Origin of the sequence: Microbacterium sp. LWO14-1.2, assembly GCF_038397715.1 — a bacterium.
In the GTDB taxonomy this organism is placed as follows: domain Bacteria; phylum Actinomycetota; class Actinomycetes; order Actinomycetales; family Microbacteriaceae; genus Microbacterium.
This window is the reverse complement of sequence record NZ_CP151633.1, coordinates 1-223,295: the sequence shown is the minus strand read 5'-3', so window position 1 is coordinate 223,295 and position 223,295 is coordinate 1. Positions and strand designations below refer to the sequence as shown.

General features: G+C 68.4%; 226 protein-coding genes and 5 tRNA genes (1 of these 231 running past the window's edge). 129 read left to right on the top strand and 102 right to left on the bottom strand.

What is annotated here, in order from left to right; genetic code table 11:
• The 7 genes in view from MRBLWO14_RS01155 to MRBLWO14_RS01125 are tightly spaced (at most 53 nt apart) and all read left to right on the top strand, a layout consistent with a single transcriptional unit that may run on beyond the window.
• Positions 1-842 carry the 3' portion of a DUF917 domain-containing protein gene (locus MRBLWO14_RS01155; protein WP_341934660.1) on the top strand. It extends 265 nt beyond the left edge of the window, so 842 of the gene's 1,107 nt are visible here — the last part of the coding sequence; its start codon lies off the left edge, out of view; the stop codon is at positions 840-842.
• On the top strand, positions 839-2,413 hold the full coding sequence (locus tag MRBLWO14_RS01150; protein WP_341934659.1) for a hydantoinase/oxoprolinase family protein: 1,575 nt from the start codon (positions 839-841) through the stop codon (positions 2,411-2,413). The genes MRBLWO14_RS01155 and MRBLWO14_RS01150 overlap by 4 nt, the downstream gene beginning before the upstream one ends.
• A gap of 53 nt (positions 2,414-2,466) precedes the next feature.
• On the top strand, positions 2,467-4,056 hold the full coding sequence (locus MRBLWO14_RS01145) for an ABC transporter substrate-binding protein (RefSeq protein ID WP_341934658.1): 1,590 nt from the start codon (positions 2,467-2,469) through the stop codon (positions 4,054-4,056).
• A 1-nt stretch (position 4,057) separates the two neighbouring features.
• Positions 4,058-5,101 (top strand): ABC transporter permease, encoded by a 1,044-nt coding sequence (locus MRBLWO14_RS01140; RefSeq protein WP_341934657.1) that lies wholly within the window; start codon positions 4,058-4,060, stop codon positions 5,099-5,101.
• A gap of 1 nt (position 5,102) precedes the next feature.
• A complete protein-coding gene (locus MRBLWO14_RS01135; RefSeq protein ID WP_341934656.1) occupies positions 5,103-6,905 on the top strand; it encodes a dipeptide/oligopeptide/nickel ABC transporter permease/ATP-binding protein in 1,803 nt (600 codons plus the stop codon).
• Complete coding sequence (locus tag MRBLWO14_RS01130) at positions 6,902-7,672, top strand: ATP-binding cassette domain-containing protein (RefSeq protein WP_341934655.1); 771 nt, start codon at positions 6,902-6,904, stop codon at positions 7,670-7,672. The genes MRBLWO14_RS01135 and MRBLWO14_RS01130 overlap by 4 nt, the downstream gene beginning before the upstream one ends.
• Positions 7,669-8,892: a M20 family metallopeptidase gene (locus MRBLWO14_RS01125; RefSeq protein ID WP_341934654.1), complete on the top strand. Its 1,224-nt coding sequence runs from the start codon at positions 7,669-7,671 to the stop codon at positions 8,890-8,892. The genes MRBLWO14_RS01130 and MRBLWO14_RS01125 overlap by 4 nt, the downstream gene beginning before the upstream one ends.
• 27 nt (positions 8,893-8,919) lie before the next feature.
• Here MRBLWO14_RS01125 and MRBLWO14_RS01120 read toward each other — a convergent pair whose 3' ends face one another.
• Positions 8,920-10,305 (bottom strand): MFS transporter, encoded by a 1,386-nt coding sequence (locus tag MRBLWO14_RS01120; RefSeq protein ID WP_341934653.1) that lies wholly within the window; start codon positions 10,303-10,305, stop codon positions 8,920-8,922.
• Between the two features lie 111 nt (positions 10,306-10,416).
• A complete protein-coding gene (locus tag MRBLWO14_RS01115) occupies positions 10,417-10,602 on the bottom strand; it encodes a hypothetical protein (protein ID WP_341934652.1) in 186 nt (61 codons plus the stop codon).
• Between MRBLWO14_RS01115 and MRBLWO14_RS01110 the strand changes: the two genes are divergently transcribed.
• Genes MRBLWO14_RS01110 through MRBLWO14_RS01095 form a run of 4 tightly spaced genes read left to right on the top strand, consistent with a single transcriptional unit; the run spans position 10,596 to position 15,952 of the window.
• The gene (locus MRBLWO14_RS01110; RefSeq protein WP_341934651.1) at positions 10,596-11,960 is read left to right on the top strand and encodes an MFS transporter; all 1,365 of its coding nucleotides are present in this window, start codon (positions 10,596-10,598) and stop codon (positions 11,958-11,960) included. The genes MRBLWO14_RS01115 and MRBLWO14_RS01110 overlap by 7 nt on opposite strands.
• Positions 11,957-13,222, top strand: a complete 1,266-nt coding sequence (locus MRBLWO14_RS01105; protein ID WP_341934650.1) for a CoA transferase — start codon at positions 11,957-11,959, stop codon at positions 13,220-13,222. Before MRBLWO14_RS01110 ends, MRBLWO14_RS01105 begins: the two co-directional genes overlap by 4 nt.
• The gene (locus tag MRBLWO14_RS01100; protein WP_341934649.1) at positions 13,222-14,019 is read left to right on the top strand and encodes an enoyl-CoA hydratase/isomerase family protein; all 798 of its coding nucleotides are present in this window, start codon (positions 13,222-13,224) and stop codon (positions 14,017-14,019) included. The genes MRBLWO14_RS01105 and MRBLWO14_RS01100 overlap by 1 nt, the downstream gene beginning before the upstream one ends.
• A gap of 40 nt (positions 14,020-14,059) precedes the next feature.
• Entirely contained in the window at positions 14,060-15,952 is a 1,893-nt protein-coding gene (locus MRBLWO14_RS01095; protein ID WP_341934648.1) for a helix-turn-helix domain-containing protein, read from the top strand.
• Between the two features lie 18 nt (positions 15,953-15,970).
• Here the strand turns inward: MRBLWO14_RS01095 and MRBLWO14_RS01090 are convergent, their stop codons facing one another.
• From MRBLWO14_RS01090 to MRBLWO14_RS01055, 8 genes are all read right to left on the bottom strand, one after another.
• Entirely contained in the window at positions 15,971-16,960 is a 990-nt protein-coding gene (locus MRBLWO14_RS01090) for a hypothetical protein (RefSeq protein ID WP_341934647.1), read from the bottom strand.
• A gap of 93 nt (positions 16,961-17,053) precedes the next feature.
• Positions 17,054-17,266, bottom strand: a complete 213-nt coding sequence (locus MRBLWO14_RS01085; protein ID WP_341934646.1) for a LuxR C-terminal-related transcriptional regulator — start codon at positions 17,264-17,266, stop codon at positions 17,054-17,056.
• Positions 17,267-17,425: 159 nt separating this feature from the next.
• Positions 17,426-18,094, bottom strand: a complete 669-nt coding sequence (locus tag MRBLWO14_RS01080) for an ATP-binding cassette domain-containing protein (protein ID WP_341934645.1) — start codon at positions 18,092-18,094, stop codon at positions 17,426-17,428.
• Positions 18,043-18,627: a hypothetical protein gene (locus tag MRBLWO14_RS01075; protein WP_341934644.1), complete on the bottom strand. Its 585-nt coding sequence runs from the start codon at positions 18,625-18,627 to the stop codon at positions 18,043-18,045. The genes MRBLWO14_RS01080 and MRBLWO14_RS01075 overlap by 52 nt, the downstream gene beginning before the upstream one ends.
• A gap of 911 nt (positions 18,628-19,538) precedes the next feature.
• A complete protein-coding gene (locus MRBLWO14_RS01070) occupies positions 19,539-19,904 on the bottom strand; it encodes a hypothetical protein (protein ID WP_341934643.1) in 366 nt (121 codons plus the stop codon).
• A 16-nt stretch (positions 19,905-19,920) separates the two neighbouring features.
• Positions 19,921-20,409, bottom strand: coding sequence for a hypothetical protein (locus MRBLWO14_RS01065; protein ID WP_341934642.1), 489 nt, complete (start codon positions 20,407-20,409; stop codon positions 19,921-19,923).
• 131 nt (positions 20,410-20,540) lie between these two features.
• Positions 20,541-21,122: a stage II sporulation protein M gene (locus MRBLWO14_RS01060; protein ID WP_341934641.1), complete on the bottom strand. Its 582-nt coding sequence runs from the start codon at positions 21,120-21,122 to the stop codon at positions 20,541-20,543.
• Positions 21,123-21,124: 2 nt separating this feature from the next.
• Positions 21,125-21,409 carry a hypothetical protein gene (locus MRBLWO14_RS01055; RefSeq protein WP_341934640.1) on the bottom strand — a complete coding sequence of 95 codons (285 nt, stop codon included), beginning with the start codon at positions 21,407-21,409 and terminating at the stop codon, positions 21,125-21,127.
• A gap of 243 nt (positions 21,410-21,652) precedes the next feature.
• Between MRBLWO14_RS01055 and MRBLWO14_RS01050 the strand changes: the two genes are divergently transcribed.
• Together MRBLWO14_RS01050 and pepN (MRBLWO14_RS01045) are read left to right on the top strand one after the other, a co-directional pair.
• A complete protein-coding gene (locus MRBLWO14_RS01050) occupies positions 21,653-22,612 on the top strand; it encodes a DNA topoisomerase IB (protein WP_341934639.1) in 960 nt (319 codons plus the stop codon).
• A 68-nt stretch (positions 22,613-22,680) separates the two neighbouring features.
• Positions 22,681-25,158 carry an aminopeptidase N gene (pepN, locus tag MRBLWO14_RS01045; RefSeq protein ID WP_341934638.1) on the top strand — a complete coding sequence of 826 codons (2,478 nt, stop codon included), beginning with the start codon at positions 22,681-22,683 and terminating at the stop codon, positions 25,156-25,158.
• 4 nt (positions 25,159-25,162) lie between these two features.
• Here the strand turns inward: pepN (MRBLWO14_RS01045) and MRBLWO14_RS01040 are convergent, their stop codons facing one another.
• Both MRBLWO14_RS01040 and MRBLWO14_RS01035 read right to left on the bottom strand, forming a co-directional pair.
• The gene (locus MRBLWO14_RS01040; protein ID WP_341934637.1) at positions 25,163-26,047 is read right to left on the bottom strand and encodes an aminoglycoside phosphotransferase family protein; all 885 of its coding nucleotides are present in this window, start codon (positions 26,045-26,047) and stop codon (positions 25,163-25,165) included.
• Positions 26,048-26,049: 2 nt separating this feature from the next.
• The gene (locus tag MRBLWO14_RS01035) at positions 26,050-26,688 is read right to left on the bottom strand and encodes an MBL fold metallo-hydrolase (protein WP_341934636.1); all 639 of its coding nucleotides are present in this window, start codon (positions 26,686-26,688) and stop codon (positions 26,050-26,052) included.
• 152 nt (positions 26,689-26,840) lie between these two features.
• Here MRBLWO14_RS01035 and MRBLWO14_RS01030 point away from each other — a divergent pair.
• A tRNA-Glu gene (locus MRBLWO14_RS01030) sits at positions 26,841-26,913 on the top strand.
• Positions 26,914-27,001: 88 nt separating this feature from the next.
• Here MRBLWO14_RS01030 and MRBLWO14_RS01025 read toward each other — a convergent pair.
• The 6 genes from MRBLWO14_RS01025 to MRBLWO14_RS01000 form a co-directional block, all read right to left on the bottom strand.
• A complete protein-coding gene (locus tag MRBLWO14_RS01025; RefSeq protein WP_341934635.1) occupies positions 27,002-28,333 on the bottom strand; it encodes an acyltransferase in 1,332 nt (443 codons plus the stop codon).
• 10 nt (positions 28,334-28,343) lie between these two features.
• The gene (locus MRBLWO14_RS01020) at positions 28,344-29,624 is read right to left on the bottom strand and encodes an MFS transporter (RefSeq protein WP_341934634.1); all 1,281 of its coding nucleotides are present in this window, start codon (positions 29,622-29,624) and stop codon (positions 28,344-28,346) included.
• On the bottom strand, positions 29,621-30,169 hold the full coding sequence (locus MRBLWO14_RS01015) for a helix-turn-helix domain-containing protein (protein ID WP_341934633.1): 549 nt from the start codon (positions 30,167-30,169) through the stop codon (positions 29,621-29,623). The genes MRBLWO14_RS01020 and MRBLWO14_RS01015 overlap by 4 nt, the downstream gene beginning before the upstream one ends.
• A gap of 112 nt (positions 30,170-30,281) precedes the next feature.
• Positions 30,282-31,391 carry a DUF4349 domain-containing protein gene (locus tag MRBLWO14_RS01010; protein ID WP_341934632.1) on the bottom strand — a complete coding sequence of 370 codons (1,110 nt, stop codon included), beginning with the start codon at positions 31,389-31,391 and terminating at the stop codon, positions 30,282-30,284.
• Positions 31,388-31,969, bottom strand: coding sequence for an RNA polymerase sigma factor (locus tag MRBLWO14_RS01005; RefSeq protein WP_341934631.1), 582 nt, complete (start codon positions 31,967-31,969; stop codon positions 31,388-31,390). The genes MRBLWO14_RS01010 and MRBLWO14_RS01005 overlap by 4 nt, the downstream gene beginning before the upstream one ends.
• Before the next feature lie 36 nt (positions 31,970-32,005).
• Positions 32,006-32,674, bottom strand: coding sequence for a TIGR00645 family protein (locus MRBLWO14_RS01000; protein WP_341934630.1), 669 nt, complete (start codon positions 32,672-32,674; stop codon positions 32,006-32,008).
• Between the two features lie 177 nt (positions 32,675-32,851).
• Here MRBLWO14_RS01000 and MRBLWO14_RS00995 point away from each other — a divergent pair, with 177 nt between their 5' ends.
• A complete protein-coding gene (locus MRBLWO14_RS00995; protein WP_341934629.1) occupies positions 32,852-33,856 on the top strand; it encodes a TerC/Alx family metal homeostasis membrane protein in 1,005 nt (334 codons plus the stop codon).
• A 5-nt stretch (positions 33,857-33,861) separates the two neighbouring features.
• Here MRBLWO14_RS00995 and MRBLWO14_RS00990 read toward each other — a convergent pair whose 3' ends face one another.
• Complete coding sequence (locus MRBLWO14_RS00990) at positions 33,862-34,455, bottom strand: LON peptidase substrate-binding domain-containing protein (protein WP_341934628.1); 594 nt, start codon at positions 34,453-34,455, stop codon at positions 33,862-33,864.
• Positions 34,456-34,491: 36 nt separating this feature from the next.
• Between MRBLWO14_RS00990 and MRBLWO14_RS00985 the strand changes: the two genes are divergently transcribed.
• Positions 34,492-34,989 carry a DUF427 domain-containing protein gene (locus MRBLWO14_RS00985; RefSeq protein WP_341934627.1) on the top strand — a complete coding sequence of 166 codons (498 nt, stop codon included), beginning with the start codon at positions 34,492-34,494 and terminating at the stop codon, positions 34,987-34,989.
• A 20-nt stretch (positions 34,990-35,009) separates the two neighbouring features.
• Here the strand turns inward: MRBLWO14_RS00985 and MRBLWO14_RS00980 are convergent, their stop codons facing one another.
• Both MRBLWO14_RS00980 and MRBLWO14_RS00975 read right to left on the bottom strand, forming a co-directional pair.
• Positions 35,010-36,323, bottom strand: coding sequence for an LLM class flavin-dependent oxidoreductase (locus MRBLWO14_RS00980; RefSeq protein ID WP_341934626.1), 1,314 nt, complete (start codon positions 36,321-36,323; stop codon positions 35,010-35,012).
• Positions 36,320-37,615 carry a PLP-dependent transferase gene (locus MRBLWO14_RS00975; protein ID WP_341934625.1) on the bottom strand — a complete coding sequence of 432 codons (1,296 nt, stop codon included), beginning with the start codon at positions 37,613-37,615 and terminating at the stop codon, positions 36,320-36,322. Before MRBLWO14_RS00975 ends, MRBLWO14_RS00980 begins: the two co-directional genes overlap by 4 nt.
• A 187-nt stretch (positions 37,616-37,802) precedes the next feature.
• Here MRBLWO14_RS00975 and leuC point away from each other — a divergent pair, with 187 nt between their 5' ends.
• From leuC to MRBLWO14_RS00945, 6 genes are all read left to right on the top strand, one after another.
• Entirely contained in the window at positions 37,803-39,278 is a 1,476-nt protein-coding gene (gene leuC / locus MRBLWO14_RS00970; protein WP_341934624.1) for a 3-isopropylmalate dehydratase large subunit, read from the top strand.
• A 2-nt stretch (positions 39,279-39,280) separates the two neighbouring features.
• The gene (leuD, locus tag MRBLWO14_RS00965) at positions 39,281-39,877 is read left to right on the top strand and encodes a 3-isopropylmalate dehydratase small subunit (RefSeq protein ID WP_341934623.1); all 597 of its coding nucleotides are present in this window, start codon (positions 39,281-39,283) and stop codon (positions 39,875-39,877) included.
• A 63-nt stretch (positions 39,878-39,940) separates the two neighbouring features.
• A complete protein-coding gene (gene murA, locus MRBLWO14_RS00960) occupies positions 39,941-41,308 on the top strand; it encodes a UDP-N-acetylglucosamine 1-carboxyvinyltransferase (RefSeq protein ID WP_341934622.1) in 1,368 nt (455 codons plus the stop codon).
• Between the two features lie 5 nt (positions 41,309-41,313).
• Entirely contained in the window at positions 41,314-42,069 is a 756-nt protein-coding gene (locus tag MRBLWO14_RS00955) for a lysophospholipid acyltransferase family protein (protein ID WP_341934621.1), read from the top strand.
• Complete coding sequence (locus MRBLWO14_RS00950; RefSeq protein ID WP_341934620.1) at positions 42,059-43,198, top strand: NAD(P)H-dependent glycerol-3-phosphate dehydrogenase; 1,140 nt, start codon at positions 42,059-42,061, stop codon at positions 43,196-43,198. The genes MRBLWO14_RS00955 and MRBLWO14_RS00950 overlap by 11 nt, the downstream gene beginning before the upstream one ends.
• Positions 43,098-44,180, top strand: a complete 1,083-nt coding sequence (locus MRBLWO14_RS00945) for a D-alanine--D-alanine ligase family protein (protein ID WP_341934618.1) — start codon at positions 43,098-43,100, stop codon at positions 44,178-44,180. The genes MRBLWO14_RS00950 and MRBLWO14_RS00945 overlap by 101 nt, the downstream gene beginning before the upstream one ends.
• 21 nt (positions 44,181-44,201) lie before the next feature.
• On the opposite strand, the gene MRBLWO14_RS00940 is transcribed toward MRBLWO14_RS00945, so the two are convergent.
• Positions 44,202-44,720 (bottom strand): DUF3515 family protein, encoded by a 519-nt coding sequence (locus MRBLWO14_RS00940; RefSeq protein ID WP_341934617.1) that lies wholly within the window; start codon positions 44,718-44,720, stop codon positions 44,202-44,204.
• A gap of 23 nt (positions 44,721-44,743) precedes the next feature.
• Between MRBLWO14_RS00940 and thiL the strand changes: the two genes are divergently transcribed.
• Positions 44,744-45,739, top strand: coding sequence for a thiamine-phosphate kinase (gene thiL / locus MRBLWO14_RS00935; RefSeq protein ID WP_341934616.1), 996 nt, complete (start codon positions 44,744-44,746; stop codon positions 45,737-45,739).
• Here the strand turns inward: thiL and rsmD are convergent.
• Complete coding sequence (gene rsmD, locus MRBLWO14_RS00930; RefSeq protein ID WP_341934615.1) at positions 45,731-46,309, bottom strand: 16S rRNA (guanine(966)-N(2))-methyltransferase RsmD; 579 nt, start codon at positions 46,307-46,309, stop codon at positions 45,731-45,733. The genes thiL and rsmD overlap by 9 nt on opposite strands.
• 61 nt (positions 46,310-46,370) lie before the next feature.
• Between rsmD and MRBLWO14_RS00925 the strand changes: the two genes are divergently transcribed.
• The 6 genes from MRBLWO14_RS00925 (at position 46,371) to mutM (ending at position 51,484) form a co-directional block, all read left to right on the top strand.
• Positions 46,371-48,545: an ATP-dependent DNA helicase RecG gene (locus tag MRBLWO14_RS00925; RefSeq protein ID WP_341934614.1), complete on the top strand. Its 2,175-nt coding sequence runs from the start codon at positions 46,371-46,373 to the stop codon at positions 48,543-48,545.
• Between the two features lie 30 nt (positions 48,546-48,575).
• Complete coding sequence (coaD, locus tag MRBLWO14_RS00920; RefSeq protein WP_096715948.1) at positions 48,576-49,073, top strand: pantetheine-phosphate adenylyltransferase; 498 nt, start codon at positions 48,576-48,578, stop codon at positions 49,071-49,073.
• Between the two features lie 139 nt (positions 49,074-49,212).
• Positions 49,213-49,707, top strand: coding sequence for a DUF177 domain-containing protein (locus MRBLWO14_RS00915; RefSeq protein WP_341936248.1), 495 nt, complete (start codon positions 49,213-49,215; stop codon positions 49,705-49,707).
• 2 nt (positions 49,708-49,709) lie between these two features.
• Positions 49,710-49,919: a 50S ribosomal protein L32 gene (gene rpmF, locus MRBLWO14_RS00910; RefSeq protein WP_050721097.1), complete on the top strand. Its 210-nt coding sequence runs from the start codon at positions 49,710-49,712 to the stop codon at positions 49,917-49,919.
• A gap of 16 nt (positions 49,920-49,935) precedes the next feature.
• A complete protein-coding gene (gene rnc, locus MRBLWO14_RS00905) occupies positions 49,936-50,628 on the top strand; it encodes a ribonuclease III (RefSeq protein WP_341934613.1) in 693 nt (230 codons plus the stop codon).
• A complete protein-coding gene (mutM, locus tag MRBLWO14_RS00900) occupies positions 50,621-51,484 on the top strand; it encodes a bifunctional DNA-formamidopyrimidine glycosylase/DNA-(apurinic or apyrimidinic site) lyase (protein ID WP_341934612.1) in 864 nt (287 codons plus the stop codon). The genes rnc and mutM overlap by 8 nt, the downstream gene beginning before the upstream one ends.
• Positions 51,485-51,496: 12 nt before the next feature.
• Here mutM and MRBLWO14_RS00895 read toward each other — a convergent pair whose 3' ends face one another.
• The 5 genes from MRBLWO14_RS00895 to MRBLWO14_RS00875 form a co-directional block, all read right to left on the bottom strand.
• A complete protein-coding gene (locus tag MRBLWO14_RS00895) occupies positions 51,497-52,819 on the bottom strand; it encodes an FtsX-like permease family protein (RefSeq protein ID WP_341934611.1) in 1,323 nt (440 codons plus the stop codon).
• Positions 52,816-53,511: an ABC transporter ATP-binding protein gene (locus tag MRBLWO14_RS00890; RefSeq protein ID WP_341934610.1), complete on the bottom strand. Its 696-nt coding sequence runs from the start codon at positions 53,509-53,511 to the stop codon at positions 52,816-52,818. The genes MRBLWO14_RS00895 and MRBLWO14_RS00890 overlap by 4 nt, the downstream gene beginning before the upstream one ends.
• An 85-nt stretch (positions 53,512-53,596) precedes the next feature.
• Positions 53,597-54,679 carry a GNAT family N-acetyltransferase gene (locus tag MRBLWO14_RS00885; protein ID WP_341934609.1) on the bottom strand — a complete coding sequence of 361 codons (1,083 nt, stop codon included), beginning with the start codon at positions 54,677-54,679 and terminating at the stop codon, positions 53,597-53,599.
• Positions 54,676-55,764 (bottom strand): GNAT family N-acetyltransferase, encoded by a 1,089-nt coding sequence (locus MRBLWO14_RS00880; RefSeq protein ID WP_341934608.1) that lies wholly within the window; start codon positions 55,762-55,764, stop codon positions 54,676-54,678. The genes MRBLWO14_RS00885 and MRBLWO14_RS00880 overlap by 4 nt, the downstream gene beginning before the upstream one ends.
• 13 nt (positions 55,765-55,777) lie before the next feature.
• Positions 55,778-56,056: a hypothetical protein gene (locus MRBLWO14_RS00875; protein ID WP_341934607.1), complete on the bottom strand. Its 279-nt coding sequence runs from the start codon at positions 56,054-56,056 to the stop codon at positions 55,778-55,780.
• A gap of 520 nt (positions 56,057-56,576) precedes the next feature.
• Here MRBLWO14_RS00875 and smc point away from each other — a divergent pair.
• Genes smc through MRBLWO14_RS00860 form a run of 3 tightly spaced genes read left to right on the top strand, consistent with a single transcriptional unit; the run spans position 56,577 to position 61,581 of the window.
• Positions 56,577-60,125, top strand: coding sequence for a chromosome segregation protein SMC (gene smc / locus MRBLWO14_RS00870; protein ID WP_341934606.1), 3,549 nt, complete (start codon positions 56,577-56,579; stop codon positions 60,123-60,125).
• Positions 60,126-60,152: 27 nt separating this feature from the next.
• Complete coding sequence (gene ftsY / locus MRBLWO14_RS00865; RefSeq protein WP_341934605.1) at positions 60,153-61,025, top strand: signal recognition particle-docking protein FtsY; 873 nt, start codon at positions 60,153-60,155, stop codon at positions 61,023-61,025.
• Positions 61,026-61,080: 55 nt separating this feature from the next.
• Positions 61,081-61,581 (top strand): DUF2004 domain-containing protein, encoded by a 501-nt coding sequence (locus tag MRBLWO14_RS00860; protein WP_341934604.1) that lies wholly within the window; start codon positions 61,081-61,083, stop codon positions 61,579-61,581.
• A 21-nt stretch (positions 61,582-61,602) separates the two neighbouring features.
• On the opposite strand, the gene lipA is transcribed toward MRBLWO14_RS00860, so the two are convergent.
• Positions 61,603-62,595, bottom strand: a complete 993-nt coding sequence (gene lipA, locus MRBLWO14_RS00855) for a lipoyl synthase (protein WP_251585439.1) — start codon at positions 62,593-62,595, stop codon at positions 61,603-61,605.
• Positions 62,592-63,281, bottom strand: a complete 690-nt coding sequence (gene lipB / locus MRBLWO14_RS00850; RefSeq protein WP_341936247.1) for a lipoyl(octanoyl) transferase LipB — start codon at positions 63,279-63,281, stop codon at positions 62,592-62,594. The genes lipA and lipB overlap by 4 nt, the downstream gene beginning before the upstream one ends.
• A gap of 72 nt (positions 63,282-63,353) precedes the next feature.
• Between lipB and MRBLWO14_RS00845 the strand changes: the two genes are divergently transcribed.
• Together MRBLWO14_RS00845 and ffh are read left to right on the top strand one after the other, a co-directional pair.
• Positions 63,354-63,938 carry a TetR/AcrR family transcriptional regulator gene (locus MRBLWO14_RS00845; protein ID WP_341934603.1) on the top strand — a complete coding sequence of 195 codons (585 nt, stop codon included), beginning with the start codon at positions 63,354-63,356 and terminating at the stop codon, positions 63,936-63,938.
• Between the two features lie 39 nt (positions 63,939-63,977).
• On the top strand, positions 63,978-65,537 hold the full coding sequence (ffh, locus tag MRBLWO14_RS00840) for a signal recognition particle protein (RefSeq protein WP_341934602.1): 1,560 nt from the start codon (positions 63,978-63,980) through the stop codon (positions 65,535-65,537).
• Positions 65,538-65,543: 6 nt separating this feature from the next.
• Here ffh and MRBLWO14_RS00835 read toward each other — a convergent pair whose 3' ends face one another.
• Positions 65,544-66,455, bottom strand: coding sequence for an EamA family transporter (locus MRBLWO14_RS00835; protein WP_341934601.1), 912 nt, complete (start codon positions 66,453-66,455; stop codon positions 65,544-65,546).
• A 78-nt stretch (positions 66,456-66,533) separates the two neighbouring features.
• Here MRBLWO14_RS00835 and MRBLWO14_RS00830 point away from each other — a divergent pair, with 78 nt between their 5' ends.
• Positions 66,534-67,412, top strand: coding sequence for a LysR family transcriptional regulator (locus MRBLWO14_RS00830; protein WP_341934600.1), 879 nt, complete (start codon positions 66,534-66,536; stop codon positions 67,410-67,412).
• A 61-nt stretch (positions 67,413-67,473) separates the two neighbouring features.
• On the top strand, positions 67,474-68,388 hold the full coding sequence (locus MRBLWO14_RS00825) for a hypothetical protein (protein ID WP_341934599.1): 915 nt from the start codon (positions 67,474-67,476) through the stop codon (positions 68,386-68,388).
• 69 nt (positions 68,389-68,457) lie between these two features.
• Here MRBLWO14_RS00825 and glpK read toward each other — a convergent pair whose 3' ends face one another.
• The 3 genes from glpK to MRBLWO14_RS00810 all read right to left on the bottom strand — a co-directional run bounded on the left by glpK (position 68,458) and on the right by MRBLWO14_RS00810 (position 72,562).
• A complete protein-coding gene (glpK, locus tag MRBLWO14_RS00820) occupies positions 68,458-69,972 on the bottom strand; it encodes a glycerol kinase GlpK (RefSeq protein WP_341934598.1) in 1,515 nt (504 codons plus the stop codon).
• 30 nt (positions 69,973-70,002) lie between these two features.
• The gene (locus tag MRBLWO14_RS00815) at positions 70,003-70,755 is read right to left on the bottom strand and encodes an MIP/aquaporin family protein (RefSeq protein WP_341934597.1); all 753 of its coding nucleotides are present in this window, start codon (positions 70,753-70,755) and stop codon (positions 70,003-70,005) included.
• 97 nt (positions 70,756-70,852) lie between these two features.
• Positions 70,853-72,562, bottom strand: coding sequence for a glycerol-3-phosphate dehydrogenase/oxidase (locus MRBLWO14_RS00810; RefSeq protein ID WP_341934596.1), 1,710 nt, complete (start codon positions 72,560-72,562; stop codon positions 70,853-70,855).
• 102 nt (positions 72,563-72,664) lie between these two features.
• Between MRBLWO14_RS00810 and MRBLWO14_RS00805 the strand changes: the two genes are divergently transcribed.
• Positions 72,665-73,636 (top strand): sugar-binding domain-containing protein, encoded by a 972-nt coding sequence (locus MRBLWO14_RS00805; protein WP_341934595.1) that lies wholly within the window; start codon positions 72,665-72,667, stop codon positions 73,634-73,636.
• 2 nt (positions 73,637-73,638) lie between these two features.
• Here the strand turns inward: MRBLWO14_RS00805 and MRBLWO14_RS00800 are convergent, their stop codons facing one another.
• Positions 73,639-74,790, bottom strand: coding sequence for a glutamate--cysteine ligase (locus MRBLWO14_RS00800; protein ID WP_341934594.1), 1,152 nt, complete (start codon positions 74,788-74,790; stop codon positions 73,639-73,641).
• A 207-nt stretch (positions 74,791-74,997) separates the two neighbouring features.
• Here MRBLWO14_RS00800 and rpsP point away from each other — a divergent pair, with 207 nt between their 5' ends.
• From rpsP to trmD, 4 genes are read left to right on the top strand one after another with little or no spacing between them, the layout of a single operon-like run.
• Positions 74,998-75,435 (top strand): 30S ribosomal protein S16, encoded by a 438-nt coding sequence (gene rpsP / locus MRBLWO14_RS00795; RefSeq protein WP_341934593.1) that lies wholly within the window; start codon positions 74,998-75,000, stop codon positions 75,433-75,435.
• Positions 75,436-75,441: 6 nt separating this feature from the next.
• Positions 75,442-75,672, top strand: a complete 231-nt coding sequence (locus MRBLWO14_RS00790; RefSeq protein ID WP_096715970.1) for an RNA-binding protein — start codon at positions 75,442-75,444, stop codon at positions 75,670-75,672.
• A gap of 1 nt (position 75,673) precedes the next feature.
• Positions 75,674-76,294: a ribosome maturation factor RimM gene (rimM, locus tag MRBLWO14_RS00785; RefSeq protein ID WP_341934592.1), complete on the top strand. Its 621-nt coding sequence runs from the start codon at positions 75,674-75,676 to the stop codon at positions 76,292-76,294.
• Positions 76,295-76,313: 19 nt separating this feature from the next.
• Positions 76,314-77,015, top strand: coding sequence for a tRNA (guanosine(37)-N1)-methyltransferase TrmD (gene trmD, locus MRBLWO14_RS00780; RefSeq protein WP_341934591.1), 702 nt, complete (start codon positions 76,314-76,316; stop codon positions 77,013-77,015).
• On the opposite strand, the gene MRBLWO14_RS00775 is transcribed toward trmD, so the two are convergent.
• The gene (locus MRBLWO14_RS00775; protein ID WP_341934590.1) at positions 77,012-77,605 is read right to left on the bottom strand and encodes a histidine phosphatase family protein; all 594 of its coding nucleotides are present in this window, start codon (positions 77,603-77,605) and stop codon (positions 77,012-77,014) included. The two genes, trmD and MRBLWO14_RS00775, sit on opposite strands and share 4 nt — an antisense overlap.
• 73 nt (positions 77,606-77,678) lie before the next feature.
• Between MRBLWO14_RS00775 and MRBLWO14_RS00770 the strand changes: the two genes are divergently transcribed.
• Positions 77,679-78,413, top strand: a complete 735-nt coding sequence (locus MRBLWO14_RS00770) for a class I SAM-dependent methyltransferase (protein WP_341934589.1) — start codon at positions 77,679-77,681, stop codon at positions 78,411-78,413.
• Entirely contained in the window at positions 78,410-78,856 is a 447-nt protein-coding gene (locus MRBLWO14_RS00765; RefSeq protein ID WP_341934588.1) for a pyrimidine dimer DNA glycosylase/endonuclease V, read from the top strand. Before MRBLWO14_RS00770 ends, MRBLWO14_RS00765 begins: the two co-directional genes overlap by 4 nt.
• Positions 78,857-78,867: 11 nt before the next feature.
• Here the strand turns inward: MRBLWO14_RS00765 and map are convergent, their stop codons facing one another.
• Complete coding sequence (gene map, locus MRBLWO14_RS00760; protein WP_341934587.1) at positions 78,868-79,650, bottom strand: type I methionyl aminopeptidase; 783 nt, start codon at positions 79,648-79,650, stop codon at positions 78,868-78,870.
• Positions 79,651-79,759: 109 nt separating this feature from the next.
• On the opposite strand from map, the gene MRBLWO14_RS00755 reads away from it, so the two are divergent.
• The 9 genes from MRBLWO14_RS00755 to MRBLWO14_RS00715 all read left to right on the top strand — a co-directional run bounded on the left by MRBLWO14_RS00755 (position 79,760) and on the right by MRBLWO14_RS00715 (position 86,790).
• Positions 79,760-80,251 carry an MFS transporter permease gene (locus MRBLWO14_RS00755; RefSeq protein ID WP_341934586.1) on the top strand — a complete coding sequence of 164 codons (492 nt, stop codon included), beginning with the start codon at positions 79,760-79,762 and terminating at the stop codon, positions 80,249-80,251.
• Positions 80,252-80,428: 177 nt separating this feature from the next.
• Positions 80,429-80,776, top strand: a complete 348-nt coding sequence (rplS, locus tag MRBLWO14_RS00750; protein WP_050721068.1) for a 50S ribosomal protein L19 — start codon at positions 80,429-80,431, stop codon at positions 80,774-80,776.
• Between the two features lie 117 nt (positions 80,777-80,893).
• A complete protein-coding gene (gene lepB / locus MRBLWO14_RS00745) occupies positions 80,894-81,628 on the top strand; it encodes a signal peptidase I (protein ID WP_341934585.1) in 735 nt (244 codons plus the stop codon).
• Positions 81,625-82,287, top strand: coding sequence for a ribonuclease HII (locus MRBLWO14_RS00740; RefSeq protein WP_341934584.1), 663 nt, complete (start codon positions 81,625-81,627; stop codon positions 82,285-82,287). Before lepB ends, MRBLWO14_RS00740 begins: the two co-directional genes overlap by 4 nt.
• 42 nt (positions 82,288-82,329) lie before the next feature.
• Positions 82,330-82,656 carry a DUF2469 family protein gene (locus MRBLWO14_RS00735; RefSeq protein ID WP_341934583.1) on the top strand — a complete coding sequence of 109 codons (327 nt, stop codon included), beginning with the start codon at positions 82,330-82,332 and terminating at the stop codon, positions 82,654-82,656.
• A 102-nt stretch (positions 82,657-82,758) separates the two neighbouring features.
• Positions 82,759-83,121 (top strand): YraN family protein, encoded by a 363-nt coding sequence (locus tag MRBLWO14_RS00730; RefSeq protein WP_341934582.1) that lies wholly within the window; start codon positions 82,759-82,761, stop codon positions 83,119-83,121.
• The gene (locus MRBLWO14_RS00725; protein ID WP_341934581.1) at positions 83,118-84,647 is read left to right on the top strand and encodes a YifB family Mg chelatase-like AAA ATPase; all 1,530 of its coding nucleotides are present in this window, start codon (positions 83,118-83,120) and stop codon (positions 84,645-84,647) included. The genes MRBLWO14_RS00730 and MRBLWO14_RS00725 overlap by 4 nt, the downstream gene beginning before the upstream one ends.
• On the top strand, positions 84,644-85,852 hold the full coding sequence (gene dprA / locus MRBLWO14_RS00720) for a DNA-processing protein DprA (RefSeq protein WP_341934580.1): 1,209 nt from the start codon (positions 84,644-84,646) through the stop codon (positions 85,850-85,852). The genes MRBLWO14_RS00725 and dprA overlap by 4 nt, the downstream gene beginning before the upstream one ends.
• Positions 85,853-85,887: 35 nt before the next feature.
• On the top strand, positions 85,888-86,790 hold the full coding sequence (locus MRBLWO14_RS00715) for a tyrosine recombinase (RefSeq protein ID WP_341934579.1): 903 nt from the start codon (positions 85,888-85,890) through the stop codon (positions 86,788-86,790).
• Positions 86,791-86,806: 16 nt separating this feature from the next.
• On the opposite strand, the gene MRBLWO14_RS00710 is transcribed toward MRBLWO14_RS00715, so the two are convergent.
• Positions 86,807-87,334, bottom strand: a complete 528-nt coding sequence (locus tag MRBLWO14_RS00710; RefSeq protein ID WP_341934578.1) for a M23 family metallopeptidase — start codon at positions 87,332-87,334, stop codon at positions 86,807-86,809.
• Between the two features lie 308 nt (positions 87,335-87,642).
• Between MRBLWO14_RS00710 and rpsB the strand changes: the two genes are divergently transcribed.
• The 9 genes from rpsB to MRBLWO14_RS00665 all read left to right on the top strand — a co-directional run bounded on the left by rpsB (position 87,643) and on the right by MRBLWO14_RS00665 (position 94,323).
• A complete protein-coding gene (rpsB, locus tag MRBLWO14_RS00705; protein WP_341934577.1) occupies positions 87,643-88,536 on the top strand; it encodes a 30S ribosomal protein S2 in 894 nt (297 codons plus the stop codon).
• A gap of 44 nt (positions 88,537-88,580) precedes the next feature.
• A complete protein-coding gene (tsf, locus tag MRBLWO14_RS00700; protein ID WP_096715985.1) occupies positions 88,581-89,408 on the top strand; it encodes a translation elongation factor Ts in 828 nt (275 codons plus the stop codon).
• Positions 89,409-89,499: 91 nt separating this feature from the next.
• Entirely contained in the window at positions 89,500-90,216 is a 717-nt protein-coding gene (gene pyrH / locus MRBLWO14_RS00695; protein WP_096715986.1) for a UMP kinase, read from the top strand.
• Positions 90,217-90,279: 63 nt separating this feature from the next.
• The gene (gene frr / locus MRBLWO14_RS00690) at positions 90,280-90,834 is read left to right on the top strand and encodes a ribosome recycling factor (protein WP_341934576.1); all 555 of its coding nucleotides are present in this window, start codon (positions 90,280-90,282) and stop codon (positions 90,832-90,834) included.
• Positions 90,835-90,839: 5 nt separating this feature from the next.
• The gene (locus tag MRBLWO14_RS00685; RefSeq protein ID WP_341934575.1) at positions 90,840-92,009 is read left to right on the top strand and encodes a phosphatidate cytidylyltransferase; all 1,170 of its coding nucleotides are present in this window, start codon (positions 90,840-90,842) and stop codon (positions 92,007-92,009) included.
• Complete coding sequence (locus MRBLWO14_RS00680) at positions 92,009-92,590, top strand: DivIVA domain-containing protein (RefSeq protein ID WP_341934574.1); 582 nt, start codon at positions 92,009-92,011, stop codon at positions 92,588-92,590. Before MRBLWO14_RS00685 ends, MRBLWO14_RS00680 begins: the two co-directional genes overlap by 1 nt.
• A 96-nt stretch (positions 92,591-92,686) precedes the next feature.
• Positions 92,687-93,313: a transglycosylase SLT domain-containing protein gene (locus MRBLWO14_RS00675; RefSeq protein ID WP_341934573.1), complete on the top strand. Its 627-nt coding sequence runs from the start codon at positions 92,687-92,689 to the stop codon at positions 93,311-93,313.
• 9 nt (positions 93,314-93,322) lie between these two features.
• Positions 93,323-93,610, top strand: a complete 288-nt coding sequence (locus MRBLWO14_RS00670) for a hypothetical protein (protein WP_341934572.1) — start codon at positions 93,323-93,325, stop codon at positions 93,608-93,610.
• A gap of 2 nt (positions 93,611-93,612) precedes the next feature.
• Complete coding sequence (locus tag MRBLWO14_RS00665; protein ID WP_341936246.1) at positions 93,613-94,323, top strand: alpha/beta hydrolase; 711 nt, start codon at positions 93,613-93,615, stop codon at positions 94,321-94,323.
• On the opposite strand, the gene MRBLWO14_RS00660 is transcribed toward MRBLWO14_RS00665, so the two are convergent.
• Complete coding sequence (locus tag MRBLWO14_RS00660; protein WP_341934571.1) at positions 94,320-95,369, bottom strand: AI-2E family transporter; 1,050 nt, start codon at positions 95,367-95,369, stop codon at positions 94,320-94,322. The two genes, MRBLWO14_RS00665 and MRBLWO14_RS00660, sit on opposite strands and share 4 nt — an antisense overlap.
• A 181-nt stretch (positions 95,370-95,550) precedes the next feature.
• Between MRBLWO14_RS00660 and MRBLWO14_RS00655 the strand changes: the two genes are divergently transcribed.
• Entirely contained in the window at positions 95,551-97,536 is a 1,986-nt protein-coding gene (locus tag MRBLWO14_RS00655; protein ID WP_341934570.1) for a glycosyl transferase, read from the top strand.
• Positions 97,533-98,468, top strand: coding sequence for a tetratricopeptide repeat protein (locus MRBLWO14_RS00650; RefSeq protein WP_341934569.1), 936 nt, complete (start codon positions 97,533-97,535; stop codon positions 98,466-98,468). Before MRBLWO14_RS00655 ends, MRBLWO14_RS00650 begins: the two co-directional genes overlap by 4 nt.
• Positions 98,469-98,541: 73 nt before the next feature.
• On the opposite strand, the gene glgB is transcribed toward MRBLWO14_RS00650, so the two are convergent.
• From glgB to glgX, 3 genes are all read right to left on the bottom strand, one after another.
• A complete protein-coding gene (gene glgB, locus MRBLWO14_RS00645; protein WP_341934568.1) occupies positions 98,542-100,746 on the bottom strand; it encodes a 1,4-alpha-glucan branching protein GlgB in 2,205 nt (734 codons plus the stop codon).
• Positions 100,743-102,815, bottom strand: coding sequence for an alpha-1,4-glucan--maltose-1-phosphate maltosyltransferase (locus MRBLWO14_RS00640; RefSeq protein WP_341934567.1), 2,073 nt, complete (start codon positions 102,813-102,815; stop codon positions 100,743-100,745). Before MRBLWO14_RS00640 ends, glgB begins: the two co-directional genes overlap by 4 nt.
• A 63-nt stretch (positions 102,816-102,878) precedes the next feature.
• Positions 102,879-104,951 carry a glycogen debranching protein GlgX gene (glgX, locus tag MRBLWO14_RS00635; protein WP_341934566.1) on the bottom strand — a complete coding sequence of 691 codons (2,073 nt, stop codon included), beginning with the start codon at positions 104,949-104,951 and terminating at the stop codon, positions 102,879-102,881.
• A gap of 127 nt (positions 104,952-105,078) precedes the next feature.
• Here glgX and MRBLWO14_RS00630 point away from each other — a divergent pair, with 127 nt between their 5' ends.
• From MRBLWO14_RS00630 to ligA, 3 genes are read left to right on the top strand one after another with little or no spacing between them, the layout of a single operon-like run.
• A complete protein-coding gene (locus MRBLWO14_RS00630; protein ID WP_341934565.1) occupies positions 105,079-106,254 on the top strand; it encodes a cysteine desulfurase family protein in 1,176 nt (391 codons plus the stop codon).
• 9 nt (positions 106,255-106,263) lie between these two features.
• Positions 106,264-107,361 (top strand): tRNA 2-thiouridine(34) synthase MnmA, encoded by a 1,098-nt coding sequence (gene mnmA, locus MRBLWO14_RS00625; RefSeq protein ID WP_341934564.1) that lies wholly within the window; start codon positions 106,264-106,266, stop codon positions 107,359-107,361.
• Between the two features lie 39 nt (positions 107,362-107,400).
• Positions 107,401-109,716 carry an NAD-dependent DNA ligase LigA gene (gene ligA / locus MRBLWO14_RS00620; RefSeq protein WP_341934563.1) on the top strand — a complete coding sequence of 772 codons (2,316 nt, stop codon included), beginning with the start codon at positions 107,401-107,403 and terminating at the stop codon, positions 109,714-109,716.
• 15 nt (positions 109,717-109,731) lie between these two features.
• On the opposite strand, the gene MRBLWO14_RS00615 is transcribed toward ligA, so the two are convergent.
• Genes MRBLWO14_RS00615 through MRBLWO14_RS00605 form a run of 3 tightly spaced genes read right to left on the bottom strand, consistent with a single transcriptional unit; the run spans position 109,732 to position 113,919 of the window.
• Entirely contained in the window at positions 109,732-110,304 is a 573-nt protein-coding gene (locus tag MRBLWO14_RS00615; RefSeq protein ID WP_341934562.1) for a GNAT family N-acetyltransferase, read from the bottom strand.
• A 37-nt stretch (positions 110,305-110,341) separates the two neighbouring features.
• On the bottom strand, positions 110,342-112,171 hold the full coding sequence (locus MRBLWO14_RS00610; protein ID WP_341934561.1) for a DEAD/DEAH box helicase: 1,830 nt from the start codon (positions 112,169-112,171) through the stop codon (positions 110,342-110,344).
• Positions 112,172-112,218: 47 nt separating this feature from the next.
• Positions 112,219-113,919, bottom strand: coding sequence for a long-chain-fatty-acid--CoA ligase (locus tag MRBLWO14_RS00605; protein ID WP_341934560.1), 1,701 nt, complete (start codon positions 113,917-113,919; stop codon positions 112,219-112,221).
• 68 nt (positions 113,920-113,987) lie between these two features.
• On the opposite strand from MRBLWO14_RS00605, the gene gatC reads away from it, so the two are divergent.
• The 6 genes from gatC to MRBLWO14_RS00575 all read left to right on the top strand — a co-directional run bounded on the left by gatC (position 113,988) and on the right by MRBLWO14_RS00575 (position 119,565).
• Entirely contained in the window at positions 113,988-114,287 is a 300-nt protein-coding gene (gene gatC, locus MRBLWO14_RS00600; protein ID WP_341934559.1) for an Asp-tRNA(Asn)/Glu-tRNA(Gln) amidotransferase subunit GatC, read from the top strand.
• Positions 114,284-115,801, top strand: a complete 1,518-nt coding sequence (gene gatA / locus MRBLWO14_RS00595) for an Asp-tRNA(Asn)/Glu-tRNA(Gln) amidotransferase subunit GatA (protein ID WP_341934558.1) — start codon at positions 114,284-114,286, stop codon at positions 115,799-115,801. Before gatC ends, gatA begins: the two co-directional genes overlap by 4 nt.
• The gene (gene gatB, locus MRBLWO14_RS00590) at positions 115,801-117,315 is read left to right on the top strand and encodes an Asp-tRNA(Asn)/Glu-tRNA(Gln) amidotransferase subunit GatB (RefSeq protein WP_341934557.1); all 1,515 of its coding nucleotides are present in this window, start codon (positions 115,801-115,803) and stop codon (positions 117,313-117,315) included. Before gatA ends, gatB begins: the two co-directional genes overlap by 1 nt.
• A 72-nt stretch (positions 117,316-117,387) precedes the next feature.
• A complete protein-coding gene (locus MRBLWO14_RS00585; RefSeq protein ID WP_341934556.1) occupies positions 117,388-118,644 on the top strand; it encodes a DNA polymerase IV in 1,257 nt (418 codons plus the stop codon).
• A gap of 38 nt (positions 118,645-118,682) precedes the next feature.
• Complete coding sequence (locus MRBLWO14_RS00580; protein ID WP_144877562.1) at positions 118,683-119,000, top strand: hypothetical protein; 318 nt, start codon at positions 118,683-118,685, stop codon at positions 118,998-119,000.
• Complete coding sequence (locus MRBLWO14_RS00575) at positions 118,984-119,565, top strand: hypothetical protein (protein ID WP_341934555.1); 582 nt, start codon at positions 118,984-118,986, stop codon at positions 119,563-119,565. Before MRBLWO14_RS00580 ends, MRBLWO14_RS00575 begins: the two co-directional genes overlap by 17 nt.
• A 3-nt stretch (positions 119,566-119,568) precedes the next feature.
• Here MRBLWO14_RS00575 and MRBLWO14_RS00570 read toward each other — a convergent pair whose 3' ends face one another.
• The 7 genes from MRBLWO14_RS00570 to orn all read right to left on the bottom strand — a co-directional run bounded on the left by MRBLWO14_RS00570 (position 119,569) and on the right by orn (position 124,318).
• Positions 119,569-120,033 carry a DUF2017 family protein gene (locus tag MRBLWO14_RS00570; RefSeq protein ID WP_341934554.1) on the bottom strand — a complete coding sequence of 155 codons (465 nt, stop codon included), beginning with the start codon at positions 120,031-120,033 and terminating at the stop codon, positions 119,569-119,571.
• Between the two features lie 26 nt (positions 120,034-120,059).
• Positions 120,060-120,353, bottom strand: a complete 294-nt coding sequence (gene clpS / locus MRBLWO14_RS00565; protein ID WP_341934553.1) for an ATP-dependent Clp protease adapter ClpS — start codon at positions 120,351-120,353, stop codon at positions 120,060-120,062.
• Complete coding sequence (locus tag MRBLWO14_RS00560; RefSeq protein ID WP_341934552.1) at positions 120,350-120,697, bottom strand: metallopeptidase family protein; 348 nt, start codon at positions 120,695-120,697, stop codon at positions 120,350-120,352. Before MRBLWO14_RS00560 ends, clpS begins: the two co-directional genes overlap by 4 nt.
• 34 nt (positions 120,698-120,731) lie before the next feature.
• Positions 120,732-121,361, bottom strand: a complete 630-nt coding sequence (locus tag MRBLWO14_RS00555; RefSeq protein ID WP_341934551.1) for a LysE family transporter — start codon at positions 121,359-121,361, stop codon at positions 120,732-120,734.
• 9 nt (positions 121,362-121,370) lie between these two features.
• Positions 121,371-123,482: a heavy metal translocating P-type ATPase gene (locus MRBLWO14_RS00550; RefSeq protein WP_341934550.1), complete on the bottom strand. Its 2,112-nt coding sequence runs from the start codon at positions 123,480-123,482 to the stop codon at positions 121,371-121,373.
• A 97-nt stretch (positions 123,483-123,579) separates the two neighbouring features.
• Positions 123,580-123,655: transfer RNA gene (locus MRBLWO14_RS00545), tRNA-His, on the bottom strand.
• A 36-nt stretch (positions 123,656-123,691) separates the two neighbouring features.
• Positions 123,692-124,318 (bottom strand): oligoribonuclease, encoded by a 627-nt coding sequence (orn, locus tag MRBLWO14_RS00540; RefSeq protein ID WP_341934549.1) that lies wholly within the window; start codon positions 124,316-124,318, stop codon positions 123,692-123,694.
• A gap of 60 nt (positions 124,319-124,378) precedes the next feature.
• Between orn and MRBLWO14_RS00535 the strand changes: the two genes are divergently transcribed.
• Positions 124,379-124,451 (top strand) — tRNA-Arg (locus MRBLWO14_RS00535).
• A gap of 14 nt (positions 124,452-124,465) precedes the next feature.
• Here the strand turns inward: MRBLWO14_RS00535 and MRBLWO14_RS00530 are convergent.
• Entirely contained in the window at positions 124,466-124,735 is a 270-nt protein-coding gene (locus MRBLWO14_RS00530) for a hypothetical protein (protein ID WP_341934548.1), read from the bottom strand.
• A gap of 217 nt (positions 124,736-124,952) precedes the next feature.
• Between MRBLWO14_RS00530 and MRBLWO14_RS00525 the strand changes: the two genes are divergently transcribed.
• From MRBLWO14_RS00525 to MRBLWO14_RS00510, 4 genes are all read left to right on the top strand, one after another.
• Positions 124,953-125,507, top strand: a complete 555-nt coding sequence (locus MRBLWO14_RS00525; protein ID WP_341934547.1) for a single-stranded DNA-binding protein — start codon at positions 124,953-124,955, stop codon at positions 125,505-125,507.
• A 55-nt stretch (positions 125,508-125,562) separates the two neighbouring features.
• Positions 125,563-126,054 carry a hypothetical protein gene (locus MRBLWO14_RS00520; RefSeq protein ID WP_341934546.1) on the top strand — a complete coding sequence of 164 codons (492 nt, stop codon included), beginning with the start codon at positions 125,563-125,565 and terminating at the stop codon, positions 126,052-126,054.
• 128 nt (positions 126,055-126,182) lie between these two features.
• Positions 126,183-127,862, top strand: a complete 1,680-nt coding sequence (ettA, locus tag MRBLWO14_RS00515; RefSeq protein WP_251585365.1) for an energy-dependent translational throttle protein EttA — start codon at positions 126,183-126,185, stop codon at positions 127,860-127,862.
• A gap of 4 nt (positions 127,863-127,866) precedes the next feature.
• The gene (locus tag MRBLWO14_RS00510) at positions 127,867-128,355 is read left to right on the top strand and encodes a thioesterase family protein (protein WP_341934545.1); all 489 of its coding nucleotides are present in this window, start codon (positions 127,867-127,869) and stop codon (positions 128,353-128,355) included.
• Between the two features lie 42 nt (positions 128,356-128,397).
• Here MRBLWO14_RS00510 and MRBLWO14_RS00505 read toward each other — a convergent pair whose 3' ends face one another.
• Positions 128,398-129,285, bottom strand: coding sequence for an acyl-CoA thioesterase II (locus MRBLWO14_RS00505; protein ID WP_341934544.1), 888 nt, complete (start codon positions 129,283-129,285; stop codon positions 128,398-128,400).
• 53 nt (positions 129,286-129,338) lie between these two features.
• Here MRBLWO14_RS00505 and MRBLWO14_RS00500 point away from each other — a divergent pair, with 53 nt between their 5' ends.
• On the top strand, positions 129,339-130,004 hold the full coding sequence (locus MRBLWO14_RS00500) for a hypothetical protein (protein ID WP_341934543.1): 666 nt from the start codon (positions 129,339-129,341) through the stop codon (positions 130,002-130,004).
• 63 nt (positions 130,005-130,067) lie between these two features.
• Here MRBLWO14_RS00500 and MRBLWO14_RS00495 read toward each other — a convergent pair whose 3' ends face one another.
• The 4 genes from MRBLWO14_RS00495 to pepN (MRBLWO14_RS00480) all read right to left on the bottom strand — a co-directional run bounded on the left by MRBLWO14_RS00495 (position 130,068) and on the right by pepN (MRBLWO14_RS00480) (position 135,873).
• Positions 130,068-131,726, bottom strand: a complete 1,659-nt coding sequence (locus MRBLWO14_RS00495) for an FAD-binding dehydrogenase (RefSeq protein WP_341934542.1) — start codon at positions 131,724-131,726, stop codon at positions 130,068-130,070.
• A complete protein-coding gene (locus tag MRBLWO14_RS00490; RefSeq protein WP_341936245.1) occupies positions 131,723-132,217 on the bottom strand; it encodes a globin in 495 nt (164 codons plus the stop codon). Before MRBLWO14_RS00490 ends, MRBLWO14_RS00495 begins: the two co-directional genes overlap by 4 nt.
• Positions 132,169-133,152, bottom strand: a complete 984-nt coding sequence (locus MRBLWO14_RS00485; protein WP_341936244.1) for a mechanosensitive ion channel domain-containing protein — start codon at positions 133,150-133,152, stop codon at positions 132,169-132,171. Before MRBLWO14_RS00485 ends, MRBLWO14_RS00490 begins: the two co-directional genes overlap by 49 nt.
• Positions 133,153-133,320: 168 nt before the next feature.
• Positions 133,321-135,873, bottom strand: coding sequence for an aminopeptidase N (gene pepN, locus MRBLWO14_RS00480; protein WP_341934541.1), 2,553 nt, complete (start codon positions 135,871-135,873; stop codon positions 133,321-133,323).
• 124 nt (positions 135,874-135,997) lie between these two features.
• Here pepN (MRBLWO14_RS00480) and MRBLWO14_RS00475 point away from each other — a divergent pair, with 124 nt between their 5' ends.
• Genes MRBLWO14_RS00475 through MRBLWO14_RS00455 form a run of 5 tightly spaced genes read left to right on the top strand, consistent with a single transcriptional unit; the run spans position 135,998 to position 140,865 of the window.
• On the top strand, positions 135,998-137,182 hold the full coding sequence (locus MRBLWO14_RS00475) for a ferrochelatase (protein WP_341934540.1): 1,185 nt from the start codon (positions 135,998-136,000) through the stop codon (positions 137,180-137,182).
• Between the two features lie 36 nt (positions 137,183-137,218).
• Positions 137,219-137,704, top strand: coding sequence for a ribose-5-phosphate isomerase (locus MRBLWO14_RS00470; protein ID WP_341934539.1), 486 nt, complete (start codon positions 137,219-137,221; stop codon positions 137,702-137,704).
• 1 nt (position 137,705) lies between these two features.
• Positions 137,706-138,704: a DNA-formamidopyrimidine glycosylase family protein gene (locus MRBLWO14_RS00465; protein WP_341934538.1), complete on the top strand. Its 999-nt coding sequence runs from the start codon at positions 137,706-137,708 to the stop codon at positions 138,702-138,704.
• A gap of 23 nt (positions 138,705-138,727) precedes the next feature.
• On the top strand, positions 138,728-139,369 hold the full coding sequence (locus MRBLWO14_RS00460; RefSeq protein WP_341934537.1) for an FMN-binding negative transcriptional regulator: 642 nt from the start codon (positions 138,728-138,730) through the stop codon (positions 139,367-139,369).
• Positions 139,366-140,865: an amidohydrolase family protein gene (locus tag MRBLWO14_RS00455; protein ID WP_341934536.1), complete on the top strand. Its 1,500-nt coding sequence runs from the start codon at positions 139,366-139,368 to the stop codon at positions 140,863-140,865. Before MRBLWO14_RS00460 ends, MRBLWO14_RS00455 begins: the two co-directional genes overlap by 4 nt.
• Before the next feature lie 76 nt (positions 140,866-140,941).
• Here the strand turns inward: MRBLWO14_RS00455 and MRBLWO14_RS00450 are convergent, their stop codons facing one another.
• The gene (locus MRBLWO14_RS00450; RefSeq protein ID WP_341934535.1) at positions 140,942-141,427 is read right to left on the bottom strand and encodes a DNA starvation/stationary phase protection protein; all 486 of its coding nucleotides are present in this window, start codon (positions 141,425-141,427) and stop codon (positions 140,942-140,944) included.
• 140 nt (positions 141,428-141,567) lie between these two features.
• Here MRBLWO14_RS00450 and MRBLWO14_RS00445 point away from each other — a divergent pair, with 140 nt between their 5' ends.
• From MRBLWO14_RS00445 to MRBLWO14_RS00435, 3 genes are all read left to right on the top strand, one after another.
• A complete protein-coding gene (locus MRBLWO14_RS00445; protein WP_341934534.1) occupies positions 141,568-142,104 on the top strand; it encodes a gamma carbonic anhydrase family protein in 537 nt (178 codons plus the stop codon).
• Positions 142,105-142,133: 29 nt separating this feature from the next.
• Positions 142,134-142,207: transfer RNA gene (locus MRBLWO14_RS00440), tRNA-Ile, on the top strand.
• A gap of 123 nt (positions 142,208-142,330) precedes the next feature.
• Complete coding sequence (locus MRBLWO14_RS00435; RefSeq protein WP_341934533.1) at positions 142,331-142,534, top strand: DUF6458 family protein; 204 nt, start codon at positions 142,331-142,333, stop codon at positions 142,532-142,534.
• A 6-nt stretch (positions 142,535-142,540) separates the two neighbouring features.
• Here the strand turns inward: MRBLWO14_RS00435 and MRBLWO14_RS00430 are convergent, their stop codons facing one another.
• From MRBLWO14_RS00430 to MRBLWO14_RS00420, 3 genes are all read right to left on the bottom strand, one after another.
• A complete protein-coding gene (locus tag MRBLWO14_RS00430; protein WP_341934532.1) occupies positions 142,541-142,891 on the bottom strand; it encodes a hypothetical protein in 351 nt (116 codons plus the stop codon).
• A gap of 86 nt (positions 142,892-142,977) precedes the next feature.
• Positions 142,978-143,907: an AraC family transcriptional regulator gene (locus tag MRBLWO14_RS00425; protein WP_341934531.1), complete on the bottom strand. Its 930-nt coding sequence runs from the start codon at positions 143,905-143,907 to the stop codon at positions 142,978-142,980.
• Positions 143,888-144,643 carry a 3'-5' exonuclease gene (locus MRBLWO14_RS00420; protein WP_341934530.1) on the bottom strand — a complete coding sequence of 252 codons (756 nt, stop codon included), beginning with the start codon at positions 144,641-144,643 and terminating at the stop codon, positions 143,888-143,890. The genes MRBLWO14_RS00425 and MRBLWO14_RS00420 overlap by 20 nt, the downstream gene beginning before the upstream one ends.
• A gap of 78 nt (positions 144,644-144,721) precedes the next feature.
• On the opposite strand from MRBLWO14_RS00420, the gene MRBLWO14_RS00415 reads away from it, so the two are divergent.
• A complete protein-coding gene (locus tag MRBLWO14_RS00415; protein WP_341934529.1) occupies positions 144,722-145,621 on the top strand; it encodes an alpha/beta hydrolase in 900 nt (299 codons plus the stop codon).
• Here the strand turns inward: MRBLWO14_RS00415 and MRBLWO14_RS00410 are convergent.
• Positions 145,593-146,066 carry an Lrp/AsnC family transcriptional regulator gene (locus MRBLWO14_RS00410; protein ID WP_341934528.1) on the bottom strand — a complete coding sequence of 158 codons (474 nt, stop codon included), beginning with the start codon at positions 146,064-146,066 and terminating at the stop codon, positions 145,593-145,595. The genes MRBLWO14_RS00415 and MRBLWO14_RS00410 overlap by 29 nt on opposite strands.
• 168 nt (positions 146,067-146,234) lie before the next feature.
• Between MRBLWO14_RS00410 and pdhA the strand changes: the two genes are divergently transcribed.
• The 3 genes from pdhA to MRBLWO14_RS00395 are packed head-to-tail and all read left to right on the top strand — an operon-like array spanning position 146,235 to position 149,739.
• A complete protein-coding gene (gene pdhA, locus MRBLWO14_RS00405; RefSeq protein WP_341936243.1) occupies positions 146,235-147,350 on the top strand; it encodes a pyruvate dehydrogenase (acetyl-transferring) E1 component subunit alpha in 1,116 nt (371 codons plus the stop codon).
• A gap of 2 nt (positions 147,351-147,352) precedes the next feature.
• Complete coding sequence (locus tag MRBLWO14_RS00400) at positions 147,353-148,363, top strand: alpha-ketoacid dehydrogenase subunit beta (RefSeq protein WP_341934527.1); 1,011 nt, start codon at positions 147,353-147,355, stop codon at positions 148,361-148,363.
• Positions 148,360-149,739, top strand: coding sequence for a dihydrolipoamide acetyltransferase family protein (locus tag MRBLWO14_RS00395; RefSeq protein WP_341934526.1), 1,380 nt, complete (start codon positions 148,360-148,362; stop codon positions 149,737-149,739). The genes MRBLWO14_RS00400 and MRBLWO14_RS00395 overlap by 4 nt, the downstream gene beginning before the upstream one ends.
• Here MRBLWO14_RS00395 and MRBLWO14_RS00390 read toward each other — a convergent pair.
• Complete coding sequence (locus MRBLWO14_RS00390; RefSeq protein ID WP_341934525.1) at positions 149,732-150,325, bottom strand: TetR/AcrR family transcriptional regulator; 594 nt, start codon at positions 150,323-150,325, stop codon at positions 149,732-149,734. The two genes, MRBLWO14_RS00395 and MRBLWO14_RS00390, sit on opposite strands and share 8 nt — an antisense overlap.
• A gap of 88 nt (positions 150,326-150,413) precedes the next feature.
• Here MRBLWO14_RS00390 and MRBLWO14_RS00385 point away from each other — a divergent pair, with 88 nt between their 5' ends.
• Genes MRBLWO14_RS00385 through MRBLWO14_RS00365 form a run of 5 tightly spaced genes read left to right on the top strand, consistent with a single transcriptional unit; the run spans position 150,414 to position 156,347 of the window.
• The gene (locus MRBLWO14_RS00385; protein ID WP_341934524.1) at positions 150,414-151,991 is read left to right on the top strand and encodes a carboxyl transferase domain-containing protein; all 1,578 of its coding nucleotides are present in this window, start codon (positions 150,414-150,416) and stop codon (positions 151,989-151,991) included.
• Between the two features lie 5 nt (positions 151,992-151,996).
• Positions 151,997-153,898: a biotin carboxylase N-terminal domain-containing protein gene (locus MRBLWO14_RS00380; protein WP_341934523.1), complete on the top strand. Its 1,902-nt coding sequence runs from the start codon at positions 151,997-151,999 to the stop codon at positions 153,896-153,898.
• Positions 153,898-155,046 (top strand): acyl-CoA dehydrogenase family protein, encoded by a 1,149-nt coding sequence (locus tag MRBLWO14_RS00375; RefSeq protein ID WP_341936242.1) that lies wholly within the window; start codon positions 153,898-153,900, stop codon positions 155,044-155,046. Before MRBLWO14_RS00380 ends, MRBLWO14_RS00375 begins: the two co-directional genes overlap by 1 nt.
• 9 nt (positions 155,047-155,055) lie before the next feature.
• Positions 155,056-155,544, top strand: coding sequence for a MaoC family dehydratase (locus MRBLWO14_RS00370; RefSeq protein WP_341934522.1), 489 nt, complete (start codon positions 155,056-155,058; stop codon positions 155,542-155,544).
• Complete coding sequence (locus MRBLWO14_RS00365; RefSeq protein WP_341934521.1) at positions 155,541-156,347, top strand: CoA ester lyase; 807 nt, start codon at positions 155,541-155,543, stop codon at positions 156,345-156,347. The genes MRBLWO14_RS00370 and MRBLWO14_RS00365 overlap by 4 nt, the downstream gene beginning before the upstream one ends.
• A gap of 31 nt (positions 156,348-156,378) precedes the next feature.
• Here the strand turns inward: MRBLWO14_RS00365 and MRBLWO14_RS00360 are convergent, their stop codons facing one another.
• Both MRBLWO14_RS00360 and MRBLWO14_RS00355 read right to left on the bottom strand, forming a co-directional pair.
• On the bottom strand, positions 156,379-156,966 hold the full coding sequence (locus MRBLWO14_RS00360; protein WP_341934520.1) for a histidine phosphatase family protein: 588 nt from the start codon (positions 156,964-156,966) through the stop codon (positions 156,379-156,381).
• Positions 156,963-157,802, bottom strand: coding sequence for a Sir2 family NAD-dependent protein deacetylase (locus tag MRBLWO14_RS00355; protein ID WP_341934519.1), 840 nt, complete (start codon positions 157,800-157,802; stop codon positions 156,963-156,965). The genes MRBLWO14_RS00360 and MRBLWO14_RS00355 overlap by 4 nt, the downstream gene beginning before the upstream one ends.
• A gap of 65 nt (positions 157,803-157,867) precedes the next feature.
• Between MRBLWO14_RS00355 and MRBLWO14_RS00350 the strand changes: the two genes are divergently transcribed.
• On the top strand, positions 157,868-158,671 hold the full coding sequence (locus tag MRBLWO14_RS00350) for an RNA methyltransferase (RefSeq protein WP_341934518.1): 804 nt from the start codon (positions 157,868-157,870) through the stop codon (positions 158,669-158,671).
• A gap of 77 nt (positions 158,672-158,748) precedes the next feature.
• On the opposite strand, the gene MRBLWO14_RS00345 is transcribed toward MRBLWO14_RS00350, so the two are convergent.
• Positions 158,749-159,579 carry an SGNH/GDSL hydrolase family protein gene (locus MRBLWO14_RS00345; protein ID WP_341934517.1) on the bottom strand — a complete coding sequence of 277 codons (831 nt, stop codon included), beginning with the start codon at positions 159,577-159,579 and terminating at the stop codon, positions 158,749-158,751.
• A 125-nt stretch (positions 159,580-159,704) separates the two neighbouring features.
• Here MRBLWO14_RS00345 and MRBLWO14_RS00340 point away from each other — a divergent pair, with 125 nt between their 5' ends.
• Together MRBLWO14_RS00340 and MRBLWO14_RS00335 are read left to right on the top strand one after the other, a co-directional pair.
• A complete protein-coding gene (locus MRBLWO14_RS00340; RefSeq protein WP_341934516.1) occupies positions 159,705-161,447 on the top strand; it encodes a DEAD/DEAH box helicase in 1,743 nt (580 codons plus the stop codon).
• 123 nt (positions 161,448-161,570) lie between these two features.
• Positions 161,571-162,671, top strand: coding sequence for a VIT1/CCC1 family protein (locus MRBLWO14_RS00335; protein ID WP_341934515.1), 1,101 nt, complete (start codon positions 161,571-161,573; stop codon positions 162,669-162,671).
• Between the two features lie 88 nt (positions 162,672-162,759).
• Here MRBLWO14_RS00335 and MRBLWO14_RS00330 read toward each other — a convergent pair.
• A tRNA-Leu gene (locus MRBLWO14_RS00330) sits at positions 162,760-162,842 on the bottom strand.
• A gap of 112 nt (positions 162,843-162,954) precedes the next feature.
• Between MRBLWO14_RS00330 and MRBLWO14_RS00325 the strand changes: the two genes are divergently transcribed.
• Both MRBLWO14_RS00325 and MRBLWO14_RS00320 read left to right on the top strand, forming a co-directional pair.
• On the top strand, positions 162,955-164,250 hold the full coding sequence (locus MRBLWO14_RS00325; protein ID WP_341934514.1) for a M20/M25/M40 family metallo-hydrolase: 1,296 nt from the start codon (positions 162,955-162,957) through the stop codon (positions 164,248-164,250).
• A gap of 51 nt (positions 164,251-164,301) precedes the next feature.
• Positions 164,302-165,126: an undecaprenyl-diphosphate phosphatase gene (locus MRBLWO14_RS00320; protein ID WP_341934513.1), complete on the top strand. Its 825-nt coding sequence runs from the start codon at positions 164,302-164,304 to the stop codon at positions 165,124-165,126.
• A 13-nt stretch (positions 165,127-165,139) separates the two neighbouring features.
• On the opposite strand, the gene MRBLWO14_RS00315 is transcribed toward MRBLWO14_RS00320, so the two are convergent.
• The gene (locus MRBLWO14_RS00315) at positions 165,140-165,988 is read right to left on the bottom strand and encodes a PAC2 family protein (RefSeq protein WP_341934512.1); all 849 of its coding nucleotides are present in this window, start codon (positions 165,986-165,988) and stop codon (positions 165,140-165,142) included.
• Positions 165,989-166,078: 90 nt separating this feature from the next.
• On the opposite strand from MRBLWO14_RS00315, the gene MRBLWO14_RS00310 reads away from it, so the two are divergent.
• The 9 genes from MRBLWO14_RS00310 to lnt (MRBLWO14_RS00270) are packed head-to-tail and all read left to right on the top strand — an operon-like array spanning position 166,079 to position 175,796.
• Positions 166,079-166,759, top strand: a complete 681-nt coding sequence (locus MRBLWO14_RS00310) for an HAD family phosphatase (protein ID WP_341934511.1) — start codon at positions 166,079-166,081, stop codon at positions 166,757-166,759.
• A complete protein-coding gene (locus MRBLWO14_RS00305) occupies positions 166,756-167,775 on the top strand; it encodes a tRNA (adenine-N1)-methyltransferase (RefSeq protein ID WP_341934510.1) in 1,020 nt (339 codons plus the stop codon). Before MRBLWO14_RS00310 ends, MRBLWO14_RS00305 begins: the two co-directional genes overlap by 4 nt.
• 10 nt (positions 167,776-167,785) lie before the next feature.
• Complete coding sequence (locus MRBLWO14_RS00300) at positions 167,786-168,700, top strand: hypothetical protein (protein ID WP_341934509.1); 915 nt, start codon at positions 167,786-167,788, stop codon at positions 168,698-168,700.
• Positions 168,700-169,692, top strand: a complete 993-nt coding sequence (locus tag MRBLWO14_RS00295) for a WYL domain-containing protein (RefSeq protein ID WP_341934508.1) — start codon at positions 168,700-168,702, stop codon at positions 169,690-169,692. Before MRBLWO14_RS00300 ends, MRBLWO14_RS00295 begins: the two co-directional genes overlap by 1 nt.
• The gene (locus MRBLWO14_RS00290; protein WP_341934507.1) at positions 169,689-170,678 is read left to right on the top strand and encodes a WYL domain-containing protein; all 990 of its coding nucleotides are present in this window, start codon (positions 169,689-169,691) and stop codon (positions 170,676-170,678) included. Before MRBLWO14_RS00295 ends, MRBLWO14_RS00290 begins: the two co-directional genes overlap by 4 nt.
• Positions 170,679-170,704: 26 nt before the next feature.
• The gene (gene tatA / locus MRBLWO14_RS00285; RefSeq protein ID WP_341934506.1) at positions 170,705-170,968 is read left to right on the top strand and encodes a Sec-independent protein translocase subunit TatA; all 264 of its coding nucleotides are present in this window, start codon (positions 170,705-170,707) and stop codon (positions 170,966-170,968) included.
• Between the two features lie 54 nt (positions 170,969-171,022).
• Positions 171,023-171,781: a twin-arginine translocase subunit TatC gene (gene tatC / locus MRBLWO14_RS00280; protein ID WP_341934505.1), complete on the top strand. Its 759-nt coding sequence runs from the start codon at positions 171,023-171,025 to the stop codon at positions 171,779-171,781.
• Positions 171,778-174,252 carry a DEAD/DEAH box helicase gene (locus tag MRBLWO14_RS00275; protein WP_341934504.1) on the top strand — a complete coding sequence of 825 codons (2,475 nt, stop codon included), beginning with the start codon at positions 171,778-171,780 and terminating at the stop codon, positions 174,250-174,252. The genes tatC and MRBLWO14_RS00275 overlap by 4 nt, the downstream gene beginning before the upstream one ends.
• Before the next feature lie 11 nt (positions 174,253-174,263).
• Positions 174,264-175,796 carry an apolipoprotein N-acyltransferase gene (lnt, locus tag MRBLWO14_RS00270; protein WP_341934503.1) on the top strand — a complete coding sequence of 511 codons (1,533 nt, stop codon included), beginning with the start codon at positions 174,264-174,266 and terminating at the stop codon, positions 175,794-175,796.
• On the opposite strand, the gene MRBLWO14_RS00265 is transcribed toward lnt (MRBLWO14_RS00270), so the two are convergent.
• The 4 genes from MRBLWO14_RS00265 to MRBLWO14_RS00250 all read right to left on the bottom strand — a co-directional run bounded on the left by MRBLWO14_RS00265 (position 175,793) and on the right by MRBLWO14_RS00250 (position 178,479).
• The gene (locus MRBLWO14_RS00265) at positions 175,793-176,176 is read right to left on the bottom strand and encodes an RNA polymerase-binding protein RbpA (RefSeq protein ID WP_341934502.1); all 384 of its coding nucleotides are present in this window, start codon (positions 176,174-176,176) and stop codon (positions 175,793-175,795) included. The two genes, lnt (MRBLWO14_RS00270) and MRBLWO14_RS00265, sit on opposite strands and share 4 nt — an antisense overlap.
• 123 nt (positions 176,177-176,299) lie before the next feature.
• On the bottom strand, positions 176,300-177,073 hold the full coding sequence (locus MRBLWO14_RS00260; RefSeq protein WP_341934501.1) for a glycerophosphodiester phosphodiesterase family protein: 774 nt from the start codon (positions 177,071-177,073) through the stop codon (positions 176,300-176,302).
• The gene (locus tag MRBLWO14_RS00255) at positions 177,070-177,996 is read right to left on the bottom strand and encodes an SPFH domain-containing protein (protein ID WP_341934500.1); all 927 of its coding nucleotides are present in this window, start codon (positions 177,994-177,996) and stop codon (positions 177,070-177,072) included. Before MRBLWO14_RS00255 ends, MRBLWO14_RS00260 begins: the two co-directional genes overlap by 4 nt.
• 9 nt (positions 177,997-178,005) lie before the next feature.
• Positions 178,006-178,479 carry an NfeD family protein gene (locus tag MRBLWO14_RS00250; protein ID WP_341934499.1) on the bottom strand — a complete coding sequence of 158 codons (474 nt, stop codon included), beginning with the start codon at positions 178,477-178,479 and terminating at the stop codon, positions 178,006-178,008.
• 121 nt (positions 178,480-178,600) lie between these two features.
• Here MRBLWO14_RS00250 and MRBLWO14_RS00245 point away from each other — a divergent pair, with 121 nt between their 5' ends.
• On the top strand, positions 178,601-179,365 hold the full coding sequence (locus MRBLWO14_RS00245; RefSeq protein ID WP_341934498.1) for an SDR family oxidoreductase: 765 nt from the start codon (positions 178,601-178,603) through the stop codon (positions 179,363-179,365).
• Between the two features lie 62 nt (positions 179,366-179,427).
• On the opposite strand, the gene MRBLWO14_RS00240 is transcribed toward MRBLWO14_RS00245, so the two are convergent.
• Positions 179,428-180,027 (bottom strand): DUF308 domain-containing protein, encoded by a 600-nt coding sequence (locus MRBLWO14_RS00240; protein ID WP_341934497.1) that lies wholly within the window; start codon positions 180,025-180,027, stop codon positions 179,428-179,430.
• Between the two features lie 180 nt (positions 180,028-180,207).
• Between MRBLWO14_RS00240 and MRBLWO14_RS00235 the strand changes: the two genes are divergently transcribed.
• Genes MRBLWO14_RS00235 through MRBLWO14_RS00220 form a run of 4 tightly spaced genes read left to right on the top strand, consistent with a single transcriptional unit; the run spans position 180,208 to position 184,090 of the window.
• Positions 180,208-180,606, top strand: coding sequence for a helix-turn-helix transcriptional regulator (locus tag MRBLWO14_RS00235; protein WP_341936241.1), 399 nt, complete (start codon positions 180,208-180,210; stop codon positions 180,604-180,606).
• A gap of 4 nt (positions 180,607-180,610) precedes the next feature.
• A complete protein-coding gene (locus MRBLWO14_RS00230) occupies positions 180,611-181,021 on the top strand; it encodes a VOC family protein (RefSeq protein WP_341934496.1) in 411 nt (136 codons plus the stop codon).
• A 25-nt stretch (positions 181,022-181,046) separates the two neighbouring features.
• The gene (locus MRBLWO14_RS00225) at positions 181,047-183,395 is read left to right on the top strand and encodes an excinuclease ABC subunit UvrA (protein ID WP_341934495.1); all 2,349 of its coding nucleotides are present in this window, start codon (positions 181,047-181,049) and stop codon (positions 183,393-183,395) included.
• Between the two features lie 38 nt (positions 183,396-183,433).
• On the top strand, positions 183,434-184,090 hold the full coding sequence (locus tag MRBLWO14_RS00220; RefSeq protein ID WP_341934494.1) for a dihydrofolate reductase family protein: 657 nt from the start codon (positions 183,434-183,436) through the stop codon (positions 184,088-184,090).
• A 9-nt stretch (positions 184,091-184,099) separates the two neighbouring features.
• Here the strand turns inward: MRBLWO14_RS00220 and MRBLWO14_RS00215 are convergent, their stop codons facing one another.
• Positions 184,100-184,951, bottom strand: coding sequence for a class I SAM-dependent methyltransferase (locus MRBLWO14_RS00215; protein WP_341934493.1), 852 nt, complete (start codon positions 184,949-184,951; stop codon positions 184,100-184,102).
• Positions 184,952-186,671: 1,720 nt separating this feature from the next.
• Between MRBLWO14_RS00215 and MRBLWO14_RS00210 the strand changes: the two genes are divergently transcribed.
• The 5 genes from MRBLWO14_RS00210 (at position 186,672) to MRBLWO14_RS00190 (ending at position 191,269) form a co-directional block, all read left to right on the top strand.
• Entirely contained in the window at positions 186,672-187,025 is a 354-nt protein-coding gene (locus MRBLWO14_RS00210) for a lactococcin 972 family bacteriocin (protein ID WP_341934492.1), read from the top strand.
• Positions 187,026-187,112: 87 nt separating this feature from the next.
• The gene (locus MRBLWO14_RS00205) at positions 187,113-187,718 is read left to right on the top strand and encodes a hypothetical protein (protein WP_341934491.1); all 606 of its coding nucleotides are present in this window, start codon (positions 187,113-187,115) and stop codon (positions 187,716-187,718) included.
• A 586-nt stretch (positions 187,719-188,304) separates the two neighbouring features.
• Positions 188,305-189,441: a tyrosine-type recombinase/integrase gene (locus MRBLWO14_RS00200; protein WP_341934490.1), complete on the top strand. Its 1,137-nt coding sequence runs from the start codon at positions 188,305-188,307 to the stop codon at positions 189,439-189,441.
• Between the two features lie 14 nt (positions 189,442-189,455).
• Positions 189,456-189,782: a helix-turn-helix transcriptional regulator gene (locus tag MRBLWO14_RS00195; RefSeq protein WP_341934489.1), complete on the top strand. Its 327-nt coding sequence runs from the start codon at positions 189,456-189,458 to the stop codon at positions 189,780-189,782.
• 341 nt (positions 189,783-190,123) lie between these two features.
• The gene (locus tag MRBLWO14_RS00190; RefSeq protein ID WP_341934488.1) at positions 190,124-191,269 is read left to right on the top strand and encodes a hypothetical protein; all 1,146 of its coding nucleotides are present in this window, start codon (positions 190,124-190,126) and stop codon (positions 191,267-191,269) included.
• Between the two features lie 12 nt (positions 191,270-191,281).
• On the opposite strand, the gene MRBLWO14_RS00185 is transcribed toward MRBLWO14_RS00190, so the two are convergent.
• Positions 191,282-191,566 carry a helix-turn-helix transcriptional regulator gene (locus MRBLWO14_RS00185; RefSeq protein ID WP_126893216.1) on the bottom strand — a complete coding sequence of 95 codons (285 nt, stop codon included), beginning with the start codon at positions 191,564-191,566 and terminating at the stop codon, positions 191,282-191,284.
• A 196-nt stretch (positions 191,567-191,762) separates the two neighbouring features.
• Between MRBLWO14_RS00185 and MRBLWO14_RS00180 the strand changes: the two genes are divergently transcribed.
• The 5 genes from MRBLWO14_RS00180 (at position 191,763) to MRBLWO14_RS00160 (ending at position 194,478) form a co-directional block, all read left to right on the top strand.
• On the top strand, positions 191,763-192,164 hold the full coding sequence (locus MRBLWO14_RS00180; RefSeq protein ID WP_341934487.1) for a hypothetical protein: 402 nt from the start codon (positions 191,763-191,765) through the stop codon (positions 192,162-192,164).
• 37 nt (positions 192,165-192,201) lie between these two features.
• The gene (locus tag MRBLWO14_RS00175) at positions 192,202-193,029 is read left to right on the top strand and encodes a metallophosphoesterase (RefSeq protein WP_341934486.1); all 828 of its coding nucleotides are present in this window, start codon (positions 192,202-192,204) and stop codon (positions 193,027-193,029) included.
• Positions 193,026-193,418, top strand: coding sequence for a hypothetical protein (locus tag MRBLWO14_RS00170; protein WP_341934485.1), 393 nt, complete (start codon positions 193,026-193,028; stop codon positions 193,416-193,418). Before MRBLWO14_RS00175 ends, MRBLWO14_RS00170 begins: the two co-directional genes overlap by 4 nt.
• 138 nt (positions 193,419-193,556) lie before the next feature.
• Positions 193,557-193,817 carry a hypothetical protein gene (locus MRBLWO14_RS00165; RefSeq protein ID WP_341934484.1) on the top strand — a complete coding sequence of 87 codons (261 nt, stop codon included), beginning with the start codon at positions 193,557-193,559 and terminating at the stop codon, positions 193,815-193,817.
• 49 nt (positions 193,818-193,866) lie between these two features.
• Positions 193,867-194,478 carry an HIRAN domain-containing protein gene (locus MRBLWO14_RS00160; protein WP_341934483.1) on the top strand — a complete coding sequence of 204 codons (612 nt, stop codon included), beginning with the start codon at positions 193,867-193,869 and terminating at the stop codon, positions 194,476-194,478.
• 240 nt (positions 194,479-194,718) lie between these two features.
• Here the strand turns inward: MRBLWO14_RS00160 and MRBLWO14_RS00155 are convergent, their stop codons facing one another.
• From MRBLWO14_RS00155 to MRBLWO14_RS00120, 8 genes are all read right to left on the bottom strand, one after another.
• Positions 194,719-195,624: a hypothetical protein gene (locus MRBLWO14_RS00155; RefSeq protein WP_341934482.1), complete on the bottom strand. Its 906-nt coding sequence runs from the start codon at positions 195,622-195,624 to the stop codon at positions 194,719-194,721.
• Between the two features lie 61 nt (positions 195,625-195,685).
• The gene (locus MRBLWO14_RS00150) at positions 195,686-196,282 is read right to left on the bottom strand and encodes a DUF305 domain-containing protein (RefSeq protein WP_341934481.1); all 597 of its coding nucleotides are present in this window, start codon (positions 196,280-196,282) and stop codon (positions 195,686-195,688) included.
• A gap of 83 nt (positions 196,283-196,365) precedes the next feature.
• A complete protein-coding gene (locus tag MRBLWO14_RS00145; protein ID WP_341934480.1) occupies positions 196,366-196,806 on the bottom strand; it encodes a DUF6153 family protein in 441 nt (146 codons plus the stop codon).
• A gap of 47 nt (positions 196,807-196,853) precedes the next feature.
• Complete coding sequence (locus MRBLWO14_RS00140; protein ID WP_341934479.1) at positions 196,854-198,974, bottom strand: heavy metal translocating P-type ATPase; 2,121 nt, start codon at positions 198,972-198,974, stop codon at positions 196,854-196,856.
• A 52-nt stretch (positions 198,975-199,026) separates the two neighbouring features.
• A complete protein-coding gene (locus MRBLWO14_RS00135) occupies positions 199,027-199,347 on the bottom strand; it encodes a cation transporter (RefSeq protein WP_341934478.1) in 321 nt (106 codons plus the stop codon).
• Between the two features lie 28 nt (positions 199,348-199,375).
• The gene (locus MRBLWO14_RS00130) at positions 199,376-199,657 is read right to left on the bottom strand and encodes a metal-sensitive transcriptional regulator (protein ID WP_341934477.1); all 282 of its coding nucleotides are present in this window, start codon (positions 199,655-199,657) and stop codon (positions 199,376-199,378) included.
• 125 nt (positions 199,658-199,782) lie between these two features.
• Positions 199,783-201,153 (bottom strand): FAD-dependent oxidoreductase, encoded by a 1,371-nt coding sequence (locus tag MRBLWO14_RS00125; protein WP_341934476.1) that lies wholly within the window; start codon positions 201,151-201,153, stop codon positions 199,783-199,785.
• Positions 201,154-201,166: 13 nt separating this feature from the next.
• Positions 201,167-201,901 carry an MIP/aquaporin family protein gene (locus MRBLWO14_RS00120; RefSeq protein WP_341934475.1) on the bottom strand — a complete coding sequence of 245 codons (735 nt, stop codon included), beginning with the start codon at positions 201,899-201,901 and terminating at the stop codon, positions 201,167-201,169.
• A gap of 49 nt (positions 201,902-201,950) precedes the next feature.
• Between MRBLWO14_RS00120 and MRBLWO14_RS00115 the strand changes: the two genes are divergently transcribed.
• A complete protein-coding gene (locus MRBLWO14_RS00115; RefSeq protein ID WP_341936240.1) occupies positions 201,951-202,625 on the top strand; it encodes an ArsR family transcriptional regulator in 675 nt (224 codons plus the stop codon).
• A 13-nt stretch (positions 202,626-202,638) separates the two neighbouring features.
• Positions 202,639-203,034 carry a low molecular weight phosphatase family protein gene (locus tag MRBLWO14_RS00110; RefSeq protein ID WP_341934474.1) on the top strand — a complete coding sequence of 132 codons (396 nt, stop codon included), beginning with the start codon at positions 202,639-202,641 and terminating at the stop codon, positions 203,032-203,034.
• A 1-nt stretch (position 203,035) separates the two neighbouring features.
• Here the strand turns inward: MRBLWO14_RS00110 and MRBLWO14_RS00105 are convergent, their stop codons facing one another.
• Positions 203,036-204,352, bottom strand: a complete 1,317-nt coding sequence (locus MRBLWO14_RS00105; protein WP_341934473.1) for an NAD(P)-binding domain-containing protein — start codon at positions 204,350-204,352, stop codon at positions 203,036-203,038.
• Between the two features lie 80 nt (positions 204,353-204,432).
• Here MRBLWO14_RS00105 and MRBLWO14_RS00100 point away from each other — a divergent pair, with 80 nt between their 5' ends.
• Entirely contained in the window at positions 204,433-204,780 is a 348-nt protein-coding gene (locus MRBLWO14_RS00100) for a metalloregulator ArsR/SmtB family transcription factor (protein WP_341934472.1), read from the top strand.
• A 68-nt stretch (positions 204,781-204,848) separates the two neighbouring features.
• Positions 204,849-205,943: a hypothetical protein gene (locus tag MRBLWO14_RS00095; protein WP_341936251.1), complete on the top strand. Its 1,095-nt coding sequence runs from the start codon at positions 204,849-204,851 to the stop codon at positions 205,941-205,943.
• Here MRBLWO14_RS00095 and MRBLWO14_RS00090 read toward each other — a convergent pair.
• Positions 205,864-206,145, bottom strand: a complete 282-nt coding sequence (locus MRBLWO14_RS00090) for a metalloregulator ArsR/SmtB family transcription factor (protein ID WP_341936239.1) — start codon at positions 206,143-206,145, stop codon at positions 205,864-205,866. The genes MRBLWO14_RS00095 and MRBLWO14_RS00090 overlap by 80 nt on opposite strands.
• Before the next feature lie 183 nt (positions 206,146-206,328).
• On the opposite strand from MRBLWO14_RS00090, the gene MRBLWO14_RS00085 reads away from it, so the two are divergent.
• On the top strand, positions 206,329-207,687 hold the full coding sequence (locus MRBLWO14_RS00085) for a M23 family metallopeptidase (protein WP_341936238.1): 1,359 nt from the start codon (positions 206,329-206,331) through the stop codon (positions 207,685-207,687).
• 23 nt (positions 207,688-207,710) lie between these two features.
• Here the strand turns inward: MRBLWO14_RS00085 and ccsB are convergent, their stop codons facing one another.
• The 16 genes from ccsB to MRBLWO14_RS00005 form a co-directional block, all read right to left on the bottom strand.
• A complete protein-coding gene (gene ccsB / locus MRBLWO14_RS00080) occupies positions 207,711-208,718 on the bottom strand; it encodes a c-type cytochrome biogenesis protein CcsB (RefSeq protein ID WP_341934471.1) in 1,008 nt (335 codons plus the stop codon).
• Positions 208,715-210,436 (bottom strand): cytochrome c biogenesis protein ResB, encoded by a 1,722-nt coding sequence (locus MRBLWO14_RS00075; protein ID WP_341934470.1) that lies wholly within the window; start codon positions 210,434-210,436, stop codon positions 208,715-208,717. The genes ccsB and MRBLWO14_RS00075 overlap by 4 nt, the downstream gene beginning before the upstream one ends.
• On the bottom strand, positions 210,417-211,172 hold the full coding sequence (locus MRBLWO14_RS00070) for a cytochrome c biogenesis CcdA family protein (protein WP_050721167.1): 756 nt from the start codon (positions 211,170-211,172) through the stop codon (positions 210,417-210,419). The genes MRBLWO14_RS00075 and MRBLWO14_RS00070 overlap by 20 nt, the downstream gene beginning before the upstream one ends.
• Positions 211,169-211,834 carry a TlpA disulfide reductase family protein gene (locus tag MRBLWO14_RS00065; RefSeq protein WP_341934469.1) on the bottom strand — a complete coding sequence of 222 codons (666 nt, stop codon included), beginning with the start codon at positions 211,832-211,834 and terminating at the stop codon, positions 211,169-211,171. Before MRBLWO14_RS00065 ends, MRBLWO14_RS00070 begins: the two co-directional genes overlap by 4 nt.
• Positions 211,835-212,470: 636 nt before the next feature.
• Complete coding sequence (locus MRBLWO14_RS00060) at positions 212,471-213,151, bottom strand: M23 family metallopeptidase (RefSeq protein WP_341934468.1); 681 nt, start codon at positions 213,149-213,151, stop codon at positions 212,471-212,473.
• 337 nt (positions 213,152-213,488) lie between these two features.
• Positions 213,489-215,111 carry an apolipoprotein N-acyltransferase gene (lnt, locus tag MRBLWO14_RS00055; protein WP_341934467.1) on the bottom strand — a complete coding sequence of 541 codons (1,623 nt, stop codon included), beginning with the start codon at positions 215,109-215,111 and terminating at the stop codon, positions 213,489-213,491.
• Positions 215,112-215,114: 3 nt separating this feature from the next.
• Positions 215,115-216,053, bottom strand: a complete 939-nt coding sequence (locus tag MRBLWO14_RS00050) for a cytochrome c oxidase assembly protein (protein ID WP_050721170.1) — start codon at positions 216,051-216,053, stop codon at positions 215,115-215,117.
• A gap of 49 nt (positions 216,054-216,102) precedes the next feature.
• Entirely contained in the window at positions 216,103-216,438 is a 336-nt protein-coding gene (locus tag MRBLWO14_RS00045) for a DUF6804 family protein (protein ID WP_045262820.1), read from the bottom strand.
• Positions 216,435-216,977, bottom strand: coding sequence for a signal peptidase II (locus MRBLWO14_RS00040; protein WP_341936237.1), 543 nt, complete (start codon positions 216,975-216,977; stop codon positions 216,435-216,437). Before MRBLWO14_RS00040 ends, MRBLWO14_RS00045 begins: the two co-directional genes overlap by 4 nt.
• Positions 216,978-216,979: 2 nt before the next feature.
• A complete protein-coding gene (locus MRBLWO14_RS00035; RefSeq protein WP_156149084.1) occupies positions 216,980-217,129 on the bottom strand; it encodes a hypothetical protein in 150 nt (49 codons plus the stop codon).
• Positions 217,130-217,408: 279 nt separating this feature from the next.
• Positions 217,409-218,422, bottom strand: coding sequence for an NAD(P)-binding domain-containing protein (locus tag MRBLWO14_RS00030; protein WP_341934466.1), 1,014 nt, complete (start codon positions 218,420-218,422; stop codon positions 217,409-217,411).
• A complete protein-coding gene (locus MRBLWO14_RS00025; protein WP_341934465.1) occupies positions 218,419-219,084 on the bottom strand; it encodes a thioredoxin domain-containing protein in 666 nt (221 codons plus the stop codon). Before MRBLWO14_RS00025 ends, MRBLWO14_RS00030 begins: the two co-directional genes overlap by 4 nt.
• A gap of 87 nt (positions 219,085-219,171) precedes the next feature.
• Positions 219,172-219,633 (bottom strand): hypothetical protein, encoded by a 462-nt coding sequence (locus MRBLWO14_RS00020; protein ID WP_341934464.1) that lies wholly within the window; start codon positions 219,631-219,633, stop codon positions 219,172-219,174.
• 57 nt (positions 219,634-219,690) lie between these two features.
• Positions 219,691-220,350 (bottom strand): copper resistance CopC family protein, encoded by a 660-nt coding sequence (locus MRBLWO14_RS00015; RefSeq protein ID WP_341934463.1) that lies wholly within the window; start codon positions 220,348-220,350, stop codon positions 219,691-219,693.
• Complete coding sequence (locus MRBLWO14_RS00010; protein ID WP_341934462.1) at positions 220,347-222,248, bottom strand: cytochrome c oxidase assembly protein; 1,902 nt, start codon at positions 222,246-222,248, stop codon at positions 220,347-220,349. Before MRBLWO14_RS00010 ends, MRBLWO14_RS00015 begins: the two co-directional genes overlap by 4 nt.
• Positions 222,245-222,817 carry a DUF3515 family protein gene (locus MRBLWO14_RS00005; protein ID WP_341934461.1) on the bottom strand — a complete coding sequence of 191 codons (573 nt, stop codon included), beginning with the start codon at positions 222,815-222,817 and terminating at the stop codon, positions 222,245-222,247. Before MRBLWO14_RS00005 ends, MRBLWO14_RS00010 begins: the two co-directional genes overlap by 4 nt.
• Between the last annotated feature and the right edge of the window lie 478 nt (positions 222,818-223,295).

Below are 223,295 nucleotides of genomic sequence, written 5' to 3'. Positions count from 1 at the left end.
CATCGGGGCAGATCCACGCTCTGCTCGCCGAGGCCGAGCGCCTGCTCGGTCGCCCGGTCACGACGCTCATGGCGGCCGAGATCGGCGGGAGCAACGGCGTGCAGCCGATCGGCTGGGCCGCGCGGCTGGGCCTCAAGGTGCTCGACGCCGACGGCATGGGCCGAGCGTTCCCGGATGCCGCGATGGTGGCCATGAACGTGGCGGGCGTCCCCTGCGAATGGGCCGTGCAGAGCGACGTCGTCGGCAACATCTCGGTCATGAAGACCATCGACCTGCACTGGCTCGAGCGCCACGCGCGCGCTCTCACCGTCGCGAGCGGATCGATCTGCATCGGCGCCCACTACCCGATGACGGCCGACACCGTGCGGGGATCGGTCATCGAGGGCACCGTGAGCGCCGCCCTCCGGGTCGGACACGCGCTGATGTCGTCGTCGGACCCGGTGTCCGCAGTCGCCGCGGAACTCGACGCCCGTGTGCTCATGACCGGCAAGATCACCGATCTCGACCGCCGCACGGTCGGCGGGTTCGTGCGCGGCTCGGTCACCATCACCGGGACGGGCGCCGACCGCGGCCGACTGCAGCGCCTCGAACTGCAGAACGAGAACCTGCTCGTGCTCGAGGACGGCGAGGTGCTCGTCAGCGTCCCCGATCTCATCACGATCATCGACGCCGAGACCGGCCACGCCATCACCACCGAGATGCTGCGCTTCGGGCAGCGGGTGTCGGTCCTGGCCTGGGCGTGCGATCCGATCTGGCGCACCGACCGCGGTCTCGAACTGGCGGGGCCCGCCGCCTTCGGCTACGACCTGCCGTACGTCCCCTTCGAAGGAGCGAACCGATGACCGCGCGCGACCTGTCCATCGGCGTCGACGTCGGAGGGACGAACACCGACGCCGTCGTCCTCGACGGAGACGGCCGCGTTCTCGCCTGGACCAAGCGGGCGACGACCGACGACATCACCGGCGGCATCCGCGCCGGCATCCGCGATGTGCTCGCCGCGATCGGCGACGACCGGTCGCGGGTCTCCCGGGTCATGCTCGGAACGACGCACGCGACCAACGCGATCGTGCAGCGGCGGCAGCTCGACCGGGTGGCCATGATCCGTCTCGGTGCTCCCGCCGCGACGGAGTATCCGCCTCTGACCGGCTGGCCGGAAGACCTCGTGAGCATGGTGCTGGCCGGCTCGACCATGCTCGGCGGCGGTCACATGGTCGACGGCACCCCGATCGCTCCGCTCGACCGCGACGGCATCCTCCGCTTCGTCGACGGGCTCGCCGGCTTCGACGCGATCGCCGTCGCCGGCATCTTCAGTCCCTCATCGCCCGAGCAGGAGCTGGAGGTCGCCGAGCTGCTGCGCGGTCACCTCGGGCAGGACACCCGCGTGTTCCTCAGTCAGGACATCGGCCCGACGGGTCTGCTCGAGCGCGAGAACGCCACGCTGCTGAACGCGGCCCTGTACAGCGTCGCGCGATCGGTGACCGAGGCACTCGTCACGGTCGTGGCCGAGGAAGGCCTCGACGCCGCGACGTTCTTCGCCCAGAACGACGGCACACTGATGTCCCTCGACTACGCGGCCCAGTACCCGGTGCTGACGATCGGCTCTGGCCCGGCGAATTCGATCCGAGGGGCGGCCTACCTGTCCGGTCACGACGACGCGATCGTCATCGACGTCGGCGGCACGACCTCCGACCTCGGCGTCGTGGTCGGCGGCTTCCCGCGTGAGTCGACGCTGCCGCGCGAGATCGGCGGAGTGCGCACGAACTTCCGGATGCCCGACATCCTCAGCGTGGGCATCGGCGGCGGCACCATCGTCGACGTCGAGTCCGGGCGCGTCGGGCCTGACTCCGTCGGCTACCGCATCGACCGGGAGGGGCTGCTGTTCGGCGGATCGACCCCGACCCTCACCGATGCCGCCGCGCTCCAGGGCACCCCCGTGGTCGGCCGCGCACTGCCCTCGCTCACGCCGACGGTGTCCGCCGCGCTCGAGCGGGCACTGGCGGTCGTCGCCGATCGGCTCGACGAGGCCGTCGAGCGTCTCTCGCTCGGGCGGATGGACATCCCGCTCGTCGTCGTGGGAGGTGGCGGATTCCTCGTGCCGGACAGTCTTCCCAGCGCGGGCCGCATCCTCCGCCCCGAGCACGGGGGCGTGGCCAATGCGGTCGGCGCCGCCATCTCGCTCGCCGGCGGACGTGCCGATCAGATGGCGCCCATGGGCGATCGCGAGACGGCGATCGAGCAGGCCTCCGAGGCTGCGGTCGCGAAGGCGATCCAGGCGGGAGCCGATCCGCTGCAGGTCTCCGTGGTCGAGGTCCTCGAGACCCATGTGCCGTACACCACGCAGCCCACCGTCAACGTCACGGTCAAGGCAGCCGGCCCACTGGCCCGATTGTCGGCCGAGGCCCCCGTCCGCTGACACCCAGACCCGTCCGCACCACAGCTCCACCCACCCGAAATCAGGAGAACGCTATGAAACGCAGTACCGCAGTACCCGTGGCCGCCGCTCTCTCCATCCTCGCGCTGACACTGGCGTCGTGCGCGGGGTCGTCCGATCAGTCCGGCCCGGATGAGGGCGACTTCGTCTCCGGCGGCACCTTCGTCACCGCGGTGAACGACGATCCCGGTGACCTCGACCCGATGAAGGCGGTCTCGCCCGACACGTTCTCGGTCGTCAGCCTCGCCTACGAGTCGCTGATCGCGGTGACCGCGGACGGCGACCTCGTGCCCTGGCTCGCCGAGAGCTGGGACGAGACGGGCACCGAGGTCGTGTTCACCCTCAAGGACGGGATCACCTGCACGGACGGGTCCGAGTTCACGGCCCAGACCGTGGCCGACAACCTGAACTACAACGCCGACCCGGCCAACGCCACGTTCTCGTACGGATCGGTCATCGACGAGCGGATCTCGGCGACCGCCGACGGCGACACCGTCACGGTCACGAGCACCGAGAACAACCCGTTCCTCGCGGTCAACGTCGGCACGATCATGCTGGTCTGCGATGCAGGCCTCGAAGACACCACGGCGCTGGCCGACACGACCGACGGCACGGGCCTCTACGGCCTGAGCGATGTGAAGCCCGGCGACACCTACACGTTCACGAAGCGCGACGGGTACACCTGGGGTCCCGACGACGTCACGAGCGACACCGAGGGTCTGCCCGACACGATCGAAGCCCGTGTGGTGACCGACGAGAGCACGGCGTCGAACCTGCTCCTGTCGGGCGAGCTCAACGCGGCGACGATCACCGGAGCCGACCGCGCGCGTCTCGACGGCGCCGGCCTCACCCACACCGGCGTGCGCAACCCCGTCGGCATGATGCTCTTCAACGAGAAGGAGGGACGTCCGTTCGCCGACCCGCTCGTGCGCGAGGCGCTGTCGATCGCGATCGACCGCGGCGAGGTGGGCACGGTCATCGCCGACGGCGAGGGGCTGGAGCCGATCTCCCTCGTCACCAAGAACCCGCTCCTCTGCGTCGCCGACGAACCGGAATGGACCCTGCCCGACACCGACCTCGACCGCGCGGGAGAGCTGCTCGACGAGGCGGGATGGGCGCTGAACTCCGACGGCCTCCGCGAGAAGGACGGCGTGCCGCTGACGATCAAGTTCGTCTACAACGCGCCCACCTCGACCCACGCGGCCGCCGCCGAGCTCGTCAAGGAGGCCTGGGACGGCCTCGGCGTCACGACCGAGCTCACCGCGAACGACGCGGCGGCCTGGTCGGAGCAGCTGTTCTCGACCTTCGACTGGGACACGGGCTGGGTGCAGGTCGCACCGGGCGGACCGGTGATCCTGTCCACCTTCTTCGACGGCGCCACCCCCGACCAGGGCGGGCTGAACTTCATGTGGGTCGACAACCCCGAGTACTCGGCCCTCGTCGCGGAGGCGTCGAGCGCGACGCCCGAGGACAGCTGCGGCATCTTCCAGGATGCCGAGAAGCAGCTCATCGAGCGCTTCGACGTGTTCCCGGTGATCGACAACATCCTGCCGACCTACCAGTCGGGCGCGGTGTTCGAGCAGCCGAACTACATCCAGCCGACCTCGATCCGGATGCTGGGCTGACATGACGACGACTCCTCCTCCCGCGACCGCCGAGGTGGTCGACACGACCACGGCCGCCCTGGCGGCGCGGGCGGAGGAGCGCCGCCTGCGCCGGGGACTGTCCCCGCGCACGGCCTTCCTGCTGCGTCGCCTCGGTCGGCTCGTGCTCTCCCTGGCCGTCGTGGTCGTCGCGTCCTTCCTGCTCATGTACCTCGTGCCGGGCGACCCCGTGCGCGCGGCGCTCGGTCAGAGCGCGACACCGCAGCTCGTCGAGGCGACGCGGGCGCAGCTCGGCCTCGACCGTCCGATGGGGGAGCAGTTCCTCCGTTACCTCGGCGGTCTCGTGACCGGCGACCTGGGGACGTCCGTGCGGCTGCAGAGGCCCGTGACCGATGTGCTGTCCCAGCGCTTCCCGACCACACTGCTGCTCGCCGTTCTCGCTTTCGTGATCGCCGTCGTCGGGGCGCTGCCCGCGGGGATCGGCGCCGCGGTGCTCGCGCGATCCGGTCGTCGGCGAGGGCTCTCGATCGCCCTGTCGGCCTTCCTCGGCATCCTCATCGCCGTGCCGAGCTTCCTCGTCGCCGTCGCGCTCATCGCGCTTTTCGCCGTGGAACTCGGATGGCTCCCCGCCGCAGGGTGGGGCAAGCCGGCGGACGCCGTGCTGCCGGTCATCGCCCTGGCCGTCGGCCCGATGGCGTACCTCGTGCGGATCGTGCAGGTCGAGATGCTCGCCGTGCTCGACACCACGTACATGACGACCGCGCGCGCCAAGCGCCTGCCTCGGCGACTGATCTACTTGCGGCACGCGCTGCCGAACATCGTCACCTCCACCCTGACGGTCGGCGGCCTCATCCTCGCCGGTCTCACGGCAGCGACCGTGCTCATCGAGACGGTGTTCGCGATCCCCGGGCTCGGCACGATCATGGTGTCCTCGGTCGGAGCGAAGGACTACCCGATGGTGCAGGGCGTGGTCATCGTCTACGCGCTCATCGTGCTCGGCGTGAACCTCGTGGTCGACGTCATCCTCGCCACCATCGACCCGCGTTCCTCGATCACGGAGGGCTGAGATGTCCGCTCGTTCCCGTCTCCTCACCCCGACTGCGATCGCCGCGGTGGTCGGCGCTGCGCTGCTCGCCTTCCTCGCGATCGCCGGGCCGCTGCTCTGGGGCGCGGCGGCCGACACCACCGACGTGTCGTCGCGTCTGCTCGGGGCGAGTGCCGCGCATCCCTTCGGCACCGACGAGCTGGGTCGCGACATCCTCGCCAGGGTCCTGGCGGCGACGCGCCTCACCCTGCTGCTCACGCTCGGCGCGACCGCGATCGCGCTGGCCGGAGGAGTCGTGTTCGGCCTCGTGGCCAGCATCCTGCCCCGCTATCCGCGGAGGTGGTTCACCGGCCTCCTCGACATCCTCCTCGCGTTCCCGTGGCTGCTGATGGTGCTCTTCTTCACGGTGATCTGGGGAGCCACCGCGACCGGTGCGATGCTCGCGATCGGATTCGCCGGCATTCCGTCGTTCGCCCGTCTCGTGTACAACCTCGCCTCATCGGTGTCGGGCCGCGACTACGTCAGGGCGGCCCGTGTCGTGGGCGTGGGGCCTGTCGGCATCCTCGTCAGGCATGTGCTTCCCAACATCGCGAACCCGTTCTTCGTGAACGCCGCCGCCACCGCGAGCGTGACGCTGCTCTCGTTCGCCGGCCTCTCGTTCCTCGGGCTCGGCGTGCAGGCGCCCGCATACGACTGGGGGCGGATGCTGCAGGAGGGCATCCTCCGCATCTACGTGAACCCGCTCGCCGCGATCGGACCGGGGATCGCGATCGTCCTCGCCGGTCTCGTCTTCACGCTGCTCAGCGAAGCCGTCGCCGCCACCCGCGGCGCGGGACTGCGCGCGGTCGCCGCGCGAGCGACCGGAGCGGTGACGCTCGCCTCTCGACGCACAGGCCGGGTCCCGGCGGCGACCGAGCCGGCGAGCGACATCGTGGCGGAGATCACCGATCTGCGCATCGCGTTCCCGACGGCAGACGGCGGCGCGGTCGAGCGGGTGCGCGGGGTCGACCTGCGCATCGCACGGGGAGAGATCGTCGGCATCGTCGGCGAGTCCGGGTCGGGCAAGTCCCTCACGGCGATGGCCCTCGCCGGGCTGCTCGGCGACGACGCGATCGTCACCACCTCGGGGCACCGCTTCGACGATCTCGACATGACGCGCACGCTCACGGCATCCGATCGTGCGCGGTTGGGCGTCGAGCTCGGCATGATCTTCCAGGACCCGCTCACGTCTCTGAACCCCGCGCTCACGATCGGACGACAGCTCACCGAGGTCCCCGAGGTGCACATGGGGATGCGGCCGACGCAGGCGCGCGCTCGCGCCGCCGATGCACTCTCGGCGGTGGGGATCGCGAACGCGGCGTCGCGCCTGACGCAGTATCCGCACGAGTTCTCCGGCGGTATGCGGCAGCGGGCGATGATCGGCATGGCGCTGACAGGGCGGCCGCGGCTCATCGTCGCCGACGAGCCGACCACGGCGCTCGACGTGACCGTGCAGCGCCAGGTGATGGGCGTGCTGCATCGCGCCCAGGAGGAGACCGGCGCCGCGATCGTCTTCATCTCCCATGACATCGCGCTCGTCTCCGCCTTCTGCGATCGGGTGATCGTGATGAAGGACGGCCTCGTGGTCGAGAGCCTCGCGGCGGACCGCATCCGTGAGGACGCCCGGCATCCGTACACGCGCGCTCTCATCGCCTGCCTGCCCGACATGACCAGCGACCGGACCCGGCCGCTGCCCGTGATCCCTCCGGAGCTCCGCCCCGAGGCTCTCGACGAGCCAGGGGCTGCGCCGCAGCGAGACGCCCACGACCAGGAGGTGCCGGTATGAACGCACTCGAGATCGACGACCTGAGCGTGCGCTACGGTCGCACCCGGGTCGTCGAGCGTGTGAGCCTCGCGGTTCCGCAGGGGCGGACGGTCGGACTCGTCGGCGAGTCGGGGTCGGGCAAGAGCACGATCGCCGCGGCCGCAGTCGGTCTGGTGCGACCGGAGTCCGGGTCGATCCGCGTCGACGGCGTCGAGACGACCGGAGGCGGAGCAGCGGCGCGACGCGCCCGTCGCCGTATGCAGCTCGTCTTCCAGGACCCGTTCTCGGCCCTCGACCCCCTCATGCCGGTCGGCGACTCCATCGCCGAGGCGCTGAGGTCGACCGGTCGGCGATGGTCTCGGGCAGAGCGCGTCGCGCGCGTGCGGGAGCTGCTCGCCCAGGTGCATCTCGACCCCGACCGGGCGGGTGAGCGCCCCGGAGCCTTCTCGGGCGGCCAGCGACAGCGCATCACCGTCGCACGCGCTCTGGCGGGGGAGCCGTCGGTGCTGATCGCCGATGAGGTCACCAGTGCGCTCGACGTGTCCGTGCAGGGCGCCATCCTGAACCTGCTCCGCGAGGTGCAGCAGGAACTCGGGCTCTCCATGCTCTTCATCTCGCACAACCTCGCCGTCGTGCGATACATCAGCGACGAGGTGTGCGTGATGCGCCACGGCGCAGTGGTCGAGAGCGGCCCCACCGAGGCGCTGCTCGACGCACCGGCAGACCCCTACACCAGAGACCTGCTCGAGGCGGTTCCCGCTCTCGGAGAGAGGATGCAGTTCGGATGACTCCCGCGACCGAGGAGAAGACCACGTCGACAGCGGAAGGATTCGCGGATGCCGCGGAGTCGCTGCGCGATTCGCTGATCGCGATCCGCCGCGAGCTGCATTCCGCGGTCGAGATCGGCCTCGACCTGCCGCGCACGCAGGGGATCCTGTTGCGCGAACTGGCGGATCTTGACCTCGAGGTCACCCGGGGCGAGGGTCTGACGTCGATCACGGCGGTGCTCAGGGGCGGCCGCCCCGGACCGGTCGTGCTGCTGCGCGGCGACATGGACGGACTCCCGATCGCCGAGGCCACCGGACTGCCGTTCGCCGCCACGTCGGGTGCGATGCACGCGTGCGGGCACGACCTGCACATGGCGGGCCTGCTCGGCGCCGCGCGCCTGCTCGCAGCGCGCCGCGACGAGCTCGCGGGCACGGTGGTCTTCATGTTCCAGCCGGGCGAGGAGGGGCAGGCGGGCGGTCGCATCATGATCGAGGAGGGCGTGCTCGACGCGGCAGGCGACCGGCCGGTCGCGGCCTACGCGCTCCACGTCGACAGCGCCACGTCGTCGGGCCGTCTGGTGACCCGCGAGGGGGCGATGATGGCGAGCGCGAGCGCGCTGCGCATGACTCTGCACGGGACCGGCGGGCATGCCGCCTTCCCTCAGCTCGGCATCGATCCGGTGCCCGTCGCCGCGCAGCTCATCCTCGCGACGCAGACCTTCGCCGCACGACGTCTGCCCGCCACCGATCAGGCCGTGATCTCGATCACGCGCCTGAGCAGCGACTCGGAGGCGAGCAACGTCCTCGCGGCGAGCGTGTTCCTGGAGGCGAACATCCGCACCCTGTCGATGACGACCCTCGACACCGTGCGCGATGAGCTCCCGACCATGCTGGCGGGCATCGCAGAGGCGAACGGATGCCGGTTGGAGACCGAGTTCATCGCCTCGTATCCGGTGACCTACAACGACCCCGCGGAGACGCGGGAGGTCCTGTCGGTGCTCGACGGTCTCGTCGGCGTCGAGCGCGTCACGCGGTTGGCGGCGCCGTCGATGGCCTCCGAGGACTTCTCTTACGTGCTGCAGGAGGTCCCCGGCGCCCTCGTGTTCGTCGGCGCAGCCCCCGACAGCGGCCCGATGCCGTTGCACTCCGAGCATGCGGTCTTCGACGACGGTGTCCTGCCTCTGCAGGCGACGGTTCTCGCCGAGCTCGCGTGGCGCCGACTCGCGCGGGGCGAGGCCTGACGGACCGACCCCGCGCGTGTCGCGCTGTCAGCGGCGGCTGGCCGCGTCCGGAGTGCGCTCCGCGGCGCCTGCGTCCTTGGTGCCCTGGGCGTCCGTCGTCGCTGACGCGCGGGGGAGCGTCTCCGGCAGAGACGCGATGCCGATCACGCCGATCACGCTGAGGCCCACGAGGTAGGCGGCGACGAGCCAGGGCGTGCCGCCCGTGAGCCCGACGAGGGCCGTGGCGACGAGCGGCGCGGTGCCGCCCACGAGCGCCGCCGGGATCTCGCGGGAGATCGCGATGCCGCTCCACCGCATGCGCGTGGGGAAGAGCTCGGCGAGCATGGCGGCACTGACGCCGATCGTCGCTCCCTGCACGATGGCGAGGCCGAGGATCAGGCCGAGCGCGACGAGCACCGAGTTCTCGGTCTGGAACAGGAGGAAGAGCGGGAACGCGAACACGATCGCGAAGATCGCGGCGCCCAGCAGCACGGGTTTGCGGCCGATCCGGTCGGCGAGCCTCCCGAACCCGAGGGTGGCGGGGATGGTGAGGAGCTCGGCGACGATGAGGCCGATGAGCGCGTGCGTGGGATTCACGGTCAGGGTGCCGGTCGTGTACGAGATCGAGAACGTCTGGACGATGTACACCCACGGCAGGGCGAACACGAAGAACGCCATACCCGCGAGCAGCGTGCGCCAGTGCGAGCGCACGGCGAGGGCGAGCGGCGCGTGCGACACGGTGCCCTCGCGCTCCGCCGCCTCGAACGCCGCCGTCTCCTTCACGCGCAGACGGAAGTAGAGGGCGAACGCGACGATCACGATGCTCGCGATGAACGGGATGCGCCAGCCCCACGCCTGGAACTGGTCGGAGGGCAGCAGGCTGATGAGCGCGAACGTCGAGGTCGCGAGAGCCATGCCGAGATAGACGGAGGCTCCGGGGAAGCCCGCGATGAACGCGCGGTTCCGCGTGTCCGACGACTCGCTGGCCATGGTCATGGCGCCGGCGAACTCGGCCCCGGCGCCCGCGCCCTGGAAGAGACGCAGCACGATGAGGAGGATCGGCGCCCAGATGCCGATGGTCTCCGCGGTCGGGAGGAGCCCGATCAGCGTGGTGGCGATGCCCATCATGAGCAGCGTCGCGAGCAGCGTGCCTTTGCGACCGATGCGGTCGCCGAAGTGGGCGAAGACCAAGCCACCGATCGGACGCGCGCCGAAACCGACGGCGAACGTCGCGAAAGCGCCGAGGAGCCCGGCGAAGTCGCCGCCGCCCGGGAAGAACAGCGGCGCGAACACGAGGGCCGACGCGAGACCGTACAGCGTGAAGTCGTACCACTCGATGATCGTTCCGACCGAGCTTCCGATCACGGCTCGGCGTCGCTGGTCTCGCGGATCCAGTCCGGGGCGGTCGATGTCGTCGGCGATGTCGATGTCCATGGCACTCCACTGTGTCGGGCACGCCGGTCGTCGGCGGCGATCTCCAGGCTAGGAAAACCGGACTCGCGACCTCATGTGCGCGGAGCACACCATCGGGTCGGGATGGTGGGCTCAGTCCACACCGTCGTGCGAGCGTCGGCTGAGCACCGGGATGTCGCTGCGCACCACCGTGTGCGCGGGAGCCACCGGAACGGCGCCGATGTGGTGGCGCGCGCCATGGTTCGCGCAGGCTGCTCGCTGACACGCTGGAGCCACGGCGTCGACGAGGACGCCGTGGAAGGAACGCACCCATGACATCGGCATCCACCGCCCCGCGCGGATCGACCGGATCCTCGGAACCGACGCCGGCCCCGTCCTCGCAGATCCGCACCATCGTCGCCTCGAGCGTCGTCGGCACGACCGTCGAGTGGTTCGACTTCTTCGCCTACTCGACGGCCGCCGCGCTGATCCTCAACTCCCTGTTCTTCCCCGACTACGACCCGTTGGTCGGCACGATCCTCGCCTTCGGCGGCATCGCGGTCGGCTACTTCGGCCGTCCGCTGGGCTCCATCGTCTTCGGGCACTTCGGCGATCGGATCGGACGCAAGAGGATGCTGGTGCTGTCGCTCGTTCTCATGGGCGTCGCCACGTTCCTCATCGGCCTCCTGCCGACCTACACCGCGATCGGGATCGCCGCTCCGATCCTGCTGATGGTGCTCCGGTTCGTGCAGGGGTTCGCCCTCGGCGGCGAGTGGGGCGGTGCGGTCCTGCTCGTCGTCGAGCACGCCGAGCCGCGGCGTCGCGCCTTCCTCGGCAGCTTCCCGCAGGTCGGTCTCGCTCTGGGGCTCACGTTCTCGACGCTCGTCTTCCTTCCGCTGGTGGCGCTGCCGGGTGACGCGTTCTCGACGTGGGGCTGGCGGGTGCCGTTCCTCATCAGCGCGGTGCTGGTGCTCGTCGGCCTGTTCATCCGGCTCCGGATCACCGAGACCCCGGAGTTCGAGAAGATGCGCGAAGCCGGACGCGAGGCGCGTGTTCCGCTGTGGGACACGCTCAAGACGCACCCGGGTCAGGTGATCTTCGCGGCGTTGAGCTTCGCCGTCATCGGCGCGGTGTTCTACATGCTGTTCACGTTCAGCCTCACGTACGGCACCCGCTTCGTCGGTCACACCCAGCCGGAGATGCTGACGATCGCGACGGTGTGCTCGGTGCTGGCGCTGGTCGGACTCCCGCTCGCCGGCCGGCTCGCCGACCGCTTCGGCGTGGCGCGGGTCTTCGCCGCGGGCACCGTCGTCTCCGTCGTGCTCGCGTTCCCCGCCTTCTGGCTCATCGACACAGGCAGCCTCCTCGCCGCGTACGTCGCGTACATCGCGACGACGGTCGGCTTCTGCGCGACCTACGGCACCCTCGGCGTGCTCTACGCCCAGGCGTTCGACGTGCGCATCCGCTACACGGGCATGTCGCTCGCGCTGGGCATCGGCACCATCGCCGGCTCGGCGTTCGTGCCGATCATCTACCTCGAGCTGCTCGACGTGTTCGGCGGCTCCTGGGCGATCGCCCTCTACATGGTGGTCGCGGGACTGGTGACCCTCTTCTCGGTCACGGTGCTGCACCGCCTCACCCGTCGCGCTGCCGGACGCGACGGCGAATCATCCACGACGGAAGGAATCACCCGATGATCGACGACACCACGCGCCACCTCCTGAGCGGTTGGGCCGGCATCGACGCCGCGCCCGGGTCCCTGGCGGGGGTGGTGGTGGTCGACGTCACGCGCGTGGTCGCCGGGCCGTACTGCTCGATGATCCTCGCGGATCTCGGAGCCACCGTGATCAAGGTCGAGAACCCCGACGACCCTGACTACACCCGCACCTTCCCGCCGCTGCTGCCCGGCACGGACGGCGAGCCTCTGAGCGGCTTCTTCGCCCAGTTCAACCGCAACAAGCTGGGGGTCACCCTGAACCTCAAGAGCCCCGGCGCCGCCGAGGTGCTCGACCGGCTCGTGAGACAGGCCGACGTGCTCGTCGAGAACTTCCGCCCGGGCACGATGGAGCGGCTCGGACACGGGTACGACCGACTCAGGGAGGTCAATCCTCGCCTCGTGTACGCCGCATTGAGCGGGTACGGGCAGACCGGTCCGTATCGGCTGCGTCCCGCGTACGACAACAGCGCGCAGGCCACGGGCGGCCTGTGGTCGATGAACGGGGAGGCGGGCCGACCGCCCACGCGCGTCGGGACGATCATCGGAGACCTGGCGGCGAGTCTGTACGGGGTGATCGGCATCCTCGCGGCGCTCAGGCACGCCGAGCAGACGGGCGAGGGGCAGCTCGTCGACATCTCGCAGCAGGACTCGGTGCTGACCCTCACCGAGAACGCGGTCGTGTCGTACACGGCAGAGGGCATCGTGCCGGAGCCGCTCGGCAACGAGCACCCGTTCGTGCGCCCGTACGAGCTGTTCCCTTGTAAGGACGGGTTCGTGTTCTTCGGCGGATACACCGACAAGTTCTGGCGCATCTCGTGCGAGACCTTCGGAAGCGCGGCCGATTGGGCGGACCATCCCGATCTGCAGGCGATGGCCACGCGGTTCGATGCCGACGTGTACCGCGAGAAGGTGCGCCCGCTCGTGCTGGGATGGTTCGCCGACCGCACGAAGGCGGAGCTCGAGGCCCTCGCCGGCGACCTGGTGCCGCTGAGCGCTGTCAAGGACATCGGCGAGGTCGTGGAGGACCCGCAGATCGCGGCGCGGGGCATGATCGTGGAGACCGAGTACCCCGGCCACGGATCGCTGCGCACGTTCGGCTCGCCCGTGAAGCTCGACCGGACGCCGCCGCAGACGTCGGGAGCGGCGCCTGCGCGCGGCGAGCACACGGACCGGGTGCTCGCCGACCTGCTCGGGTTCGCGCCGGACGACGTCGCGGCACTGCGTGCGGAGGGTGCGATCTGATGTCGATCCGGCTGGAGAGCGACGGCGGCGTCGGGATCATCACGATCGACCGCCCCGAGAAGCTCAACGCGCTCACACTGTCGATGTACGACGAGCTCGGGGCTGCCTTCGCCGAGGTCCGCGACGATCCGGGCATCGGGGTCGCGGTGCTCACGGGGGCCGGCGACAGGGCCTTCTGCGTGGGGGCCGACCTCGGGGAGTCGATCCCCGCTCTCACCGCGGAGAGGTTCGACATCAGCGAGTGGGATGCCGCCCATCAGAAGCACTCGACCCTCGAGAAGCCGGTGATCGCGGCGATCAACGGACTGTGCCTGGGCGGCGGTTTCGAGATCATGCTGTCGACCGATATCCGGCTCGCAGCCACTGAGGCGCAGTTCGCGCTGCCCGAGACGGGGGTGGGCGTGGTCCCGGCCGGTGGCACGCTCGTGCGACTGATCCGTCAGATCCCGTACGCCTTCGCCATGGACCTGATGCTGCGGGGCACCCGCATCGACGCGGAGACGGCGCTGAGATACGGCCTCGTGAACCGCGTCCTACCCGGAGCAGACCTCATGAACGAGGCGATCGGACTCGCGGAAGAGCTGCTGCAGCGCAGCGGGACCGCCATCGCCACGGTGAAGCGCGCCGTGCGCGCCCTCGCCGACCTGCCGGAGGACGAGGCGTTCCGGCAGGAGGCCGCTCTCGGTCAGCAGGCGTTCGCGAGCGACGACGCCCGCGAGGGTCTCGACGCGTTCGCGACGCGACGGCCGCCGTCGTTCCCGTCGCGCACGGCGATGCGGGTCGGCTCGCCCTCATAGACTGCTGGCAGTCCCGATCGTCGCTGCCCGAGGAGACGCATTGACCGACACAGCAGTGAGCCCCGCCGCGCTCGTGCGCGAGGTCCTCGCGGCGACGCGTGCGCAGCCGGGCGAGCGCACGACGGCCGTGAGCAGGATGCTCGTCGAGGCCGACGTGACCGGCGAGGAGCGCGACCAGCTCGTCGCCGCGGTGCGAGACTCCCAGCAGCAGACCGCGCGACTGCGTCGGCGCGCGACCGAGCTCGAGGCGCTGTTCTGGACCGCGCGCGAGCTCGTGCGGCTGCAGGACGTGACCGACGTGCTGCGCCGGCTCGTGGAGCGGGCGCACGAGCTCATGGGCACCGATGTCACGTACCTGTCCGAGGTCGACAACGAGCAGGGCGATCTCCGCGTGCGCTACTCGGCGGGCACCGTCACTCCGGAGTTCCGCGACCTGCTGGTGCCTGCCGGCTACGGGCTGGCGAGTCTCGTGGCGGAGACACGCGAGCCGGCGTGGGTCAGCAGCTACCCGGACATGGCCGAAGCTCCGCACGACGCGGGCATCGACACCGCGGTCGAGCGGGAGGGACTGGTCTCGTTCCTCGGTGTGCCTCTCGCCATCGGCGAGGAGGTGCTCGGCGCGCTGTTCGCCTGCAACCGGTTCTCGCATGACTTCACCCCCGATCAGGTGCTGCTGCTCTCGGCGTTCGCCGACCACGCCGCGGCCGTCCTGCACAGCGCGCGGGTGCTCGCGGAGAGCGCGGCAGCGCGTGCGCACGCGGAGGAGGCCTACCGCGAACTCGAGCGGCACGTGTCGGCGACGAGGGTCGTCGGAGCCATCCATGAGGAGCTGACGGCGGCGGTGATGTCGGGTGCCACCGTCATCGACCTCGTCTCCACGCTCTCCGATCGTCTCCGTCGCCCCGTCCGTGCGGTCGACGAGGCTGGCCGCCCGCTCGACGCGAGCGCGGACACCCGGGCTGCGCTCCCGTCTCGACGATCACTCGGCGACGCGATCCGTGAGAGCAGGACGAGCGGTCATGCCGTGCTCGTGCAGGGTGAGGAGGGCGCCCGGTGGCTGGTCGTCGCGATCATCGGCGTCGATCGGGTCCTCGGGGCGATTCTCGCCGAAGACGCCGACGCGGCGACCCATGATGTCGCGCGTCTCACGATGGAGCGTGCCGCGCAGGTCGCAGCCCTCGTCTCCTTCAAGCGCGACGCCGTCTCGGCGATCCGAGCGGAGCGTCGGGCCCGCGTGCTCGCCGCAGTGCTCGACGGGGATGCCGACGCCGCGGCGCTGGCCGTCGAGCTCGCCGAGCCGGTCGTGGCGGCCGCGGTGCTGGATGTGCGCGGACACGAGGGAGCCCTCGGGCTGGCCGCGGAGGTGGTCGGCGACGAGGGAGTGGTGGCGGTGCGTGACCACCTTCTGGTCTTGGCATGGACCACCGTCGACGTCGAGGGCGTCACCGAGCGCGTGCGACGCGTGCTCGCGGACCGCCTCGGCGATCCGGGTCTCTCCGCGGTCGTCGTGTCCGCCGTGGAGGGCGTGGCGGCGCTGAGGTCGTCCGTCGACCGTGCGGCCCGCGATCTGCGCTTCCTCGATCCGCTCGGCATCCGCGGCGTCACGGTGCGTTCTGCCGACTTCGCCCCGTACCACGTGCTGACCTCGGGCGCCCCCGACGCCGCGGCTCGTTTCGTCGACGGTGTGCTCGGGCCCGTGCGAGCGTGGGACGAGCGACGAGGCACAGTGCTCGTCGAGACCCTCGGCGCCTATTTCGACCGGGGCGAGAGCAGACAGGCCACGGCCGCCGCGCTGCATGTGCACCCGAACACGGTGCAGCAGCGGTTGGATCGCATCTGGTCGCTCCTCGCGGGCGAGGCCGACGACGCGGAGTTCCGTTTTCGACTTCAGGCGGCCGTGCGTCTCGAACTGCTCAGACGCGCTCTGCGCTGAGGCCGGCCCGGCGACGCGTCACTCGCACTCTCCGAGGAAGCCGAGGTAGCAGACGGCCTCGTGGGTCTCGGCGGGACGGTAGTCGTCGTTCGATACCTGTCGGGTGTCGATCTCGGGCGTCCGCGTCAGATTCCCATACGTGCCGAGTGTCGCGACGTACGCGCCTTCGCTGTCCTGCGCCCGCATCTGGCTGATCGCGTTGCTGTAGTCCGCGCAGATCGCCGTTGCGGTCTCGGTCAGCTCCACACCGGCGCAGTTCGCGTCGTAGCTGGCCTGCAGCAGGTTGGTGCAGTCGGTCCAGTCCTGGTTGACGTAGCAGGGGTTCACGGTGTCCATCGAGACGTCGTAGCGACCGGTCTCGTATTCCTCACTGTGGAAGGTCTCCGGCTGCTCCGGCACGTCGACCTTGGTCCAGTGCCGTGCCGTCGTGAAGGCCGTGACGACGACGATGGCGATGATCAGCAGCAGCGCACCGAGGATCGACAGAGTCACCCACAGACCGACGTTGCGCTTCTTCGCCGGGGCGCCGTCCGACGGCATCCCGGCATACTGCGCGGTTGCAAAAGGAGGGGAGCCGGGGTCGCCGCCGGCCGTCACCGCCGTCGGAGCGTACGCCGCCGTCGGCTGCGCGTTCGGTGCCGGTGCACCGGGGTATGACGATGTGGGAGCGCCCGGGTACTGCGCGGTGGGAGCGCCCGGGTACGGCGACGTGGGCGTCTGGGCGTGCTGCGGGCCAGGGGAGAAGGGCGGCGGTGCGGCGTCGAAGCCCGGCGCGGCCGTGGGTGCGCCGGCAGCCGGTTCCGGCGAGACGGAGGGCGCAGCGGGTGGCGGGGGAGTCTGCTGCGCGGCGGCGGGCTGGAGGGAGAGCCAGTAGGCGTACCAGCCCTGAGAGGACGCCGGATCGTCGGCCACCTGCTGCGCTTCGACGTCACTGAGCTGCAGACCCAGCGGGCCGCGCATGTCCGCTCGCTTGAGGGCCTCACGGAACTGATCGAGTGACATCGTCATACACATGAGGATGGCAGACCGTGGCGTCCGCGAACAATTCCCCGCCTTCGTCCTTTGCCCGGCGCCGACCGCACGCGAGCACTCCGCACCTGGTCACTGGTGCTCGGGGATGCGAATCGTGCCTGACCGCACTGCCAGAACGAGAACTTCGACGCGGTCCCGCGCATCCCATTTCGCCATGATCGAGCTCAGGTAGCCCTTCACCGTCCCCTGCGACAGGTGAACGCCGGCGGCGATCTCGGCAGTCGATTTGCCGAAGGCTAGCTCACGGAGAATCGCCATCTCTCGCGGCGTCAACGCAGGCATCTCGGTCTCGGCGACCGCGGCCGGGGCAGCGCTCCGCGGGATCGAATGACCCGTTCGCGACTGACGCGTGACCGGTCGGAGGTGAGTGGAATCATGCATGTCGCCAGCGTATGTCCTCGTATGGGGACAGGCGGCTATTCTGTAGGCCCTGTGGAGAACTCACCGCGGCGTCCTCGTACGAGGAGGTTCCTTCGGACCATTCGTGAGCTGCACACGGGAGTCGATGCGGAGATCGGGCGGGATCGTGTGCGACACCAGAACGATGAGCGCCGTGCGCCGCCACGACTCCCACTCGTCGATCATCTCGGCGGTGCACGCCTCATCGACGCCGTTGAAGGGCTCGTCCAGCAGGGCCACCGTGAATCGACCCATCGTGCAGAGGAGATACCAGAGCTTGCGTGTCGTTCCTGTCGAGAGCGCCGATGTCCGTGTGTCGAACCACTCCTCGAGCCCGAACCTCGCGGCGCGCTCGACTGCGGCCGAGCGTGGGACGGATGCCAGGTCGGCGGCCACGGCGAGATGGTCGACGATGCTGAGGTGTGGATGGAGCGCCGGAGTCGACCGGCACACGCGTCGGTCGGCCCTCGATCGGGGATCGTGCGCGTCGAGGCCGTTCACGAACAACCGTCCCGATGTAGGGCGCAGGTAACCCGATGCGGCCTCTACGAAGGTCGTCTTTCCAAAGCCGTTCGGTGCGTCGAGGCGCACAATGCCCACGCCCTCCAATCCGCACGTGACGTTCTCGAGAACAGGGCGATCGGGAGCGTAACGGACGCTCAGGCCAACGGCCTCGACGGAAGGCTGAGAACGCGACGTTTCGCCGCCCATGATGCACCTCCCAAAGCGAGCGCGGACATGGGGAGCGCCGCCCACGCGGCATGCGCTTCCGCCGCGGTCAGCATCGTCACCATCATCGCGACGGAACCGACGACGCAGAGCAAGGCGGAGGAGAGCGTGGTCGAGGCGGTCCCGTCAGCGGATGACGGGCCGCTCGGCATGATCGCCGTGACCGTCCACGCGCTGGCGAGGGCCGACCACAGCACGCACAGCGGGAGGACCCCGTTGCCGCCCAGTGATTCCATGCCGAGCGCGAGCGGGACGCCGACCAGTGTGATGGGGCCGAGAGCGACGAGGAGCGGGCCGAGGGCAAGCGGCCACACGTCGGCACCAGCCTCCCACTGTGCCCGCCAGCGCAGAGCAAGAGTCGACGGCCCGATCCATTCGCAGAGCAACTCCGACAACGTCAATCCCACGACGAGGGCGATGACGCAGCAGGCGCGACTGACAGCGGCGTTGTCCGCTATCGCGCTGACGAGCACTCGATCTTCGGTGGGGAGCAGCACGGCGGCGGTCCCGAGCATCCACGTGATCAGGAGGAATCGGCATACCGCTGCGCTTCGCGAGGTCGGTGAGAGATCACTGGAGACCACGCGGATCCACGGGTATGCGACGAGTCGACCAGCGAGGCGAGGTCGAGTCCTGGGATCGAGACTCTTCGGCCTCGTTGCAGGATCTCCTGAAGTGAGACGGCGGAGGCCGACGGTCGCGGTCACCGCGAATGCGATACTCGCGACCACCAACGGCCCGACTGACGCGCCTGCGGCATCGGCGAGGTCCATCTCGCGGCCAGACGGCACTCCGCCTCTTGTCACGAGTGCTATGACCCAGTGGAGCGTGCCCGCGACGAGGATGCCGCACCCGCCGCCGGCGAGTACAGCGGCCCACGCGCGCGCGGGCCGTCCGTTCCGAGACCACGCCGCCACGGAGACCGTGCATGTAAGCATCCCGAGGAGGGTGACCAGGGGAGCAACCGAAGTCGCCAGCACCTCGGCTGTCGTCGCATATCCCCACGCCCGCGGTAGGGATCCCCAGGACACCCCGCAGCAGACGCAGCCGAGTCTCACGAGACGCGGCGCGACCTCCACGATGACCACTGTTGCTCGGGGGATGTCCAACGCTCGAAAGAAGTCCGAGAAGGGATGGTTGACCAATCGAATGCGTCGGACCGTGAAAATCTCGCGCAGTGCGTGGACCGCCAGACAGTACACGCAGGTGAGCACCGCGGCCGACAGGGTGAGAGCCCGCCCGTCTTGTGGGGCGGCGCGCGCGGCCCAGTCGGATACGCAGGCCGCTCCCAAGCCGCCCGCGCACAGCAAGAGAACGGAGGCCGATGTCTGCGCGGCACGGAACGTACGCAGAGACATCCTCCACCCAAGGGAGTCGAGCGCGGACGCGTCACGAACGTCGCGCACAGCTGTCACCACGTCGGACACTAGAGTCGGTGCCTCATCTGGGACCCCGTCTTCTCCGCGTGCAGGATGACGGCCAGAGTGGCGAACGCGATCGCAGCGATGAGCGCGGGAAGATACGTCAGCATCGCCGTCGCACCTTCCTCGCCGTTCCAGGAAAGGGCTGCCGACACTCCAGCGATGAAGAATGCCGTGATGTCTCTGCGCAGTCGAAGCCTTCGGGCCACGGCGACCGCTGCCAGGACGGCGATAGCGCACCCGGCGACCGCTGCCGCTGCGAGACTGCGGGTCTCGAAATCGCGGGCGAGTCCCAGCACAGCGTGGAACCCGAGCACGAGACCGAGGAAGGCTGCGGCGATACGCCGAGTGCGGATGTAGAAGGTCTGCATCGTCGATCCTCGTCGGTCAGAACAGAAGGGCGATCGCGGCGACACACGCGAGAGCCACGACGATGAGGGACGTGTTCCGTCTGCCGCGAGCGGAGGGGCGAAGTCGGCGACGCGCCCACAGAGCACCGATCGTCACGAGGGCCGTGAGCCACACCGCGAGAAGCGGTGAGTCTTTCGGTGCGGTCACGGCGAGCGAAACAGCCAGGATCTGGACCGGCAGTGTGGAGGCCAGTCCGACAAGAACCGCGGGACCGACACCGATCCAGCGACCTTCTCCGTCGACGTGGGAGCGAGTCGCGGCCATGGTGCCGGGAAGCAGACGCTCGTCGATAGCGGCGCACAGAAAGACGTACATCGTCTGGAAGAGGGCTGTCAGAGCGATCGCAAGAGTCACCCCGACACTCACGGCGAGGTCCGCAAGCGCGGGATCCTCGAGAGCCGCCGTGATCGCCAGCACTCGATCGTCGGATTCGATGCGTGGGAAGAGCTGCACTGCGAGCCGCATGGTCGACAAGACGAGCAGAGCCCCGGCCCCGCTCCACAGGATCCAGCGATCGGTGCGACGTGTGATCGCGAGGCTGGAATCCGTCGACGCGCTCCGAGTGGCTGAACCCGGCGGGGAGGGTGGAAGTGGTCTCATGGGGCGCTCCGTGATGTGATGAGGATGGTCTCGACACTTGCGCCGATGACGATCAGGACCAAAGAGATGCTCAGCAAGGCGAGCGAGGGGCGGAGTGAGCGGAGATATCGAACCGAGGCCGACAGGCCGGCTGCTTCGACGGGTGCCAGAAGCACCGTTGCGAGGGGCACCAGACCGGCGGAAGCCGCGAGTACGAGGGCAGGAAGCTCGAATATCGCGTAACCGATGACCGAGCCCGCGGCGCTGGGTAAGCCGACCTCGGTACTCGCGGCGGCGGTACTCGCTCCGACGATGCATCCCTGGAAGATCACCCCGACGACCGATCCGACGCCGAACGTCACCACCCCGCTGAAGAGCCCGAGCGCGGCGAAGGCGTTGCGGGCGGCGATGGCTAAGAAGAGTGGTGTGTCCGCGCTGCCCAGCGGGGCGCCGAGGAATCCCCCGCCACCGGCTGACCTCCCGGCCAGAGAGCAATACGAGACGACTGCCGCGACCAGGAAAAGCAGGAGAGCGCCGAGGGTCGCGAACGTGACTTCGCGCGATCCGAGACGCCGCAACCCACTTCCGACGGACGGCATCGTCAGGCGATCGCCGCCTTCTTGCCCCAGGCCGAGATCGCCCAGCGTGCGGTGGCGACGACGACCGCGGCGAGTCCTCCCGATGCGACAGCCAGCGCGATCCCGAGTACTGCCCCACCCACCATGATTCCGTTGACGATCTGCGACGCCACCGCCGTGGAGAGGCCGAACATGCCGGCGATGTATGCCGTGCTGACGCCGGCGGCGACGAGCCCAGCGGTACCGAGGATGACGGCGACGGCGATCGTGCGGCGCGACGCGCGCGTCGCGATTGGTGAGTGATTCATGGCTTCCTCTTCTCGGAGACGGGTGATCTGTTCCGGGCTCCGCCCGATATGAACATCGTGGCGCCGCGGTGCCCATGCGCCCTAGGTCGATCGACCGGAGCTTCCGAGTGCCGTCATGTGTCCAGGAGGGAGGCGCGAGCGCACTATCAGATCGCCCGCATCCGACGCCACGCCCTTTGCGCACGCGGTGGCGTCGGGCATCGTCGGTACCGTGCCGAGACGACCGATCAGGGGAGGCTGCGCATGGCGCTGACACGAGTGGTTCCGGGGGAGGAGCCGGGTATCCGTCGTGTGCGTTCGGGGTCGGGGTTCCGCTATCTCGATGCCGGAGACCAGCCGGTCGCCGAGGCCGACCGTGAACGCATCCAGGATCTGGTGATCCCGCCGCGCTGGACCGATGTCTGGATCGCGGCCGATCCGTTGGCGCACATCCAGGCCGTCGGCACCGATGACGCCGGCCGTCGCCAGTACCTCTATCACCCGCTGTGGCGCGCGGGGCGCGACCAGCGCAAGTTCGCCAGAGCGCTCCGCCTCGCGGCTGCCCTGCCGTCGGCCCGCCGACGGGTGACCCGCGCGATCGGCGAACCGGGGCTGTCGAAGGAGCGCGCTCTCGCCGTCGCCTTCCGTCTGCTCGACGACGGAGCTCTGCGGATCGGCTCGGAGCGCTATCTCGTCAAGCACGGAAGTCGGGGCCTGAGCACTCTCCGTCGCCGCGACGTGCGGATCGACGGGAACACGGTGGCGCTCGAGTTCCCCGCGAAGAGCAAGCAGCTCGCGTCGATCGAGATCACCGACGGGCCGCTCGCCGAGGCGCTGTCGGAGTTCGCGGTGGGCTCTCCGCGAGCGACGCTGCTCGCGTATCGCAAGGGCCGCCGACGCGTGCGGCTGACGTCGAACGAGATCAACGCGTACCTGCGGGAGGTCGCCGGGGCGGCGTTCACCGCCAAGGACTTCCGCACGCTGCACGGGACGATCCTCGCGGCCGACGCCCTCGCGCGGATCGGTCCGCTCGAGGGCAAGAACGAGCGCCGCAAGGCGGAGCGGCTCGCCGTGCAGGCGACGGCGTCCGCCCTGGGCAACACGATCGCCGTCGCCCGCAACAGCTATATCGACCCGCGGGTGTTCCGTCTCTACGCACGCGGTCGAACCCTCGATCTCTCGGTATCTCCGGAGACCGCGATCAGACGACTGCTCGGCAAGTGATCACCGTCGGACGCCCGCGCCTGCTCGGCCGGGGCGGCCGAGGCGAGGCCGGATGACAGGATGGAGCCATGGACACAGCCAACCTCACCCGCGAGGAGACCGCCGCGCGATCCGCGGCGATCACCGTGCGCGGCATCCGCGTCGAGCTCGATCTGACGGGCGCACCCGAGCGGGCTCGCCCGGGTTTCCCGACCACGACGACGCTCGAGTTCTCCTCGACGGACGAGTCGACCTGGCTGGACTTCATCGGGCTCTCCGTCGATCGCCTCGTCGTCAACGGCGAGGAGCGCGACATCGACTACGACGGTGCTCGAATCCGGCTCTCCGATCTCGCCGCCGACAACGTGGTGCGCGTCGAAGGCACGGGCGCGTACAGCCGCTCCGGCGAGGGGCTGCACCGGTTCCACGACCCCGCCGACGGGCTCACCTACCTCTACACCCAGTACGAACCGGCCGATTCCCGACGGGTGATGGCGTGCTTCGAGCAGCCCGACCTCAAGGCGTCGTACACGTTCGTCGTCGATGCGCCGGCCGGGTGGCAGGTGCTGTCGAACCAGTCGGCGTCCTCCGTCGACGTGGGCGTCGGAGTGCAGCGCGTGGAGTTCGCCCCCACGCTTCCGATCTCGAGCTACATCACGTCGGTCGCGGCCGGCCCGTACACGAAGGTCGACGGCGCATGGCAGCGCGACGACCAGAGCATCGCGCTCGGCGTGTTCGTCCGCCAATCGCTCGCGCAGTACCTCGAATCCGACGAGATCCTCGAGATCACGCGGCAGGGCCTGGACTTCTTCACGGATGCCTTCGCCTTCCCGTACCCGTGGGGCAAGTACGACCAGATCTTCGTTCCGGAGTACAACCTCGGCGCCATGGAGAACCCCGGGCTCGTGACCTTCACCGAGTCGTACCTGTCGCGCGGCGCGGCGACCGACGCCCAGCGAGCCGCCAGGGCCAATACGATCCTGCACGAGATGGCTCATATGTGGTTCGGCGACCTCGTGACCATGAAGTGGTGGGACGACCTGTGGCTCAAGGAGTCGTTCGCCGATTACATGGGCGCGCATGCCTCGGCGGTGGCGACCCGGTTCCATGACGCGTGGGTGAAGTTCGCCGCGAGCCGCAAGGCGTGGGCGTATCAGCAGGACCAGCTGCCCACCACGCATCCGATCGTCGCCGACATCACCGACCTCGAGGCGGCGAAGCTCAACTTCGACGGCATCACCTACGCCAAGGGCGCTGCGGTGCTCAAGCAACTCGTGGCATTCGTGGGCGACGAGGCGTTCTTCGAGGGCGCGCGACGGTACTTCGCGGCCAACGCCTACGGCAACACCACGCTCGACGACTTCCTCGTGCAGCTCAGCGCCGTCTCCGGCCGCGACATGACCGAGTGGTCACGCGCGTGGTTGCAGACCACCGGCCTGTCCACGCTCCGGCTCGACCGCTCGGGCGACAGCCCGGTGCTCGTGCAGCAGGATCCACGGCCGCATCGCCTGCGGATCGGTCTGTACGACCGCGTCGACGATCGCATCGTGCGGCGGGACCAGATCTCCCTCGACATCTCCGATGAGCGCACCGAGGTCGAACTCGCGGAGGCCGACCTCGTCCTCGTGAACGACGACGACCTGACCTACGCGAAGGTGCGTCTCGACGAGCGCTCCCTCGCCACGGTCGAGGAATCCCTGTCGATGATCGAGGACCCGCTGGCCCGTGCTCTCGTGTGGTCGTCGCTGTGGAACGCCACGCGCGACGGCGAGCTGGCCGCCTCGCGGTACACCGCGATCGTCCGGGCCCACGCTCCGGCCGAGTCGAACATCGGCCTCCTCGTGGGCGTGCTCGCCAACGCGGCCTTCGCCATCCGTCACTTCGTCGCCGACGATCGTCGCGGCGACGAGCAGCGGCTGTGGGTGGAGGCGACGTGGAGTGCCCTGCAGCTTGCCGAGCCCGGCAGCGACGCGCAGCTCTCCTGGGCGCGCGCCCTCGCCGCGGCATCCGCCTTCGACGACGTCCGGCACGTCGAGGTGCGGGGAATCCTCGACGGCGGAGCGCCCGAGGGCCTCTCCGTCGACCCGGATCTCCGCTGGCAGTTGCTCACCGGACTCGCCACGACCGGGCACGCCGACCTCGCCGACATCGATCGCGAAGCAGAGGCCGACGACACCGGCAGCGGCCGCACGGCCGCCCGCCGCGCCAGGGCATCGCGACCGGAGGCCCCGGTTCGCGCGCAGGCGTGGCGCACGGCGTGGGACGATGAATCGCTGAGCAACGATCACCTGGATGCCGAGATCGGCGGCTTCCGCGCCGGAGGCCGCCGCGACCTCATCGCCGGCTTCGACGACGAGTACTTCGCGCGCATCGCCGACGTCTGGCGGACGAGGAGCATCGAGCTGGCGCAGCGTCTGGTCGTCGGGATGTTCCCGGCCGCGGACTCGCTCGAGCCGGTGGACGGATGGCTCGCGCAGAACACCGACGCTCCGGCGGCGCTGCGGCGGATCGTCGCGGAGCAGCGCGATCACCTCGCTCGCGATCTCCGCGTGCGCGCAGCCCAGTAGCCGCTCAGGAGGACGCGAGCTCGCGCGCTGCGCGCTCACCGAGAGCGCGCAGCGCGGGCCGATCGTCGCTCTCGGTGAGGAAGACCGCCGTCAGGTACGCCGCCCAGGCGCGAGCGCGCACCCACGTGTCGTCGTCGTATCGCCCCGCCGCGGCGGCGACGAACGCCGAGCGGCCCTCGGGATCGAAGAGGAGCCAGCTCGCCGCGAGGTCGTAGGCGGGGTCGCCGGAGGTGACGTCGCCGAAGTCGATGAGCGCGGCGAGAGATCCGCTCGCCAGGAGGACGTTGCCGGGGTGCAGATCGCCGTGGATCCAGACCGTCTCGGATGCCGGAGCGGCGGCGACTCCGGCATCCCATGCCGATTGCATCGGCTCCGTCTCGTCGAGCCGCGCGAGCCGCGTCCGCATCGCCCGGTCTCGCACCGCGAGCGGCACGCCGCGCACCGGGTTCCGCGGCGCGTCGGCGGGCGCGGACCGATGCAGGGCGCCGAGGGCCCGGGCCAGGTCCGGCGCCCACGAAGTATGGGCGCGTATCCCCAGCCCGAGAGCAGGAGTGCCGTCGATCCACGGAACGACCGACCAGGGCCAGGGGAAGGCCTCGGTCGGCGCACCGTGGACCAAGGGCTCCGGGGTGCGGATCCCGAGCTCGGCCAGACGCGGACCCAGTATCGGAAGCGCTCGCTGCTCGTGTCGGATCAGCGACGAGGCGAGCGCCCGCCTGGGGACCCGCACGGCGAGCTCGTCGCCGAGTCGCCAGATCGCGTTGTCCCAGCCCTCTGCGACCTTCCTCAGCGGGAGATCCGCGAGCCGCGCCGAGTCCTTCTGAGCGCGCAGAAGCGCGCGAACGTCGTCCTCGTCGATGCGGCGTTCGGCGGCGGGGGAGTCCGCCACCGTCAGAGGTCGAGCGAGTCGTTCGGCTCGAGTGCGAAGAACTCGCCGCCGTTCTGCTCGGTCGCCCACTTCAGGCGGTCGCGGTGCATGGACTTGCCAGCGACCGACAGGGTCATGTCGTGCGTGCCGAACGCGCGGCGCGGCTTGACCGCGAGCACGTAGTCCATGGCCTCGCCGATCTTCAGCCACGGCGCGCCGAGGGGAGCGGCGAGCGTTCCCACCTCGACGCCCTCGGGCACCGCGTACGAGTCGCCGGGATAGTAGAACTCGCCGTCCACGAGCACGCCCACGTTCTCGGGCACGGGCAGCGACGAGTGGATGACCTCGTGCGTGCCGCCGAAGAAACGCAGCTCGAACGGTCCGGCCGTCACGGTATCGCCCGGAGCGACCACGGTGATGTCGTACCCCTCGGCCGCCTTCGCGACTCCGGCAGGGCCGAAGATCGGCGTGCCTGGTGCGGCGCGCAGGATGCGGTCCAGGTGCTCGGGCGTCCAGTGGTCGGGATGTTCGTGTGTGAGGACGACGGCGACGAGACCGCTGAGGTCGTCGAGGGGGCTGGTGAAGGAACCAGGATCGATCAGCAGGACGTCATCGCCCTTGTCGATGCGGAGAGCGGCATGTTCGAATTTCGTGACGCGCATGAGCCGAGTCAACTCCGTTCCGATCGGTCTCGCAAACGGCTTGACAGCCCGCCACGCCCGGGATCCCGCTCCCTCCGGCCTCGATTTGGCGCAGTGAGAATCGCCGTGGCATACTTGAACGGTTGTCGCGGGACGGAAACGCTCCGCAAGACGGCCCCATCGTATAGCGGCCTAGTACGCCGCCCTCTCACGGCGGTAACGCGGGTTCGAATCCCGCTGGGGTCACACAACACGCGAAAGCCCTCGGTTCTCCGAGGGCTTTCGTCGTTTCCGGATCCCGAGCCGCCCGACGAACGCCGGCTCCGAGCGCGAGCTAGGTGTTCGGCCGTCCGGTCGCCCGCGTCGAGCCCGTGAGCCAGAGCGCGACGACCGTGCACGCCAGCGAGAGCGCGGCGAGCGGAAAATCCAGCCCGTACGTCGTGATCGCGATGATCGGGGCGATGAACACCAGGACGGCGACCACGCAGATCCGCATCCCGGGGAACCGGGGGATGCCGGGGCCCGGCGCCGCCTCGAACCGCACGAGCCACAGCGACGCCGCCCAGACGACGGCCAGGACGACCAGCAGGAAGAGCGGTCGCGTCCACCACCAGACCGCGCTGCCCGGCGCGGGCATCGGCATCGGAAGCAGCAGCTCGATCCCGATCAGGATCATGATGACCGTCAGGTGCCAGAGGTAGATGGTCATGAGGCGTGAGCCGACGACGAACACCACGCCCTGCGCGGCCCGGGTCTCCATCAACGCGGTGAGGGGTCTGTGCAGCAGGGTGAGACCTGCCGCCTGGATCACCGCGAGGACCGCCATCGGCGTGGTCGGCGGCCACTGATTACCGAGCATGCTCCACGAGTAGCCGTCGAGCGAGACGAGGCCCCACAGCGCCAGATACCCGCCGGTCATGACGAGCACGAGCTGCCACCACGACCGTCGCGAGAACCAGCCGTCGAAGAGGAAGAAGCCGACCTGCTGCGCGAACAGCCAGACGAACACGATGTTCGGCACCCCGAAGAGCTCCTGCCCGGCGCCGTACCCCTCGGGAGGCACGGGTTGGATGCCGAGCAGACCGCCGACCACGATGTAGCGGAACCCGTCGACGAGCAGAGCGAGGCCGAGCAGCACGAGCAGCACGCGCGCGCCGTACTTCTCGTGCAGGCGCATCATCGTCGGTGCGGCCGCCTGCACGATCAGGTAGGCGGCGAGGAACCACAGCGGCGAGCCGACGCCGACCGCGACGACATCGACGAGCGCGGGGTCGACGCCCAGCAGGCGCACGGCGCCCAGCGCGACCGTGAAGAAGACGAACAGCGGCACGGCAGGACGAGCGAGACGAGCCAGGCGCACGCGAACGAACGAGTCGGCGCTCTCCCCGCGGCGCTGCGCGGAGCGCCACCCGGCACGTGCCGCATAGCCGCCGACGACGAAGAAGAGCGGCATGATGTTCGCGACCCACGTCGCTGCGCTGAACCAGGGCTGCGCCTCGACGGTCCGCTCGATCAGCAGCGAGCCGTCGGGCGCCCGCCCCACCCCCGTGAAGAGGATGTGCACGAACACGACCAGCACCACGCAGACGACGCGGGCGAGGTCGAGAGTGAGATCGCGTCCGACCGGTATCGCGCGGGCGGTCGTATCGGTGGCGGCACTGCTCATGCCGACGACTCTAGCGGCGGGCGTCGTCGCGACTCTCTACACCGTCGGGCCGGGGAGAGTTCCCGCGCAGGGTCAGGCGCCGGAAGGAGGGGTTGCTCAGCGGCAGCACCATGAGCATCGACATGGCAGCGCCGTAGGCGGCGAACGGCACCCAGATCGCCGTCGCCGATGCGAGCGCTCCGAATGCCGCCATCGCGAGAGGCATCAGACAGTCGTCGCCCAGCCGGGTGAGCGAACTCATGCGACCCAGGTAGGCGGTGTCGACCGTGGCCGCGAACGTGGCGCTGAGCAGCACGGATGCGTACCCCGCGGTCGCTCCGATCGCGAACGCTGCGGCGCCGACCATCCAGATCTGGCCGACTCCGAGGGCGACGATGGCGCCGCCCTGCACGGCGAGGGCGCAGAACCCCGCGCGGGCCTCGCGGCGCGGACGCCAACGCAGCACACTGGCGGCTCCCACGGCCGCGCCGAGACCCAACAGCGCCTCGAAGAGCCCGACGGCCTGCGCACCCCACCCCTCATCGTGCGCACGGAGCGCGAGTCCGATTCCGACAGCGGGACCGACCGCGAGGTTGAGCCCCGACAGCGCGATCACGAGGGTGCGTGTCGTCGGGTGCGAGCCGAGATGCGTGAAGCTGTGGGCGACACCGCGAAGAGCCGACTCCCGCTCGACTCTCGCGAGACGGAAACGAGGTCGCAGCCAGATCGCGATGAACGCGACGACGAGCGCGAAGGTGAGTACGTCGGCGCTTGCGCTGCCAGCGAGACCCGACCACGCCACGAGGCTGCCGCCGGCCGCCGCGCCGGCCATCGTGCCCAGCCTCGACGCGGTCTGCGACATCGCGCTGTACGAGGGCAGGTCCGAGGCACGCACGAGCTGCCGTCCGATGGTGGCGGCCGACGGCTCGTACAGCGCATCGCACACGCCGAACGCGATCGCGGCCGCCAGAAGCACGCCGACCGTGGGCGGCGTGGCGACCACCCAGAGCGCAGCGCCCAGGAGAACGACGATCCGCGCACCGTTGCAGAGCATCATCACCAGTCGCGGATCCGCCCGGTCGGCGATCACACCTCCATACAGGAGGATGACGGCCCTGGGCACCGTTCCCGCGGCGACGATGAGTCCGGCCGCCGCAGGCGAGGCGATCTGTACCGCCGTCCACGCGAGCGCGATGCTCCACACCGCGTCGCCGGCATCCGACACGGCCTTGATGACGACCCATGCGTGGACGAGACGATCTCGGCAGAATGCCGGCGGCTCGCTCAGCAGGACGGGTTCTCGCGAGGTCATGGCCGCGTGGGGAACGCGTGCGCGAAGAAGAAGATGGGCGTCCGCGCCTGCCCGTCGTCGGGGTTCACGGACGCCCGCCACTCGTCCAGCGTGGCGAGCAGGCGTGCGGAGAGGTCGCGGAGCTCATCGGGCGTCGCCCAGGCCGTGGTCTCCGTGTTCGATGCGTCGTACACGGCGTACTCGGGATCATCGTGGCGACGCTGCCAGCGCCGCAGCCTCTCGATCTGCATCCGGATGCTCTGTCGTTGCGCCTCGCGCGCCAGCAACGCGTCCGCGGGGGAGTCGGCGAAGTCACCCGCCGACCAGGTGAGGCCGCGGCGTGCGATGCGCCACCAGCTCGTCCGACGATCGCCGGTCGGATCCTCGGCGCGCTCGATGAGGCCTGCACGCTCCAGCATTCGCAGGTGATGGCTGATGCTGCCGACCTGAGTGTCCAGGGCGCGAGCGACTGTTCCGACCTGTGCCGTGCCGTACAGCAGGAGGTAGTCGTAGATCCGTCGACGCAGCGGGTGGTGCACGGCGGTGATCACGGCGATGTCTTCCATGCAGGTCACGCTAGGTACCCGACAAGGATTCGACAAGACTTCTTGTATACCCCGGAATGTCGCAAGAGGGCCGCCCTCTCGGGCGGCCCTCTTGCGTGAGGTCTCCCCGGTATCAGTCGTCAGTCGTAGATGTCGCGGCATCAGCTCGCGCGAGGCGGCGCTGCCGACGGGCGCGACGGACGAGCCAGACGATCAGCGCCACGACGGCGGCGACCGCGAGCCACGGGAGGACGAAGCCGACAGCGATCACCAGCGCGTTGAGCGAGACCACGAGACCGTTCCAGCCGGCGAGCAGACCGTCGCCGAAGCCGGCCGGGTCGGCCGTGGTCGGTGCGCCCGCCTTCGTCAGCTGCACCTGCACGCTCGACATCGCCACCTGATCGTCGAGGGCGGCGAGCTGCTGTTCGTAGGACTCGAGCTGCGCCTGGCGGTCGGTCAGGGCGACCTCCGCCTCGATGAGCTCCGAGACGCTGCCCGACTGCGCCATGAGTTCCGTCAGCCGCTGGACCGACGCCTTCGTGGCGTCGACGCGGGCTCGAAGGTCGATCGCGGTCGAGGTGACGTCCTGCTTCGAGATCGATGACGACGCGACTTCGCCGGAGTCGCCCAGTTGGTCGATGACCGCGGTCAGGTCGGCGGACGGGATCCGGATGCTGATCCAGCCGTACCCGGAGTCGGGCGGCGCGGGCATCGAGGTGTCATCGATCGCGAGACTCCTCCCGACCTCGGTGCTCTCGACGTAGCCGCCCCGTGCCTCTGCGAGCGTGCTGATCTCGTCTGCCGCCTTCGCGATGTCCTTCACTTCGAGGGTGACGTATCCGGTCGCCACGATCTCGCGGTCCGCTCCGTCCACGGCGCCCGGCACGACCACTGCGGTGTCGGCCCCCGGTGCGGCCTCCGAAACGCCCTGGGGGGCGCTGCGATCGGGTGAACCCCCACTCGAGTCCTGCGCAGTACCGCCCGTGAACATCTCACCGCCCTCCGCCGTGCTCGCCGCGCTCCCTCCCACGCTGTCGAGGATGGGCGGCGTCACGAGCACGCCGACGACGAAGGCTGCGGCGATGCCGGCCCCGGTCAGCCAGCGGCGACGGCGGACGCGCGAGCGGTCGGCGGTTGGCGCAGGGCGGGGCCGCTCTGCGGCGATCTCATCGAACACGGCGCCCTCGATGCGGGCGACGGCCTCGTCCGAGAGTTCCGGTAGGTCAGGGGTCTTGTCGTTCATGCGTCGCTCGCTTCCTTGACGGCACCCCGCAACTGGGTGCGCACTCGCGAGAGACGGTTCCGAACGACGGCATGGCTGACCCCGAGCTGTTCAGCGGCGGCCTGGTACGCATAGCCCTCGGCGGCGCAGAGCCGGAAGATCTCCCGGTCGAGCTCGCCGAGCGTCCCGACCTCCTCCGCGATCCGGTCGGCAAGGGCGGCCGTGATCACCTGCTCCTCGACGCTCACGGTCGCGGGCAGCGTCTCATCGACGCCATCCGCCGTGTGAGCCTGGTCTCGACGACGCTGGCGCAGGCGGTTGGCCGCCTGGAACCGGCAGATCGTCGCGAGCCACGGCAGCGCGGACTCGCCCTGGAGTTCGAGTCCCGGCAGCTTGCGCCACGCCGTGACGAAGGTCTCCTGCGTCACGTCCTCGGCATCGGCGGGTGCACCGACGATCCCGTGGGCGATCCAGTAGACCGGTCGCACATATGAGCGGTACAGCTCGCGGAAGGCGCTCTCGTCGCCTGCTGCGGCCTGCGCCACCCATCTCTGATCACTCGTCTGCACGGCATCCTGCTTCCGTTCGGTGTCTCTCACCCGGAAAGTGTCGGCGGATGCCCCATCGTCTCAGAATCAGTGCGCGGATGTGCCGCTCGCGCCGGCCTGCGCGGCTTTGATGGTGCTCTGCGACATCTTGTCGATCCAGGCGAGGGCCAGGGCGGACACGATGAAGACCATGTGGATCACGACCTGCCACAGCACTCCGGTCGGCGTGTAACTGCCCAGCCCGGCGGCCTCGGCCTTGCTGATGCCGTCCTCGTCCATGTTGCCGACGGCGATGAACGTCTTCAGCAGGTGGATCGATGAGATGCCGATGATCGCCATCGCGAGCTTCACCTTCAGGACGTTCGCGTTGACGTGCGAGAGCCACTCGGGCTGATCGGGGTGCCCGTCCGTGTTGATGCGCGACACGAAGGTCTCATAGCCGCCGATGATCACCATGATGAGCAGGTTCGCGATCATCACCACGTCGATGAGACCGAGCACGCTCAGCATGATCGTGGCTTCGTTGATGTGCGTGATGTTGTGCATCACATCGTCGACGATCAGATGCCAGAGCTCCACCATGAAGACGACGACGTAGACGATCTGAGCGATGATCAGGCCGATGTACAGAGGCGCCTGCAGCCAGCGGCTCACGAAGATGAGCGATCCGATGGACCGGGCCCACGGGTTGCGAGCGGTGGTCTCGAGCGGCGCGGCGACGGGGCCGGCGTTGTCGATGGGAGAAGTCGGTGTCACAGCGACCATTCCACCACGGCTGCGGGTCTAGCATGGACATCGCGAGGGGGAGTATCCCGGATCCGCGCGTAACGTCATCACGAGCATCGGCGAAGCTGCTCCGGGCGCGCGACGCACCTGTGTGCGGGGGAGAGACTTTCGGTCTTTTCCGTGCCTCCCGAAAGGTCCCGTGTGACTGTGGACATCCCTCTCTGGTTCGAGATCACCTCGATGGTGGTGCTGAGCCTCATCCTGCTCGGCGATCTGCTGCTCATCCGACTGCGCCCGCACATCCCTTCCACGAAGGAGTCGACCCTCTGGGTGGTCTTCTACGTCGGGCTGGCGCTGCTCTTCGCCGTGATCCTCGGCAACGTCGCCGGCTGGCGCAACGCCGGGGACTTCGTCACGGGCTGGGCTCTGGAGTACAGCCTCTCGGTCGACAACCTCTTCGTCTTCGTGCTGATCATGGCCCAGTTCGCGGTGCCGCGTCGGCTGCAGCAGCAGGTGCTGATGGTGGGCATCATCATCGCCCTCGTGCTCCGCGGCGCCTTCATCCTCGTCGGCGTCACGATCATCGAGCACTTCTCGCCGATCTTCTACATCTTCGGCGCCTTCCTGATCTACACCGCCATCAAGCAGGCGATGCCGGAGGGCGAGCACGACGACGACGTCAAGCGGGAGAACTTCATCGTCCGGCTGCTGCGTCGCCGCATCGACATCAGCGAGACCTACGACGGCTCGAAGATCCGCACCACGGTCGACGGCACGCGCATGTGGACCCCGATGATCATCGTGTTCATCACGATCGGCGTGACCGATCTCATCTTCGCGATCGACTCGATCCCGGCGATCTTCGAGATCACGACCAACGGCTTCCTCGTGTTCGCGGCGAACATCTTCGCGCTCATGGGTCTCCGGCAGCTGTACTTCCTGCTCGGCGACCTGCTCGACCGCCTGCGCTACCTCCACTACGGCATCGCCGTGATCCTCGGGTTCATCGGCGTCAAGCTCATCCTGCACGCACTGCACGAGAACGAGCTGCCGTTCATCAACGGCGGCCAGCACGTCGAGTGGGTGCCCGACATCGACAACCTCGTCTCGCTCGGGGTGATCGTCGTCTCGATGACCGTGGCGACGGTCGCGAGCCTCGTGGCATCCGCTCGCGAGAAGCGCGCCGAACGGATCGCGCCGACCGTGGAGTGAGCGCCTCACCCCGCTGACCAGAGCTGCTCCGCCTCGAGTGTGAGATCGATGACCTGACGCAGCAGGGCTCCGACCGTGGTCGACTGCAGCAGCGTGAACTGGTCGTATTCGCCGAGCGGAGCGATCGCAGCGAGCTGCCAGGAAGCGGCGAGCGGATCGTCGGAGATCTCGGTATCGGCGTCCCACCGTCCGTCGACCCGCGAGAGCACCCGCCGCACGATCGCTTCCGCCTCGGTGCGCAGCGGAGTCAGCGCGTCGTTCCAGCTGAGGTCGGCCAGCGGCGACACCGCGGCGCGCGGGTAGGGGTCGTCGTCGAGCCACTGGTCGATCGTGAAGCGCTGCGTCCCCACGGCGACGGTGTGCAGCACCTCCGCGCCGGCCGTCACGCTCACCAGCCGAGCCATGGTGCCGATGCCGCTTCGTCGATCGCCCCCGCCCACCTCGTGTCCGCGCTCGATGAGCACGACGCCGAACTGCGGGTCGTCGTCGTCGAGCAGGTGTCCGATCATCGTGAGGTATCGCGGCTCGAACACCCGCAGGGGGAGCGGGGTGTACGGGAACAGCACCGAGCCGAGCGGGAACATCGGTATCGCAGTCATGACCCCAGTCAACACCGCGCGACGTACAGTGAACAGATGCGCAGACCCCGCCCCGACACTCCCGGCCCCGGACAGGAATCCGTCTGGGACTACCCCCGTCCTCCCCGGGTCGAGCGCGTGGCGGAGCGCGTCACGATCACCCTGGGCGGCCAGGTCATCGCGGACACGACGGATGCCGTGCGCGTTCTCGAGACCAGCCACCCGCCGGTGTACTACCTGCCGATCGCCGACTTCGTCGACGGCGCCCTCGTCGACGCGCCCGGGTCGTCGTTCTGCGAGTTCAAGGGCGCTGCCCGCTACCTCGATGTGCGAGGGGGCGATTCGGTGGCGCCGGGCGCTGCCTGGAACTACCCGCAGCCGTCACCCGGTTTCGGCGTGCTCGCCGACAGGGTCGCCGTCTACGCCGCGCCGATGGACGCCTGCACGGTCGGAGACGAGGTCGTCGCCCCGCAGCCGGGAGGCTTCTACGGCGGGTGGGTGACCTCGACGGTCGCCGGTCCCTTCAAGGGCATCCCGGGCTCGATGGGCTGGTAGCCCGACAGTCGGAACCGCGCTCAGAAGGCCCGCAGGTTCGCCTGGAGTCCGCCATCGACATAATCCCGGCGCAGGATGCCGCGGCGGCGCAGCACCGGGACGAGCTCGTCGAGCGTGCGGTGCAGCGTGACGGGGTGGAAGTCGCCCCACAGCAGCACGCCGTCGTTGCCCCAGTCGCCGAGTTCCTCGATGAGGTCGGCGAACTCCTCCGCCGTTCCGACGAACCCTGACCGGTCGGTGATGCGACCCGCCTTGGCCAGCGCGGTGAGGTGCGCGCGGAGCGGTGCGTCGTCACCGCGGTCTCCGACCAGGCGCTGGATGCTGCCCCGCGAGACGTGCGGTCCGAAGATCGACAGGTCGAGCGGACGGTCGAGATCCAGCGCCGTGAGATCGGTCTCCAGGTCGCTGGACTGCTTGCGCGCGATCTGCACGAGCGCGGCGTCGTCTGGGTGGGCGGACGCGGCGACGATGCGGTCTGCTTCCTCCGAGGAGGCGGTGATCACCGGCTGGATCGCGAAGAGGATCTTGATGTCGTCCGGTGCGCGCCCCGCGGCGACGGCGGCGTCGTGGATCTTCGCGCGGTACGCCCTGACCGACGCTTCGTTCAGAGGGGCGAGCGCGAGCTGCACGTCGGAGTTCGCTCCGGCGAAACCGAGGCCGCGCCCTGACCCGCCGGGGGAGACGATGGCCGGCTCCCCGTCGGTGAAGGGGATCGCGTTGAGCGGGCCGTCGAAGGAGTAGTACTCGCCTCGGTGCTGCGTCGCGGAGAGCCGGCTTCCGTCGGCGTACACGTCGGTCGACCGGTCGGCGACGAGCGCGCCTTCCTCCCAGCTGCGCCAGAGGGAACGGATGCCGTCGAGCCACTCCTCCGCACGGTCGTAGGCCTCGTCATGGCCGAGCTGCGCGGCATCCGAGAAGTGCCTGGCGCTGCCCGTGTCGGTGACGACGTTGAGGCCGAGGCGGTGTCCGCTCAGGTGCTGCAGCGTCGCGAACTGGCGCGCGGCCGTGTACGGCAGGTACGCCGCGGGGTTGACGGTGGGCACCACGCCGAGGTGACGTGTCGTCTGGAAGAGATACGGTGCGAGCAGCAGCGGGTCGTGCTTCGGCCCCCCGAATGCATGCCGCACCCGGAGGTCGATGGTCTCTGGCGAACCCATCGATGGCGCATCCTCGATGATGACGAGGTCGAAGCCGGCCTGCTCGAGGGTGCGCGCCGCCTCCTGGTAGATCTCGGGGCGCGTCCAGTCGTAGTCCCAGTCGAGCGAGGGGTAGCCCCATCCCTGCGGTCCGAATCCGCGGGCGAGGAACCACCCGAAGTGCTGAGGCCTGCTCATGCCACCGCCTCGCGGGCGGGTGCGAGGACGCGCGTGAGGTCGGCGATGAGGTCGGCGACGTCTTCGATGCCGATCGACAGACGCAGGGTGCCGGGGCGGACGCCGAGCACCTCGCGCTCCTCATCCGTGCGCGAGGCGTGGCTCGTGGTGCCGGGGTGCAGCACGAGAGAGCGCACGTCGCCGATGTGCGTCATGTGCGTGAAGACCCGGACATCCTCGACGAAGGCGCGCGCTGCCTCGAGACCGCCGCGCAGGGTGAACGTGAAGATGGAGCCGTATCCGCCGGTCAGGTAGGTGTCGGCGAGACGGTGGTGAGGGTGGCTCTCGAGGCCGAGGTAGTCGACGCTCTCGACCGCGTCCTGAGCGGCGAGCCAGCGGGCCACGTCCAGCGCGTTGCGCGACTGCCGCTCGACGCGGAGGCCCAGCGTCTCGGCGCCCTGCCCGATGAGGAAGGCGTTCAGCGGAGAGGGCGACGCCCCAAATCGCGGAGCGACCGACTCGCGGGCGTACGCGAGTCGCGCGTTGCCGCCGTGTCGTGCCGCCACGCTCGCGAGGCCGCCGCGACCGGGCAGCACGAGGTGCGGGGCGTTGTGTCCCGCCTTCGCCGCATCGAACCGCCCGTCGTCGACGAGCACGCCGCCGAGTACCGATCCGTGCCCGGCGAGGAACTTCGACGCCGAGTGCACGACGATCGCTGCTCCGTGCTCGATCGGACGGATGAGGTACGGGGTGGCGAGGGTGTTGTCGACGATGAGCGGGATGGCGGCCTCGTCACCGACCGCGCTGACGGCGGCGATGTCGAGCAGGTCGTTCCGCGCGTTCGCGATCGACTCCGCGAACAGGGCTCGAGTGTTGGGCCGGATGGCCTCTCGCCATGCGTCGGGATCGTTGATGTCGTCGACGAAGCTCGTCTCGATCCCCAAGCGGGTGAGGTTGTCGAGGAAGAGCCCGCGCGTCCCCTCGTAGATGTGCGTGGACGAGACGATGTGGTCTCCGGCTCCGGCGACCGTGAGCAGCGCGGTGGCGACGGCGGCCTGACCGCTCGCCACCATGACCGCGTCCGTGCCGGACTCGAGGGCGGCCAGCTGCCGCTCGACCGCGCGGACGGTCGGGTTGCCGGTGCGGGTGTACCCGAAGCCGTCGCCCGTGCCGAAGTGGTTGGCCGCGTGATCGAAGTCGTCGAACTCGAAGCCCGCCGTGAGGTAGATCGGGGTCGCGCGCGACGCCGCCGGCTGCTGATTCCGGGCGGCGTGGACGGCCTTGGTGGCGAAGCCGAGGGAGTCGTCGGTCATGCGGGTGCCTCTCGATGGTGCGGGTCACAGTACTGTGTCACGGCGTGACTCGCCGCGCGGAAGCGGTGGTAACCTGACGTCATGCGGATCGTGCTCCTTCTTAGCGGCCGCGACGAGACCTCGTTCTGAGCCCCTCCTCGTCGCGGAGTCCATCGTGGGCCGAACCGCCAGCTTCAGGAGAACCGCATTGAACACCCCCGCATCGGAGTCCGCTCCCGCACGCCGCAGGACACTGGCCGAGAAGGTCTGGGACGACCATCTGGTCGTCAAGGGCGAGAACGGCGAGCCAGACCTCATCTACATCGACCTGCACCTCGTGCACGAGGTGACGAGCCCGCAGGCCTTCGACGGTCTGCGCGCAGAGGGGCGTCCGCTCCGTCGCCTCGATCTCACGATCGCCACGGAGGACCACAACACCCCCACGTGGGAGATCGACAAGCCGATCGCCGACCTCACGAGCCGCACCCAGATCGAGACGCTGCGGCGCAACGCCGCCGAATTCGGCGTGCGGCTGCACTCGCTGGGTGACGCCGAGCAGGGCATCGTGCACGTGGTCGGTCCGCAGCTCGGCCTCACGATGCCGGGCATCACGGTGGTCTGCGGCGACTCGCACACCTCGACGCACGGTGCGTTCGGAGCCATGGCCTTCGGCATCGGCACCAGCGAGGTCGAGCACGTCATGGCCACGCAGACCCTGCCGCTCAAGCCCTTCAAGACCATGGCGATCAACGTCGAGGGCACGCTGCGCCCAGGCGTCACGGCGAAGGACATCATCCTCGCGGTCATCGCCAAGATCGGCACCGGCGGCGGACAGGGCTACGTGCTCGAGTATCGCGGCAGCGCGATCCGCGCCCTCTCCATGGAGGGACGCATGACGATCTGCAACATGTCGATCGAAGCCGGTGCCCGTGCGGGCATGGTCGCGCCGGACGAGACGACGTTCGCGTACCTCGAGGGGCGTCCGCACGCGCCGAAGGGACAGGACTGGGAGGATGCCGTCGCCTACTGGCGCACGCTTCCCACCGACGACGGCGCCGAGTTCGACGCCCAGGTGTTCATCGACGCCGACGACCTGGAGCCGTTCGTCACCTGGGGCACCAACCCCGGCCAGGGCAGCTCGCTGTCGGCCTCCGTGCCCGACCCGGCGCAGATCGCCGACCCCAACGAGCGCGCCGCCGCCGAGCGCGCGCTCGAGTACATGGACCTGGCTCCCGGCACACCGCTCAAGGAGGTTCCGGTCGACGCCGTGTTCATGGGGTCGTGCACGAACAGCCGCATCGAGGACCTGCGGGCCTTCGCGTCCATCATCAAGGGCAAGAAGAAGGCCGACGGCGTCCGCGTCATGGTCGTCCCCGGCTCGGCACGCGTGCGGCTCGAGGCCGAGGCCGAGGGGCTCGACCAGGTCATCAAGGACTTCGGGGCGGAGTGGCGGTTCGCCGGCTGTTCGATGTGCCTCGGCATGAACCCGGACCAGCTCGCGCCCGGAGAGCGCTGCGCGTCCACCTCGAACCGCAACTTCGAGGGTCGTCAGGGCAAGGGCGGCCGCACGCACCTCGTGTCGCCGCTGGTGGCTGCGGCGACCGCGATCCGCGGCACGCTGTCCAGCCCCGGGGACTTGATGAGCGATGCGTCGACGAGCACGGCGACGCAGGTGGAGGTCTGACCATGGAGAAGTTCACGACGCACACCGGTATCGCCGCACCGCTCAAGCGGTCGAACGTCGACACCGACCAGATCATCCCGGCCGTCTTCCTCAAGCGCGTGACCAAGACGGGCTTCGACGACGCCCTCTTCCACGGCTGGCGGCAGGAGCCCGACTTCGTGCTCAACCAGGACGCGTTCCAGGGCGCGAGCGTGCTCGTCGCAGGTCCCGACTTCGGTACCGGGTCGAGCCGCGAGCACGCGGTGTGGGCACTTCGCGATTTCGGATTCAAGGTCGTGCTGAGCCCGCGCTTCGCCGACATCTTCCGGGGGAACTCGGGCAAGCAGGGCCTGCTCGCTGCGACCATCTCGGAGGAGGATCTCGAGCGCATCTGGGCCGAGATCGACCGGAATCCCGGTGTTTCCATCACCGTGGACCTCGAGCAGCGGACCGCGTCGATCGGCGACATCCAGGCCGAGATCGGTATCGACGATTACACTAGATGGCGGCTCCTCGAAGGGCTCGATGACATCGGGCTCACCCTGCGCAACGAAGACAAGATCGCGCAGTTCGAGGCCCGTCGCGAGTCGTGGCGGCCCCGGACTCTCCCCGTTCAGTGAACGGAGGGGCGGGGGAGCCGAGGGCGACCCCGCCCCGAATTCCTTGAACGAAGTGAGGCCCGAATGACGACACCTGTGCGCGACGCTCTCCCCGACGGGGTCCCCCCGCTGACCGGAGACGTCCTCGCCATTCGAGGAGGGCGACCGCTGCGCGGTCGCGTCGACGTCAAGGGCGCGAAGAACCTCGCGACCAAGGCGATGGTGGCGACTCTGCTCGGTGAGACCGCCAGCACGCTGCGCGACGTCCCGGCCATCAGCGACGTCGCGGTCGTGCGGTCGCTGCTCGAGGTGCACGGGGTTCGGGTGGCGGAAGGCGACGAGCCCGGATCGCTGACCTTCGACCCGAGCGACGTCGAGTCGGCCCACTTCGAGGAGATCGACGCCCACGCCGGAGCCTCGCGCATCCCGATCCTCTTCTGCGGCCCTCTGCTGCACCGGCTCGGACAGGCGTTCATCCCCGATCTCGGCGGATGCCGCATCGGCGACCGTCCCATCGACTTCCACCTCGACGCGCTCCGCAAGTTCGGCGCCACGGTCGAGAAGCTGCCCAGCGGCATCCGTCTCTCCACGGGCGGAGCCCGACTGCACGGCGCGAACATCCACCTGCCGTACCCGAGCGTCGGCGCCACGGAGCAGGTGCTGCTCACCGCGGTCCGCGCCGAGGGCGTGACCGAGCTGCGCAATGCGGCGATCGAGCCCGAGATCATGGACCTCATCGCGGTGCTGCAGAAGATGGGCGCGATCATCTCCTACGAGCCCAACCGCGTGATCCTCATCGAGGGCGTGGAGAAGCTGCGCGGGTACGACCACCGGTCGATCTTCGACCGCAACGAGGCGGCGTCCTGGGCGTCGGCAGCGCTCGCGACCGACGGCGAGATCTTCGTCGGCGGCGCGAAGCAGCAGGAGATGCTCACGTTCCTCAACGTCTTCCGCAAGGCGGGCGGCTGGTTCGACATCCAGGAGGACGGGATCCTCTTCCGTCGTGAGGGCGAGCTCAAGCCGGTCGTCGTCGAGACCGACGTCCACCCCGGTTTCATGACCGACTGGCAGCAGCCGCTCGTCGTCGCCCTGACCCAGGCCAAGGGCCGCTCTATCGTGCACGAGACCGTGTACGAGAACCGCCTCGGTTTCACCGACGCCCTCGTCAAGATGGGCGCGGACATCGTCGTGCACCCGCGCGGGCTGCAGGCCGGCCCGCGGCGTGTCCCGCGTCGCGACCTCGAGCAGGCCGCCGTCATCACCGGTCCGACGCCGCTGCACGGCGCAGACATCGTCGTGCCGGACCTCCGCGGCGGTTACAGCCACGTGATCGCGGCGCTGACGGCCGAGGGCGAGTCGAAGGTGTCGGGAGTCGACATCCTCAGCCGCGGCTACGAGAAGTTCCTCGCCAAGCTCGACGCTCTCGGCGCCGACTTCGACGTCCTCCGGTGACCCCGATGGGTTCCCGGTCGACGGAGACCACGCGACCGAGCCTGTTCTGGCCGCTCGCGGTGATCGTGATCCCGCTGATCTCGCTGCTGGCGAAGATCCGCATCACGGGTGCCGAGAAGCTTCCGCAGAAGGGCGCCTTCGTCCTCGCGCCGAACCACTACTCGGAGTTCGACCCGCTGATCGTGGCGCTCGCGGTGTGGCGCATCGGTCGCGCACCGCGGTTCATGGCCAAGGAGAGCCTGTTCCGTGTGCCCGTGCTGGGATGGTTCCTCACCCACACGGGCATGATCCCGGTCGCGCGCACGTCGTCGGCATCGGCCGCCAAGCAGACGATGAAGCAGTCGGAGGAACTCGTCGAGCACGGCCGAGGCGTCATCGTCTACCCCGAGGGCACGCTCACGCGCGACCCCGACATGTGGCCGATGCGCGGCAAGTCGGGCGCGGTCCGGCTCGCTCTCGCCGACGGCATCCCGCTGATCCCCATGGCGCACTGGGGCACCCAGGCGATCATGGGGCGCTATCAGAAGGGCCTGAGTCTCTGGCCGCTGCGCAAGCGCGTGGAGGTCGTGGTCGGCGACCCCGTGGACGTCTCGGACCTCCGCGGTCGCGCGGGCGAACCTGCGGCGCTGAACGAGGCCACCACCCGGCTCATGAATGCGATCACGGCTCTGCTCGAGGAGCTGCGCGACGAGAAGGCGCCGGCGGAGCGCTGGAACCCCACTGCCCACGGACAGAAGGAGACGGGTCGCCTTGACTCCTAAGCGGACGATTCCGAGCGGTCCCCGGGTCGCGGTGATCGGCGCCGGGAGCTGGGGGACCACCTTCGGCAAGATCCTCGCCGACGGCGGGGCGCAGGTGACCATGTGGGCGCGTCGCGCCGAGCTGGCTCACGAGATCGACGAGGCCAAGCGCAACTCGAAGTACCTGCCAGGCATCAACCTGCCGCGCACGATGAGCGCGACGCACGAGCTGGCCGTCGCGATGCGCGACGTCGACCAGGTCTACCTGTCGGTGCCGAGTCAGTCGCTGCGCGAGAACCTCAAGGCGCTGCGCCCGCTGCTCGCGGGCGGTGACGCCAAGATCGTCAGCCTCATGAAGGGTGTCGAGCGCTCGACGGGTCTGCGCATGAGCCAGGTCATCGAGCAGGAGCTGCGATGCGATCCCGAGCGCATCGCCGTGGCATCCGGTCCGAACCTCGCGCTGGAGATCGCGCGCGAGCAGCCGACGGCGGCCGTGATCTCCTCGCGGAGCCAAGAGACAGCGGAAGAGGTGGCGCGCGCCGCACGCAACGACTACTTCCGCACCTTCGTCAACACCGACGTCATCGGCACCGAGTTCGGCGGCGTGCTGAAGAACCTCATCGCGGTCGCCATCGGCATCGTCGACGGGGTCGGTTACGGCGAGAACACCAAGGCGTCGATCATCACGCGCGGGCTGGTCGAGATGACGGACTTCGCGGTCGCGAACGGCGCCCACCCGGAGACGCTGCAGGGGCTCGCCGGGCTCGGTGACCTCATCGCGACGTGCCAGTCGCCGTTGAGCCGCAACAACACGGCCGGGCGCCTGCTCGGCCAGGGATACAGCTTCCAGGACGTGGTCAAGCAGATGCAGCAGACGGCCGAGGGGCTCGCCTCCGTCGCGCCGGTGCTGCAGCTCGCCCGCGAATCCGACGTGGACATGCCCATCGTCGAGCAGGTGAAGATGGTGCTCGACGGGAAGATGGATCCCCGCGACATCGCACCCCACCTCACGACGGACGACGACACCCCGCAGGGGGAGAGGACCAACCATGGACAAGCAGAGGGTGGTGGTGCTCTTCGGCGGGCGCTCCAGCGAGCATTCGATCAGTTCCGCAACGGCGGGCGGGGTGCTGGGCGCGATCGATCGTGATCGCTACGACGTGATCCCCGTGGGGATCACGCGTGAGGGCGCCTTCGTCCTCGAGGACGACGACCCGGCGAAGTTCCCGTTGGACGCCGCGCATCTGCCCGAGGTCGTCGACAACGGCACCCGCGTGCTGTGGCCGGAGCCCGGCGGCGACCGCACGCTGCGCGTGGTGCAGGCCGACGGCACGGTCGACGGTCTCGGCGAGATCGACGTGGTGCTGCCCATCCTCCATGGACCGCACGGAGAGGACGGCACGATCCAGGGCTACTTCGACACCCTCGAGGTGCCGTACGCCGGCGGCGGCGTCCTGGACTCCGCGCTCTGCATGGACAAGCACTTCATGAAGGTGGCGCTGCAGGCCGCGGGCATCTCCGTCGCCCCCTGGCGCACCGTGCGTGCCAGGGAGTGGGCGTCGCAGCCCGATGCCGTCCGCGCCGCCGCTGCGGAGCTGGGCTCACCGCTCTTCGTGAAGCCTGCCCGCGCCGGATCGAGTGTCGGGGTGTCGAAGGTCGAAGCGCTCGACGAGCTCGATGCGGCCCTCGCCGTCGCCTTCGCGGAGGACGACAAGGTGCTCATCGAGACCGGTGTCGTCGGGCGCGAGATCGAGGTGGCCATCCTGGAAGGCGCCGAGGGCGTCCGAGCATCGCTTCCCGGGGAGATCGTGCTCACGTCGCGCGGGTTCTACGACTTCGAGGGCAAGTACTTCGGCGGAGACGGCGTCGACGTCGTGTGCCCGGCCGAGCTCGACGACGCACAGGTGGCGGCCGTCCAGGACGCGGGCATCCGCGCTTTCGACGCGGTCGACGGTCGCGGCCTGGCTCGCGTCGACATGTTCCTCACCGCGTCGGGCGAGCTCGTCGTCAACGAGCTGAACACGATGCCCGGGTTCACTCCGATCTCGATGTTCCCCAAGTGCTGGGTCGTCTCGGGTCTGAGCTACGGGGATCTCATCTCCGAGCTGATCGAGGCCGGCCTGCGCCGCTGAGCGCGACGGCTCGGCCGGCGGTCAGCCCTCGGTCGAGCCGTCGTCGGTGCTCTCGTCTGCGCCGTCCTCGGTCGGCACGCGATCGGTGCACCGCGCCGTGGCGGGCGCGAGACCCGCCCGGATGCTCGTGGACAGCTGTTCCACGACCGTCCGGAAGTCGATCTCCGAGCCTCGGCGGATGATGACCTCGATCGCCGGGTCCCGTCCGTAGGTGACGAGACGCTGCCGCTCCTCCTCCTGGTCGAGCACGAGCCAGTCGACGCCGCCGATCGTGGTGCACACGTCGGTCGACGGCGCGGGCGGCTCGACGCCGCAGCGGAGCACCACGGTCGGATCGCCCCAGGCGCCCGTGGCCTGCGCGTCGGTCCACACCCGGTCGAGTTCGCCCACGGCATCGGGCAGGAGAACCGAGACCTCGGCGCACGCCGGGTTGTCGGCGTCGTCGGCCGGCTCGAGGTGGATGGTGGTCGAGCATCCGGCGAGGCCGGCTGCGGCGACCAGCATGCCCGCGACGAGGAGAAGACGGCGAGAGGTGGGCATGCATCCAGGCTACCTTTGACAGCATGCCCTCCCGACCCGATGCCGACGACCCGCGCCTCGGCGACCTGTCGGAGGGGGAGATCCTCCGAGCCATCCTCGCGCGCACGGCGCAGGCATCGCACACGCTGATCGGCCCGGGCGACGATGCCGCTGTCGTGGCCGCACCGTCGGGCTCCGTCGTCGCGACCACCGACACCCTGGTGCACGGCCCCGACTTCCGACTCGCCTGGTCGAGCGGATTCGACCTGGGGTGGAAGGCGGCGGCGGTCAACCTCGCCGACGTCGCGGCGATGGGCGCGCGTCCGACGGCGCTGCTCGTCGCACTGGCCGTGCCGCGCGATCTCCGGCTCTCTTTCGTGCAGCGGCTCGCCGACGGCTTCCGTGAGGCGTGCGCCGCGCTGGCGCCCGGCTGCGCGGTGGTCGGCGGCGACCTCACCGTGTCGGACGTGCTCACCGTCGCGGTCACGGCTCTGGGTGACCTGGAGGGCCGTGCCCCGATCACGCGCAGCGGAGCCCGTCCCGGAGACACGGTGGCGGTCGCGGGTGAGCTCGGGCACGCCGCGCAGGGACTCCAGCTGCTCTTCGGCCGGTTCCGCGACGGCGAGACCCCGGTGCCGGTCGACGTCGCGGTGCTCGGCGACGGCGACCGTGCGGCGCTCGACGCGCAGCTGCGTCCTTCGCCGCCGATCGGGTTGGGTCCGATGGCGGCGACGGCCGGCGCGACGGCGATGATGGACGTCTCCGACGGACTCGCGCTGGACGCGCGGCGCATGGCGGCGGCATCCGGGGTGACGATCCGCCTGTCTGCGGCGGCGCTCGGCGACGATCCGGTGCGCGCCCTCGCCGGGGGTGAGGACCACGCGCTGCTGGCCGCGTTCCCGGGCGCGGTTCTGCCGCCCGGCTTCCGACGCATCGGCGAGGTCGCAGACCGATCGGACCACGACCTGCTCGTCGACGGCGATCCGGTCGACGTCAGCGGCTGGGACCCGTACCGCGACTGGGACTCGGCGTCAGGCTGAGGAGTCGGCCCCTCGGGGAATCGCCCACCACAGGGTCGTGTCGCCGTAGGTCTTCTCGCGGAGCAGCTCGAGCCCGGCGGCGGAGAGGTCGGGCGGGGTGGATCGTCTCGCGCGTTCGATCACGACGAGTGCCTCCGGGGCGAGGAGCGGCGCGAGTGCGAGGAGGTCGCCGTTCATGGCTTCATCGCCCAGATCGTACGGCGGGTCGGTGAAGACGAGGTCGAAGGGTCCCGTCGCACGCTGCAGGAAGGCGCGGACGCTGCTCTGGTGGACGCGCGCGGGGGAGAGGCCCCCGGCTTTCGCCACGATGCCGGCGTTGCGGCGGATGATCCCCGCCGCGGCGCGACCGTGCTCGACGAGGTCGACGGAGGCGGCGCCACGGCTCGACGACTCGAGGCCGAGGGCCCCCGAACCGGCGTACAGATCGAGGACACGAGCCCCGGACAGCGCGTCGGCGGATTCGAGGGCGCCGAACAGCGACTCCCGCACCCGGTCGCTCGTGGGGCGGGTGCCGCTTCCCGGCACGTCCAGTCGGGCGCCTCTGGCGGCCCCGGCGATGATCCTCGTCACCCGTTCACGATACGACAGCGTCCGTGCACGCCGTGTCGGCGCCGCCTTCTAGACTCGGACCATGCCGCTCTCGCTCGACACGTCTCTGCAGGAGGCGCTCGGCGCGACCCCGGCGAAGGCACTCGACCGGGCTTTCGGTATGGCGACGGTCGGCGATCTGCTCTCGCACTATCCGCGACGGTATGCGGATCCGGGAGAGCTCACCCCGATCCGCGAGCTCCCGATCGGCGAGACCGTCACGATCGTCGCCGAGGTGCTGTCGTCGAGTGCTCGGGCGATGCGCAATCGACGTGGCGCGATGGCCGACGTCGTGATCGGCGACGGCATCGGGAAGATGTCCCTGACGTTCTTCGCGAAGAATCTCGGGGCGGCGAAGTGGCGGTCGGAGGAGCTGGCGGTCGGCCGCCGTGGCGTGTTCTCCGGCAAGGTCGGCGAGTTCAACGGGGTCACGCAATTCGCGCATCCCGAGTACGAGCTCTTCGACGACGAGGATGCCGCGCGGCGACGCGCGGACGCGCGTGCCGCCGTGCTGATCCCGATCTACCCGGCGACCTCCAGCCTCCAGACCTGGCAGATCGCGAAGTTCGTCGGCAGGGTCCTCGACGACCTCGGGGATGTGCCCGAGCCGCTCGCCCCCGACGTCCGGTCCCGGGAGGAGCTGCTGACGGCACGCGAGGCGCTCGAGCAGATCCACCGTCCCAAGACCCGCAACGACATCGATCCCGCCGTCCGCACGCTGCGCATGCACGAGGCGCTCACCCTGCAGACGGCGCTGCTGCAGCAGCGCGACGCGGTGCGGGCCCTCTCGGCCACGACGCGACCGGCCGCGCCCGGGGGACTCCTCGAACGCTTCGACGCGGCGCTTCCGTACTCGCTCACGCCCGACCAGCAGACCGTCGGCGACCAGATCGCGCACGACCTGGTCGGGTCATGGCCCATGAACAGGCTCGTGCAGGGCGAGGTGGGCTCCGGCAAGACCCTCGTCGCCCTCCGCGCCATGCTCCAGGTCGCCGAGTCCGGTGGGCAGGCAGCGCTCATCGCACCGACGGAGGTGCTCGCAGGGCAGCACCTCCGATCGATCACGAAGATGCTCGGTCCCCAGCTCGCGCCGCTCGTCATGCCGACGCTGCTGACCGGGCAGATGCCTGCGGCGGAGCGACGCAAGGCCGCGCTGCGCGTCGCCTCGGGCCAGTCGCTCATCGTCGTCGGCACGCACGCGCTCCTCGGCGAGAAGACCACCTTCGCCGACCTCGGTCTCGTCGTGGTCGACGAGCAGCACCGCTTCGGCGTGGAGCAGCGCGAGGCGCTCCGCGCCAAGGGGTCGAGTCCGCACGCCCTCGTCCTGACGGCGACGCCGATCCCTCGCACAGTCGCGATGACGGTGTTCGGCGACCTCGACACATCCGTCATCCGCACGATGCCGAAGGGGCGCGCGGGTATCGAGTCGTTCGTCGCGCCCCTCGCCGAGCATCCCGGCTGGTTCAACCGCGTCTGGGAGCGCGCCGCAGAGGAGATCGCGCAGGGCCGTCAGGTGTTCGCCGTCTGCGCGGCGATCGACACCACGAAGAAGACCGCCGAGGTGGGTGAGCAGGCACTCCTGCAGGGCGAGGGCGCGGCCGGTCCGAAGTGGGGCGTGGTGCAGCTCGACGAGGCGCTGGCCACGCATCCGACCCTCGGCGGTCTGCGCAGAGCGGTCCTCCACGGACGCATGCCGTCGGATGAGAAGGACGCCGTGATGCAGTCCTTCGCCCGCGGCGACATCGACCTGCTGATCGCCACGACCGTGATCGAGGTCGGCGTCGACGTGCCCAACGCCTCGACCATGATCGTGCTCGACGCCGACCGCTTCGGCGTCTCGCAGCTGCATCAGCTCCGTGGGCGCGTCGGGCGAGGCGGAGTGCCGGGCCTCTGCCTCCTCGTGACCGAGGCCGAGGCGGGTTCGGTCGCGCGTGAACGCGTGGATGCTGTCGCCGCGACGCTTGACGGATTCGCCCTCGCGGAGGTCGATCTCGAGCTCCGCGGAGAGGGCGACGTGCTGGGAGCGGCCCAGGCCGGAGTGCGCTCGTCGCTCAAGCTGCTGCGCGTCGTCAAGGATTCCAAGCTCATCGTGCGGGCGCGGGAGCTCGCCGAGGCGATCCTCGCGGACGACCCGGATCTGACAGCGAATCCCGGCCTCCGAGCCGCGATCGCGCGTCGCGTGACGGAAGAAGACCGCGCCGCGCTCGCGAAGAACTGACCTCTCTTCGAGGTGCCCTAGGCTGGATGCATGAGCAGCCGGATCGCCGTCGTCCCGGGTTCCTTCGATCCGCCCACCCTCGGTCATCTCGATGTGATCAGGCGCGCGGCGAAGCTGTACGACGAGCTGCATGTGCTCGTCGTGCACAACCCCGGCAAGGAAGCCATGCTGCCGATCGCGCAGCGCATGTCGCTGCTGGAACAGTCGATCGCCGAGGACGGGATGGACGGCAACGTCATCGTCGGGTCGTGGAGCATGGGCCTGCTCGTCGACTACGCCCGCGACGTCGACGCCGGCGTGCTCGTCAAGGGCATCCGCTCGCAGGTGGACGTCGCCTACGAATCCCCGATGGCGATCGTCAACCGCCATCTCGCCGACATCGAGACGGTGTTCCTGCTGCCGGATCCTGCGCACGCCCTGGTGTCGAGCTCGCTCGTGAGGCAGGTCGCCGGGCTCGGCGGAGACATCTCGCCGTTCGTTCCGCCGGCCGTCGCGTCGTTCCTCGACACCGGCTCCCGCGGGATCTGACCGTCCCTCCGCCGGGCCTCCGCACTCAGGCGCCGACCAGCCCGGGGCTCCGCCGAGCCGGTAGCATTGCGGGGTGCGTTCCCGATTCAACGGCCCCTTCGTCCTCCCCGTCCGCGACATCGTTCGCAAGCCGGGGGAGATGCGCGAGCATGCCTTCACGGTGACTCTCGACGAGCCGTGGGGCGAGGGGATCGTGTCCTTCGCGCAGGGTTCCGAACTCGATCTCGATGTGCGGCTCGAGTCGGTCCACGAGGGCATTCTCGTGTCCGGCGCGGCTGATGCGGAGTACTCCGGAGTATGCGGTCGGTGCCTCACCGACATCGCCCGGCCCGTCGAAGTCGAGTTCCAGGAGCTTTTCGCGTATCCTGGTGAGGAAGAAACTGACTTCGAGGTTCAAGACGACCACGTGGATCTTGAAACTCTTGTCAGGGATGCGGCCGTATTGTCGCTTCCATTTCAGCCGGTGTGTCAGCCGGATTGCCCCGGGCTCGACCCGGTCACGGGCGAGAGGCTGACCGAGAGCACCGGATCGGAGCAGGCAGCTCCCATCGATCCTCGATGGAGTGCGCTCCAGCAGATCACAGACCAAGACGGCGCGGCAGAGAGCAGCGCCGCCGAGAAAGAAGAGAGCTAGTCATGGCTGGTAACCCCCCGAAGCGCAAGGTCTCCCGTTCCAACACCCGCTCGCGTCGCGCGCAGTGGAAGGCCGAGGCTCCCGCGCTCGTCAAGACCGTCGAGAACGGCAAGGTCGTCTACAGCCGTCCTCACCAGGCGAAGGTCGTCACCGACTCGCAGGGCACCGAGCTCTTCCTCGAGTACAAGGGCCGCAAGGTCGCTGACGTCTGAGTCGCGACTCCAGATCGTGACAGAGGTCCCTGGGGGGACGAGACCTCTCCCTGAGAAGCTCCGCGTCGATATCGACGCGGAGCTTCTGGAGTTGGCGCTCACCCACCGCTCGTACGCCTACGAGCACGGCGGTATCCCTCACAACGAGCGCCTCGAGTTCCTCGGCGACTCGGTTCTCGGGCAGGCGGTGACCGTGATGCTGTTCACGAGCCACCCCGAGCTCGATGAGGGGGCTCTGGCGAAGCGTCGCGCGAGCGTCGTGTCGACGGTCGCGCTGGCGGAGGTCGCGCGGGGCATCGAGTTGGGCAGCCACCTGCTGCTCGGCCGCGGCGAGGAGCAGACCGGCGGACGCGACAAGGACTCGATCCTCGCGGACACGATGGAGGCCGTCATCGGCGCCACGTTCCTGTCAGCCGGCCCCGATGCCGCGACGGAACTGGTGCTGCGGCTGACCGAGCCGCTGCTCGCCGATCCCGAGCGCTACGGCGCGGCGATGGACCCGAAGACGAGCCTGCAGGAACTCGCGGCCCGCCTCGGGCTGACCGCTCCGCAGTACTCCATCGAAGCCAGCGGTCCCGACCACGACCGTCGCTTCACCGCGACGGTGACTGTCGGTGACGTCAGCATGAATGGGCTGGGCAGCAGCAAGAAGACGGCTGAGATGGCTGCAGCGCTGAGCGCGTGGCGTCTGCTCGACGAGCGTGCCTGAGCTCCCCGAGGTCGAGGTGGTGCGCGCGGGGCTCGCCCCCGCCGCGATCGGCTCGCTCATCACCGCGGTCAGCGTGCTCGATGAGCGCGCACTGACCCGGCATGCGGCGGGCGCCGAGGACTTCGTCGTCCGGCTCGACGGACACCGGTTCGCTGCGGCCGACCGGCGCGGCAAGTTCCTCTGGCTCCCGCTCGACTCCGGCGGCACCGCGCTGATCGCCCACCTGGGCATGAGCGGGCAGATGCTGCTCCGCGCGCCTGACGCGCCGCCCGAGCGGCACGAGCGGATCCGGATCAGCCTCGAGCACCCGACGCACGGTGAATTGGCCGTGGTCTTCGCCGATCAACGGACGTTCGGATCTCTGGCCGTCGACGAGCTGCGCGACGACGGGCCGTCGCGGATCCCGTCGCAGGTGCTCCACATCGCGCGCGATCCGATGGATCCGCTCGTCGACGACGCGGCGTTCCTCGCCGCGCTCCGGCGCAGGAGCAGCGGCATCAAGCGTGTCCTCCTGGATCAGCAGGTGATCAGCGGGGTCGGCAACATCTATGCCGATGAGTCGTTGTGGGCGGCACGCATCCACCCGGAGACCGCCGCGTCCGCCCTCTCGACGCCGGCGGCCTCGCGGTTGCTCGCCGAGATCCGAGCGGTGCTGGCAAAGGCCCTCGCAGAGGGCGGGACGAGCTTCGACGCGCAGTACGTCAACGTCAACGGTCAGGCCGGGTACTTCGCGCACTCCCTCAACGCGTACGGACGCGGGGGCGAGCCGTGTCCGCGGTGCGGCGGCCCGATCCGCCGCACCGCGTTCATGAACCGGTCGAGCCACTACTGCCCGCGCTGTCAGCGCCGCCGCTGACTCGACCGGCGCTCATGCCGCCGCGAACGACCGCGCCAGCAGCGGCCGGGTCGCGCGCGTGCTCGCCCAGACGACGCCTATCCCGATCGTGACGACCACGACGATAGTCAGCACCGATTCCGGTGCCGTGATGAGGGCGATCCCGAGCAGCGGGAAGACCAGTACCGCCGCGCACAGCGCCGAGCCGATCGCGGTGATGAGCAGCGGCGACATGATCGCGCGGCGTCGTGCGCGGTCGACCGTCTCGAGCGGCATCCCCAGGTGGTGCAGGCTCCGGTGGAGCTCGCGCTGATCGAGGATCGCCGCCGCCTGATTCACGCCCACCGAGGCCGCGACCATGAGGAACGACGCCACCAGCGTGATGATGAGGCCGGTACGCATGTCGACGGCGAGAGCGGCTTCGTCGGAGGCAGCGTCGCCGCTGCCGAGGACGTTCATGAGAGAGACTCCGGTGCCCGCGAACACGGCCATGAAGCTCGCCATCGCGATCCCGCTCACCTGGCGCCACGCGCTCTTCGGGGAATCGAGGACGAGGCGCGCCGCCAGCAGCCGTTCCGGATGCTCGGCCCGACGGAGCTGCCGCGAGGCGATGACCTTGATGACCCACGGGCCCAGCATGTTCACGACGGCGAGCGCGATCGCGAAGAGCACGGCGAGCACCGTGATCGTCGTCACGATGCCGGCGACCGAGGGGAAGATCTTGATCAGCACGAACACCAGAGCGAGGACGGAGACGCCGATGATGGCGCGGAACCAGTGCACGTTCGACGCGGTGGTGCGCATGCGAACGCCGAGCGGCGAGATGATCACTCGGCGGAGGCCGAGGGCCGCGCTGGCTGCCGCGACGACGAGGATGCCGCCGACCACCTCGAGCACGACGAGCGGCGGGAGCACGACGGCCCCCACGCCCAGCGCTTCGCCACGGAACGGGATCAGGCCGATGAGCGGGCTGATCGCGAGAGCGACGAGCACTCCGGCGGCGGCGCCGGCGGCGGCCACGAGCACGGACTCGACGACGGTCGCGACACCGACACCCAGTGGGGTCACCCCCAGGAGGCGCAGGGTGGAGAGACGCTCGTCGCGTCGCCGCGCCGAGAGACGGGCGGCGGCTCCGCCGAGATTCACCAGCGGGACGACCAGGAGCACCAGCGCGATGGCGGCGAGTGCCTGATAGACGGGGCCGAAGTCGTCGGTCCAGCTCCAGAAGGACTGCGCGCCGCCGACCACGGTGAGGACGAGGGCGGTGACGATCGCGAAGGCCGTCGCCGGGAGCGCGAGGAACGCCGTCTGGCCGGGTGCCGGACGCAGCAGCAGGGCGAGGACGCGCGGGTTCATGCGGACACCGCCGGGGAGACGACCTGGCCGTCGCGCACCGAGACGACCCGTGAGCAGCGGGCCGCCACCTCGGGGTCATGGGTGACGACGAGGAGCGTCCGCCCCTGACCCGTGGTCGACCAGAGCAGAGCGTCCATCACCTCGTGCGAGGTGTGCGAGTCGAGCGCACCGGTCGGTTCGTCTGCGAAGACGAGCTCGGCGCCCGTGGCCTGCGCACGGGCGATCGCGACACGCTGCGCCTGGCCGCCGGAGAGCTCGCCGATGCGACGGTCCTCCATTCCGGCGAGCCCGAGTGCCGCGAGCCATGATGCCGCGTGGTGCACGGCATCCGCTCTCTTCACGCCGTTGATCATGGAGGCGAGCGCGACGTTCTCGACGGCGGTGAGCTCGGGGATGAGCAGACCCTGCTGGAACACGAAGCCGAAGCGCTCGCGTCGCAACCGTGACCGGGCCGACTCGCCCAGGGCCGACAGCTCGACGGGGTGTCCGGTGGTCGGCTGGAACGTGACGGTGCCGGAGTCCGGGGTGACGATGCCGGCGAGGACGTGCAGGAGCGTGGTCTTGCCCGATCCGGAGGCGCCCATGATCGCCACGGACTCGCCGGAGCGGACAGTCAGGTCCACCCCGGCGAGCGCGCGCGTGGTGCCGTAGGACTTCGTGAGGGATCGGGCTTCGAGGACGGATGCGTTCATGCTTCCAGCCTCGCCCGCCGCTTCGCATACGTCGTCGGCTTCCCGGATGATCCGTGGGCGTCCCCCTACATCGCTCGGATGATCCTCACGAGAGCCGCTTCTGCCAGGCGCCGGCGTACGACACCGCCCGGAAGCCGAGTGCTTCGTTGATGCTCAGCATCGGACGATTCTCCTCGGCGTTGAAGGTCGATACGGTGGGGGAGTCGGGCATCAGCTCCCGCCAGCGCAGCAGGTTCGCGCACTTGACGATCATGCCCAGCCTGTGGCCGCGGTGCGCGCTGGATACGAGGGTGCCGAACTGGTGCGTCGTGGCCGTGCGGTCCGCCCCGATCAGCAGCTCGTTGTACGCCACGAGATCGCCGGTCGGCACATGCTGCACCGCGGTGACCGCGAACGCCTGACCCGCGGAGGTCAACCTCGCGTCCCGGCGTTCGACGCGCTGTGCGTCCCATTCCTCGGCGACGAACTGCATGTCGCCGCTCGGCGCATCCGTCGACAGGCGCGCGAGGATCCCCGCATACCCGTCCCGGTACTCCTCGGGGGTCGGTGCCATCCATTGCACGATCCGATAGTCCGGCCCGGCGACGGCGAGGGCTTCGTCGAGGGCGCCCTCGATCACGGACGGGTCAGCGCGCAGATCGAGTTCGCTGTTGCGTTCGACCTGCTCGCACACGAAGCCGTCTGCCTCGAGCGCGTCGGAGAGAGCCGTGGCCGGGATCCGGCCCCACCCTGTCCGGGGCACGATCATATGATCCGTCTCGATCGGGCGGTGCAGTGACCACGCCTGGATGAGGGACCGGCCATGTGCGCGCGCCTCCTCTTCCGCGCGGGACAGGAGAGCATTCTCGACTCCCATTCCGGCGAAGCGGCGCGCCACGAGCACGTCGATCTCAGCGGCCTGCGCATCGGCCTCCCTGGCGTAGTCGATCGTGATCATGCCGGCGATCCGGTCGTTGATCCTCGCCACGAAACCGGTGTGCAGCGTGTCGGTCTGGTCCTGCCACGCCGGCAGCATCTGCGCCGCGTTCGGAGCGAGGTCAGGGATGCCGGTCGCCTCATCGCAGACGAGGCGATTGAGCTCGCCGTAGGCGAGGAAGTCCCCCGCGTCGTCGCTCTCGAGGGACGCGGGCACGATGAGCGGCGTGATCGTCAGTGTGGACGTGGTCATGAGAGGTCCTTCCGCCATGCGCCTTCGTACGCGATGGCCTCGAAGCCCATGGCTTCGTTGATGGAGAGCATGGGCCGGTTCTCCTCGGCGTTGTAGGTGACGACGGCTCGCGACTGCGGGGCGAGGTCGCGCCACGTGGCGAGCGACGCGCACTTGACCAACTGCCCCAGGCGGTGCCCGCGGTGCTCGCGGAGCACCAGTGTGTCGTGCTGGTGAGTGGTGGCCGTCATGTCGGGTCCGATGCCGATCTCGGTGAAAGCGGCCAGCTCGCCGCTCTCGAGATGCTGCGCGACGGTGACGAGCAGGCGTTGACGCATCTCGACGATGCGCTTCTCCCCGGCGACGACGCGCTCGGCGTCCCACCTTTCCTCGTCGGCTTCCAGGCCCGCGGAGGGAGCGTCGGTCGACATCCGGGACTTCAACCACGCGTAGCCGTCGAGATGCTCGGGCGGGGTGGGCACCTCCCACTGCAGCACACGGTATCCGACGGCTGCGCGGATAGCGTCGTCGTGGAGGGCGGCCGAACGGCCCGCAGCGGGACCATCGAGGTCGAGCCGACTCACCCGGTACACCTGTTCCAGCGAGAAGCCGTGGCGCAGCAGGAACCGGGAGACGTGGTCGTCCGGCACGCTTCCGTGTCCGGTGCGCGCGGTGATCCGGTCGCCCGAGGATGCCGGCTGCTCGGTCCAGTTCTGGATGACGGTCCTGCCGTGTTGCCGGGCTGCTGCTTCGATGTGAGGGAGCACGGCGGTCCCGATGCCCCGGCCCCACACCCGCGGGTGGATCTCGATGCTCGCGATCGCCGTGCGCGACCCCTCCTCGTGGGGGATGTCGACGACAGCGCGTCCGACGATCTCGCCCGCGACTCGGACGGCCCAGACGGTCGTGGTGCGTTCCGGACGCGACCTCAGCAGTGGCAGCAGTGCCTCGGGCTCGAGGTCCTGTTCGTCGCGTCCGGTGATCGCGCGATAGACGTCGTTGCGGACGCGGGCGAGTTCGCGGAACTCGCCCGCGTCTGCCGCATCCGCCCGCGCCGGGAGCACGAGCGGATGCAGCGTCGCATCTTCGGTGAGCACGATGCTCATGATGTTCTTCCGATCAGCGCAGCTGGCGCTGCAGGTCGAAGGTGAGCAGGGCGTACGTCTCGGCGACGGAGCGTTCCCGTCGGTCGAGAGCGAGCAGATCGCCGGAGACGCGGGACGAGCGGCGTTCCCGTCGCGGGCGCTGCGCCCTCTGCAGCAACCACAGGCCGATGCGGAGGGAGAGACGGTCTGCGAGCGCGAGGCGACGCAGGTCGTCGGGTGCGGGGATGTGGAGGACCTGCTGGTCCTCGGTATCCGGTGGGTGAGTGGTGGAACGGTGCAGCGTGGTGTTCACGATGATTCCTTCGAGTGGTGATGGTGTGAGTGCGGTGACGCAGACGGCGCAGACCCCTCGAGAGGAGGGGTGGCGCGGTGGGAGCACGAGCCCGGGAGGCCGCGGGGCGGGGACGCCGGGGTCGGCGGGAAGCCGTGATCCTGAGGATCAGGGCGAGGCGGCACGATGGCGCGCGAGTCGGACGCCCGATAGCGGGAAGAGTCCTGCTGCTGCGGCTCTAGGACAGAGCGCTGCTACGACGGATGCCGGCGGTTACCGAGTGCGCAAGGCGCGGCGCAAAGGGCGCGGCGAGGCCTGTAGCCTGTGCGTTCAGCTGAGTGATCATCATCGGTAACCTCCTTTCGTGTGGCGATCCGGAGGTTCACGGTAGCGAAAGCTCACAGCTGACGTCAAGCATCCCGGGCGTGTCCGGCGTGTCGCGGCGTCGGGACGATCGCCTCCGCACCGCGCGGGATGCCGGTCCTGGCGCGGGATTCCGGTAGCGTATGGGCGTGATCCAGCCCGGAAGCGCGGTACGCGCATGCATCTGAAGAGCCTGACCCTCAAGGGGTTCAAGTCCTTCGCGCAGCCGACCAGCTTCGTCTTCGAACCGGGCGTGACGTGCATCGTCGGGCCGAACGGCTCGGGCAAGTCGAATGTCGTCGATGCTCTCGCGTGGGTGATGGGGGAGCAAGGCGCGAAGACCCTTCGCGGCGGGAAGATGGAGGACGTCATCTTCGCCGGTACGTCGACGCGAGGTCCGCTCGGCCGTGCGGAGGTGCAGCTGACGATCGACAATGCCGACGGCGCCCTGCCGATCGAGTACGCCGAGGTCACCATCAGCCGCACGCTCTTCCGCAACGGATCGAGCGAGTACGCGATCAACGGCGAGTCCTGCCGACTTCTCGACGTGCAGGAGCTGCTCAGCGACTCGGGTCTCGGCCGCGAGATGCACGTCATCGTCGGCCAGGGGCGTCTCGACACCGTCCTGCAGGCTTCGCCCGAGGACCGTCGCGGCTTCATCGAGGAGGCCGCCGGGATCCTCAAGCATCGCCGGCGCAAGGAGAAGACCCTGCGCAAGCTCGATGCGATGGAGACGAATCTCACGCGTCTGAGCGATCTCGCCGGGGAGATCCGCCGCCAGCTGAAACCACTGGGCCGTCAGGCCGAGATCGCGCGCGAAGCGCAGACGATCGCAGCGGTCGTGCGGGATGCCAAGGCGCGGATCTTCGCCGACGACGTCGTCGCCCTGCGCACAGCGTTGGCCGATCACACGCGGACGGAGCATGAGCGTCACACCGAGCGGCTCGTGCTCTCGGATCAGGCGGAGGCCGTGCGTGCGAACATCGCGCGCCTCGAGCAGGACCAGAACTCGGTGGCCGTCGATCAGGCTCGCGGGGTGGCGTTCGGGCTCGAGCAGGTGCAGGAGCGCATGCGCGGTCTGTACACGCTCGCCAACCAACGACTCGCCCTGCTCGGGTCCGAAGAGGACGACGCCGCGGTGACCGCGGTGACCGTCACGCAGAGCACGATCGACGAGGCCAAGGCGGAGATCACGGAGATCTCCGCAGGGCTCGGCGACGCGCAGGATGCCGCGGCGGCCGCCAGCCGCGAGGTCGTCAGCGCCCGTGCAGAGCTCGACACGCTCGACGTCGACATCGCCGAGCAGAGCGCCCTCGTCTCGGAATACGACATGCGGTTGACCTCGCTGCGCGGCGCCGCGGATGCTGCGGCGTCCGCGCTGGCGGCGGTGCGCGGCGCAGTGCTCCGGCAGGAGAACGCTCTCGAAGCCGCGCACACCCGACGCCGAGAGGCCGCAGAGGCGCTGGAGGCCATCGATACCGCGGAAGCCCCCGAGGGTACCGCCGCCGAGTACTCGGCCGCCTACGAGAGCGCCCAGCGCGCGGCGACGGCCGCCGAGGCGGAGCGGGAGACGCTTCGCGAACGGCTGCACGCGGCGGAGCGCGAGGTCGACGCCCTCACGGCGAAGGCCGCGGCCCTGGGGAGCGCCCTCGCCCTGTCCGGAGGGGCGGCCGAGATCGTGAAGACCGGGGGAGACGGCATCCGCGGTCTCGTCGGCGACGCGGTCCAGGTGAAGTCCGGGTTCGAGGCGGCGATCGCCGCCGTGCTCGGCCCGCTGGCCGAGGGCGTCCTGGTGGACGAGGCGGCGCAGGCCTTCGCGCTGGCATCCGATGCCGCGTCGCAGGGCCGGGGAGTCGTCGACTTCGTCGTCGCCGATGCGATCCGGCCTGCCGTCCGGCTGCCGGAGCTTCCGGGGGTCACGCCCGCCGTCGACACGGTCACGGCGCCCGCCGGGGTGCTCGGCATCCTCTCGCACGTGCTCATCGCCGGCGACCTCGACGAGGCTCGCGCAGCGCGCAGCGCGCTGGACGCTCTCGGCGACACGACGACGACCGTCGTGACGACCACGGGAGACGTGGTCACGGCGCAGACCCTCCGCACGGGATCCGGCGGAGAGCGGTCGCGACTCGAGCTCGCTGCGGAGCGGGATGCCGCGAAGGAGCGCCTCGCGGAGGTGCAGGTCATCGTCGACTCGCTGCGCGAGGCCCGCGAGGATGCGAACGAGATCGTCGAGACGACGCGGCGGCAGTCGAAGGACGCGCTGCGCGCCCTGCGCGAGCACGATGCGGCGCTCGCGAGCCATGCGGAGCAGGTCAACCGGATCACGGTCACCCACGAGTCGGCGGTCGCGGAGTGCGACCGGCTCGAGGCGGGACTGGCTCAGGCGCAGTCCGCCGTGGAGGAAGCAGAGGCGAAGGCCGCCCGCGCGAAGACAGAGCTCGACGAGGCGGTGTCGGCACCCCGGCCCGTCCTCGACGCCTCCGCCCGAGACGGTCTGCTGGAGGCTCTGGAGCTCGCGCGCGAGGGCGAGGTCAGAGCCCGCCTGGAGATCGAGACGTTGCGGGAGCGCGTCCGCGCGGCCCAGGCACGGGTCGCGAGCCTGGAGCGTCAGCGCGAGCAGGAACGGGATGCCGCGGCGGAGGCAGCGCGTCGCGCGGTGATCCGTCGCGCTCAGCGGGAGGCGGCGTCGGGCGTCGCGTCAGAGCTCCCGCGCATCCTGGACTCGATCGACCGCTCCGTGGCCGAAGCCCGCCTCGCGTTGGGGGAGGCCGAGGCTGCGCGCTCCGCGCAGAACGAGGAGCTGACCGCTCTCCGAGCGCAGGAGACGTCGCTGCGCGAGCGCCTCGCAGGCCTCACCGAGAGCGTCCACGGCCTGGAACTGCAGATCCACGAGAAGAAGCTGCACCTCAACAGCCTGCTCGAACGCGTCGCCTCGGAGCTGGCTCTCGACGAAGATATTCTCGTCGCGGAATATGGTCCGGATCAGCTGGTTCCGCGGGATCCCGGGGCCGAGCCCGCGGACGGCGAACTGCTCGACGACACGGCCATCCCGTTCGACCGCCGCATCCAGCAGCGTCGCCTCGCCGACGCCGAGCGCAAGCTCGCTCAACTGGGTCGCGTGAACCCCCTCGCGCTCGAGGAGTTCGCGGCCCTCGAACAGCGGCATGCCTTCTTGACCGAGCAGCTCGCCGATCTCACACAGACGCGGCAGGACCTGCTGACCATCATCGCCGACCTCGACGAGCGGATGCAGACGATCTTCGCCAGTGCGTTCGAGGACACCAAGGAGGCCTTCGGGCAGGTCTTCCCGCTGCTGTTCCCCGGCGGCTCGGGCAGCATCTCCCTCACCGACCCCGACAACATGCTCACGACGGGCATCGAGGTCTCGGTCCGACCCGTCGGGAAGAAGATCGAGCGGCTGTCGCTGCTCTCCGGCGGTGAGCGCTCCCTTGCCGCAGTCGCACTCCTCGTGGCGATCTTCAAGGCGCGGCCGAGCCCGTTCTACATCCTCGACGAGGTCGAGGCCGCGCTCGACGACGCGAACCTCGGTCGTCTGCTGACCGTGTTCGAGCAGTTGCGTGAGAGCTCGCAACTGCTGGTCATCACGCATCAGAAGCGCACCATGGAGATCGCAGACGCCCTCTACGGCGTCTCGATGCGACAGGACGGCGTGTCCGCCGTCGTCGGGCAGCGCGTCGGCGACCGCGCCGCCGCTGCCGCGGTCTGAGTGGCCCCGCGCGGATAGGCTGGAGTCATGGCGGAGAAGTCCTGGTCCCTCACCCGTGCGCTGCGCGGGATGTTCGTCAAGCCCACGATCGACGAGACGACGTGGGAGGACCTCGAGACAGCGCTCATCACCGCGGATTTCGGTCCCGACATCAGCGAGCGCGTCGTCGACGAGCTGCGCGGCAAGGTCGAGCGCTATCGCACGACCGACCCGAAGGACCTGCAGCGCATGCTGCGGGAGACGCTCGAGGAGCACTTCGCGAAGTTCGACACGACGCTGAAGCTGACGGAGCGTCCGGCGGTCGTCCTCGTCGTCGGCGTCAACGGCGTCGGCAAGACCACGACGATCGGCAAGTTCACGAAGTTCCTCCGCGGCAACCAGCGGAGCGTCGTGGTCGGAGCGGCGGACACATTCAGGGCGGCGGCAGTCGATCAGCTCGCCACCTGGGCGCAGCGCGGGGGAGCGGCTATCGTCCGTCCCCAGCAGGAGGGGCAGGACCCCGCGTCCGTCGCGTACCAGACCATCGAGTTCGCGCAGCGCGAGGGCATCGAGATCGCGATCATCGACACCGCTGGGCGCCTGCACACCAAGGGCGGGCTGATGGATGAGCTCACGAAGATCCGCCGGGTCATCGAGAAGCAGGCCCCGATCAGCGAGGTTCTCCTCGTGCTCGATGCGACGACGGGTCAGAACGGCGTCATGCAGGCCGAGGCGTTCCTGCAGCACGCCGGGGTCACCGGGCTCGTCCTGACCAAGCTGGACGGCTCTGCGAAGGGCGGTTTCGTCCTCGCGGTTCAGGAGCGCACCGGCATCCCCGTCAAGCTCCTGGGCCAGGGCGAGGGCATCGACGACCTCACCGGTTTCACCCCTCACGTGTTCGTGCAGTCGCTCGTCGGTTGACGACACGACGTGCACAGGACTACCGCCGCGACCACGAGGCTGGTTTCATAGCGTTATGGCGATCGAACACGATTACTTCGGACTCTTGTCGTCGGGCCCCGACGGCTCGATCTTCTGGTCGGAGACCGTGGAACTCGGCGATCAGAGTGTCACGGTCGACCTGACGGCTCCTGATCAGGATGACGTGTCGGCCGATGCCCTCGACATCGCGGCGTCTCTTATCGCCGGCCTCGAGACGGTGGACGGCACCGCCCGTCGCAGCATGCTCTCCGAGGTCGACGACCGCACCAGCGAGGTGACCGAGTACATCCTGCAGCAGCAGGAGGCCTACGGCGAGGAGCTCGAAGACGTGCTGATCGACGTCAGCGGCGACGCTGCTGTCGACATCATCCGGTCGCTGCGGCTCATGAGCATGACGATCCTGGCGGACGAGCACGGTGGTTCCGAGCCGTTCGCTGTGCTCGAGTACGCGCTCGACGCCGACACGACCGACGACGTGCTGCTGGTGAACCTCGGCTCCGACGGTGCCGTGCTGTCGGTCATGAGCGCCGACTGACAGTCGGCGCTCTGCCCGATCTCAGACCGCCTGGGCGAAGCCGAGGTCTGCGCTCTCCGCGATGTGCGCCAGGTGCGCCGGGATCTCGCGTCCCTTCGACGTCATCGACTGCGCCCACAGCCGCCCGGCCCGGTACGACGAGCGCACGAGCGGTCCGGCGAGCACACCGAGGAATCCGATGCGCTCCGCCTCCTCCTTGAACTCGACGAACTCCGCGGGCTTCACCCAGCGTGCGACAGGGAGGTGCCGCGGCGACGGGCGGAGGTACTGGGTGATCGTGATGATGTCGCAGCCGGCCTCGTGCAGGTCGTTGAGCGCCTGGACGACCTCTTCCGGCTCCTCGCCCATTCCGAGGATCAGGTTGGACTTCGTGATGAGCCCGGCGTCGCGTCCCTGGGTGATCACGTCGAGAGAGCGCTCGTACTTGAACGCCGGGCGGATGCGCTTGAAGATCCGCGGGACGGTCTCCACGTTGTGCGCGAAGACCTCGGGGCGTGCCTCGAAGATCTGGCCGAGGAACGCGGGGTCGGCGTTGTGCTCGTTCGCGAGGAGCTCGACCCCCGTGTTGGGGTTGAGCGCATGGATCCGCCGCACCGTCTCGGCGTTCAGCCAGGCGCCGGTGTCGGGCAGGTCGTCGCGCGCGACGCTCGTCACGGTGGCGTAGCGCAGGCCCATCCGCTGCACGCTCTCCGCCACGCGGCGGGGCTCGTCCGTGTCGTAGGCGTCCGGCTTGCCGGTGTCGATCTGACAGAAGTCGCACCGCCTCGTGCACTGCGAACCGCCGATGAGGAACGTGGCCTCGCGGTCCTCCCAGCACTCGAAGATGTTGGGGCAGCCGGCTTCCTGGCATACCGTGTGCAGGTCTTCGCTCTTCACGAGCGAGTGGAGAGCCGTGTACTCCGGGCCCATCTTGGCCTTGGTCTTGATCCACTCGGGCTTGCGCTCGATGGGAGTCTCGGCGTTCCGGATCTCGAGTCGGAGGAGCTTGCGCCCCTCGGGTGCGGCGGCGGTCATGCGGGGGCTCCTGCGAGGTCGGCGGTCGAGTAGACGGCGGTGAAAGCGGAGGCCACGGCATCCGCGATGTCGGAGGGGGAGACGTCAGCGCCGACGACCTCGCTCACGGTAGTGACCCCGGCGTCGGTGATCCCGCAGGGGACGATGCCGTGGAAGCCGGACAGCGTGTTGTCGCAGTTGATCGCGAACCCGTGCATCGTCACACCCTGCTGCACCCGCACGCCGATCGCGGCGACCTTGTCCTCGGAGAGAGGGCGGCGCACCCAGACGCCGCTGCGCCCATCGACCTGGTAGCCGTCGACCCCGAGGGGGCGCAGTACGTCGATGAGCACGCGTTCGATCCTCCGGACGTGCGCCACGACGTCCATCGGCTCCGCGAGCCGGACGATCGGGTAGCCGACGAGCTGTCCGGGGCCGTGCCAGGTGATCTTGCCGCCCCGGTCGACATCGATGACGGGGGTGCCGTCCTGCGGCCGCTCGTGGTCCTCCGTGCGCTTGCCGGCGGTGTAGACCGCCTCATGCTCGAGGAGCAGCAGCGTGTCCGGCCGCGAGCCCGCGACCACATCCGCGTGGACGCGCCGCTGCAGGTCCCAGCCCTCCGTGTAGGGCACGTAGGCCGGTGCGAGACCGGCGGTGACGACGTCGAGCATGCGAGCACTCCCTCGTGAGGCGACCGTGGCATAGATGGATCGCGTCTAACAATACTCCTCCGGGTGAGGTCAGGGCGCTCCGCGGTCGCCGCGCGATACCGTGTCCTCATGACGACGACGAGCCGAGCAGGGCGCCCGAAGGCGTCGTCGCGCGAGACGCTCGCCGAGGCCGCGTGCGAGCTCTTCCTCGAACGCGGGTACGACGCGACCTCCGTCGCCGACATCACTCAGCGCGCGGGAGTCAGTCGTTCCAGCTTCTTCAACTACTTCTCGTCGAAGAGCGACGTGTTGTGGTCGGGTCTCGATGCACGCATCGACAGAGTGGGCACGGCCCTCGGCGAGCTCGGCGACCGCGCGGATGCCGCAGCGGTCCGGTCGATCCTTGTCGACGCCCTCCGGGGGTTCGCTCCCGATCCTCTCGCGCTGGCGCTCCGCAACCGTACGGCCATGGGCCTCGACGAAGAGCTCGCCCGCGACAGTGCGCTCCGGCTCGCGCGCCTCGCATCGATCGTCGCCTCCGCCGCATCCGGATCCGGTGTCTCCCGAATCCGCGCCGATGTCGTCGGCGCGGCCCACGCCGCCGCCGTGCTGTCGTCCCTCCGCGTGTGGGCGGAGCAGGGAGCGGGCTACTCGGCACCGGAGACGGTGCTCGCGGACGCGCTGTCGAACCTCGAGGACCTCCGCTGGGGCTGACGCGGTCGCACACGGCGCTCGCGTAGAATCAGTAGCACCATGGCTACCTTTGGCACGCTCTCCGATCGGCTCACCGATACCTTCCGCAATCTGCGCACGAAGGGAAAGCTCAGTGCGGCCGACGTCGACGGCACCGTTCGCGAGATCCGTCGCGCGCTCCTGGACGCCGACGTCGCCCTCGCGGTCGTCAAGGAGTTCACGGCGAAGGTGCGGGAGCGCGCTCTCGGCGACGAGGTGAACAAGGCGCTGAACCCGGCGCAGCAGGTCGTGCAGATCGTCAACGAGGAGCTCGTGCAGATCCTCGGCGGAGAGCAGCGTCGGCTGCAGTTCGCGAAGACCGCTCCGACAGTGATCATGCTCGCCGGACTGCAGGGTTCCGGTAAGACGACGTTCGCGGGAAAGCTCGCCAAGCAGCTCGAGGGCGAAGGCCACACTCCGCTGCTGGTCGCGGCCGACCTTCAGCGCCCCAACGCCGTGAACCAGCTGCAGGTCGTCGCCGAGCAGGCCGGAGCCACCATCTACGCTCCCGAGCCGGGCAACGGGGTCGGCGATCCGGTCAAGGTCTCACGCGATGGCGTCGAGCACGCCCGCCGTCAGCAGCATGACGTCGTCATCATCGACACGGCGGGCCGTCTCGGCGTCGACGCCGAGCTCATGAAGCAAGCCGCCGACATCCGCAAGGCCGTGGATCCCGACGAGGTGCTCTTCGTCATCGACGCCATGATCGGACAGGATGCGGTCAACACCGCGAAGGCCTTCCAGGAGGGCGTCGATTTCACCGGCGTCGTGCTGTCGAAGCTCGACGGCGATGCGCGCGGTGGTGCTGCACTGTCGGTCGCGTCGGTGACCGGCCGGCCGATCATCTTCGCCTCGACGGGCGAGCGGCTCGAGGACCTGGAGCCATTCCACCCCGACCGTATGGCGAGCCGCATCCTCGACCTCGGCGACATCCTCACCCTCATCGAACAGGCCCAGCAGGCCTTCGATGAGGAAGAGGCCGCCAAGATGGCGGAGAAGCTCGCGACCGAGCAGTTCACCCTCGAGGACTTCCTCGACCAGCTTCAGCAGATGAAGAAGATGGGGTCGATGAAGAAGATGCTCGGGATGCTCCCGGGCATGGGGCAGATGAAGCAGCAGCTCGAGGACTTCGACGAGCGCGAGATCGACCGCACCGAGGCGATCATCCGCTCGATGACGCCGGGGGAGCGGCGCAACCCGAAGATCCTCAACGGTTCCCGCCGCCTGCGCATCGCGCGCGGTTCGGGAATGACGGTCACGGATGTGAACCAGCTGGTGCAGCGCTTCGATCAGGCCGCCAAGATGATGAAGACCGTCGCCCGCGGTGGCACGCCGAACATCCCGGGCATGGGTCCGGTCCCCGGCATGGGGCGTCCCGGTGCGTCGTCGAAGCGCGGCAAGAAGGGCAAGGGCAAGTCCTCCGGGTCCCGGTCGGGCAACCCGGCGAAGCGCGCGGCCGAGAACGCCGGTCTCGCTCCGGCCTCCACACCGACCGGCTCGGGCTTCGGACTCGGCGGCGGGTCGAAGGCTCCGTCCGAGGCCGACCTCGCCGAGATCCAGAAGCTGTTCGGCAAGAACTGACGCGGCTCAAACTGTCGCATCGGCGAGTTCGCCAGGCGTTCCCGTCTCCTGCGTGGGCAGGCGGCGAGGACGCACGGAGATCTGACCGGCCACGAGCGCGATCAGCACGACGGCGATCCCGACCGCCTGCACGGGTGTGAAGACTTCACCGGCGATGGTCGTGCCCAGGATGGTCGCGACCACCGGAGACAGCAGCGCGAGAAGCCCCGGTGCGATCACGGGGAGCTGCTGGATGCCGCGGAACCACAGCGTGTACGCGACGAGTCCGCCGACGAGCCCCAACCAGAGGTAGCCGAGCACTGCGCCGCCGTCGACGTGTGCCGGGAATCCTTCGAAGAGCATGGTGAGGGGGAGCAGGAACAGCCCGCCGGCCGTGAGCTGCCAGCCTGCGTAGCCGACGGCACCGACCTCTGCGGGACGGCCCCACCTCTTCGTCAGGATCATGCCGAGCGCGGTCGACGTCACCCCGCCCACAGCGGCGAGGACGCCCACCACGTCGAGCTGCGCTGTGGGGCCGAGGACGACGAGTGCCACCCCGACTGCCCCGGCGACCGCTGCGGCCGCGGTGGTCGGACGGATGCGGTCGCGCAGGACCATCGTGCTCATCGCGAGCAGGATGAGCGGCTGCACTCCGGCGACAGCCGCGGCGACTCCGCCCGGAAGCCGTTCCGCTGCGAGGAACAGCAGGGGGAAGAACGCGCCGATGTTCAGAACACCCAGGACCAATGACTTGGCCCACCATCCGCCGGACGGGAGGCGTCCGCCGATCGCGAGAGCGATGAGACCTGCGGGCAGGGCGCGGAGCAGGCCGGCGAGCATCGGGTGCCCCTCGGGCAGCAGCGATGTCGTCACGAGGTACGTGGTGCCCCACGCGATGGGGGCGAGTGCGGTGAGCAGGAGGATGGTCGGGCGGTTCATATCCTCAGCCTGACCCTGGTCGATCGATGAGTCCAACGCACTGTTGTCATGGCAACCATGAATAGCGATCATGGAAGTATGGACCTGCAGCAGTTGCGCTACGTCGTGGCCGTCGCCGCGACGGCCAGCTTCACCCGGGCCGCTGCGACCTGTTTCGTCACCCAGTCGGCGTTGAGCCATCGGATCGCAGCTCTCGAACGGGAGATCGGGCAGCGGCTGTTCGTTCGCACCAGTCGCAGCGTCGCGCTCACAGAGGCCGGTGAGGCGTTCCTTACGCACGCCAGGGCGGCTGTGTCGTCCGCGGACCAGGCGGTCGAAGAAGCGGCCGCGGCCTCCGGAGCTATCGTCGGGGTGCTGCGGCTCGGCGTCATCCCGACGGTCACGGCGATCGACGTCGCCGGTGCGCTCCGTGCGTATCGAGCGGCGCATCCGTCGTCGCGTGTGGAGATGCGGATGGGGAACAGCGACGCGCTGATCGCTGCGATTCGCTCTCGGGAGCTGGATGTCGCCGTGCTGGGGTTGCGCGAAGGGGCTGTCCCCGACGGCGTGGCATCCCGGACGCTGGCGACCGAGAGGTTGCAGGCCGTGTTCTCCGCAGACCATCGCCTCGCAGCGGCGACCTCCGTCGACCTCGCGGACCTGGCAGGAGAACTGTTCGCCGACTTCCCCGCGGGGACCGCGGGACGCATGCAGAGCGATGTCGCGTTCCGTGCCGCGGGCGTCGAGCGCGATGTGGCCTTCGAGGCCGACTCGGCCGAGCTCATCCTCGACCTCGTCGCATCCGGGCTCGCCGTCACCCTCCTCGCGCGCGGCGTGGTCCGCCGCTCCGTCGCGCGCGTGGCAGCCGTCGACGTGCGCGACGGACCCGCGCGGAGCGAGTACCTCGCGTGGCACGCGACAGACCCTCGGAGCGCCGCCCGAGCATTCCTGAATATTGCGAGCGATCGACTAGCCTGAGCCCGCCGGTCGTCGACGCCGAGGAAGGGCTTCGGGCGGGGGTCGGAGAAAGAGACGACCTGTGGGATTTCTGAACTTCGGAAAGAAGAAGACCGCCGACCGCGACCCCGATCTCGAGGATCTGACCGTCGAGGAAGCAGACTACCTCCGGCGACTGTTCGCCGAGATGTGGCCGGCGTCCGAGGGAACCATCACGCTGCACGGGGAGTACGCCCAGAGTTCTTCGGGCGGCCAATTCGGACTCTACAACCTTTCGCGTGCAGCGAAGGCCGAACCGCGGCAGGACTGGCCGCAGGTCGTAGGGCGGCACATCTCGGGGCTGCTGAGTCGCAGATCCGGGCCCGCCGAGGCAGATCTGTCGGACGACGAGATCCTGTCGCTCGTGAAGGCTCGGCTCATCGCGAGCTCGTATCTCCCCGAGAGCCACCGTGAGGCGTTCACGTACCGGCGAACGATCGCGAGCGGACTCGAGGCCATACTCATGCTCGATCTCCCAGAGGCAGCAAGCGCCATTCCCGATGCGATCGTCAGCCGATTCGACACCGACTCCCTGTGGAAGACGGCCATCGACGCGGTATCGGCTGAACCGCTCGACGAGTTCGCGGCTCTCGATGTCGGTTCGGGACGGGTCCTTGTGGCGATGACGAATTCGCTGTTCACGGCCAGCCACGTCCTCGACGTCCCTGCCCTCCTCGCGGCGGCCGGCGTCATGTCCGCACCTCACGGCGTGCTGTTCGCCGTGCCGTCGAGGCACGAGTTCTTGATTCACGTGGTGGAGAGCCCGGGCGCGCTCTCGGTGGCGGGCGAGCTGGCCCAGCTCGCTCAACTGCGCTTCAGCAAGGGCGTCGGTGAGATCTCGCCGGAGGTGTTCTATTGGAGCGAAGCGGGCTACGAGAGGGTCACATCCACGCATGAGGGCGGATCGGTGAACATCGACGGCACCGGCGCATTCTTCGCTGCTGTCAACGGATTCTGACCGCCACCCCCGAATGACGAAGCGGGCCCGGAGGGAATCCTCCGAGCCCGCTTCTTCACGATCCTGAGATCACTTCACGTCTTCGTCGACCCAGTCCATCGACTTCGTGACGGCCTTGCGCCACAGACGCAGCTGACGGTCGCGCTCGGCTTCGTCCATCGACGGCTCCCAGCGCTTGTCCTCCTGCCAGTTGGCGGACAGGTCGTCGAGGCCGCTCCAGAAGCCCACAGCGAGGCCTGCGGCGTACGCGGCGCCGAGCGCGGTGGTCTCCGCGACGACGGGGCGCACGACAGGCACACCGAGGACATCCGCCTGGAACTGCATGAGTGCGTCGTTCGCGACCATGCCGCCGTCGACCTTCAGCTCGGACAGGTCGACTCCGGCATCCGCATTCACGGCGTCGAGGACGTCGCGTGTCTGGAACGCCACGGCCTCCAATGCCGCCCGCGCGATGTGGTTCTTGTTCGCGTAGCGGGTGAGGCCGACGATCGCGCCGCGGGCATCCGGACGCCAGTACGGAGCGAACAGACCCGAGAACGCGGGGACGATGTAGACACCGCCGTTGTCCTCGACCTTGTCGGCCAGCTCTTCGACCTCAGGGGCGGACGAGATGATGCCGAGCTGGTCGCGCAGCCACTGGATCAGCGATCCGGTGACGGCGATCGATCCTTCGAGGGCGTAGTGCGTGGGCTGGTCGCCGAGCTTGTAGCCGACGGTCGTGAGCAGTCCGTTCTTCGAGCGGACGATCTCCTCGCCCGTGTTGAAGATCAGGAAGCAGCCCGTGCCGTAGGTGTTCTTGCTCTCGCCCTTGTCGAATGCGGCCTGCCCGAAGGTGGCCGCCTGCTGGTCGCCCAGGATGCCGGCGATCGGCGTCTCGCGCAGGAGCGACGAGCTCTCGGCCGCGCCGTACACCTCGGAGGAGGAGCGGATCTCCGGCATCATCGAGCGCGGCACGCCGAAGGCCTCGAGGATGTCGTCGCGCCACTCCAGCGTCTCGAGGTCCATGAACATCGTGCGCGAGGCGTTGGTGACGTCGGTCGCATGCACGCCGCCGTCGATGCCGCCCGTGAGGTTCCAGAGCACCCAGCTGTCGGTGGTGCCGAAGAGCAGGTCCCCGGCCTCCGCCTTCTCGCGAGCACCGTCGACGTTCTCGAGGATCCAGGTGATCTTGGTTCCCGAGAAGTAGGTGGCGAGGGGAAGACCGACGATCGACTTGAACCGATCGACGCCCTCGTCGCCGGCCAGACGGTCGACGATCTCCTGCGTGCGGGTGTCCTGCCAGACGATCGCGTTGTACACCGGCTTGCCCGTGGTCTTGTCCCACACGACGGCGGTCTCGCGCTGGTTGGTGATCCCGACCGCGGCGATGTCGTGGCGGGTGAGATCGGCGCGGCTCAGCGCCAGACCGATAACCTCCTGCACGTTGCGCCAGATCTCGGAGGCGTCGTGCTCGACCCAGCCCGCCTTGGGGAGGATCTGCTCGTGCTCTTTCTGTCCGGTCGCGACGATGCTGCCCTTCTTGTCGAAGATGATCGCGCGGCTCGAGGTCGTGCCCTGGTCGATCGCGATGATGTAGTCAGCCATGGATGTTCTCCTTCGAAGTCAGGTGGCGGTTCAGGCGAGGCCGAGGAGGGCCGGTGCCGCGACGGCGGCGAGCACGCCACCCACGAGCGGACCGACGACCGGGACCCACGAGTAGGACCAGTCGCTGGAGCCCTTGCCCTTGATTGGCAGGATCGCGTGGGCGATGCGAGGACCGAGGTCACGCGCAGGGTTGATGGCGTAGCCGGTCGGTCCACCGAGCGACGCGCCGATGCCGACCACCACGAGAGCGACGGGAAGAGCGCTCAGCGGTCCGAGGCCCCCGGGCACGCCGATGTCGGCGACGCCGTAGTCGGCGAACGCGAACACCGCGAAGACGAGCACGAAGGTGCCGATGACCTCGGTGACGAGGTTCCAGCCGTAGGAGCGGATCGCCGGACCGGTCGAGAACACGCCGAGCTTGTTCGCGGGCTCGGGCTCCTCGTCGAAGTGCTGCTTGTACGCGAGCCACACGAGGATGGCACCGACGATCGCGCCGAGGAGCTCGGCACCGGTCGCCGTCGCGAACTGCGAGAAGTCGATCTTGCCGGCGACCAGCAGGCCGATGCCGACGGCGGGGTTCAGGATCGCACCGGAGTACGCCGAGGCGAGGACACCCACGAAGACCGCGAGACCCCATCCCCAGTTGACCATCAGGAAGCCGCCGCCGTAGCCCTTGTTCTTGGCCAGGGCGACGTTGGCGACGACACCACATCCGAGGAGGATCAGCAGCGCTGTGCCGACGAACTCCGACAGGAAGTAGAGACCGAGATTCACATCAGTCATGTCTTCTTTGACCTTTCTCGCGTGCCGGAGCCCCTCTGCTCCGGCACTTTTCTTTATTGTGGTTCGTCGCGAGGAGGGCGACGGTCGGAGGATCCCGTCAGCCGCGGGTGCGGGACGGGATGTGAAGTCCGTGGCGCTCGTTCAGCAGCGTCCGAGTCTCCTCGACCTCGGCGTCGTGACGGTCGCGATCCCAGTCGAGCAGCGCCGCGAGGGCGTCCGCCAGCTCGTCCAGCACCTCGGCGTCCGCGTTGCCGGTGAAGGCGATGCTGGTGCGACGCAGGACGACGTCCTGAAGCCGCGCGACGAGTTCGTTGCGCACCATCCACTCGAGCTCGCGCGTCGAGAGGTCGCCGCCAGCGAGGGGCGCGTCATCGCCCTGCTCGACGAAGGTCCAGACCTCCGCGGCGCGGGTGCCGTAGCGCGCGAGCAGCTTCTCGGCCCGGTCGCCGGCGCCGGCCAGGTTCTCCTGGATCCAGATGCGACGAGCCTTCTCGGTGCGCGGGAAGTCGCGTCCGCCTCCGATCGCGCGACCGGCGGTCGAGACGGTACGGGAGCGCCCGAGAAGGTCGAGCACGACATCGGAGAGCGATTCGCCGAGCGCGCGGAACGTGGTCCACTTCCCGCCCACGAGGCTGACCAGCGGGGTCGCGCCCTTCCTGTCGACCTCGACGCGGTAGTCGCGCGAGACGAACCCCGGTGCCGTGTCCTCATGGCGGGGGAGCGGGCGGATGCCGGAGAAGTTGAACACGATCTGCTCGCGCGTCACGGCGATCTGCGGGAACACGTGGTGGATGAGGTCGAAGAAGTAGTCGATCTCCTCCTCGGTGCACACGGGGACCTCGCGCGGGTCGGCGTCGATGTCGGTGGTGCCGACGAGCACACGTCCCTTGAGCGGGTAGATCAGGACGATGCGTCCGTCGGAGTGCTCGAAGAAGATCTCGCGTCCCCGCGTCGCTTCCAGGAGCTCGGGGTGGTCGAGCACGATGTGCGACCCCTTGGTTCCGCCCATGAAGTGCGTGTCGGTGCCGAGTGCGTCGTTGGTCAGATCGGTCCACGGGCCGGAGGCGTTGACGACGACGTCGGCGGCGACGGTGAACTCGGCACCGCTCTCGCGGTCGCGCAGCACGACCTTGTCGCCGTCGCGCGACACGGCTTCGACGTAGTTCAGCGCCACCGCGCCCGGGTGGGCTGCGCGGCCGTCCTGCAGCACATCGAGCGCGAGGCGCTCCGGGTCGTGCATCGACGCGTCGTAGTACGTGGCGGTGTACTTGATGTTCGGGTCGAGCGAGGGCAGCTCGGCGAGCGAGCGCTTGCGCCCGAGGAAGCGGTGACGCGGGACGGTGCCGCCGTCGCGCGAGAACGTGTCGTAGATCGTGAGGCCGATCTTGATCAGGAACGCACCGCGCTCCTGCGGCTTGCCGCTCTTGTGCGTGAGGAACCGCAGAGGCGCCGACAGGATCCCGGAGAACGTGGAGTAGATCGGGATGGTCGTCTGCAGCGGCTTCACGTAGTGAGGCGCGATCTTCAGCAGTCCGTTGCGCTCCTCGACCGACTCACGGACCAGGCGGAACTCGCCGTTCTCCAGGTAGCGGATGCCGCCGTGGATCATGTGGCTCGACGCGGCGGAAGCCCCGGAGGCGAAGTCACCGCGCTCGACGAGGACGACATCGACGCCCTGGAGCGCCAGATCACGGAACGTGGAGATCCCGTTGATGCCTGCTCCGATGATGAGGACGCTCGTGCGTCCTGCTTCGCGAACGGCGCGAACCTCTGCGCGCTCCGGTGACGAGTGTGTCGACTCGATCATCTTCGACCTCCCTGTATTGCTTGCCCCCAGCATCGACCCGTGCGACCCTCACGCGCAAGCCCGTTGCACATATGTGCAAGGATCGGTGTCGAGGAGGTCGCCATGCCACACGCAGAGCCCGGATCCCGCGACTCCAAGCTGATCGCGGCGCTCACCGCAGCGCAGCTCTACTACATGCAGGACAAGACCATGGAGGTCATCGCGAAGGAGCTGAAGACCTCGCGGTCCTCGGTCTCGCGCCTCTTGAGCTTCGCGAGGGAGAGCGGACTCGTCGACATCCGCATCAATTCCCCGCTGGAGAGGCTCGGGATGCTCGAACAGCGGATCCGCGATCGACACCGGGTCGTGGCGCACGTCGTGCCGACGCCGGAGATCGTGAGCGAGGTCGAGCGGCTCGAGCGCGTCGCCCTCACGGCCGGCCGCCTGCTCTCGCAGTTCGTGGATTCGAACATGATCGTCGGGGTCGCGTGGGGATCGACGATCAGCGCGGTGAGTCGCGAGCTCACCCAGAAGGAGACGCACAACACCACGGTCGTGCAGCTCAACGGAGCGGGCAACACCCAGACGAGCGGCGTGGAGTACTCCAGCGACATCCTGCAGCGGTTCGGCAGCGCCTTCGGCGCGCAGGTGCAGCAGTTCCCCGTGCCGGCCTTCTTCGACGACCCCTCGACGCGTGAGGCCATGTGGCGCGAGCGCAGCACGCGGCGGGTGCTCGACCTGCAGGCCAAGATGGACATCGCCGTCTTCAGCCTCGGGTCGCCGGCCGCCGAGGTCCCGAGCCGCGTCTACGTCGGCGGTTACCTGAGCCGCGACGACTACCGCAGCCTCCGCGAGGACCATGCGATCGGCGACGTCGCCACGGTGTTCTTCCGCGCGGACGGCTCCTGGAAGGACATCCGGGTCAATGCGCGCGCGACCGGTCCCGGTCTCGACAGACTGCGACGGGTTCCGCGTCGCGTCTGCGTCGTGTCCGGCATCCCGAAGCTCGCGAGTCTGCGTGCGGCGATCGCCGCAGACCTCGTCACAGACGTCGTGCTGGATGAGGGGCTGGCCCGCCGCCTGGTGGAGGACTGAGATCAGGGCCTCTCGGTCGAGGCCTCCGGACCCGACCGGAACTCCCTGATCAGATGCTGCACCACGGCTCGGAGGTCGCCGCCGGTCGCGTTCGCGATCGTGAGCTGCCGCTCGTAGCTCGCACCCTCGCTGAGGATCGTCGAGATGCTGCCGAACTCTCGCACGCATCCGAGTTCCACAGCCACCGGGGCCAGTTCGTCGAGGACCTCCGCGATGTGGTCGCGGACCGGTCGCTGCGCTCCCGCGGCATCGACGATCAGGCGTGCATCGAGCCCGTAGCGCGCCGCGCGCCACTTGTTCTCCCGGTGATACCAGGACGGCATCGTCGCCAGTTCGCGTCCCTCGTCCATCTCGCGGGAAAGGTGCTCGACGAGAACCTGCACGAGTGCGGCGACGGCAGCGAGCTCCGGCAGGGTCGACAGTCCGTCGCACGCGCGGATCTCGATCGTCCCCCAGCGGGGCGCGGGACGGATGTCCCAGCGCACCTCGGTGGCGTCTGCCATGACACCGGTCCTGACCATGTCGTCGAGGTACGCCTCGTAGGCGGCCCAGTCCTGCAGTTGCCAGGGCAGGCCGGCGGTGGGGAGCTGCTGGAAGACCAGCGCGCGGTTCGAGGCGTACCCGGTGCGCTCGCCCGCCCAGAACGGGCTCGAGGCCGACAGCGCCTGGAGGTGGGGGAGATAGGCCGAGAGCGCGTTGATGATCGGGATGACCTTGCGCTGATCCTCGATGCCGATGTGCACGTGGATACCCCAGATCATCATGTTGCGCCCCCACCACTGGGTGCGCTCGATGAGCGTGTGGTATCGCGTCTTGTCGGTGACCTCCTGGTCGTACCACTGGGCGAACGGATGGCTGCCGGCGGAGAGCAGCTCGACACCGGCGGGGTCTGTCGCGGTCCGCACGGCGGCGATGGCGTTGGCGATGTCGTCGACGGCGTGCGCGACGGAGTCGCCGATCCCGCTCGTGACCTCGATGGTGTTCGTGAGCAGCTCGCCTGTCACCGTGTACCGTTCCTCGGCACTGTTCGCCTCGAGGACCTCCAGCAGCTCGGGGGCGCGCCCCACGAGGTCGCCCGTCGCCGGATCGGCGAGCATGAGCTCCCATTCCAGGCCGACGGTGGAGCGGTCTGAGGCGGCGAACTCGACTGTCACCCGCACAGTCTGGCACGCGAGTCGTGCGACACGACCGGGATCGTGTCCCCGCGTTTCGCGACTGGCCGCGGAGTCTGGCAGAATAGAGGGTCGGACGACGTGCTCGACCCTCTATCCAGCACGAGTCCTCCCTCTGAGCTTCCGCCGGATGTGCACCCCACTCTCCAGGCGACCGGTTCGTTTCCTTCCACACAATTCAGGAGAATCGTGGCTGTCAAGATTCGTCTCAAGCGCCTGGGCAAGATCCGCGCGCCCTACTACCGCATCGTCGTCGCCGACTCGCGCACCAAGCGCGACGGTCGCGTGATCGAGGAGATCGGCAAGTACCACCCCACCGAGGAGCCCTCGTTCATCGAGATCGACTCCGAGCGTGCGCAGTACTGGCTGTCCGTCGGCGCCCAGCCGACCGAGCAGGTCACCGCGCTCCTCAAGATCACGGGCGACTGGGGCACCTTCAAGGGCGACAAGGACGCGAAGTCCACCCTCAAGGTCGCCGACGAGAAGACCGCCTTCGAGGCGGACTCGTCGAAGAAGTCGGTCATCAAGCCCAAGGCGGAGAAGAAGGAGGAGGCTCCCGCAGAGGAGGCTCCCGCCGCCGAGGCCGACGCGGAGGCCGCTGAGGCTCCCGCCGCCGACTCCGAGTAATCCGCCGTGCTCGCCGCCGCGCTCGAACACATCGTCAAGGGGATCGTCGATCACCCTGAGGATGTCCGCATCAACGCCTCCACGTCGCCGCGAGGCGATCTCCTCGAGGTGCGTGTGCACCCCGACGATCGTGGACGCGTGATCGGGCGCGGCGGCCGCACCGCGAAGGCTCTGCGCACCCTCGTCTCCGCCCTGGCGGACGGGCGGCGCGTCCGCGTCGACGTCGCGGACGACTGACGTGGTGCCGAAAGACCGCAACCAGGGCAAGAACCAGCTCCGCGTGGGGCGCCTCGTCAAGGCCCACGGCCTCAAGGGCGCGTTGAAACTGGAGCTGTACACCGACAACCCGGAGCGTCGCTTCACCCCGGGCGCCGAGTTCACGTTGCAGGTGCCCGAGGCATCTCCGTGGCACGGCAAGACCGTGACGGTCCGCGAATACCGCGTCATGAACGCGAACTCCGTCGTCTTCTTCCAGGACGTCGACGATCGAGACGCCGCCGAGAGTCTCGTGCGTGCCATCCTCTGGATCGACCAGGATGCCGATGAGCCCGAGGACAACGCCTGGTACGACCACCAGCTCGTCGGGCTGGACGTCGTCCGCGACGACACCGTCGTCGGTCGGGTCATCCGCGTCGAGCACCTGCCCGCCCAGGACCTGCTCATCGTCAAGGCGCGCGAGCAGGAGATCATGGTCCCGTTCGTCGAGGCCATCGTCCCCACCGTCGACATCGCCGCCGGACGGGTCATCGTGACACCCCCGGCCGGCCTGTTCGAAGAACTGCCCGACTCCGAGGGCGCCGCGGATGCCGACGCGGAAGCGGATGCCGGTGAGTCGTCCGGCTCCGACGCGACCCCCTGAGCGCCGACCGGATCCTCTCGTGCGCATCGACGTCGTCTCGATCTTCCCGTCGTACTTCGACGGTCTGACCCTCTCACTGCTCGGAAAGGCTCGCAGCACGGGGCTGCTCGATCTGGCCGTGCACGATCTCCGCGACTGGACCCATGATCGTCATCGCACGGTCGACGACACCCCGTACGGCGGCGGTGCGGGGATGGTGATGAAACCGGAACCGTGGGCCGCGGCCATCGACGACCTCGCGCCGATCGACGCCTCGGCTCGACCGACCATCATCTTCCCGTCGCCCGCCGGCGAGGTCTTCACGCAGGCCACGGCGCGCGAGCTCAGCGAACGCGAGCACCTCATCTTCGGATGCGGACGCTACGAGGGCATCGACGAGCGCGTCTTCGAGTACGCGGCGGCACGGGGCGAGGTGCGACTGATCAGTCTCGGTGACTACGTTCTGAACGGGGGAGAGGTCGCCACGATGGCGATGATCGAGGCCATCGGTCGCCTGGTCCCCGGAGTCGTGGGAAACCCCGAGAGCCTCGTCGAGGAGTCGCACGAGGACGGGCTGCTCGAGTACCCGTCGTACACCAAGCCCTCCCTCTGGCGGGATCGCCCGGTGCCCGATGTACTGCTCAGCGGCAACCACGCCGCGATCGCCACGTGGCGTCGGGAGCAGCAGCTGGAGCGAACCCGACTCCGCCGTCCCGATCTGCTCCCGGGCGACGAGAACTAGAGCATCCGTTCACCGCGGTGGTCGATCTCGAAGACCACGCCGTGCGGATGCCGGAGCGCCAGCGCGCTCGGCGCATCCAGTCCTCGAAGCTCGGCGCGCAGCATCCGTCCGATCATCTCGTGGCTGACGACGAGCGGCGTGCCCGATGCCGACCAGCCGCACACGGACAGCGCTCGTCGGGCGCGAGCACGCGCCTGTGCGTAGCTCTCGCCGCCCGGGAAGGCCCAGCCGTAGCGGTTCGCGGCGCGATCCTCCCTGGCGGTGGGGAAGCGCACGTCGATCTCGTCCCAGGTCATGCCCGCCATCCGTCCGTGGTGGACCTCGGCGAGCTCGGGGACCTCGACGACGTCGACGCCCAGCCGCTCGGCGATCACGAGGGCCGTGCGCAGCGCCCGTCCGAGCGGGCTGGAGCAGACGATCGTGACGCCTCGTCCGACGACCCGCTCCGCCACGGACGCCGCCTGCCGCACCCCCTCGGCCGTCAGAGGCGAGTCCAGCTGCCCCTGGAGCCGGTGTTCGACGTTCCACTCCGTCTGACCGTGTCGGACCAGGAGCAGTCGCTCCGGCACGCGACGGTCCTGCGGGATCATGCCCTCAGAATGGCACAGGCGGTGCACGGCGTCGACGGACGGAGGCGATGCACCCGGCTGGTACCGTCGGAGCATGGTCGATGAGGCGCTGGCGAGATCGTTCGAGGGAATCGGCGCGGACTACGATCGATACCGGCCCGGGTTCCCGTCGACCGCGGCGGATGCCATCGTCCCGCGACACGTCGATGTCGCACTCGACCTGGGAGCGGGCACGGGCAAGTTCACCGAGCATCTGATGGCCCGCGCGAATCGGGTCATCGCGGTCGAGCCGTCGGTCGCGATGCTCGATGTCCTCCGCGAGAAGCTGCCAGCCGTTGATTCTCTCGAGGGCAACGCGGAGCAGATCCCGGTCGCCGACGCGGCGGTGGACGTCGTGGCGGTGGCGCAGGCCTTCCATTGGTTCGATCGGGTGCCCGCGTGTGCCGAGATCGCGCGGGTGCTGAAGCCTGAGGGCACGCTCGGCCTGCTGTGGAACCGCTCCGACCCCGCGTGCTCGTGGGACCATGCGGCCTCGCGCGTCATCCATCCGGCCGTGGGCGAGGCCGATGAGACGACCAGCACGGCGGAGGAGCTTCCCGGGTTCCGTTTCGACCGTCTCGAATCGTTCCGCTGGGTCGAGCGGATCACCCGCGCCGACTACCTCGCGCGGTGGTCGACCGTGAGCACGTTCCTCATCGCCGATCCGGCGGCGAAGGCGGCGATGACAGCCGCGATCGCGGAGATCCTGGACGCGGATGCCGCGACGCGCGGCCGCGAGAGCTTCGACCTGCCGCACCTCACCGACGTCTTCCTGTACACCCGCGCATGAGGATCTGGTCGCTGCATCCCCAGTACCTCGATCGTCAGGGGCTCGTGGCGTGCTGGCGGGAGACCCTGCTCGCGCAAGCAGTCCTCGCCGGACGCACCCGCGGATGGGACAGGCACCCGCAGCTCGAGAGATTCCGCGCCGCACCCGAGCCGCTCGACGCGCTCGGTTCTTATCTAGAGGGCGTCGCGATCGAAGCCGACGAACGCGGGTATCGATTCGACCGGAGCCGCATCGACCGCCCGGCAGCCCGCCAGGCCGACGCGCTCTCCGTCACGACCGGTCAGCTCGCCTTCGAATGGGGGCACCTCACGGCGAAGCTCACGGTGCGCAATCCCGACCTCCTCGAGGTCTGGTCGGGCGTGACGACGCCCGAGCCGCATCCGCTGTTCCATGTCCTCGACGGGCCGGTCGCAGGCTGGGAGCGCGCGTCGGAGGAGGAGTGAGCGCTGCGGCGTCAGTCCACCCCGAGGAACGAGCGATCGGTGAGCACGATCGGCCCGTCGGCCGTCACGGCGACCGTGTGCTCGGAGTGCGCGCCGCGCGAGCCGTCGACGCTGCGCAGCGTCCACCCGTCCGGGTCGGTGACCAATTCGTCGGTCGTGGCCAGCAGCCAGGGCTCCAGGGCGAAGACGAGTCCCTCGCGCAGGGGGAAACCGCGGCCGGCGCGGCCGTCGTTGGGGACGTGCGGATCGCCGTGCATGATGCGGCCTACGCCATGCCCGCCGAAGTCGGTGTTGATGGAGTACCCCTCGCCGTGCGACACCGCGGCGATGGCGGCCGAGATGTCGCCGATCCGGTTGCCGATCACCGCTGCATCGATCGCGGCGGTGAGCGCGCGCTCGGTGGTGTCGATCAGCCGGAGGTCTTCGTCGCGGGGTGTTCCGACGACGAACGAGACAGCCGAGTCGGCGACCCATCCGTCCACCGACACCGCGAAGTCCAGAGAGACGAGATCGCCGTCGCGGAGCGTGTAGTCGTGGGGGAGCCCGTGCAGGACTGCGTCGTTCACCGAGGTGCAGATGACCTTGCCGAACGGGCTGGCGCCGAACGAGGGGTGGTAGTCGATGTAGCAGGACTCCGCGCCCGCCTTGCGGATCATGTCGTGCGCGCGGCGGTCGATCGCGAGGAGATTCGTCCCGACCTTCGTGTCTTCGCGCAGGGTCGCCAGGGTCTCGGCGACGAAGCGTCCGGCGGCGCGCATCTCGTCGATCTCGGCGGGGGTACGCAGTTCGATCATCGGGTGTCCTCTCGTCCCGTCCATTCTCCCTGATCCGTCAGCGAGGAGCCCGCACGCGCTCAGAGCGAACACTCCGGACGCGTACAGCATGCCGTCGTACGATCGAGGCATGTGGTTGCGTCAGGCGTTCTTCCGGTGGTTGCTCCCGGCCGCGTTCCTGCTGCCACTGTGGCTCTTCGTCGGGTGGGGCGTGTTCCAGGGCGGCTGGGCGATCCTGTGGGTGCTGTTCATCGCCGTGCCCTCCGTCTTCGTCGGGCAGCTGCTTCTCACGGTGCTCACGCGCTCCCGTCCTTCTGTGCGCGCCGAGCGGGCGGTGTCCTGGTGGGACGTCGCCGGATTCACCGTGTGGCACGGACTCACCATCGCCGTCGGCCTCTTCATCGACGGCGCCTTCGGATGGCTCCTGACCGCCGCGATCATCGCGGGTATCGCTCTGATCTGGCTGCAGCTGTGGCAGCTGTGGAACGAGGCGAGGGGGAGCGGGGCGCGCCTCCGCGAGACCATCTCCTGGTCGACCATCCCTCGCGTCGACGAGCCGACTCCGACCGCTCGACCGCGCGAGGTCATCGTCGTGCGCGAGACCGAACAGCGCGACGCCTGACGGACGGGCGCCGCGTTTTGGCGGTGGGCTGCATCCATGGCAGAATAGTTCCTTGTGCCGTGACCGGCTCTGCCTCAGGGGAGCCCGCGGACGCTTCGGCGCCGTTCAGCACACACCTTTTCTTGTTCCTTCCGAAATCATGCATCCGACCTGTGGCGAGTGCAGAGAGAGACGATCATGCAGATCCTCGACGCCGTCGACGCGGCTTCGCTCCGTTCCGACGTTCCCGTCTTCCACCCCGGTGACACGGTCAACGTGCACGTCAACATCACCGAGGGCAGCCGCTCCCGTATCCAGGTCTTCAAGGGCGTCGTCATCGGCCGCCAGGGAGACGGCGTTCGCGAGACCTTCACGGTCCGCAAGATCAGCTTCCAGGTCGGTGTCGAGCGCACCTTCCCCGTGCACTCCCCGGTGATCGACCACATCGAGGTCGTCACCCGCGGTGACGTGCGTCGCGCGAAGCTCTACTACCTCCGCCAGCTGCGTGGCAAGAAGGCGAAGATCAAGGAGAAGCGCGACAACTGACGCGCAGCTTCTCCACAGCACCCCGGGACACGATGTCCCGGGGTGCTTTGTTCTCTCCGGGGTGTGCGACCCTTGGTAGTGCCGCGTGAGCGCGGTGCGACTCTGTGAAGGAACCTGATGACGACTGACTCCGCCGCCGCATCCACGCCTCGAACACGACGGCGCCGCGGATTCCTGGTCTTCCTCCGCGACGTTCTCATCATCATCGTCATCGCGGCCCTGATCTCGTTCGTCGTGAAGACCTTCATCGTCCGCTCGTTCTTCATCCCCTCGGCGTCGATGGAGCGAACGCTCATGGTCGACGACCGGATCCTGGTCGATGAACTGACGCCGCGCTGGACCGACTACGAGCGCGGAGACGTCGTCGTGTTCAAGGATCCGGGGGGATGGCTCGAGGGGCAGCCGCAGACGCCGGCGCAGCCGCCGCTCATCCAAGCGGTCGACTGGGTGCTCACCGTCGTCGGGATCTCGGCCTCGGACTCGCAGGACCACCTCGTCAAGCGCGTCATCGGACTGCCGGGCGACCACGTCGTATGCTGCAACGCTCTCGGCCAGATCACCATCAACGGCGCTCCCATCGACGAGCTGGACTACCTCGATCTGCCGGAGGGGGACACTGCGGCATCCAACGAGCCCTTCGACGTGGTCGTGCCGGAGGACTCCATCTGGGTGCTCGGCGATAACCGCGACCGTTCGCGGGATTCCCGCGCACATCAGGATCTGCCCAGTGGCGGGTTCGTGCCGCTGGACAACGTCGTCGGCAAGGCGTTCTTCACGACCTGGCCGTTCGACCGCATGGGCACCATCGACGGTCATCACGACAGCTTCAACGGGGTGCCGGAGGCGGAATGACCGTCGTCGCACCGAAGCTCACCCTCGAACGCCGACTGCTCACCGAGGAGTGCGAGCTCATCATCTCGCTCGACGAGGTCGGTCGTGGCGCTCTCGCCGGGCCGGTCGCCGTCGGCGCAGCGGTGATGGATGCCAAGGGTGCCCGTCGACGCGTCCCGGAGGGGCTTCGCGACTCGAAGCTGGTCACGGAGCGACGACGGCCCGAGGTCGCCGCGCGCGCTGCGGCGTGGGTGCAGGCATCGGGAGTCGGATGGGCGACCGCCGCAGAGATCGATCAGGTCGGAATCATGCGGGCGCTCGGTCTCGCCGCGTCGCGGGCCGTGCAGAGCGTCGTCGAGCAGGGCGTCGCGGTGTCCGATGCGCTCGTGCTTCTCGACGGCAATCACGACTACGTCTCCGCGGTGCATCCCGTACCGCTGCGCGTGCGCTCCGTGGTCAAAGCCGACCGCGACTGCGCGTCGGTCTCGGCGGCATCCGTCATCGCGAAGGTCGCCCGCGACACGTACATGGCGGAGCTGCACGTCGACCACCCCTCGTATCAATGGGATCGCAACAAGGGATACGCGAGCGTCGAGCATCGGGACGCCATCCGGTCGCTCGGGCTCTCGCCCCACCATCGGTCGTCCTGGGCCATTGCCGACGCGCCCACCCTGTTCTGAGCGTGCGACGACGAGCCGTGCCGACTCTAGGATGGACTCATCATGGATGAGGAAAATTTCGACGACTACGACCGCGAACTCGAGCTGGCGCTGTTCCGCGAGTACCGCGACGTCGTCTCGCAGTTCCAGTACGTCGTCGAGACGGAGCGGCGGTTCTATCTCGCCAACGAGGTGAATGTCGTCCGTCGCGACACCGAGCACGACTTCTACTTCGAGATCTCCATGAGCGACGTCTGGGTGTGGGACATCTACCGGGCAGACCGCTTCGTCAAGGCGGTGCGCGTGCTGACGTTCAAGGACGTCAATGTCGAGGAACTCCAGCGCCGTGAGTTCGAGCTGCCCCAGGAGCTTTCGCTCGACGGCGAGTGACCTCTTCTGCACCACCGGCGAGATCCACGGGTTCTCCCGGATAGCCGTTGATCACGGCCTCCGCGCGCGTCGGACAGTCGCCGCGGACGACAGGCTGTCGGCATGGCAGCGAAAGACGAACTCGGCAGGGCAGGCGAACAGCATGCCGCACGATACCTCGAGGACCGCGGATACGAGATCCTCGCCCGGAACTGGCGGTGCTCCCACGGGGAGATCGACATCGTCGCGGTGGCGCGGGGGTGGCTCTGCGTCGTCGAGGTGAAGACGCGGTCCTCGGCCGCCTTCGGTCACCCTCTGGACGCGATCGACTCCCGCAAGCTCGGACGGCTGTGGCAGCTGGCGTACGCCTGGGTCGCCGCACACCCCGAGCGTGCCCGCGGGCTCGCTCTTCGCGTCGAGGCCGTCTCGATCATCGGAGCCGACCCCGCCGCGGGTGAGATCGAGCATCTGGTGGACATCTCGTGACCGTCGCCCGCACCTGGGCCGTCGCTCTCACGGGCGTCGACGGGCACCTCGTCGAGGTCGAGGCCGATCTGTCGAATCAGACGCCGGACTTCCGCATCATCGGTCTGCCCGACAAATCGCTCGGAGAGGCGGTCCAGCGGGTGCACAACGCCTGCAAGAACTCAGGTCTCGACCTTCCCCGTCGGAGGCTGACGATAAACCTCTCGCCGGCGAGTCTGCCGAAGCAGGGATCGTCCTTCGATCTGAGTGTGGCGGTCTGCGCTCTCGCAGCCGGCGGCGCGCTCGACGTCCGGTCCATCCGCCGGAGCGTGCACATCGGCGAGCTCGGCCTCGACGGTCGACTGCGCCCCGTTCCCGGAGTCCTCCCCGCCGTCCTCGCCGCCGCACGCGCCGGATTCGATCGCGTCGTCGTTCCCTCGGCCAATCACAGCGAGGCCGCCCTCGTGCCCGGTGTGGAGGTACGCGCAGCCGTGTGTCTCGCGGAGGTCGCCTCGTGGTACGGAGCCGACGTCGCGGTTCCCGACCTCGAACCCGTGGAGCGTCGTCCGCTCGAGCCCGCGGACACGGGGTCGCCCGATCTCGCCGACATCGTCGGGCAGCACGACGCCGTCGAGGCACTCATCGTCGCGGCCGCCGGCGGCCACCACATGCTCCTCAGCGGACCCCCGGGTGCGGGAAAGACAATGCTGGCGACGCGCCTTCCCGGCATACTCCCGCCGCTCACCGACGAGGAGGCGCTGGACGTCGCGTCGATCAGATCACTGTGCGGGGAGAACGTGCGCGCCCTCGACGCGGTGGCTCCGCTCGAGGCGCCGCATCACAGCGCGTCGGTCGCCGCTCTCGTCGGCGGAGGTTCGCGGTCAGCGCGCCCCGGCGCCATCGTCCGCGCGCATCGTGGTGTGCTGTTCCTCGACGAGGCGGCGGAGTTCTCACGCGCCGCGCTCGACGCGCTTCGCCAGCCGCTCGAGTCGGGAACCATCGAGATCGGCCGGTCAGGCTTCACCGCACGCTTCCCGGCGCGATTCCAGCTGGTGATGGCGATGAATCCGTGCCCGTGCGGCCACTACGGGGTTCGGGGCGCCGAATGCGTCTGCCCGTCCGCGGCGATCCGCCGCTACGCGACACGACTGTCCGGACCCCTGCGCGACCGCGTCGACATCGAGCTGCAGATCGCGCGCGTCGCGCCCGCGCGCGCGGTGTCCGGGGCGCCGCCGCTGACGAACAGTCGGGACGCCGGCGCACGAGTCGTGAGCGCTCGTGCCCGCGCCGCGGATCGATGGCGGGGGACTCCCTGGACGAGGAACGCCGACGTGCCGGGAACTCGGCTGCGTCAGATCGATGTGCGGATCCCGGCGGATGCGCGGACGCCTCTGGACCGGGCTCTCGAGCGGGGGCTGCTCACGCTGCGAGGGTACGACCGTGTGCTCCGGCTCGCGTGGACCATGGCCGACCTCGCGGATCTCGACCGGCCGGGCTTGGAACAGGTCGGTCGAGCGCTCTATCTGAAGCGGGGGTCTGCCGCATGATCGGGGAGCTCCTCGGCGATGCATCGATTCTCGAGGGCCTTGCGGTCCTCCGGGACTCGTCTGCATCGGCCACCAGGGACGCGCGCGAGGAGATCGTCGCGCGCGTCGCATGGTCTGTCGTCGCGGAGCCGGGAGACGGAGTCGCCGGCGCGCTCGTAGCCGCGATGGGCGCGGCGTCTGCATGGCGGACCGTGATCGACGGAGGCACGGGCATCGGGCTCCTGGCGCCAGACAACGGCGCACGCGAGCTCCGCGACGGGATCGCGCGCTGGCGGCCACGCGTCTCGGTCGCCCGGGTCGGGTCCGCTCTTCGCGATGCCGCCCAGCTCGGAGCGCGGCTTCTGCTTCCGGGAGACGAGGAGTGGCCGGAACCCCTCGACGACCTGGATGCACATGCGCCCCTCGTGCTCTGGACCAGGGGAGACGTCTCCGCGCTGCGCGCGGACGAGCGGGTCGGGATCGTCGGCGCGCGTGCGGCCACGGCGTACGGCGAGCACGTGGCCGGTGAGATCGCCGGTGACCTCGCTGCGGCCGGAGCGTCCGTGATCTCCGGCGGCGCGTACGGCATCGATGGTGCAGCACATCGCGCGGCCCTCGGCGTCGGCGGCGCGACCGTCGCGTTCCTCGCGGGCGGCGTCGATCGCGCGTACCCGCAGGGGCACCGAGACCTCTTCCGACGCATCGTCGGCACGGGGGCTGTCGTGAGCGAAATCCCCTGCGGGACGCCGCCGACGAAGTGGCGCTTCCTGTCTCGAAACCGGCTGATAGCGGCGCTGAGCGATGCGACGGTGGTCGTCGAGGCCGGCTGGCGGAGCGGGTCGCTGAACACAGCGGGTCATGCCGCCGCGCTCGGGCGCCCGCTGGGCGCCGTGCCGGGACCCGTCACATCCCCGGCCTCGGCGGGGTGCCATCGACTGCTCCGTGAATACGACGCGCGCTGCGTGACGACCGCAGAGGAGGTACGAGAGCTGTGGCGTCCGTCCACGGATGCCGCGTCGAAGGCATCCCGCGAGTCGCCGGAGCGGACCAGGCTCCTCGATGCTATAAGCGCGAGAACCGCCTGGGATGCTGACGAGCTCGCCCGTCGGAGCGGCATCGCCCCGACGTCGGTGCGATCACTCCTCGGCATGCTCGAGCTGGAAGGCCTCGTGCAACGGACCGAGCGGGGATGGAGGCGGCGCGGCGCGGACGAACGGCGGGGCTGACGCGGCCGACGACGAATGCGAGGCAAGCTGTCGGTATGGAGCTCAGCACGGCCACGTCGGCGTTCGTCGACCACCTCGACCGGGTGCGTCGTCTGTCTCCCGCGACCGTCAGGGCGTACCGCTCCGACCTCCGTGATCTCTCCGCGACGGTCGGCGAGGTCGCGGTCGAGCAGGTGACCCTGGAAGACCTGCGCGACTGGCTGTGGGCCGCGACGCAGCGGGGTGACGCGCGCTCGACTCTCGCCAGGCGAACCGCTGCGGTCAGGTCCTTCTTCGCCTGGGCGCAGGACGAGGAACTCATCGCGCACGACCCGAGCCTGCGCCTCGTCGCCCCGAAACGGGGACGCACCCTGCCGACCGTGGCATCGAAGGACTCGATGACAGCGCTCCTCGACGCCCAGAGAGCGGCAGCATCGAGCGGTGACCCCGCAGCCCTTCGCGACCACGCGATCCTCGAGCTCCTGTACGGTGCCGGCATCCGCGTCTCGGAGCTCTGCGGTCTCGACATCGACGACGTGGATCTCGACCGCGGCACCGCCCGCGTGCTCGGCAAGGGCGCGAAGGAACGTGTCGTGCCCTTCGGCACACCCGCTCGCGACGCCATCGGTGCATTCCTCATCCGCGGACGTCCGCCGCTCGCGGCCCGAGCGGCAGTGACTTCGCCGGCGCTCTTCCTCGGAGTGCGCGGAGGCCGTGTGGGACCTCGGGCGGTCTACACCCTGGTGGCCCAGGTCCTCGCGCCGCTCGTCGGAGCAGAGACCGTCGGACCGCACGCTCTGCGCCACACGGCGGCGACCCATCTGCTCGACGGGGGTGCCGATCTGCGCGCCGTGCAGGAGATCCTCGGTCACGCGAGTCTCGGCACGACCCAGATCTACACCCACGTCTCGTCGGAACGACTGGCTGCGACGTACCGCCTGGCTCATCCGCGCGCCTGAGCGGGGCCGACCGTCATCATCCGTCGTGGCAGCAGGGCAGGAGCACTGCGCGCGGCACGTCGCCGAACAGCAGCATCGGGTTGACGTACTCGCCGCGAACGCGGACGCCCACATGGAGCGTGCCTGCGGCCGCGTGACCGCCGACCGCGACCGTTCCGATGACGTCGCCGACCGAGACCGCCGTCCCGGGGGCGAGGTCGGATGCCAGCGGCTCGTACGACGACACGAGCTCACCGGCGTGCTCGAGCGTCAGCACGGGGCGGTCGACGACGACCCCGCGGAAGGCGACGACGCCGTCGGCGGGAGCGCGCACGGCGGCGCCGACCTCCGCGCGAACGTCGACGCCGCGATGCCCCGCCCCGTATCGATGGACGGGAGCTCGATACGGCTCCACCACCTCCTGCGGTGCCTCGACGGGCCACTGCCATCTCGGGTAGTCGCCCCGGTCGGGCGGGGTCGCGCCGTCGCCGACGGCCCGACCCGGCTGGAAGAGCAGAAGCAGCGCCATCACGAGCAGTACCGCGAGTGCCAGTCGGTGTCTCATGGCGACACTCTGAAGGGCGTCGTCGAGGCCTGCGCGCGTCGTTCCGCACTCTCCACGGAAGCGGGGGAGAACCGCTCTTCTGCGCTGGGCGGTGGAGGAGCAGTGGCCCTGGAGGATCCTGTATGCTGAAGGAGCACCTCGATATCGGGGTGACTACGCGTGCCCAGAGCGACTCCGGTCGCGGCATCCATTCCCACAGGTCCCGTTCTCGAACGGGCGGGAGTGCGCCGGGCACCAGGGAATCCGATCGTCCGATCGGTTCGACAAACCTCAACGGCGTGTTCTCGCGCCAGAACAAGGAGACGACCATGGCTGTGGTCACCATCCGCCAGCTGCTCGACAGCGGCGTGCACTTCGGACACCAGACCCGTCGGTGGAACCCGAAGGTGAAGCGCTTCATCCTGACCGAGCGCAGCGGTATCCACATCATCGACCTGCAGCAGTCGCTGGGCTACATCGACAAGGCCTACGACTTCGTCAAGGAGACGGTCGCCCACGGTGGCACCATCCTCTTCGTCGGCACGAAGAAGCAGGCTCAGGAGATCCTCGCGGAGCAGGCGACCCGTGTCGGCCAGCCCTTCGTGAACCAGCGCTGGCTCGGCGGCCTCCTCACCAACTTCTCCACCATCGCGAAGCGTCTCGCTCGCATGAAGGAGCTCGAGGAGCTCGACTACGAGAACCCCGCCGCATCGGGCTTCACCAAGAAGGAGCTGCTCCTCAAGAAGCGCGAGCTCGACAAGCTGCACAAGTCGCTCGGCGGTATCCGCAACCTCACCAAGACGCCGTCCGCCCTGTGGGTCGTCGACGCCAAGCGCGAGCACCTGGCGATCGATGAGGCCAAGAAGCTCGGCATCCCGGTCATCGGCATCCTCGACACGAACGCCGACCCCGACGACTTCCAGTACCCGATCCCGGGCAACGACGACGCGATCCGCTCCGTCTCGCTGCTGACGCGCATCATCGCCGACGCCGCGGCCGAGGGCCTGCAGCAGAAGCACAACCCCGAGTCGGGCGACGCCGAGCCGCTGGCCGAGTGGGAGAAGGAGCTCCTCGCGACCCCCGCCGAGGAGGTCACCGAGGCTGAGACCGCCGAGACGCCCGCCGACGCCGCAGGCGCCGAGGCCCACGACGAGGCGATCGCTGACGCTGCCGGTGAGGAGACCTCCGAGGTCGCCGCCGCCGAGGCAGCTGACGCCAAGTAATTCCGCGACCACCACACACATCACGAAGCAAGGAGCCACCACACATGGCCAACTTCACCATCGCCGACCTCAAGGCGCTGCGTGAGCAGCTCGGCACGGGAATGGTCGACACCAAGAAGGCGCTCGAGGAGGCTGACGGCGACGTCGAGAAGGCCACCGAGATCCTGCGCCTGAAGGGTGCGAAGGGCAACGCCAAGCGCGCCGACCGTTCCACCAGCGAGGGCCTCGTCGTCGCTCGCGAGCAGGACGGCGCCGTGACGCTGATCGAGCTCGCCTGCGAGACCGACTTCGTCGCGAAGAACGAGCGCTTCATCGCGCTGGCCGACAAGGTCGCTGACGCTGTCGCCGCCGTCAAGGCGGACTCGGTCGAGGCTGCGCTTGCCGCTCCCGCGGGCGACAAGAACGTCGAGACGGTCATCTCGGAAGAGGCCGCGATCATCGGGGAGAAGGTCGAGCTGCGTCAGGTCCGCACCGTGACCGGCGACAAGGTCGAGGTCTACCTGCACCGCACGAGCAAGGACCTCCCGCCGCAGATCGGCGTCGTCGTCGCCTACTCGGGTGACGATGCGGAGACCGCTCGCAGCATCGCTCAGCACATCTCGTTCGCCAACCCGTCGTACCTCTCCCGCGAGGACGTTCCGGCGGAGGCCGTCGAGAAGGAGCGCGAGATCGTCACCGAGATCTCCCGCAACGAGGGCAAGCCGGAAGCGGCTCTGCCCAAGATCGTCGAGGGCCGCGTCTCCGCGTTCATCAAGCAGGTCGCACTGCTCGAGCAGGACTACGCGAAGGACAACAAGCTCTCCGTCGCCCAGGTGGCGAAGGACGCCGGTATCACCGTGACGGACTTCGCGCGCTTCAAGGTCGGCGCGTAGCACGGTCGAAGGGGTTCGGGTCCATGTGGTCCGAACCCCTTCTTCATGCCCACGAGGCACTATCTTGAATCGGGACGAGAGGACAACACCCATGACCGAACGCACCGGACGCCGCCGCGTCCTGCTCAAGCTCTCCGGAGAGGCGTTCGGCGCCGGACAGCTCGGCGTCAACCCCGACGTCGTCAGCCAGATCGCGCGCGACATCGCCGCAGCCGTCGATCGCGTGGAGATCGCCATCGTCGTGGGCGGCGGCAACTTCTTCCGCGGGGCCGAGCTGAGCCAGCGCGGCATGGACCGCGGACGCGCGGACTACATGGGAATGCTCGGCACCGTGATGAACGCTCTGGCCCTGCAGGACTTCCTCGAGCAGGCGGGCGCCCCGACGCGCGTGCAGTCCGCCATCTCGATGACCCAGGTCGCCGAGCCCTACATCCCGCGCCGCGCGGAGCGCCACATGGAGAAGGGTCGCGTCGTCATCTTCGGCGCCGGCGCCGGACTCCCGTACTTCTCCACCGACACGGTCGCGGCGCAGCGCGCCCTCGAGATCGGGGCGAAGGAGGTGCTGGTCGCCAAGAACGGCGTCGACGCCATCTACACCGCAGATCCCAACAAGCACGCGGATGCCGAGCGCATCGACCGCGTCACCTACCGCGACGCCCTGCAGCGCGGCCTCAAGGTCGTCGACTCCACGGCTTTCAGCCTCTGCATGGACAACAACATGGACATGCGCGTATTCGGCATGGAGCCGGCAGGCAACGTGACGAAGGCGCTGCTCGGCGAACCGATCGGGACACTCGTCACCGCGTGACCTGACGGGCGTTCCGCGCCCGGCCCGATAGAATTCTTGAACACCCCGACGATAGGAGCCACCGTGATCGCGGACGTCCTCGCTGAAACCACCTCTCGCATGGCGCGGGCGGTCGAAGCCGCCAAGGAGGACTTCTCCACGGTGCGCACCGGCCGGGCGAACCCGCAGCTCTTCCAGAAGCTCCTGGTCGACTACTACGGCACGCCGACCCCGCTCGCGCAGCTCGCCTCCCTGGCCAACCAGGAGGCTCGCACCCTCATCATCACCCCGTACGACAAGTCGGCGCTCAAGGCGATCGAGCAGGCTGTCCGCGACATGCCGAACCTCGGTGCGAATCCCACGAACGACGGCAACCTCGTGCGCGTCACCATGCCCGAGCTCACGGCCGAGCGTCGCAAGGAGTACGTCAAGCTCGTGAAGTCGAAGGCGGAGGACGCGAAGGTCCACGTCCGCGGCATCCGTCGCAAGTCCAAGGACGAGCTCGACGCTCTCAAGAGCGAGCTCGGCGAGGACGAGATCGCTCGCGGCGAGAAGGAACTCGACGTCCTCACGCGCCAGCACGTCGACCTCATCGACGACGCTCTCAAGCGCAAAGAGGCCGAACTCCTCGAGGTGTAGGCGGTATGTCCGACGATCCCATCGGCGAAGGACCCGAGACGCCGCAGACGCGCCGCGATGCGCGCGATCCGGCGTTCGCTGCGGACGGAGCCCCGCTGGGCGATTCCGCATTCCCGGGGTTCGACGCCGACAGCATTCCTCCGCGCCCGCCGCTCCCCGCGGAGCCGGTAGCGGCCGAGCCTGTCGCGGTGGAGCCGCCGGTCGTGGTGGCGCCGACGTTGGCGACCGCCGACCACAACGCGATCCGCGAGCAGTGGCGCGCAGCGCGCGACGAGTTCGGGACCCACGTCTCTCACGCTCGTGACCAGATCGACCAGGCCAACGAGCGCATCAAGGAGCGCACGGGGCGAGACCTGGTGCTGGCGATCCTGATCGGCCTCGCTTTCGGCGTTGCGCTCCTCGCCTCGCTGCTCTTCATCAAGATCCTCTTCGTGCCGTTCGCTCTGGCAGCGGCACTGCTGGGTGTCTACGAGCTCTCGCTCGCGCTGCGTGGCTCGGGCCGCCGCATCGACCTGATTCCGCAGTTCATCGCGGCGGGCTGCCTCGTCCTCTCCGCCTACTTCCTCGACCTCTGGCTCGTCTGGGTGACCCTGTTCCTGGCCGTCGCGTACGTCGTGGTGTGGCGCCTCATGGCCCAGATGGTCGCGAAGGACGGTCGGACGTACGGCGATGTGCTCTCGGATGCCGTCATCGGCGGATTCGTGCAGATCTACGTGCCTTTCCTCGCCGCTGTCGCTCTCATCCTCCTCGGTCAGGAGGGGGGTGAATGGTGGGTGCTGAGCTTCATCGTGATCGCCGTCGTGGCCGACACCGGCGCGTATGCCGCCGGTCTCGCGTTCGGACGGCACCCGATGGCTCCGCGCATCAGCCCGAAGAAGACGTGGGAGGGCTTCGGTGGTGCGGTGGTCGGCTCCATCGCGGCCGGTGTGCTGCTCGCGATCTACCTCCTCCACCTGCCGTGGTGGATCGGGGTGATCTTCGGTGCGTCCATCCTCCTGTCCGCGACCCTCGGCGATCTCGGCGAATCCATGCTGAAGCGCGACCTCGGGATCAAGGACATGAGTTCGTGGCTGCCCGGCCACGGCGGCCTGCTCGACCGACTCGACAGCATCCTCCCGTCGACGATCCCCGCTCTCTGCCTCTACTTCCTCTTCTCCTCCTGGACGGTGCTGTGATGGCCTCAGAAGAACGACTCGACGCGACGCAGGTCGCCGATCCCCGTCCGGCGTTCTCGCTGACGAGCGGGCGTACGCGCGGATACCATCGTGCCGCTGTCGACACCTTCCTCGCCGCCGCTCGGACGGCGTTCGAGGGCGGCGGCGACCTCTCCGCCGCCGACGTGCGCGTGGCGTCGTTCCCGCTGGTGAAGAACGGATACGTCATCTCCGAGGTCGATGCCGCTCTGGGCCGCGTGGAGGACGCTCTCGCAGGCCGGGCTCGCGAGCAGTCCGTGCGCGAGAAGGGCGCCGGGGCGTGGGTCGAGGAGGCCAGGGCCGAGGCGCAGGTCATCCTCGATCACCTCGCGCGTCCCAGGCGCCATCGCTTCGCGCGGACGGGTGTCCTGACGTTCGGTTACCGCGTGGACGAGGTCGACCACGTGGCATCGCGTATCGTTCGCTACCTTCGCGACGGCGAGCCGCTCTCTGCGGAGCAGCTGCGCGGCGCGGCGTTCCGGATGCAGCGCGGCGGGTACCGGGAGGAGCAGGTCGACGCCCTCCTGGACGCGACCATCGATGTGATCCTGGCGGTTCGCTGAACGTTTCCGTGGTCCAGCCCGACCCGATTGGGTAGACTGCCCCCTATCGTGAACTCCCGAAACGACATGATCCCTCATCGCAACGATCGCTCGCCGGTGCCCGCATCGCGAGTTCTCTCGCCGCGCGCGGGCTCGCGACGCCGCGGATTCGTCGGGTTCTTCAGCGCTCTGGCTGTCGTCGGGTTCGCCGCTGCCATGGTGGCTCCGACGGGCGTGGCTCTCGCCGAGCAGCCCGCAGACGCGGCTCCCGAGTCGGCTTATGCGGCGGCGCTGGCCGACACGCAGAACATCACGGTGACCGTGGAAGGCGCGGAGATCGCTCCCGTCCAGCGCGGTACGTTCTCGGTGTACGTGACACCCAAGCCCACGCCGACCCCGACCGTCGCGGCCAGCACCTCCGAGAAGGGGAGCTCCGGCGGTGGAGGGCCGCTGTTCTACACGGGCGGGGGCGCACCGGCTGAGTGGATGGCCGCGGCAGGCATCGCGGAGTCCGACTGGGGTTACGTCGACTACATCGTGTCGCGGGAGAGCGGCTGGAACCCGAACGCGACGAACAAGTCCTCGGGCGCATGCGGTCTCGTCCAGGCGCTGCCGTGCAGCAAGGTTCCCGGCAACGGCTACGACCCCGTCGACAACCTGCGCTGGGCCACGGGGTATGCGACCGGTCGCTACGGCAGCTGGGCCGGAGCCCACGCCTTCTGGACCAAGAACCACTGGTGGTGACCTCGGGCCATGCCGCGCTCGCGCAAACGGCGTCCAGCGCGCCCTGACGCCGAGGACTCCCTGGAGCGCCTGCTCTCCTCCTGGAAGCGCACCGAGACACGTCGTGGCTCTGAGTGGACCGTTCAGCCCGTCTCGGCGATCCAGGCGCAGAAGGAGTACAGCTGCCCCGGCTGCGGACGCGTGATCGCTCCGGGTACCGCGCACGTCGTGGTGTGGCGCGCTGACGGCGTACTCGGAGACGCGGCTGATCTGGCCGCGCGCAGACACTGGCATTCGCACTGTTGGAGGATCGGATGAGCATGGAAATCCGTGGACCGTTGGAACTGCCCGCCCGCCGGGAGGACATCGAACTCCGCACGGAGGACGACCTCACCCTGGTGGGCGAGCTAGCCCTCCCCGAGACCGCTCTGCCCGTCGCGACCCTCGTGACGTTGCACCCGCTGCCGACTGCCGGCGGTTTCATGGACTCCCACATCCTGCGGAAAGCCGCTGCTCGTCTTCCTGCTCTCGCCGACCTCGCCGTGCTGCGGTTCAACACGCGGGGAACGAGTTCGCCCCGCGGTACCAGCGAGGGCGCCTTCGACGGCGGAGCTTCCGAGAGACTCGACGTCGCGGCGGCCATGGAGTTCGTCCGTGATCGGGCGCTGCCCCGTCCATGGCTGCTGGGGTGGTCCTTCGGCACGGAACTCGCGCTGAAGTACGGCCGCGAGCACGATGTCGAGGGCGTCATCCTGCTGTCTCCGCCGCTGCATCGCGCTTCCGACGACGAGGTCGCGGCCTGGGCGGGAGACGGTCGCAAGGTTGTCGTCCTCGTTCCCGAGCTCGACGACTACCTGCGCCCCGACGAGGCGCGCGAGCGCTTCTCCGCGATCCCGCACGCCGAACTGATCGCCGTGGACGGCGGCAAGCACCTGTGGGTGGGGGAGAGTCAGACCCGGCGCGTCCTTACCGAGATCGTGGCGGCGGTCAACCCGTCCGCCCTCCCGTTGCCCACGGAGTGGCCCGCTTAGAGCTCGTTCATCCGCGGGATGAGCACCTGGCGGTAGATGATCAGGATGCTGGCGGCCACGGGGATCGCGATCAGCGCGCCGAGGAGCCCGAGAAGGCTGCCCCCGGCGAGTGCCGCGACGACGACGACGGCGCCGGGGACCGACACCGCCCTGCTCATGATGCGCGGGGAGACCACGTAGGCCTCGATCTGCATGTAGATGAGGTAGTAGACCGCGGCGGCGATCGCCGTCGCGGGGGAGCCGAGCCCCGGAATCAGGCAGACGAGGACGATCAGGGTGGACCCGGTCAGCGTGCCGACGAGCGGGATCAGCGAGAAGAAGAACGCGACGACGGCGAGCACGGCGGGGAACGGCGCCTGGATGATCGAGAGGAAGATCATGCTGAGCACGCCGTTGATCACGCCGAGTGACACCTGGCCCATGACGTAGTAGCCCACCGAATCGGTGATCTGCTCGGAGAGGTCGATGAAGCGATCGCGCTTCGACGCCGGGGCGAGCTGGTACACGGCCCTCTTGAGCGACGGCGTCGACGCCGTGAGGTAGATCGTCAGGATCAGCACGATGAATGCGCCGAACAGACCGGTCACCACCGACAGGCTGGCGTTGATGACGCGGTTCGTGATGTCGCCCAGGTTCGCGATGACCCAGGCCTGGGCTTCCTGCAGCACGCGCTGGACGTCGAGGTTCGGGAATGCGCCGGTGATCCACTCCTCGATGTCGCCGAGCAGACTCGGACGGCTCACGATCACGGTGATCTGACTCACGAGTTGTGAGATCTGATCGACGAGCACCGGGATCACGATGAGGATGATCCCGGCGAAGATGCCGAGAACGGCGACGATCGTGATGAGCACGGCGGACCACCGCGGGAGCCGCCGCCGCTCGAGGAACGAGACGAGCGGGTCGAGCCCCAGGCTCAGGAACAGCGCGGTGCCGACGTAGAGGAGGACGGTCGACAGACTCTGCACGCTCGTGATGAGCAGGATCCCCAGTCCCACTCCGAGCGTCGCCACGAGGGCGGTGCGGAAGGGATTGTGGATCTTCATCTGTACTCCTCGGGGATCCGGTTGCTCAAGGTTATCCATCGCACCGACGGAGCCCCGGCGCGACGTGCCGCCGATGCAGCGCGACCCGGCCCTCGTGGGCAACACACAGGTGATTTCGCTAGTCTGAACTGTCGAGTGTTGCGACTCGGGCGTGCGTCCGGGGCGCGTGAGGAGACTATTCGTGCGTTTCGTATGGGCCGTCGTGGCCTTCGTGCTGGCCGCGGGACTGATCGGTGCGGGCATCGCCCAGCGCACCGTGTTCATGGGGCCGTCGAGTCAGAAGGTCAGCGTCGAGGTGGATCAGCCGGCGCCGTTCGTGCTTCTCGATGGAGAGGTGCTGCGGGAGCACCCGGGGGCGCAGACGCTGCTCGTCCGCGGTGACGGCGACATCTTCGCCGCCTACGGGCGGACGGCAGACATGGAGGCCTGGCTCGCAGACGCCGACTACAACCACGTCAGCGTGGGGGACGAGGGCGCACTCGAGGTCGAGCACGTCGCGGCGCAGGCGTCCGAGGACGACTCCGACGGTGCGACGCCCACCCCGGCGCCGACCGAGACGCCCGCCGCCGGCGACGCGGCGACCGACGACGCCACCGCAGACGCCGCCGCAGAGGAGGAGACCGGACGCAGCCCCGTCGGATCCGACCTCTGGCTCGACTCGTTCACCGACACCGACTCGCTGATCGCCGACATGCAGGTCCCGGACGGCGTGAGCGTGATCATCGCCTACGACGGCACGCAGGACGCACCCGACGACATCGTCGTGTCGTGGCCGCTCGACAACTCGACTCCGCTCGCCGGCCCGCTGCTGACAGCCGGCGCGATCGTCCTGGCCGTCGGGCTCGTGCTCTACGTTCTCGCCATCCGCCACCAGCGGCGTGGCCGTGGTCCCCGCAGGAAGGGCCTCGGCCCGCTCCCGGCGACCGAGCCGATCGACGTGGCGCAGCTGCCCCCGGCTGAGCGCGCGGCCATCGAGTCACCGGCATCGGATGCCGACACGCCGCCCTCCGAGGAGAAGGCCGGGCCCGCTGACGAGCCGGCCGCTCCGAGCGGCGACCGTGCCGACGAGAAGCGCACCGAGAGCCGGGCGCAGCGGCCCTGGCGTCGCCGGCGGATGCTGGCGCTCCCCGTCGTCGCGCTCACCGCCGTCCTGGCGACGGGATGCTCTCCGGACTCATGGCCGCAGTTCGACCAGGCCTCGCCGACGCCGTCGCCGAGCGAGACCGTGATCGCGCCGGAGAACCAGAAGCCGCCGGCGGTCACCGAGGCGCAGGCAAAGCGCATCCTCACCGAGGCCTCCGCCACGCTCTCCGAGGCCGACGCGGCGATGGACATCGACCTCGCAGGCACGCGGCTCGACGGGCCCGCCCTCGCGGCGCGGACCACCGAATACGCGCTGCGGACGGCGATTCCCGAGACCCCTGTGCCCGCGGCGATCCCGACCGATGACGTCGAGGTCGTGCTGCCCGAGGCGACCGACCGTTGGCCCCGTACCGTGCTCATGCTCTCGAAGAGCGAGGGCGACGACACCGTGCCGCCCGTGATCCTCACGATGACGCAGCAGGACCCGTGGTCGAACTACAAGGTCACCAACATGGCCGAGATGTCGGCTGATGCCGTGTTCCCGGACGTCGCCGCGTCATGGCTCGGGACCTCCCTGGTTCCCGCCGACTCGGCGTTCCTCGGACTGCCTCCCGGCGAGCTCGCGGCAGCATACTCGGACGTCGTGGACGCTGCGGAGCAGAGCCCGTCGTACGGACTCTTCGACGACAACGCGTTGAACCTCGCCAAGACGATCAGGGACAGCCGCCAGGCCGTGGTGCAGAATCTCGCCGACAACGGCGCAGCGGAGACGTCGCAGACCTCGTTCGACATCGTCCCGGCGGATTCACCGCCCGTGTCGATGACGACCCTGGGCAGCGGTGCGATCGTGAGCGTGTCGCTCATCGACACCGAGAGCGTGACGCCGACTTCCGCGGACGCCGTGATCCGCTTCGGCGACAACGCTCAGGCCAAGGCGCTGACGGGTGTCACCGAGTCCGCCAAGGGCGTGACGACCAAGTACGAATTCCAGCTGTTCTTCTCGGTCCCCGCGCAGGGATCGACGGAGCAGATCAAGCTTCTCGCCGTCCGTCAGGACATTCTCTCCGTCGAGGTGATCAAGTGACCGATATCTCTCCCGCCGCGATGCGTGGCGCCGTCGACCTGTCGAGCCTGCGCAACCGTCCGTCTGCACCTCCCGCGGGAGCCGCGCCGGCCCCCACGGGTGCGCTGACGGACGTGGTCGTCGACGCGACCGACGAGTCGTTCGGGCAGATCCTCGAGATCTCGCGCACGGTGCCCGTGGTCGTCGACCTGTGGGCCGAGTGGTGCGGGCCCTGCAAGCAGCTGAGCCCCATCATCGAGAAGGTCACCCGCGAACTCGGCGGACGCGTCCTCCTCGCGAAGGTCGACGTCGACGCGAACCCGCAGCTCGCGCAGGGGTTCCGAGCGCAGTCGATCCCGATGGTGGTCGCGCTGATCGCCGGGCAGCCGGTGCCGATGTTCACCGGCGCCGTGCCGGAGCAGCAGGTGCGCGAGGTGTTCGCACAGCTGCTTCAGGTGGCCGCGCAGAACGGCGTCACAGGCACGCTCCCCGTCGGCGCTCCGGATGCGGAGGGTGCTGAGGCAGACGCCGAACCGCCGCTTCCGCCGTTGCACGCGGAGGCGTTCGCCGCGATCGAGGTCGGCGATTACGCCGCAGCGATCAGTGCATATGAGAAGGCTCTCGCCGAGAATCCGCGAGACGAGGATGCCATCGCGGGGCTCGGGCAGGTGCGTCTCCTCGATCGGGTGCAGAAGCTCGACCTGCAGGATGCCAGGGCTGCTGCCGCTGCGGCGCCTCTCGACGTGCAGGCGCAGTTCGACGTCGCGGACCTCGATCTGGCCGGTGGGCACGTCGACGACGCATTCGGGCGACTCCTCGAGCTGTTCGCGCAGCTTCCGTCCGACCAGCGGACGCCGGTGCGCGAGCGCCTGATCGAACTCTTCGGGCTCATCGGCACCGCCGACCCGCGGGTCGTCTCCGCTCGGAACCGACTCTCGTCGTTGCTGTTCTGAGGACGTCTCGAGCGCGTGAGCGAAGAGGGCGGTGAGACCAGGTCTCACCGCCCTCTTCTCACCTCCCCGGGCGTCAGCCGTGACTCACAGTGGGGACGTGCGGGTCGTTCTGGAACCTCAGCCAGATCGTGGACAGCGCGGGCAACGTCACGGTCGCTACGGGGGCCGTGCCCTCTGCGCCCTCCGCGACGACCATGCCGAGGTTGCCCGACCCGCGACCGCCGAACGCGGCGGCGTCCGAATTGAGGATCTCCTGCCAGACGCCTTCGCGAGGCAGCTCCAGGCGGTAGCCCGTCCGCTCCACGCCGGCGAAGTTGCTGATCACGACGAGTCGTCCGCCGTGCGCGTCACGCCGCTCGAAGGCGATGACCGTGGGGTCCCAGGTGGGGGCCCCGAGGCGGGAGAACGAGGAAGCGTCGGTGTCGCGCTCCCAGAGCGGCGCTTGGGCGCGGTAAGCGTGGTTGAGCTCGCTGACGAACTGCTGCAGCTGCGCGTGCGAGGGCTGATCGAGCAGCCACCAGTCGAGCTCGCGGGACTCCGACCACTCCGCGAGCTGGCCGAACTCCTGCCCCATGAAGAGGAGCTTCTTGCCCGGGTGCCCCCACATGTAAGCGAGATAGGCGCGGGCATTCGAGAGCTTGTGCCAGTGATCGCCCGGCATCTTCGACAGCAGGCTGCCCTTCCCGTGCACCACCTCGTCATGGCTGATCGGCAGCAGATAGTTCTCGCCGAACGCGTAGACGAAGGAGAACGTCATCTCGCCCTCGTGGTGCGAGCGGTACATCGGGTCGCGCTCGATGTACTGGAGGGAATCGTTCATCCACCCCATGTTCCACTTGAACCCGAAGCCGAGGCCTGCGTGATCCGTGGGAGCGGTGACACCGGGGAAGCTCGTGGACTCCTCGGCGATCATGAGAACGCCGGGATGCAGGCGATACGCGGTCGCGTTGACCTCCTGCAGGAAGCGGATGGCCTCGAGGTTCTCGCGTCCGCCGTGGATGTTCGGCTCCCACTCGCCCGCCTTGCGGGAGTAGTCGAGGTAGAGCATCGAGGCGACCGCGTCGACGCGGAGGCCGTCGACGTGGAACTCCTGCAGCCAGAACAGCGCGTTCGCGACCAGGAAGCCGCGGACCTCGGGGCGGCCGTAGTCGAAGATCAGCGTGCCCCAGTCCTGGTGCTCGCCGCGTCGGGGGTCCGGGTGTTCGTAGAGCGGCTGTCCGTCGAAGCGCGCCAGGGCGAACGCATCCTTGGGGAAGTGCCCCGGAACCCAGTCCATGATGACGCCGATGCCGGCCTGGTGCAGACGGTCGATGAGGTAACGGAGATCGTCGGGCGAACCGAACCGACTCGTCGCCGCGTAGTAGCCGCTGACCTGGTAGCCCCAGGAGCCGCCGAACGGGTGCTCGGCCAGCGGCATGAACTCGACGTGTGTGAACCCGGCCTCGGTGACGTGGTCGATCAGCGGGTCGGCGATGTCGCGGTAGCCCAGCCCCGAGCGCCAGGATCCGAGATGCACCTCGTACACCGACAGCGGCTGGGCGACGGCATGGGTGGCGGCTCTCCGCGTCATCCACGCGCCGTCGGACCAGTCGTAGGACGAGGCGGTCACGATCGATGCGGTCTCGGGCGGTGTCTGCGCCGCCTGCGCCATGGGGTCGGCCTTGAAGATCCAGGACCCGTCGCGCGTGCGGATCTGGTACTTGTACGTCGAGCCCACGGCGACGTCGGGGATGAAGAGCTCCCAGAGGCCGCTCACGCCCATGGAACGCATCGCGTGGCCCTCGCCGTTCCACCCGTTGAAGTCGCCGACCACGCGCACGGCGGTGGCGTTGGGCGCCCACACGGCGAAGGCCGCACCGACGTCGCCGTCGATTTCCTTCCGGTGCGCGCCGAGCACCTCCCAGAGACGCTCGTGACGACCCTCGGCGATGAGATGCACATCGAGCTCGCCGAGTGTGGGTGTGTGCCGGTACGGGTCGCCGACCGTCGTCTCCTCGTCCTCGCCGTAGGCCGTCGCGACACGGTATGCGACGGGGGAGCCGTCGTGCTGGCCCTCCCAGATCCCGTGTGCGACGTGGTGGAGGTCCAGGCGCGTCCCGTCACGGAACACCGCGGCGACCGTCGATGCGAGAGGGCGCCGTACGCGGATCACGGTGACGGTGCGCTCGGAGGCGTCGGCGTGCGGATGCGCGCCGAGAACGGAATGCGGATCGTGGTGTGTGCCGGCGGCGACGGAACCCCACTCCGTCGATGCGGTCGCGTCTTCGACGTAGCTCATGCTCGTCCCCTCACCTTCAGGATGTGCACCGGCTCGGCGAACGCGTCGAGCCGCACGTAGTTGTGATCCGTCCACGTCCAGACGGCGCCCGTCAGCAGGTCTTCGACCTCGAAGGACTCGCCCGGCTGGACACCCCAGACGGTCGTGTCCAGGTGCACGGTGGTCTCGCGCACCGAGTGCGGGTCGACGTTGGCGACGATGATGATCGTGTCGGACTCGCCCGTGCCGGTGAAGGCGGCGTCGAGGTGCTTGCTGTAGACGAGGATGGCGTCGTCGTCGCTCCAGTGCACCGAGAGGTTGCGCAGCTGACGCAGTGCCGGATGCTCGCGACGGATGCCGTTGAGGCGGCGGAGCAGCGGGGCGAGGGAGTCGCCGGCCTGCTCCGCGGCATCCCAGTCCCGCAGCTTGAACTCGTACTTCTCGTTGTCGATGTTCTCCTCGGAGCCGGGACGCGCGACGTTCTCGAAGAGCTCGTAGCCGGCGTACACGCCGTACACGGGCGCCGCGGTCGCCCCGATGCACGCGCGGATGCGGTACGCCGCCCTGCCGCCGAACTGTAGGTACTCGGTGAGGATGTCGTGGGTGTTCACGAAGAGATTCGGCCGCATGTAGTCGCTGGTCTCGTGCGCGATGCTGTCGAGGAACTCCTCGAGCTCGGCCTTCGTGTTGCGCCACGTGAAGTAGCTGTAGCTCTGCTGGAATCCGACCGCGGCGAGTGCGCGCATGACGGCGGGCCTCGTGAACGCCTCGGCGAGGAAGATGACGTCGGGATCGGCGGCGTTGACCGTGGCGATCAGCCATTCCCAGAACTGCAGCGGCTTGGTGTGCGGGTTGTCGACGCGGAAGATCCTCACACCCTCGTGGACCCAGTGCTGCACGATCCGCAGCATCTCGGCGTAGATCCCGGCGGGATCGTTGTCGAAGTTCAGCGGGTAGATGTCCTGATACTTCTTCGGAGGGTTCTCGGCGTAGGCGATCGTGCCGTCGGGGAGTGTGGTGAACCACTCGGGGTGCTCGGCGACCCAGGGGTGGTCCGGGGAGGCCTGCAGAGCGAGGTCCAGTGCCACCTCGAGGCCCTCCTTGCGAGCGGCCCGGACGAAGGCGCGGAAGTCCGCCGGGGTGCCGAGCTCGGGGTGGATCGCGTCGTGCCCGCCCTCGGCCGAGCCGATGGCGTACGGCGAGCCGGGATCTCCGGGCTCCGCGGTGAGGGTGTTGTTGCGGCCCTTGCGGTTGGTGGTGCCGATCGGGTGGACCGGAACGAGGTAGATGATGTCGAAGCCCATGTCCGCCACGGCGGGGAGGCGCTTCGCGGCGGTCCGGAGGTTTCCGCTCTTGATGGTTCCGTCCTTGAGACGCTTCGCGCCCTCGGATCGGGGGAAGAACTCGTACCAGGCGCCGACGCCGGCGGTGGTGCGCTCGACCAGGAGACGGTGGACGTCGGAGGCGGAGCGGAGCGTGGTCAGCGGCCTCTCGGCGAAGACGCGCGCGAGGTCGGGGTCGGTCGACAGTTCGAGCGTGCGCGCGGCGTCCCCGGTGCGCAGTTCCGCAGCGAGTGCTGTGAGGAGTCGGCGCTGGGCGAGGGGACGGTTCTTCTCGGCGGCCGCGCGAGTCAGGAGGTCGGCGCCCAGGGCGGCCATCACCGGCACGTCGACGCCGGCCGCGACCTTCAGCTCCGCCGCGTGCGCCCAGGTGGCGAAGTCGTCGGAGAACGCCTCGAAACGGAAGGACCAGGTTCCCTGCGCATCGAGCGCGATCTCGGCTGACCAGCGGTCGGTGCCGTCGAGGAGGGGCTGGAGGCGGTGCAGGCTCTCCTCGCCGGCGGGAGAGGTCAGACGCAGCTGCACGCCGATGAGGTCGTGACCCTCGCGGAACGCGACGACTCCGAACGGGACGACCTCGCCCACGAACGCCTTCGGCGCGAAGCCGCCGGGGACAGCCGGTGTCGGAGCCGTGAGAGGTATGCGGCCCGCGCGTAGGTCGGTCGGATCCTGCACGGCGCCGAGCGGGCGCAGGGGGATCTCAGCGGGACTCCGGAAAGCCTTCGGGCGGGTACTCGTGCGTGCGGCCACTCCCCGACAGTACCGCGACGACCAGGCAGCGGGTAGCGCGCCGGACGACCGGCGCGCCGTCGGTCATTCGACGCGGAAGAGGTGCATAGACGTGCCGGGGATGGGCAGCACGTCGCCCGGCGCGTACACCTCGCCGTGGCTGTCCGGACGCTCGTCCGCACTCGACCACAGAGACACGAAACGGGTCGCATCATCCAGGGCGTCGGGCAGTCGGACGTCGATCGGCGACTCGGTGCCGTGCACGATGAGGAGGATGCGGTTGGCCGCTTCGCGGTCGGGCGTCGACGCAGCGACGTACTGCAGCGTCCGGTTGCCCGGATCGGTCCACTGCTCGCTCTCCATGGTCTCGCCGTTCTGGTCGAACCAGTCCATCACCGAGGCGTTGGGGATGTGCTCGCCGAGACGCGCGTAGCGGCTGGGGCGCAGTGCCGGGTTCTCCTCGCGCAGGGCGATCAGGCGCGTGACGTGCGCGCGGAGATCCTCCTGCCACGGCTCCGGATCCCAACTCAGCCAGGTGAGGGGTGAGTCCTGCGCGTAGGCGTTGTTGTTGCCCCGCTGCGTGCGACCGACCTCGTCGCCTGCGGTGAGCATGGGGATGCCCGCCGACAGGAGCAGAGTGCCGAGGAGATTCCGCATGGCCTTGCGGCGCGCGGAGAGGATGGCCGCGTCGTCGGTCGGCCCTTCGATCCCGTGGTTGAAGGCGCGGTTGGTGTCGGCGCCGTCGCGGTTGTGCTCGCCGTTCGCCTCGTTGTGCTTGACGTCGTAGGAGACCAGGTCGTGCAGGGTGAAGCCGTCGTGAGCCGTGACGAAGTTCACGCTCGCGAGCGGACCGCGCTCCTCGGAGAACGTGTTCGAAGAGCCGGCCAGACGCGTCGCGAAGCCGCCGATCCCGACGGGGGCGGACGCTCGTCGGGCGTAGTCGATGTCGCTCAGCCAGAAGTTGCGTACGCGGTCGCGATAGCGGTCGTTCCACTCGTGCCATCCCGAGGGGAAGTTGCCGGTCTGCCACCCGCCCAGCCCCACGTCCCACGGCTCCGCGATCAGCTTGGTGTCGCGGAGCACCGGGTCCGCGGCGATGGCTGCGAGCAGCGGGTGCTCGGGCGTGTAGGCGTGGGTCTCGTCCCTCGCGATGGCGGTGGCGAGGTCGAACCGGAAGCCGTCGATCTGCATCTCCTGCGCCCAGTAGCGCAGCGAGTCGAGCACGAGTCGCGCACCGGCATCCGTCGCCGTGTTCAGCGTGTTGCCGCATCCGGTCGTGTCGATGTAGACGCCCGAAGCGTCCTGCCGATAGTAACCGGCGTTGTCGATGCCCCGCAGGCTCGACCTCGGACCGCCGATGCCCTCCTCGGAGGTGTGGTTGTAGACCACGTCGAGGATGACCTCCAGGCCCGCCTCGTGGAGCAGGCGCACCATGCCCTTGAACTCGGCGAGGACGGCCTCGGGTCCGCCCTTGCGTGCGTCCTCCGTCGCGTAGGCGGTGTGCGGGGTGAAGAAGTTGAGGGTGTTGTAGCCCCAGTAGTTGGTGAGCCCTCGTTCGAGGAGACGGGGCTCGGGAACGAAGGCGTGCACCGGCAGCAGCTCGATCGAGGTGATGCCCAGGGAGTGGAAGTACTCGATCATCGCCGGGTGCGCGAGGCCGGCGTAGGTGCCGTGCAGCGCAGGCGGCATGCCCGGCTGCCGCTTCGTGAGGCCCTTGAGGTGCCCTTCGTAGATCACGGTGCGATCGAGGGGGATGCGCGGTTTGGCGGACTCGCCCCAGTCGAAGCCGTCGGCGATCACGACCGACCGCCACTCCTCGTAGCCGCCGCCCTGGGCCAGGCCGCGCGCGTACGGATCGAGCAGCAGGGTCTCCGAGTTGAAGGTGTTGCCGGGGCCGTGCGGGCCTCCGACGCGGATCGCGTAGCGCGTGCCCGGCTGGAGCAGGGGAGTGGTGACCTCCCAGACGCCTCCGGGGAGGCGCTCGAGGCTCACCTGATCTGTCGCCCAGTCGAGGTCCTCGGCGTCGAAGATCACGAGCTCGACCGAGGAGGCGTTCTGTGACCAGATGCGAAGCGTTCCGACGCCGTCGTGAAGACGGACGCCGAGGTGGTCGAGGGTGGAACCCCCGGGCACGGTGCTGTCTCGAGTCGCGGGCATGAGTACACCCTAGAGGTCTGGACCTGAGTGCCAGAATCCTGCGCGTATCGTCCCATCCCGGCGCCCGTCGTGAGTCGGTCGCCAAGGCCGGCGAGCCGATGCGCGCGAAATGCGCGACCATGGAGAGATGCGGCATTACCTCGACCACGCGGCCACCAGTCCGCTGCGCCCGGAGGCCCGCGACGCATGGGTGCAGGCGAGCGAGGTGGTCGGCAACGCCTCCTCGACGCACGGCGCGGGGCAGGACGCGAGGCGCCTGCTCGAGGAGTCTCGCGAACGTGCCGCTGCGGTGCTCGACTGCGACCCGATCGAGGTGGTCTTCACCTCGGGCGGCACGGAGTCGATCAATCTCGCCCTCAAGGGGCTGTGGGCCGCCCGTCGGACGGGTGCGGATGCGATCGTGATGCCCGATGCCGAGCATCACGCGACGATGGACACGGTCGGCGCGCTGATCGCAGACGGCGCCGTGCTGCGTTCCGTGGGGGTGACGTCGCACGCGGCGATCGCCGTGGACACCTTCCGCGACGCGCTTCCCGGCGCAGCGCTGGCCACGGCCCTCATCGCGAACAACGAGGCGGGAACCCTCAACGACGTGGATGCTCTGGCCCGCGCGTCGGCGGCGGCGGACGTCCCGCTGCATCTCGACGCGGTCTCCGCCCTCGGGCACATTCCGCTGTCGTTCCGTCGGCTGCGCGGGGATGCACCGGATGCCGCCGGCCTCGTGGCGATGAGCGTCGCCGGTCACAAGATCGGCGCCCCCGTCGGCGTCGGCGCGCTCGTGACCTCGCGCACGGCTCGCCTGACCGCGCTGCTGCACGGCGGGGCGCAGCAGCGGAACCTCCGCGCTGGGACGCAGGACGTCCCTGGCGCCGCAGCATTCGCGACGGCGCTCGAGCTCGCGGAGGCGGAACGCGAAGCGGAAGCGGCGAGGCTCGGCGTCCTGCGGGACCGACTCGTCTCCGGCGTGCTCGCGCGCGTACCGGCGGCAGAACTGCTCGGAGATCCGATCGACCGTCTGCCGGGGAACGCGCACCTGCTGTTCCCGGGCGCGGTGGGGGAGAGCCTGCTGTTCCTGCTCGACATGGCCGGGGTCGCGGCGTCCACCGGATCCGCCTGCCAGGCGGGCGTCGCCGAGCCCTCCCACGTCGTGATGGCGATGGGGCGCAGCGAGCAGGACGCCAGGAGCGTGCTGCGCTTCTCGCTGGGGCGCACCTCGACGGACGCCGATGTCGACGCCGTGCTGGCGTCGATCGCCGACGCCTACGTCCGGGCGTCCGGGGCCGGCTCAGCCACGCGCTCGTAGACTGGACCCATGAGGATTCTCGCGGCCATGAGCGGTGGCGTCGACTCCGCCGTGGCGGCCGCCCGCGCTGTGGAGGCGGGGCACGACGTCGTCGGCGTGCACCTCGCGCTCTCGCGCGCCGGCGGCACGCTGCGCACCGGCAGCCGGGGCTGCTGCACGATCGAGGACGCGCTCGACGCGCGTCGCGCCGCGGATCTGCTCGGCATCCCCTTCTATGTGTGGGACTTCTCCGAGCGGTTCCGCGACGACGTGATCGCCGACTTCGTGTCGGAGTACCAGGCCGGACGCACCCCGAATCCGTGCATGCGGTGCAACGAGAAGATCAAGTTCGCGGCGCTGCTGGAGCGCGCGATCGAACTCGGCTTCGACGCGGTCTGCACCGGGCACTACGCCACGCTCGTGTCGACGGAGTCGGGACTCGAGCTGCACAGAGCGGCGGACAACGCGAAGGACCAGTCCTACGTGCTGGGCGTCCTGACGGCGGAGCAGCTCGCTCACACATACTTCCCGCTCGGGACCACGCCGTCGAAGGCTGTCGTGCGGGCGGAGGCCGAGGCCAGAGGGCTCAGCGTCGCGCAGAAGCCGGACAGCCACGACATCTGCTTCATCCCCGACGGTGACACGCGCGGGTGGCTGGCCGAGAAGGTCGGCACCGCGACCGGTGAGATCGTCGACAGGACCGGTGCCGTCGTCGGTTCCCATGAGGGCGCCCACGCCTTCACCGTCGGTCAGCGCCGAGGACTCAAGCTCGGCGTTCCCGCTCCCGACGGCAAGCCGCGGTTCGTGCTCGAGGTGCGCCCCGTGTCGAACACCGTGGTCGTGGGGCCGAAGGAGGCTCTCGCGACCCGGGAGATCGCCGGCGCGCGCTTCAGCTGGGCCGGCGCGGCTCCCACGGAGAGCGAGTTCCGGTGCGACGTGCAGATCCGGGCGCACGCGGAGCCCGTCGCAGCGCATGCGTTCGTCGAGTCGGACGGCGTCCGCGTGGTTCCGGACGAGCCGCTCGACGGCGTCGCCCCGGGCCAGACCGCCGTGCTCTACATCGGCACGCGGGTGCTCGGTCAGTTCACGATCGACCGCACGATATCAGCGGTGCCGGTCGGCGCGTAGCCCCCTTCGTTTGTCGGTGCCCGCTCGTAGACTGGCGGGGTGCCGGAGAACATCTCGTTGGAAGACGCCCGTACCGAGGCCGAGGAGCTGACGACCCGCATCCTCGAGGCCAAAGACGCCTACTACGGGCGCGACACCTCGATCGTCGACGACTTCACGTACGACGGCTGGATGCACCGACTCGAAGAACTCGAAAGGCTGCACCCGGAGCTGCAGGGGCAGGATTCTCCGACACAGATGGTCGGCGCGGCGGAGGCCACAGGGCTCGCGACGATCGAGCACGCCGAGCGCATGCTGAGCCTCGACAACGTCTTCTCGATCGACGAGCTCCGCGAATGGGCCGCCAAGACCCGTGCTTCAGCGGGACGAGATGTCGACTGGCTCACCGAACTCAAGATCGACGGCCTCGCGATCAACCTCCGGTACGAGAACGGACGCCTGACGTCCGCCGCGACGCGCGGAGACGGACGCGTCGGCGAGATCGTCACCGAGAACGCCTTGCGACTGCCCATGATCCCGGCGCGGCTGAGCGGTACCGGGCATCCGCCCATCGTGGAGGTCCGCGGCGAGGTCTTCATCCCCGTGGCGGCGTTCGAGCGCTTGAACGCCGCGCAGGCGGAGTTCCGTGAGCGCGCGTACGACGAGGCGCGCTCACGCTGGGACGCGCGAGGCGGCGTGAAGAAGCCCTTCGACGAGGAGAAGGCCCGCACGGCGGCCGCTCGGCGATTCCCCTCCTTCGCCAACCCCCGGAATGCTGCGAGCGGCGGACTGCGTCAGCAGATCGACAAGAAGAACGGGATGGAGCTCGAGGCGGGCCTGCTCCGCATCGAATCGCTCGATCTCTACGTCCACGGCATCGGCGCGTGGGAGAACCCGCCCGTCGCGGCGCAGAGTCAGGTCTACGACCTCCTCGCCGAGTGGGGGCTGCCGACGAGCCCGCACACCAGGGTCTGCTCGACGGTCGACGAGGTCGTCGAGTTCGTGGAGTACTTCGGAGAGCATCGTCACGACATCGAGCACGAGCTCGACGGCATCGTCGTCAAGGTCGACGAGCTCGCGCTGCACGACGAGTTGGGCGCGACGAGCCGCGCGCCTCGATGGGCCATCGCCTACAAGTACCCGCCGGAGGAGGTGCAGACCACGCTGCTCGACATCGTGGTGTCGGTCGGTCGCACGGGTCGTGCGACGCCGTTCGCCGTGATGGCCCCGGCCCACGTCGCCGGGTCGGTGGTCCGTCAGGCGACGCTGCACAACAAGGACGTCGTGAAGGCGAAGGGCGTCCTCATCGGCGATACCGTCGTGCTCCGCAAAGCGGGAGACGTGATCCCCGAGGTGCTCGGTCCGGTGGTCGAGAAGCGCAACGGTACAGAGCGCGAGTTCGTCATGCCCGCCGACTGTCCCGAGTGCGGCACCCCGCTGCGGCCGATGAAGGAGGGCGACATCGACCTCCGGTGCCCGAACGCCCGTTCGTGCCCCGCTCAGGTGCGCGGCCGGGTCGAGCACATCGGCTCGCGCGGCGGTCTCGACATCGAGGCGCTCGGCGAGGTGACGGCGGCCGCGCTCACGCAGCCGACGTCGCCGTCGACCCCGCCCCTCGAGACCGAGGCCGGGCTCTTCGCCCTCACGCTGGAGCAGATCGTTCCGATCGAGCTCGTCGTCAAGGATGCCGAGACCGGGCTGCCCAAGGAGGATGAGGACGGCCTCGTCAAGACGCGGGCGCCGTTCCGTCGCAATCCCACGGCTGCCGAGAAGAAATCGGGCATCGAGGGGCCGCAGCCCTCGTCGCAGGCGGTGACGCTGCTGGCGGAGCTGGAGAAGGCCAAGACGAAGGACCTCTGGCGTCTGCTCGTCTCCCTCAACATCCGCCACGTGGGTCCGTCTGCGGCCCGGGCGCTCGCGCAGTGGTTCGGTTCGCTCGACGCCATCCGGGCGGCGTCCCGCGACGAGCTCGCGGCTGTCGAAGGGGTGGGCGGCATCATCGCCGACTCCCTCCTCGCCTGGTTCGAGGTCGACTGGCACCAGGACATCGTGCGTCAGTGGACTGAAGCCGGCGTGCAGTGGGCGACCCCCGGTCACCCCGGCCCCGGAGGTGCCGCCGCCGAGGGAGGCGTCCTGGAGGGCCTCACGGTCGTGGCGACCGGGTCCCTCGATGGCTACACGCGCGACGGCGCACAGGAGGCCATCATCCAGGCCGGGGGCAGGGCTGCATCGAGCGTCTCGAAGAAGACCGACTACGTCGCTGCCGGCCCCGGCGCGGGGTCGAAGCTCGCGAAGGCCGAAGAGCTCGGCATCCGGATCCTCGACGCCGCACAGTTCCGCATCCTCGTCACAGAGGGTCCGGACGCGCTGGACTGAGGCGACGAGCTGCGGTCACTCCGCGGTGGCCCGGTCCGCGGGCGCCGTGAGGTCTTTGACGAGACGCTGCTCGTGCAGACCCTGCACGCTGCCGCCTTCGCCGATCTTCGCGGCGCCGTCCGGCACCCAGCCGCGGGATCGATAGAAACCGATCGCGCGCTCGTTGCCTGCGAGGACCCACAGGTACGCCGAGGTCCATCCGTCGGTCCGCAACGCGTCCTCGGCGTGGCCGATGAGCGCACGACCGACGCCCTGCGACCAGGCGTCCGGATGCGCGTACAGACCGGCGATCTCGCCACGATCGGTCGTGTCGTCATCGCGTCCCGCGCCGAAACTCGCCCAGCCGACGATCCGACCGTCGAACTCGGCGACGACGAGTCGGTGGGCGACCGTCCCGTACCCGTCGGTTGCCTCGCCGACGAGCGAGCGCTCGATCCAGGTCGACCACATCGCCGTGCGCGCCTCGACGCTCTGCCGATCGAGCACGGCCTGATCGATGAGACCGACGTAGGCCGCGCGCCACGAATCGACGTGGACCACGGCGACGCCGCGCGCGTCCGCGACAGCGGCTTCTCTGATCAGCAACATCCGGTCACCGTCGCCCACAGCGGACGCCGAACGCCCGTCAGTTCTTGTGGCGAGGCTTACGGGCCGGGCGGTCATCGCGTGCGGGGCGGTCGTCGCGACGGTCGTACCGCGGCCGATCGTCGCGACGCTCGAAGCGGTCGCGTCCGCCCTCTCGGGGAGCGCGCCGGGCGCCCGGGCCGCGGTCGGGCTTGATCTCGATCAACCGGCCCGAGATGCGCGTGTCGCGGAGCTTCTCGAGCACGGCGGCGTCGAGGTTCGCGGGCAGCTCGACGATCGAGAAGTCCGGACGGATGTTGATCGCGCCGAAGTCGTCGCGACCCAATCCGCCCTCGTTGGCGAGTGCGCCGACGATCTGACGGGGCTCGACGCGGTGACGACGGCCGACCTCGATACGGTAGGCCGAGTAGTCGCCCCGGCCTCGGCGTTCGCGGGGCTCGCGGTTCTCCCGCGGTTCGCGCGTCGTACGTTCGCGCGGGGGACGGTTGTCGTACTCGACCGCCTTCGCGAGGGCGTCGTCTTCGGGGTCGAGCAGCAGCGGCTGGTCGCCCTGCGCGACGACCGCGAGCGCGGCGGCGACGTCGGCCTCCGGCACGTCGTGATTGCGCACGTAGTGGGCGATGATGTCGCGGAACTTCTCGATGCGGGTGCTCTCTCCGAGCGCCGTCGTGATCGCGTCGTCGAAGCGGGCGAGGCGCGTCGTGTTGACGTCCTCGGTCGTGGGCAGCTGCATCTGCGTCGGCTGCTGACGGGTGGCCTTCTCGATGTGCTTGAGCAGGTAGCGCTCGCGCGGGGTGATGAAGCTGATCGCATCCCCGGTACGGCCTGCGCGCCCCGTGCGGCCGATGCGGTGCACGTACGACTCCGTGTCGGTGGGGATGTCGAAGTTCACGACGTGGCTGATGCGCTCGACGTCGAGTCCACGCGCTGCGACGTCGGTCGCCACGAGGATGTCGAGCTTGCTGTCCTTGAGCTGGTTGACGCTGCGTTCACGCTGCACCTGCGGCACGTCGCCGTTGATCGCGGCGGCCGAGTAGCCGCGAGCGCGGAGCTTCTCGGCCAGTGTCTCGGTCTCGTTCTTGGTGCGGACGAACACGATCATCCCGTCGAAGTTCTCGACCTCGAGGATGCGGGTGAGTGCATCGACCTTCTGCGCATACGACACGACGAGGTAGCGCTGCGTGATGTTGGTGTTCGTGGCGGTCTTGGACTTGATCGTGATCTCTTCCGGATCACGGAGATACTGCTGCGCCAGGCGCCGGATCTGCGCGGGCATCGTGGCTGAGAACAGGGCGACCTGCTTCTCGACGGGGGTCTGCGCGAGGATCTGCTCGACGTCTTCGGCGAACCCCATCTTGAGCATCTCGTCGGCCTCGTCGAGCACGAGGTACTGCAGCTCGGAGAGGTCGAGGGTGCCCTTGGCGAGGTGGTCCATGATGCGGCCGGGGGTGCCGACCACGACGTGCACGCCGCGACGGAGTGCCGACAGCTGCACGCCGTAGCCCTGCCCGCCGTACACGGGCAGCACGTGCACGCCCTTCATCTTCGACGCGTACGACTCGAAGGCTTCGCAGACCTGGAGGGCGAGCTCGCGGGTCGGCGCGAGCACGAGGGCCTGCGGTGTCTTCTGAGCGACGTCCAGCCGCTCGAGGACGGGCAGGGCGAAGGCCGCTGTCTTGCCCGTGCCGGTCTGCGCCATGCCGACGACATCGCGGCCCGAGAGCAGGGTGGGAATGGTCGCGGCCTGGATGGGCGAGGGAGTCTCGTAACCGAGATCCTTGATGGCTTTGAGGACCGGCCCGGTGATTCCGAGCTCCTCGAATCCGGGTGTCGAGGGGGCGTCGGTGGGCGCAGCGTCTTCAGGAGTCACTGATCAAGGGTAGCGTCTCGCCGCGGACGCCGCCTGTGAGCTCTCGATCATGAACCGCTCGTGAGCGCCAGCAGCTTCTCCTTCACCTGACGACGCAGCACCTTGCCGATGAGCGACTTCGGCAGCTCGTCGACGACGAACACGCGGCGCGGCACCTTGTACGGGGTCAGGATGCCGCGAGCGAAGGCGCGGATCGCCTCGACGTCGACGTCGGAGGCCGGGTCGACGACGATCGCTGCGACGACCTCTTCGCCGGAGTGCTCGCTGGGAAGGCCGATGACCGCTGCGTCCATCACCTGAGGATGCTGACGCAGAGCGTTCTCGACCTCCGTCGGCGCCACGTTGAAGCCGCCGGTGATGATGAGCTCCTTGATGCGATCGACGATGCGGATGAACCCGCCGTCGTCGATCGTCACGATGTCGCCCGTGCGGAACCAGTCGCCGACGAAGACCGCGTCGGTCTCCTCCGGCTTGCCGTAGTAGCCGGAGAACACCTGGGGACCTCGCACGAGCAGCTCGCCGGCGGAGCCCGCCGGCACATCGACCGTCGGATTCTCCGGGTCGACCACGCGGCACTCGGTGCCGGGCAGCGGGAGTCCGACCGTGCCCGGCACGCGGTTGTCGGCGACGGGGTTGGCCATGAGCACGGGCGAGCACTCGCTGAGCCCGTATCCCTCGACGAGGTAGCCGTGGGTCGCCGCCTCGAAGGGCACGACGAGATCATGGGGGAGCGCCATGGCGCCCGAGATCGCGACCTCGATGCCGTCGAGCGAGACCCCCGCGTCCGTGGCGGCTGTGAGCAGGCGATCGGCAATCGGGGGCACGAGCGGGAGGAAGGTCGCCGGGTGTTTCTTCATGACGTCGAGCACGAGGGCGGGATCGAACTTCGGGAACAGCACGAGTCGCGCGCCCATCGACATCGCGAACGTGAGGCAGAGGGTCAACCCGTAGGCGTGGAACATCGGAAGCACGGCGTACACGACGCAGCCGTTGCCGCGCTGGATCGACGGAACCCAGGCCTGCGCCTGGGCCGCGTTGGCGAGGAGGTTCCGGTGCGTGAGCGCCGCGCCCTTGGGGGTCCCCGTCGTTCCCGAGGTGTACTGGATGATCGCCAGGTCATCGGTCGACGGGCGGGGGTGCGACGCGGGCAGCGGCTCGGAACCCACCAGGGTCTCCCAGGTCACGGTTCCCCGGACCCGCTCGGTCAGGGCCGCCCGGGATTCGCGGGCTTTCGCGATCGGCAGACGGAGGGCGACGCGTGTGAGGAAGGGCATGGCGCGCGTGACGTCGACCGAGACGAGGTTCGAGACGGCGAGGTCGGCGGGGAAGCGCTGCACGGTCGCCGTCACCTTGTTCCAGACGATGGCGTGCTTCGCGCCGTGGTCCTCGAACTGTTTGCGCAGTTCGCGAGGCGTGTACAGCGGGTTGTGCTCGACGACGACGGCTCCGAGTCGGAGCACCGCGTAGAACGCGACGATGTGCTGCGGACAGTTCGGCAGCACGATCGCGACGGGATCGCCGGCGCGGACTCCGAGGTCGCGCAGACCGGATGCGGCGCGGTCGATCGCGGCCTGCAGCTCGGCGTAGGTGGTCTCCCTGCCGAAGAACTGCAGTGCGGGGGCGTCGGGGTAGTCGCGGGCCGACGCGGCGACGATGTCGATCAGAGATCCGGACACCGGCGCGAGGTCGTCGGGGACGCCGTCGGCGTAGCTGGCGATCCACGGGCGAGGAGGCTCATACGTGCTCACGAGCCCAGCATAGGACGGGGGTTACGCGCTCTGCGGGAGCGGCCTCGCGCGCGAACTAGACTGGAGGGGTGTCTGAAATCACCCCTGATCTTGTGCGCCATCTCGGCGTGCTCGCGCGCATCCAGCTGAACGACGACGAGGTGACGCTGCTCACGGGCCAGCTCGACGCCATCGTCGACAACATCGCCAAGGTGTCGGAGGTCGCGACGGCCGACGTCGCCGCGACCAGCCACCCGATCCCTCTGAGCAACGTCTTCCGACCCGACGAGGTCGGGCAGACGCTCACGCACGAGCAGGTGCTCCAGAACGCGCCGGACCAGGCCGACGGCCGGTTCCGCGTCACCGCGATCCTGGGAGAAGAGCAGTGAGCGACATCATCCGCCTGACCGCCGCAGAGCTCGCCGACAAGCTCGCCGCGCGCGAGATCTCGAGCGTCGAGGCCACTCAGGCGCATCTCGACCGGATCGCGGCGGTCGACGGCGACGTCCATGCCTTCCTGCACGTGAACGAGGGCGCGATCGCCGCTGCCTCCGAGATCGACGCCCGTCGCGCGGCGGGGGAGCAGCTCGGACCCATCGCCGGCGTCCCGCTCGCCATCAAGGACGTCCTGGTCACCACCGACCAGCCGACCACCAGCGGCTCGCGCATCCTCGAGGGCTACCGCTCGCCGTACGACGCCACGGTCGTCGCGCGTTCACGGGCTGCGGGCCTCGTTCCGCTCGGAAAGACCAACATGGACGAGTTCGCCATGGGTTCGTCGACCGAGCACTCCGCGTACGGGCCGACGCGCAACCCCTGGGATCTCGACCGGATCCCCGGTGGATCCGGCGGTGGTTCCGCCGCTGCCGTCGCCGCCTTCGAGGCGCCTCTCGCGCTGGGCTCCGACACCGGAGGCTCGATCCGGCAGCCGGCCCATGTCACGGGAACGGTCGGGGTGAAGCCGACCTACGGCGGTGTGAGCCGCTACGGCGCCATCGCGCTGGCGTCGAGCCTCGACCAGGTCGGTCCCGTCACCCGCACCGTGCTCGACGCGGGTCTGCTGCACGACGCGATCGGCGGTCATGACCCGAAGGATTCCACCTCGCTCACCGACGCCTGGCCGTCGTTCGCCGATGCCGCCCGCGAGGGTGCCCGGGGCGATGTCCTCAAGGGACTCAAGGTCGGCGTCATCCGCGAGCTCCCCGACAGCGGGTTCCAGCCCGGCGTCGCGGAGTCCTTCCGCAGCGCGCTGGCGCTCATGGAGGCCCAGGGCGCGGAGATCGTCGAAATCGGCGCACCGCACTTCGAGTACGGCGTGGCGGCGTACTACCTGATCCTCCCCGCGGAGGCGTCGAGCAACCTGGCGAAGTTCGATTCCGTGCGCTTCGGGCTGCGTGTCACGCCGGACGGCAACCCCACGGTCGAGGACGTCATGTCCGCGACGCGCGACGCCGGATTCGGCGATGAGGTGAAGCGTCGGATCATCCTCGGCACGTACGCGCTCTCGGCGGGGTACTACGACGCCTACTACGGCAGCGCGCAGAAGGTGCGCACTCTCATCCAGCAGGACTTCGCCAACGCCTTCGCCGAGGTCGACGTCATCGCGACCCCTTCGGCGCCCACGACGGCGTTCAAGCTGGGGGAGAAGATCGACGACCCGCTGCAGATGTACCTCAACGACATCACGACGATCCCGGTGAACCTCGCCGGCGTCCCGGGCATCTCGATCCCCAGCGGTCTCGCGTCGGACGACGGCCTCCCCGTCGGCATCCAGTTCATCGCCCCTGCGCGTGAGGATGCCCGCCTGTACAAGGTCGGCGCCGCGCTCGAGACCGTGCTGCTCGACTCCTGGGGGGCTCCGCTCCTCACCCGTGCACCCCAGCTCGCAGGAGGGAACCGCTGATGGCCACCGCCAAGCTCATGGACTTCGACAAGGCGCTCGAGCTGTTCGAGCCCGTGCTCGGGTTCGAGGTGCACGTCGAGTTGAACACGAACACGAAGATGTTCTCCGATGCGCCGAACCCGGCCAACGAGCTGTACCACGCGGCCGAGCCCAACACGCTCATCGCGCCGGTCGACCTCGGCCTGCCCGGATCGCTGCCGGTCGTGAACGAGACCGCCATCCGCTCGTCGATCAGCCTCGGCCTCGCGCTCGGCTGCTCGATCGCGGCGTCGAGCCGGTTCGCGCGGAAGAACTACTTCTACCCTGATCTCGGCAAGAACTACCAGATCTCCCAGTACGACGAGCCGATCGCCTTCGAGGGATCGGTCGAGGTCGAGCTCGAAGACGGCACCATCATCCAGGTGCCGATCGAGCGCGCGCACATGGAGGAGGATGCCGGCAAGCTCACCCACATGGGTGGTTCCACCGGCCGCATCCAGGGAGCCGAGTACTCGCTCGTCGACTACAACCGCGCAGGCGTCCCCCTCGTCGAGATCGTGACGAAGACCATCTTCGACACCGAGCACCGCGCTCCCGAGGTCGCGAAGGCGTACGTCGCCGCGATCCGTGACATCGTGCGCGGACTGGGCATCTCCGAGGCGCGTCTCGAACGCGGCAACCTCCGGTGCGACGCGAACGTGTCGCTGCGTCCCCGCGGCGCCGAGAAGCTGGGTACGCGCACCGAGACGAAGAACGTCAACTCGATGCGCTCCGTCGAGCGTGCGGTCCGCTACGAGATCCAGCGCCAGGCGCAGATCCTCGCCGACGGCGGGACGATCACGCAGGAGACCCGCCACTGGCACGAGGACACCGGCACGACCTCGCCGGGGCGTCCGAAGTCGGATGCCGACGACTACCGCTACTTCCCCGAGCCCGACCTGCTCCCGGTCGAGCCGGCGCCTGAGCTCATCGAGGAACTGCGAGCGGCCCTGCCCGAGCAGCCGGTCGCCCGGCGCCGCCGGCTGATGGCGGAGTGGGGCTTCACCGACCTGGAGTTCCAGGACGTGCGCAACGGCGGCCTCGTCGAGGTCGTCGAGGCGACCGTCGCGGCGGGCGCGACCCCGGCGACCGCCCGCAAGTGGTGGACGGGTGAGATCACGCGTCTCGCGAACGCGCAGGAGAAGGACGCGACCGAGCTCGTGTCGCCCGAGAACGTCGCCGCACTCCAGAAGCTCGTCGACGCGGGAACGCTCACCGACAAGCTCGCTCGCCAGGTGCTCGAGGGCGTCATCGCGGGCGAAGGCACACCGCAGGAGATCGTCGATGCACGGGGTCTCGCTGTCGTCTCCGACGACGGAGCGCTGATCGCGGCGATCGACGAGGCCCTCGCCGCGCAGCCTGACATCCTCGCGAAGATCAAGGACGGCAAGGTGCAGGCGGCCGGTGCGGTCATCGGCGCCGTCATGAAGGCGATGAAGGGCCAGGCCGACGCCGCGCGCGTGCGCGAGCTGGTGCTGGAGCGCGCCGCGCAATGACATCACGGGCTCGGCCGCTCGAGGGCGGCCGGGCCCGCCCCGCATGTCGGCGGCCCGAGGAAGAATGGTCTCATGGGTCACGGTGACGGCAGAGGGCGCCTCGTGTCGACGGCGGACGCCGACGACACGGGAACCGGCATCCTGCACGTCGACATGGATGCGTTCTACGCAGCGGTCGAGGTTCTGGATGACCCGAGCCTCCGTGGTCTCCCGCTGATCATCGGTTCGCCCGACGGACGCTCGGTCGTGTCCAGCGCGTCCTATGAGGCCCGACGCTACGGCGTGCGCTCGGCGATGCCGGTGTCGCAGGCGCTGCGCCTCTGCCCGTCCGCCCGCATCGTACCGCCGCACTTCCACCGTTACCAGGCCGTCTCTCGTCAGGTCATGTCGGTCTTCGAGTCGATCACGCCGCTCGTGGAACCCCTCTCCGTCGACGAGGCCTTCCTCGACGTGCGAGGCGTTCGCCGTCTGTGGGGGAGCCCCGTCCAGGTGGCGGAACTGGTGCGCAGGCGCGTCTTCGAGGAGGTCGGCATCACCTGCAGCGTGGGCGTCGCCTCGACCAAGCACGTCGCGAAGATGGCGTCGACGATCGCGAAGCCCGACGGGATGCTCGTCGTCGCCGCGGCCGATACGCAGTCGTTCCTCGATCCACGGCCTGTGCGCGCACTGTGGGGCGTCGGCCCGAAGGCCGCCGAAGCGCTGGAGGGACGCGGCATCCGCACGATCCGCGACATCCGCGAGTCGTCGCGTGAAATGCTGGACCGCGCCGTCGGACCCGCTCTCGGCACGCGCCTGTCGCAACTCTCCCGCGGAGAGGACGCCAGGGCGGTCGAGACGGAGCGCATCGAGAAGAGCATCGGCCACGAGGAGACGTTCGACGCCGACATCACCGACCGCGAGTTCTTGAAGGCGGAGCTGCTGCGCCTGGCGGACCGGGTCGCAGCGCGGCTTCGCAAGGCCGAGTGGGAGACCGGCACGGTGTCGATCAAGGTCCGCTTCGACGACTTCCGCACCCTCACCCGATCGCAGACGCTCGCCGAGCCCACGGCCGTCGGGCAGCGCATCGGAGAGGCGGCGCAGGCGCTGTTCGCGCAGATCGACCGACGCGACCCGGTGCGGCTCGTCGGCGTGCGGGCCGAGAAGCTCCGCCCGGCGGGCGCAGGCGGTTTCGGGCTCTGGGACGAGGACGAGGACTGGCGGCGCGTCGAAGGTGCCATGGACGACGCCGTCGCGCGATTCGGCTCCGCGACCATCACGCGCGCCAGGCACCTCGGGCGCGGAGACGGGCGCGGCGCGGCGCAGCATCCGAAAGCCCACGGCGTCGATTGACCCCTGCGCGGCGACGGCGCCTGGACTAGCGTGGACCCATGCCCAACATTGCACTGGAACTCGGAAAGCAGGCCGCGTCCTTCGGGGTCAAGACCGCCTACGGTGAGCCGCAGGACGTCGACGGCGTGAGCATCACACCCGTGGCGTTCACCTACTCCGGCTTCGGCGGAGGAAGCGGAGACGGCGCGGAGGGTGGCGGTGGCGGTGGCGTGTCGGTGCCCGTCGGTGTGTATGTGCGCCGCGAGGAGGGGCTTCGCTTCGAGCCGAACATCGTGACCTTGCTCGTCGTGGCCGTGCCCTTCGTGTGGGTGGCCGGACGGGCGCTCTCCCGCATCATCCGTGCCCTCAAGAAGTGACGATGCCGTCGCGGGTGCTCTCGAGCATGCCGCGACGGTGCTCGTCGGCGACATCCGCGATCTGGCGGTGTCGAATCCGGTCGTCCTGATCGACGGGCGGAGCGGGGCGGGCAAGACGACGCTCGCACGTATGCTCGTCGAGCGCTGGCCCGTACAGGGTCGCGTGCAGTCGATCGCCCTCGACTCGATCTATCCCGGGTGGGACGGTCTCGATGCGGGCGCGGAGCGCGCTCTCGACGGCATCCTCAGGCCTCACGGTCGCGGCCTGCTCGGGAGTTGGCGGCGCTGGGATTGGGAGAGCGAGGCGGATGCCGAGAGCCATGCCGTGGATCCCGCTCTCAGCCTGCTCGTCGAGGGCAGCGGCATCCTCACTCCCGCGACGGCGAAGATCGCGGATGTGACGGTGTGGGTCGAGTCGGCGGAGCGGGGACGGAAGGCGCGGGCGTTGTCGCGCGACGGCGACACGTACCGCCCGCACTGGGACCGGTGGGCAGCTCAGGAGGACGAGCACGTGCGGAGGGACGCCCCTCGGGCGCTGGCGACGCGCGTCGTGACCGTCCCCTGATCGTCAGCCCAGACGGTCCGCTGCCTGCACCACGAGCTCGAGCCGATAGCCGAGCCAGTCGTAGACCCCGTATCGCGGGTCGTCGGGGTCGTGCTCGTCGTCGGACTCGATCCCGAGGCGTTCGGCGATGACCAACCGGAGTGCGGTGAGCGTCCGCATCCAGGCGTCCAGATCGGAGGAGGTCGCCATCACGTCGATCTGCGCGAACGCGTCTTCCTCCGGGGCGGCCTTCGCGCCCGGGAGCGACGAGGCGATCGTCGTGCGCACGGTGACCGCGTCGGTACGACGGCGGTCGATGAGGTCGTCGGCGGTCGCCGACCGGAATGCGCGAGCGGCCTCGTCGTCGTCGGGATAGGCGCTCGGCGTCAACCTCTCGATCGCGGTGTCGGAGGGATCGCGATCGACGCCGAGGAGGTCGATGAGATCGTCCAGCAGCTGGACGAGCTGGTGCCCCTCGATCACAGCCATCTGCAGAGTCACTCGTCGTTCGGCACTCACGAGGCGACCTTCCGCACCGTGGCCCAGAGTCCGTAGTCGTGCATGGCCTGCGCATGCACCTCCATGGTCTCGCGCGGTCCTGTCGCGACGATCGCGTGCCCCTCGTGGTGCACGGCGAGCATCAGCTGAGTGGCCCGTTCGGTCGAGTACCCGAAGTACGTGCGGAACACCCGCACCACGTAGCTCATGAGGTTCACGGGGTCGTTCCACACCACGACCTCCCATGGCTCCAAGGGGGCTGCGCTCAACTCGACCTGCTCGTCGATCTCGGGGGTGGCGAGCGGACTCATGCCCACCCCAGTTCGTGCAGCTGCTCGTCGTCGATGCCGTAGAAGTGCGCGATCTCGTGCACGAGGGTGGTGTGGACCTCGTCGCGCAGCTCGTCTTCGTCGTCGCACGCGGCGAGATGCGGCTCCCGGTAGACGACGATGCGGTCGGGCAGCTCGCCCATGCCGTACTGCGTGCGCTCAGTGAGCGCGAGGCCGTCGTACAGTCCGAGGAGATCCAGGCTCCCGTCCTCCGGGCGGTCCTCCACGACGAAGACGACGTTGTCGAGTCCCTCGACCATGTCATCGGGAAGGCGGTCGAGTTCGTCGACGACGAGTTCCTCGAAGGCGTCGGCAGTCATGTCCATCCCTGCCAGCCTATTGCCGCTCGGCCGACGACGGTCAGTGCAGGAACGCGAGCAGGGCGGCGACTCCGATGAAGAGCACTCCGAACACCGTGTTGAGTGTGCGCTGTCCGCGTGCCGAGCGGGTGAAACGACGGAACGGGCGAGCGGCGGCGGCGAAGAAGCCCCACATGACGAGGATGTCGACGACGATCACCGTCGTGATGAGAACGAGGTACTGCGGCAGCTGCGGCTCGTCGAGGCGGATGAACTGCGGGATGAACGCCAGGAAGAAGACGATCGCCTTGGGGTTGAGGAGATTCACCCAGAATCCTCGGCGGATCATCGACCAGTGACCCTCGCGGGAAGGCGCGCCCTGCGCATCGATGTCTGCAGCGGTCGAGGGACGCGTCACGATCAGCCGAACGCCCAGATAGACCAGGTAGGCCGCCCCGGCGTAACGGATCACCGTGAACAGCACCTCGGATCGGGACACGAGGAGGCCCACCCCGGCGGCCACGATCACGACGTGGACGATGAGAGCGAGCTGCTGGCCGACGATGCCCCAGATCGAACGCATCCACCCCTGGTTCAAGGCGTTCGACATCGTGTTGATGGCGCCCGCTCCCGGCGTGAAGCTGATCACGACGCAGGCGAGGAGGAGCGAGAACCAGACTGCCGGCGACACCTCGCAAGTCTAGGGCTGCCGGTGGGAACTCTCAGACCTGCGCGGCACGACCGAACCCGGCCTCAGGTCGAGCCGGCGAAGCAGCTGGGCGTTGAGTGCGACGACGATGGTCGACAGTGACATGAGGATCGCCCCGACGGACATCGGGAGAACGAACCCGACCGGCGCGAGGATGCCGGCGGCCAGCGGCACGGACAGGAGGTTGTAGCCCGCGGCCCACCAGAGGTTCTGCGTCATCTTCCGGTACCCCGCCCGCGACAGCTCGATCACGGAGACCACGGTGCGCGGGTCGTCTGACGCCAGGATCACTCCCGCCGAGGCGATCGCCACGTCTGTGCCCGCGCCGATCGCGAGACCGACGTCGGCCTGCGCAAGCGCCGGCGCGTCGTTGACGCCATCCCCGACCATGGCGACGCGACGGCCTTCCGACTGCAGTTCACGGACGGTGGAGGCCTTGTCCTCAGGACGCACGCCCGCGAACACCCGGCGGATGCCGAGATCGGCGGCCACGTGCTGCGCAACAGCCTCGGCGTCGCCCGTGACCATCACGACGTCGATGCCGCGCTCCTGGAGCGCTGCGACGGCGACGGTCGACTCCGGGCGGACGGCGTCGGCGAGCCGCAGCGCACCGGCCACCCGGTGGTCGATCACGACATGCAGGATGATCGCGCCCTCGGAGCGCCATGCCTGCGCGGCCGGGAGCTCGGACAGTCCTTCACCAGCGAGCAGACGCGGTCCGCCCACGGCTACGTGCTGGCCCTCGACGGCGGCGCTCACGCCGACGGCGGGGGATGAGTGGAAGTCGGACGCGGACGGGACGGAGAGTCCACGCGCCTCCGCGGCGGCGACGATGGCCGTGGCCAGCGGGTGCTCGGAGTCGATCTCCGCGGCGGCGGCAGCGGCGAGCACCTCGTCTTCGACGAAGCCGGTCGCCGTGCTGACAGCGGTGACCTCGGGCCTTCCTGCGGTGAGCGTGCCGGTCTTGTCGAACAGCACGGTGTCGATGGTGTGCATCGTCTCGAGAGCGAGCCGGTCCTTCACGAGGACCCCGGCCCTGGCCGCACGCTCGGTCGCGATCGAGACCACGAGCGGGATCGCGAGTCCCAGAGCGTGCGGGCAGGCGATCACGAGGACGGTGATCGTGCGCACCACGGCCTCGTCGGGAAGACCCACGATCGACCAGGCCGCGGCGGTGATGGCGGCGGCGCCCAGCGCGAACCAGAACAGCCAGGCGGCTGCTCTGTCTGCGATGCGCTGAGCTCTCGACGATGACGACTGGGCGTCGGACACCAGCTTCTGGATCCCGGCCAGTGTCGTGTCGGCGCCGACGGCGGTCACCTCGACCCGGATGCCGGAGTCTGTGGCGACGGTACCCGCCACGACGGCGTCGCCCACACCGCGATCGACCGTCTTCGACTCCCCGGTGATCATCGATTCGTCGACGCTCGCAGAGCCCTGGGTGACACGGCCGTCAGCCGGTACGCGTCCGCCGGGGCGGACGACGACGACGTCGCCCACCCGCAGGTCGCTCGGCGACACGACGACGGTGGTCGCACCGTCGACGCGCTCGGCCTCGTCGGGCAGCAACGCCGCGAGCGAGTCGAGGGCCGACGTGGTCTGCGCGAGGGAACGCATCTCGATCCAGTGCCCGAGCAGCATGATGACGATCAGGAGGGCGAGCTCCCACCAGAACTCGAGCTCGTGGTGGAGGACACCGAGGCTGGCGCCCCACGAGGCGGCGAACGCGACGGTGATCGCGAGGCCGATCAGGAGCATCATGCCCGGTCGCCGCGAGCGCAGTTCTGCGACGGCGCCGGTGAGGAAGGGAGCGCCGCCCCAGACGTACATCACGGATCCCAGCACGGGGGATACCCAGCGAGCCCAGGACGGGACGTCGTAGCCGAGGATCATCGCGAACATCGGCGAGGTCGCGACGACGGGGACCGCGATCACGAGCATCAGCCAGAAAAGACGGCGGAAGCGCTCTGTATGTCCGGCGTGGTCGTGGCGTCCGGCGTGGTCCGCGTGGTCGTGGTGCTCGGCGCGGACGTGGTCGTGGTCGTGAGGACCAGCGTCGGGGCGATCCGCGCGGACGTGTTCCGGGGTGTGATCGTGCATCATCAGGAATCTCCGTTCTCTGCATCGATCACAACAGAATACCCCCAGGGGGTATTCCAACGGGGAAGAAAAAGGCCCGGGTCAACGACCCGGGCCTTCGTGGGGTGAGTAACGGGACTCGAACCCGCGACATCCGGCACCACAAGCCAGCGCTCTACCAGCTGAGCTATACCCACCATGTGCCGACCGGAATCGGCAACCAGACGAGTCTATTACATGTTTGGAGTGAACTCCGACACGGTACGGCTCGCGATGTCGCGCGCATCGTCGCTCGACGGTCCTGGTTCGTCGACGAAGACCGCTTCCCGGTAGTAGCGGAGTTCGCGGATCGACTCCAGGATGTCGGCGAGTGCGCGGTGACCACCGTCTTTCGAGGGCGCCTGGAAGAACACCCGCGGGTACCAACGCCGGGAGAGTTCTTTGATGCTCGACACGTCGACGTTCCGGTAGTGCAGCCACTGGTCGACCTGCGGCATGTACTTCGCGAGGAACATGCGGTCGGTGCCGATCGTGTTGCCCGCGAGTGGAGCCTTCTTCTCGACGGGAGCGAATCGCTTGATGTATGCGAGGGTCTGAGCCTCGGCCTCCGCCAGCGTGATGCCGTGCGGGATCTCTTCGCTCAAGCCGGAGGTCTCGTGCATCTTCGTGACGAAATCGTTCATGTGCGCGAGCGCTTCATCACTCGGGCGGATCACGACCTGGAACCCGGGATCGACCGGTCGGAGCTCGAAGTCGGTGACCACCACCGCGATCTCCACCAGTTCGTCTACAGCGAGATCGAGGCCCGTCATCTCGCAGTCGATCCAGACGAGCCGGTCGTTCTCAGACGCAGTTACCATGCCGCCATCCTATCGACGGCTCCGACATCGGGGCCTTGGCGCGGTACGGTGGAGATGTCCGCCTCCGTAGCTCAGGGGAAAGAGCAGGAGCCTTCTAATCTCTTGGTCGCAGGTTCGAATCCTGCCGGGGGCACAAGCATTTCGATCTCAGCCGTTGCGCAGAGCGGCGACGGCGTCGTCGGCACGCCAGAAGTCGCCGACCAGCCGGAACCGACCCGTGGGCAGATGCAGCCGCTCTGCGCGGTAACGGAGGCCGAGAGGATCGGCGACGATACGAAGGTGTCCGAGTACTCGGCCTGTGTCGTCCTGCACGCGCCACAGGTGAGCCGAGGCGCGGACGAGGTGCTCGCGTCGTGAGGACAGTCGGGGTGCGGCGTAGGGCACCTCTGGTGTGGTCAGAAGCTGGGTCTCGGACATCGGGTTCTCCTCTCTGATTCGAACATACGATCGACCTCCGACATTCCTTTCGAGCAGGTCGTGATCAGCGGCTCTCGACCTCTTCTGCACGGAACGCCTCGCGAGTCGGGTTGTCCCCGTCTGCCGGGTTCTCAGCTCTTCCGCCGAGCGGAGCTCTCCCGCGATGGTGATGCTGTGAACACCCGGGCGTGGGACCCGGCTCGCGAAGGAGACACACATGCAGGACACCGTCACGATCATCGGCAACGTCGCCACCGACCCGACGCAGGGACGCACGGCTGGGGGAGTGCCGGTCGCGAACTTCCGCCTCGCCAGTACGCACAGGCGCTTCGACGAAGCCACGCAGACCTGGGTCGACGTCGGCACGAACTGGTACTCGGTCGCCGCCTTCCGTCATCTCGCGGAGAACGTCAAGGCGTCGCTGCGCGCCGGGGACAGCGTGATCGTCACCGGGCGGATGAAGATCCGGGCCTGGGAGAACAACGGCAAGCAGGGGACGAGCGTCGACATCGACGCGGATGCCGTCGGGCACGACCTCCGCTGGGGTACCACTGCGTACCGCAGGTCGCCCTCCCGATCGAGCTCTGCCGACCAGGATCGGGGGGCCGCCGACACGGCCCCGTCGAGCGCTACGTCGTCCTCGGAGGCGTCCGAGGACGCCCGTGCCATCGACACATCCTGGGCGGACCCCGACCTCGCCTCCGCCGAATCGGCGAGCGGTGATCCGGGCGCTTCCGGGTCCGCGGGCGACGCCTGGGGTGCTCCCTCCTAGCGGAGCGGCAGCGCGTGGCGCACGGTCGTCGCAGACGCCCCCGTAGACTCGGGGCGTGCTTCGACGACCGGCTTCCAGAACGGCGCGCGCTGCCGCTCTCCTCTCCGTCGCGGTGGGGGCGGCGCTCGTGTTGTCCGCGTGCGGTCCGCAGGGTGGCCCCACGCCGTCTCCGACCGCGGTGGAGACGAGTGCCGCACCGACGCCGAGCGGCCCCGTGCTCGTTCCGGAGGGTACGGCCGAGGAGAACCTGCCGCTGTTCTCGGCGGTCACCGCGCAGGTGTGGGCGTCCGATCAGCGCGCTGCCGGCCGCGCCTACATCGACGCGCTGATCGCCGCCGGCTTCGACCGTGAGGCCATGCAGGTGACACAGGACGTCTCGACGGTGGGGAATCCTGCCGAGAGCCTGCAGTTCTCGGTGAGGTGGGGCGAGACGGAGTGCCTCGTGGGCCAGGTCGGGCCGTCGACCGGCGAGCCCGTCACGGCGGTGCTGCCGCAGCTCGCCGAAGGCCGCTGCCTGATCGGCAGCACCCGACCGATCGACTGGTGATCCCGCGGGCCCGGGGCCGATCTCCCCGAGAGCGGATTCGTGGCCTAGCTCCGCTCGTCGGCTCGATGGGAGAGGGGCCGGTAGGCTGGAGTGTCGAACTTCGACGCCAACAGAAGGAGCGGTTTTCGGTGGCTGAGTACATCTACTCGATGGTCCGTGCACGCAAGGCGGTGGGCGAGAAGCTCATCCTCGACGACGTGACGATGTCGTTCCTCCCCGGTGCGAAGATCGGCATGGTCGGCCCGAACGGCGCCGGTAAGTCCACGATCCTCAAGATCATGGCCGGTCTGGACACGCCGTCGAACGGCGAGGCCAAGCTCACGCCGGGCTTCTCGGTCGGCATCCTGATGCAGGAGCCGGAGCTCGACGAGTCCAAGACGGTCCTCGAGAACATCCAGGACGGCATCGCGATCAAAGCGAAGCTCGACCGGTTCAACGAGATCTCGGCGCTCATGGCCGATCCCGACGCCGACTTCGACTCGCTGCTCGCCGAGATGGGGACGCTCCAGGAGGAGATCGACGCCGCCGACGGCTGGGACCTCGACTCGCAGCTCGAGCAGGCCATGGACGCGCTCCGCACCCCGCCGGGAGACGCCGCGATCGCGCCGCTCTCCGGCGGTGAGAAGCGACGCGTCGCTCTCGCCAAGCTGCTCCTGCAGAAGCCTGACCTGCTGCTGCTCGACGAGCCCACGAACCACCTCGACGCCGAGAGTGTGCTGTGGCTGGAGCAGCACCTCCAGTCGTACAAGGGCGCGGTCATCGCGATCACCCACGACCGGTACTTCCTCGACCACGTCGCCGAGTGGATCGCCGAGGTCGACCGCGGACGCCTGATCGGCTACGAGGGCAACTACTCGACCTACCTCGAGAAGAAGGGCGAGCGCCTCGAGATCCAGGGCAAGAAGGACGCGAAGCTCGCCAAGCGCCTCAAGGAGGAGCTCGAGTGGGTTCGCTCCAGCGCGAAGGGCCGCCAGACCAAGTCGAAGGCGCGTCTCGCCCGCTACGAGGAGATGGCGGCGGAGGCCGAGCGGACCAGGAAGCTCGATTTCGAAGAGATCCAGATCCCGGCCGGTCCGCGTCTCGGCAACGTCGTCATCGAGGCGAAGAAGCTGCAGAAGGGCTTCGACGGGCGCTCGCTGATCGACGGCCTGAGCTTCAGCCTTCCGCCGAACGGCATCGTCGGTGTGATCGGCCCCAACGGCGTCGGAAAGACGACGCTCTTCAAGACCATCGTCGGCCTCGAGCCCCTCGACGGCGGTGACCTGAAGATCGGCGAGACGGTCAAGATCAGCTACGTCGACCAGTCGCGCGCGAACATCGACCCCGACAAGACGCTCTGGGAGGTCGTGTCGGACGGGCTCGACTTCATCACCGTCGGCAAGACCGAGATCCCGTCTCGCGCGTACGTCTCGAAGTTCGGCTTCAAGGGACCCGACCAGCAGAAGAAGGCGGGCGTCCTCTCCGGTGGTGAGCGCAACCGACTGAACCTCGCGCTCACGCTCAAGGAGGGCGGCAACCTGCTGCTCCTCGACGAGCCCACCAACGACCTCGACGTCGAGACCCTCAGCTCGCTCGAGAACGCCCTGCTGGAGTTCCCCGGCTGCGCCGTGGTCATCACCCACGACCGGTGGTTCCTCGACCGGATCGCCACGCACATCCTCGCCTACGAGGGCACCGACGAGAAGCCCGACCAGTGGTACTGGTTCGAGGGCAACTTCGAGGCATACGAGGAGAACAAGATCGAGCGCCTCGGACCGGATGCCGCGAAGCCGCACCGCTCCACCCACCGCAAGCTCACGCGCGACTGACGCGATGACCGAGCACGCACCCGGGCCCCGCCTGCACATCCCGATCCACCTCCGCTGGGGGGATCTGGATGCGTTCAATCACGTCAACAACACCTCGATGCTCAAGCTGCTCGAGGAAGCACGTGTGCGAGCCTTCTGGCGGGCGGGCCCAGGGGAGCAGGCGCCCTCGACGGCGGTGCTCGACTCCGGCATCGACGAGGGCGTGCTCACGCTCATCGCGCGGCAGGAGATCGAATACCTCGCTCCGGTGCCTTACCAGCGGCGTCCGCTCGAGGTGCAGATGTGGTTCGGCAAGCTCGGCGGGTCCAGCGTCGAGGTCTGCTACGAGGTCCACAACGACCCCGCCGCGGAGCCGCGCACGATCTACGCGCGATCGACCGCGGTCATCGTGCTCGTCGACGCCGGCAGCGGACGACCCACCCGTCTCACGCAGGAGATGCGCGACGCCTGGGAGCCGTTCGTCGGCCCGTCCATCGAGTACGCGCACCGCTGAGCGGTCTGCGACGTCGCCGACCGACACGCGGTCGTGGCTGTCTCACGCCTGCTCGGGCACCCGCACCATGATCTCCTGAGCGACCGAGGCCACCAGCTCGCCGTCGCGGGTGAAGATCCGGCCCTGCGCGAGCCCACGACCACCGCGGGCGTTGGGAGACTCCTGCACGTACAGGAGCCACTCGTCCACGCGCGCGGGTCGATGCCACCACATCGCGTGGTCGAGGCTGGCGACCTTGAGGCCGGGAAGGGCCCAGTACAGGCCATGCGCGCGCAGGATCGACTCCTGGATCGTCATGTCGCTCAGATACGCGAGGGCTGCCCGATGGATGCGGGGGTCGTCGGGCAGAGGTGCCCGCATCCTCATCCACACGCCCTGCTCGGACACCTGCGAGTCGTCACCGGGCAGGAACAGCGGGCCCTCGACGTGACGCACGTCGGCCGCACGGTCGCTCAGCATCCGAGACGTGCCCGCGGGCAGCCCGTCGACCCGCTCCTCGTCGGGGAGGAGGCTCTCGGGATCCGGCACGTCGGACGGCATGGGAGCCGAATGCTCCACACCGGGCCCCTCGTCCTGGAAGGACGCGATCATCGAGAAGATCGGCACGCCGTTCTGGTACGCCTGCGAACGCCGCGTCGAGAAGGATCGACCGTCATGAATGCGGTCTACTGCGATCGTGAGGCCCTGGCTCGCGTCACCCGGGCGCAGGAAGTAGCCGTGCATCGAGTGCGCCGCCCGGTCCTCGGGCAGAGTGCGTTCCGCAGCGAGCAGACTCTGCGCAAGCACCTGTCCGCCGTAGATCCGTCCCGAGGGCATCGGGTGCGAACGACCCGTGAAGATGTCCTCCGTGGTGCGAGCCCGGGTGTCATCGAGATCGAGCACCTCCAGGAGCTGCTCGACAGTGCGGATCGCGTGCGAATCAGCGGTCATGACATCCCTCCGCAGCGGCCGGGGCGTCCGCTGGCCTTGATAGTTTAGAGGGTGTGTCCTCGCAGCTCGTCCTCGCCGATGCCCCCACAGCCAAGGACGTCCTGACGTTCGTCGGGCGGGCCGGCCGCATCTCCGATGAGGGCGTCCGACTGCAGGCGAACGGCGGAGTCCTCGCCCTGACCGCGGCTGCTCTCGCCCCGCAGGGGCTCTTCGACCACACCCCGACCGTGCTCGGAATGCGCGTCGTCCACGCCGACCCCGAGCTGGTCTGCGACATCGTGGTGGCCTCGCTCACCGCGACCGACGACGAGCGGATGCTCGACCTTCCCGAGACCGGACTCTCCCCGGCATGGGCTGGCATCGCTCCGCCCCGCGCCGACTGGGAGCGGATCGGGAGCATCGCGGCATCCACCGTCGCGCAACGAGCGCAGTGGGGGATCAGCGCCGTCGCCCGAGGTGCGACCGACGGTGCGGGCGAGGAGGCCGTCCGCGCTCTGCGCGCCGCGATCTGGGGCGAGCCGGAAGACGACCTGCTCGGGCTTCCGAGGGGCGTGGCCTTCGCCGCCGATGCCTTCGGCTTCATCTCCGGCGAGGAGGACGTCGCTGTCATGCGGTCCGGTCGCTGGACGCGACTGGCCTTCCGCCGGGGGCACGTGCTGACTCGCGGCCCCGCCGCGATCGGGCTCACCGCGGTGCGCGGGACCGGCTCCGGCGACTGACCCGTCGGAAGGCGCCCCGCTGGACGGCGCCCCGCTGGACGGCCCGCCCGGCGACGGCCATCCTCAGCGCGACGACGCCCTCCCCGCCTGACGTCCCGAGAACAGGCACCCGCCGAGGAACGTCCCCTCGAGCGCCCGGTAACCGTGCACGCCGCCGCCGCCGAATCCGCTGGCCTCGCCCGCGGCGTACAGCCCGGGGATCGGCGCGCCGTCCGCGTCGAGGGCTCGACCGTCGAGGTCGGTGGTGATCCCTCCCAGCGACTTGCGGGTGAGGACGTGGAGCTTCACCGCGATCATCGGTCCCGCCGCCGGATCCTGGAGGCGATGGGGCGCTGCCGTGCGGATGAGGCGATCGCCCCGATAGCCGCGCATCGAGCGCAGCATCCCGATCTGCGCATCCTTCGTGAAGTCGTTCTCCATCTCGCGGTCACGGGCGACGACCTCGCGACGGACGTGACCGATGTCGAGCAGGTCGCCGCCGGGATGCTGCTGCATCTGCTCGAGCAGCGAGTCCAGGTCGTTCTCGACGATGAAGTCCTCGCCCTCGTCGAGGAACGCCTGCACGGGGCCGGTCGGTCCCTTCGCCAACCGTGATCGCAGGAGCAATCCGACGTCCTTGCCGGTGAGGTCGGGGTTCTGCTCGCTCCCCGACAGTGCGAACTCCTTCTCCACGATCTGGCGCGACGTGATGAACCAGGAGTGGTCGTGTCCGGTCCGACGCAGGTGAGCGAGCGTGCCGAGCGTGTCGAAGCCGGGGTAGAGCGGCCCGGGCAGCCGGGTGCCCGTGGCGTCCACCCAGAGGGACGACGGACCGGGAAGGATCCGGATGCCGTGCGACGGCCACACCGGGTCCCAGTTCGTGATGCCCTCGACGTAGTGCCACATGCGATCGCCGTTGATGAGCCGCGCGCCGGCAGCGGCGCTGACCTGCTGCATCGATCCGTCCACGTACGCGGGTACGCCGGTGAGCATGTGCTCCGGCGGGGTTCCGAGTCGTGACGGCCATGCCGCGCGCACGAGGTCGTGGTTCCCGCCGATCCCGCCCGAGCTGACGATGGTGGCGGCAGCCGTGATGTCGAAGTCGCCGATGACGTCGCGTGAGGACGGGACGCCGCGCTCCGCGGCGCTGGACGACAGGATGCTGCCGCGTGCGCCGGTCACCGCTCCATCGGTCGTCGCGAGCTCGGTCACCCGATGGCGGGGGAGGACGGTGAGGTGGCCGTCGCGTTCGCCCTGCTCGACGGCCGCGGCGAACGGCGCGACGATGCCCGGGCCCGTACCCCACGTGATGTGGAACCGCGGCACGGAGTTGCCAGGGCCGAGTGCGCCGTACCCGCCGCGTTCCGCCCAGCCCACGACCGGGAAGAAGCCGACACCCCGCTCGCGCAGCCACGCGCGCTTCTCACCCGCCGCGAACTGCAGGTACGCCTCCGCCCACCGACGCGGCCATTCGTCCTCCGGCCGGTCGAAGCCGGCGGTGCCGAACCAGTCCTGCGTCGCGAGGGTGAGGGAGTCGCGGATGCCCATGCGCCGCTGCTCGGGAGAGTCGACGAAGAAGAGGCCCCCGAACGACCACCACGCCTGCCCACCGAGGTTCGTGCGCGGCTCCTGGTCGACGATGACGACGCGCTTGCCGGCATCCAGCGCTTCACTCGCTGCGACGAGACCGGCGAGTCCCCATCCGATCACCAGGACATCTGCGGACAGGGTCTTCGTCGTCATGTGCTCTCCGTTGATTCCTGACGCGATCGGGTCTCGAGCGTCGGACGGCCGTCGGCTGACGTGCCGATACCGGAGGGCTCGAACGTGTTCACCATGGCATATGCGGCGCGCTCCAGGTAGTCCCAGAGCGTCGATTCGTGCAGAGGCGACAACTGCGCCTCGTCCACGGCCGTCCGCATATGCTGCAGCCAACGATCACGGGCGTCCGGATTGACCCGGAAGGGCATGTGTCTCATCCGCAGCCGCGGGTGACCGCGTGTCTCGCCATAGGTCGTCGGACCACCCCAGTACTGCTCGAGGAACAGCAGGAGACGCTCCTCGGCCGGGCCCAGGTCCTCCTCCGGATACATCGCCTTCAGCACGGGGTCGAGCGCGACCTCGCGGTAGAAGACCGACACGATCTTCGCGAACGTCTCACGTCCGCCGACCTCGTCGTAGAAGGTCACTTCTGGGTGCTCCCGTCGTCGTTCTGCTGCTTCTTGCGTCGCCAGATCCCGCGGTCGGGGATGACGGGCACTCCCGTGACCGCGTTGGGCCGCGTCTTCGGCGGGTTCGCACCCCGCACGCGGCGGGCGCCGTCCAGACCGGTCGGGACGACGGTCGCCATGCTCGGCAGGTCGATCTCGTTCTCCCGCAGCGCGGTGCGGAGACGCTTGCGCAGCTCCTGCGCCACGTCGTCCTTCGCGTTCGCACGCGCCTTGATGACGATCCGCACGACGAGCGCCTCTCCGCCGATCGACTCGAGACCCCACAGCTCCGGCTTCTCGATGATGCGCGTCCGCCATTTCGGATCCTTGGCGAGTCCCTGCGCGGTCTCCAGCATGACCTGCTCGACCCGATCCAGATCGGCGTCCAGGGGCACGCCGATGTCGATGATCGCTCGTGCCCATCCCTGCGACATGTTGCCGATCCGGGTGACCTCGCCGTTGCGGACGTACCAGAGAGTGCCGTTGACGTCGCGCACCTGCGTGATGCGCACGCTCACATACTCCACCACGCCCGACGCCAGGCCGAGGTCCACGACGTCGCCGATGCCGATCTGGTCCTCGGCGACGATGAACATGCCGTTCAGGACGTCTTTGACGATGTTCTGCGCGCCGAAGCCGAGACCGGCGCCGACCGCGGCGGTGAGCAGCGTGAGGGAGCCGAGCAGGCTGGTGTCCAGCGCATTGACCACGAGGACGACGGCGATCACGACGAGCATGACGTTGACGATGTTCTGCAGGATCGTGCCGAGGGTGCGCGTGCGCTGCACGAGTCGCATGTCGGCGAGCGGCGACCTCTCCAGTGCTTGCGTGTCGTCGACGGCGGCCTTGTTCTTTGCCGTGTCGACGATGCGGTGCACGACGCGACGGATGACCACGCGCAGCACGAGGGCGATCAGGACGCAGGCGACGATGATGATCGCGACGTTCAGGGCTTTCATGCCGATCTCGCCGAGCACGCGCACGAACTCGGTCCACTCAGCCGAGGGAACGACTTCTTCGGGCGGGGGAGTGACTTCGGAAGGCAGGGGAATCATCCCTTCCAGGGTAGCGAGAAGGCCTCAGCGCGGGCTGGACGCACCGCGCTGAGGCCTTCGATCCGCTGAACGTCAGTCGTCGGCGTCGCGCGACTGCGCGGCGAGTGCACGCTCGACGTCGGCGAGGTTCTCCATCACGAGGCGGCGCAGGGCGGGTGCGGCGTCCTGGTGCTCCGCCAGCCAGGCGCGGGTCGCGTCGCGGAGCGCGACATCGGCGATCGCGGTCGGGAAAAGCCCCACGACCAGGTACTGCGCGATCTGATACGTCCGCGACTCCCAGATCGGCACGAGCATGTCGAAGTAGGGCTGGACGAACTCGCGGAGCGCGTCGACCCCGGCCGGGTGCACGAATCCGAGCGCGGCAGAGCGCACGATGGTGTTGGGGGCGTCGTCGCGCTCGATCAGCGAGGCCCAGGCCGCGCGCTTCGAGGCGACATCGGGAAGCGCTGCACGCGCTTGCGCCGCGAACTCCGCACCCTTGGCCGTGTTGTCGGCGGCCAGTGCCGCGTCGATCGCCGCGGCATCCGTCGCTCCGATGGTCGCGAGCCCCACGAGCAGCTGCCAGTTGAGGTCGGCGTCGATCTCGAGGCCGGGCAGCGTCTCCTCGCCCGAGCGGAGTCGGCCGACGATGCCGGCGTGCTCGGGGGTGACGAGCGAGCCGGCGAACGCGGTCACGAACTGCAGCTGGCTGTCGCTGCCCGACTCCGCGCCCTCGGCGAGCGCCCACAGCCCGTCGGCGACCTTCTGACGGGCAGCCTCGCGCTGATCGGGGGCGACGTACAGCGTCGCGGCCGAGCGGAGCTGAGCGAGCGTGGTGCGCACCGTGGTCGACTCGGTCTCGCGGCCGATGTTGCCGAGCACGAGGTCGATGTAGTCCGACGCCGCCGTCTCGGCATCCCGCGTCTGGTCCCAGGCCGCGCCCCAGACCAGCGAGCGCGGGAGGGGCTCGCTGATGTCGGCGAGGTGCGCGATCGCGGTGGCGAGCGAGCGCTCGTCGAGGCGGATCTTCGCGTAGGCGAGGTCGTTGTCGTTCAGGAGCACGAGGTCGGGACGCTTGAGTCCCTGCAGCTCGGGCACCTCGGTGCGGTCGCCGTCGACGTCGACCTCGACGTAGTGCACGCGCACGAGAGAGTCGTCCCGCAGCGAGTAGAACCCGATGCCCAGCCGGTGCGGGCGGATCGTGGGGTAGTCCGCCGGCGCGGTCTGCGTCACGGCGAAGCGCGAGATCGTGCCGTCGGAATCCTCGACGATGAACGGCTCGAGCGTGTTGACGCCCGCGGTCTCCAGCCACTTCTTCGACCAGGTGCTCAGCTCGCGACCGCTGGTCGCCTCGAGCTCGGTGAGCAGGTCGCTGAGCTCGGTGTTGCCCCAGGAGTGCTTCTGGAAGTACTGCGAGACACCGGCGAAGAACTGCTCGATACCGACCCACGCCGCGAGCTGCTTGAGGACGGATCCGCCCTTCGCATAGGTGATGCCGTCGAAGTTGACCTGCACGTCTTCGAGGTCGTTGATCTCGGCGACGATCGGGTGCGTCGACGGCAGCTGGTCCTGACGGTACGCCCAGGTCTTCTCCATGGCGTTGAAGGTCGTCCATGCCTCGGTCCACTCGGTGGCCTCGGCCGTCGCGATGGTCGACGCCCACTCGGCGAACGACTCGTTGAGCCAGAGGTCGTTCCACCACTTCATGGTGACGAGGTCGCCGAACCACATGTGAGCGAGCTCGTGCAGGATCGTGACGACGCGGCGCTCCTTCACGGCATCCGTCACCTTGCTGCGGAAGACGTAGGTCTCGGTGAAGGTGACGGCGCCCGCGTTCTCCATGGCCCCGGCGTTGAACTCCGGGACGAAGAGCTGGTCGTACTTGGCGAACGGGTACGGGACGCCGAACTTCGACTCGTAGTAGGCGAAGCCCTCGCGGGTCTTGTCGAAGATGTAGTCGGCGTCGAGGTGCTGCCACAGGCTCTTCCGTCCGTAGACGCCGAGCGGGATGACGCGGCCCGATGCGCTCGTCAGCTCCGAGAAGGTCGCCTCGTAGGGGCCGGCGATCAGGGCCGTGATGTACGAGGAGATACGCGGAGTGGGCTCGAAGCCCCACGTGGCGATCGAGCTGTCGTCATGAAGGATCGGCTCGGGCGTGGGGGAGTTGGAGACGACCTTCCACGCGGCGGGCGCCGTGATCGTGAACTGGAACGTCGCCTTGAGGTCGGGCTGCTCGAACACCGCGAAGACGCGGCGGGAGTCGGGGACCTCGAACTGCGAGTACAGGTAGACCTCGCCGTCGACCGGGTCGACGAAGCGGTGCAGACCCTCGCCGGTGTTCGTGTACAGGCAGTCGGCGTCGACCACCAGGACGTTCTCGGCCTGCAGGCCGGAGAGCGCGATGCGCGAGTCGGCGAAGACCTCATCGGGGTCGAGCTGCTCGCCGTTGAGGGAGATCTCGCGCACCTCGCGCGCGATCAGGTCGATGAACGTGAAGCTCTCGGGGGTCGCCGTGAAGCGGACGACGCTGCGGGAACCGAAGACCTCGGCGCCCTTGGTGAGGTCGAGCGACACCTCGTACGACTGGGTATCGATGACGTCGCGGCGCTCCTGCGCTTCGATACGGGTGAGGTTCTCTCCAGGCACAGCTGTACTCCCAGGGGTGAGGGGATGTCACCGCAACCCGGCGCAGTTGGCGCCCACGGCAACCATGACAGCCTACGCCAGCATCCCGGCCTGTCTCACGTCCGGGAGGTGAAAGGATGGAGGGGTGACTGCGATCGAGCCGAACACCGTCCCCTTTGCCTCAGCCGCCGCCGCGAGCGGAGCACCCTTCGTGACCACGCCGGTCGCGTACGACGGCATCCTGCTCGCGGGCTTCGGAGGACCAGAGGGGCAGGACGACGTCATCCCGTTCCTGCGCAACGTCACCCGGGGCCGCGGCATCCCCGACGAGCGCCTCGAGGAGGTCGCGCACCACTACCGCCACTTCGGCGGCGTGAGCCCGATCAACGGTCAGAACCGCATCCTCAAGGAGGCCCTGGAGGGCGAGCTGAAGCGGCGGGGCATCGACCTGCCGGTGTACTGGGGCAACCGCAACTGGAGCCCGTATCTGGAAGAGGTCGTGACCGAGGCGGCCGACACCGGCCACACGACGCTCCTCGCATTCGCGACGAGCGCGTACAGCTCCTTCTCGAGCTGCCGTCAGTACCGCGAGGACTTCGCCAGGGTGCTGCAGGAGACGGGCCTCGGCGAGACCGTCACGATCGACAAGATCCGTCCCTTCTACGACCACCCCGGCTTCGTCGAGTCGTTCGAGACGGGCGTCCGCGAGGCCGTCGAGTCGTTCCTCGGCCAGGGCATCGCGGCATCCGACATCCAGATCCTCTTCTCGACCCACAGCATCCCCACGGAGGATGCCCAGCGCTCCGGAGCTCGCGACATCGACTGGGGCGAGGGCGGCGCGTACGCCGCGCAGCACCTCGCGGTCGCCGCCTGGGTCATGGACCGGGTGCGAGCCACCGTGCCGGCCGCGGCCGACATCTCATGGGAGCTCGTCTACCAGTCGCGCTCCGGCCCCGCCTCCCAGCCGTGGCTCGAGCCCGATGTGTGCGACGTGATCGGCGAGCTGTCGTCGCGAGGACGCAAGGCGGTGGCCGTCGTGCCCGTGGGCTTCATGAGCGATCACATGGAGGTGCTCTGGGACCTCGACACCGAGGCTGCCGAAGCGGCGGAAGAAGCGGGACTCGCGTTCACCCGCACGCCGACGCCCGGCGTGGCCCCGTCGTTCGTCGCCGGGATCGTCGACCTCATCGAGGAGCGTCTCGAAGGGCGCCCCAACGAGCAGCGGCCGCACGTCACCTCCCTCCCCGGCGGCTTCGACGTCTGCCGACCGGGATGCTGCGAGAACATCCGCGCGGGGTTCAAGCCGGCGGCGGCCGGCGTCGCACCGTGATGTCGCACGTCGGCGGCCGATCCTAGGATGGGAGCCATGCGCATCCACATCGCCACCGATCACGCCGGTCTCGACTTCTCGACGCAGCTGCAGGATCACCTGCGCGCCGCAGGACACGAGGTCGTCGACCACGGCCCGGTGGAGTACGACGCGCTCGACGACTACCCGGCCTTCTGCATCCGCGCCGCCCGAGCCGTGGTCGCCGACCAGGCCGCAGGCGTCGAGACGCTCGGAGTGGTGTTCGGCGGCTCGGGCAACGGCGAGCAGATCGCCGCGAACAAGGTGCAGGGCGTGCGCGCCGCGCTCGTCTGGAACATCTCGACGGCAGAGCTCGCGCGCCAGCACAACGACGCCAACGTGATCTCGATCGGAGCGCGTCAGCACACGTTCGACGAGGTGACGTCGTTCATCGACACGTTCATCACCACCCCTTTCTCGGATGAGGAACGCCACGTGCGTCGCATCGCCCAGATCGCCGACTTCGAGCGCGACGGGTCGCTGCTCCCGGACCCGCGGGCCTGAGATGCCCGAGGGCCACTCCGTCCACCGGATCGCGCGGCAGTTCGATCGCAACTTCGTCGGCAAGGCCATGTCGGCGTCGAGTCCGCAGGGCCGGTTCGCCGAAGGGGCGGCGATCCTCGACGGTCGCGAGGCCGTGAGCGTCCAGGCCGTGGGGAAGCAGATGTTCCTCGAGGCGGAGGGCGACGTCTGGCTGCGCGTGCACCTCGGCCTGTACGGAGCGTGGGACTTCGCGGGCGAGATCGTCGTCGATCCGACGATCGCCTCGGCGAACGGGCGCATGGGGCAGACCAACCAGCGCGGCACCGTGCTCGACGAGCCCATCCTCGACGACGCGGGGGAGAACTCCCTGTCGTCCATCGGCGCGCCGCGACGCACTCGCGTGCACGTGCGCATGTCGGAGCAGACCAAAGGACTCGGAGACGACGACGTGGAGTGGCCGCCTCCGGTCGTCGGGCAGGTGCGTCTGCGCCTCATGACCGACATCACGGCGGCGGATCTGCGAGGGCCGACGGCCTGCGTGCTGCAGACGCCCGACGAGATGCTGGCGACCATCGCGAAGCTCGGCCCCGACCCGCTCGTCGGCGACCCGGTGGAGAACGAGGAGCGCTTCGTGCGCGCGGTGCGCAAGACGCAGACCGTGATCGCGCTGCTTCTCATGGACCAGTCGGTCGTCAGCGGGATCGGCAACGTCTACCGCGCGGAGATGTTGTTCCGGCAGCGCCTGAATCCGCACACCCCGGGCAAGCAGGTGCCGGAGGATGTCGTGCGCGCGCTGTGGCGCGACTGGGTGCGTCTGCTGGCGATCGGCGTCGAGACCGGGCAGATGATGACGATGGACGACCTCTCGCCCGAGGCCTACCGCGCAGCCATGGCGAGTCGCGACGACCGACACTGGGTCTATCACCGCGCCGGCCTGCCCTGCCGGGTCTGCGGCACCGAGATCGCTATCGAGGAGATCGGCGCGCGCAAGCTCTACTGGTGTCCTCGCTGCCAGGCATGACGCGGCGGTCATAGGCTGGGGGGATGCGTCAGAATCCCAGCTTCACCCTCGCGGACGTCGATGAGATCCGTCGTATCGTCGACGCGAATCCGTGGGCCACGATCGTCAGCAACGGCCCAGACGGACTGGTCTCGTCGCACTACGTCGTCCTGCTCGACGAGGACCGCGACGACTTGACGATCGTCGGTCACGTCGGTCGTCCCGACGACCTGATCCACGGCATGGGGGAGCGGGAGCTGCTGGTGGTGTTCCAGGGGCCGCACGGCTACATCTCCCAGGGGTGGTACGGCGACGTGCAGGCGGTGCCGACCTGGAACTACACAGCCGTGCACCTCGCCGGGATCCCGGAGATCCTCGACGACGAGGAGAACCTCGCGGTGCTCGATCGACTCGTCGACCGGTTCGAAGGACGGATGCCCGACCCCCGCCGTATGTGGGAGCGCCCCAACGACCCGGCATTCGTCACCCGCCTCGCTTCGGGCACCGTGGGCTTTCGGCTCACCCCGACCCGCGTCGTCGCGAAGCGCAAGCTCAGCCAGAACAAGCCGGCGGAGACGGTGGATGCCGTCATCGAGGCGCTGGAGAGCGGCGGGCCGTACACGCACCCCGAGCTCGCCGCAGAGATGCGACGGGCACGGGACGCCCGCGCGGACGCGACCCGGTGAGCGCGGCGGTGGGAGAGGTCGTCGGGACCGTCGCCTCGGTGCGGATCGCAGGCCCCGGTCGTGAGTTCCTCATCGACGAGGAACCCGTCGACGTCTTCCTGGATGACGGGCGGATCGTCGACATCGCCCCGGCTGGCGCGGTGCCTGCCCGGGGGGAGGTGCTCGACGGTGACGGCGCATGGGTCGTCCCCGGCCTCTGGGACAACCACGTGCACACGGTGCAGTGGGCACTCGAGTCGCAGCGCACGCCGCTCGGCGAGGCCTCCTCTGCGGCAGAGGCGGCGCGGATCATGTCCCAGGCGGCCCCGCTGCCCGACGGACGCCGCGTCGGCAGCGGATTCCGCGACGCACTGTGGCCGGACCAGCCGACCCTCGCTCTGCTCGATGCGGCGACGGGCGTCGTGCCGACGTACCTCATCAACGCGGACGTGCACAGCACGTGGCTGAACTCGGCCGCCCTGCGCCGGGAGGGGTTCGACGCCGTCGACGGAGTGCTCCGCGAAGCCGATGCTTTCGAGATCTCGCGGCGGCTCAATGCCGCCGACCCTGCGCACGGCGACCGCGCTGTCGCCGCGGCAGGAGTGCAGGCCGCTGCGCGAGGACTCACCGGACTCGTCGACTTCGACATGGCCTGGAACGCCGATGCCTGGCCGCGTCGGGTCATGGCCGGATTCGCCGCGCACCGCGTCGAGTTCGCCGTGTATCCGTTCGACCTCGACCGGGCGATCGGCGCGGGGTTGCGGACCGGCGAGACTCATGAGCTCGCGGACGCCCCGGAGGCAGGGCGCGGCCTCGTGCACGTCGGGCCGCTGAAGATCATCAGCGACGGATCGCTCGGCACCCGCACGGCTGCCTGCTCGCACGCGTACCCGGACGACCCCGCGAACTACGGGGTGCTGACGGTCCCGCCGGCCGAGCTCACCGAGCTCCTGACCACCGCGACCGGTGCGGGGCTGGGTGTCGCCGTGCACGCCATCGGCGATCGCGCCGTGACAGCCGCTCTTGACGCCTTCACGGCATCGGGGGCGGTGGGCACGATCGAGCACGCACAGCTGGTGCGCCACGCCGACCTCGCGCGCTTCGGTCGGCTCGGCGTCATCGCCAGCGTGCAACCCCAGCACGCGCTCGATGATCGCGACATCGTCGGTACCCACTGGTCGTCGCAGACGTCGATCGGCTATCCGCTGCGCGCCCTGCGAGACGCAGGGGTGGAGCTGCGATTCGGGTCGGACGCGCCGGTCGCACCCCTGGATCCCTGGCAGGCCATCTCGGCGGCCGTCGCGCGAACAGATGACGAGCGGGCACCCTGGCACCCGGAAGAGGCACTGCGGTTCGACGAGGCGCTCGGCGCCAGCGTGCGATCGTCGACGCGACCTGGCGAAGTCGCCGACCTCGTGCTGTGCGGCGCCGACCCTCGCTCCGCCGACGGCACATCGCTGCGGCGGATGCCCGTCGTCGCGACGCTTCTCGGCGGGCGTCTCACCCATCGAGGCTGAGCGTCATCGCGGTCGGCACCGAGAGAACGACGAAGGGCACCGGGATCGCTCCCGGTGCCCTTCCTCTTCTGCCTGATTACGCGGCGATGTGCGAGACGAGGAACCAGCGGTCCTTCTCGAGGCCGCGCATGATCTCGATCGCGACGTCCTGGCTCGTGAGGTCGACCTCGTCCAGACCGTCGATCGCGGCCTTCAGGTCGACGAGGATCGCGTCGATGTCGGTGATGACGGCGCGGACCAGCTCGTCGGACTGCGTGAAGCCGGCCGGAACGGACGTGTCGCCCGCCTTGCCTGCGACCGTGCTGACGCGCGCGTCGATGGGGAGGCCGAGAGCGACGATGCGCTCCGCGGCGGTGTCGGCGAAGTCGCCGGCGTGGGCGACGATCGTGTCGAGCAGCTCGTGCACGCCGACGAAGTTCGCACCGCGGACGTGCCAGTGAGCCTGCTTGCCGTTGATCGTGAGGGCCTGGAGGCCGAGGACGACGGGGGAGAGGAACTGGGCGGCTGCGGCCGCGACGGTCGGGTCGCTGGCGGTGGTGGGAACGGTCTGTGCCTTGCTCATCGTGACTCCTCCGGGAGGTGGTTCTTCTGCCTGATGATGACAACGCTACTCGTCTGGATTCATTCCGCAAGCAAGCGAAGGCTCGGCTTAGTGGCCCGGAATCACGCGGAAATCCGGGCTTGTGAGGGTAGTCTCGCCTTATGAGCATCGCAGCTGGAGCATCCGTCCTCGCCCTCGGCGACAAGGTCCCCTCGATCGCCCAGGCGACGTTCGTCGCCGACGGAGCGCGCCTCGTGGGCGACGTGCGGATCGAGCCGGGTGCGAGCGTCTGGTACAACGCCGTGCTCAGGGCGGACTCGGCGGAGATCCTCATCGGCGCGGGCAGCAACGTGCAGGACAACGTTTCCGTGCACGTCGATTCCGGCCGCCCGGTCCGGGTCGGCGCGAAGGTGTCGATCGGGCACAACGCGGTCGTGCACGGATGCACGATCGGCGACGGGTCGCTGATCGGCATGGGGGCCGTGGTACTGAGCGGCGCCGTGATCGGCGCCGGATGCCTGATCGCCGGCGGGGCGGTCGTGCTGAGCGGCACGGAGGTTCCGGACGGGTCGCTCGTCGCAGGAGTGCCGGGGAAGGTGCGGCGAGCCCTCACCGAGGAGGAGCGCGAGGGACTCATCGCCAACGCAGACATCTACCTCGGGCACCTGCGGACGCACGAGGACGCGTCTCCGGTGTGATCGCACCTGCCCGCTAGGCTGGTGCTCACGGGGCGGTGGCCAAGCTGGTTAAGGCAGTGGGCTCATAACCCAACGATCGCGGGTTCAAGTCCCGCCCGCCCTACCGTCGAATTCGCGCAGGTACGAGCATGTCAAGGCCTTGTCCCGGTGATGCACGGGCTGGCACTGTGAAGCACGGAACGGCCGGGCTCACCCTGTCCGGCTCGTCGGGAATCTAGGAGGCATCATGACCATCGGCACCGGCGTCGTGCTCTTCGTGATCGGAGCGATCCTCGTGTTCGCCCTCAACATCCAGCTCGACTGGGTCGATCTCGACATGGTCGGCTACATCCTGATGGCGGCGGGTGCGCTCGTCTTCATCATCGGCCTGGTCCTGCTCGTCGCCCGTCGCGGTCGTCGCGACACGGTCGTCGAGCGCGATGTGATCTGACGCGGATCAGTCCGCTGCGGACTCGAGAGCCCCGGGGCCGGCTTCGATCGGTTCCGGGGTTTCGAGGTGCTCGTCGACGAGAGTGATGCCACCGCTGGAATTGGCGGAGTGCGCGAGATCTTCGATCCATCGCCGGCTCAGCTCGGGGGTCTCCGGGTCCTGGAAGACGAAGCGCAGCGGGATCGACGGGTGGAGCCAGATGGTGGAGCGACCGCTCGGCTGACCGTCGGGGTGACGCCAGGTGAGGGTGAAGCTCTCATTGCGCCGGAGCTTCGTGGCGACGACGACCTTGAGGTGTGCGAGAGCGCGGTCGTCGATCTGGATCGGCTCGGAATCGCCATAGTACAGAGAACCCATATCTCGGAATCTAGGCTCTCGGGAAACCTGCTTCGCGCGGAGGACGTCCGCCACGCCAGGAGGGCGAACAGGGTGTTCGCCTCCTGTCATCGGCGATGCTTCCCCGCCGTCACGGACGGCAACACTCCGAATGCCTCGCGGTAGGCGGCGGCGAAGCGCGAGGGGTGGGCAAATCCCCATCGTCGCGCGATCGCAGCCACAGTCGTGGGAACTCCCGAGCGCAGTTCGCGGTGTGCGCCGTCGAGGCGCGCCTGCCGCAGGCATTCCGCCGGTGTGACATCGAGCGCCCGGCGGAACGCGTACTGCAGGCCGCGCGTCGAGATGTGCACGGCTGCCGCCACGTCATCGATCGTGATCGGCCGGTGGGCGTTCTCGGCGATGAACGCGAGCGCGCGTCGGACCGTCACGGGCGCCGGCGCGGTCTGAGGCGAGCGGGAGCGCCTGCTCAGGATGGTCGTCGGGAACGACGACAGCGTCGTGGTCGCCGCGTGCCGGGCGAGCTCCGCACGAAGCAGGACGTCGCCATCCTCCAGCTCCTGGATGCTGCGCTCGACGTAGTCGAACATGCGCTCCCACGCCGACGCTGCGGCGGCCGTGGAGGGGAAGAGGTCCGTGACGTGGAGTGCCATGGTGTCATCGCCGGTGAGGCGGCGCGCGAGCTGCTCGAGGGGCTCACGATCGAAGATCAGTGCTGTGACGCGAACACTCTCGTCCCAGTGCGCATGGACTCGTGGTCCGTCGGTCAGCCAGGGACGCGTTGGGTCGAGATCCGACCTGTCGGAATGCAGACGAACGCCTGCCCCGTCGACGCGGCAGGCCAGAAACTGATCCTGAGGCTCAGCGGTGGAGTGGACGCGCGCGGCGAGGTCATAACGGACGATGCTCATGCCGGCGAGTTCTTCGGAGTGCCAGTCGAAGCGGAAGCGCTGGGGGTCGACGTCGTGCAGGATCGCCGAGGGGACGTACTGCCGCCAGGTCTCCTCGACTCTGGCCACGTCACGGGTGTGGAATCGCACGGGGGAGATCCTCTCTCAGGAGCGCGCTGTGGGGGCGCACCGGCCACGTCCCGTCGATGGTGTCTTCGGGATCGATGCGGCCGATGCGGATGAAGTACTCGGTGAGGCTCGCTGCCTGGGAGCGGGCCCAGCCGATCTGCCTCTCGTGGAGCTCGGAGAGCGTCACGGGAAGCACGAACTGTCGGGCCAGCGCCTGGGCGATGCGACCGGCCGCGACGGCATCGGCGGAAGCATCGTGCGCGTCCTCGAGTGGCACCGCGTAATGCGCTGCGACGACCTGCAACGTGCGCTTACCGGGCCGATATCGATCATAAGCCTTGTCGATGACAAGCGGATCGATGACGGGGGACGGGTTCTCGAGCGCCGGGATGCCGTGCCGCCGTGCCTCGTGCGCGAGGAGAGAGAAATCGTACGAGGCGTTGTACGCGACGATCGGCACTCCCTGCGAGAGCAGCGAGGCGAGGGCTGCGGAGACCTGCGTCACCACCTCGAGTGCGGGGCGCCCCTGAGTCCGCGCGTGGGCGGTCGTTATCCCGTGCACGGCGGTCGCTGCGTCGGGAATGGGAATCCCGGGGTCGGCCATCCAGTTCCGTGCCGCGATCTCGACACCGCGCGCGTCGAGCAGGCCGACGTGCGCGGTCACGATGCGGTCGTTCTCGACGTCGACGCCGGTCGTCTCCAGATCGAACACCCCGACGCGCGTGATCCACTCGGGGATCGGGGCGTCGCGGGGCATGGGATCACGGTAGAGCCGGCCACCGACATCGGTCGGCAAGGACACGGGAGCGCTCCCCGGCATCCGTAGACTTGAGCCATGACCGTCCCGTCGCCGTACGCCGATCGCCTGAGCCGACTCCCGGTGGAGAGGCACGACGTCGAGGTGCGCGGGGCGGCCACCGCCTACTGGGTGTACGGACCGGCAGACGCCGAGGTCACCCTGATCGCGGTGCACGGGTTCCGCGGCGAGCACCACGGCCTCGAGTCCGTGCTGGCCTTCCTGCCGGAGGCCAGGGTCGTCGCTCCCGACCTGCCGGGTTTCGGTGAGTCGGCTCCCGTCCCCGGGAAGACGTACGACCTCGACGAGTACGTCGCGTGGTTGAGTGATTTCGCCGCGCAGGTCGCCCCCGGAGCCGTCATCCTCGGCCACTCCTTCGGCTCGATCGTCACCTCCGCCGCCGTCGCGTCAGGCCTCTCGACCCCGAAGCTGATCCTGATCAACCCGATCGGTGCGCCCGCGCTGGAAGGTCCGAAGGGTGTCATGACGCGCCTCGCGGTTCTCTACTACGCGCTGGGCGCGAAGCTGCCGGAACGGCTCGGCACCGCGCTGCTGAGGAACGGGCTGATCGTCCGGATCATGAGCATCGCCATGGCGAAGACCTCCGACCCGGCACTGCGACGATTCATCCACGATCAGCACGACACGTACTTCTCGCGCTTCGCCGACCGCGACGTGCTGCGGGACGCCTTCGTCGCGAGCGTCTCGCACGACGTGAGCCAGTTCGCCTCGTCCATCGACGTCCCGACACTGCTGATCGCGGCGCAACGCGACGACATCACGCCGATCGAGGTCGAGCGGGAGCTGGCGCTGCGCTTCGCCGACGCGGAGCTCGTCGAGATCGCCCATGTGGGGCACCTGATCCACTACGAGACGCCGGCCGAGGCCGCCGGCGCGATCCGTCGCTTCCTCAGGATTCCCGTTTCGCGAGCCCGATGAGCCCGGCGACCCGGAACGGGATGACCTCGCCCATGGCGAGCGACGTCTCGGTGCGCTCGACCCCCTCGATCGACAGGATGCAGGCGTCGGTGTCGAACAGGTGACGGGCGTCGCGGCACGCGACCCGCGCGAGCAGGTCGATGGAGCCGCTGAGACCGTGCGCCTGCACGACCTCGGGGATGCGCGCGAGCTCGTTGATGATGCGCGGCAGCTCGGTCTGACGCACGCCGATGCTCACGAAGGCCTGCAGGGGGAATCCGAGCACGTCGGTGGAGAACGACCTCTCGTAGGAGAGGAAGACGCCGGTCTGCTCGAGACGCGCCATGCGTGCCTGGATGGTGTTGCGCGAGAGGCCGAGATTCTCGGCGAGCGCCACGATCGTGACTCGCGGATCATCGGCGAGCGCGGCGAGGAGTTCCAGATCGATGCGGTCGAGGCCAGCCATAGTGCCAAAGAGTAGCAGGGCGGTATTCCGCTGAATTGAGCAACATGCTCAAGCGCTCTTCCATTGCTTGAGCGAGGTGATGAGCGGACGTACGCTCTGGTTAGCCGGTGACGATGCCGGACCCGCGTGCCGCGCCCCACGAGGACGCCGCGAATGAGGAGGACGATGATGTCACCGCAGATCACCCCGATCGCCGACACCGCGCAGGATCTGGAGCTCGCCGAGCGCATCCTGACCCCCGACGGCGCGCGGATCCCCAACCCGCAGCTCGACCGCTTCGTACAGGACGTCGACCCCGCGCAGCTGCGCGCGCTGCTCCGCGACATGGTCGTGCTGCGCCGTATCGACACGGAGGGCGTCGCCCTCCAGCGTCAGGGGCAGCTCGGCCTCTGGGCGCCGTGCCAGGGGCAGGAGGCCACGCAGATCGGCACGGCACGGGCTCTGGCCCCGCAGGACTACGTGTTCCCGAGCTACCGGGAGACCGGCGTCATCTACGCGCGCGGCGCTCAGCCCGGCGACTACGTGCGCATGTGGCGCGGTGAGGAAGGTGCGGGGCATGACCCTGCGGCACTCCGCGTCGCGCCGCTGCAGATCATCATCGGGGCGCAGTCGCTGCACGCGGTCGGGTATGCCCTCGGCATCCGTCACGAGGGAGCCGACGAGGTGGCCGTCACCTACTTCGGCGACGGCGCGACGAGCCAGGGCGACGTGAACGAGGCGATGATCTTCGCCGCGTCGTATCAGGCGCCCGTCGTCTTCGTGTGTCAGAACAACCACTGGGCGATCTCGGAACCGGTGGCGCTGCAGTCGCAGTACCCCATCGCAGGGCGGGCGCCGGGCTTCGGCATCCCCAGCCTGCGGGTGGACGGCAACGACGTGCTTGCCTGCCTGGCTGCGATGCGGTGGGCGCTCGACCACGCTCGGTCGGGCAAGGGCCCCGCCTACATCGAGGCCGTCACGTACCGGATGGGGCCGCACACGACGGCCGACGACCCGACGAGGTACCGCCCGGCCGAAGAGCTCGACGCGTGGCGCGACCGCGACCCGATCGCCCGTCTGGAGACCTACCTGCGGGGGATCGGCGAGCTCGGCGACGAGCACCTCGCGGAGACGCAGGCGGCGGCGGATGCCGTGGCGAAGGAGATGCGAGCGGAGTGCCTCGGCATGGTCACCCGTGAGCCCCTCGCGGTCTTCGACGGCGTGTACGCCGAGCCGCACGCCGGGCTCGAGCGCCAGCGCGACGAGTACGCGGCGTATCTCTCGACGTTCGAGGGCGAGGTCTGATCGTGGCGGAGCTCACTCTCGGGAAGGCTCTCGGGGCAGGATTGCGTCAGGCGATGCGCGACGACGACAGGGTCGTGCTGCTGGGCGAGGACATCGGGAAGCTCGGTGGGGTCTTCCGCATCACCGACGGGCTGCTCGACGAGTTCGGGGCCGCGCGCGTCATCGACACCCCGCTGGCGGAGTCCGGCATCGTGGGGATGGCCGTCGGACTCGCGTTCCGCGGATACCGCCCGGTCGTCGAGATCCAGTTCGACGGCTTCGTGTACCCGGCGTTCGACCAGATCGTCGCGCAGGTCGCGAAGCTGCACTACCGCACACAGGGACGGGTGAGGATGCCGATCACGATCCGCATCCCGTGGGCGGGTGGCATCGGCGCCGCCGAACATCACTCGGAATCGCCGGAGGCGTACTTCGTGCACACGGCGGGCCTGCGCGTGATCGCCGTCTCGAATCCGGAAGACGCCTATCGCAGCCTTCGGCAGGCGATCGCGAGCGACGACCCGGTGATCTTCTTCGAGCCCAAGCGCCTGTACCACCACAAGGGGGCGGTCGACCTCGAGGCGCCCCTCGCGGACGCTGCGCCGATGGGACTCGCGCGCGTCGTGAGACCAGGCACGGATGCCACGCTCATCACCTACGGGGCGATGGTGGGCACCGCGCTGCAGGCCGCCGATGCCGCGGAGGACGAGGGCGTCTCGCTCGAGGTGATAGACCTGCGGTCACTGTCGCCCGTCGACTACGACTCCGTGGCCGCATCGGTGCGCAAGACGGGACGCGTGGTCGTCGCTCACGAAGCCTCCCGCGAGGCGGGTGTGGCCGCCGAGGTCATCGCGAGCATCACCGAACGCTGCTTCGAATACCTCGAGTCGGCGCCGCTGCGGGTGACGGGTCACGACATCCCGTACCCGCCCGCGAAGCTCGAGAAGCACCACCTCCCCGACCTCGACCGGCTGCTCGACGCGGTCGACCGGGTCATGGACCGACCGAACAGCCTGACGGGGGCCGACGCATGATCGCAGAGTTCCGCCTTCCCGACCTGGGCGAGGGCCTGACCGAGGCCGAGGTCGTGCAGTGGCTCGTCTCCCCGGGCGACCCCGTCGCGTTGAACCAGACCCTGGCCGAGGTCGAGACCGCGAAGGCCGTCGTCGAACTGCCCTCGCCGTACGAGGGCACCGTCTCGACTCTGCATGCCGAGGCGGGGGAGACCGTGGCCGTCGGGGCGCCTCTCATCGCCTTCGACGTCGAAGGCGGGGATGCGCCGGCAACCGCGCCTGAGCAGCCCGCCACCGCGGAGGCCGAGGAGAAGGCGCAGCCCAACCTCGTCGGCTACGGCGCGGCACCCACGGCATCCGGCCGCCCCGCGCGTCGCGCGCGTCGTGGGGGAGCGGCGCGGCCCGCCGACACCGCCGTGCTCGAGGCGGCGCCGCACGACGCCACGCCCTCGCTGTCGTCGGAGACCGTCGTCGAGCGACCGCGCTCCACTCCGCCGGTGCGCGCGCACGCGAAGCGCCTCGGCGTCGACCTGGTGCTGATCGCCGCGGAGCTCGGTGACCGGCTCATCACCCGTGCCGACGTCGACGCCTACGCGGCCCGCGTCGGAGCGGCGCCGGTCATGGCTCCGCCGTCGACGACGGCGGCGGCGCCGGCCTCGGCGGTACCGGACAGTCCGGCCGGACTCGGCGCGCGGGACCGCGAGACGCGCATCCCGATCCGCGGAGTCCGCAAGCACACGGCGGCCGCCATGGTGCAGAGCGCGTTCACGGCGCCGCACGTCACGGTCTTCCACACGGTCGATGTGACCGCGACCATGGACCTCGTCGCCTCGCTGCGGGAGGATCGGCGTTTGGCCGAGCATCGGATCGGACCGCTGGCCGTGGTCGCCAAGGCCGTGTGCATGGCCCTGCCGCGCACACCGGGCCTCAACTCCCGGTGGGACGAGCAGGCGGGCGAGATCGTCGAGCACGGATACGTCGACCTCGGCATCGCCGCGGCGACCGACCGCGGTCTCATCGTTCCGCACATCCGCGAGGCCCAGTCGCTCACGCTGACACAGCTGGCCGACGCGATCGCCGCCCTGGCGAGCACGGCACGGTCAGGCAAGACATCACCGGCTGAACTCGCCGGCGGCACCTTCACGATCTCGAACATCGGCGTGTTCGGCGTCGACGCCGGCACCCCGATCCTGCCGCCGGGGCAATCGGGCATCCTCGCGGTCGGTGCTGTCCGGCGACAGCCCTGGGAGTACCGCGGCGAGATCGCGCTGCGGCAGCTGATGACGCTGAGCCTGTCGTTCGACCATCGGCTGGTGGACGGCGCGGAGGGTGCGCGCTTCCTCAAGGACGTCGCCGACGTGCTGGAGGAGCCGGGTCGCGCGATGCTGTTCAGCTAGGTGCACGCAGCGCTGCCTCCGCCATCGCCCCGAGAACCGACGCGGTGGTGGAGCGGCGCCGTGACGCGGACCGCGTGCTGTGCGGAGTGGAGTTGATGAGGCCGAAGCAGGCCTGCACGCGCAGGCGCAGCTCGTCGGAATCCGCATCGACGAGGGGCGCGAGCGTGCGGATCCACAGCTCGATGTAGGCGCGCTGCAGGCGCCGGACCTCGGCGTGGTCGCTCGCGGCGAGTTGTACGACGTCGCGGTCGTGCACACGGATCACGTCGGCGTGGCCGAGCGCGAACTCCACGTGGAACGCGATCAGCGCGCGCATCCTCTGCGCGTCGTCCGCCGCCTTCGCCGCGACGTCGGTGCCACCCGAGACGAGGTCGTCGCTGACCTTGACCAGCACGGCGCCCAGCAGAGCCTGCTTGCCCGCGAAGTGACGGTACACGGCGGGGCCGGACACGCCGACGGCCGCACCGATGTCCTCCAGGCTCACGCCGTTGTAGCCGCGCTCGGCGAAGAGGCGCGCGGCCTCGCGGAGGATGGCGTCGGAGCGCTCGGCTTTCGCTCGATCTCGGGCCGTCACAGGGGTTGTCATCTCAGTTAATCCTCGCTAACCTGATGCCATCGGTTAGTGAACACTAACCGAAAGCGCATCGAGCGCGCCAGATCGTTACCGAGGCGCGATGTGGGTCGAGGAGGACAACACGATGCCCGTAACCCAGGAGACCCTGGCCGACGAACTGCGCGAGCGCCTCGCGGCCGCCGCACTCGGCGGATCGGAGTCCTCGCGACAGAGGCACGTCGCCCGGGGGAAGCTGCTCCCGCGAGACCGCGTCGCGCGGCTTCTCGACGAGGGCAGTCCCTTCGTGGAGATCGCGCCGCTCGCCGCCGACGGTCTGTACGACGGCGAAGCACCGGGGGCCGGTGTGATCGCGGGCATCGGCCTCGTCCACGGTCGGCACGTGATGGTCGTCTGCAACGACGCCACCGTCAAGGGCGGCACCTATCTGCCCCTCACCGTGAAGAAGCACCTGCGCGCGCAGGAGATCGCGCTCGAGAACAGGCTGCCCTGCCTTTACCTCGTCGACTCCGGCGGTGCGTTCCTGCCGAGGCAGGACGAGGTGTTCCCCGACCGCGAGCACTTCGGCCGCATCTTCTACAACCAGGCGCGGATGTCGGCGGAGGGCGTCCCGCAGCTGGCCGCCGTGCTCGGCTCCTGCACCGCGGGCGGCGCCTACGTGCCGGCCATGAGCGATGAGACCGTCATCGTCCGCAACCAGGGGACGATCTTCCTCGGCGGGCCGCCGCTCGTGAAAGCCGCGATCGGCGAGGTCGTGACGGCTGAGGAGCTCGGCGGCGGCGAACTGCACGCCCGTCGCAGCGGGGTCGTCGACCACCTCGCCGACGACGACGAGCACGCACTCGAGATCCTGCGCGACATCGTCGCCACGCTCCCCGCTCCTGCGGCGCCGGCGTGGGAGGTGCACGAGAGCAGGCCCCCCTCCGAACTCGGCTCGCTGTACGACGTCGTGCCGGTCGACGTGAACGAGGCTTACGACGTGCACGTGGTCATCGACCGCCTCGTCGACGGAGACAGCTTCCGCGAGTTCAAGGCCGAGTACGGCACCACGCTCGTCACCGGTTTCGCCCGGCTGCACGGCCACCCGGTGGGCATCGTCGCCAACGACGGCGTGCTCTTCAGCGAGTCGGCTCTCAAGGGCGCCCACTTCATCGAGCTCTGCGACCAGCGCGGCATCCCCCTGCTGTTCCTGCAGAACATCACCGGCTTCATGGTCGGATCGGATGCCGAGGCCGGCGGCATCGCGAAAGACGGCGCGAAGATGGTGACGGCCGTCGCGAGCACCAGGGTGCCGAAGCTCACTGTGATCGTCGGCGGCTCGTTCGGCGCCGGCAACTACTCCATGTGCGGACGCGCCTACTCTCCCCGGTTCCTGTGGACCTGGCCGGCCAGTCGGATCTCCGTCATGGGCGGCGCCCAGGCGGCGTCCGTCCTCGCCACGGTGAAGGAGGACCAGCTCGCCGCTCGAGGCGAGTCGTGGAGCGCCGATGAGCGTTCCGCCTTCCAGCAGCCGATCCGCGAGCAGTACGAGACGCAGGGCGAGCCGTACTACGCGACGGCACGGCTCTGGGACGACGGCATCATCGATCCCGCTCAGACCCGCGACCTCCTCGGTCTCGCGCTCGACGTCGTCGCCCGCACCCCGCTGCCCGAGCCCCGCTTCGGCCTCTTCAGGATGTGACCGCCATGTCGACCACCCCGTACTTCTCCACCGTCCTCGTCGCGAACCGCGGCGAGATCGCCCGGCGCATCATCCGCACGCTGCGGACCCTCGGCATCCGGAGCATCGCGGTGTACAGCGATGCCGACGCCGAGGCGCCGCACGTCAGCGAGGCCGACGACGCCGTGCGGATCGGACCTCCTCCGGCCGCCGACTCCTACCTCGACATCGACGCCGTGATCGCGGCCGCACGGAGCACCGGCGCCCAGGCGATCCACCCCGGTTACGGCTTCCTGTCGGAGAGCGTGGGTCTCGCGGAGGCGTGCGCCGAGAGCGGCATCGTCTTCATCGGCCCCGGGGTCGATGCGCTGCAGATCATGGGCGACAAGGCGCGAGCCCGCGACCACGTCATGCGCTCGGGTGTGCCCGTGGTGCCGGGCTTCGACGCGCGCGGGCTGTCGGACCGGGAGATCGCCGACGAGGCGGGATCCGTCGGCTTCCCCCTGCTCGTGAAGCCCAGCGCGGGCGGCGGAGGCAAGGGCATGGAGGTGGTCGCCGATGCCGCCGGCCTCGCGCCCGCCCTCGCCTCGGCGCGGCGGGTCGCGAAGGCGGCCTTCGGCGACGACTCGCTCATCCTCGAGCGGCTGATCCGCAGGCCCCGCCACATCGAGGTGCAGGTCTTCGGGGACGCACACGGAACGGTCATCGCGCTCGGCGAGCGCGAGTGCACCCTTCAGCGCCGCCACCAGAAGGTCATCGAGGAGGCGCCGTCTGCGGGCATCCCGGAGTCGACGAGGCAGACCCTCCTCGAAGCCGCCGTGCAGGCGGCGGAGAGCGTCTCGTACGTGGGCGCCGGCACCGTGGAGTTCCTCGTCGACGCCGACGCACCGGACGACGTGTTCTTCATCGAGATGAACACGCGGCTGCAGGTGGAGCATCCCGTCACGGAGGAGGTCACCGGCCTCGACCTGGTGGAGCTGCAGCTGCGCGTCGCCGCGGGCGGCAGGCTGGATCCGGCTCCGGAGCTGACCGGTCACGCGGTCGAGGCGCGGGTCTACGCCGAGTCTCCGCACCGCGGGTTCCTCCCGTCGACGGGACGGGTCCTGCTGTTCCAGCCGCCCCCCGGTGTGCGGGTGGATGCCGCGGTGGAGTCCGGCTCCGAGGTGTCGGGCTTCTACGATCCGATGATCGCGAAGATCATCGCCGTGGCCGACGACAGGCAGACCGCGCTGCGCCGGCTCGACGAGGCGCTTGCGGCGACCGTGGTGCTCGGCGTGGAGACGAACATCGAGTTCCTCCGACAGCTCTGCCGCGACCCGCGAGTCGTCGACGGAGACCTCGACACGGGCATCATCGAGACGCTTCTGCCCGTCGTGGCCGAGCCGCCCTCACCGGCGATGCTCGCCGCCGCGCGAGAGACCGTTCTGGCGGCCCGCGCTGAGAAGGCCGTCCGCGCGGCGCGCGCCGGCGGCGTGTGGGCGGCGCTCTCCGATCCGCGACGGCGCACTCTCGCCTTCCTGACGGAGGACGGCCAGGTGATCGACGGCGTCGAGGAGATGCGCGGTGCCCGGGCCTCGACGGCGATGGACGCCGAAGGCGCGGTGTGGGTGAGCGAGGACGGGAGATCCGCCCGCCTCCGGCCGCTCGACCGACGGGCCGCCACCGCGAGACGTCTGCAGACACGTGACCAGGACGCGGCGGGGGCGGGGCCCGAGGGCCGTGCGCCCATGCCGGGCAGCGTCGTCGCCGTGCACGTCGTCGACGGAGCGACGGTGAAGGCGGGCGACCCGCTCGTCTCCATCGAGGCGATGAAGATGGAGCACCCGGTGCTCGCCCCGCAGGACGGCATCGTGCAGGTGCTCGTCGCCGTGGGGGACCAGGTTCGACGCGACCAGCCGGTGGCGCGAGTGACGGAGGAGAACGAATGATGGATCAGCTGACCGAGGAGGAGCGCGAGCTCGCCGCGATGGTGCGGGAGTTCGCCGAGACCGTCGTCGCGCCCCAGTCGTACGAGGCGGACCGCACGCACACCCTGTCGATGGACGTCGTGGCGGCGATGGGCGACCTCGGGCTGTTCGGCCTCCCGTTCCCCGAGGAGTACGGCGGACAGGGCGGTGACTACATGGCGCTCGGCATCGCCATCGAGGCGCTCGGGCGCGTCGACCAGTCGATCGCCATCACGCTGGAAGCCGGAGTGAGTCTCGGCGCCATGCCGATCTTCCGCTTCGGCACCGAGGAGCAGAAGCAGGAGCTCCTTCCCGACCTGCTGGCCGGACGCGCCCTCGCCGGCTTCGGCCTCACCGAGCCCGAGGCGGGCAGCGACGCCGGAGCCACGCGCACCACGGCCCGTCTCGAGGGCGAGGAGTGGGTGATCGACGGCTCCAAGCAGTTCATCACGAACTCGGGGACGCCGATCACCCGGTTCGTCACGGTGACCGCCGTCACCGGTCAGGCCGACGGGCGCAAGGAGATCTCGACGATCATCGTGCCCAACGGCACCCCCGGATTCACCGTCGAGGCCCCGTACGACAAGGTCGGCTGGAACGCGTCCGACACGCATCCGCTCACCTTCGACGGCGTCCGCGTGCCGGCGACGAATCTGGTGGGCGAGCGGGGGAGCGGCTTCCGCAACTTCCTCAGCATCCTCGACGAGGGACGGATCGCGATCGCCGCGCTGTCGACGGGAGCAGCGGAGGGATGCCTCGAAGCCGCCGTCGACTACGCGAAGAGCCGCACGATCTTCGGCAGCGCGCTCAGCACGCGGCAGAACGCGCAGTTCACGCTCGCCCGCATGCGCGCCCGCGTGCACACCGCTCGGCTGGCCTGGCATCACGCCGCTCGCCTGCGCGACGCCGGGCGCCCGTTCGCCGAGCAGGCAGCGATCGCGAAGCTCGTCGCGGGGGAGGCTGCGATGGACAACGCGCGCGACGCGACGCAGATCTTCGGCGGCAACGGCTTCATGAACGAGTTCCCCGTCGCGAGGCACTACCGGGACTCGAAGATCCTCGAGATCGGCGAGGGGACGACCGAGGTGCAGCTGCTCGTGATCGCGCGGGCCCTCGGGCTCGCCGGGTAGCGTGGCGGCATGACCACGCACGACATCGTTCAGCGCGGGCTCTACTTCGAGGAGTTCGAGGTCGACGCCCGCTACCTGCATCGTCCGGGGCGCACCGCGACCGAGGCCGACAACGTGCTGTTCACCACGCTCACCATGAACACGCAGGCGCTGCACCTCGACGCGGCGTTCGCCGACGCGCGAGAGCCTTTCCACGCGCGCCTCATGAACTCGATGTGGACGCTGTCGACGATGGTCGGGTCGTCCGTCGCGCAGCTGACGCAGGGAACCCTCGTGGCCCAGCTCGGGTTCGGTGAGATCGCGTTCCCCCATCCGCTCTTCGCCGGTGACACCCTCTACACCGAGAGCGTCGTCTCCGAGAAGCGGCTGTCGGGCTCGCGCCCCGGCCAGGGCATCGTGTCCATCGCCCACACCGGTCGCAACCAGGACGACGTCGTCGTCGCGACCGCCACACGGTCGGTGCTCGTGCGCTGCCGTCCGGAGGAGGAGACCCGATGACGTTCGAGCTCGGACCAGCCCTGCTGTTCTGCCCAGCCGATCGCCCGGAGCGTTTCGACGGCGCGCTCCGGAAGGCCGACGCGGTCATCCTCGACCTCGAGGACGCCGTGCTGCCCGACGCCAAGGTCGCGGCGCGGGGGAACCTCTTCGACGCGCCCCTCGATCCCGACCGCGTGATCGTACGGGTGAACTCGCCTGAGTCGGCCGAGTTCGTCTCGGATCTCGCGACGCTGAACCAGACGGACTTCCGTCGGGTGATGGTGGCGAAGACCGAAGACCCCGAGGCGCTGTCGGCTTTCGACGAGCGCTTCGAGCTGATCGCCCTGTGCGAGACGGCTCGCGGGGTGCAGGCCGCGGATCGCATTGCCGCCCACCCCCGCGTGGTCGCGATGATGTGGGGGGCCGAGGACCTCGTCGCCTCGCTCGGCGGCACCTCGAGCCGGACCGACGCCGGGCGCTACCGCGACATCGCCCGCTACGCACGGTCGCGGGTGCTCCTGGAAGCGGGCGCGCAGGGCAAAGCTGCGATCGACGCCGTGCACATCGACATCGACGACATCGCGGGACTCGAGGCCGAGGCTCGGGATGCCGCGGCGTCGGGCTTCGCTGCGACCGCGTGCATCCACCCGAGTCAGGTCGCGGTCATCCGGGCTGCGTATGCACCGGACGTCGAGACGGTCGAGTGGGCCGGTGCCGTGGTGAGCGCGGCGGAGTCGGAGCGAGGCGTCTTCCGGTTCCGCGGGCGGATGATCGACGAGCCGGTGCTGCGGCACGCACGGTCGATCCTCGCCCGCGCGCGCTGAGCAGAGTCGTTAGGCCGCCGAGGGCGGCCGGTCAGAGCAGGATCGCCGACTCGAGAAGTCGCAGGGAGCCCGGCGACGCCTCGAAGCGGTGCACAGAGCCGTTCGCGAGGACCTCGCCCACGCGGGGGAGCGTGCCACCGGACACGTGGTCGATCAGCGACCGGATCACCCCGCCGTGGGTGACGACGATCACGGACTCTGCCAGGGGCGCCGACCGCCGTCGCGAGTCCCGGGCGATGCCGTCGAGGGCGCGCAGCGCACGGTCGGCGACGCCCTCCAGAGTCTCGGCTCCCGGCACCGGGGCGAGCCAGTCGCCGTACAGCTCGAGGTACTCGGAGACGAGCTTGCCCTCGCCGTCGCCGAACTCCCGTTCCCGCATGTCGGGGACGAGCGTGGGGGAGTCCAGCCCGAGCTCGGCCGCGATGATCTCCGCGGTCTCACGCGCACGCACGAGCGGGCTGGCGTAGATCGCGTGGTGACCGCCGCCGGTGAGACGCCACGCAGCGGTCCGCGCATCCTCCCGCCCCGTTTCATTCAGCGGGATGTCGGTCGACCCCTGGATGCGCCTGGCCAGGTTCCAGTCGGTCTGGCCGTGACGGACGAGAGTGATGAGGGTCATGAGAGCAGCTCCTGCAGGGCGGGGAGGACGTCGCTGGTGCCGGCGGCGATGGTCACGTCGGCCCACACGTCGGCGCGCGTCGGTTCGCGATTGATGATGACGAGCGGGATGCTGCGGCGGCGCGCCCGCTCGACGAGGCGCACGCCCGAGTTCACGACGAGGGACGACCCGGCGACGATCATCGCGTCGCTCGACCGCAGCAGCGATTCGGCCGCCTTGAAACGGTCGAGCGGGACGTACTCGCCGAAGAACACGACGTCGGGCTTCAGCATCCCGTCGCAGACCGTGCACGACGGCACGACGAATCCCTCGGTGCTCTCCGGCAGCACGTCGCCGTCCGGAGCGAGCTTGACGTTCTCGGGCACCGTGATCCAGGGATTGCGGTCCTCGATCTGCGTGGCGATGTCGCGACGGTCGAAGACCTGGCCGCAGCGCAGGCACAGCACCCGGCGCATCGTGCCGTGCACCTCGATGACGTGCGAGCTCCCGGCGCGCAGATGCAGTCCGTCGACGTTCTGCGTGATCACGCCGCTCACACGGCCGGCTGCCTCCATCTGGGCGAGCGCGACGTGTCCGGGGTTGGGTTCCGCTCGGGCGAACGCGCGCCAGCCCAGATGACCGCCGACCCAGTAGCGGCGGCGTGCCGCCTCGTCGCCGAGGTAGCGCTGGATCGTCATGGGATCGGAGCGCGTGCGAGCGCCCTCGCCGCGGTAGGCGGGGATGCCGGAGTCGGTCGAGATGCCCGCGCCCGTGAGAAGGGCGATGCGGCGTCCGGCGAGGAGTTCGGCGGTGCGAGCGACGACGGCCGACAGCTCGGCCGGACTCGAATCGCTCACGGGACCTCCTGCAGCGAGTCTACGGCGTGACGCCGACAGCGGGCCGCAGGTGGGAGAGTGGACCGGTGGAACTGCTGGAACTCACGGATGCCGACGACCCCCGCCTCGACGACTACCGCGGCCTCACGGACACGGCGCTGCGTCGGATCTCTGAGCCCACGGGCGGCCTGTACATCGCGGAGTCGGCCAAGGTGATCGAGCGCGCCGTCGCCGCCGGGCACCGGCCCCGCTCCGTGATGGTGCAGCGGCGGTGGGTCGACGGCATCCGCTCGACGATGCAGGGTCTCGACGTCCCGGTCTACGTGGTCCCCGATACCGTCGCCGAAGCGGTCGCGGGGTTCGCCGTCCACCGCGGCGCCCTCGCCTCCATGCACCGCCCCGAGCTGCCGAGCGTCGCCTCGGTCGTGGCGGATGCTCGGCTGGTCCTCATCCTCGCCGACATCGGCGACCACGCGAACATCGGCGCCGCGTTCCGGGCGGCGGCCGGGCTGGGAGCGGACGCCGTGCTCGTGTCGCCCGGCTGCGCTGACCCGCTCTACCGGCGCAGCGTGCGGGTCAGCATGGGCACCGTGTTTCAGGTGCCGTGGACGCGCATGCCCGACTGGACGGGCGCGATCGAGGCGCTCCACGACGCGGAGATCGCGACGGCCGCGCTGGCGCTCGACGACCGGGCGGTCCCCCTGCGCGAGTTCGTTCGCGAGCGCCCCGAGCGCGTCGCGCTGATGATGGGGTCCGAGGGGGACGGGCTGTCTGCGGAGGCTCTCTCGCTGGCCGACCACGTCGTGACGATCCCCATGAGCGGGGGAGTGGACTCGCTCAACGTCGCCTCGGCAGCCGCCGTCGCTCTCTGGGCACTCGGCGATCACTGACGCCCGCCCGGGGGACTGAGCCTCCGCCCGGGGCACTGACGCTCCGTCCGGGTGCTGATCCTCCCCGGGGGTCTGGGTCAGCGGTTCTCGGGCAGTCGGAGGAACGGCGCCGCGTCGGGGCGCTTCGCCGCCACATGGTCACCGGAGGACTGGTGACGCAGACGGCGCAGCACCCACGGGACGAGGTGCTCGCGGGCCCACCCGAGGTCCTCGGCGCGCGCCTCGCGCCAGGTGCGGACCGGCAGGGGTTCCGGCTGCATCGCTTCGAGGTCGTTGGGCACGTTGAGGGCGCGCAGCACCATGCGCGCGACCTCGTGGTGGCCGAGGGCGTTGTAGTGCAGGCGGTCGTCGTCGAAGAACCGCATGTCCTGCACGACCTTCAGCGCCCACTGATCCGCGACGATGCAGTCGTGGCGATCGGCGATCGCCCGCACGTTCTCGTTGTAGATCGCGACCTTCCCTCGGAAGGGACGGAACACCGGCGTGAAGCCCGTGTCGATGCCGGTGAACAGCAGCACCGCCGCGCCGGTCGACGCGAGGCGGGCGACGGCGTCCTCCAGCTGCGCGGCGATCGCGTCGGGATCGGTCCCGGGACGGATCACGTCGTTGCCGCCCGCGCAGATCGAGACGAGGTCGGGGCGCAGCTCGACGGCCGGTTCGATCTGGTCCTCCACGATCTGCGCGATGAGCTTGCCGCGCACGGCGAGGTTCGCATAGGCGAAGTCGTCGACGTCCTGCGCCAGCACTTCGGCCACGCGGTCCGCCCAGCCGCGGTGTCCACCGGGTACGGCGGGATCGGGGTCGCCGATGCCCTCGGTGAACGAGTCGCCCACGGCCACGAAACGGCGCCACGGGTGGGGCGTGTCGTTGGCCACGTACGGGGTCCGAGTCGAATCCTGGTCGGTCATCCAGCTCTCCTTCGCGAACGTGCGCCGCGCATCGATGGCGGCGGCGCAGTGACCGAGCCTACTCCGCCGGTCGGCATCCGCGCCGGTGCGATCCGGTGTCGGCGGCAGCGATTATCGTTGTCTCGATGCTTTCTCCGTCCTTTCCCCAGCGCGCCCCGTGGGGAACCGCCAACAAGCTGCGTGCCTGGCAGCAGGAGGCTCTCGAGCAGTACTTCGAGGCGGATCAGCGCGACTTCCTCGTCGCCGCGACACCCGGGGCAGGCAAGACCACGTTCGCCCTCACCCTCGCCGTCGAGCTCATGCGCAGCGGCGAGGTGAACCGGATCATCGTCGTCGCTCCGACCGAGCATCTGAAGACCCAGTGGGCAGATGCCGCGGCTCGCGTGCACATCCGGCTCGATCCCCAGTTCAAGAACAGTCACTGGGCGCCGGCGCGCCACTATCACGGCGCTGTCGTGACCTACGCGCAGGTGGCGGCGAAGTCGTCGGTGCACCGTCACCTCACCGAAGACGCGAACACGCTCGTGATCCTCGACGAGGTGCACCATGGCGGTGACGCGCTGAGCTGGGGCGACGCCATCCGCGACGCGTACGGACCGGCCAAGAGGCGCCTGCTCCTCTCCGGAACCCCGTTCCGCAGCGACACCGCGCCCATCCCGTTCGTCGAGTACCACCCGGACGAGTCCGGGGCGCGGATCTCGCGGACCGACTACAACTACGGCTACGGACGAGCCCTCGCCGACGGCGTCGTGCGGCCGGTGCTCTTCCACATGTACGCGGGCAAGATGCGGTGGCGCACGAGCTCGGGCGACGAGCTCGAGACGCACCTCGGGCAGGACAATACGAAGGACGTCACGTCCCAGGCCTGGCGTACCGCTCTCGATCCGGAGGGCGAGTGGATGCCGGCGGTGCTCTCCGCCGCTGATCGTCGCCTCACCGAGATCCGCCACCACATCCCCGATGCCGGCGGACTCGTGCTGGCCACAGACCAGACCGTGGCGCGGGCCTACGCCAAGATCCTCCACAGCATCACGCGCCAGCAGCCGACGATCGTGCTCTCCGACGATGCGACGGCCTCCGAGCGGATCGAGAAGTTCAGTGCGAGCGACGATCGCTGGATGGTCGCGGTGCGCATGGTGTCGGAGGGTGTCGACGTGCCGCGCCTCGCGGTCGGGGTCTACGCCACGTCGTCGTCGACGCCGCTGTTCTTCGCGCAGGCCATCGGGCGCTTCGTGCGCGCCCGCCGACGGGGCGAGGCGGCGAGCGTCTTCCTTCCGCAGGTTCCCGTCCTCATGGGACTGGCGAACGAGATGGACAAGCAGCGCGACCACGCGCTCGATCGACAGTCGAAAGACGACGACGGACTCGAGGACTCACTGCTCGACAGCGCGAACCGGGAGGACGACGCGTCGGACGCGCTGACCCAGGAGTTCAGCTATCAGGCGCTGTCGTCGATCGCGCACTTCGATCGGCTCGTGTTCGAGGGCCAGGAGTTCGGTCAGCTGGCCGAACCGGGCACCCCGGAGGAGGAGGAGTTCATCGGGTTCCCCGGGCTCCTCGAGCCCGAGCACGTGCATGAACTCCTGATGCAGCGTCAGGCGCGGCAGTCCCGGCTCCGTGAAGCGCGCGAGGCGGCGGCCGGGCCCACCGAGACGACCACGCTCCCCGCACCCCTCCATCGCACGCTCAAGGAGCAGCGGCAGCTGCTGAACAGCCTCGTCGGGCTCTACGCGCGGCAGAAGGGCGAGCCGCACGGAGCAGTGCACGCCGAGCTGCGTCGCATCTGCGGCGGTCCGGCTGTCGCGCAGGCGACGGTCACCCAGCTGCAGGCCCGGATCGACGTGCTGCGCAAGCGCGTCCGCTCCTGACCGACGCCTCACGCGTCCCTCCTTCGCCGCCCCGAAAAGCTGGCAATCACGGGTTTTCGGCGTGCACGCCGTGCCTCGCCGATTAGCGTGGAAACGCCCCCGCAGCAGTACCGAGGAGACTTCATGACCGCACCTGCGCCTGCCCCCGCGACCGACGCCGATCGACGTCGGTGGGCCCGCTACCTCGTCGAGGAGCGGGCCGAGGGCCTCGTCTACCAGCGACTCGCTCACCGTCGCTCAGGGGAGGAGCGCGAGATCCTCCTCGGACTCGCCGACGCCGAGCGACGACACGAGCAGCACTGGCTCGATCTGCTCGGCGGCGAGCCGGCACGTCTGCCCAGGGCGGGTGTCCGCTCGCGTCTGCTCGGGCGGATGGCGGGACGATTCGGCTCGATCTTCGTGCTCGCCCTCGCGCAGAGCGCCGAGGCGCGGTCGCCGTACGACGAGGAGCAGTACGCCACCCCCGCGATGCGGGCCGACGAGAAGGTGCACTACGAGGTCGTCCGCGGACTCGCCGCGCGGGGGCGACGCCGCTTGTCCGGCTCCTTCCGAGCCGCGGTGTTCGGCGCGAACGACGGTCTCGTCAGCAACCTCGCGCTCGTGCTCGGCATCGGGGCGACCGGTGTGAGCTCGGGCTTCGTGCTCTTCAGCGGCATCGCCGGGCTGCTGGCCGGTGCGCTGTCGATGGGCGCGGGGGAGTTCGTCTCGGTGAGGTCGCAGCGCGAGCTGCTCGCGGCGACGGAGGCGAACGAGGACGCAGCGGCCACCGCCGCCGACCTCGACATCGACGAGAACGAGCTGGCTCTCGTCTACCGCGCGCGGGGAGTCGGCCCGGAGGAGGCGCTCGAACGCGCCAGTCGCATCGTCGCCGCGGCCCGCGCAGGCGTCGAGCGCACCGCGACCACCGGTCCGGTACACGTGCACGGCGGTGACGACCACGACATCGTCGGCAGCGACTGGACTGCCGCCCTCTCGTCGTTCCTGCTGTTCTCCTCCGGCGCCATCATCCCTGTGCTCCCGTGGATCTTCGGACTGCAGGGCACCACGGCCGTCGTCGTGGCCCTCGTGCTGGTGGGTGTCGCGCTCCTGTCGACGGGAGCGATGGTCGGCATCCTGTCCGGCGGCCCGCCGCTGCGCCGCGCGCTGCGTCAGCTGGCGATAGGTTTCGGAGCCGCTGCCGTCACCTACGTGCTCGGACTGGTGTTCGGCGTCGGGGCGGTGTGACGTCGGCGTCCGGTCGGTGCCTCGCGCCGGCCGGACGCCGGGTACGAAGAAGGCCCCGGAGGATCGTGGATCTTCCGGGGCCTGTCTGTGCGCGGAGGGGGACTTGAACCCCCACGCCCTTACGGGCACTACGACCTCAACGTAGCGCGTCTACCATTCCGCCACCCGCGCGGGTGTTGGATGTTCGTTGCCGAACGAAGATTTACATTAGCACGCGGTTCGACGCACTCAGAAACCGAGGCGGTCGCCCGGGCGCGCCTCGCGGCTTCGATAGCCTGGAGCCATGACCGAGCAGTCCCTTCCCGAAGTCGTGCGCGTGGCCCGAGACCTGATCCGCTTCGACACGTCGAACTTCGGCGGAGGAGACGCCAAGGGCGAGCGTGAGGCAGCGGAGTACGTCGGCGCCTACCTCACGGAGCTCGGACTCGAGGTCGAGTACTACGAACCGATCCCGCGGCGTACCAACGTGATGGCCAGGGTGCCGGGTCGCGACCGCAGCAAGCCAGCACTCGTGGTGCACGGTCATCTCGACGTCGTCCCGGCGATGCCGGAGGACTGGACGGTCGACCCCTTCGCGGGTGTCGTTCAGAACGGGATGCTCTGGGGTCGAGGCGCCGTCGACATGAAGAACATGGATGCGATGATCCTCACCGCGGTCGCGGACATCCTGCGCGCCGGCGAGAAGCCCGAGCGCGACCTTGTGCTGGCGTTCTTCGCCGACGAGGAGAACGGCGGCGTGGAGGGCTCCGCGCTCGTCGTGCGCGACCGGCCGGAGTGGTTCGCGGGTGCGACGGAGGCGATCAGCGAGGTCGGCGGGTACTCGATCTACGTCGACGACCGTCGCGCGTACCTGCTGCAGGTGGGGGAGAAGGCGCTGATCTGGATCCGTCTCGTCGCGAAGGGGCGGGCCGGGCACGGCAGCCGCCTGCACGACGACAACGCGGTCACGAAACTGGCGGAGGCCGTCGCGGCGATCGGCCGCACACGCTGGCCCGTCCGACTCACGCCGACGACCGAGGCGCTGCTGCAGGGGCTGAGCGACCTCACCGGGCGTCCGGTCGACGACCCCGACGCGCTGGCCGCTGCAGCGGGTCCCGCCGCGGCATTCCTGCGCTCGACCTTCCGTACGACGACGAACCCGACCGTGCTGAGTGCCGGGTACAAGCACAACGTCATCCCGGAGCGGGCCGAGGCGCTCATCGACGTCCGCGTGATCCCCGGCACCGAAGACGATGTGCTGCGCGAGCTGCAGCAGATCGTGGGAGACGAGATCGAGATCCAGACCGTCGTGCGCGACATCGGCATGGAAACGCCGTTCGAGGGCGACCTGGTCGACGCGATGGTGGCGAGCCTGGGCCATCACGACCCGGGCGTGCCCGTCATCCCGTATCTCCTCGGGGCGGGGACGGACAACAAGGCGCTCGCGTATCTCGGCATCACCGGGTACGGCTTCGCGCCGCTGCGGCTGCCGGCCGACCTGGACTTCACGGGCATGTTCCACGGAGTCGACGAGCGCGTGCCCGTAGAATCGCTTGTCTTCGGTCAGCAGGTGCTGGCCGATCTGCTGCGCACGTACTGAGCGCTCCCTCCGCGCGACCGCGCCGCTCCCGAACATCCCGAAGGCTCCTCCATGCACCTGCTCGAAGCGCTCATCCTCGGCCTCGTGCAGGGACTCACCGAGTTCCTGCCCATCTCCTCGAGTGCGCACCTGCGCATCCTCGGCACGTTCCTGCCGTCCGGGGAGGACCCGGGCGCCGCGTTCACCGCCATCACGCAGATCGGTACAGAGGCCGCGGTGGTGGTGTTCTTCTGGCGCGACATCGTGCGCATCATCCGCCAGTGGTTCCGATCTCTCATCGGCAAGGCCCCGAAGAGCGACCCCGATGCGCGCATGGGCTGGATGATCATCATCGGCAGCATCCCCATCGTCGTCCTCGGGCTGCTGTTCCAGGATCAGATCGAGACAGTCTTCCGGTCGATGTGGATCGTCGCGGTCATGCTCATCGTGTTCGGCATCCTGCTCGGAGTGGCCGACTACGTCGGCTCCAAGCGTCGCAAGCTGAACGACCTGACCTACCCGCACGGCGTCGCGTACGGCTTCGCTCAGGCGCTCGCGCTGATCCCGGGGGTCTCGCGCTCCGGCGGCACGATCACGATGGGGCTGTTCCTCGGGTACGAGCGCGCTGCGGCTGCCCGCTACGCGTTCCTGCTCGCCATCCCGGCGGTCTTCGGAAGCGGCTTCTACCAGGTGTTCAAGAGCTGGGACCAGCCCTCGTTCTTCTCGTTCGGCGACACGCTCGCGGCGACCGGCGTCGCGTTCGTCGTGGCCCTCGCGGTGATCGCGTTCTTCATGAACTACATCTCGAAGCGCAGCTTCCTGCCCTTCGTGATCTACCGCATCCTGCTCGGATCGGTGCTCCTGGTGCTGCTCGGACTGGGCGTCATCCCGGCCTGAGCGGCGGGGCGACTCAGCCCTTGCGGTCAGCCGGCCCGTCGCCCCTGCGCTTCAGATAGCGCTCGAACGCCTGGGCGATCGCGTCGCCCGACGCATCCGGCGAGTCCCATGTGTCTCGCGTGCGCTCGAGCTGCCTGATGTACTCGGTCATGTCCTCGTCGTCGGCCGCGGCGGCGTCGATCGACGCCTCCCATGCGGCGGCCTCGGTGCGCAGGTGGTCCCGGGGGACGTCCACGCCGGTCAGCTCCTCCAGGCGGTCGAGCAGCGCCAGTGTGACCTTCGGCGAGGGGGTCGCCGACGCCACGTAGTGCGGGACGCTCGCCCACAGGCTCGCGGTGGGGATGCCGGACGTCTCGGCGAAGTGCTCGAAGACGCTGAGGATGCCGACGGGCCCCTCGTACAGGGACCGCTCGAGGCCGTGCGCCTCGCGCACCTGCTCGTTCTGGCTGGACGCGAAGATCGAGATCGGGCGGGTATGCGGCACGTCGGAGAGCATCGCCCCGAGGGTGACGAGTCCGGTGATGTCGTCGCGGAGTGCGACGTCCATGAATTCCGAGGCGAACGCCTGCCAGGTGCGGGCGGGCTCGACGCCGGTGAGGATCCACAGCTCGGGGCCGGGACCCGGATCGCGCGGACGCCACAGCCCGGCCTCCGGCCAGGTCAGCTGGCGGCGCCCCTCGGCATCCGTCTTCGTGGCCGGTCGCGTGTACTGGTAGTCGAAGTACAACTCGGGGTCGATCGAGTGCACGAGGTCGTACTCGTTCTCCGCGCGCAGTGCGGCGATCGCGCCGCTCGCCGCTTCGCCCGCGTCGTTCCAGCCATCGAAGGCGGCGATGATGATGCGAGAACCCAGAACATCCATCGTGATCTCCCCTCGTGGTTCCGGATCGATGTCTACCCAGGCTAGTCCGACCCGGCAGGGCGAGGGCGGCGCCACGGCTAACATGGACCGGTGAGCAGACAGCCCCGCGCGATCCTCTGGGACATGGACGGAACCCTCGTCGACACCGAGCCGTACTGGATGGCGGCGGAGACGGCGCTCGTCGAATCCTTCGGCGGGAGCTGGAGCCACGAGCAGGCTCTGCAGCTCGTCGGCAACGGTCTGGTCGACAGTGCCGTGATCCTGCAGAACGCGGGTGTCGACATGGAGGCCGACGCGATCATCTCCCTCCTCACCGACGGGGTGCAGGAGGCGCTGCGGGTGCAGGGCGTGCCGTTCCGACCGGGTGCCCGCGAGCTGCTCCTCGACCTGAAGTCCGCCGGTATCACGACCGGTCTCGTGACGATGTCCCTGCGCCGTATGGCGCTCAGCGTGGTCGACCTCATCGAGTTCGACGCCTTCGACATCGTGGTCGCCGGCGACGACGTCTCGAACCCCAAGCCGCACCCGGAGCCCTACCTGCACGCCGCGTCGCTCCTCGAGGTCGACATCGCCGACACGCTCGTGATCGAGGACTCGCCGACGGGACTCCGCGCAGGCCTCGCCGCGGGCGCCGTGGCTCTGGGCGTGCCGCACATCGTCCCGCTCGACCACGTCGGCGCGCACGAGCTGTGGCCGACGCTGCAGGATCGCACCGCCGCGGATCTCGTCGACCTCTTCGACCGCAAGGCCATGACAGGAGCCACCCGATGAGCCAGGCCACCGCCCACCGCCCCAGTGGACCGTTCCGCGAGGGCGACAGGGTCCAGCTCACAGGTCCGAAGGGCCGTCTGCACACGGTCACGCTCCGAGAGGACGGCGAGCTGCACACGCACCACGGGGTGCTGCGCCACCGCGACCTCATCGGACTGCCGGACGGCTCGGTCGTTTCGAACAGCTCCGGCCACGAGTACCTCGCCCTGCGCCCGCTGCTCCGCGACTTCGCGATGTCGATGCCCCGCGGCGCGGCGATCGTGTACCCGAAGGATGCCGCGCAGATCGTCATGCAGGCCGACGTGTTCCCCGGAGCCGTGGTCGTCGAGGCCGGCGTCGGCTCCGGCGCGCTGTCGCTGTCGCTGCTGCGCGCGATCGGCCCGGCGGGCCGCCTCGTGTCGTTCGAACGCCGCGACGACTTCGCCGAGGTCGCGCGGGGCAATGTGGAGACCTTCTTCGGCGAGACCCCGTCGACGTGGAGCGTGGTCGTCGGCGACCTCGCCGAGGCGCTGCCCGCGGAGTTCGAGCCGGGAACCGTCGATCGCGTGGTGCTCGACATGCTCGCGCCGTGGGAGTGCATGGACGTCGTCGCCGACGCCCTGACTCCCGGAGGCGTGGTGCTGTGCTACGTCGCCACAGCCACACAGCTCTCCCGCGTCGCCGAGTACATCCGCGGCACCGGTCTGTTCACCGACCCCGACGCCTCGGAGACGATGGTCCGCGGCTGGCACGTCGAGGGCCTCGCCGTGCGCCCGGACCACCGCATGGTCGCGCACACCGGTTTCCTTCTCACCGCTCGCCGGCTCGCTCCCGGAGCGGTCGCCCCGTCGGTGAAGCGCCGCGCTTCGAAGAGCAGCTACGGCGACGACGACGTCGAGCTCTGGACTCCCGGGGCCGTGGGCGACCGCGAGATCACCGACAAGAATCTGCGCAAGCGCGCGAGGGAGGCGGCCAAGGCTGCGGAGGGCGCGCGTCTCGCCGCTGCATCGCGCGAATCGGAGCCCCCGACGGAATAGACTGGAGCGCGTGCGTAAAACGTCCGCCGTTCTGGCCACCCTCAGCCTCGCCGCCCTCGCTCTGACCGGGTGCGCGTCCGCCCCGTCGTTCGCGGGGGAGACCTGCGATCGTGCAGCGGACTCCAGTGCGATCCTCGACTCCGTCACCGTCGACGGTGAGCTCGGCGCGAAGCCCGACGTCGAGGTGTTCGGTCCGGTGAAGGCCTCCAAGACGTCCTACGCCGATGCCGTCGTCGGAGACGGGCGCACACTGACGTCGACGTCGCAGCCGTTCGTGCTCGACCTGACGTTCTTCGCCGGGAACAGCGGCAAGCCTCTCTACGAGACCGAGTACAACGACGACCTGAGCCGCGTGCACAGCATCGCGTACTGGTCGCAGAAGTCCGCTGGGCTCGAGAAGGCGCTCGAGTGCGCCACCGGCGGAAGCCGGGTCGTCGCCGTCCTGACGCCCGATGACTTCGGCCAGGCGAACGTCGAGGCCTTCGGGCTCGACGACGACGAGAACGTGGTCGCCGTGATCGACGTGCTCGACGTGTCGCTCGCGCGCGCTGAGGGCGCTCCCCAGTTCAACGACGCGCAGGGCATGCCCACCGTCGTCCGGGCACCGGACGGCACGCCCGGCGTGATCGTGCCCGACAGCCCGGCCCCGAAGAAGTCGGTCACGCAGACCCTCATCAAGGGTGACGGCGCGGTCGTCGAGAAGGGGCAGACGATCATCACGAACCTGACCGCCGTCGGTTGGGACGACAAGAAGGTCGCGACCAGCACGTGGGGTTCCGAGCCGAACATCGGCCCGGCGGCCAACGAGCTCGTCGGGGCCACGGTCGGCTCCCAGCTGCTGGTCGTCGTCCCGGAGGCCGACGGCAACAAGGCGACGGCGATCGTCGTCGACATCCTGGGGATCGTCCCGACCCCGGAGCAGTGATGGCGGCCCGTATTCCCGCGGAGGAGCGCCTGACGAACCTCGTCGTGGCGCTCATGGCCACGGAGATCGGGCTCACCAAGCAGCAGATCCTCGACAACGTCTCCGGGTACCGTCAGCGTGCGGATGCCGGTGCGCGCTCGGACGCTCTCGAGAAGATGTTCGAGCGCGACAAGGACGAGCTCCGCACTCTCGGCGTACCCGTCGAGACGCTGGGAGACCAGTCCGACCCGAACGACCTCCGCGAGGCCCGTTACCGGATCCCGCAGGCCGAGTACGACCTCCCCGGCGATATCGAGTTCACGCCGGCCGAGCTGGCCGTGCTGCGACTCGCGGGCAGCGTCTGGAGCGCGGAATCGGCATCCGGCGACGCGCAGGCCGGTGTCCGCAAGATCCGCGCATTGGGGATCGACGGCGACGAGCCGATCATCGGCTTCGCACCGCGCATCACCGCCCGCGACGAGGCGTTCCCCGTGCTTCAGGAAGCGATCGAGAAGAGCCGGGTCGTCGTGTTCGAGTATCTGAAGCCGGGCGAGGACGCACCGCGGCGACGCAGCATCCGTCCGCTCGCTCTGGTCGACTACGAGGCGCGCTGGCACGTCTTCGGGATCGATGTCGCGATCGAGGAGGATCGGATGTTCCTGCTCAGTCGGATCGTCGGCAAGGTGAAGATGACGGCGGCCTCGTTCGACCCGTCGCTCCGTGACGGCGCGGGGGAGCGGGCCCTCAGCGGTCTCGAAGCCGTCGCCGCCCAGAACTCCGCGCTGCTCGAGGTGACGCCGGGGACGGAGGCGTCCCTGCGGCTCGGACGCCGCGCCACACCGGCCACTCAGGGTATCCGGGTGCCGTTCGTCGACATGCACATCCTCGCCGACGAGCTCGCCTCGTACGGACCCGAGGTCCGCGTGGTCGAGCCGGCACCCCTGCGCGACGCCGTGATCTCGCGGCTGACCGCAGTGATCGAGGCCAACACCGACGCGGAGGAGGGCCGATGAGCGCGCAGGCGAAGCCGCTGCTCGCCGCCGACCGCGTGCGGGTGTATCTGACCCTCGTCCCGTATCTGCTCGAGCACGGTCAGGTCTCGCTGCAGGAGGCGGCGGCGGAGTTCGGCGTCACTCCGAACGAGATGCGCCAGATGGTCGAGAAGCTCACGGTCATCGGCCTTCCTGGCGACTCGGGCTACTGGCAGCAGCCGCAGGAGATGTTCGACATCAACTGGGACCTGCTCGACGAGGAGGACGTCATCGAGATCACGAACGACGTCGCGCTGCGCCGCGTGCCGCGATTCACGGCTCGCGAGGCCGCAGCCCTGCTCGCCGGTCTGCAGATGGTCGCCGCAGTTCCGGCCGTGTCGGACTCCGGTCTCGTGAGCGGCCTGATCTCGAAGCTCTCGCGCGGTGCCGCGGACGCCCCCGCAGAGGTCGTCGTCGCCCCCAGCGCCGTCGACGAGGTCCGCCGCGTCGTCTCCCAGGGCGTCCGCGACGGCGTCGCCGTCTCGTTCACCTATCAGGCGCCCGATGCCGCCCCGACGACCCGCACCGTGGATCCCGTGCAGGTGCTGATCACCAACGCCCAGTGGTACCTGCAGGGCTGGTGCCACATGCGCAAGGCGATGCGGACGTTCCACCTCGACCGCGTCAGTGACGCACGCCTCACCGACATCCCGATCACGCATGCCGGCGATCACGTCCCCGAGGCGTTCGCGGCAGCCGAGGACGAGGGCGAAGTGCGGGTGCGTATCCCCGAGAGAATCGCCCCGCTGCTGCGCGGGTTCCTCACCGGAGACGAGGTCGAGGCGAAGGACGGCGTGGTCACGGCCCGGCTGCATCTCGCCGACCCACGCGGCGTCAAACGCCTCGCCGCCCGATTCGGCGGGGTGATGGAGGTCATCGAGCCCGGCATCGCCCGCGCTGCCGCCCGGGAATGGGCTGCGGCCGGACTCGCGCTGTATGGCCACCCGGATCGCCCTGACGCCGGTTAGACTGGGGAAAACGACGAAGGAGAATCATGGGCGCTTTCGGTTGGCCACATCTGCTGATCATCCTCGCCGTCATCCTGCTGCTTTTCGGCGCGGCGAAGTTGCCGGCGCTCGCCAAGAGCCTCGGGCAGTCGGCCCGTGTGTTCAAGGGCGAGATGAAGGCGATGAAGAGCGACGACGCCGATGACGCATCGGAGCCTGCGGCAACCGCCGCTCCTGCTCCGAAGACATCGGTGACGGAGAACACGGTGATCCGCGAAGCGGACCCGGGTCAGCCTCCTCGATCCGCGTAGGTCGTGTCGGCACTCGAATCCGCCGATCAGGAGACTCCGGGTCGCGATAGGCGGATGTCTCTGGGCGCGCACCTGATCGAATTGCGCAAGCGCCTCGTCATCGCTGCGGCCGCGCTCGTGGTCGGTATGATCGTGGCCTTCATCGTGACCGGACCGATCATCGATCTGCTGTCCATACCCATCCGGTCGATCGCGGCAGAGGCGGGCCGTGAATACACCGGCCTCAACTTCACGACCGTCACGAGCGGCTTCGATCTGCGCATGCGGATCGCCTTCGCGATCGGCCTTCTGATCTCGGCCCCGGTCTGGCTCTGGCAGGTCTGGGCTTTCGTCATGCCCGGCCTGACCAAGAAGGAGACCCAGTACACCTGGGGCTTCCTGGGTGCCGCGATCCCTCTCTTCTTCGGCGGGTGCACGGTCGCATTCTTCGTCCTGCCCCACGTCATCGAGATCATGGCGTCGTTCGTCCCCACCGGCATGGCCCAGTTCTATGACTACTCCGGTTACTACGACTTCGTCTTCAAGTTCCTGCTCGTCGTCGGCATCGCTTTCGTCCTGCCGGTCTTCCTCGTGGCGCTGAACCTCGCCGGTGTCATCTCGGGTCGCGAGATCCTCAAAGGGTGGCGGGTCGCCGTGCTCGTGTGCACCATCTTCGCGGCCGTGACGACTCCACCCGCCGACGTGTTCTCGATGCTCCTGCTGATGGCGTCCATGATCGTTCTCTACTTCGCCGCGACGTTCATCTCCATGCTGTTCGATCGACGCAAGCGCAAGCTCGCGAGAGCAGCCGGCATCGACCCGGCCACCGCATGAGCTCGCCTTCCGAGCGCTTCGCCGCCGCGCGCGAGGCTGCCGGCCATCCGCAGACGGCGGCGTTCGCCGCTCGTCAGCGCTTCGATCTCGACCCCTTCCAGATCGAGGGCTGCCACGCGCTGGAGCGCGGCCACAGCGTGCTGGTCGCCGCTCCGACGGGGGCGGGCAAGACGATCGTCGGCGAGTTCGCGATCCACCTGGCCATGCAGACCACGCGCGACAAGGCGTTCTACACGACGCCGATGAAAGCGCTGTCGAACCAGAAGTTCCGGGAGCTCGTCGAGGTCTACGGCCCCGACGAGGTGGGTCTGCTGACGGGCGACACCAACATCAACGGCAACGCCCGGATCGTCGTGATGACGACCGAGGTGCTGCGCAACATGATCTACGCGGATTCCGCGGCTCTGCGCGATCTCCGCTACGTCGTCATGGACGAGGTGCACTATCTGGCCGACCGCTTCCGCGGCGCTGTCTGGGAAGAGGTCATCATCCACCTGCCGTCGCAGGTGCGGCTGGTGTCGCTCAGCGCGACCGTGTCGAACGCCGAGGAGTTCGGCGACTGGCTCGACACCGTGCGCGGCGACACCGAGGTGATCGTCTCGGAGATCCGACCCGTCCCGCTCGAGCAGCACGTGCTCGTCCGCGACGACCTGCTCCCGCTCTTCGACGATCGGGCCGGCCTCGCGACAGCGCAGGTGAACCAGGAACTGATGCGCATCCGCTCCTTCACAGGATCGCACTACGAGCAGAATCGCGAAGCGCAGACCTATCGGAGCAACCGTCACGCCGGCAGGCAGGCTCAGCGCCCGCCGCGCGGCGGGCGGCGTCCGGTGCGCTCGTCGAACGTCCGTCGCATCGAGCGCATGGATCGTCCGGATGTCGTGCGACTGCTCGAACGGTCGAACCTCCTTCCGGCGATCTTCTTCATCTTCAGCCGGGTGGGATGCGACGCGGCCGTCCAGCAGGTGCGCCGGTCAGGACTCCGGCTGACCTCCACCGAGGAGCGCGCGGAGATCCGCTCGATCGTCGAGGAGCGCACGCGCACGCTGCAGGAGGAGGACCTCGGCGTCCTCGGGTACTGGGAGTGGCTCGACAACCTGGAGCGGGGAGTGGCAGCCCACCATGCGGGTCTGCTGCCCGCGTTCAAGGAGGTCGTCGAGGAGCTCTTCCAGCGCAAGCTGGTGAAGGCCGTCTTCGCGACCGAGACGCTGGCGCTCGGCATCAATATGCCTGCGCGCACCGTCGTCCTCGAGAAGATGGAGAAGTTCAACGGCGAGGCGCGGGTCGCGATCACGTCGGGGGAGTACACCCAGCTCACGGGCCGGGCGGGACGGCGCGGCATCGACGTAGAGGGCCATGCGGTCGTCCAGTGGACCGAGGGGATGGACCCGCAGGCGGTCGCGGCGCTCGCGTCCCGACGGACCTACCCGCTGAACTCCAGCTTCCGTCCGACGTACAACATGGCCGTGAACCTCATCGATCTCTTCGGCCGCGACCGTGCGCGCGAGGTCCTCGAGTCCTCGTTCGCCCAGTTCCAGGCGGACCGAGCCGTGGTGGGTCTCGCGCGGAAGGTCCGCGAGGCGGACGAGTCCCTCGAGGGGTATCGCTCGGCGATGGTCTGCGACCACGGCGACTTCATGGAGTACGCCGCGATGCGCCGGGAGCTGAGCGACCTCGAGAAGAAGAACCGGCAGGACTCCAACTCGCCCCGAGTGGCGCGCGAGAAGCGGATGAAGCAGATCCAGTCCCTGCGCACGCGGATGCAGCGGCACGGATGCCACCGGTGCCCCGACCGCGAGAAGCACGCGCGCTGGGCCGAGCGGTACTGGAAGCTCAAGCGCGAGACCGACCGCACGCGACGACAGATCGAGAATCGGACGGGCACGGTGGCGCGCGTCTTCGACAGGGTCAGCGAGGTCCTCGAGACGCTCGACTACCTCCGTCGTGAAGACGGAGAGACACGACTGACGGATGCCGGACGCACCATGCGGCGCATCTACGGAGAGCGCGATCTGCTCATCGCCGAATCCCTCCGCCAGGGCCTGTGGACGGGGCTCGACGCTCCGTCTCTCGCGGCGATGGCCTGCTGTCTCGTGTACGAACCGCGCCGCGACGAGGCGAACTCGGGCGAGCGCGGGCTCCCACGCGGAGCCTTCCGCTCCGCATACGACCGCACGACGACGCTGTGGGCCGAGCTGGACGACCTCGAGAAGGACCACCACCTGCCCGGGACCGAGCCGCTCGCCGCGGGTCTCGCCGGCGCCATGCACACCTGGGCGCGCGGAGGCAGTCTCGATCGGGTCCTGATCGACGCCGACATGGCCGCCGGCGACTTCGTCCGCTGGGCGAAGCAGACGATCGATCTGCTCGACCAGCTGTCGATCGTCGCCGAAGACGGGACTCTCGCACGGAACGCGCGGGCCGCGCTCGACGGGGTACGCCGGGGCATCGTGGCGTACTCGTCGATGTGAGCAGGGGATCGATGTCGGACTCCCCGGCGGCACCCGCCGCACCGCGCGCGCTCCTTCCTCTCTGGGCTGCCCTCCTCAGCGCGATCACGGCCGCCATCCTCATGGATCTGTCGTACCCCGAGGCTGCCGTCTGGATCCTTGCTTTTCCCGCCGTCGCCCTGTTGCTGCTCGCTCTGGTCGGGCGGCGAGTCGGAGGGGCCCTTCTCGTCGGCACCGTCTACGGGGTGGTCTTCTTCGCACTGCTCGTGTCGTGGACGTCGCGTTATCTCGGACCCGTGCCGTGGGCGGCGCTCAGCGTCGTCGAAGGCGGCCTGACAGCGCTCGCACTCGTCCCGATCGCCCTGGCCTATCGGTGGCTCCCTCATGCCTTCCCGAGGCCTGCTGCGCGCCTGCTGCTGCTCCCGGCGATCGTCGCCGCCCTCTGGGTGGGTCGAGAGCTCTTCGTCGGCTCATGGCCGTATGGAGGGTTCCCGTGGGCGCGCCTGGGGATGACGCAGGCGCAGAGTCCGCTCGCTCCGGTGACGTCGTGGCTCGGGGTGAGCGGTCTGAGCTTCCTCATGGTGTTCCTCGTGGCCGTGCTCATCGAGATGGTCCGGGCTCGCCGTGCGGTGAGCCGCCCGCTGCTGGTCGTGCCGGCGGCTCTCGTCGTCGTCCTCGCCTTCACGCCGCTGTTCCCGACGACGGGCACCGGATCGATGCGCATCGCCGCGGTGCAGGGCAACGGCCCGAGCGGCTACTTCGATGAGCGAGAACCGTACTCGCTCGTCGACGCTCAGGCGACGGCGACGGCACCGCTGTTCGGTGAGGACGTCGACCTCCTCGTCTGGCCGGAGGGGTCGCTCGATTACGACCCCTTCCAGACAGACGCCCTCGCCCGACGGATGAGCTTCGTGAGTTCACGCATCGGGGCACCGCTCCTGGCGAATGCCGCGACAGAGCGCGACGGCCGCTACTACAACACCTCGATGCTGTGGACCGAGGACGGAGCGGCGGAGGAGACGCACGACAAGCGGCATCCGGTGCCCTTCGGCGAGTACGTCCCCGATCGCGCGTTCTTCAACGCCCTCGCGCCCGACCTCATCGGTCTGATCCAGCGGGAGTACACGCCAGGGACGAACAGCTCCGTGATCGACGTCGACGGGGTGCAGGTCGGGCTCGCCATCTGCTTCGACGTCATCTATGACGACGTCGTCGATCAGGGGGTGCGCGACGGCGCAGAGGTTCTCGTCTTCCAGACGAACAACGCCGACTTCCGGGGGACGGACGAGAACCTGCAGCAGCTGGCCTTCGCGCGCATGCGCGCCATCGAGACCGGCCGCAGCGTGGTGAACATCTCCACGGTCGGCACGAGTCAGATCATTCGTGCCGACGGCAGCACCGTCTCGAGTCTGGACGCAGATGAGGCCGGAGCGATGCTCGAGAACGTCGAGCTCCGATCCGGCCTCACGGCGGGTGTCGTCCTGGGCCCGTGGATCCAGCAGCTTCTGCTGTGGGGCGGGCTGGGCGCGCTGATCGTCGGGTGGTGGCGCGCACGGAGGCGCTAGGCGCCGATCTTCTCCCGGGTGGGGTCTTCGCCGGCTCCACGACGCGCGCGGATGAATGCGAGGCGCTCCTCGAGCAGCTCCTCGAGCTCAGCGCGCGTGCGGCGCTCCATCAGCATGTCCCAGTGGGTGCGGGCGGCCTTCTCGTCGGCCGCGTCCAGCGTGACGGCCTGGCCGTCGACGTTCAAACGTGCCTCGGCGCCGCAGGCACGGCACTCCCAGGTCTGCGGCGCCTCTGCATCAGCCGCGAACATGAGCGTCGTGACATGGCCGCACGTGTCACAGGTGTAGGTGGTCTCTCGGCGCTCCATGAAGACGACGCCCTCTTCGCTCTGTAGGCTCTGGGCGCCGAGTCGGATGCCGCGTAGGCTGCGATCTGCCATTGTGTGGTCCTCTCGTCTCTGCCAGGTATAACGTTCCGACCTGTGCGCTTCATCCACGCGAACGCTTTCCCTGAGCGATTCACAGCGGAATCCCAGCGCGCTCGAGAGGCTGGGAAAGGGTGCTCAGCGGCGCAGCGCAGCCAGGGCGAGATCGGCCCGATCGGAGACCACGCCGTCGACGCCCAGACCGGTGAGCCGGACCATGTCCGCGGGCTCGTTCACGGTCCAGACGTGCACTTCGACTCCGTGCCGATGGGCGGCTGTGAGCACAGCGGGCGTGAGTACCCGGACGGCGCCGTGGCGCTCCGGGATCTGCAGAGCATCGATGTCGCGGAGCACCCGCCCGGTGGGAAGTCGAAGCGCCGAGAGCGCCCGGAGTGCGGCGATGGTGCGGCTGCCGCCCGAGGTCGCGGGGCGGAGTCCGGCACCTGCCCGGAGCACCGACGCGATGGCAGCGCGGCGCTTGCGGTCGTCGAAGCTCGTGACCAGCACGCGGTGCGTGTCCTCGCTGAGGATTCCGCCGAGCGGCCCGACGGCTTCGGCGGTCTTGACGTCGATGTTGAAGCGGGTCGAGGGAAAGGCCGCAAGCGCCTCTGCCACGGTCAGCAGGCCGCCGTGATCGGCGAACATGCTCGCGAGATCCCTCGTGCGCACCTCGCGCACGAGGCGGGTGTCTCCGGTGAGCCGCTTCAGGGACGAGTCGTGGAAGAGCACGACGTCGCCGTCGGCGGTCACCTGGCAGTCTGTCTCGATGTACTCGGCGCCGGCGGCATGAGCGGCGGCGAAGGCGGCAGCCGAGTTCTCCCACACACCCGAGTCCTCGCCCTCCGCGGTGATGAGGCCACGGTGGGCGAGGACTCGCGGGTGTGCGGTCTTCTCGAAGTACGGGTGCGTCACGCGCCGGGCGTGCCGACGGGCGGTTGACCGGGCTTGGGCGTGAACGCGCTGCCGATCCCCTTCAGCGCCTCCGTGAGTTCGCTCGGGATGATCCACAGCTTGCTCGACTCGCTCTCGCTGATCTTCGGCAGCATCTGCAGGTACTGGTAGGCGAGGAGCTTGTCGTCTGGCTGCCCCTGGTGGATCGCGCTGAACACGTTCTGGATGGCTTCTGCCTCACCCTGCGCACGCAGCACCGCAGCCTGCTTGTCGCCCTCTGCGCGGAGGATCTCCGCCTGTCGACGGCCTTCCGCCTCGAGGATCTGCGACTGCTTGGAACCCTCGGCGGTGAGGATCGCCGCGCGGCGGTCACGCTCGGCGCGCATCTGCTTCTCCATAGAGTCCTGGATGGAGACGGGCGGGTCGATCGCCTTGAGCTCGACGCGTCCGACGCGGATGCCCCACTTGCCGGTCGCCTCGTCGAGCACGACGCGGAGCTGGCCGTTGATGTTGTCGCGGCTGGTCAGTGCCTCTTCGAGGTTGAGACCACCGACGACGTTTCGCAGGGTCGTGGTGGTCAGCTGCTCGACGGCGCCCAGGTAGTTGGCGATCTCGTAGGTCGCGGCACGCGCGTCCGTGACCTGGAAGTAGACCACCGTGTCGATGGAGACGACCAGGTTGTCCTCGGTGATGACCGGCTGCGGCGGGAACGAGACGACCTGCTCCCGCATGTCGATCAGCGGGCGCAGACGGTCGATGAACGGAACCAGGATGTTGAGGCCGGGCGTGAGGGTCTTGTGATACCGCCCGAGTCGTTCGACGACGCCGGCGGTCGCCTGGGGGATGATGCGGATGGATCGGGCCAGCGTGACCACCACGAAGATGATGATCGCGATGACGAGGATCCAGCCGATGGCGGCCGGGATGAACGAACTGTCGTTCACGGGGTGCTCCTAGTCGTTGACGGGTCGGACGGTCGCGGTGGCGCCGTTGATGGCGGTGACGGCGATCGGCGATCCCTGGGGGATCGGCATCGAGGTCGCCGTACGGGCGGTCCAGGTGTCGCCGTTGCTGAGCTTGACCTGTCCCGAGATCTGGGTGACGTCCTGCAACGCCGTGCCGCGGAGGTCGACGAGCGCCTCGACGTTCGATTTGGTCGGGTCCTCGCCCCGGTGGAGTCGCCGGATCAACGGTGGGCGCAGGAACAGGATGAAGAGCGCGGCTGCACCTGCGGCCACGAGCACCTGCACCCACACCGGCACGCCGAGGAAGTCGGTCACGAGCCCGATCGCACTGCCGAAGCTCAGCATCAGGAAGGTGAAGTCGAGGGTCAGCATCTCGATCACGAGGAAGAGGGCGATGAGGACCAGCCACCCCACCCATGCCCACTGATCGACGAACTGGACGAATGTCGCGAAGTTGTCCATGAGGCCTCCCTGTTGCGGTCAACCTATCACGCGGGGTGTTCGCCGCAGGGGTGTCGGACGCCTCCTTGCTAGTCTGAGGGGGCCGTGCGATCACGGCGATCCACGCACTTGAGGAGTCACCGTGACCGACGTTCTTCCCGCAGGTTCTCTCGACGGCAAGGTCGCCCTTGTCACCGGTTCTTCGCGAGGCATCGGGGCCGACACGGTGCGGTACCTCGCCGAAGCGGGCGCCGACGTCGTCATCAATTTCCGCAACAAGGCTCCGCGAGCCGAGAAGCTCGCCGCGCAGCTGCGCGAGCTCGGTCGTCGCGTGCTGACCGTAGGGGCCGACCTGACCGACCCCGCCTCGGTCGGGGAGATGTTCGACGCCGTCAAGGCGGAGTTCGGGCGCCTCGACGTACTCGTGCTGAACGCGTCGGGCGGCATGGAATCGGGCATGGCCGAGGACTACGCGCTCACCCTCAACCGCGACGCGCAGCTCAACGTCCTCGACGCCGCGACGCCGCTGCTCGACGACGGCGCCCGCGTCGTCTTCGTCACGAGCCACCAGGCGCACTTCATCCGGACGACGCCCACGATGCCGGAGTACGAGCCGGTCGCGCTGTCGAAGCGCGCGGGCGAGGATGCTCTGCGCGAGCGCATCCCGGAACTCGCCGAGAAGGGCATCGGCTTCACGGTGGTGTCCGGCGACATGATCGAGGGCACCATCACCGCCACGCTCCTGGAGCGCGCGAACCCCGGTGCGATCGCCGAGCGGCGCGAGTCGGCAGGCAAGCTCTACAACGTCTCGGAGTTCGCCGCGGAGGTCGCACGCGCCGCCGTCGACCCGGTGCCCGCCGACAACACCCGTCTGGTGGGCGATGTCAGCGGCTTCGCCGCCGAGTGACACCCTGGACATGAGAGAGGGCCCCGTCCGTTCGGACGGGGCCCTCTCTGCTCCTGCGGATGTCAGTTCACGGTGTCGGCGCGCACAGCATCCGCTGCATCCTTCGCGTCCTTGCCGATCGTGATCGCGCGGACGATCTGCACGATGCCCAGGGCGACGAGCGAGATGCCGAAGACCAGCCAGAGCACGGCAGCGGCGAACAGCGGCGAGAACAGGACGACGATTCCCGCGATGATGCTCAGCAGCGCGTAGAGGAGCGTCCAGACCCTCGAGCCGTCCTGTCCGAGCAGCGACAGCGAGACCACCCCGTCGACGATCCAGCTGATCCCGATGAAGATGACGACGACGAGAGCCAGGGTCGCCGCGGCGGCTCCGAGATTGGCGAAGGCGATGACGCCGGCGGCGATGTAGAGCAGTCCGAGGACGATGTGGCCGACTCGCGCCCACCCGCCCTTGCGGTGCGAGAAGATGCCGAGGCCGATGTAGACGAGCCCGGCGACGATCAGGTACGAGGCGAAGATGCCCGTGACGATCACTGCCGACTTCACCGGCCACACGAGCAGGACGATGCCGGCGATGAGTGCGAGCGCACCCGATACGGCGAGGGTGATGCGGATGGACCTGAACAGTGATTTCGCTTCGTTCGCGAGTGATTCAGACATGGTTGGGGACCCTTTCTGAGAAAACCCTGTGAGGGGTGGTCACAGAATATCGCTGAGGCGCCCGGAATGGGGGAGGAGTGCTCGCGGGCGACGCGGGAGTTCACGCGAGGCCACGGAGCGTCAAGGCACTATCGAGTGGTGACTTTCGACGAGGATGCCCGGCTCCGCGAGCTCGTCGTCATGCGCAGGGTTCGCGACCGCATCGACAGGGAGTATGCGAAGCCGCTCGACGTGGAGGCGCTCGCGCGCGGTGTGCACATGTCGGCCGGTCACCTCAGCCGCCGATTCCGTGACGCCTACGGCGAGTCCCCGTACTCGTACCTCATGGCGCGGCGCATCGAACGCGCCATGGCGCTCCTGCGGCGCGGCGACCTCACCGTGACCGAGGTGTGCTTCGGGGTCGGATGCTCGTCGCTCGGCACCTTCAGCACCCGCTTCACCGAGCTGGTGGGTGTCTCACCCCGGGTGTACCGTGAACGCGCCGCGAACGTCGACGGCATCCCGACCTTCCAGGCCAAACAGGTCATCCGACCGATCAGGAATCAAGAAGCACCCCGCACCGACGCGAACCTAACGTGAACCCATGAACATCAGCATCCACTACGCCTTCCTCCCGCACACGGATGCCGAGGCGGCCCTCGGCTTCTACCGCGACGCCCTCGGATTCGAGGTGCGCAACGACGTCGGCTATGACGGGCTCCGCTGGCTCACCGTCGGACCCGAAGGCCAGCCGGAGACGTCGATCGTGCTGCACCCGCCTGCTACCGACCCCGGTCTCACCGACGCCGAGCGACGCACCATCGTGGAGCTGATCGCGAAGGGGAGCTACGGCGCGCTCACGCTCGCGAGCGACGACCTCGACGGTCTGTTCGAGCGACTCGTCGAGAAGGGCGCCGATGTCGTCCAGGAGCCGATGGATCAGCCGTACGGCGTTCGCGACTGCGCCTTCCGCGATCCGGCAGGCAACCTGCTCCGTATCAACCAGGCCGGCTGAGCCCGCCCGACCGTTCGAGGAACCCATGACCCACGCCGCCGACGCCCACGACCTCATCCGCGTGCAGGGCGCACGCGAGAACAACCTGAAGGAGGTCAGCGTCGACATCCCGAAACGACGCCTGACCGTGTTCACCGGCGTCTCCGGTTCGGGGAAGAGCTCGCTCGTCTTCGACACCATCGCCGCCGAGTCGCGGCGCATGATCGACGAGACCTACAGCGCCTTCGTGCAGGGGTTCATGCCCTCCGTGCCCCGGCCGGATGTCGACGTGCTCGAGGGGCTGACCACGGCGATCATCGTCGACCAGGAGCGACTGGGCGCGAATCCGCGCTCCACGGTCGGCACGGTGACGGATGCCAACGCGATGCTGCGCATCCTCTTCAGCAAGCTGGGACAGCCCTACATCGGCGGACCCACCGCCTTCTCGTTCAACATCCCGACGCAGAGGGCGAGCGGGGTGATGACGGGACCGGGCGGCGAGAAGAAGATCGTCAAGGACGCGATCTATCTCGGCGGCATGTGTCCGCGATGCGAGGGCAGGGGAGCGGTCTCCGACCTCGACCTCTCGCAGATCGTGGACGAGTCGAAGTCGCTCGACGAGGGGGCCATCATGGTTCCCGGGTACACCGCCGACGGATGGATGGTGAAGGGGTTCTCCCAGTCGGGTTTCTACCCGGGCGACAAGCCGATCGCGGAGTTCACGGAGAAGCAGCGGCACCTGTTCCTCTACGGAGAGGTGACGAAGGTCAAGATCTCCGGAATCAACATGACCTACGAGGGCCTGATCCCGAAGATCACGAAGTCGATGCTGTCGAAGGATCTCGAGGCTCTGCAGCCGCACGTCCGCGCCTTCGTCGAGCGGGTCGCGACGTTCGCGACCTGCCCGGAGTGCGACGGCACCCGTCTCACCGAGGGAGCCCGGTCGTCGAAGATCGACGGCATCAGCATCGCCGATGCCTGCCGCATGCAGGTGACCGACCTGGCGGAGTGGGTACGGGGGCTCGACCTGCCCGGTGCCGGCCCGCTGCTCGACGCACTGCGCGCGAATCTCGACGCGTTCGTCACGCTCGGGCTGGGCTACCTGAGCCTGGAGCGCCCCTCCGGCACCCTCTCGGGCGGAGAGGCGCAGCGCATCAAGATGCTGCGGCATCTCGGCTCATCGCTCACCGACGTCACCTATGTCTTCGACGAGCCGACGATCGGCCTGCACCCGCACGACATCCAGCGGATGAACAGCCTGCTGCTGCGGTTGCGAGACAAGGGCAACACCGTCCTCGTCGTGGAGCACAAGCCCGAGACCATCGCGATCGGCGATCACGTCGTCGATCTCGGACCCGGCGCCGGGAGCGCCGGAGGGGAGATCTGCTTCGAGGGCACCGTCGAGGGGCTGAGGTCCAGCGGAACCCGCACCGGATCGCACCTCGACGATCGCGCGCAGGTGAAAGAGACCGTGCGCGAGAGGTCGGGGGTGATCGAGATCCGCGGTGCAAAGGAGAACAACCTGCAGGATGTCGACGTCGACATCCCGACGGGAGTCCTCACCGTCGTCACCGGAGTCGCCGGGTCGGGCAAGAGCTCGCTCATCCACGGCTCGGTGTCGAAGCGCGACGGCGTCGTCTCGATCGACCAGTCGGCGATCAAGGGCTCTCGGCGCAGCAACCCCGCCACCTACACCGGGCTGCTGGAGCCGATCCGCAAGGCCTTCGCCAAGGCGAACGGCGTCAAGCCGGCACTCTTCAGTGCGAACTCCGAAGGGGCGTGCCCCACCTGCAAGGGGGCCGGCGTGATCATCACCGAGCTCGGGTTCATGGACACCATCGAGACCCCGTGCGAGGACTGCGGCGGCAAGCGCTTCCAGGCCGCGGTGCTGGAGTACAAGCTGGGGGGCAAGGACATCACCGAAGTACTCGACCTCCCGGTGTCCGAGGCCAGGGAGTTCTTCTCCAACGGGGAGGCCAAGCTGCCGGCAGCGGCGGCGATCCTGGGACGCCTGGCAGACGTGGGGCTCGGCTACCTCGCCCTCGGACAGCCCCTGTCGACCCTGTCGGGTGGCGAGCGCCAGCGCATCAAGCTGGCCATCCAGATGGGGGAGAAGGGCGACGTCTACGTGCTCGACGAGCCGACCACGGGCCTGCACCTCGCGGACGTCCGGAACATCCTCGGACTGCTCGATCGTCTCGTCGAATCGGGCAAGAGCGTCATCGTCATCGAGCATCACCAGGCCGTCATGGCTCACGCGGACTGGATCATCGACATCGGTCCCGGCGCGGGGCACGACGGCGGGCGCGTCGTGTTCGAGGGAACCCCCGCCGAGCTGGTCGCCGCGCGCTCGACCCTCACCGGCGAACACCTGGCCGCCTACGTCGGGGCTTGACACGGACGTCGCGCCCCGAGCCCGAACAAGGAGAAGACATGTCCCTGGTGCGCGTGCACAACTTCACGATCTCGCTCGACGGTTACGGAGCAGGGGAGGGGCAGACACTCGAGGCACCCTTCGGTCACGCGGGCTCGCGACTGATGCAGTGGGCGTTCGGGACGCGCACGTTCCGCCGCATGGGGCTTCCGGGTGACGGACCGGGATCCGAGGGAGTCGACGACTCGTTCGCGCGGCGATGGAACGAGGGCATCGGCGCCGAGATCATGGGGCGCAACAAGTTCGGCCCTCAGCGAGGGCCCTGGACCGACGAGGAGTGGCGCGGCTGGTGGGGCGAGGAGCCGCCGTTCCACACGCCGGTGGTCGTTCTCACGCACCACCCGCGGAGCCCGATCGTCATGGGAGGCGGCACGACCTTCCACTTTCTGGATGCCGAGCCGGCCGAGGCGCTGCGCCGAGCCCGGGAGCTCGCGGGAGACGCAGACGTGAGGATCGGCGGAGGCGTCGCGACCGTGCGCCAGTTCCTCGCGGCCGATCTCATCGACCGCATGCATCTGGTCGTCGCGCCGATCGTTCTCGGACGAGGTGAGCGTCTGTGGGACGGACTGGAGGGACTCGAGGAGCGCTTCGAGATCGAGGCCACGCCGTCACCGCTCGGTGTCGTGCACCTCAACCTCACCCGGCGCGAGCGCTGAGAGGCGTCCTCAGGCGCGTTCTTTGTGAGCGACGATCGTGTACGTGGTCGGCACCAGGTCGCGTTCTGCTTCCGGCCAGGCGTATCCGCCGGGGACCTCGACCATGCGCGGGCTGAATCGCCAGGGGAGTGTCCGGCCCTCGTCGAAGTGGACGAGTCGGAGTCCCGCGCGGAGCAGCGCGCCGATGATCTCGGAGAGCGGATGCGGCCACTCGTAGGTGCGGCTGTGGGTCACGGTGCCCTCACCGGCGTACGTCGATTCGTCATCCCACTGCTGAGCACGACCGCTGCCGAAGTACGGATATCGGATCGCGAGTCCCGGCGCGTTCTCGTCGAGCGCGTAGAGAGCCGGGTGTCCGTCGCGGATGAAGAACGTGCCGCCGTCGCGGAGCAACCCGAAGACCTGTTCGGCCCACCGGTCCAGATCGTGCAGCCAGCAGATCGTGCCGATGCTGGTATAGACCACATCGAAGTCGCCGCTCACGGCGGCCCGGGCGTCGAGGACGTCCGTATGCACCCAGGTCGCCGTGACGCCCGTGCGTCGAGCGAGGTCTGCGGCGGCCGCCAGAGCGGGTTCCGAGAAGTCCACGCCGGTGACGCGAGCGCCGGCGCGTGCGAGAGAGATCGTGTCGGTGCCGATGTGGCATTGGAGGTGGCAGAGGTCGAGGCCGGACAGCGAGCCGTTCGGGAGGAACCGTTCGAGGACGGGGACATCGGCGCGGACGACGTCGCTGAGGTGCGACGGCTCGTCGAACGCCTCGAGGCCGTAGGCGACCTGGTGGAGTGGAACCCGATCGTCCCAGTTCTGCTGGTTGGCCTCGCGCGCGTCGACCCACGCCACGTCCACTGATTCACCGTCCACGGAGCGAGCCTACCGACCGTGACCAGAGAACGGAGGACTGGCACACGCCCGTATGAGAGCGTACTGAGTAGATACGACTAGATCGACCGGACGAGCGAGCCACCGCCGCCAGTGTCGTCCTATGCAGTGGTGGGCGGACATCTGGTACGGGGTGGGTAGTTTCTTTGGTTTTGACCGCGTCGAGTGGGGCAACGCTGCTGAGTGGTTCGGGTCCGTCGCGAGCGGTGCTGCGCTCATCGTCGCAGTCGTAGTTTTCGCGGAGGGACAATATCGAGACAGTCGCGCGGGCGCGGATGGATTTCACACCTCACTATGGTCTAGTAAGAGCCCCCTAAATCAGACGGGCTTGCCGAACGAACTCGTCGTTGACGCGAAGAACCTTGGCGGGACTCCAATCTGGATGCCCTCAGTTCTTGTGAGACGAAACGGAAATTTGAAGGGTTACTACCAGATCCCTCTGCACCCGACGGACAGACCGATGTTTCCTAGCGGATATACATCCCAGTACGGGATCTCCGTGGCCTTTGCGGGAGTCTCGCGCTCTCAAACCTTCGTTCGATTTCGGGACGGCCGTAATCGATGGTGGATTCGTGAGGTCGATAGCGGAAAGTACATCCGCGGATTGCGCAAGTGGTGGCTCAGCCGGCAATTCAGACACATCGAATTCACTTCAGACCGCATTCGCGAGATCGTCGCGATGGGAGCCAGCTCGTAAGCTCCGCTAGCTTGACTACTGAAACTTGATGCTCACGAAGGGTGCGAGCATCCGCTGCACCAGATCGAGCGCATCTCTCGGAGAAGTTGATTCTGCGTGAACGGCGAAGGTCGGCTCAGAGAGGAAGGCGGCGTCAACGATCAACAACCCGCGCTTCGACGTCGTTGACGGGTAAGCCGGGAGCTGAGGCATCAAGGCCGGGGGAGGGGTCCTCCGTCGGATCTCGGCACCGACCGACGTCTGGTGACTCTGCTCCGCGTGTGACCGAGCGAACCCACTCGGCGGAAGCCCAGCCTGTGCGGTACCTGTGGGCTCCCCGCCTTGTCGGGTCGGAGTCCGGCCCAGTGATCCTTCCACGCGCACTCGTTCAATGCGGGAATGTAACTGTCGTGGCCGCGAGCCACGGCGCCCATGATTGCAGCGATCTTCAAGGGTTGCCGGGCGGTGATCCTGGCGGGGTTGTCATCTCCGGGTCGCGGTGCGTCGTTTTCCCGTGGCGGGTGGGGCGAGAGCTCAGAAAGCGGAGCTGGAGACGCGCAGTGCCGGGACCGTGGAATACCGGAGTGAGCGCAGCGAGGGAGGATATGCCGCGAAAGCCCGGAACGCAGCGGTGGAGGCGTAGCTATCGTGGCGCAGCTCCGCACCGCCTGGGTATAACAACGCCCGCGGCTGCAGGCCGCGGTACGGGTAGAGGGATCGGCTGCGGTGCAGCCGTCGTCGAGGTGCCCTCCGTGGCGCCGCCGCCGGCATCCGCGCTGCCCCGGGCGCCCGACCTGTTGGTCGGTCACCCGGGGAGTCTCAGCCTGCCGCGCTGCCGTCCCCGTCGGGGATTATCCCGACGACCATCTCGACCGGCGAGAGGACGTATGCCCAGTCAGCGAGAATGCACAGGTAGCGACCGCGCGCGGCTGACACCACGTGCTCAAGTCGGTGAATCGTTCGGGAATACCAGAATGCTGCTCACGCAGGTATTTGTCCCCTATGGATCACCCGATAGTGTCACACGTGTCTGGACGTCAGACTGAAGAGACCGTCGAGAACATGGACGTGAAACGAACAATCGGAAAGGCTGCTGCTGCCGCTGCTATTGTGGCAGCGCTGGTGGGTGGAACTGCCATCCCGGCAAGCGCGGAAAGCGCCGGAGGAGGCACCTGGAACTATGGAGTTCAGGGCCTCCAGGCCTACAACTACTCCAACTACCACCACCCGAGCTACTACCACCGCGCCACGGCATGGGACGATGCAGGGAAGACGCGCGCCCGGGGCGAGGCTGGCCAGTGGGCGAACGCGTGGAGGAAGGCCGCCGCGTGGGGAAACAAGGCATCCTGGTACCACAACAACGGCGCCAGGGACCTCTAAGTTCTCGTTGACGAATAGATCAAATTGCACTGGGTGCAGGGACGCGCATTCATCCCTGCACCCAGTTTTCATTAGGTAGGAAGAATCTTGAAACGTAAGACATTTGCGGCACTTCTTGTAGGTACAATCCTTCTTACCGGTTGTAGCAGCCAGACTCAGACGGCCGACAACGAGACAGCGGCTTCGGGGGAAGCTCCCGCGTTTACAGGGCCATTTGCCGGGGAACTGACCCAGGCATGGATCGGATCCGACTCTGATTTTGTGCGAGGTGTTCTCGCCGATCAGCTTGTAGATGACCAAGAATGGGCGGAAGTCACAAGCAAGATGGAAGAGTGCTTCAGCGATCTCGGCAGAAAGTTTGAGGGATTCGCGAGCAACGGGTCATATTCCACTGGCCCTTTTTCGGCGACCGAACAAGAGACCGAAGAGATATTCACCAAATGTGAGAATTCCAGCGGTGAGACATGGTTGCACCCCCTCAAGCGATCAATGGAACACAACCCCGATAACGTAGCTTTCGAAGAAGTCATGACCGAGTGCCTTATTCGCAATGGGCTGATGCCGAAGAGCTACACGAAGGAAGAGTTTCTCGTAGACAACCCGAACCTCGATTTCCCGTTCATCGGCACCCCTGATGAACAGAAGTTTTGGAATTGCAACTCGGATCCGTCCTATGAGGCTGGAAGCAAGTGAGGCGCCCTTGGGGCGTAGCGGGACTTCTCGTCGGGCTAGTTGCGAGCTGACGGCTCGAACACCTCCGCAGTTCCGCCCTCGGCTTCCGCAACCTCAGCCACTACATCGCACGCAGCCTTCTCGAAGCCGGAGGATTCAGACCCCACCTACACCCTGGAATGCGATGAGCCAGTTACGTCACGGACGACCAGCGCGGGGATCCAAGGCTCGGCCAAGGCGACAGCGGAGGTCCGGTCTATGTATCCATCGGTGCCGGCGTGCAGGCGGCGGGATTCATCAGCGGCATCACCAACGGAAGCACGGCGTGGACCGGAGACATCAGTAACAAGGATTACCCGATAATGCACATTATGTCAACTTGAAGACGACATCTTGTCATTTATTGCGAATCCGCCGGTCTGCCGCCACTCCCCGTTGATGGACTGGAGTAGATCGAGTCTGAGGCTAGTTGGAGCTGCGATCTGGAGCAAGTTGGGGGCCCCGCCACCTGTCTGCGCCTTCCTGGACCCTTGAATTTACGCGGGTTGGCGCTCGTGGAAACTCACAAGTTGCGTGGTTCGCAGTTTATGCGATAAATTCCTGTTTTATGCAGGACTTTGATCCTGAGGATTCCCGGCAGCACGCGTCAAACCTCTTGCCCGGCGGGGTTGTCTACTTCGACGAGAAGGAAGCCGTGTGGCGCGCGATGCAGGCCGGGTGGGCTGCGCAACAGATGGCCCGAAACCTCTCTTCGGCCACGGTCGTTGGCCGTACTTCCCTCCTTAACCGCTTCTTCAAGTTCGCCGAGAAGTATCCCTGGCAATGGAACGTTGAAGACGTCGACAGCTTCTTCCTCGAACTCAGGACCGTGCGCCACGCCGCTCATTCAACTGTGTTGGGTTATCAGAACGCCCTTCGCATGTTCTTGGCCTACGTGACGGATGCGCGATACGGGTGGGTCGAAGAATGTGGAAAGCGCTTTGGCGAGCATCCTGCTCAGGTCTTCCACGAATGGAACACAGCGCGCCACGTTCAGGAGGCGATGGGCCGCCCTGGCAAGCGCCCGTACACACGTGACGAGCTGCAGGACCTGTTCGATTGTGCGGATGACCGAGTCGCGCGGATCCGTGAGTCCGGCAGCAAGGGATGGATTCCTGCTTTCCGCATCGCGACGATGATGAAGGTGGCATACGCCTGGGGGCTACGGCGTAACGAAGTGCGCTCTCTCGAGCTCGTCGATCTTGCGGCCAACCCTCAACATCGCCGAGCCTTCCGAAACGTCGGCTTCGTATACGTCCGCTTTGGAAAGGCGATGAGGGGTTCGCCTCCCAAGCGGCGAGCCGTCGCGACCCTCCCCCAGTTCAAATGGGCCGTCGACTGCGTCGAAGAGTGGCTCGAGGATGTTCGACCTCTAATTGCAGGCGCCGGGTCGATGAGTCTTTGGCCTTCCGAGCGTGGCGGTGGCCTTGCACCCATCACAGCGGACTCCGTCTCACGCATGTTCACTGCGGTCCGGCGAGAAGTCGGATTGGATGACGGACTCGACTTCCATTCACTGCGACGTTCGTACGTTACGCACCTGGTTGAGCTCGGGTACGACGCCTTCTTCATCCAGCAGCAAGTGGGACACGAGCACGGATCTACTACGAGCATCTACACTGGCCTCTCCCCCGACTATCGAGCTCGCATCGTGACTGACGCGATCGCGCGAATGGCTGATGAAATGGACTCTGAAGCCGACTAGAGGAGAGAGCAGCCATGGAGAAGAAGGTCACGCACACATGGAGACTGCGCGAGGTGATGGCCTCGCGAGGGCTATTTAACATCTCCGACTTGATCCCGATTCTCGTTGACTATGGCATTGAGCTGTCTCCCTCTCAGCTATATCGGCTTCTCGGCGGCTCGCCCGAGCGTATAAATCTCACTCTGTTGCACACAATTTGCGAAGCACTCGATTGTGAACTTACTGACCTGTCGGTGCGACAAGTTGTCGCGACCCCCACGAGGCTCAAGAACACCGGCACCCATGGCCGAACCAACGACCCGAAGCGCCCTCGCCGTGCGCGAATACACAGACCAGAATGAAGTTTCATTAGATGAGCAATACACGGACCGATCCCGCCTGTGCCCGATGCGACCGCGAGGAAGTCCGATTCGCCACGACCTGGCCCGAAGGACGGATCTGCCGGCGCTGCTATCAACGGGCGACCCGTATCCACGGCACCTGCCCAAAATGCGGTGTCAACCGCTTGTTGCCAGGACTCCTGGCGAGCGGGGAGCCGGCCTGCGTCGACTGCACCGGAATCCCCAAGGACTTCCACTGCTCGAGATGCGGGCGTGAGGACGAGCCTGTACGGCGAGGGCTCTGCTCACATTGCTGCCTCAAGGACGATCTCACGCTCCTCCTAGCCGGACCCGATGGAGAGGTGTCCCCCGCCGTACAGCCTCTGTTCGTTGCGCTGACAACTCAGCGGAACGCACGCAGCGCCACGATCTGGCTGACAAAGAACCATGAGACGCGGGAACTTCTTCGCGCATTCGCCACTGGCGCTATTGCGATGACGCATGAAGCGTTCGATACGCACCCCGCGCCGGAGCGCGTGGCCTTTCTTCGCACGCTGCTTGTCGAGCACGGCATCCTAGAGAAGACCGACATCGAGGTTCAGAAGTTCGACGCGTGGGTCACGACCGAGGTTTCCTCCCTACCCGCGGGTGACAAGCAAGTCATTCTCCAGTACGCGCGCTGGGTTCATGTCCGCAGAATCCGGGATCTGATGAGCGCAGGTAAGTTCAAGCCCGGTTCCGTCCTCTACTCCCGTCAATCCATCACCGCTGCAATCGACTTCCTCGCCTATGTCGGGTCGCGTCACACGCTTCGTCGAGACCTTGAACAGATCGATATCGACGAGTGGCTCAGCGAGGGGCCCACGACTCGAAGTCTCGCGCGACCCTTCGTGCGCTGGTGCGTCCAGCACAACCACTTGCCGCCTGTCAACTTTCCTTATCGTGTAGCGAAGTCGGTGCCGATTCTCACCCAGCAAGAACGACTGGAGCACCTTCGGCGGGTCGCATCAGATGAGGCGATCTCTACTTACCTGCGTGTCGCTGGCGCGCTACTCCTACTCTTTGCGCAGCCGATTACGCGAATCGCTGCGATGACCCTGGACCAGGTCGAGGTCGGCGAAGTCATCGTCCTGCGGATCACTCAGGACGAGGTTATCGTGCCCCCACCATTCGACCGCCTGATCCGCGAGCACATCGTCGCCTTGCCGAATCTCAACACCTCAGCTCACCGGGATAACAAATGGCTGTTCCCTGGGGGATCGCCGGGAAAGCACCTGAGCTCCAATCACCTGATGACCGGACTCAGGAACGACGGCATTGATCTAAGGGCCGCGAAGAACGCAGTACTGCGTAGGCTCGTACTCGAGCTACCTGCGCCGGTGGTCGCAGATTCACTTGGCTACAGTTACAACGTCGCCGAACGGCACCGCATGGACGCGGGTGCCATGCACCTGGGATACGTCTCCTTGATGGTGGCGGACGAACCCGACGCCCGCGCGGATGGCTAGCCCCTCCCCCAGCTAGCGAGCCGTCACATCTGGCTTGTCGTCAGGTAAGAGTTCTTGAAGGGGAATCTCAAACACTTGGGACAGTGCGAGAAGCGTCTTCAGGCTAGGGTTCGCCGGTGCTCCCGATTGGGCCTGCCCACGCTCGTACCTGATGTACGTCAGTCGTGAAAGACCGGCTCTGTACGCCACGGCCTCTTGCGAAAGACCGCGTGCAACTCGCAGGCGGTGAACCCGAAGTCCGAACGCGGCGGCGAAGGCTCCCCACGCTTCGCTGCTGGTCGTCTCCTGTCTGCCCACTCATCCAGCCTTGTGACAAAACCATCGGTCATGGTTTTGTCTATGTGACATAATTGGCCGTAGTCATACGAAACATTCACTTCATCGACGGACCGCACCCCGCGCGTCTCGACCTGCACGTGTGCCACTGCGCTTCGGCTCCGGGTCGCCTCGATGTGCAGGTCCCGTTCAGGTCGACCCCGATTGCGGAGTTGTAGTGACTGATCCCCGACCGATCTGGTGGAGTGCCACGGAGGTCGATGCTCCCGACACTTGGATTGAGGCGTTCGACGCGCTCACCGATGAGGAGCGAGCCGACGAGATGGGCCTGACGGCGGCCATCTTCATCGCACGCGTGCGCCGACGCACTGGCCGCGGACCGACGTTCTCGGAGACGTTCGCCGAACTCTTCCCGAGTAGCCAGCTCCACCCCGAATGGCCTCCGGGTCTCACCTACCCGGTGCGGGCGACGATCCACCATGCATTCCGTCTGCACGTGGCGATTCAATGGAAGCGACGTGGCTGGATCAGCTGGGATCCGGGCGTGGAACGCAGCCTGCGGGTGGGCCCTACGTTCCGGGAGCGGTCACGCGCTCGTCAGGCCGCGAGGGCGAAATGACACTCCCCCACATCAGCCAGGGAACTGGTGTTGAATCATGAGGACACCGCCGACGCTGAAAGCTCTCGAGCTCGCATCGACGGTCGACCTACCTGACCAGCGCGTGGCTGTGGTCGGCGACATCCACGGCGACTTCCGATGGCTGGACATCGTCGCTAGGGCGGTTCAGACGCTCGCACCGGACGTTACCACCATGCTGCAGCTCGGCGACTGGGCGATGGATCCCGGCATGACGGACGAGGCTCTCGATGGAACTGGCATCGAGCGCGTCTACGTGACGCTCGGGAATCACGAGCCCTGGGGCCAGATCAACCCGCTGCTGAACGCGCACCCCGGCTGTGCTATCCGGGTCTCTGAGATCACCTGGATTCTGCCAAGGCCCGCACGCCTGACTATCGGCGGCCGCAGCGTCCTCTCGCTTGGCGGCGCGGTGTCCGTCGACCGGGCGTGGCGGGTAGAAGGGGTGAGCTGGTGGCCGGACGAGGAGATCACCCGAGACCACGTGGCGGCGGCCATTGCGGGAGGACCCGCGGACTTGATGCTGACTCACGAGTCGCCCGCTGGCACGCCGGTGCGCGCAGTCCGGGAGATCCTGCGGACGAACCCGTTCGGATTCCCCGACGATGCCCGAGCAAACTCGGCCACCTCTCGCGCTCGAGTGGCGAAGGTCTGGAACATCGTCTATCCGGAGCTTCTCATTCACGGCCACATGCACGCGCCCGGTGGCGGACAGACTGAGGACGGGCTGCGTGTGGCAAGCCTTGGGCAGGACGGGCAACAGGGCAACCTCGGCTTCCTCGACATGACGACGCTGCGCATCGAGACGCCGACGCTTCGACAGATCCGGGAGGCGGCGGGGCGATGACAGAAGAGACGAGGAACAATCCGTGGGCGGCCATCATCGGCCCCTGCTACACCGCTTCTTCGTTAGCTCGCGCGCTTGGATGGAATGAGGCCCACATCGTTGAAGCTGTGGCATCTCTCCATGTACTTGAGTTGGAGGCCAGTGACGGACCACTGCTCTATCCGACGTTTCAGGTGTGGGACGGGCGTGTAGTCGACGGCCTAGGTGCCGTACTTGAAGTGCTGAGCGCGGGGACGTCTTCGCGGTGGACGTGGGCGCAATGGCTGAACGCGGCGGCAGACGATGACTCAGGCGAAGACGCCCCGTGTGCAATCGAGCAGCTGCGCGCTGGTCAACTGGACATTGTCCTGCGTGATGCGCGTCATGCTGCAGCGGCGTGGAGTTCCTGACGCCCCTGGGTGACTGTGCACCGTGCGTGGTTGCCCCGCCTCTTCCTCGGGAGCTCCATCCCTCTGAACTGCAGCGGGGCGGTGACAGACAAGGTCGGCGTGGCGATATGGTGTCGGCACACGCAGAGAGGCTTCACCATGGACTTTCAGATGAACCCCGATTTTCCCCGACAGATGCAGGAGCAGCTCAACAAACTGAAAGCCGTGCTCGATGAAGTCTCATCCGAACATGCCGGCCAGGACCTCGAGGTAGTCAAAACGGCACTGCGCAGTCGCTGGCGAGCGGTGGGGAACGGCGCAGACGTGACTGACCCAGATCTCACCAACGTGGCGACGCGGATCAGCCTCGGGAAGCGCGTGTGGATGGAAGACGACGGAAAGATCATGTCGGACGACTAGTCACGCATCACGCGCGGAAGAGAGAGCTGTACTGGGCTAGTCTCACCCCATGGGTCTACTCGACTGGTTCGGGCGTAGGAGTCCACCTGCCGTCAGCCCGGGCCGCGCCGGAACGCCCGCCACTCCGGTTCTCGTCTCGCAACGCGAGACGGCCTCAGGCATCACGGTGTCTACCTACGCGTCTGGAGGGCCGCCGGTCGGCTACGTATCGCCGTATCTGTCAGCGGATGAGGCTGAGAAGCTTGTTCATCTGGACGAGCATGGATTGCCCAACCTTCGAGTGGTGGAGTTCAGAGGCGAGTGGTGGCTGGCAGAGACGTCGACCGGGCGGCTGGTGAATGCTGGGTCCCGGGTGCTGAGGCGTCTCGGGATCTGGAGCGTGCGCGTCCGTGGCGACGAGCACGCGCCCGGCACCCTACGGATCGGTCCTGCCACCCTCGTTCGCGAACCGGACAACGAGTTCGACGCGAACGCCGTCGCGGTGTATCAAGACGAGACCCGCTGCGGGTACTGGAACAAGGGCGCTGCCCGCTCTCTCGCGAAGCTCCTCGACAGCGGTCAGGAGATGTCCGCGTATGCCATCTCCGCACGTCCCCCGAAAGTAATCGCCGCTGAGCAGCGGGTCCTTGAACACCTCGTGAGGAGATTGCGCCCAACATAGGCGGGGCGGTCCTCCGGTGTCTGCTGCAGTCCCGGCTGCTCACCAGTGATTCAGGCGGGTCAGCTCGTCGGCCGGGTTGAATTCATCCCTGTGCCGTCCTTGACCTGCACTACAAACGCGAGCAGCGAGCGAGTGTGTTCACGACGTCCGGCATCCGCCTTCGCAAGAACCGGGCTCATGGAGCCGGGGCTTCGCCGGGCGCGGCTCGTAGGCCGCGCCCGACTCTGCCCGCGCAGGGGATTACGACCGAGGAATGAGGCTGAGACCGCTGTCATCGAAGACGAGGACAGCGGCGTCGTCTGTGATGGCGACGGCCTGTGCAGGCCCGTGGGTGATTGCCACTTGCTGCCAGTCTTTGGATGATGCCGTGCTTGTCCAGATCTGTTCTCCCGCGCCTACGCCGACGAGATTCTGCCCATCGGGAGACGCTGCGAGCAGGTACAGCGCGGGCGCGCCGGCGAGTGGGGCGAATGTGCGGCCGCCGTCGCTGCTGATCTGCACGCCATCGGGTGTCGATGCCAGCAGACGATTGCTGGCATCGGCGACGAGGCTGAATGCGAGGATTCCGTCCCCTACCGGCGTCCAGGCTTGTCCACGGTCGTCACTGCGCAGCAGTTCGATGGAGTCCGTGGCGATCCCGTATAGGGTCCCTTCAGGGGTCGCTGTGAGGACGTGGAAGTCTTTCTCGCTGGTAAAGGTGACCGGCGACCAGGAGCGGGCGCCGTCGTCACTGCGGATGATTCCGAGGTGCGGGGATCCGAGTTCGGACGGGGTGTTGGGCCCGGGGTGGCCGGAGGCGATGAGTACATCGTCGACGACTGTCAGCCCCATGGCGTCGAAGTCTGTGGTCGCCAGTTTCTCGCCGACCTCCGCGTCGCGAGTGGTCGGATAGATGCCGTCGTGTGCTCCGAGGAGGAATCCGTCGCCACCGGGGTCGGCGACTATCGCGTGGACATGGTCAAGGTCAGTGGCGTGGTCGTGGCTGGTCGTTGGTTGCGCGGTGGCGGCGCATCCAGTCAGCGTCAATCCGACGACGACGGTGCTTGGAAGCCACGCGCGGCGGGTTGGTCGCCGACGCCTCGACTGGAGTGACCGTGCGGCGCGGAGCCGAAACGCCGCCTGAGGAGTTGCAATGAGTGTTCGCATGATGATGTGCGCAACAGATCGCCGAGTGGGGCGCCGATGACCGGCGCCCCACTCATACAGATCAGAGGGTTGCGAGGATCTCCTTCATCGTGGCGATCTCGGTCGTCTGCGCGTCGATGATGGTCTCGGCCAGGGCAATCGCGTCGCTGTTCTGGCCGTTGTTGACTTCCTCTTGAGCCATGTCGACTGCACCTTGGTGGTGCTGGATCATCTGCTCGAGGAACAGACTGCCGGCGTCTGCACCGGTGGCGTCGCCGAGGGCCTTCATGTCCTCTTCGGACATCATTCCGTCGCCGTGATCCATGCTCTCCATACCCGAGGTGTCGGCACGCCAGTCTTCGAGCCACTGCTCCATCTTCTGGATTTCAGGCTCTTGGGCGGCTTTGATCTCCTCTGCGAGAGCGACGACGCGTTCGTCGACGCCGTCCTTGCTGAGCAGCATGTCGGACATCTCAACGGCCTGCGCGTGGTGTTCCTTCATCATGCTGGCGAACATGATGTCGGCATCGTTGGCGTCGGCGGATGCGGGGGCGGAGCTGCTGCTGCCGCCGTGGTTCATGCCCGGCATGTCGCCGCCGGAGCTGGTGCCGGCGCAGCCGGCGAGTGCGAGCAGTGCAGTGAGGGTGATGGCGGCGGTCGCCAAAGGACGGTTCTTCATGGTGGTTCTCCAAGAGTCGGTTGTGGTGCCCAGCGGAGGCGCTGGATGAGTGCTGTGCCCGCGAAGCGCGGGCGCAGCACTGCTCACTTACGGCTGATGCAGAGAACGGTGAGAGAGGGTGGGCGGAGTGGGTGCACCGTCGGTCGCGCCCACGACGAGCGGGGCGGGGTGCGTGGCTGCCACAGTGAGTGCCGCCATGCGCCGGGGCGTGCCAGCAGCACAACTGCGACCAGGAGCGCGAGAACGCACGCCATCCAGGTCGTCCCGTGGTTTTCGGAGCAGCCGACGCATCCTGTGTAATCGTCCGTCGGTAAGGATGCTGCGGGGGCGGTGTGCTCGTGATGCGTCTCGGCGACGCTGGCGACGGCGACGTCATTGCTGTGCCCGGAGGGCATGGCATGCGTGTTCATCGAGTGCATCGCCAGCAATCCGAAGATGACACCAAGGGCGACTGCGACCACGGTGACCACGCTGCGGGTGAGCGAACGCCGCTGGTGCACGCGTCGCGCGAGTGTCGTCAGCATCCGTCCACCTCCCTTCCATCCAGCGTACGTCGCGGCCTCGGGTGCGACTAGTTCTTCAGGACCGCGTCCGGAGCGAGATTCAACCGGCGCAGCAGCTGCGCGTTCAGAGCAACGACGATGGTCGACAGAGACATCAGCACCGCTCCGACCGACATCGGCAGCACGAACCCGACGGGTGCGAGAACACCGGCGGCGAGCGGAACCGAGATGAGGTTGTAGCCGGCAGCCCACCACAGGTTCTGTTTCATCTTCCGGTAGCTCGCCCGGGATAACTCGATGACCGACAGCACCGACCGCGGATCGTCGCTGGCGAGGATGACTCCCGCCGACGCGATGGCAACATCGGTACCTGCGCCGATGGCGATTCCGACATCGGCCTGGGCCAGCGCCGGGGCGTCATTCACGCCATCGCCGACCATCGCGACCTTCCGCCCCTCGGACTGCAGCTCCTTCACCTTCGACGCCTTGTCCTCCGGCCGGACGCCCGCGAAGAACCGGTCGATACCCAGATCTGCGGCCACAGACGCGGCGACGGCCTCCGCATCCCCCGTAATCATGACCACCTGCACGTCGCGGTCGTGCAAAGCCTTGACAGCCTGGCGGGACTCAGACCGGATCTCGTCCGCCAGCCTGAACGCACCGACCACCGCCCCGTCCACGAGAACATGGAGAATGATGGCACCCTCCCGGCGCCACTCGTCGGCCACCGCCAACTCGGACGCGTTCTCCTGCTCGAGCAGGTACGGACCGCCCACCTGGATCGTGCGTGCGTTCACCCGTGCGCGGACACCGACAGCTGGCGAGGACTCGAAGTCTTTCGAGCTCGGGACGATGAGATTCTTCTCCTTCGCGGTGGCGACGATGGCGCGAGCCAGCGGGTGCTCAGAGTCCGCCTCGGCCGCGGCCGCCAGTGCGAGCAGTTCGTCCGGCGACATATCGCCCGCGGGCTCGATGGCGGTGACGGCCGGACTTCCCTTGGTGAGCGTGCCGGTCTTATCGAACAAAACGGTGTCGACTGTCCGCATGCTCTCCAGCGCGAGGCGATCCTTCACCAGGACACCGCCGCGGGCGGCGCGCTCGGTCGCAATAGACACGACCAGCGGGATGGCGAGTCCCAGCGCGTGCGGGCAGGCGATGACGAGCACGGTGATGGTGCGGATCACGGCCTGATCCGGCAGGCCGACGAGCGTCCACACGAGGGCTGTGATGACTCCGGCGCCGAGGGCGAACCAGAACAGCCAGCCGGCGGCGCGGTCGGCGAGACGCTGCGCGCGAGACGACGAGCTCTGAGCCTCCGTGACGAGCTTCTGGATCCCGGCTAGAGCGGTGTCTTGCCCGACGGCGGTGATCTCCACCCGCAGTCCGGAATCCGTGGCAACCGTCCCGGCGATGACCAGGTCGCCATCGGCGCGACGCACCGGATGCGACTCCCCGGTAATCATCGACTCGTCCATGCTCGCCGAGCCCTGCACGATCCGGCCGTCAGCGGGAACCCGGCCACCCGGACGGACGACGACCACGTCACCCACCTGCAGATCGGCCGGAGCGACTGTGACAGTCCCCTCGCCGTCGACCTTCTCCGCCTCATCGGGCAGCAAGGCTGCGAGCGAGTCCAACGCGGATGTCGTTTGCGCGAGAGAGCGCATCTCGATCCAGTGGCCGAGCAGCATAATGACGATGAGGAGCGCCAGCTCCCACCAGAAGTCCAGCTCATGGTGCAGCAGTCCGACACTCGCTCCCCAGGATGCGAGGAACGCCACGGTAATGGCCAGCGCGATGAGCAGCATCATCCCGGGCTTGCGAGCCCGGAGCTCGCTCACCGCACCGGTCAGGAACGGTGCCCCGCCCCAGACGTACATGACTGTTCCGAGGATCGGTGACACCCACATCACCCACGCCGCGTCAGGCAACGCGTAGCCGAGCAGCATCGAGAACATCATAGAGAAGCCCACCACGGGGATGGCGAGCATGAGCATGATCCAGAACAGGCGCCGGAACTGCCCGACGTGGTCGCCATGCCCGCTGTGGCCCCCATGCCCGGCGTGACCGCTGTGAGCGTCGCTTTCGGCGTGCCCGTTGTGGCTGTGGTGGTCGTGACCGTGGTCTGTCGTCTCGGTGGTGGTGTGAGACGCGTTGTGGTGCATCTCTGTGTGGTCGTGCTGGCTCATGGCGAGCCTCCTTGACTTCTGACGCGTGACGAATATGTGAGGGTGTGCGGGCTCAGTTTGGGGTCGAAAGGGCGTAGCCCGCTTCTTCGACCGCGGCCGTGATGGCGTCGTCGTCGATGTCGGTGCGGCTGTTGATGGTCACGCGCGACGTTCCACCCGCGTTTAGGGCGACCGTGATGCTGTCGACGCCCTCGATGGCAGTCAGCTCTTCGGTGACACTGGAGACGCAGTGCGAGCAGGTCATGCCGTCCACCAGGATCTCCTGCGTAACCGCGGATGCCGCAGGCAGGTCGGTGTTCTGGTTTCCGGGTGCGGCACAGCAGGCGCATCCGGCGGTGGCGTCCTTCAGGCTGAGTTCGATTCGGTCAGTCATGATGAGCTCCAGGGTCGATGGGTGGGGGTCAGGAACGGACGAGACGGGCAATCGCTTCGTTGGCTTCACGGATCTTCTCGACGGCCACCTGGCCGCCTTCGGCGCTGGCTTCTGCGACGCAGTGCCTGAGGTGATCTCCGAGCAACGACAGGGCTACGGTTTCCAGGGCCTTCGTCGCGGCGGACACCTGCGTGAGGATGTCGATGCAGTACTGGTCCTCGTCGACCATCCGCGCGATTCCGCGCACCTGACCCTCCACCCGCCGCAGGCGCTGTTGCAACGCGGACTTGTCGTACGCATATCCGTTCATGCCCCTACTATACCCCCTGGGGGTATATTAGGGGCAGCATCGGGTTATTCGGCGCCCCGGTTAGATGCAGCTTGGCGTGCAGAACACCTCGCCGCCAACAGCTACCTCCATCGGGAGCTGTCTGCTCAGGCAGGTTGGTTCTGGCGCTCCCACGACTGAGCGGCCATCTGCACGGCGTCCCACGGGGATCCGAGCGGTGGCGTGTAGGAGAGGTCGAGGTCGCTGATCTGGGCGACGGTCATCTCGTGATACAGCGCGGTGGCGTAAGTGTCGACGCGCTTGGCGATCTCTGCAGTGCGCTGGCCGACCAGCTGTGCGCCGAGAAGGCGGCCGTCTTCGTCGCCGGTGATGCGGATGTTGATGGGGGTTGCGCCCGGGTAGTACGCCTTGTGGTCGTCGGGTGTGGCAGTGACGGAGACCGGCGTGAAGCCGGCGGCGAGAGCCTCGTGGTCGCGGAGGCCGGTGCGTGCGGCGACGAGGTCAAAGATCTTGACCACCTGGGTGCCGAGGCTGCCGGCGAAGCGGGCGTTGCCGCCGATGGCGTTCTCTCCGGCGACGCGGCCTTGCTTGTGCGCTGTAGTGCCGAGCGGGAGGTACGTCGTCCCGAGGAGCCGGTGGTGGGTGACGACGCCGTCGCCGGCAGCCCAGACGTTCGGGAGTCCGGTGCGCATCTGTTCATCGACCGAGACGGCGCCACCGGGGCCGGTCGTGGCACCCGCGGCGGTGAGGAGGCTGGTGTTGGGGCGCACGCCGACCACGACGAGCACAACGTCGGCCGTGCGGCTGAACGCCTCACCGGCATGGGCTCCTGTGACGACGATGCCATGGTCGTCGCGACTGATGGCTTCGATTCGAGTGTTGGTGATGACGTCGACCCCGTGGCGGGTGAGTTCGTCGTGGACGAGGGCGCCGAGTTCGGGGTCGACGGTGGAGAGGACTTCCGGGCCGCGTTGGAGCTGGGTCACGTGCAGGCCTCGGATGGTGAGGGCTTCGGCCATCTCGAGGCCGACGTAGCCAGCGCCGACGATGATGGCGGTCTCCGGATCGTGACTGTCGAGGTACTGCTCGAGCGCGAAGGTGTCCCCCATGGAGTGCAGGAGGTGGACACCGTCGTCGGGTCCGAGCTGGTCGAGTCCCGTGATGCCTGCGGTTGACGGCGATGCGCCTGTTCCGACCATCAGCGCGTCGTAGGCGATGGTCGATTCGGTGCCGTGTTCGTCGCGCACGTGGAGTCGGTGTCCGGCGACGTCGATGTCGGTGGCGAGGGTGTTCAGGCGGAGGTTCATGCCGGTGGCTTCGAGGTCGGCGTGTGTGCGGTGCGCGAGCGACTGCCAGGGCTGGACTTCGCGGGAGAAGTAGTACGGGATCCCGCAGATGGAGAAGTTGGGGAAGGCGTCGGCGACGACGACGGTGACGTCGACGGATGGATCCAGTTCACGGGCGCGGAGGGCGGTGGAGATGCCGGCGTCGCTTCCGCCGATGGCTACGAGGTGCATTGTGGTGGGCCTTTCAGGAGTGAGCGGGGATGACGACGTCGCCGGCGACCCGGGCCACTCGTGGGTAGAGGTAGGAGACGAGGGCGAGCCCGAGGGCGCCGCCGACGAGCTGGGCTCCGATGAAGGGCAGCACGGCAACGGGAGCAATGCCGGCGAACGTGTCGGTGAAGAGTCGGGCGATGGTGACAGCGGGGTTGGCGAACGAGGTGGAGCTGGTGAACCAGTACGCTGCGCCGATGTACGCGCCGACAGCGGCGGCGATGACCGGCGGGGTGGTGGTCCGCGCGAGGGCGAAGATGAGGATGACGAGCCCTGCGGTGGCAACGACTTCCCCGATGAGGTGACCGGCAGTGGCCCGGTTGTTCGCAGAGAACGCCGGCGCGACGTCGAACATGATGCTCGCGAGCATGGTTCCCCCGATTCCGCCGGTGATCTGCGCCGCGAGGTAGGGAGCGACATCTCGGGGCGCGATGCCATCGCCGTGGCGGCGTCCGAGCACGAAGTCGGCGAGTGTGACGACCGGGTTGAAGTGGGCCCCGGACACCGGGCCGAACATCAGGATGAACACCGCTAGTCCCAGCGTGGTGGCCAGGCTGTTCTCGAGGAGCTGCAGGCCCGTGTCCTCGGGAGAGAGGCGCTGGGCGGCAATGCCGGATCCGACGACGGTCGTGACGAGCAGGCCGGTGCCCAGGAACTCGGCGAGCAGCCGGCGACTGAGGACTGGGCGGGTGGGTGTGGTTTCGTGCATGGCTGGCCCATCTTGACGCATGGAGGATAGTTCAGTCAATATTGAGTCAATGAACAGTGAACGAAGTCTCCTTCAGGTGCGGGCAGCCAAGCACGCGGCGCTTGGTGACCCGTCACGACTGCGCATCGTCGACCTGCTGACTCTGGGTGATCTCTCCCCGAAAGAGATCGCCGTGTCCCTGGACATGCCGTCGAATCTCGTCTCGCATCACCTTGCAACGCTCGAATCCGTCGGCATGGTCGGCCGGTCCCGCTCGGAAGCGGATAGGCGACGCAGCTATCTCCACCTGACGCCGAGCGCTCTCGAGGGGCTCGTGCCGTCGCCTGTCGATGAGGCGTCCCGCGTGTTGTTCGTGTGCACCGCGAACTCCGCGCGCTCGCAACTGGCCGCGGCTCTGTGGGCGCAGCACAGTGCCATTCCAGCCGCGTCGGGCGGAACGCAGCCGGCGGAGCAGGTCGCCCCGGGTGCGCGCGGCGCTGCACAGCGTCACGACCTGACTCTGACCGACGAGATGCCCCGCCATCTCGATGACGTCGCGACGGACGCGGACTTCATCGTGACGGTGTGCGACAGCGCGCACGAGGTGCTGAGTCCTCGCGGTCACCTGCACTGGTCCATCCCTGACCCGGTGCGAGTCGGCGACGACGCCGCGTTCGATACCGCTTACGACGAGCTCGAGCGTCGCGTCAGCGAGCTTGCACCACGCCTGACCCTGACACGTTGAGAGAGATCATCTGATGCCCACCGCACCCACTGTCCTGTTCGTCTGCCAGCACAACGCCGGTCGCTCTCAGCTCGGCGCCGCACTTCTCGAGCACCTCGCCGGTGACCGGTTCACCGCGACATCTGCGGGCCTCGCGCCTGCGGAGACCGTGAACTCCGCTGTCGCCGCAACCGTCGCGGAGCTGGGACTGGACATCACCGACCGGGTCCCTCGTTCGGTCACCTTCGGTGACCTTCAGACTGCGGATGTGGTCGTGCTGATGAAGCCCGGGCTGCAGCTGCCTGGCACGCCCCGAGGTGAGGTTCTCCAGTGGGAGTTCCCCAACCCCGAGGCGTGGGATGTGGAAGCCGTCCGGCCCTTGCGCGAAGCGGTGTCCGCGAAGATCAGCGTGACTCTGCTCGCGCGCTGAGTCAGACGGACGCCGGGGCTCGCCCGATCTGCACCACCTGAGCGGGCGGCGCACAGCACGCCCCACCGAGCGACGCACCCGATGCATCGAACAGACCAGCCCCTCCGCAGACGCCCGTATCCGGCAGCACCAGCTCGACCCGACGAGCAGCTTCATGGTCACCTACGAGCTCGGCGACAACGCTCCGGACCTGCTCGTAACCGGTGAGCGCAAGGAACGTCGGTGCACGCCCATAGGACTTCGCCCCGACCAGGTAGAACCCCGGCTCGGGGTGCGCAAGGTCTGCGGCCCCGGTCGCGGCGACCGAACCGCAGGAGTGAATGTTCGGATCAACCTCGGCCGCGATCCGCGGCGGGGCCTGCAACGTCGAGTCCAGCTCGAGGCGCAGCTCTGACAGGAACGAGAGGTCCGGACGGAATCCGGTCAGCACCACGACACGGTCTGCGGTGAGTGTCCGCCCATCCTCCGCGACAATGGCGGCACGATCCGCGTCGGTAGAGATGCTGTCAACCCGGAAACCGGTGACCAGGTCGACGAGACCCGCATCGACCAGTTCCTTCGCCCTGATCCCCAGCGCGCCACGCGCCGGCAGTTCATCCGCGTCGCCACCGCCGAAGGTGTTTGCCGTGGTCGCCCGTCGGAGCGCCCAGGTGACCGTAGTTGCGGGGTCGCGACGCGCCATGCGCGCCAAAGCGAGGACGGCCGTTATGGCCGAGTGCCCCGAGCCGATGACGACGGTGTGCTTGCCGGCGAACTCAGCGGTGTTGCGGAAGTCCGGGATCCGGTAGGTCAGCGCGCCAGAGGCGGCGCGCTCTCCGAGAGCAGGCAAGCCGTCAGCACCCGCAGGGTTCGGAAGGCCCCAGGTTCCCGAGGCGTCGATGACCGCGCGCGCCTGCAGGCGATACTCACCGTCTGCCGAATCGATGTGCACAGTGAACGGCTGCTGTCCCCGGTCTGCATCGACCAGGCGGTCGCGACCGCGCCGAGAGACACCCACCACTCGAGCTCCGTAGCGAACGCGGTCGCCCAGAAGGTCAGCGAGCGGCTTCAAGTAGGCCGCGATCCACTGGCTTCCCGTCGGGTACCCGGACTGCGGCGCCTCCCAGCCAGTCGGCTCGAGGAGACGAGCGGATGCAGCATCGACGAGCTCACCCCACTCGGAAAAGAGTCGCACATGACCCCACTCGGCAACCGCCGAAGCAACCCCCTCGCCGGCTTCGAGGATCACGACCTCCTCGCCGCGTTCCACGAGATGGGCGGCGGACGCCAGACCCTGCGGTCCGGCACCGATAACAACAACGGGCAACGACCCATCCATCACGAGCTCCTCTCTCTTTCTAACGTATCGAGACTTGTCGATACATCGACAGATGTCAATACGTGTGGCAAACTCGGAGTATGACGACGCAGCTGCCGCTCCTCGCGACCGACGCGGACGCGTGCTGCTCGCGCGTGACCGGCGGCGTTCTCGACGTCGCCGAGGCGGAGCGCATCTCAGCAACCTTCAAGGCACTCGGGGATCCCACGCGTCTCCGTCTGCTGTCGCTCATCGCCGCGTCGGAAGGCGGGGAGGCCTGCATCTGCGACCTCACCGAGCCCGTAGGTCTCTCACAGCCCACCGTCTCTCACCACATGCGCCTGCTTGTCGACGCGGGACTCGCCACCCGGGAACAGCGCGGGCGCTGGGCCTACTACCGGGTTGCGCCAGATGCACTCGAGAGTGCCGCCCGAGCGCTGCAGTCATGATCTGACCATCGGGTGGCCCGCCGAACGCCCACGGCCGAGTCAACGCCCGATTCATCACGCTAGCGCCAGTGATCCATCTGCAGCAGGCGAAAGGCACGACCGACGACATCAGTGGGTACGCTCGCTCCATGTACTCGTTCCGTGTACCGCTGCATGTAGGTAACAGCAATCCGGACACTGTCGAGAGTCGACTCTCGCTATCAGAGTCGAACAGCGAGAGCATCTGGCTCCAGTCGAATGGGCCGCTCGCGGACGCCGAGAGAGTGGCGTTTTGCGGATCCGGCTACCCGACCGCTGAAATAGCGGAGCAACGGGCCAATGGACTTCTTCCGGCGCTGCGGCTCACTTCTTTACGCACAGGGATCTACTTCGACTTCTTGTCCCGCGAAGTATCCGGTGGGATGTCCGAGACCGCGCTGCGCGACCTCAATGAGGCTCTCCCGACAGGAGTTCGCGCTGCCCGCTTTCGCCCGGGGGTCATGGTGCATCTGACATCGGAGGACATCGTCGTGCCTCGACTGAGCGCAACAGTTCGCGCTCATACTCCCGCGCAGGCGGTGGGCGCGACGTTCCAGCGCGCGATGCGCTGCGCGACCGCCTCACTGCACGGTTCTCTGGCATTCGACCTATATGTGGCCAGTTGGCGAATGCCCACGGATGACGCCCGCCTTCTCATGCTCACGTCCGCCACCGAAGCCATGGTCGTCCCCGAGAAGGTTTCTGGTGAGGAACGAATCGCTCTTCGCCGACTTGCCGCCGTAGTCCGCGCCGATCAGACGCTGTCACCTGCCAGCAAGAAGTCGTTGGAGAGTCGGATCGGATCGCTAAACCAAGAGAGCATCGGATCCGCGAGCGCCCGACTCGCAGACCGTTTGAACCCGCGCACCTTCTTGGATCGAACGGCGCGTGATTTCTTCAGCTATGCGTACGACGTCCGAAGTCGTCTCGTGCATGGCGACGTCCCTCCTTCAAGCTCGGAGGTCGCGCTCGCGCTAGGTGCTCTCGGCGAGTTCGCGCAAGAGCTCATAGGCCTGGAGCTGTCGTCGCTCGCGACGGCACAGCCCCAACCAGAGAGAAAGCCGGCTACTTTTCGCGTGGACTGGTCTCGACACCGGTCGGGAGGTACGCCACGTGGCCAAGCACGCCATCAAGCAGAGCCATGACGTGGTCGTCGTACAAGTCGTAGCGGACGTTGCGCCCGTCGCGATTTCCTGACACGAGGCCGAGCTCACGCATCAGCCGTAAGTGGTTCGACACGGCTGTCTGACCAGCTCCCACAGCTTCGCAGAGCTGGGTGACGGTCAGCGACGATTGTCGCAGCGCGGTGAGTATTCTCAGCCGCACCGGTGAGGAGAGGCCATGCATGACTTCCGCCAGTCGAACGGCTGCGCTCGACGGCAAGATCGTCGCCGCATCGAAGTGCATGTCTCGCGTCACCGTAGTGAGTCTACGACGGCAACACTCACTCCGAGGTGACAACACATCACGCATTCGTGATGTAACTTGAAGGCGATATCCGAGCGATGAGGAGCCAAACGCGTGAGTCCGATGCGCCCGACAGCCGCTGATCTCGCTTCCGCGTCGACTGCTGATGACTGCGGCTGTGCCCCGACACCCGCCGAGAGAGATCGACTGTGGAAGCGCCCGATTAATCGCCGCGGCGTCTTCGAGCTCGGCGCCTTGAGCGTGGTGGCGCTCGCAGCGTTCGGGGTCGGATCCGGCGTTTCTACCGCGCATGCCGCCACGTACCCGTCGTGGGACGACGTTCAGCGCGCCAAGGGCAACGAGGCAGCGAAAGGTGTCGAAGTTCAACGCATTCAAGGCCTCATTCAGTCGCTGACGCAGAAGGTCGCTGACACCGAGGCCGCGGCCCTGCTCGCATCCGACGAGTTCTACGCAGCGCAGCAGCAGTACTTCGAGGCAATCCGGGTCGCAGACGACCTGCAGGCGCAAGCCGACGAACAGACCCTCATCGCCGAGGAGGCGTCGAGGAAAGCCGGACAGCTGGCGGCGCAGCTCTATCGCAACGGTGGCGACGACACCACGCTGCAGCTGTTCTTCGCAGGCTCTGCAGCCGAATCAGATGAGCTGTTGTCCCGATTGGGAACGCTCGACAAGTTCATGCAGCACAACCGCGCGCTCTACGACGAAGCGATCTCGTCGAAGAACGCGGCGCAGTCGCTCACAGATCAGGCGGTCGTCGCTCGAGACGAGCGCGACCGACTTCAGCAGGTCGCGGAGCAGAAGATGACAGCGGCGCTGGAAGCCGCAGACGCCGCACAGGCTGCGCTCGACGAGCAGACCACCTACCTCGAGACGCTGAAGGCACAACTCGCGGCGCTTCAGGATACGACCGCGCAGACGGTTGCCGGTTATCAGGCCGGCGTCGCAGCGCGCGCCGCAGAGGAGAAGGCTCGTCGGGAAAGAGAAGCCGCCGAAGCCGCCGCCAACAGCGGCGGCAACGGGGGCGGAGGGGGCCAGGCCGGCAGCGGAGGGTGGGTTCGACCGCACGGTGGCGCACGCAGTTCGAGCTACGGGCCTCGAACCCCGATCTGCGGACCCCAGGGCTGCTCATCGAGTTACCACTACGGCGCAGACCTGGCGAACGGATGCGGCGCAGCGATCTACGCCGCGAACTCGGGGACAGTCGACTACGCCGGCGCCAACGGGAACTACGGCAACTACGTTCGCATTCAGCACGGTGGCGGCGTGAGCTCTGGCTACGCACACATCAAGCCGGGCGGAATCGCCGTTCGTCGCGGGCAGTGGGTCGAGTCGGGACAGATCATCGCATACGCGGGCAACACCGGGCGATCCTTCGGGTGCCATCTGCACTTCGAGGTGTACCTCAACGGTGGCTACACCAACCCGGTGCGTTTCATGGAGGACCGCGGCGTCTACGTGTGAGATAGCGCCGCGGCCCCACCGAATCACGTCAGCCCGGAGTAGGAATGGAGCCCGGGGAAGTAGATGTTCACGACGGTGAAGTTGAACAGCACTGCTGCGAACCCAACAATCGACAGCCACGCGGACCGGGAACCACGCCACCCCCGGGTGGCGCGCGCGTGGATGTACCCCGCGTAAAGGACCCAGATCACGAAGGTCCACACCTCCTTGACGTCGAATCCCCAGTAGCGACCCCACGAGTCGTTCGCCCAGATCGCTCCCGCGATGAGGGTGAAGCTCCAGAACATGAAGCCGACGATAGTGAAGCGATACGCCAGGGTCTCCAGCGCGTCCGCGGACGGGATCGTGCGAAGGAAGCGAGGACCGCGCTTCCGCTGTCGCGTGTCTGGAGCGGCACTGAGGAGACGCTCGCGCCTGCCCTGCATCAGTTGTGTGATTGACACGCCGCAGGCGAGGGCGAACAGAGCTGTGGCGAGCGAAGCCACGAACACGTGGATCACCAGCCACACGCTCTTCAGCGGATCCATCAGCGGCACAACCTCGACATAGAAGCCGAGGGTCGCACCTCCGAGAAGCAGAACGGTCATTCCGAGCAGGAACGCGCCCAAGAATCGAAGATCGTACAGCCGCAGCACCACGAGGTACACGGCGACGATGAGGAGCGTCCCGGTGAGCGCGAACTCGTACATGTTGGCCCACGGGACCCGCTCGGCAGCAATGCCTCTGCCGAGAGTTCCTCCCAGCTGGAAGAGGAACGCCAGAACCGTGAGCGAGGTTCCGATTCGCGCCCACAAGCGTCGGGGTGGCCGCTGTAGGGCAGTGTCGGCGCCGGGAACATCCTCGGCGACCTCTTCGGACGAGGATGCCAGCCCACGCCCGCCGACGGTCGCCAATCTTCGCACGGGAACGGCAACCGGTGCGGCGCTGCGCTGCGCGAGGTCGATGGTGTACGCGGTGAACGCGAGGAGGTAGGTGGCAATCGCGGTCCAGACGAGGAGGAGGGAGATGCCGTCGAGGCTGAGCTGATTCATGACGGGTTCCTTTCGGTCGTGTCGTGCTGCTGGTCGTTGTCAGAAGTGGCCGGTGCGGGCTTCACAGGCTCCGCGCCGAGCGAAGTCGAGTGACGATGCGCGAGATCGTCGACCGCTCGTTGCAGCGTGGGGTCGTCGCCGCGCGCGAGACCGGCGTACTCGATGTGCATGCCGTCGATCCCGTCGCGGGCTTTCACCCACACGCGACGCCGGGGTACGAACAGGCCTGCGAAGAGACCCACCATGGCGATCACCGAGAAGAGGAGCACTCCCCCACTGCTCGGATCTTGTTGGATCTGCAGCGAGGCGAATCGCTTCACTGGTTGCTGTTCCTCCGCGATCTCCCATGTGACGGACCCCCAGCCATTCGGGAGGTCAGCCGTGTCACCGGGTCGGAGTTCCAACGAGTCAGTGCCACTGTCGCCGCCCGTCTCCTGGTCGAGTCCGCTCACGTCGAGCGTGTAGACGGAGCGCGGCGTGCCGTCGTCGATGCCGAGGTCCCCGCTGAAGACGTTGAAGGTGAGCACGGGATCGACGACGTCGGGGTAGATGGACGTGAATGCACCTGACGGGAGAGTGCCCTGCGTGGGGTAGAAGAACCCGACGAGCCCGACTTGCTTCGGTAGCCCGTCCGGGATTTTGATGATGCCCAGGGAGGTCATGTTCGAGTCCTGCGGCAGGAACGGCTGCGACTCACTGAACACGACGTCGCCGTCGCCGTTCCTCACGGTCAGCGTCGGGGCGTACCCGTTCCCCAGGAGGTAGATCCGGTCATTCGCAATCGTGGTCGGGTAGTTCACTCGAACGCTGCGCTCACTGTCCTGCTCGCCCGGCTGGCGGACCGTGATCTGCGCATCGAAGTTCTCTGCCTGTCCCGCGCCCGGTGTGCCCGGCAGTCGATAGGCGACGCGGAAGTCGTCGAGCGTGAGCGAGTACGGAACAAGTCCCGCGCCGTCGACGAATCGTCCCGGGTTGAAGGAAGAGTAATCGCTCAAGGCATTCACGAACGTCGTCCCCTCCACCACGACTCGTTGTCCGGTGTACGCGAAGGATCCGCCTACTGCGACCGAGAGGAGCACCCCGACGAGCGCGACATGGAAGACGAGGTTGCCAGTCTCACGGAGGTAGCCGCGCTCTGCCGATACCGAGTAGGTGCCTCCCTGGTCGTAACGCTCGACACGGTAACCAGATCTGCGCAGCATGTCGGACGCCGCCGAGACAGCCCCCTCAGCATCGCCGCCCTTCCCAGCGATGATCCTCTCGCGATGAGCGGGCAACCTCGACAGTCGGGACGGAGTGCGAGGAGGTCGTGACCGCAGCGCGACATAGTGGTGCTTCGCACGCGGGATCACACACCCGATGAGCGAGACGAACAGCAGGAGATGGATGGCGGAGAACCACGGTGAGATGTAGACGTCGAACAGTCCAAGGCCGTCCGCGAGTGGGAACGCTTCTGGGTTGTTCCTTCGCCATTGCACCACGCCGTTGGGGTCTGCGCTGCGCTGCGGGAACAGTGAACCGGGGATCGCTGCGACAGCGAGGAGCAGAAGCAGCAACAAGGCGGTGCGCATGCTCGTCAGTTGTGTCCACCCCCATCGCAGCCACCCGGTCACGCTAAGCGCCGGGCTCGTCACCTCAGATGTTGCGCCGGTATCGGTGTGGTCGGCTGGCCGAAGCGGATCGCCCTTGGTGTCGGGGTCAGAGAGGGAGCGGGACATTGATAATCACCTGCTGAAGTTGGGACATGAGAGCGGTCCAGAGGCCGGAGACCATCAGGATCCCGAGAGCGACGAGCATCGCTCCGCCGATGAGGTTGAGCGTGCGGACATGGCGCCGGAGGAAGGCGAGCGAGGAGGACGCCCATCCCCACCCGGCGGCGAGGACAATGAAGGGGATACCGAGGCCGAGCGAGTACGCCAGCCCGAGCAGGCCGGCCCGAGCGGGGTCACCCAAGTTCCATGACATCGAGATGATTGCGGCGAGTGTCGGGCCGATGCAGGGCGTCCATCCCACTCCGAGTGCGAACCCCAGCAGCGGGGCGCCAACCAGACCTGCACGACTGCCGATCCGTGGGCGCATTGTTCGCTGCGCGACGCCGAAGAGTCCGATGAAGACGAAGCCCATCACGATGATGACAACGCCGAACACCCTGGTGAGAATGTTCGCGTACTGCAGCAGCACGAAGCCGAACGCACCCCCGAGGATGGTCACGGCGACGAAGACGGTCGTGAAGCCTGCGATGAACAGCGTCACCCCCAGCATCAGTCGACCGCGGTGCGACTCTTGGCTTCCGCTCTTGCCCTGTTCTGGCCGCACAGTTCCACCGAGATACCCCAGGTACCCGGGCACCAAAGGGAGGACGCACGGTGAAACGAAGGAGACGAGCCCGGCGAGGATCGCCACGGGGATGGCGATCCACAGAACTCCGTCGACGATAAGCGTTCCAGGGCTCATGGGACGCTCTCCTCGAGAACGTCCTCGACGAGCGTCGCGAGGATTGAGGCGCTGTCGAGTTGGCCGATGACGCGGGCGGCGACTCTGCCGGAGCGGTCGATGACCAGGGTGGTCGGCGTGGCTTGGATCGGCGTCACCTGAGCGAAGGCCAGCTTGACCTTGCCGTCGTTGACGTCTATCACGCTCGGATACGTGACGCCGTTGTCTTTGGCGAACGAGAGCGCGGTGGCGGGTTGGTCGTAGGTGTTCACGCCAAGGAATGCCACGCCGTCCTCGCGATAGTCCTGCCACACCTGTTCGAGGTATGGCGCCTCGACGATGCAGGGGCCGCATGCGGCGTACCAGAAGTTCACGACGAGGACGTCGCCGCGGTAGTCGTCACTCGCGACTTGCTCTTCGGTCTCCGTGACCCCTTCGAATGTCACCGGCTCTCCGCGCTCGTCTTGCGGGATCTCGACAACTTGGAAGTCTCCTGCGATGAAGCCTTTCTCGTTGCCATCCCTAAATTGCTGGGAGAGGGAGTCGTTGGACGCGCACCCTGCGAGCAGGAGAAGGACGGGTATGGAGGCGAGAACGGCGTGACGAATACGTCGTCGCCGGCCGTGGTCCTGCGCGGTGGGGACGCGGGTGGCGGGTGGTCGGGGGACGGGCTCGCTGAGCATGGGTTCCTCTTCGGATCTGAATCTCGTTGGCAGGGCAGAGCCGCAGGTAATCGGGCTCACGCCTCGCTCCCCGGACGTCAGTGCTCGACGAGGAGCGGGTCCCGGGGGCGACGTCACGTCTCGCTCCCGAGTGACGAGAGCAGGACGGCGTGAATCGAGGAAGTTCAGGTCCGCGACACGCGGAGTTTCGTCAGAGAGGGGGCGGTGGCCCTCATCACGATTCTCGGAAGGAGTCGACGTATGAGGTGAGACCTGATACGTCCCGGGTTCATTAGAGGCATCGGCCGACGCAGAGTGCTGAGGAGCAGGAGAAGTACTCCGCAGAACAGTCCGAGAGCGCACGCAACGGGGCCCATGCCGATGCTCGATGCAGAGGGCTCCCCCACCGCAACTGAGGGCGCGTCCGGCGCAGCGTTTCGAGCACCGAGCGCCGAGGGATCGTCGACGCCGACGGCCGTCGATGCATCAGGTGTCGCCCGATACGGAGCGCAGGCGACACCCAACACGAGCAACAGTGACGCCATGACCACGACAATCACACCGACGGCAAACGGCGACGTCGCCGGTGTTCGCCCTCGACGGGTGTTTTTCGCCCGTCCTCTCAGGTCTAGGTCATCGAGCGGGACGGGCCGCAGCTCATCCACCGGTTTTCTCCCGCAACCAAGCGACAGGATCGACAGTTCCGTCTTCTGTCGACAGTTCAAGGTGCAGGTGCGCACCAAAACTGCGTCCGGTGTTACCGACTCGTCCGACGACCGCACCGACGGAGACTGTCTCCCCCTCGCGAACTCCGAGGGAGCCGCGCAACATGTGCGCGTAGCGGCTGAATACCGTCTGCCCGTCGATCTTGCTCTCAATGTAGACCGTGACCCCGAACGCCCCTCCGTTCTCGGTCGCGATGCGGACCGTCCCGCCGGCCACGGCGCGGATCTGAGCTCCCTCACCTGGTGTGAAGTCGGCGCCTTCATGCATTCGTCCCCACCTGGGCCCGAAACTCGACGACGTGGGCACGCTGACCGGGAACGGCCATTGCACCTCAGCATCGGGGTCGAGCAGCAGGGATCCACTGAAGTAACGGATTCCTGCTGCCGCCGCGAGCTGCGGGACGGACGTCACGCTGAAGCCGCTCGACCGACCAAGGTCCTCCGCCGCAGCATCCTCCGGCACGACAAACGCCTGAATGTCACTATCGGCGGCGGATCGGTCGCTCTCGGAAGGCGCGAACCGCGCCGTGGTATCCGTCCTGGTCGCCGCGACGGTCTCGGCCGGGATCGTCATGCCGACCATAAACGAGGAAGCGACGGTCAATGTGCCCACCACGATGAGCGTTCTCCCGATTCGCCGCCCGATGGACCTCGCAGGAGCAGGCTTTGCAACGCGTCGAGCGTCCTGCTCCGTGGGGGTGGTGGATGGAGTCGTGTTCACCGTCTTCGCCGGAGTCCGCACGTCGTGCTCTCGGCTCGGAATGCCCTCGTCACGAGGTCGATGGTCGGATGCGCTGATTGGTGGAATCGGCGGATGGGACAGGGCCTCGCGCCTGCGCCGAAGTTCGGAGCGGGTGACTGGCGGAGTCGGGGCTGTCGGCGCGGTCTCTCGGCGTCGAAGCTCCGACCGCGTGAGAAGCGGCTCCGGTCGAATGTTCGGCTCGAGAGGGTCATGTGTGGTCACGGTTCGGGCCTCCGGATTCGGGTTCGGGGGTCGAGTCTGGGCCGTACGACGATGCACGTCGAACGATGAGGGCAAGTGTTGCGAGGCTTCCGAACGCGAGCAATGGCGCGCTCAACGCGAGCCACTTCTCCGCGAGGATGCCTGGTGCGATGCCTGAGCGGAGCGGCACATCCGTGATTGCGGCAGCGACCGTGTCGACGCCTGCTGTGTCGAGGATCGCGCCGTCCGGGGCTATGACTTGACTGGTGCCCACAGTGGAAACGTTCACCACGCTCTTACCGGTCTGGATGGCACGCATCCGGGCAAAGGCCAGTTGCTGAAGGTTCTCGTCGGAGCCGCGGAAGTCCGCGTTGTTGGTTTGGAAGATGTAGAGCTTCACATCTTGCTCAGCAGCGGCACGGATCACGTCGTCGAAGATCACGTCGAAGCAGATCGCGAGACCGATGTCGGTCTCGCCGACGGTCACGACGGGTGGGTTCGTGCCGGCAGTGTACTCGCGCTGGATCAGCCCGACGAGGTCGGGGGCAAGGCGCTCGTACAACCATCGGTCGGGGACGTACTCGCCGAATGGGACGGGATTGACCTTGTCGTGGACTTGAGAGCTGCCGGGGTTTGCCGTCCACAGGAAGGAGGTGTTGAACGTCTCATCGCCTCGTGCCGTCGCCGCGTTCGCCAGAAGCGGCGCCCCCGTCCGGGACACGATCCGATTCAGTTCAGAGGCGGCCTGTCGGTTGCGGAACGGGTCGAACTCCGCCGATCCTTCGGGCCAGACGAGCACGTCCATGTTCCGGTCGAGAATCGGTTCCGATGCCGCGACCTGTGCTTTGAGCAGGTCACCCGAGGCTCTACCGTCGAAGTAGCCTGAGGGACCGTTGCCTTGGACCCACCCAACCGCGAATGTGCCCGCGCCTGTCGTCGCATATTGCGGTGTCACACTGAGTCCGAAAATCAGGACGACAGCGGGCGTCAGAACGGACACTGCGCGCAACCCGATACGAAGCCACTGCACGATGCTCGCAGCGATGACCGCGATGGTGAGCGAGAGCCCGGTCACACCGATCCACGATGTAGCTTCCGGGAACGGGCTCTCGACCTGGGTCATCCCGAGTCGCACCCAGGGGAACCCGCCGTACGGCCACGATCCGAGCACGATCTCGCGGGCAACCCACAACCCGCCGACCAGCGCGGGTACGGCGACGATCTGCCAGACGCGACGGCCGCGGAAGCGGCTCGTCCATCGGTATGCCAGCGCTATGGGAACCGCACCGAGCCCGAACAAGAGAGCCTGCAGCCCCGACAACGCGATGCGTGGCAACGGCCCGAGGAACTGACCAACCCAATCGAGGTGAAGCGCGTAGAAGGTGACACCGAACGCGAGACCGACGAGCAGCGCTCCGCCGACGCTACGTCCGACGGTCGCAACCAAGGTGAGGATGACGCTGACGAACGCGAGGGGCCACCAACTGACCTCGGGAGTCGCGAGGTCCATGGCGAGTCCGCCGACCGCCGACAGCGAAACGGCGACCCATACACCGACGAGTGGTCGTGTGAGATCACTGTTCGTCGTTCGGGCCTCAGACGTCGGCGCAGTGAGGAGTCTCGTCGACATTGCTCAGGCGTCCCGCTCGCGGAGTTTCTGGAGGTAAGCGTTGTACTCATCCAGCTCGGATGATCCGTGGATGTCTACGTACCGGTCCTGTGCCTGGGATCGTGCGGTGTCCTCTCGGAACCATCGGTGCATGACGTAGATCAGCATCAGGAGCGTGGGGGCCTCGCCGTACGACCAGGCGAGTCCGCCGGCGAGCCGCTGGTCTTCGATGGGGTCGAGTCCCATGGCCTGCGTGGGCGCGACGAAGTGGGTGATGAGCATGGTGGTGGCCATCATGAGGAACACTCCGAAGAAGGCGTGCAGCGCGGCTTCGGCGAACACATCGAGGGCGCGGCCGCCGTGACTGAGGCGAACGGGTAGCGGGTCGGAGCTCAGGATGGGGATTGTGAAGATGATGCCCGCGCCGAGGAACGCCACCTCGAGGGCGATGTGTCCCGCGGTCGAGCTCAGGAGGGAGTCTGCGAACCCCGCGAGGTACAGGCCGTAGAACGCGGCCAGATAGAGAGGGAGCGCCGCCCATGGGCTCAGAGCCCAGCGCGCGAGTCTGCTGCGCAGCCCCGCGTGGGCGACGGCGAGTGCCGTACGCCCCAGCCCTACGTGCGGGGTGGCGCGGAGCAGCAACGTGCCCGGAGATCCCAGGATGAGTAGCGGCGGAATCGCCATCATCAGAGTGAGCTGCTGGAACATGAACACCGACATCAACGCGTAGCCGTAATTCTCCACGGCGAGACCGGTCGTCCCAGCCAGGAGCGCGCAGCCGCTGAGGAAGCTGAACGTACGCCAGATGGACCAGCGTCGACCGTGCGTCCACATGCGAACGGCCCCGACCATGTAGAGAAGTGCAAGCAGCCCAGCGACCACCGGCAGCACCGGAAGCGCCCCCGGAACCACGGCGAAGTAGTCAGGGAAGGTGGGCGCGACGTCGGGGATCCACGGAGTCATCGACGGGCCCCCTCCGGCCTGTCGATGAGCTGAGCGATGAGTGCCGACATCAGGGTCGGGGGAACTTGATAAGGCTTCCCGCTACCAGGAAGACGACTGCTGCCGCGGGCTGGATTCCGGTCCAGACCGGTCCGGCGAACGGGAAGGGCATGACGGGATTCCACAGGACGGCGATGGCGATGAACACCGGGATCCACCACCAGTGGCGCGCTTGCACGGCGAACCATCCGACGATGACCGCGAGGATCGACGTGACGTAGAGGATGACCGAGGCCCAGTCACTCGCCAGCAGCACGGGGGCGAGGAACAGCACCGCGGCTGCGAGCAGACTCGGAGCAAGGGCGTTCCGCTGATAAGTGGAAGGGGTCCGCTTCTTCTGTGTCATGAGCGTCCCCATCCTTCGCTCATGTCCTGTGGCATCGAAGCGGGAGGCGTGACGACGTCGTCGTCTGGACCACGGCGGCGCCGAAGAAGCCCGACGACCAGCACGACGGCACCGACCCCCAGCGCCACGTCCGCCAGATTGCCGATGAAGAGGTCCGAGTAGGCGAGGAAGTCGGTGACGTACCCGCGGCCGAACGCAGGGGGTGCGAAGAGACGGTCCAGGACGTTGCCGATGGCTCCCCCGAGAATGAACCCGATACCGACCGCCCACCACGTGGTACGGGATCGAATTGCGCTCCTGATGAGCACGACCGTCGCTGCGATTCCGACTGCGGTCAGCAGCGGAGTCGCGCTGGAACCGAACGACAGGATGGCACCCGGGTTGAACGCCAGTTGCAGCCCGAAGAGGTCTCCCAGTAGCGGAATGCGCTCCGTGGTACTCAGTTGCGCCAAGGCGACCGCCTTCGACACTTGGTCGATGATGACGGTCGCACCGGCGACGGCGAACGCAATGGCGAGCTTCGGCACGCGCGCACTCATGATCACGCGCCTCCTTCCGTGTCGGCCGCTGCTCGGTCGCGCCGGCGGCGCTTCCACCCGGCGAACGCGACACCGACAGCGCCCGCTACGAGAACGAACCCCATGCCGATGACGAACAGGATGCCGAGGAACCCGAGATCGTCTCGTTCCACCGGCCGCTCTCCGTTCTGCCTTTGATGACGGTCCTTGTCCGACTCTGTCTCTTCGGGCGACGGCGAAGGCGACGGCGTTGAACTCTGTTCCGGAGTGGGGGACGCGGTAACTGGTGCGACGTCCCCAACTGCGGACGCTGAAACCGAAGGCGAAACCAGCAGGACCGTCGCGAGGATCAGCAACGCACACGCGACGGCACCCCACGCATGTTTCGTCGTGGCCATCGGATGTCTCATGTGTGATCCTCGTTTCGGTCGGTGTATTTCGGACGAACGTATTCAGGGGCGCTTCATGATGTGGCGTGCAATCGAGATCGCGTCGCGGCGTGCCCCGTCGAAGGTGTCTGAATCCTGGCTACCGTGGCTCGGCATGCCGACGACGAACAGACCTGGGACGCTCGTAGTCCCGCGCTTCCGGCGACTGGACGTGGCATCGAGTACCGGACGGGGAAGCCAGCCGTCCGCGGGCAGGTATCCGGTCGCGTAGATGATGGACTGCGGAGCGATACGACGACCATCGTCGAAGACGATGTGCGCTCCATCTGCGGCAATGGCCGCAGGCAGCACTTCGATGCCGAGTTGTTCCCATTCCGGATCCAGTGAGAGCGCTGCCCCACCTCGCGCTAGTGCCCGACGCCGCCCGACGCCGCGTCGTGCCGGTCGAGCTGCGGAGACCGCCGAGGGCTGGGACGACAGCGTGACGCGGTGCGTACGACTGAGCTCGCGCGCGATCTCTTGGCCGCTGTGGCCGGCTCCGACGACCAGCACGTCACCGCTGGGAATCTGGCTCGGTCCGCGATAGTCGGCGCTATGAACCATGATCCCCGGCACCGCGGCGTCTACCGCCCAGCTCGGGATCCGAGGTCGAGCCGCAGACCCGGTCGCGCAGACGATGTTGCGCGTCTGTACCGGCCCTTCGTTCGTTGACAGAAGCAGAGTGGATCCGTCCCCCAGACGGTCCACGCCTGTCGCTCTGATGCCCCACAGCGTCGTGAGGCCTAGGGCGGCCTCGACGTCGAGAAGATGCTGTTCGATCTCTCGCGGCGACGGGCGTCGATAGGGGTCGCCTGTGAGATGCCGCCCGGCGACCGTGCTCCGCCCTGCCTCCGTCAGGAGTGTCATCGACGACCAGCGGAACGCCCACGAACGACGCCCGTCAGGATTGCTGTCGATGACGGCGAAGTCCCGTTGCGGCTTCAGGCCCGAACGCGAGAGTTCGGCGGCGACGGAGAGACCGGCGTGGCCGGAGCCGACGATGATGACTCGACGATGAGAGAGGCCTAGGAGTGTCATGTTCCCTTGCCCGCTGAGAGGACCGCGTTCTCGAGGTCGTCGTAGCGCTCGAGTGTGATGGCATCGCCGTTCACGAAGAACGTCGGAGTTCCGCTCACTCCCAGTGCCTGACCGTCGTTGTAGTCGAGATCGACTCGTGCGACCGTCGCGGGGTCAGAGATCGCGGTATCGTAAGCGGCCATGTCCAGGCCGATCTCCTCAGCGAAGCCTCGGAACAGGCTCGCCCGCGATTCCTGAGCTTCACCCCATTGAGCCTGCGTCTCGAAGAGCTTGCGGTACATCTCCTCAAGGCGTCCCTGCTGCGCAGCCGCTTCGGCAGCGAACGCGGCATTCCTGGAGTTCAGGTGACCCGGTAGCGGGAAATAGCGGATGACATAGGTGATCTCGCCGTCGTAGCGCTCGCGAAGGTCTTCGACCACGGGGTAGAAGGCTCCGCACGCTTCGCATTCGAAGTCGAGGAATTCAACGACGGTGACTGCCCCGTCTCCCCCGTCGTCGAGAACGTGTGAGTTCTCGCGGAGCACCTGCGCCGTAGAGCTTCCGTTCTCGGATTCTGGCGGCGCAGTGTTCTGCTGGTTAACGATGACGACGATTACCGCGACGATAATCAGGACGATGGTTACGGCAAGGGCAGCGAGGCCGGCTTTGACGGCGGGTTTCATCAGGTACTCCAAAGACTGTCGACACGGTCGAAGGTCGAGCGGATGCTCGATGGGATGCGCACGCGCGAGGCGCGACGCCTCGACGGGTCAGGTCCGGGAGATCCCGAGCGTCGCCAGAGTCAGCGACGTCCGCCTCAGGGGGATGCTATTCGGAGCGGCGCTCGTTCGCGGCTGAGCCGCGTGGGTCTCCACGACCACGGCTGTCCTGCGCCAGAGCAGCCGATAGAGCATGACCGCTGCGACAAGTCCGCAGAGAAGACCGAGGACGCACAGCACAACGCCCGTGACCCGGTCTACTTGTGCAGCGCCCGTGGCGAGCTGCATCACGACGCCTGCGGGTGCCGCAGCGGCTGCGTCGGTGCCTGATTCATTGGCGTCGAGCGACGTGCTGGCCGTGGTCGACCCCGTGGTGACATCGGCACTTCCGTGCTCGGCTGCGCCGACGGCGAAGATCAGGAGGAGTGTGAGCCCGATGATGCTAATGAGCCGCATTATCATCTGGCTGCGATCCGGCCGCCCGTGGCAGGCGACCCGGATCGAGTGGAACACGATTCGATTGTAATCGTCGCTCCTACTTCTTCCTTTGAATGAGCCGTAATCATTCGGTCACTCCGCGCGCTTGCGTCGACGGTGCACCACGAGCACGGTCGCCATCGCCAGAACTCCCAGCACGACGACGCCTCCGACAACGGCCAGGGCCACGACGCTCTCATCTGCCCCGTCAGCGCGCGGCTCTCGGTCGGTATCTTGTGTGGGCGGCGCCGAGTTGGTGGCGTCGGTCGGCATCGGGGCACTGGTCAGCGCTGCTCCTGGTTGAGTACGGGTGCCTTCGTTCCCGCACGCCGGTGCGTCCCAACCGAGTGCGACGGTCGCCGTCGGATCCGCTGCGTAGTCGAACTGGTATGACTCGGAGATGGGGTGCCCGTCGCTGGACACAGCGTTCCAGAGCACCGTGTAGGTGCCCGACGCTCTGAGGGCGACGGGGGTGGTGAGCACGTTGAGTTCGATGGTGGAGCACGACGACTCGTAGAAGAGCCCGTCGGGGCCCTGCACCTGGGCGAAGCTCGTCTGGCTGAAGTCGATGAGCTCCCCGCTGAAAGTCAGTGCGACTGTGTCGAGGTTGGTGACTGTCTCGCCCGCCGATGGCACAGCGTCGGTGAGATTGTCATGTGCGGAGGCTGGGGTTGCGGTCAGCAGCACGATTGCGACAGCGGCGGCGCATACGGCACCGCTCACGCGGCGGATTCGGGTGGAGACGGATGTCATGAGATGGCCTTTCGAGTGGAGTGGAGGGGTCGGTCGACCTCCTGTGGTGAGCGAGTGGAGTGCCCGCTGAGTATGTAGTCGACGCTGAGGCCGAAGAGGAGCAGCATTGGCGCCGAGAGCAGGATCACCATGCCGGCTGCTTGTTGGTCCGCCATCGGCTCCAGGCCCCATTGACGACCCATCGCCCCGAACCAGCTCGCAGCAATCAGGCCGCTCTGAAGCAGCACCCAACTGCCTACACTCGCCAGCGCGGCAGCCGATCCGAACACGACAACCACACGCATCCGCCGGGGATATGTGCCGGCAGGACGGAGGATCGCAGCGGTCACCAAGCTTCCCGCTACGAGCAGCGCGACGACGCGCAATTCATGCACCAAGGGATCGGCGAGGGAATCGCGCAAGAGGCCAGTGGCGGATACGCCCCACACGATAAAAGCGAACGTGCACATCGCGACTATGGGGTGGCGCAGGAAGAGGACGATCCGCGAGCGCTCCCCTGCTCGCAGCCACTCGCGGATTCCACGGCTCCCATCGGTGCGGTTGGTGATTCCCTCCAATGCCAGGCGATATGGCGCGCCAAACACGAGGAGGGAGGGAACCACGAGGAGCATGAGCATCCGTCCCGCCGCGTCGACGCTGTGGAGGTAGTCGGAGTAGACAGCGACCGCCCCACTGTTCACCCAAGCCAGCAGCACCATCCCGCTGATCCACGCGAACGTGCGCAGGCCGCTCCACGCCTCGCCGCGACGCCGCAGGCGACGGACACCCATCAGATAGAAGAAGACTCCGAAACCGGCGACCATCACCCACAGGAGATTCACGTCGTTCCCACTCAGCCAACGGACGAGTGTGAGCTCGGGCGGAAGCGGCGCTTCGGTGAGGATCTCAGCCGGTGTCGTCAGCGCCGGAGCTGAGGTGTCTGCCGGCGCGGGCGTGCGGGCGAGCGCCGCTGCGGCACCACTCGCGATGCCCATGACCGCGAACTCGACGGTGACGAACGTCCAGAACGGTGCCCGCTCTCCGACCCCACGGCGGATGTACCACTGACGGTGCGCGACACCCACGACGCCGAGGAGCGTGAGCGCCACCACCTTCACCAAGAGCACAGCTCCGTACGCGCTGAGAAGTTCTCGCCAGCCGCTGACAGACGTCATCGCGCGGGCGACTCCGGACACGGAGACGACCACGAAGGCGACGAGTGCGATGGTCGAGTATCGCTCGACGATTGCCCGCAGACGGTGCTCGCGCGCAGACGGCCTGAGGAAGACCAGCGCGAGAAGACCGCCGAGCCATACCGCCGCGCTGGTGATGTGCAGCACGAGCGAGATGACCGCAGCATCATGATTGGCGAGGCTTCCGGAATGACCTTGCGTGGCCATCGGGACCAGCGACGCCAGCGAAAGGAACGTCAGCAACAGCGCGGCCGCCCATCCCCGGAACGCATACGAGATCACCGTGAGTATCGCGGCCATCACTGTTGTGATGAGCCAGACGCGGCCCAGCTCCGTCTCGAGGAGGAATCTGCCGAACTGCTGACCGAATCCCGGGCCGAGTGACACCTCAGGATTGAACGATGACAGGAAGGTGAGATAACCAGTGACTCCTGCGCCGATGGTGAGCACTGCGGCACCGATGGAGGCGACATCCAGGGCGGTATCGAACTCCTTCTCGCCCTGTGTGAGCGCGTACGCAGCAAGGACGGCCGATCCCACCATGACCGCCGCCCCGAGGTTGACGATGAGCTTCGCGACCGGCAGTCCCCACCGGACGACCGCGCCGGGGTCGCTGGTGACCCGTGGATCAGCCCCGCCACCTATCACCAATCCCAGGAGGAGCGCGACCAGCGCTGAGGTGAGCAGGAGGGCGGGTCCGGCCAGTCGGAGCCCGCTGGCGCTCACGGGAGGTCTCCGGAGCCGCCCGTGGTCGGCGCGTCCTCGTCGTCCGATGACGCTGTGTCCGGCGCGGAGCAGGCGGACGTCTTCGGCAGTATCTGGACCGCGGGTGCGAGGGCTTGCAACGCGGCATCCGCGGAGAGCTTCGTCGTATCGACGTAGGCCTGGGCTGCGGGCGTTCGGCCGTAGGTCGTCAAGCGCAGGTAAGGGGAATCTTGTTCGTCGACGATCCAATCGACGGAGTTGATGGTCACGCACTGCAGCGTCGTCGGTGCTGGTGGCTCGAGCCCGCAGGTAAAGACGACGATGGTCGGGTCTCCCCATGCGGCGGTCGCTTGGGCATCGGTCGTGCGACCGGTGAACTCTCCGACGGCTGCGGGGAGCCGAACCGTCACGTCGGCGCATTCGGGGTCGTTCGCATTTGTCGCAGGTTTCAATGCGACAGTGGACGCGCATCCCGACAATGTCGCGAGCAGGCCGATGAGTGCGACGGCTCCGAGGATTAGGTTCCGCGAAACGGCGCGCCGATTGACTGAGACCTCGGCGGGGGTCGGGGTGAGGGGCGTGTTCTCCAAGTCATCTCTCCAAGCTGTCGACGACGTGCGTCGATCCGCATCCGCGCGATGGCACGGATGAAGGCGGGATTGAGCCGGAGAGTCAGGTTCGGGAGATCTGCAGCTGCGCGAGGTCAGGGCGCAGCAGATGTGGTCCCTGAATGCGCGGAATCGATGCGCGGTGCGCGGAGTCTCGTGAAGGGGCTCGCATCGGGGTGCGGAGTCGCGCGCGGGCGAGTCGGGCGAACACCAGCACGCCGAGAAGCGCACCGACTATGCACACAGCGGCGGCGACATCAGATGATCCAGCAGAGGACACCGCGGACTGATCTCGTTCGTCGTGCTCACTCGACAACGAGAAGCTTTCCGGTGACGCTGTGGCCGACGTCGCAGTCTCTGCGTGGACAGTGCTCGCGATACCGAGCGTGAGAAGCAGAGCAATAATGATCCCGAAGAGCACCCTCATCGCAAGCGGCCCGCGGGGGACGTGCGCTGAGCG

Bases quoted from the DNA above. Each gene is read 5' to 3' on its own strand.
- MRBLWO14_RS01150 (WP_341934659.1), top strand. From the start codon at position 839: ATGACCGCGCGCGACCTGTCCATCGGCGTCGACGTCGGAGGGACGAAC.
- MRBLWO14_RS01145 (WP_341934658.1), top strand. From the start codon at position 2,467: ATGAAACGCAGTACCGCAGTACCCGTGGCCGCCGCTCTCTCCATCCTC.
- MRBLWO14_RS01140 (WP_341934657.1), top strand. From the start codon at position 4,058: ATGACGACGACTCCTCCTCCCGCGACCGCCGAGGTGGTCGACACGACC.
- MRBLWO14_RS01135 (WP_341934656.1), top strand. From the start codon at position 5,103: ATGTCCGCTCGTTCCCGTCTCCTCACCCCGACTGCGATCGCCGCGGTG.
- MRBLWO14_RS01130 (WP_341934655.1), top strand. From the start codon at position 6,902: ATGAACGCACTCGAGATCGACGACCTGAGCGTGCGCTACGGTCGCACC.
- MRBLWO14_RS01125 (WP_341934654.1), top strand. From the start codon at position 7,669: ATGACTCCCGCGACCGAGGAGAAGACCACGTCGACAGCGGAAGGATTC.
- MRBLWO14_RS01120 (WP_341934653.1), bottom strand. From the start codon at position 10,305: ATGGACATCGACATCGCCGACGACATCGACCGCCCCGGACTGGATCCG.
- MRBLWO14_RS01110 (WP_341934651.1), top strand. From the start codon at position 10,596: ATGACATCGGCATCCACCGCCCCGCGCGGATCGACCGGATCCTCGGAA.
- MRBLWO14_RS01115 (WP_341934652.1), bottom strand. From the start codon at position 10,602: ATGTCATGGGTGCGTTCCTTCCACGGCGTCCTCGTCGACGCCGTGGCT.
- MRBLWO14_RS01105 (WP_341934650.1), top strand. From the start codon at position 11,957: ATGATCGACGACACCACGCGCCACCTCCTGAGCGGTTGGGCCGGCATC.
- MRBLWO14_RS01100 (WP_341934649.1), top strand. From the start codon at position 13,222: ATGTCGATCCGGCTGGAGAGCGACGGCGGCGTCGGGATCATCACGATC.
- MRBLWO14_RS01090 (WP_341934647.1), bottom strand. From the start codon at position 16,960: ATGACGATGTCACTCGATCAGTTCCGTGAGGCCCTCAAGCGAGCGGAC.
- MRBLWO14_RS01085 (WP_341934646.1), bottom strand. From the start codon at position 17,266: ATGCCTGCGTTGACGCCGCGAGAGATGGCGATTCTCCGTGAGCTAGCC.
- MRBLWO14_RS01080 (WP_341934645.1), bottom strand. From the start codon at position 18,094: ATGGGCGGCGAAACGTCGCGTTCTCAGCCTTCCGTCGAGGCCGTTGGC.
- MRBLWO14_RS01075 (WP_341934644.1), bottom strand. From the start codon at position 18,627: ATGCTCGGGACCGCCGCCGTGCTGCTCCCCACCGAAGATCGAGTGCTC.
- MRBLWO14_RS01070 (WP_341934643.1), bottom strand. From the start codon at position 19,904: ATGCAGACCTTCTACATCCGCACTCGGCGTATCGCCGCAGCCTTCCTC.
- MRBLWO14_RS01065 (WP_341934642.1), bottom strand. From the start codon at position 20,409: ATGCGGCTCGCAGTGCAGCTCTTCCCACGCATCGAATCCGACGATCGA.
- MRBLWO14_RS01060 (WP_341934641.1), bottom strand. From the start codon at position 21,122: ATGCCGTCCGTCGGAAGTGGGTTGCGGCGTCTCGGATCGCGCGAAGTC.
- MRBLWO14_RS01055 (WP_341934640.1), bottom strand. From the start codon at position 21,409: ATGAATCACTCACCAATCGCGACGCGCGCGTCGCGCCGCACGATCGCC.
- MRBLWO14_RS01050 (WP_341934639.1), top strand. From the start codon at position 21,653: ATGGCGCTGACACGAGTGGTTCCGGGGGAGGAGCCGGGTATCCGTCGT.
- pepN (WP_341934638.1), top strand. From the start codon at position 22,681: ATGGACACAGCCAACCTCACCCGCGAGGAGACCGCCGCGCGATCCGCG.
- MRBLWO14_RS01035 (WP_341934636.1), bottom strand. From the start codon at position 26,688: ATGCGCGTCACGAAATTCGAACATGCCGCTCTCCGCATCGACAAGGGC.
- MRBLWO14_RS01025 (WP_341934635.1), bottom strand. From the start codon at position 28,333: ATGAGCAGTGCCGCCACCGATACGACCGCCCGCGCGATACCGGTCGGA.
- MRBLWO14_RS01020 (WP_341934634.1), bottom strand. From the start codon at position 29,624: ATGACCTCGCGAGAACCCGTCCTGCTGAGCGAGCCGCCGGCATTCTGC.
- MRBLWO14_RS01015 (WP_341934633.1), bottom strand. From the start codon at position 30,169: ATGGAAGACATCGCCGTGATCACCGCCGTGCACCACCCGCTGCGTCGA.
- MRBLWO14_RS01010 (WP_341934632.1), bottom strand. From the start codon at position 31,391: ATGAACGACAAGACCCCTGACCTACCGGAACTCTCGGACGAGGCCGTC.
- MRBLWO14_RS00990 (WP_341934628.1), bottom strand. From the start codon at position 34,455: ATGACTGCGATACCGATGTTCCCGCTCGGCTCGGTGCTGTTCCCGTAC.
- MRBLWO14_RS00985 (WP_341934627.1), top strand. From the start codon at position 34,492: ATGCGCAGACCCCGCCCCGACACTCCCGGCCCCGGACAGGAATCCGTC.
- MRBLWO14_RS00980 (WP_341934626.1), bottom strand. From the start codon at position 36,323: ATGAGCAGGCCTCAGCACTTCGGGTGGTTCCTCGCCCGCGGATTCGGA.
- MRBLWO14_RS00975 (WP_341934625.1), bottom strand. From the start codon at position 37,615: ATGACCGACGACTCCCTCGGCTTCGCCACCAAGGCCGTCCACGCCGCC.
- leuD (WP_341934623.1), top strand. From the start codon at position 39,281: ATGGAGAAGTTCACGACGCACACCGGTATCGCCGCACCGCTCAAGCGG.
- murA (WP_341934622.1), top strand. From the start codon at position 39,941: ATGACGACACCTGTGCGCGACGCTCTCCCCGACGGGGTCCCCCCGCTG.
- MRBLWO14_RS00955 (WP_341934621.1), top strand. From the start codon at position 41,314: ATGGGTTCCCGGTCGACGGAGACCACGCGACCGAGCCTGTTCTGGCCG.
- MRBLWO14_RS00945 (WP_341934618.1), top strand. From the start codon at position 43,098: ATGGACAAGCAGAGGGTGGTGGTGCTCTTCGGCGGGCGCTCCAGCGAG.
- MRBLWO14_RS00940 (WP_341934617.1), bottom strand. From the start codon at position 44,720: ATGCCCACCTCTCGCCGTCTTCTCCTCGTCGCGGGCATGCTGGTCGCC.
- thiL (WP_341934616.1), top strand. From the start codon at position 44,744: ATGCCCTCCCGACCCGATGCCGACGACCCGCGCCTCGGCGACCTGTCG.
- MRBLWO14_RS00925 (WP_341934614.1), top strand. From the start codon at position 46,371: ATGCCGCTCTCGCTCGACACGTCTCTGCAGGAGGCGCTCGGCGCGACC.
- coaD (WP_096715948.1), top strand. From the start codon at position 48,576: ATGAGCAGCCGGATCGCCGTCGTCCCGGGTTCCTTCGATCCGCCCACC.
- MRBLWO14_RS00915 (WP_341936248.1), top strand. From the start codon at position 49,213: ATGCGCGAGCATGCCTTCACGGTGACTCTCGACGAGCCGTGGGGCGAG.
- rpmF (WP_050721097.1), top strand. From the start codon at position 49,710: ATGGCTGGTAACCCCCCGAAGCGCAAGGTCTCCCGTTCCAACACCCGC.
- MRBLWO14_RS00895 (WP_341934611.1), bottom strand. From the start codon at position 52,819: ATGAACCCGCGCGTCCTCGCCCTGCTGCTGCGTCCGGCACCCGGCCAG.
- MRBLWO14_RS00890 (WP_341934610.1), bottom strand. From the start codon at position 53,511: ATGAACGCATCCGTCCTCGAAGCCCGATCCCTCACGAAGTCCTACGGC.
- MRBLWO14_RS00885 (WP_341934609.1), bottom strand. From the start codon at position 54,679: ATGACCACGTCCACACTGACGATCACGCCGCTCATCGTGCCCGCGTCC.
- MRBLWO14_RS00880 (WP_341934608.1), bottom strand. From the start codon at position 55,764: ATGAGCATCGTGCTCACCGAAGATGCGACGCTGCATCCGCTCGTGCTC.
- smc (WP_341934606.1), top strand. From the start codon at position 56,577: ATGCATCTGAAGAGCCTGACCCTCAAGGGGTTCAAGTCCTTCGCGCAG.
- ftsY (WP_341934605.1), top strand. From the start codon at position 60,153: ATGGCGGAGAAGTCCTGGTCCCTCACCCGTGCGCTGCGCGGGATGTTC.
- MRBLWO14_RS00860 (WP_341934604.1), top strand. From the start codon at position 61,081: ATGGCGATCGAACACGATTACTTCGGACTCTTGTCGTCGGGCCCCGAC.
- lipA (WP_251585439.1), bottom strand. From the start codon at position 62,595: ATGACCGCCGCCGCACCCGAGGGGCGCAAGCTCCTCCGACTCGAGATC.
- MRBLWO14_RS00845 (WP_341934603.1), top strand. From the start codon at position 63,354: ATGACGACGACGAGCCGAGCAGGGCGCCCGAAGGCGTCGTCGCGCGAG.
- ffh (WP_341934602.1), top strand. From the start codon at position 63,978: ATGGCTACCTTTGGCACGCTCTCCGATCGGCTCACCGATACCTTCCGC.
- MRBLWO14_RS00835 (WP_341934601.1), bottom strand. From the start codon at position 66,455: ATGAACCGCCCGACCATCCTCCTGCTCACCGCACTCGCCCCCATCGCG.
- MRBLWO14_RS00830 (WP_341934600.1), top strand. From the start codon at position 66,534: ATGGACCTGCAGCAGTTGCGCTACGTCGTGGCCGTCGCCGCGACGGCC.
- glpK (WP_341934598.1), bottom strand. From the start codon at position 69,972: ATGGCTGACTACATCATCGCGATCGACCAGGGCACGACCTCGAGCCGC.
- MRBLWO14_RS00815 (WP_341934597.1), bottom strand. From the start codon at position 70,755: ATGACTGATGTGAATCTCGGTCTCTACTTCCTGTCGGAGTTCGTCGGC.
- MRBLWO14_RS00810 (WP_341934596.1), bottom strand. From the start codon at position 72,562: ATGATCGAGTCGACACACTCGTCACCGGAGCGCGCAGAGGTTCGCGCC.
- MRBLWO14_RS00805 (WP_341934595.1), top strand. From the start codon at position 72,665: ATGCCACACGCAGAGCCCGGATCCCGCGACTCCAAGCTGATCGCGGCG.
- MRBLWO14_RS00775 (WP_341934590.1), bottom strand. From the start codon at position 77,605: ATGATCCCGCAGGACCGTCGCGTGCCGGAGCGACTGCTCCTGGTCCGA.
- MRBLWO14_RS00770 (WP_341934589.1), top strand. From the start codon at position 77,679: ATGGTCGATGAGGCGCTGGCGAGATCGTTCGAGGGAATCGGCGCGGAC.
- MRBLWO14_RS00765 (WP_341934588.1), top strand. From the start codon at position 78,410: ATGAGGATCTGGTCGCTGCATCCCCAGTACCTCGATCGTCAGGGGCTC.
- map (WP_341934587.1), bottom strand. From the start codon at position 79,650: ATGATCGAACTGCGTACCCCCGCCGAGATCGACGAGATGCGCGCCGCC.
- MRBLWO14_RS00755 (WP_341934586.1), top strand. From the start codon at position 79,760: ATGTGGTTGCGTCAGGCGTTCTTCCGGTGGTTGCTCCCGGCCGCGTTC.
- rplS (WP_050721068.1), top strand. From the start codon at position 80,429: ATGCAGATCCTCGACGCCGTCGACGCGGCTTCGCTCCGTTCCGACGTT.
- lepB (WP_341934585.1), top strand. From the start codon at position 80,894: ATGACGACTGACTCCGCCGCCGCATCCACGCCTCGAACACGACGGCGC.
- MRBLWO14_RS00740 (WP_341934584.1), top strand. From the start codon at position 81,625: ATGACCGTCGTCGCACCGAAGCTCACCCTCGAACGCCGACTGCTCACC.
- MRBLWO14_RS00735 (WP_341934583.1), top strand. From the start codon at position 82,330: ATGGATGAGGAAAATTTCGACGACTACGACCGCGAACTCGAGCTGGCG.
- MRBLWO14_RS00730 (WP_341934582.1), top strand. From the start codon at position 82,759: ATGGCAGCGAAAGACGAACTCGGCAGGGCAGGCGAACAGCATGCCGCA.
- dprA (WP_341934580.1), top strand. From the start codon at position 84,644: ATGATCGGGGAGCTCCTCGGCGATGCATCGATTCTCGAGGGCCTTGCG.
- MRBLWO14_RS00715 (WP_341934579.1), top strand. From the start codon at position 85,888: ATGGAGCTCAGCACGGCCACGTCGGCGTTCGTCGACCACCTCGACCGG.
- MRBLWO14_RS00710 (WP_341934578.1), bottom strand. From the start codon at position 87,334: ATGAGACACCGACTGGCACTCGCGGTACTGCTCGTGATGGCGCTGCTT.
- rpsB (WP_341934577.1), top strand. From the start codon at position 87,643: ATGGCTGTGGTCACCATCCGCCAGCTGCTCGACAGCGGCGTGCACTTC.
- tsf (WP_096715985.1), top strand. From the start codon at position 88,581: ATGGCCAACTTCACCATCGCCGACCTCAAGGCGCTGCGTGAGCAGCTC.
- pyrH (WP_096715986.1), top strand. From the start codon at position 89,500: ATGACCGAACGCACCGGACGCCGCCGCGTCCTGCTCAAGCTCTCCGGA.
- MRBLWO14_RS00685 (WP_341934575.1), top strand. From the start codon at position 90,840: ATGTCCGACGATCCCATCGGCGAAGGACCCGAGACGCCGCAGACGCGC.
- MRBLWO14_RS00680 (WP_341934574.1), top strand. From the start codon at position 92,009: ATGGCCTCAGAAGAACGACTCGACGCGACGCAGGTCGCCGATCCCCGT.
- MRBLWO14_RS00670 (WP_341934572.1), top strand. From the start codon at position 93,323: ATGCCGCGCTCGCGCAAACGGCGTCCAGCGCGCCCTGACGCCGAGGAC.
- MRBLWO14_RS00665 (WP_341936246.1), top strand. From the start codon at position 93,613: ATGGAAATCCGTGGACCGTTGGAACTGCCCGCCCGCCGGGAGGACATC.
- MRBLWO14_RS00660 (WP_341934571.1), bottom strand. From the start codon at position 95,369: ATGAAGATCCACAATCCCTTCCGCACCGCCCTCGTGGCGACGCTCGGA.
- glgB (WP_341934568.1), bottom strand. From the start codon at position 100,746: ATGAGCTACGTCGAAGACGCGACCGCATCGACGGAGTGGGGTTCCGTC.
- glgX (WP_341934566.1), bottom strand. From the start codon at position 104,951: ATGCCCGCGACTCGAGACAGCACCGTGCCCGGGGGTTCCACCCTCGAC.
- MRBLWO14_RS00630 (WP_341934565.1), top strand. From the start codon at position 105,079: ATGCGGCATTACCTCGACCACGCGGCCACCAGTCCGCTGCGCCCGGAG.
- mnmA (WP_341934564.1), top strand. From the start codon at position 106,264: ATGAGGATTCTCGCGGCCATGAGCGGTGGCGTCGACTCCGCCGTGGCG.
- MRBLWO14_RS00615 (WP_341934562.1), bottom strand. From the start codon at position 110,304: ATGTTGCTGATCAGAGAAGCCGCTGTCGCGGACGCGCGCGGCGTCGCC.
- gatB (WP_341934557.1), top strand. From the start codon at position 115,801: ATGGCCACCGCCAAGCTCATGGACTTCGACAAGGCGCTCGAGCTGTTC.
- MRBLWO14_RS00585 (WP_341934556.1), top strand. From the start codon at position 117,388: ATGGGTCACGGTGACGGCAGAGGGCGCCTCGTGTCGACGGCGGACGCC.
- MRBLWO14_RS00580 (WP_144877562.1), top strand. From the start codon at position 118,683: ATGCCCAACATTGCACTGGAACTCGGAAAGCAGGCCGCGTCCTTCGGG.
- MRBLWO14_RS00570 (WP_341934554.1), bottom strand. From the start codon at position 120,033: ATGGCTGTGATCGAGGGGCACCAGCTCGTCCAGCTGCTGGACGATCTC.
- clpS (WP_341934553.1), bottom strand. From the start codon at position 120,353: ATGAGTCCGCTCGCCACCCCCGAGATCGACGAGCAGGTCGAGTTGAGC.
- MRBLWO14_RS00560 (WP_341934552.1), bottom strand. From the start codon at position 120,697: ATGGACATGACTGCCGACGCCTTCGAGGAACTCGTCGTCGACGAACTC.
- MRBLWO14_RS00550 (WP_341934550.1), bottom strand. From the start codon at position 123,482: ATGATGCACGATCACACCCCGGAACACGTCCGCGCGGATCGCCCCGAC.
- orn (WP_341934549.1), bottom strand. From the start codon at position 124,318: ATGGTAACTGCGTCTGAGAACGACCGGCTCGTCTGGATCGACTGCGAG.
- MRBLWO14_RS00530 (WP_341934548.1), bottom strand. From the start codon at position 124,735: ATGTCCGAGACCCAGCTTCTGACCACACCAGAGGTGCCCTACGCCGCA.
- MRBLWO14_RS00525 (WP_341934547.1), top strand. From the start codon at position 124,953: ATGCAGGACACCGTCACGATCATCGGCAACGTCGCCACCGACCCGACG.
- MRBLWO14_RS00510 (WP_341934545.1), top strand. From the start codon at position 127,867: ATGACCGAGCACGCACCCGGGCCCCGCCTGCACATCCCGATCCACCTC.
- MRBLWO14_RS00505 (WP_341934544.1), bottom strand. From the start codon at position 129,285: ATGACCGCTGATTCGCACGCGATCCGCACTGTCGAGCAGCTCCTGGAG.
- MRBLWO14_RS00495 (WP_341934542.1), bottom strand. From the start codon at position 131,726: ATGACGACGAAGACCCTGTCCGCAGATGTCCTGGTGATCGGATGGGGA.
- MRBLWO14_RS00485 (WP_341936244.1), bottom strand. From the start codon at position 133,152: ATGAAAGCCCTGAACGTCGCGATCATCATCGTCGCCTGCGTCCTGATC.
- MRBLWO14_RS00470 (WP_341934539.1), top strand. From the start codon at position 137,219: ATGCGCATCCACATCGCCACCGATCACGCCGGTCTCGACTTCTCGACG.
- MRBLWO14_RS00465 (WP_341934538.1), top strand. From the start codon at position 137,706: ATGCCCGAGGGCCACTCCGTCCACCGGATCGCGCGGCAGTTCGATCGC.
- MRBLWO14_RS00460 (WP_341934537.1), top strand. From the start codon at position 138,728: ATGCGTCAGAATCCCAGCTTCACCCTCGCGGACGTCGATGAGATCCGT.
- MRBLWO14_RS00450 (WP_341934535.1), bottom strand. From the start codon at position 141,427: ATGAGCAAGGCACAGACCGTTCCCACCACCGCCAGCGACCCGACCGTC.
- MRBLWO14_RS00445 (WP_341934534.1), top strand. From the start codon at position 141,568: ATGAGCATCGCAGCTGGAGCATCCGTCCTCGCCCTCGGCGACAAGGTC.
- MRBLWO14_RS00435 (WP_341934533.1), top strand. From the start codon at position 142,331: ATGACCATCGGCACCGGCGTCGTGCTCTTCGTGATCGGAGCGATCCTC.
- MRBLWO14_RS00430 (WP_341934532.1), bottom strand. From the start codon at position 142,891: ATGGGTTCTCTGTACTATGGCGATTCCGAGCCGATCCAGATCGACGAC.
- MRBLWO14_RS00420 (WP_341934530.1), bottom strand. From the start codon at position 144,643: ATGCCCCGCGACGCCCCGATCCCCGAGTGGATCACGCGCGTCGGGGTG.
- MRBLWO14_RS00415 (WP_341934529.1), top strand. From the start codon at position 144,722: ATGACCGTCCCGTCGCCGTACGCCGATCGCCTGAGCCGACTCCCGGTG.
- MRBLWO14_RS00410 (WP_341934528.1), bottom strand. From the start codon at position 146,066: ATGGCTGGCCTCGACCGCATCGATCTGGAACTCCTCGCCGCGCTCGCC.
- pdhA (WP_341936243.1), top strand. From the start codon at position 146,235: ATGTCACCGCAGATCACCCCGATCGCCGACACCGCGCAGGATCTGGAG.
- MRBLWO14_RS00395 (WP_341934526.1), top strand. From the start codon at position 148,360: ATGATCGCAGAGTTCCGCCTTCCCGACCTGGGCGAGGGCCTGACCGAG.
- MRBLWO14_RS00390 (WP_341934525.1), bottom strand. From the start codon at position 150,325: ATGACAACCCCTGTGACGGCCCGAGATCGAGCGAAAGCCGAGCGCTCC.
- MRBLWO14_RS00385 (WP_341934524.1), top strand. From the start codon at position 150,414: ATGTGGGTCGAGGAGGACAACACGATGCCCGTAACCCAGGAGACCCTG.
- MRBLWO14_RS00380 (WP_341934523.1), top strand. From the start codon at position 151,997: ATGTCGACCACCCCGTACTTCTCCACCGTCCTCGTCGCGAACCGCGGC.
- MRBLWO14_RS00375 (WP_341936242.1), top strand. From the start codon at position 153,898: ATGGATCAGCTGACCGAGGAGGAGCGCGAGCTCGCCGCGATGGTGCGG.
- MRBLWO14_RS00370 (WP_341934522.1), top strand. From the start codon at position 155,056: ATGACCACGCACGACATCGTTCAGCGCGGGCTCTACTTCGAGGAGTTC.
- MRBLWO14_RS00365 (WP_341934521.1), top strand. From the start codon at position 155,541: ATGACGTTCGAGCTCGGACCAGCCCTGCTGTTCTGCCCAGCCGATCGC.
- MRBLWO14_RS00360 (WP_341934520.1), bottom strand. From the start codon at position 156,966: ATGACCCTCATCACTCTCGTCCGTCACGGCCAGACCGACTGGAACCTG.
- MRBLWO14_RS00345 (WP_341934517.1), bottom strand. From the start codon at position 159,579: ATGACCGACCAGGATTCGACTCGGACCCCGTACGTGGCCAACGACACG.
- MRBLWO14_RS00340 (WP_341934516.1), top strand. From the start codon at position 159,705: ATGCTTTCTCCGTCCTTTCCCCAGCGCGCCCCGTGGGGAACCGCCAAC.
- MRBLWO14_RS00335 (WP_341934515.1), top strand. From the start codon at position 161,571: ATGACCGCACCTGCGCCTGCCCCCGCGACCGACGCCGATCGACGTCGG.
- MRBLWO14_RS00325 (WP_341934514.1), top strand. From the start codon at position 162,955: ATGACCGAGCAGTCCCTTCCCGAAGTCGTGCGCGTGGCCCGAGACCTG.
- MRBLWO14_RS00320 (WP_341934513.1), top strand. From the start codon at position 164,302: ATGCACCTGCTCGAAGCGCTCATCCTCGGCCTCGTGCAGGGACTCACC.
- MRBLWO14_RS00315 (WP_341934512.1), bottom strand. From the start codon at position 165,988: ATGGATGTTCTGGGTTCTCGCATCATCATCGCCGCCTTCGATGGCTGG.
- MRBLWO14_RS00305 (WP_341934510.1), top strand. From the start codon at position 166,756: ATGAGCCAGGCCACCGCCCACCGCCCCAGTGGACCGTTCCGCGAGGGC.
- MRBLWO14_RS00295 (WP_341934508.1), top strand. From the start codon at position 168,700: ATGGCGGCCCGTATTCCCGCGGAGGAGCGCCTGACGAACCTCGTCGTG.
- MRBLWO14_RS00290 (WP_341934507.1), top strand. From the start codon at position 169,689: ATGAGCGCGCAGGCGAAGCCGCTGCTCGCCGCCGACCGCGTGCGGGTG.
- tatA (WP_341934506.1), top strand. From the start codon at position 170,705: ATGGGCGCTTTCGGTTGGCCACATCTGCTGATCATCCTCGCCGTCATC.
- tatC (WP_341934505.1), top strand. From the start codon at position 171,023: ATGTCTCTGGGCGCGCACCTGATCGAATTGCGCAAGCGCCTCGTCATC.
- MRBLWO14_RS00275 (WP_341934504.1), top strand. From the start codon at position 171,778: ATGAGCTCGCCTTCCGAGCGCTTCGCCGCCGCGCGCGAGGCTGCCGGC.
- lnt (WP_341934503.1), top strand. From the start codon at position 174,264: ATGTCGGACTCCCCGGCGGCACCCGCCGCACCGCGCGCGCTCCTTCCT.
- MRBLWO14_RS00265 (WP_341934502.1), bottom strand. From the start codon at position 176,176: ATGGCAGATCGCAGCCTACGCGGCATCCGACTCGGCGCCCAGAGCCTA.
- MRBLWO14_RS00250 (WP_341934499.1), bottom strand. From the start codon at position 178,479: ATGGACAACTTCGCGACATTCGTCCAGTTCGTCGATCAGTGGGCATGG.
- MRBLWO14_RS00240 (WP_341934497.1), bottom strand. From the start codon at position 180,027: ATGTCTGAATCACTCGCGAACGAAGCGAAATCACTGTTCAGGTCCATC.
- MRBLWO14_RS00235 (WP_341936241.1), top strand. From the start codon at position 180,208: ATGCGCAGGGTTCGCGACCGCATCGACAGGGAGTATGCGAAGCCGCTC.
- MRBLWO14_RS00230 (WP_341934496.1), top strand. From the start codon at position 180,611: ATGAACATCAGCATCCACTACGCCTTCCTCCCGCACACGGATGCCGAG.
- MRBLWO14_RS00225 (WP_341934495.1), top strand. From the start codon at position 181,047: ATGACCCACGCCGCCGACGCCCACGACCTCATCCGCGTGCAGGGCGCA.
- MRBLWO14_RS00220 (WP_341934494.1), top strand. From the start codon at position 183,434: ATGTCCCTGGTGCGCGTGCACAACTTCACGATCTCGCTCGACGGTTAC.
- MRBLWO14_RS00200 (WP_341934490.1), top strand. From the start codon at position 188,305: ATGCAGGACTTTGATCCTGAGGATTCCCGGCAGCACGCGTCAAACCTC.
- MRBLWO14_RS00195 (WP_341934489.1), top strand. From the start codon at position 189,456: ATGGAGAAGAAGGTCACGCACACATGGAGACTGCGCGAGGTGATGGCC.
- MRBLWO14_RS00175 (WP_341934486.1), top strand. From the start codon at position 192,202: ATGAGGACACCGCCGACGCTGAAAGCTCTCGAGCTCGCATCGACGGTC.
- MRBLWO14_RS00170 (WP_341934485.1), top strand. From the start codon at position 193,026: ATGACAGAAGAGACGAGGAACAATCCGTGGGCGGCCATCATCGGCCCC.
- MRBLWO14_RS00165 (WP_341934484.1), top strand. From the start codon at position 193,557: ATGGACTTTCAGATGAACCCCGATTTTCCCCGACAGATGCAGGAGCAG.
- MRBLWO14_RS00160 (WP_341934483.1), top strand. From the start codon at position 193,867: ATGGGTCTACTCGACTGGTTCGGGCGTAGGAGTCCACCTGCCGTCAGC.
- MRBLWO14_RS00155 (WP_341934482.1), bottom strand. From the start codon at position 195,624: ATGCGAACACTCATTGCAACTCCTCAGGCGGCGTTTCGGCTCCGCGCC.
- MRBLWO14_RS00150 (WP_341934481.1), bottom strand. From the start codon at position 196,282: ATGAAGAACCGTCCTTTGGCGACCGCCGCCATCACCCTCACTGCACTG.
- MRBLWO14_RS00145 (WP_341934480.1), bottom strand. From the start codon at position 196,806: ATGCTGACGACACTCGCGCGACGCGTGCACCAGCGGCGTTCGCTCACC.
- MRBLWO14_RS00140 (WP_341934479.1), bottom strand. From the start codon at position 198,974: ATGAGCCAGCACGACCACACAGAGATGCACCACAACGCGTCTCACACC.
- MRBLWO14_RS00135 (WP_341934478.1), bottom strand. From the start codon at position 199,347: ATGACTGACCGAATCGAACTCAGCCTGAAGGACGCCACCGCCGGATGC.
- MRBLWO14_RS00130 (WP_341934477.1), bottom strand. From the start codon at position 199,657: ATGAACGGATATGCGTACGACAAGTCCGCGTTGCAACAGCGCCTGCGG.
- MRBLWO14_RS00125 (WP_341934476.1), bottom strand. From the start codon at position 201,153: ATGCACCTCGTAGCCATCGGCGGAAGCGACGCCGGCATCTCCACCGCC.
- MRBLWO14_RS00120 (WP_341934475.1), bottom strand. From the start codon at position 201,901: ATGCACGAAACCACACCCACCCGCCCAGTCCTCAGTCGCCGGCTGCTC.
- MRBLWO14_RS00115 (WP_341936240.1), top strand. From the start codon at position 201,951: ATGAACAGTGAACGAAGTCTCCTTCAGGTGCGGGCAGCCAAGCACGCG.
- MRBLWO14_RS00110 (WP_341934474.1), top strand. From the start codon at position 202,639: ATGCCCACCGCACCCACTGTCCTGTTCGTCTGCCAGCACAACGCCGGT.
- MRBLWO14_RS00105 (WP_341934473.1), bottom strand. From the start codon at position 204,352: ATGGATGGGTCGTTGCCCGTTGTTGTTATCGGTGCCGGACCGCAGGGT.
- MRBLWO14_RS00100 (WP_341934472.1), top strand. From the start codon at position 204,433: ATGACGACGCAGCTGCCGCTCCTCGCGACCGACGCGGACGCGTGCTGC.
- MRBLWO14_RS00090 (WP_341936239.1), bottom strand. From the start codon at position 206,145: ATGCATGGCCTCTCCTCACCGGTGCGGCTGAGAATACTCACCGCGCTG.
- MRBLWO14_RS00085 (WP_341936238.1), top strand. From the start codon at position 206,329: ATGCGCCCGACAGCCGCTGATCTCGCTTCCGCGTCGACTGCTGATGAC.
- ccsB (WP_341934471.1), bottom strand. From the start codon at position 208,718: ATGAATCAGCTCAGCCTCGACGGCATCTCCCTCCTCCTCGTCTGGACC.
- MRBLWO14_RS00075 (WP_341934470.1), bottom strand. From the start codon at position 210,436: ATGTCCCGCTCCCTCTCTGACCCCGACACCAAGGGCGATCCGCTTCGG.
- MRBLWO14_RS00070 (WP_050721167.1), bottom strand. From the start codon at position 211,172: ATGAGCCCTGGAACGCTTATCGTCGACGGAGTTCTGTGGATCGCCATC.
- MRBLWO14_RS00065 (WP_341934469.1), bottom strand. From the start codon at position 211,834: ATGCTCAGCGAGCCCGTCCCCCGACCACCCGCCACCCGCGTCCCCACC.
- lnt (WP_341934467.1), bottom strand. From the start codon at position 215,111: ATGTCGACGAGACTCCTCACTGCGCCGACGTCTGAGGCCCGAACGACG.
- MRBLWO14_RS00050 (WP_050721170.1), bottom strand. From the start codon at position 216,053: ATGACTCCGTGGATCCCCGACGTCGCGCCCACCTTCCCTGACTACTTC.
- MRBLWO14_RS00045 (WP_045262820.1), bottom strand. From the start codon at position 216,438: ATGACACAGAAGAAGCGGACCCCTTCCACTTATCAGCGGAACGCCCTT.
- MRBLWO14_RS00040 (WP_341936237.1), bottom strand. From the start codon at position 216,977: ATGAGTGCGCGCGTGCCGAAGCTCGCCATTGCGTTCGCCGTCGCCGGT.
- MRBLWO14_RS00030 (WP_341934466.1), bottom strand. From the start codon at position 218,422: ATGACACTCCTAGGCCTCTCTCATCGTCGAGTCATCATCGTCGGCTCC.
- MRBLWO14_RS00025 (WP_341934465.1), bottom strand. From the start codon at position 219,084: ATGAAACCCGCCGTCAAAGCCGGCCTCGCTGCCCTTGCCGTAACCATC.
- MRBLWO14_RS00015 (WP_341934463.1), bottom strand. From the start codon at position 220,350: ATGACATCCGTCTCCACCCGAATCCGCCGCGTGAGCGGTGCCGTATGC.